The organism is Acinetobacter sp. V91_7, from assembly GCF_031799075.1.
Taxonomy (GTDB): Bacteria; Pseudomonadota; Gammaproteobacteria; order Pseudomonadales; family Moraxellaceae; genus Acinetobacter; species Acinetobacter calcoaceticus.
Genome location: NZ_JAVQNT010000018.1, coordinates 230,686 through 402,311, shown reverse-complemented (window position 1 = coordinate 402,311; position 171,626 = coordinate 230,686). Strand labels below are relative to the sequence as shown.

The following is a 171,626-nucleotide window of genomic DNA, read 5'->3' as shown; positions in this document are numbered from 1 at the left end:
CTGACGTAACTGGCGCAATCCAATTACAAGACGGCGTTGAAATGGTTATGCCAGGCGACAACGTTGAAATGTCAGTAGAATTAATCCACCCAATCGCAATGGACCCAGGTCTACGTTTTGCGATTCGTGAAGGTGGTCGTACTGTAGGTGCTGGTGTTGTTGCGAAAGTAACTGCATAAGCATAATATAGTGACGGATTACGTCTCAGGTTGAGGGCTTTGGCTCTCAACTTGCATTATAGGTCAGTAGTTCAATTGGTAGAGCGTCGGTCTCCAAAACCGAATGTTGGGGGTTCGAGTCCCTCCTGGCCTGCCATATTTTCAAATAAAAAGCTTGATGCTGGCTTAGTTGTTCATATAATAAGTCGCGAGTTCTACGACGAGTACAAAAATGTCGAATGATAAATCGCGTGACGCATTGAGCGACGCGCCAATTCCTCAAAGAAATAATTCTGCTGAAGTTGTTCGTTCTGGTTCGCCTCTAGATATTGTTCTATGGGTGATTGCGATTGCATTGTTGATTTTAGCTGTTATGGCGAATCAGTATTTACCAGCGCATTGGGCACCTGCAAACAATATTTGGGTGCGCGTTGGGGCAATTTTTGCTTGTATCGTTGTGGCTTTAGGTTTATTATACGCCACCCATCAAGGTAAAGGCTTCGTTCGTTTGCTAAAAGATGCGCGAGTCGAACTGCGTCGAGTAACTTGGCCAACAAAACAAGAAACAGTCACTACATCGTGGCAGGTTCTATTGGTTGTAGTTGTTGCATCATTGGTTTTATGGTGTTTTGACTATGGTTTGGGTTGGTTAATTAAGTTGATTATCGGGTAAAAGAGCTATGAAACGTTGGTACATTATTCATGCCTACTCTGGCTATGAAAAACAAGTGTTACGTTCACTTACAGAACGAATCCAGCGTAGCGCTGTTGCTGATAGCTTTGGTGATGTCCTTGTTCCTACCGAAGAAGTGGTAGAAATGAAGGATGGTAAGAAACGTAAATCTGAGCGCAAATTTTTTCCAGGCTATGTGTTAGTCGAAATGGAAATGAATGATGATACTTGGCATATTGTTAAAGAATGTCCAAAGGTTCTAGGTTTTATCGGTGGTACACCTGAAAAACCAGCACCAATCACTCAGCGTGAAGCGGATGCGATTCTTGCGCGTGTACGTAATACTGGTGAAGCACCACGTCCTAAGACGATGTTTGAGCCAGGCGAAGAATTACTCGTTATTGACGGTCCATTCACAGACTTTAAAGGTGTGGTGGAAGAAGTTCAATACGAGAAGTCACGTTTAACGTTGACGATTAACGTATTTAATCGACCAACTCAGGTTGAACTCGAATTTCGCCAAGTCGAAAAAACGATTTAATCTTAATTGGTTGAAAAACGCCCGATTTTATCGGGCATTGTTGTTGTAATAAAAGTGTAGCGTAAACATTGGGGAGCCTAGCGGCGTTTGTACCCAGAGGTATTTTAAAATGGCTAAGAAGATTGACGGCTATATCAAGCTGCAAGTTCCAGCTGGTAAAGCAAATCCATCTCCACCAATTGGTCCTGCATTAGGTCAACGTGGTGTAAACATCATGGCATTCTGTAAAGAATTCAATGCTGCTACACAAAAAGTTGAGCCAGGTCTTCCAATTCCTGTAGTGATTACTGTGTACAACGACAAGTCGTTCACATTCATCATGAAAACTCCACCAGCTTCTATTCTTCTTAAGAAAGCTGCTGGTATTCAAAAAGGTTCACCTGTACCAAACAAAACTAAAGTTGGTAAGTTGACTCGTGCTCAGTTAGAAGAAATTGCGACTACTAAAGAACCGGATTTAACTGGTGCTGATTTAGACGCACGTGTACGTACCATTGCTGGTTCTGCACGTTCTATGGGCTTGGAAGTGGAGCTATAACACATGGCAAAGTTAACTAAACGTCAAAAAGCCATTGCTGCTGCTGTTGAAGCAAACAAAGTTTACACTTTGGAAGAAGCGGTTCAAGTTCTTAACAGCTTACCTGCTGCGAAGTTCAAAGAATCTTTAGATGTAGCTGTAAACCTTGGTGTAGACCCGCGTAAATCTGATCAGGTTGTTCGTGGTGCGACTACATTACCTGCTGGTACTGGTAAAACTGTACGTGTAGCGGTATTTGCTCAAGGCGCGCAAGCAGAAGCTGCTAAAGAAGCTGGTGCAGACATCGTAGGTTTTGATGACCTTGCTGAAAGCATCCAAGGTGGAAACCTTAACTTTGATGTTGTAATCGCTGCTCCTGACGCTATGCGTGTTGTTGGTAAGCTCGGTACAATTCTTGGTCCACGTGGTTTAATGCCAAACCCTAAAGTTGGTACTGTAACTCCTGATGTAGCGAACGCTGTTAAAAACGCTAAATCTGGTCAGGCTCGTTACCGTGTAGACAAAGCGGGTATTATCCATGCTGCGATCGGTCAGTTAGGCTTTGATGCTGCTGCTATCCGTCAAAACGTTGAAACCTTAGTTGCTGACTTGAAAAAGTTAAAACCTGCAACTTCTAAAGGTGTGTACATCAAAAAGATCACTTTGAGCTCAACTATGGGTCCTGGTCTTACTGTTGATGTAAGCAACGTTTCTAACTAAGTTTAAAACTTAGTCAAGAATTTTAAAGTCCTGATTGAGGGCAGAGTATAAAAAATCATAGATTTTTTATACTCATTCAAAGTAATGCTTTGTTTCCTCACTCATCAGGCGGACTTTGAATTGATAAATGTAAATTTATCAGCGTCAAAGACCACAGGCGAAGAGACTTCTTTTGAATATCTTCTTAATAGCCCAGCCTGCGTAGACGCGGTGGTGTGATTTATTCCTCCTCCGCGTGTAAGTCAAATCTTTGTTGACTTGCGAATTGGGAGTGTACTTTTTTGAGTACATAAATCACCGTTAGGAGGTTTTACAATGGCTCTTCTTATTGAAAGCAAAAAACAGATCGTTGCTGAAGTGGCTCAAACTGCTTCTACAGCGTTCGCTGCCGTTGTTGCTGACTATCAAGGTTTAACTGTTGAGCAATTAACTGCTCTTCGTGTTGAAGCTCGTAAACTAGGTGTTGCTACACGTGTTGTACGTAATACTTTGGCTAAACGTGCTCTTCAAGATACGCAATTTGCAATCTTGAATGACAACCTTGTTGGCCCAACAATCTTAGCATTCTCAACTTCTGAAGACGATATGGGTGCAGCTGCACGCTTGTTTGAAGAATTTGCTAAAACTAACAAAGCATTTGAATTAAAAGCTGCTGCATTTGACGGCAAACTTTATCAAGGTGCTGAAGTTAGCGTTATCGCAAACCTTCCAAACCAAGAAAAAGCGCTTACTATGCTCGCATCTGTTCTTCAAGCTCCTATTTCGAAATTGGGTCGCTTACTTACAGCGCTTCAAGAGAAAAACGAGTCAGAAGCTGCTTAAGCTTAAATCTACTTCCACACCATTCAATACCCATTTGGAGTTAATCTCATGGCTTTAACAAACGAAGAAATCCTAAACGCAGTTGCTGAAAAAACTGTTCTTGAACTTGTTGAACTTATTTCTGCTTTTGAAGAAAAATTCAACGTATCTGCTGCTGCTGTAGCTGTAGCTGCTCCTGCTGCTGCTGCTGCTGCTGAAGAACAATCTGAATTCAACGTTGAGTTGACTTCTTTTGGTGCTAACAAAGTAGCTGTAATTAAAGCAGTTCGTGAAGCAACTGGCCTTGGTCTTAAAGAAGCTAAAGACCTAGTTGAAGGTGCTCCTCAAGTTCTTAAAGAAGGCGTTTCTAAAGAAGAAGGCGAAGAACTTAAGAAGAAACTTGAAGAAGCTGGTGCTACAGTTACACTTAAGTAATTGTAAAAGGAGTCGGTTTTTAAATCGGCTCCATAAAATGGCTGATGGCTCTTGGGTCATCAGCCTTTTTGCGTTACAATAATCGGCTCGATTTTTGTTTGTTCTGTACAATAATTGTCGTGTTTTAGAATAATCAGAGTAATTTCAAATGTTTACCAATATTTTTCTTTTTAAAAAATATTGTTAAGCGTTTTAATACCACTAAAAATTGCAGCATTTGTAAACAGTGGTGGCCATATCGGCCTGTGTAATTCCTTCTGAGCCCGTTCTGCAGGCGGGCTTGGTTTACTTTCCGAGGACTCCAGATGGCATACTCATATACCGAAAAGAAACGGATCCGTAAGAATTTTGGTAAATTGCCCCAAGTAATGGAAGCACCGTACTTACTTTCGATCCAGGTCGATTCGTATAGAACGTTCTTGCAAGGTGGCAAATCTCCAAAAAACCGCGAAGATATCGGTCTCCAAGCCGCATTTCGTTCAGTTTTCCCTATAGAAAGTTATTCTGGCAATGCTGCTTTAGAATTTGTTGAGTATAGCCTTGGTAAGCCTGAGTTTGATGTGCGTGAATGTATTTTACGTGGTTCGACTTATGCGGCACCAATGCGCGTAAAAATTCGTTTGATTATTAAAGATCGCGAAACTAAATCTATTAAAGACGTACGTGAACAAGAAGTCTACATGGGTGAAATGCCACTCATGACAGACAATGGTACCTTTGTGATCAATGGTACTGAGCGTGTAATCGTATCTCAATTACACCGTTCACCTGGTGTGTTCTTTGATCACGATAAAGGCAAAACACATTCAAGTGGTAAAGTACTTTATTCTGCACGTATTATTCCTTACCGTGGTTCATGGTTAGATTTCGAATTTGATGCAAAAGATTTAGTTTATGTACGTATTGACCGTCGTCGTAAATTATTAGCAACTGTTGTGTTGCGTGCATTGGGTTATAACAATGAACAAATTTTGAATTTGTTCTATGAAAAAGTGCCTGTATATCTTGATATGGGTAGCTATCAAATTGACCTCGTTCCAGATCGTCTGCGTGGCGAAATGGCGCAATTTGATATTGCAGACAATGATGGCAAAATCATTGTTGAGCAAGGTAAACGTATTAATGCACGTCACGTACGTCAAATGGAAGCTTCTGGTTTAGCTAAGCTATCAGTTCCTGATGAGTACCTGTATGAGCGTATCACTGCCGAAGATATTACTTTACGTAATGGTGATGTGATTCCTGCAAATACATTGTTAAGCCATGAAGTTATGGTGAAACTGGCAGAAGGCGGTGTTAAACAGTTCAATATCTTGTTTACGAACGATATTGACCGTGGTTCATTTGTTGCTGACTCATTACGTGCTGACACAACATCTGGTCGTGAAGAAGCATTAGTTGAAATCTATAAAGTAATGCGTCCAGGCGAGCCACCAACAAAAGAAGCTGCTGAAAACTTATTTAATAACTTATTCTTCTCTTCTGAACGTTATGACTTATCTCCAGTAGGTCGTATGAAATTCAACCGTCGTTTGGGGCGCCCATACGAAGTTGGTACTGACCAGAAGTCACGTGAAGTAGAAGGTATTTTATCGCACGAAGATATCATCGATGTATTACGTACATTAGTTGAGATCCGTAACGGTAAAGGTGAAGTCGATGACATCGATCACTTAGGTAACCGTCGTGTACGTTCTGTTGGTGAAATGACTGAAAACCAATTCCGTGTTGGTTTGGTTCGTGTTGAACGTGCTGTTAAAGAGCGTTTAAGCCAAGCAGAAACAGATAATTTATCTCCGCAAGATCTCATTAACGCAAAACCAGTTGCAGCTGCGATCAAAGAATTCTTTGGTTCAAGCCAATTGTCTCAGTTTATGGATCAAAACAACCCATTATCTGAGATTACACATAAACGTCGTGTTTCAGCGCTTGGGCCTGGTGGTTTAACGCGTGAACGTGCGGGCTTTGAAGTACGTGACGTACATCAAACTCACTATGGTCGTGTATGTCCAATTGAAACGCCGGAAGGTCCAAACATTGGTTTGATCAACTCGCTTTCTGTTTATGCAAAAGCAAATGATTTTGGTTTCTTGGAAACACCTTACCGTAAAGTGGTAGATGGCCGAGTAACTGATGCTGTTGAATACCTTTCTGCTATTGAAGAAGTAGGTACTGTTATTGCACAGGCCGATTCTGCGATAGATAAAGATGGTAACTTAACAGAAGATTTTGTTTCTGTTCGTCACCAAGGTGACTTTGTACGTATGCCACCTGAAAAAGTGACGCATATGGATGTATCTGCACAGCAGGTTGTATCTGTAGCTGCATCACTTATTCCATTCCTTGAACACGATGACGCGAACCGTGCATTGATGGGTTCAAACATGCAACGTCAGGCAGTTCCTACTCTACGTGCGGATAAACCGCTTGTAGGTACAGGTATGGAAGCGAACGTTGCACGTGACTCGGGCGTATGTGTGATCGCGAACCGTGGTGGTGCGATTGAATATGTAGATGCTTCTCGTATCGTTATTCGTGTAAACGAAGATGAAATGATTGCAGGTGAGGCTGGTGTAGATATTTACAACCTCATTAAATATACACGTTCTAACCAAAACACTTGTATCAACCAAAATATTATCGTGAATTTGGGCGACAAAGTTGCTCGCGGTGACATTCTGGCAGACGGTCCGTCAACAGATATGGGTGAGCTTGCGCTTGGTCAAAACATGCGTGTAGCGTTCATGACGTGGAATGGTTACAACTACGAAGACTCGATCTTATTATCTGAGCGTGTACTTCAAGAAGACCGTTTAACTTCTATTCACATTCAAGAATTATCATGTGTAGCGCGTGATACCAAGTTAGGTGCAGAAGAAATTACTGCCGATATTCCTAACGTAGGTGAAGCTGCACTTTCTAAACTTGATGAGTCTGGTATCGTTTATATCGGTGCGGAAGTTACTGCTGGTGACATCCTTGTTGGTAAAGTAACGCCTAAAGGTGAAACTCAGTTAACTCCTGAAGAAAAATTGCTTCGTGCAATCTTTGGTGAGAAAGCAGCTGACGTTAAAGACTCATCTTTACGTGTTCCATCTGGTACTAAAGGTACAGTTATCGATGTTCAAGTCTTCACTCGTGATGGCTTAGAGAAAGATGACCGTGCGATGGCAATTGAAAAAGCACAGCTTGACGCTTACCGTAAAGACTTGAAAGAAGAATACAAGATCTTTGAAGAAGCAGCTCGTGAGCGTGTAATTCGTTTGCTTAACGGCCAAGAGTCTAACGGTGGTGGTTCGACTAAACGTGGCGACAAACTCGTTGAAGATATGTTGTCTGGTTTAGAGCTTGTTGACTTACTTGAAATCCAACCTACAGACGAAGCAATTGCTGAACGTTTATCTCAAATTCAAGTGTTCTTGAAAGAGAAGAGCGCAGAAATTGATGAGAAGTTTGCAGAGAAGAAACGTAAGCTTTCGACTGGTGATGAGTTAACAACTGGTGTTCTGAAAGTTGTTAAAGTTTACCTAGCAGTTAAACGTCGTATTCAGCCTGGTGATAAAATGGCTGGTCGTCACGGTAACAAAGGTGTTGTATCTAACATTTTACCTGTTGAAGACATGCCACACGATGCTAACGGTGTGCCGGTAGATATCGTATTGAACCCATTGGGTGTACCATCTCGTATGAACGTGGGTCAGATTCTTGAGACTCACTTGGGTATGGCAGCTAAAGGGCTTGGTGATAAAATCGAAAAAATGTTGAAAGAACAGCGTACAGTTTTAGAACTTCGCGAATTCTTAGACAAGATTTATAACAAAGTCGGCGGTGAGCAAGAAGATCTTGATAGCTTAACTGATGCTGAAGTCTTAGCACTTTCAGGCAACTTACGTGCTGGTGTGCCTTTAGCTACTCCTGTATTTGATGGTGCTGAAGAAAGCCAAATTAAAGACTTACTTGAATTAGCTGATATTTCGCGTACAGGTCAAACAGTATTGTTTGATGGTCGTACGGGTGAACAATTTGATCGTCCTGTAACTGTAGGTTACATGTACATGCTCAAATTGAACCACTTGGTTGATGACAAAATGCATGCGCGTTCAACTGGTTCTTACTCACTTGTTACACAGCAACCGCTTGGTGGTAAAGCACAGTTCGGTGGTCAGCGTTTCGGTGAGATGGAGGTCTGGGCACTCGAAGCTTACGGCGCAGCATATACACTTCAAGAGATGTTAACTGTTAAGTCGGATGACGTTGAAGGTCGTACACGCATCTATAAGAATATTGTAGATGGTAACCATTATATGGATCCGGGTATGCCTGAATCGTTCAACGTATTGACCAAAGAGATCCGTTCTTTAGGTATCAACATTGAACTGAAAAATGGTGACTAAGTCGTAAGACTCACGATTTTTTAGGAAAAAACAATATTTGTGACCCAGTCGGGTAAGCGTTGCTTCCCGACACACGGAGAAAAAAATTGAAAGACTTGCTCGATATCATGCGTAAGAAAACGGACTCAGATGGTCATGCACCAATTGAGTTTGACCGTATCCGTATTGGTCTTGCGTCACCAGAAATGATTAAGTCATGGTCTCATGGTGAAGTTAAAAAACCTGAGACAATTAACTACCGTACTTTCAAACCAGAACGTGACGGTTTGTTCTGTGCCAAAATTTTTGGTCCAGTAAAAGATTACGAATGCTTGTGTGGTAAATACAAGCGTATGAAATACAAAGGCGTCATTTGTGAAAAATGTGGCGTTGAAGTAACTACAGCGAAAGTTCGTCGTGAACGTATGGGTCACATTGAACTCGCTTCTCCAGTTGCACATATCTGGTTCTTAAAATCTTTACCATCTCGTATCGGTTTATTACTTGATATGACGCTTCGTGATATCGAACGTGTCTTGTATTTCGAATCATACGTTGTAACTGACCCAGGTATGACTCCGTTTGAAAAGTATCAACTTTTAACAGACGAAGAATACTTCAATGCACTTGAAGAACACGGTGATGAATTCACTGCGAAAATGGGTGCAGAAGCGATTCAGGACTTATTAAAAGATATCGATCTTGAAGCTGAAATCGCACGTTTACGTGAAGAAATTCCTCAAACAACTTCTGAAACGAAGTTGAAAAAAGCGTCTAAACGCTTGAAATTGATGGAAGCATTCAACGATTCAAACAATAAGCCAGAATGGATGGTGATGAATGTACTTCCGGTACTTCCACCTGATTTACGTCCATTAGTTCCACTTGAAGGTGGTCGTTTCGCGACTTCTGACTTGAACGATTTATATCGTCGTGTGATTAACCGTAACAACCGTTTGAAGCGTCTTCTTGATCTTGCAGCACCAGACATTATCGTACGTAACGAAAAACGTATGTTACAAGAGTCTGTAGATGCATTGCTTGATAACGGTCGTCGTGGTCGTGCAATTACCGGTTCTAACAAACGTCCATTAAAATCTTTGGCAGATATGATCAAAGGTAAACAAGGTCGTTTCCGTCAGAACTTACTAGGTAAGCGTGTTGACTATTCTGGTCGTTCGGTAATTACTGTAGGTCCTACTTTACGTCTTCACCAATGTGGTCTTCCGAAGAAAATGGCACTTGAATTATTCAAGCCATTCATTTTCGCGAAACTACAAGCTTCAGGTCAGGCAACAACCATTAAAGCTGCGAAGAAAATGGTTGAGCGTGAGACTCCAGAAGTTTGGGACGTTCTTGCTTCTGTAATTCGTCAACATCCAGTAATGTTGAACCGTGCGCCAACACTTCACCGTTTAGGTCTTCAAGCATTTGAACCTATTCTTATTGAAGGTAAGGCAATCCGTCTTCACCCACTCGTTTGTGCTGCGTTTAACGCCGACTTCGATGGTGACCAAATGGCGGTACACGTTCCATTGACACTTGAAGCACAGTTAGAAGCTCGTGCATTGATGATGTCAACAAACAACATCTTGTCACCAGCAAATGGTGAGCCGATCATCGTTCCTTCTCAGGACGTTGTCTTGGGTCTTTACTACATCACACGTGATGCAGTAAATGCTAAAGGCGAAGGCATGGTGTTTGCTGATACTCACGAAGTAAACCGTGCACTTGCAACTGGTCAGGTTGCGATTCATGCTCGTGTTAAAGTACGTGTGCATCAAACTGTTATCAATGAAGATGGTGAACGTGAACACGGCACTATTATTGTTGAGACAACACCAGGTCGCTGTTTGCTTTGGGAAGTTGTTCCACAAGGCTTAAGCTTTGACATGATCAACCTTGAGATGACTAAAAAGAATATCTCAAAGTTAATCAACTCTTGTTACCGTAAACTTGGTTTGAAAGATACAGTTATCTTTGCTGACCAATTAATGTACTTGGGCTTCCGTCAAGCGACTCGTTCAGGTGTATCTGTAGGTATGGAAGACATGTTAATTCCACCTACTAAGCACACAATTATTGATAAAGCAGAAACAGAAGTTCGTGAAATCGAACAACAGTTCGAACAAGGTTTCGTAACTGCTGGTGAGCGTTATAACAAAGTTGTCGATATCTGGGCGCGTACAAACGACCAAGTTGCTAAAGCAATGATGGATAACTTGTCTTATACCGTTGTGAAAAACAAACAAGGTGAAGACGAGAAGCAAAAATCATTCAACAGCATCTATATGATGTCTGACTCTGGTGCCCGTGGTAGTGCGGCACAGATTCGTCAGCTTGCTGGTATGCGTGGCTTGATGGCAAAACCGGACGGTTCGATTATCGAAACACCGATTAAAGCGAACTTCCGTGAAGGTTTGACAGTACTTCAGTACTTCATTTCAACACACGGTGCGCGTAAAGGTTTGGCCGATACAGCATTAAAAACTGCAAACTCTGGTTACTTGACACGTCGTCTTGTAGACGTAGCACAAGATTTGGTAATTACTGAGCCTGACTGTGGTACAGCGGGTGGTCTAGTGATGACTCCATTCATTCAAGGTGGCGATGTTATCGAGCCATTACGTGACCGTGTATTAGGTCGTGTAACTGCTGAAGATGTACGTCGTGCGTCTGATGATGAAGTTGTATTACCTCGTGGTACGTTAATTGACGAAAAAATTGCAGCTCATCTTGAAGAAGCGGGTGTGGATGAAGTCAAAGTACGTTCAGTAATTGCTTGTGAATCTGCTTTTGGTGTATGTGCTAGATGTTATGGCCGTGACCTTGCACGTGGTCACTTGGTTAACCCAGGTGAATCAGTAGGTGTAATGGCAGCACAGTCTATTGGTGAACCAGGTACACAGTTAACGATGCGTACGTTCCACGTTGGTGGTGCTGCGAGCCGAACTTCTGCTGCGAACAGTGTTCAAGTACGTAACAAAGGTACTGTACGTTTCCATAACGTGAAAACTGTACAACATGCAAAAGGTCACTTGGTTTCAGTTTCTCGTTCAGGTGAAATTGGTATTGCCGATGATTTAGGTCGTGAACGCGAGCGCTATAAACTTCCTTACGGTGCAAGCATCTTGTTGAAAGATGGTGAATCTGTAGAAGCTGGCGGTATTGTGGCGACTTGGGATCCGCATACGCATCCACTTGTTACAGAAGTTGCTGGTAAGGCACGTTTCAGCCAAATCGCTGATGGTGTAACTGCAACATCAAAAACTGATGATGCAACTGGTATGACTACTGTTGAAATCTTACCTGTAACAGCTCGTCCTGCTTCTGGTAAAGATTTACGTCCTGCAATCGTGTTGGATACAACAGATGGCGGCGAACAGTTCTACTTCTTGCCACAAAACACAATCGTAACTGTTCGCGATGGCGAAACGATTGGTGTGGGTGACGTTATTGGTCGTGTACCACAAGAAACATCACGTACTCGTGATATTACCGGTGGTCTTCCGCGTGTAGCTGACTTGTTCGAAGCACGTAAACCGAAAGAACATGCAATTCTTGCTGAAGTTTCAGGTGTTGTAAGCTTCGGTAAAGAGACTAAGGGTAAAAACCGTTTGGTAATTAGCCCTGATGATGGTTCTGAGATCTACGAAGAGTTGATTCCAAAATGGCGTCAAATCAACGTGTTCGAAGGCGAGCATGTGAACCGTGGTGAAACTGTTTCTGACGGTCCACAAAACCCGCATGACATCTTACGTTTGAAAGGTGAAGTTGCATTAACTAACTACATCGTGAACGAAGTTCAAGACGTATACCGTCTCCAAGGTGTAAAAATCAACGACAAACATATTGAAGTTATCGTACGTCAAATGTTGCGTAAAGTTGATATCACCGATGGTGGCGATACAAGCTTCATCAAGGGTGAGCAAGTGGATTACATCCGCGTTGTTCAAGAGAACCAAGCTGTCTTGGCTCAGAACAAGTTCCCTGCGAAGTTCGAACGTCTATTGATGGGTATCACTAAAGCATCGCTTTCTACTGACTCGTTCATCTCTGCTGCATCGTTCCAGGAAACAACTCGTGTGTTAACTGAAGCGGCTGTAACAGGTAAAGAAGATGATTTACGTGGCTTGAAAGAAAACGTTGTAGTAGGTCGCTTGATTCCAGCTGGTACTGGTCTTGCATACCATCTAGAGCGTCGTCGTCAAGAAGCAGAAGCTGCAGAACATGAGCTTCACAATGACTTCAGCGAAGTAGACCAAGCATTCAGCCAAGCATTAAACTCAGAACAATTCTAAGTTTAGACTGGCATTAAAAAAGGCACCCTTAGGTGCCTTTTTTATTTTTAACAATTAAAAGTGGTAATTACAAAAACATATTGAAGAGCCATTATTTTATTACTTAAGGGGGATAAACCCTCCACAAAAACGTATTAGGCTACATGCTGATGAAGACTGGAGTAAATCTAATGAAAAAAATGATGATGATTGTTAGTGCTGGCCTGATGTCAACAACTTTGCTTGTTGGTTGTCAAAATGCAAGCCCAGAAAGTAAACGTATTGGTTCAGCTGCGATTGGTGGTGGAGCAGGTGGGGCTGTAGGAAAACATGTGGGTGGTAATATTGGTGCAGGTTTAGGAGCGGCACTTGGTGCAGGTGTTGCAGCTAATGCAAAAGGGTCCAGCAGTAAAACAGTACGTAATAGTGCAATTGGTGCCGGTGTAGGTGCCGTGTTAGGTGGTGCAATAATTGGTGGCGATACTGGTGCTGCTGCAGGCGGAGCACTAGGTGGTAGTGCAGGCGCAGCCTATGAAGAGAAGAAAGGGAAGTACTAAAAGTACTCTTAATAATGTTTAAACCTTAGAAGTCTTTATCTTATTAGAGACTTCTTTTTTATACCTTTTTTATAATTAAAATTTCAATGACTAGGTATCAAAGGAAGAGCTTTACAAAATATCAATCGATTAGGACAGACGAATAACACAATCTGATCAAATTCCTCATAAAAGAGGATTATGCTTTTTATTAGAACAGATAATAGTGAGTATGGTCATGAAAAAAACAATTGGATTAGTTTCTGCTGTGATGCTGTCTACGCTTATGTTTACAGGTTGTCAAAATATGAGTCCATCTGACCAGCGTATTGGTGCAGCAGCAGCAGGTGGTGCACTAGGTGGTGGTTTAGGTAACCATGTAGGCGGTGGTGTTGGTGCAGGCTTAGGCGCAGCCGTAGGTGCTGGTGTTGGTTCAAATACCCAAGGCGGTAGTAAGCAAACCACGACTAAGAGTGCGATCGGAGCAGGTATCGGTTCTGTGGTAGGTAAAGCAATATTAGGTGGTGACTCTGGCGCTGCAATTGGCGGTGCGATTGGTGGTGGTGCTGGTGCAGCGATTGAAGAGAAAAAATAAAAATTTAGCAAATTAATAAAATAAGCGCTTATTCAGCGCTTATTTTTATTGTTGAAAGGGTTTTGCTTTTTTACGTCTGATATAAAGCGTTTTTTGAACTTCAGCAATTCTTACTCCCGTCTCATCAAAAATGTTTAAATGATAGGTTCTTAAAACAGGTTCATAGTTGTCGGCAAGTTCACGAATTTGCTCAATTTCAGCCAAGTTGACTCGAATATCTGCATGCACAGTGCTTCGACCAGGAGAAAGAAAATTAATTTCAGCAGCTTTATCCCAAACAATATATTTTGATCCGAGATGATGCAGCAGAATCATCATATAAAATGGATCAACCATTGAATAAATACTGCCCCCGAAATGCGTTCCAACCAAATTTTGGTTTTTCCAAGTCAGAGGCATTTTTACTCGTACATGACAAAGTTCTAAATTCATGATTTCAATATAAGTCCCTGCTCCGCGATAAGGAGGGTAGTGATTAAATAGAAATTTTGAAATCGTAGGATTGTTCTGAAGTCTTCTTAAAATAGCCATAATAGTCAATTTTTTTTATTGAAACAGTATTCATACTAGATAAGTATCATCTTTTTTATATTGATGGCAATGCTCTATCCGACTAACGACATGATCGATTGAAAAACAAGATAGGAAATGATTATGCAGCCAAAAGTTCATACAGTAACAACAAGTGACCAACAAACGCTTTGTGCCAAGACATGGGGCGACGAAAAAAATACACCGTTGGTTTTAGTACATGGTTATCCTGACAATCAAGAAGTATGGGAATCAATCATTGAACATTTAATCAATGACTTCTACATTGTCACCTATGATGTACGTGGGGCGGGTTTGTCATCTATACCAAAACGTATTCGTGATTACCGTTTAGAGCGTTTATCTCTAGACTTACAAGAAGTCGTTGATGAATTATTACCAAATCGTCAATTTCATATGGCTGCGCACGATTGGGGTTCGATCCAATCTTGGGAGTCGGCAACAGAGCCTAAATTTAAAGGGCGTTTATTGTCATATACAACAATTTCTGGGCCATGTCTTGATCATGCAGCTTTATTCTTACGTGACAAATTTAAATCTGCACCAAGCCATGTTTTAAAAATATTAACTAAATCATGGTATATCGGTGCATTCCATCTTCCATTACTAGCGCCAACAGTGTGGTCTCTTTTTAGCCCTGAAAAATGGGGGAAAGTTCTGACTCAGTTGGAGAGGAAAAGTAATTTACCTTTAAATAATAATATTAATGCTGATGGTAAATATGGCATTAATTTATATCGTGCCAATTTTATTCCTCGTTTAACTGGCCCACGTCAACGTTATGCGCAATGTCCAGTTAAAGCGGTTATTTTAAAATATGATACTTTTGTGAGCCCTGAATATATCACTGAGGCTATGCCAAAGTGGGTAGAAAAATTTGAATATGTAGAGCTTGAAGCAAATCACTGGGCAATTCTGAGTGAGCCTGCGAAAATTGCAGATCATATTCGTCAGTTTATTAAGAGGCTCAAGCTTAATGATTGAGTGACTGCATAAAACAGTTAATTCGGCGATATTTTCGGCTTCATAGATCTGAATCTGATAGAATATCGCCTTTTGTTTTGCTCTGAATTTATTCATGAATGCTGTCGTTATTGCGATTGCAGTGATGTTTTTATTATCACTGGCACGCGTTTCTGTCGTACTGACTTTAGTGGTTTCTGCCATTGTAGGCGGCCTCGTAGCAGGTTTAAGCCTTTCTCAAACCGTTGATGCCTTTAACGCTGGTCTTGGTGATGGTGCTGAAGTCGCACTTGCCTATGCAGTGCTAGGAGCATTCGCTCTAGCACTTTCAAAATCTGGTTTACCTGATTTACTTGCTCATAAACTTATTGGTTTGTTGGGAATGGAAGCGGGAAAAAGCCGTCAAACTAAAGTGAAATATCTACTATTAGGTATTTTACTTATTTCAGCTATTTTCTCTCAGAACCTTATTCCGGTTCATATTGCCTTTATTCCTGTACTCGTTCCGCCATTATTACGGGTAATGAACCATTTAAAGTTAGACCGTCGCGCAGCAGCCTGTGTGCTTACTTTAGGTTTAGTCGGAACTTATATTTTTCTTCCAGTTGGGTTTGGTGCAATTTTCCTTGAACAAATTTTGATGGGAAATATCAACAAGGTCGGTACAGCGTACGGCTTACATGTAGAGCGTGGGATGATGTCAATTGGCATGGCCATTCCAGTTTTAGGAATGGTTTTAGGTACTTTAGTTGCTGTATTTATTAGCTACCGTAAACCAAGGATTTATGCCGATCGCGCTATTACGCCAACCACAACGATTGATTTAGATAAGCCTCTTCGTGCAACTACTCAAATCGAAACAGCTGTCTTAAAAGCAGATGCTGAAGAGTTAAAGCATGAGGCAGAGCAGGCACCAGTGATTGCAAAGAAAACCATTTTTATGGCATTGCTTGCAATCGGTCTGACACTCGCTGCACAGCTCTATTCCGGTTCAATGATTTTGGGCGGCTTAGTCGGTTTTGCTGTTCTATCTACTGCCGGAATTTTTAAGTGGCAAGATGCAGATGATGTCTTTGTACAAGGCATGCGGATGATGGCTCTAGTGGGTTTCATTATGATTTCTGCTGCGGGCTTCGCTTCAGTGATGACCCATACGGGAGATATTAATCAGCTAGTGAACGGTGTAGTCGATATTATCGGAGATAACCGAGCACTTGCGGCTTTCTTAATGCTTTGTATTGGTTTATTTGTCACAATTGGTATTGGTTCATCTTTCTCAAGTGTACCTGTACTTGCTGTCATTTATGTACCTTTATGCGTACAGTTCGGATTTTCACCATTAGCGACTATTGCCCTTATTGGGACAGCCGCAGCATTAGGTGATGCAGGTTCACCAGCTTCTGATTCAACCTTAGGGCCAACAGCTGGTTTAGGTGTAGATGGGCAACATGATCATATTTGGGATACGGTTGTACCTACATTTATTCATTTTAATATTCCGCTATTAATTTTTGGCTGGATTGCTGCAATGGTTTTATAAGTTTTTTATAAAATATTGAATGATTAACCTTCTTAATGATGATCTTTAGATTTAAATTAAGAAGTTTTTTTATTGATTAAATGAAAGATGTATTTAAAATAAATTATATTAAAATACTCAGAATTAAAAAGTATATTAAAATGGTTGGTAATATAAAATAATCTTGATCAATAAGGTTGGGTTTAAAACCAATTAAAATAGTTGGTTAATATATAATTTTATTTAAAACAGATATTTGAAAATAAACGATAAAATAATTTTATAATGAGTATTGCATGATTTTAAAATACATGTTTATTATAAATATAAATAAGTTTGGAGATATTAAAGTGTTCAAAAAAGCTTTGGTTGTTGCATTAATGGGGATGTCTTCTTTTACTTTTGCTGGTAACTGGCAAGTTAAATTTGGTGGGAGTGTTATTGCTCCATCAGAAGACACAACAACTCCTTTGGGTGTGGTAAAAGCAGATAATGAATATGCATTTACGCCATCAGTAGAATACTTTTTTGGCCAATCTCCATTTTCCGCAGAGTTATTATTAGCAACACCTATTAATCATGATGTTTTGTTAGATGGAAACAAGGTAGCGCGTATTAAACAGTTACCGCCAACGATTACTGCCAAATACCATTTTAAAAACTCGACACGTTTCACACCATATATTGGTGTTGGTGCAACCGCATTTATTCCTTGGGATGAAGAAGGTGTAGCGGTAAAAGTTAAAGAAGATTTTGGTGTAGCAGGACAAGTTGGTTTTAATTTTCAGCCTGCTGATGCTAAAAACTGGGGAGTATTTGTAGATGTTCGTTATATGGATATTAGTCCTGAAGTAACAATTGATCCTTCAGTTGCTAATTATAAGTTTGATTTAGATATTAATCCGTTTGTTTACACTTTAGGTTATAGCTATAAATTTTAAGCATAATAATAAATAGAACAATATAATAATAAACCTAGACTCAGGCACCTCACATATATTTTATGTGAGGTTTTTTTATGAGTTTTACTTGCACTAAAAAAAGCATAAAACAGACAGTTTTCTACACATCTTATGCATATTTTTTTCTAAACTAGTTTCTATTCATTACAAAACATGGAAATAAAATCATGAACAAAAAATTAGCGATGTGTTTGGCTCTTTTTAGTGGTATTGCTTTTACACAGAGTTTGCAAGCTGCAAGTTTCTCGTGTGATGCTGCAAAAACTAAAACGGAAAAGAGTATTTGTAAAAATCGTTCTTTAAATGATGCAGATGTAAAAATGGCAACGACTTATCAAATTGTTCTGCATGCTTTACCAATGGGCGGGCGGGACAACCAAAAAGATGCTCAGCAGCAATGGCTGAAAAAAAGAAATGCTTGTGCTGCTGGTGTAAGTTGTATTGCTAAAGCTTATCAACAACGTCAAAAGCAGTTAGACACAATATTGCAAGATAGAGTGCTAAGCCATGGTCCATTTTAATTAGAGTAAAAATTTTTAATATTCAGGATTGAAAAATTCTAGAAGTACTCCATTCATAAAGCATTCGAGAACAAACAGACTTCAAAATTTAAGGAGTGATTTATGAGTGAACAAGCATCACAAAATTATAGTTTCCAAGCGGAAGTTACACAGCTTTTACATTTAGTGACGCATTCTCTCTATTCTAACCCTGAGATTTTCTTACGCGAGCTTATCTCTAATGCATCAGATGCATGTGATAAATTGCGCTTTGAAGGAATTAATCATCCTGAATATTATGAAAATGATCCAGATTTACATGTACGAGTCATTTTAAATAAAGAAGATAAAACTTTAACGATTTCTGATAACGGTATTGGCCTAAACCAGCAAGAAGCGATTGATAACTTGGGTACCATTGCAAAATCGGGTACTAAAGATTTTATGTCAAAATTGACAGGTGATCAAAAAGCAGATGCTCAGTTGATTGGTCAATTTGGTGTTGGTTTTTACTCAGGTTTTATTGTTGCCGATAAAATTACAGTGGAATCACGCCGTGCAGGTCTAGATGCATCTGAAGGGGTGCGTTGGATTAGTGGTGGTACAGGTGAGTTTGAAGTTCAGCAAATTGATAAGGCTTCACGTGGTACTGACATCATTCTTCACTTGCGTGATGATGCGCTTGATTATTTAGAATCTTATAAAGTTAAGCAGATCGTTAATAAATATTCTGACCACATTAGCTTGCCAATTGAAATGCAAAAAGAAGTTTGGCAAGAGGAAGAGGCGGCTGAAGGCGAAGAGTCTAAAGGCGGTCAAATGGTCAAAACTGGCGAGTGGGAAGCGATCAACTCGGCAAGTGCGTTATGGACACGTAACAAGAGTGAAGTAACTGAAGAGCAGTACATTGAGTTCTATAAAAATTTAACTCACGACTTTGAAGCGCCCTTGGCTTGGGCGCATAACCGAGTTGAAGGTAGTACCGAATATACACAGTTACTTTATATTCCAAGTAAAGCGCCACATGACATTTTTACTCGCGAAGCAAAAGCGGGCATTAAGCTCTATGTAAAACGCGTGTTCATTATGGACGATGCGGATAATTTAATTCCAAATTACTTACGTTTTGTTCAAGGTGTGGTGGATAGTGCTGACTTACCGCTTAATGTAAGCCGTGAGTTGCTACAAGAAAGTCGTGATGTAAAAACGATTCGTGAAGGTAATGCACGCCGTGTATTAACTGTGCTTGATGGTTTAGCTAAATCGGAAGATGAAAAAGACCAAGAAAAATTCAAGACCTTCTATAGTGAGTTTGGTTCAGTCATTAAAGAAGGCTTGGGTGAAGACTTTGGTAACCGTGAACGTATTTTAAAATTATTACGTTATGCGACTTCAACAAATGATGAAGTAACGACTTCTTTCGCTGACTATAAAGCACGTATGAAAGAGGGTCAAAAAGCCATCTATTATGTGACTGCTGACAGTTTAGCGGCAGCGAAAAACTCGCCACAGCTTGAGTTGTTTAAGAAAAAAGGCATTGAAGTCTTATTAATGGCAGAGCGTGTTGATGAATGGGCAATGAACTTTGTTCAAGAGTTTGAAGGTACGCCATTAAAGAATGTCTCTAAAGGTGCAGTTGATTTAGGTGATTTGCAAGATGCTGAAGAGAAAAAAGCACTTGAGCAAGCAGCTGAACAGTTCAAACCTGTTGTTGATAAGCTAAGTGATTCATTGAAAGCGAAAACCAAAGAAGTACGCGTAACCACGCGTCTGGTAGACTCTCCTGCGTGTTTAGTAACAAGTGAAGGTGAGTTATCACCTCAACTCATCCGTATGTTAAAACAAGCGGGGCAAGAAGTACCTGAAATTAAGCCAATTTTAGAAATTAATCCTGAGCATCCATTGGTGAAAAAACTTGAAGGTTCAGAACATTTTGATGATTTGGCAAATGTGATTTTCGATCAGGCTGTTATTGCTGAAGGTGGTTTACCAGAAGATCCAGCAGCTTATGTAAAACGTATTAATAGCTTATTGCTGAAATAATTCAGTATAAAAAAAAGCCTCTGAACCTTCAGGGGCTTTTTTGTGGATAAAGAAAGAGTTATCCACAATTTGATAATTTGGGGCTAAAAATTAGCTTCTAGGTTCATTTGAACGCTGAGTTGATGTCTCGGATCATCATCAATATGGTTAAAAAAGTTAAGGTCATTTTGCATAAAAAGCCAATTTCGCCACACGGGCTGACGCCATGAAATATAAGGCCCCCAACTGTTCAAACGAATGTCATTTTTGGTATATACGCCACCACTATAAACACCGTAAGTCAGACTATTATCTTTTACAAACTCAAATTGTTGAAAAGTCCAATTTTCCCAGTTGTAATCTTCATTTTCGCCTTTATTTACATTAAATTTATTAGAAAATAATGTGTTATCTTGCATTTTCTGAGTTAGGTTTAAGGTGGTTTCAGTGTAGTGCCGGCTGGTCGAACCGTAACGAAATACCTGCTCTGTATCCAAACTAATGTTATGTCTTAAGTTCCATTTTTTCTTTGCCAAAAATTGTACATAGACATCACTTTCTGAGTTTGAACCTAGATCAAGATTATTTTCAAAAGGCATCCAGGTTGAAATAGTGGTCCAGCTTGCACTGAGTGGATTAGTTGGTGCAGCTTGATTTGATGATGCTTTCTTCTTTTTCTTACCCAAGGCTTTATAAGGCTGTTCAGGCTGGATTGCACGCTTCCATAACGTATCATTTCCAAATACAGCCATAAGTTCTTGAATTAAGGCTACATCGGGTAAAGCATTATTTGTCTCTATTTCACAAGGAGAGATCGAAAATGGCAGAGATTGTCTATTTGCTTTGCTGAGTTGATTCGACGAGTAGGAATGTCGTCTTGAACGTTGGTGCTTTATAGAACTGTAAAAAAAATGAGTATGTGGAAGTAAAGCCAATACGCCCAGACTATAAATACAAACTAAGACAGTTGATCTGTAGTGAAATGAAAAAGAAGAGAATTGATTCATCGTTCAGAATAAAAAAGAATCAAAAATTAGAATAATATGTTAAGAGGCTAAGCTTAAATTTTTATTTAAAAGTGTTTTATTATTCATCACCTTGAATGAAGTTTCCAAGGTGATGTTTGCAGGCTTAAAAAAGTGCTTCTAGACGTAAGAATGTGCTGACGAAATGGTTGCGATCTTCACGGTGGTCATTAAAGTAATTTACATCTCCCTGAACAAAGAACCATTCACGTAAAACGGGTTGACGCCATGAAACAAAAGGCCCCCAGCTATTTAAACGTAAGTCATTGTCGTTGTAATAACCACTGGTATAAATACCATAGTTAAAACGGTTATTTGCAAAGAAATTATGCTCGCGGAAAGTCCGGTTTTCCCAAGCTAGATCATCATCTTGATCATCGGCGTAGGTCAGGCTGAACTGATTCGATAAAATTGGTTGATTTGGTCTGGCATGTGTAAGTTCAAGATTAGTCCGTAAGTAGTTTTCGCTGTCTATGCCATAACGATAAATTTGCTCTGCATAAAATTTAAAATCATTACGTAATTGCCAATCTCTCGATGCTTTTAAACGAACGTAAATATCATCTCCAGAACGAATACCTAAGTCAGCATCTGTTTCAAAAGGCAATTTTTTCGAGAAATCTGACCAACGTAATGCGATTGAACTGTTGTCATCTCGAGTTTGCTTGCCATCTAGCTTCTTATTTGAATCTTGATTCGGGTTCTGGTTAATATTGGCTGGGCTATTATCAAATTCGTTATCTAAAGAGTCATCACCAAATACCACGCTTAGACGTTTTTCTAAAGTAGGTAGCTTAATCCTACCGCGAATTCTGGGCTTAATTTCAAAGTTATCGTATTCATTCCAATAGTTATCGACCATTACGCGAATAGTTGCTGTCGCAGGTTTCTTTGGATCGACTTCACCAAACCAGTTGTCAATTTTTTCAGAAGTACGATCGGCCCAATTACGAATGTTCTTTTGTTTACGGTCAACCCATGTTTGATCTTCTGTTTGTTCGGTAGGTGGAACAATAGGTTGATTGGACTGCTCTGGAAAAATGGTGGGGGTCGCATCCACCCAACGTGGGATCTGATCTAGAAGATTCTCATCCGTTGAGGCTTCTGTTTGTACTCCAGAGCTTGAACCTTCGACCATTTGAGTTGAAGAAGTATGAGTTGCCTCTGCATGAGTTATGCACACCGAACCGAACCCAAGCGTTAAAAGTGCAAAAAGCTGCCGATAAGGAATTACGTGAAATGTTTTCATATCTATCTTTATGTTTTGTTGTTGTTTCCACTTTTGTTGATTTTTCTAATAAAATCAAGAGGGCGACACAAAAGTTAAGTAAATTTAACTTTTCTTACATATTTGAAATAAATTAAAAAGTTTAAGCTAGTAGCGATTATTTTTACATAAAAAAATCCCCCATTTAAGGGGGATGATAGATCAAGGAAACTTCAAATTCCGATCATTAAACACATAAAAAACAGAACATTACAGCGCGAATATTCTAAGCGGCAATGATAAACTGATTTTAAACAATTGGATAGTTCTTTTTTTAGAACGCTCTATTGCTAAAATGGTGATAAAACATACGATTTAATCACACTTTTAATTGTGTTGATTTATTTCTGTGGAATATCACATGATTCATCATTACAAACAGCCGCATCATCCTGTTCAATTTCTTCAGCATTTGCTTTGAGCTGTGCTTGCTCTAAGACGTTTAAAAAGACTTCACGTGGTTGAGCACCTGCGAGCGCAATTCTTTGGTCAAATACAAAAAATGGCACGCCAGTAACATTTAACTGCTCTTTCGCAATTTTTTCGTCATGACGAACAAAGTCAGATAGTTCATTTGTATCTAATACAAATTCAACTTCGGCATTATCAAGGCCAATACGAGAAGCGATTTCTTCAACAACCTCACGTTCGCCAATTGCCAGGCCTTCGGTCATATAAGCATGGAAAAAAGCTTCTTTTGCTTGGTTGCCTAAACCTTTGCTTTGCGCAAGGTGAATAATACGGTGTGCATTGAAACTATTGCCAGAGTTAGCCTTTTGCCATTGGAAATCAATACCTTCAGAGGCAGCCATGGCTGCAATATTGCGCTCCATTTCTTCCATCTCTTCATAGGTACGGCCGTATTTTTTAGCCAAACGTTCTGTATTTGATGTGTCATGTTTTGCTGGCGCATCAGGATCTAATTCAAAGCTATGCCAGTGAACTTCAAGCTCAATACCTGCTTCAGCAGCTACATGTTCAAGGCGTTTTTTGCCGATATAACAGAAAGGACAAACTACATCAGACCAGACATCAACACGCATGGGAGAATCTCATAAATTTTAATTACCCATCATAATAGGGATGATGGATAAGGATTTAAAGCTTTGAATAGCGAATAGAGTGTTGCGTATTGTGAAATAAATGGCATATAAAGAAGATATAAGCTCTATTTCATAACTATAAAGAGCAAAACTATAAAAAGGGAAATAGGAGGTGTGTATGCGCCGAGTTTTGATTGCAATTGCAAGTCTGGTTGTTATCACGAGTATTATTTTTTTCACCTATCAACATATCAAACAGCAACAGGCCAAAGACAGTAGCCAAATGTTTGATGTGGTCATGACTGAAAAAATGAACCAGCTTTATGACCAAGCACAAGACTGGTCTAAACCCATCCAACTTGATATTCACGATAAACGTTTGGCAGGTCACTATAAGCAAATTTCAGAATTTCTCTTAAGTTATTGGATTCAAAATATAAATGCACGTAATGAATATTTAAGAGAATTAAAAGCAGCAAAGTGGGATACTTTTTTAAATGTTGATCGTTTAGATCTTGATAAAAAACAGAAGTATGTGGAAACAGAAAAAATGTTAGTCGATGTTCGTACGGCTTCAGATAAATATCAAACTCAATATGAAAAAATTCATAAAACTTTCTTAGCAAAAGTTCAGGAATTATCTGTGGATGCAGAGATGAGGCAACTGCTGGAAATGAAATTAGGGTCTCAACAAAAGGCGGATCAAGATCACGCAATTTTTATGATTGAACTACAAATTTTAGATAAAGCAGAAGAAATGTTTAAACTTCTAAAAAACTATCCATGGCAAAAGAAAGACCAAATGATTCTTTTTCATGAAAATGCTCAAGTCAAAAAGTTTAACCAGCTTTACCAAGATGTTTTAAAGCTGAATGCAAAAGTTGAAAAAATTAAGAAAAGGAACGTAGCTGCATTAGAGGGAGATTTAAAAGAATAAATTGAACGTGAGCATCAAAATTTATGGGTTGGTGCTCTCGGCTTTTCCTTTAGTTAAAAAAGATTGTAATAAACTTTGAGAAGATTGTAGTTTGATTAACTGCTGGGACACGTGCATGAGCTCAGTTTGCAGCTTTTCTTGAACTACTGAACATAGCGTAAATACGCGTTCATCTAAATCAAAACAAGGCAGCAAGACCTGAATATCTTTTAAGTTCATGCCTGCATCATTCAATATTTTAATTTTCTTAATATTTTCAATATCTTTTTGCGTATAACTTCGATAGTTATTACTTGCTCGATGAGGCTGTATAAGCCCTAAACTCTCATAATAACGCAGCATACGAGGGCTTACTTTTGTGAGTTCGGCAACTTTGGCAAGGTTCATAAAATAGGGTTGACCTTAACAGTGGTGTCATAGTTTAGCATGTTTATATCTTTCAAAATGGTACTTGTTTCATGATTAAAAAACTCATTTTATTGGTGTTATTCGGCTTCATGTCATTTGTTGCAAATGCCAAAATAATTGAACTTCGGGAGAACAACATGCGTCAAATATTTGTACTTCATGGTTATTCAGCCTCTATAGATGATCACTGGTTTTTAGACCTAAAACATCAAATAGAAGATGAACATACAACCGTTACTTTAATTCCATTTCCAGATTCTGAACATCCAGATGTAGATGCGTGGCAGAAGGTTTTAGACCAACATATTCCTGTTGTAAATGAAAATACCTATTTTGTTGCACACAGTTTAGGTGTTATTACTTTGCTGCACTTTTTGCAAAGACATGATTACCAAAATATTGGAGGAATGATTTTAGTATCCGGATTTTCTGGACCTATTTCAGATTTTTCTCCACTCGATGCTTATATAACAAAAAGCAAAGTCGATACGAACTACTTTAAGGACATAAAGAAAAAGCTGGTGTATTTGTCTGATAATGATGATTTGGTTCCACCAAAACTTACGATTCAATTGGCTAAAGAAATTGATGCACCGTACATTACAGTACCAAATGGCGGGCACTTTTTGGGTAGAGAAGGTTATGCGACGTTTCCACAAGTCGTGAATTCTTTAAAAGAGATGTTAGAGAGCAAATAAAATTTATAAGATAAATCGCACTCTATAATCTGAACACTTTTGTTCAAGTTATAGAGTGCATTTATATAATTGGACTCTTCTAATAAATAAAAAACCTTACTATTACATTAAAAATTTTAACTCTATTTACCGTTTATCTGAGCCTTACTGAATCAAATTCGACTTTGTTGTAGCCTATTTATAGATACTTTTAATTTAATCATCATCTTTTAATTTGAATAGGGTGACTGATTTTTGGAGCAAGTTATGAACTTTCTAAAACAATCAGCTTTGATCGCTGCATTTGCTTTTATGGGGTTGCCGACTGTTCAAGCTGAAGAGGTTGCTACTCTACCAACAATTCGCGTTATGGCTGAATCTGAGCTACGTGAAGAAGTGGGGTTTGTACCTTTTCAAGAAGATAAAAAAGTGCGTCAGGCTCTGCAACATCGTGAGTATAAAACTCATTACGATATACAGAATGCTTTGGTCCCTGAAGGCATGACTACGGTAGATTATCAGCCAGTTATGGCACAACCAGATTTGTCTCAACTTTCTCCATTCTTACAACAATACATTTTAGCGGTAGCAGGGGGAATACAGTCCTCTGACCCGACCAACGGTATTTTTAAAATGTTAGAGCCTCTGAAAATTAACCGAAGTAATGTCGATGCTTATCGTGAGGGTACGATGAAAGTGAATATTACTGACCTCATAAATTTACAACAGCAAATTCAAGACGGTTTAAAAGGCCGATAAAAAAATCCCCGCATTGAGCGGGGATTTTTTTATCTTGGTGTTAATTAAACACGTTCGATAATCGTTGCAATACCTTGACCAAGGCCGATACACATCGTTGCAAGACCAATTTGAGTATCTTGTTGTTCCATTACGTTTAACAACGTAGTGGTGATACGCGCACCAGAACAGCCTAGTGGGTGACCCAAAGCAATCGCACCACCATTTAAGTTAATGATGTCTTGCTTGTCATAAACGCCTAAGCCTTTCATTACTGATAAGCCTTGAGCAGCAAATGCTTCGTTTAACTCGATAGTTTGAATATCAGCCATCGTTAAACCAGCACGTTTAAGCGCTTTTTGAGTTGCTGGAACTGGACCGTAACCCATGATTGCAGCGTCACAACCTGCAACTGCCATAGAGCGAATTACAGCGCGTGGTTTTAAACCTAACGCTTGTGCGCGCTCAGCAGACATAAGCAACATTGCAGAAGCGCCATCAGACAAAGCTGAAGATGTAGCCGCAGTTACCGTACCGCCTTTCGGATCGAATACAGGGCGTAATGCTTTGAACGATTCAATGTTTGCATCTGGACGAATCACTTCATCGATGTCACAAAGGATTTTAAAACCATTTGCGTCGTGACCTTCAACACCAACGATTTCGTTTTTGAAACGACCTTCTTGTGTTGCAGCCCAAGCACGGCGATGAGATTCAACACCAAATGCGTCTTGCTCTTCACGGCTAATGCCATTCATACGACCTAACATTTCAGCTGTTAAGCCCATCATGTTAGATGCTTTAGCGTAGTGTTTAGATGCTTCTGGGTTAAGGTCGATGCCATGCATCATACCTACGTGACCCATGTGCTCTACACCACCAATAATGAAGATATCACCTTGGTTTGTTGCGATCTGTGCAGCAGCCGTATGAAGTGCTTGCATAGAAGAACCACAAAGACGGTTTACCGTTTGACCTGCCACAGTTTTTGGTAGGTCAGCCAATAGACCGATGTTACGTCCAATGTTCATACCTTGCTCTAGAGTCTGGTTTACACAGCCCCAGATCAAGTCTTCAACTTCATTGGTATCAAACTGGTTACGAGCAACGAGTGCACGAACTAATTCAGCAGATAAGCTGTCAGCACGTACATTGCGGAACATACCGTTTTTGGTTTTACCCATTGCAGAACGTACGCCATCAACGATGACAACGTCACGTGGATTTAAAGTAGCCATTCACGTTGCTCCTTAACCGTAGAATTTTTTGTTGTTAGCAGCCATGTCACGCAACATTTGTGGCGCTTCATAAGCCTTACCTAAGTGTGCATATTTGTTGCAAAGCGCAACGTATTCAGCAACACCTGTTTGGTCGATATAACGACATGGACCACCACGGAATGGAGGGAAACCTACACCCATAATCATTGCCATATCAGCTTCAGCTGCAGTTGCAACGATGTTGTCTTCTAAGCAACGAACTGTTTCGTTACAGAAAGCAAGCATCATGCGGTCAATGATTTCTTGGTTATCAAACTCGCGTTTTTCACCCGTTACGAAAGGAGCAATGATTTCATACGCTGTTGGATCAACAGTTTTTGCTTTCTTGCCTTTCTTGTCGAGTTCGTATTTATAGAAACCAACGTCATTCTTTTGACCAAGACGTTTAGCTTCGTACATTGCTTGGATTGAACCTTTGTAGTCTGGCTTCATACGGTCTGGGAAACCTTCAGCCATCACTTCTGCACCATGTACACCTGTGTCGATACCTACAACGTCGATGAGGTAAGCAGGACCCATTGGCCAACCAAACTTAGACATTACATTGTCAACTTGCTGGAAGTCTGCGCCGTCTTTTACAAGAAGGTCAAACGCACCAAAGTAAGGGAATAATACGCGGTTAACCAAGAACCCTGGGCAGTCGTTTACAACGATTGGTGTTTTACCCATTTTTTGAGCGAGAACAACAGTAGTTGCAATTGCTTCTTCAGAAGTCTTTTCACCACGAATTACTTCTACAAGCGGCATCATGTGAACTGGGTTGAAGAAGTGCATACCTACGAAGTTTTCAGGACGTTGTAAAGCTTTCGCTAAACGCGTAATTGAAATTGTAGACGTGTTAGACGCAATAATCGTATTTTCACGAACATGCTTTTCAGTGTCTGCAAGAACGATTTCTTTAACTTTTGGATTTTCTGTAACCGCTTCGATCACGATGTCGACTTCTTTAAACTCATCGTAGCTTAAAGTAGGACGAATACGTGCAAGGGTTTCACCCATTTGCGCAGGTTTCATTTTCTTACGTTCAACTTGTTTAGTTAACAAGCTGTTCGCTTCTGACATACCTAGTGCAAGTTGTGGGTTACCAATATCTTTCATGATAATTGGTGTGCCTTTGCTTGCCGCTTGGTAAGCAATACCACCACCCATAATACCAGCGCCAAGTACAGCTGCTTGGTTTACAGGGTGAGCACCTTTTTCATGTTTCTTAGCAGTTTTCTTAACAACTTGGTCATTGAGGAATAAACCAATCAATGCACCAGCTTGTGGAGTAATCGCTGCTTTAGCAAAACCTTCAGCTTCAGCTTTTAATGCTTCGTCACGCGCAAGGCTTGCACCCGCTTGTAATGAGTCAAGTAATAATTTTGGAGCAGGGTATTGAGCCGGATTCGCTTTAGCAAGTACAGCACCTTTTGCTGTGTTGAACGCCATCATTTGTTCAAGCGGGTTCAATTTTACAGCATCAAGTTTTTCTTGACGTTTTGCTTTCCAGTTCAAACGACCAGAAATCGCCTGTTTAACTAAATCAGTTGCAGCATCAAGTAATTTATCAGCAGCTACAACAGCATCTACAGCACCATCTTTTAGTGCAGCAGCCGGTTTTTTCGGAGCAGCCATCGCCATCCATTCAACAGCGTTGTCGATACCGATAACACGGCTTAAACGTACGCTACCGCCGAAACCTGGGTAAATGCCAAGTTTAATTTCTGGTAAGCCAACCTGTGCAGCTTCTGACATCACACGGTAGTCACACACTAAACACATTTCAAAACCGCCACCTAACGCCATACCGTTAATAGCAACAACTTTTGGAATGTCTAAATCTTCAAAGCTATTGAAGATTTCGTGAACAGGCATAAGCCAGTCAACAATCGCTTTTTCACCTTGAGCGAAATTTTCACCAAACTCGGTAATGTCTGCCCCAACAATAAATGTTGATTTGCCAGAGGTAACAACTAAGCCTTTAATATCATTATTTGCTTTTACCGCAGCAATAGCAGCTTGGAAATCTTCAATTGTTGCACGGTTAAATTTATTGACCGACTCACCTTGTAAGTCAAAGCGGAATTCTGCAATTCCGTCCGAAAGCATTTGGACGGTAATGGCATTGCCAGCGTGGATCATGCCTGATCTCCTTGGTTTTGGAGGACTTCTAAATTGATGTTATGAAGCGTGTGCACAGCTTTGGTACACATTTATGCTTCGCTAATCTTACGATAACTATATCTAAAAAAAACCTGACAAGTTGTATCAAGCCGTGACGCAAGGGTCATCTTATTTTTTATTTAATTCATCTCTAGTAAATGCATAAAAGAAATCATAAAGATAGGTGTAAACCAAAGTCATTTGTTTTAATTTAATTTTTTCTTTATAACGCATTGGAATTATCAAATTTTTATATAAAAACCATTAAGTTTTAAAGCTTAACTTTTTGTCAAAAAAGTCAATTGTTCAAGTCATAGCCTATAAAAGAAAATAGGAATATGCATAAATTTTAAGTTCTTAAAGTTATGGAAAAATAACGTATATTTATTTTTTTTATTTAAAGTATGATCTCTATCATTTGACTTAATTTTTTTACATTGGCTTTTTATAAGTCAATTTTGTTAAAATTTGCGCCAATTAAATAAACCTCCGGTTTCTATTACCTTAAATATAAGGTGAAGTTGCCCCAATCTTTTAAAAGAGTAGCAATATGATTAAGTGGATCATATTAGCGATTTTTGTGATATCAGCATTGTATATCCAACATCGCGGCAAAGTGCGTCACTCGTTTTATCGTCAATTTTTTGACCATTCAACCTTGCTCGCACCGATTAACTTTTTAATGTATATCTTTTCAAAAGTGCCGAATCAGCCTTATATCGACACCCAGCATTTTAAAGATTTAAAAGTGTTGGATGAAAATTGGGAAATGATTCGCGATGAAGCAAAAGCTTTATATGATCAAGGTGGGATTAAAGCATCGAGTACTTATAACGACTTAGGTTTTAACTCATTCTTTAAAACAGGCTGGAAACGTTTTTATTTAAAATGGTACGACTCAAGTCATCCATCTGCTGCCGAGCTTTGTCCAAAAACTACGGCATTACTCAAAACATTACCGACGATTAAAGCCGCAATGTTTACTGAGCTTGCACCCGATAGCCGTTTGGTAAGACACCGTGACCCATATGCAGGTTCATTACGTTATCACTTGGGTTTAATTACACCAAATGATGACCGTTGTTTTATTGATGTCGATGGTGAAAGATACTCTTGGCGTGATGGCCAAAGTGTAGTGTTTGATGAAACTTATATTCACTATGCTGAAAATAAGACCGATCAAAACCGTATCATTTTCTTTGCAGATGTTGAACGTCCAATGAAAGTGAAATGGATGGAACGTTTCAACCATTGGTTTGGTCGTAGTGTGATGACCGCGGCAAGTTCACCGAATGAAACAGGTGGTTTAAATAAAGCATTTGGTTATGTCTACCAAATTCGTATTAAAGCCAAAGCATTAAAAGCTAAAAACCGTAAGTTATATTACTTTTTAAAATGGTTCCTGATGCTGGGGATTTTCTTCCTGATTTTTGTTCGACCATATGTATTTTAATTAAAGCGCCCGAAAGGGCGTTTTTAAATTTGATTATTTAAATAATTTGCATTTATTTTTCCGCACTTAAAAAGATGATTATTAGAGCGGATAGTATTTTTATTTAAAATTTTAGGTGAATTTTATATTAATTATTGGGATGATAATGCAACTGGTAAATATATACCTTTCTTGTACTTGATAAATTTAAAAATTTGCGTGGAATATAAATGAATACGGTGATGAAACAAGCTTTAGTAATAACTACATTCAGTGCAGCAGTAATATTGACGGGATGTGGAAAATCTAAGCCAGAGCCAAAATCAAAAACAGATAAAGTTGAGACAATTTCGGATTGGAGCTGTACACACCCTGAAAATTTAAATCAGATTCAAACCTCATTGAAAAAAGAGTATTTGAAACAAATCGAACGCAGTTTAAGACAAAGTCAATATCAGGTTGATGCGGATATCCTTAATAAAATTAATCAAGGATTGAAGTTTGAAATTAAAAATATTCGCACTTTACCATTAGAAGATGAGAGTCAAAAAAATACACAATTAAGTTGTGAAAGCCAATTGGTCGTTTCATTTCCGAAAGGTTTACAACAACGTGCGGAAAAAGCATATATTGAAGAACAGCGCTACTCTGATGAAGAATCAGATATGCTCAATGACTATTTTTCTAATAGTGATTCACCTTTGACCCTCGAACATGATCAATTGAAAGGTGACTTTTTCTATAACATCACGAAAACAGATAAAGAGGGTTTGGTGTTTAATTTGCCAAGTCAAAATACTGTGATTGAAGGAGTGGTTTTTGTTGCAACCAAAGCTGTGCAATATGCGGCTTATGTTGAAGAAAATCAGCGTTATGAAAAAAGTCGTGTAGAGGATGATAAGCAATCGGCAGAAAATTATAATGCACAGACTGAATTGGCACAGAAAGCCATGGATGTCCGTAAAAAAGAATTGGATGCTGATAAAGCTAAGCAAGTAGAACGCTTAAATCAGACTTGGGATAAATTGAGTGCTGAGAAAAAAATTCAATTTAAACAAGATCAATCCGACTGGTTTGAAAAACGTGATGTTGAGTGTAAGGTACTTGCACAAAAAAGTGTTGATGACATTGCTGAAAAAGATTTAGAAACTTATCAGAAACAATCGAATTATTGGACTGCTGAAATGAGTAAGCAAAACCAAGAGATGCAATATACACAGTGCTTTACCCAAAAAACTATAGAGCGAACGGTTTATTTAAATAATTTAAATTAATCTAAAACTATTTATAAATGCTTGGTCAATCGTGCTGAAATGGATGGGATTGACCAAGTGCCGATAAGTATTTTGATTTTGTTTGCCCCAGTAATTATAGATAAATAGTTTTATTTATTACGCCCGAAAGGGCGTTTTTTATGCTGTACAGTACTTAATATATTTTGTGACTCACTTCACAGTGCTGGCAATTTGTTACAACTATTAAAAGCCAATGAGTAATTTTGATTCTACAATGACGCGGTTTTTTCGAAGACTGGTTAGCGCAAGTAGGTTTTAAAATGGCTCATGCTCATCACGCAGTTCATGCACATGTTCATCATATCAAAGTGAGAAAAGAAGACAGTTCTCAAAGTGATTTAAAAACGAAAGTGATATTACGTAAAGCAGCTTCGACGACTGAAAAACATAAAAAATCTGATGCTAAAAGACAGCCGTCTGAAGATCAAAATATTAATTTGCACAAGTTCTCAAGTAAGCTTGAAAGTATATCTGCCAACCATAGCAAAGAAAAATGTGCCAAAAACATCCGTATTGCTTTACAAGCAGCAGGAGCAGATGTGTCTAAGCACCCAGTAGCTGCCTCTGATTGGGGGCATACGCTTGAACAAAATGGCTATAAGAAAATTAAACCTGCTTTTAACCGTCCCCAAGAAGGTGATATCTATATTATTGAGCGGACAAGTGGCCACACATATGGTCATATTGCAGGATATACAGGCAATGGCTGGTTCTCGGATTTTCGCCAAAAAACTTATGCTGTCTATAAAGAAAAAGATGTGAAATATAGCTACTATCGTCTCGATTCTTAAGCGAGTACGACATAGTCTGTCGGGCCATATCCAAATCTCTTTTCAAATTTGGCTTCTGACACGGTAAAGCACTTGAAAAGTAGTGGTTAAAACATCACATTAGGTATTCAGTATTAAGCCATGTCTGCCGATAGTGAATCAAAACGCTCGTCCCCACATTGAAAAAATTTTAGCCCACATGACCCAACTTCCAGGCGTTTATAAAATGCTAGGGAAAGAGGGTGAATTGTTATATGTCGGCAAAGCTAAAAACCTAAAAAATCGGGTATCGAGTTACTTTGTTAAAACGATTGAGCATCCTAAAACTCAGGCTTTGGTTGCACGAATTTATAATATTGAAACTTTGGTGACTCGTTCAGAAACCGAAGCATTACTTTTAGAACAAAACCTAATTAAACAACATCGTCCGCCTTATAACATCATGCTGCGGGACGACAAGTCCTATGTCTATATTTTTGTTTCGTCAGATAAGCCCTATCCTCGGCTTGCTAGCGGTCGTGGCAAAGGGAAGCATCAAATTGGTAAGTTCTTTGGACCTTATCCAAGCGCCTATAGCGCTCGCGATACTTTACTGGTTTTGCAAAAACTTTTTAATGTTCGTCAGTGTGAAAATAGCTACTTTTCACAGCGCAAGCGCCCATGTTTGCAATATCAGATCAAGCGTTGCTCTGCACCTTGTGTAGGTCTGATTTCACCCGAAGATTATAAAGAAGACGTTAATAACAGTATTCGCTTTTTGCAAGGCGACACCAAAGAGTTAAATCAAGAGCTCATTGCTAAAATGGAGCAAGCCGCGGCTGAACTCGAATTTGAAAAAGCTGTTTTTTACCGCGACCGATTGTCTTTGCTTCGTGAAGTACAAGCACAACAGGCTGTTTTTAAGGTTAAAGGTGAGGCGGATATTCTGGCAATTGCATATCAGGCTGGCGTGACATGCGTACAAATTATGTATGTACGAAATGGGCGAATGTTGGGTGGTAAAAGTTATTTCCCAGACATGCTTGGCGATGATCTTGGTCAAATGCTCAGTGACTTTATGGCTAACTTTTACTTTCAGGTTGCAGATGAAGTTCCAAATGAACTCATTGTGAATATTGCTTTACCTGACCGTAAAGAGTTAGAAGAAGCATTGGCACAGCAGTTTGGTAAGAAGGTCCAAATTAAGAGTAGTGTGCGAGAAACTCGTGCGGAGTGGCTAGAGCTTGCTGAAATGAACGTTCAACATGCCATTAAGGGACAGTTGAGTAATCATTTAGAACTCAATGAACGTTTTCATCAGTTAGAACAAGTGATTGGAAGACCAGTCGATCGTATCGAATGCTTTGATATTAGTCACACCATGGGTGAAGCTCCAATTGCATCATGTGTGGTGTTTGACCAAGGTGGTGCTCGTAAGCGTGATTACCGCCAATTTGCCATTCAAGATATTACAGGTGGTGATGATTACGCTGCCATGCGCCAAGCTTTAACACGACGTTATAAAAAAGCCATATTGCCTGATCTGTTGTTGATTGATGGCGGTAAAGGTCAACTTCACATGGCGATGGAAGTCATGCAAGAGCTTGGGCTCGATGCTTTTATGGTGGGGGTATCTAAAGGTGAAGGGCGTAAACCAGGCCTTGAAACTCTACATTTTACTGATGGCACGAAAATTCAATTACCCGAAGACAATAAAGCATTACACTTGATTCAACAGGTGCGTGATGAAGCCCATCGCTTCGCAATTACTAAACACCGAGCTAAACGTGATAAACGTCGTAGTACATCAGTTTTAGAAGCAATTCCGGGGTTGGGACCGAAACGCCGTCGAGATTTATTGACTCATTTTGGTGGGATCCAAGGTGTTTTGAAAGCTTCGGAAAAAGAGCTCACACTTGTGCCTGGTTTGGGTGAGATGATGGCAAGAACAATTTATAAAATTCTGCACGAATAAGCATAGGCTTAAAGTTCGAGTGACAAAATAATTCGCCAATTACTAAATGATTGACCATTCACATTCCAATCAAAATGATGAAATATATTTCCTAATAACACTTTCGTTTTAGGGAAAGGAATGTCATTGCTGCGATTATTTGAAGAAATAAAAGAAAAGGAATGGATTGAAATACCTGAAGGATGGTTACAAGGCCGCACGGTTTTCGGTGGTTTTGTTGCAGGGTTGTTGATGCAAAAAGCATGTTCAAATATTCACGACCCAAATAAAAGATTATTAAGTTGTAGCATTACTTTTGTTGGCCCTGTACAGCAGGGACCTGCCCAATTGACTATTGAAATTTTAAGGGAAGGAAAGTCGGTCACTACGCTTGAAACCCGTTTATGGCAAGATGGCGCGGTACAAACTATTTTGGTCGCAAGCTTTGGTGTGCCTCGCACTTCGAATATTGAAGTACGCCAAGAACCTATGGTTCCAGTATATGCACAGCCAGAAGACTTACAGCCTCTTCCTTTTGCTAGACAAATGCCAGAATGCTATCAACATTTTGATGTATGCTGGGCAGAAGGTCATTATCCTGTTACAGGAAGTCAGTATGCTGACTTTGGAGGATGGTCAAGATTTTCCCCAGAGAAGCATGAAAATCGTCAAATGACTTTGCCAGATTTAATTGTTCTGATGGATATTTGGCCACCTGGTGTATTGCCGATGTTTAAACAAGTTGCTCCTGCAAGTTCTTTAACTTGGCACATCACCTATGTACATCCGATCCAGCATCAACTATGTGACTGGTTTAAATATAAAGTGGTAACTGAATATGCTGGTGAAGGTTATTCCACAGAATATGCGCATTTATGGGATCAAAATGATCATTTAATTGCAATTTTACGGCAAACTGTTACGGTATTTACCTAAGCAGTCTACTTCCTCGATTCATATATTTCGTATAAAGTGGCTGTTACAGATAGATACAATATTGAAGAATGTATTTTTGTCTGTTACAAGATGCTTGAAGACTAAATTGGCGGTGTTTATGACCACAGGGCGAATCCTGAATATCCCAAATATCCTAACTTTGGCGCGTATCGCGCTTATACCTGTATTTTTGGTGATTGCGTATTGGCCGCCTGCAATGGGTATTGGTGAGCATGAAGGAAGTATGAGTCGTCATATTATCTTGACTGCAATTTTTGTGTTTGCTGCTATTACCGATTGGTTTGATGGCTATTTGGCACGAACTTTAAACCAGACTTCAGCATTTGGCCGTTTTTTAGATCCAGTTGCAGATAAGCTTATGGTGGCAGCAGCACTGATTGTTTTGGTGCAATGGAACCCGACCATATCAATGGCTTTTGCTGCAATTGTCATTATTTCAAGAGAAATTACAGTTTCTGCTTTACGTGAGTGGATGGCAGAGCTTGGCGCAAGAACGAGTGTGGCTGTGTCGACAGTAGGCAAATATAAAACAGCTTTTCAGATGATTGCCATCAGTGTGTTTTTACTCAATTGGCAGCCTTTAGAAATGCTGGCATATGCCTTGTTATATACCGCTGTGATTCTTACTTTATGGTCAATGTTTATTTACCTAAGAGCCGCTTGGCCTTATTTAAAGCAACCTTAATTTCAGATTGAATGATTAAGCCTTTCTATAACGAAAGGCTTTTTTATTTTCGGATAGTGCAAGAATCGGGTCGTCACCGAGCTTTAGGTACTTTAATGTAAGATATAAGTGCTAAGGAGGTGACACATGCAAATGCTTTCTTCTCGACAATTTGCTGTAATTGCCACTGTAATTGAATATTTATATGAACATCTGGACCAGCAACCTAGTCTGGACGATGTTGCGAGTCATATGAATTTAAGTTCAGGTTATATTCAACGCCAGTTTCAAGAATGGGTAGGTATTAGCCCGAAAAAATTTGTCCAATATATGAGTTTGCAACAGGCTAAATATTATCTATTACAGCAACGCAGCTTATTAGAGACTGCTTTAAACACGGGTTTGTCTGGTACTGGCCGTTTACATGATTTGTTTATTCAGCTTGAAGGCATGACGCCTGGTGAATATAAACTGCAAGGTGAAGGGGTTACACTTAATTATTCGATTGAGGCAAGCCCATTTGGTGAGCTGTTGGTTATAAGCAGCGAAAAGGGAATATGTTCTGTTCGCTTTATCGATACTCGTGAGAATATCGAAGAAATAATTAAACAGCAGTTCCCTAAAGCTCAATTAAAAAATCAGGCGCCGATTTGGCATCAACAAATTGCAGAGTGGTTCGAACACGATTTTTCAGAACACTTGCAGCACAAGCTTCCGCTTAACTTAGCAGGGACTCCGTTTCAGCTACAAGTATGGGAAGCGTTACTGACCATTCCAGAAGGGCAATTGAGGACCTATCAAGATATTGCCGAACAGATTGGAAAGCCTAAGGCTGTCAGAGCTGTTGCTACAGCAATTGGACAAAACCCGATTGCATATTTAATTCCTTGTCATCGAGTGATACGTGCAACGGGCATGGTCGGAGAATATCATTGGCAAAAGGGGCGTAAATTGGCATTGTTAGCTTGGGAGATGTCAAAGCAACATGGAGAGACCGCATGACCTTGGATTTATTTGCTCCAGAGCCTTGTGAAAATTTATTGCCCTACGATGGTGAAGTTCAGGACTATGGTTGTATTTTAAGCCCAGAAGAGGCTGAACAATATTTTCACTATCTTTACCAACATCTCGCGTGGAAACATGACGAGGCTAAGTTGTATGGCAAGCACTTTATCACCCCCCGAAAAGTGGCATGGTATGGAGATAATTATTATCAATATAAATATTCGGGTGTCATTCGTGATTCTTTGCCTTGGGATCGAGCGCTTGCCAAACTAAAACAATTGGTAGAACAGCGGCTTTCAGAAAAATTTAACTCCTGCTTGGCAAACCTTTATGAAGATGGAACACAAGGTATGGCTTGGCATAGTGATTCGGATGTTTCTTTAGCGAAAACCACAACGATTGCATCTTTAAGTTTTGGAGCTACCCGTAAATTTTCTTTTAGACACATTCAAAGTAAAGAAAAAGTTGAATTGTGGCTACAACCCGGCCAACTCATCGTGATGCGTGGTGAAACGCAACAACATTGGCAACATCGTTTAAACCGCTCAACAAAGATTTTACAGCCGCGTATTAATCTTACTTTCAGGCAGTTTCAGTTTTCATGACTTTCATTAAAAATTCGGCAAGAAAAAAGCCCATGATGGCAACATGAGCTTATTCCTCTGAGGGGGATGCTTCTATTGATGAGCTGCTGATGAAAAGAATCATCAATAAGAGCTAAAATCATAATATGAGAATATTGTGATCTATTCAATGCATTAAAATGTAAGAAAAGGTTAAATTATCATAAAGTCGGGTTTTAAATTTCACCTTTTTCAGATAACTCCATAAAACGTTGTTCAATAAGTGCTGCATTTTCTTGCAAAATTTCGGTGAGCTTTTCAACATTTAAAAAATCAAAACGATTTTTAGAAGCAACTAAAGTTAAAGCTAAAGGTACTTCTTTGTTCGAAAAACGAACTGGAACGGCAAGGCCAGAAACATTGGGGTCAATCTCACCTTGTGAGAAATAGAACCCTTGTTTTTTAATTTTACGCATACGCTGAATAAAGCTTGGTTCATCTTCAGCAAAACCTGATTGTTTTAATTCTTGCTGGTAACGATGATAGTAGTCTTGCATCCGTTGTTTACTTAAATGCGAAACCATCGTTTTTGGAGATGACCCCACGTAAATAGGTCTTGGGCAGCCTCGGCCATATGAGAGTAATTCGGTGTCTTTGAATATTTCATGGTGAATATCAATGCAATAGTCATCATTTAAATAGGTGAGCAAGCAGCACAGTTCGGTACGCTCTACAATATTTCGCATAAATGGTGTGCTGATTTGAACTAACGGATCAGTGGTTCGGGAAATATAGTCAAGAACTGCAATTTTTGAGCCTAAGGTATAATCGCCAGACGTTCCATTAATGCGTTTTAATAGATCGGTAGACACCAGTTCTTTCAGATAACGGTAACTGGTTGGTTTAGACAAGCCAAGTTCTTCGCAAATAATATCGACATTAATTATTGGACGCGAAACTGAAAATAGGTCCAGTACGGTTAAAATTTTGCCAAAACTTGAAATTGCCATAGCGTCTTGTTCGTATCCTTTAACAAAGAGTCATGTTTGAGTTCTTATAACAGAAAAAAAGAAAATTTGTCTCAATTCTAAAATAAATGCCTGATTTGAGTATTTTACTCTGACAAAGAGAAAACTTCTCTTGGCTTATACATCATATACGATTATCAAAAAATATATCAAATTATCAAATAGAGATATTTTAGTTGACTAAATTGCTTTATTTTGAAAAAATTGCCAAACAAAATATCTAATCGAGAAATTGGTCGATTCTAGGCGAATTTCTTGATACCTCTTCTTTCCAAAGTTTGGCCGTTTAAATAACGTCCAAATTGAAATCATCTGGGCCAATCAGGCAGGATGTGGAAAAATCATTGTATTGAAGGATGCTCCTCATCTCATTTGCTTTTAGGCAAATGGCAAAGTTTTGTTGTCTCTAGAAAGGCAATTTAACATTGAGGTGCATGCTCATCAGTTCAAATCTGTATTTGAGATGAGTTCATGTTATTAAAGCAAATACTGGCGTTTCGCCCGAGTAGGCTTGATCTGATCTTTGCAACAAAAACATTTATTGCCGGAATGCTGGCGTTATTTGTTTCATTTGAATTAGATCTGATTAACCCGATGTGGTCGATTGGTACGGTCTTGATTATTGCCAATCCTTATTCAGGAATGGTGTCCTCTAAGTGTGTCTACCGTGTGGTAGGGACGATTGGTGGGGCTGTGATTGCCTTAACGCTAACGCCACATCTAATTAATACACCTTGGTTATTTACCGTGGTGTTGTCGTTGTGGGTGGGTTTTGCACTTTATGTGTCTTTACTTGACCGGACTCCACGCAGTTATGCTTTTATGCTGGCGGGTTATTCGACAGCCATGATTGTCTTCAATGCGATTACCTATATTGATCAATACAATATTTTTGATATTGCTTTAGCTCGGGTCATAGAGATTTCGATTGGGGTGATTTCAAGCGCTGTGGTTTCTGCCACTATTCTTCCAATGCACATTGGTTCTGCGATTAAGCAACGCGTCATCAAAACGCTGAAAGATACAGAGAATCTGTTTGCCAATTTATTAACTGCTGACCTGCAGCAGAATAATACTCAACTTTTAGCGACCATTACTCGCGACACCACAGATATTCATGCTTTGGCAGTACATTTGAGTTATGAAAAGGGTGAGTTGCATGGTATGACCAAACCTTTGCAAGAAATGCTTCATCAAATCTCAATGGTGGTTGCTAATCTGGTCGCTTTATCTGAGCGTATTAAGCAGCTTCAAGAGCTTCGGTTTATCGAAACTCATTCAGAAAAACTGCAACAGCTCTCAGCCCATGTTGTACATTTTCTGGAGCAAAAAGATCTAATTATTGATGAAAATATTTTGCAGTTACCTGATGAGTTTGAAAGTGATTTTGCAAGTTTGATGGATTCGGCCTCTGCGCATCAGCAAGTTTTGGTCGCAGCCATGAAAATGGATGTGCGCCATTTCATTAGCAATGTTTTAGCGGTTAAAGTCTTGTGGCAGCGAATTCAGCAAGGTAATAAAGAAATCCCTGACAATATTACCCCAATGACCACCAAATATCCGAGTTTACACCGTGATCATGGTGTGGCTATCCGAGGTGGCATCAGTGCAGTCCTTATTACATTTATTGTGACTGGGGTCTGGATTATTTCAGGCTGGAAAGCTGGATTTATGATGGCGCAAATGGGTGCAGTAACGGCCTGTATTTTAACGGCCTTAGATAACCCTGTTCCTGTTTTGCGTATTTTTATCTGGGGCAGTATTGCTTCAGCAGTTTTAGTCTTTGTTTATGCATTTGGTATTTTCCCTCATGTCACCACATTTTGGGAACTTGGACTGGTTTTATTACCTATGTTCCTGTTTGCAGTTTCTATGATGGCTAACCAGATGCTTATGCCAGTGGGTATGGTTTTGGGTATTAATACCATGATGGGCCTAAACCTGCACAATGCTTATAGCATGGATGCAGTGTCTTATCTTGATGGTTCTTTTGCCATGATCTTGGGTGTCTTAGTGTCTTTAGTTGTCATTGACGTGGTTCGTGCAATGTCTCCAGACACGAGTGCCAGCCGTATTTTGGCCTTGCATTATCGTGCAATGAGACAGGCGATTTATTTGCCATATGGTCTTGATTTTAAAGTTCATCTACGCAGCATGCTAGACCGAATTGGGATTCTAAACAGCAAAATGGTGCAATCTGGCGAGATTAAAACTTCAATTCATCAAGCACTGATTGAGTCGAGTAGTATTGTTGATTTAAGCCGATTGCAAGAGTTAGCCAATCAGTTTCCTCAGACATCCGAACTGGCTCATCACATCGGAAATCTGCAACAAAATCTGGATGAACTGTTTAGAGCTAAAGAAAATGATGCAGACAATACTGTGGCTTTAGTGGAAAAAATCCATCGAGCTTTATTTGAACTAAAACAGCTTGCTTCAAATGTTGACGATATGACTATGCGACAAAGATTACTCATTTCACTTAACAATATTGCTTATAGCATGTGTCATGTTTCATCAGATCAAATGAATGAAAACAGTACCTTTAGAGGAGCCACAGCAAATGGGTGAGTTTAATGTTTATGGCATTTACGTGCCTTCTTTGCTCGTTCAAGCCCTCTTGGCATATATATGTTTCCGTGGATTAAGTGTTTTAACCAACAAGTGGATTGCACAAGGCTGGATTGCATTACCTAGTATTTTTAATTTGTGTTTTTACCTTTTATTGCTCTTGGTGATACATCAAATTTTTGTTGGGGTGGGTGCATAGAGATGATTGCGAAATTAAAGATTGAGTTAGGTGAGTGAAATGAATCAGGTGGATTTGAAAAAAGTCATCCGTCCAGTAATTTTGATTGTCGCATTAATGGTTGCGGTCTATACCATTGTGCATTTGTGGAACTACTACAATGCAGCGCCGTGGACACGAGATGGTCGAGTTCGTGGTGATGTCATCCAAGTATCTTCGGATGTAGCGGGTCTTGTCACAGAAGTTTTGGTTCAAGATAACCAGAGTGTGAAAAAGGGGCAGGTACTCTTTAAAATTGATGTGTCTCGTCGAGCTTTAGATGTAGAGCAAGCAAAATCTGATTTAGCAAAAGCGAAAGCAGCATTTGCTCAATCACAAGCAGGCTTAGCTCAAGCAAAAGCAAATCTGATTAAATCAGATACCAATATTCGTTTAGCTGAAAAAAATGCGAGCCGCTATTCAAACTTAATGGATGGGGCGATTTCAAAACAAGAACAAGATCAGGTTTTTGCAACACGTGATCAATCCCATGCAGAGCATGAGCAACTACAAGCAGCAATTGAGCAAGCAGAAGCAACTGTTAAGCAACAGCAGGCTTTGATTGAGGCAGCAACGAGCAGTTTACATTTGGCTGAGCTTAATATGCATCGTGCCGCGGTGGTTGCACCAGCGGATGGTACTTTATCTAACTTTGATATGAGCCCAGGAAACTATGTTCAAGTAGGCCAAGCGGTTGCTGCATTACTTGACCGTAAACAACTTTATGTTGTGGGTTATTTTGAAGAGACTAAATTAAATCGTATTCATGTCGGTGATCAGGCCACTGTACAGTTAATGGGTGATAACCAAAAAATTAAAGGCCATGTACAAGGTATTGCATCGGGAATTGAAGATCGTGAGCGTTCAAGTAGCTCTAAGCTTCTTGCCAATGTAAACCCAACCTTTAGCTGGGTTCGTTTAGCGCAGCGTGTACCTGTGAAGATCGTGTTAGATGAAACACCGAAGAATCAGCTTGCTTTTGTCTCTGGACGAACTGCTACCGTACATATTGTTGAGAAGTAAAAAAGAAGGGAGGCTTTAGCCTTCCTTCTTTTTTTAAATCTTAGGGTGTTAAACCGACTGGATTTCGATACCAACTCTGAATGAGTAGTGCAGCTGCAAAACTATCTGCTGATAGCTTTTTTGCTCGACCTTGTTCTTGGTAAAAACCTAACTCTTCTCTCGCTTCACGTGTCGTTAAACGCTCATCTACCATTAACGTTTCTATGTTGGTTTGATGACATAAACGTCTCGCAAATTTGCGGGCACGTGTAGAGAGTTCTGACTCGCTATCGTCCATATTTAGGGGAAGGCCAACCAAAAATAAATCAGGTTGCCATTCTTTCACGATTTTTAAGAGTTGATCCCAGTTCGGGATACCATCTTTCATGACAAATAGAGGGAGAGGGTTGGCACTTTCAATCGAAGACTGGCCAATCGCCATTCCCATTTTTTGAGTGCCAAAGTCAAAAGCCATAATCGATTTTGATTGTGTTACGGTCATTAAGCGTGTCCGATTTCAGATGCTAGCCACGTACGATCTACACCAATTTTTTTATAAGCTGCATCCCAACGATCGTCATAAGGCAGGTTAAAAATCAGATCCATATCAGCATCACAAATGAGCCAGTCACCACGCGTAATTTCGTCTTCTAACTGATTTTTGCTCCAGCTCGCATAGCCCAATGCAATTTGGTATCGACCTACACCTTCGTTATGAGCAATCGCATCGAGAATATCTTTACTGGTGGTAATACAAACATTTTCACCTACAGCAATAGATGAATGCCATGTTGGTTGCCCAGTATGGAGAACAAATCCAGCTTCAGGACGTAAAGGACCACCTTGTAAAACCGCATGTGGATTTACATTGTCAGCTTCAATGTCGAGATCATTGAGTAATTCTTTAATTTGAATACCAGAAGGACGATTAATAATAATGCCTTGAGCACCTTCTTCATCATGACGAGCAAGATAAATTACAGTGTTTGCGAAAAAGTCATCTGCCATTTCTGGCGGGGCAATCAGACAACGGTGAGTCAGGTATTGTTTGGTCACCTAAGCGGTTCTCCCTCAAAAAATGTCACTAGAGGGCCTCTCGACCCTTTTATCTATATAGGTTCTTTTTATCAACATACAAGAGTTAATCGGATTTCGCCAATCTTTTTCTCTCATTTTCTTTATTAATTTGAAGAAGCCTGAAATTTAAGTTGGCGTAATTGTTTTGCGTGCTGCAAGGTTGTTTCATTAATTTCAACACCACCTGACATGCGAGCTAATTCAAAAATGATTTGATTTTCATCAAGTTCTATAATTGTACTGCTGGCTGGGTCAGTTTGTTGTTTTTTCACTAATAAATGCTGATCAGATTGTGCAGCAACTTGTGCTTGGTGAGTAATACATAAAAGCTGGACATGTTGCGCTAAGTCGGCAAGTAAACGTCCCACAACTTCTGCGGTGCCGCCACTAATCCCGACATCAATTTCATCAAACACCAAAACTTCGGATTCGGTTTTCTCAGCATTCATGACTTGCATCACGAGTGCAATACGAGAAAGTTCACCACCAGATGCCACTCGTGCCAGTGGTTGTGGAGGAATACCTTTATTAGCAGTAAATAAAAGTTGAATAAAGCTTAAACCCTCTGCACCTGGTTGTTCTAATGGTTCAAACTTAAACTCGAAGTGTGCTTCTGGTAACGCTAAAGGTTTCACTTGTTCAGTTAATTGTTTAGCAAGCGGAGCGGCAGCTTCACGACGAATATTGTCTAAATGCTGAGCTTTTTCTAAAAACTCCTCATGCGACTTTTCAACTTGCTCTGCCAGTGTTTCTGGGTCTTCAAGTTGATGTAGTTGCTCAAGCTCACGTTGCCAAGCTTCATATTCTTCTTTAAGTGTTTCCGGTTGAGTCCGGTATTTGCGTGCCAGACGATGAAAAACCTCAAGTTTAGAGTTGAGCTCTTCCATTCGCTCTGGATCAAAGCTCTGACGATCAATAAATTGACGCAAGTTCGCCGTTGCATCATCTATTTCACTTTGAGCATTCAGTAAAGAATTATAAATCTCAGAAAGTTGATCACTACGCCCGGCATGAGATTCTAGACGGCGAATAATCGAAGACATTTCTTGAGTAATATTCTGCTCAGCTTCATCTAAAACATTTAAGCTGTAGCTACAGTCTTGCATGATATGTTCATGATGGCTAAGACGATCAAATTCTTGTTCAATTTCTTTGTAATCGGTTTGGACAACCTCTTCAAGTTCTTCAATTTGATGCTCTAAAGTACCAATACGCTGCAAACGTGTTGCTTGTGCATCTAAGGCAGCTTGGTGTAAACGAATCGTGCGTTGCCACATACTATAGGCTTCACGTACATCATTCGCTTCAACATAAAAATTGTTATAACGATCTAGCCAATGCTTTGGATAAGGCGGTTCAAGAAGCTGCTGCTGGCTGTGTTGACTATAGAGTTGAACGAGCAAACGGCCCAATTCTTTGAGTTCAGATAAACTGCTAGGGCGGCCATTGACCCATGCTTTACTACGTCCAGTTGCAAAAATAACGCGACGTAAATGAATTTCCCCAGAATCATCATCTAGCTCGTGTTCTTGTAGCCATTTTTCTTCAGGGCTATTATTTTGATAGGTAAAAACAGCGGTGATATCCGCTTTGTCTGAACCATAACGGACATAATTCGTATCGGTACGTTCCCCTAGACAGGCAGAAAGTGCATCCAGTAATAATGATTTTCCAGCACCTGTTTCGCCTGTTAGAACATTAAATCCTTGTTCTATATCAATAGCTAAATGATCAGCTAATGCAAAATTAATTAAAGTTAAATGTGTGAGCATAAACGCATCCAACGCGCCAAATTATGGGTTAAAGATAGAGAAGTTTTGAATTTGCTACAAGTGATCTATTATTCTAACTGAAATTATAGAACAGCAAGATTGCGGATATTTACAATGAAAAAAACATTAAGCTTACCGAAACCACCGATAGGGATGATTAACCGTCATAAAAAAAACAATCCTGCGGAAATGAATAAAATTTTAAATCAACATTTTAATGCATTTAAACAGGCTGCCGCACAAGGAGATTATGCCAAAGCGTATCAACATGTTAAACAAGCTGTTAATTTAGTTCCTAAGCATCCAGGAGCATTATCCGATTTGGCATATACTGAGCTACGCTTACGCCGTTATAACGATGCCTATCAACACTATTTGCAAGCGATTCAGGCAAGTGGATCTAACGTAAATACAAATTTATATGATGGATTAACAGAAGTTTGTCATCATTTAAATAAAAAAGAAGAAACAATAAAATTTGGACGCTTGGCCATTACAACTAAAAAAGAATTGGCTAAGAACGAACCTGTTTTGCCTATTCCGAGTCATGCGCCCCCAGAGTTTAGTTCAAACCCTCAAGAAAATATTATTGCCTTTTCATTGTTTGGGGCAAACCCGCGTTATTGTGAAACCTCTATTTTAAATACTGAGTTAGCCAAACAAATTTATCCAGAATGGACGTGCCGATTTTATGTCGATGATACCGTTCCAGTGCTTGTGCAACAGCGCTTAAAAGAGAAAGGTGCGCAAGTGGTACAAGTAACGGACTCTCAAAAACAACTATCAGGGCTGTTCTGGCGTTTTTTTGTGATGGATGATCCAACAATTAAGCGTTTTCTTATACGTGATGCCGACTCGATTGTGTCATACCGTGAAAAGGCGGCTGTAGATGCGTGGCTCAAGAGTGATAAATGGTTTCATTTAATGCGAGACAACTATTCTCATACTGAACTAATTCTGGCTGGAATGTGGGGCGGATGTACGGGGATTTTTCATAATATTGAAGCACATATCAGAGATTATGTTGCCACCGGACGTTATCTGGATAATCGGGTGATGGATCAGCATTATTTGCGTTATTGTATTTGGCCGACTTTAAAACAGAGTGTGCTTATACACGATAGCCAGCAATTCGATTCAGATGCTATCGATTTTCCAGCGTATGATCTGGTGTTAATGCAAAATGACAGTGAAAATTTTCATGTAGGAATGAATGACGGTTCACCGGTAGTTGCTACAGCAGTTGCCCATCCAACTGCACAAAGAGTGTGTTGGGTACTCCTAGATGAAAATCAGGTCGAAGTTTGCAGATACGATGCAATTGTGTCGAATAGTCGAAATATTGAGATTAATTTACCTCATGCTTTTGCCAAAAAAATTCAGGCCGAGCAGTGGAAATTACAAGTCTATCCGTATGAAAACTGATTGATTAGTTATTTAGGCACAATTAAACTACATTCATCATAATTTATATAAATATGGCATTATCTGGAGAATGTGCATGAGTACAAACCAATTTGATCATGTAACGGTCATCAAAAAATCAAACGTTTATTTTGGTGGAGCATGTATCAGCCATACCGTGCAATTTGAAGATGGAACGAAAAAAACACTAGGTGTTATTTTGCCGACTGAGCAAGCCTTAACTTTTGAAACGCATGTCCCTGAGCGTATGGAAATTATTTCAGGTGAATGTCGCGTAACAATTGCGGACAGTAATGAAAGTGAATTGTTCCGTGCAGGCCAATCATTTTACGTGCCTGGAAATAGTGTTTTTAAAATCGAAACTGATGAAGTCCTCGATTACGTGTGCCATTTAGAAGGCTAAGAAATTCCTGTTCAAATCGGGTACACTATGCCCAAAGAAATCCTGTGAAGTTGGCTTTGCAGGATTTTTATTTTTTTGCTCAAACGTTGTTAGAGGTCATGCATGGCAAAACAGGAATATTATTATGGCGTTCATTCAGTGGAGTCATTGCTAGAACTTGAGCCGGAGCGTGTGCTAACCCTGTTTACTTTAAAAGGACGGGATGATCAGCGTTTGCAAAAGATTTTGCAATTGGCAGAGCCTTTTGGAATTAGTGTACAAAAAGCAAGCCGCGATAGTCTTGAAAAACTTGCAGGTCTACCATTTCATCAAGGCGTAGTTGCAGCAGTGCGTCCGCATCCTGTCTTAAATGAGCAAGATCTTGATCAAATCTTAAGTGAAACTCCAGATGCCTTGTTGTTGGCATTAGATCAGGTAACAGACCCACATAACTTAGGGGCTTGTATTCGTACTGCCGCTGCGATGGGTGTGCAAGCAGTCATCGTGCCTCGTGATCGTGCGGCAAGTTTAACGCCAACTGCTCGTAAAGTTGCAGCGGGTGGAGCCGAGAAAGTTAAATTCATTCAAGTCACAAATTTAGCTCGTACATTGGCTCATCTTAAAGAAACAACTCATGTGCGTGTGATTGGCACCATGCTTGATGAAAGTGCGTTGCCACTTCAAAAATGCGATTTTTCTGGCCCAGTCGTGATTGTGATGGGAGCTGAAGATACCGGTTTGCGTCCTATTACACAGGCACAGTGTGATCATAAAGTTTATATTCCTATGTCTGGAAATCTACAAAGTCTAAATGTCAGTGTAGCGACTGGTATGGCTCTTTATGAGGCTTGCCGCCAGCGTTCTGAGGTATAATTTAGCTGCCTTTCTAGTTTTTAAGTCATCTTGATATGTCTCCCCGTAAGCAAGGTTATTTCTTTGTATTGGTGACCATGTGCATTTGGGGCGGGTTTACGCTTTTTGCCCGTTTAAATGCACAGTGGCACATCAGTGCTTGGGATATTGCCGCACTGCGCTTCGCTATAGCCTTCCTAATTTTAATGCCTATTTTGATCTATAAAAAAGATCTCGCTTTTTTATGGAGTAAGCATGCGGTTATTTTGGCCTTGATTGGTGGGGTCATTTATTGTCTTAACGTCTACACCGCATTTCTCTATGCTCCCGCCGCTCATGCTGCAATTTTCTTAAATGGCTGTATCCCAATTTGTACTGCGTTCGCAGCCTATATTTTATTTAGGCAACCATTTGATAAACATACATGGGCTAGTCTGGCAATAATGATCGCTGCTTTAGGTCTCATGAGTGTTTTGATGCTGCAAGGTAATGCTTCTGCTTTTGGAATAGGTGATCTACTCCTTTTTATTAGTGCGATTTGGTGGGGTATTTTCACTGTGTTACTTAAACAGTGGAAACTGTCTGCATGGCACTCAATGGCAAGTGTTGCGATTTGGTCTGCAATTATTTATTTGCCCATCTATGTTTTATTTTTGCCTAAGCATTTCATGGAAATCAGTCCTGTTCATTTAGCCATACAAGGCATTTTCCATGGTGTATTTGTCGTTATTATTGCAACTTTGACTTATGTGGCAGCGATTCAGCGTTTAGGTGCTTTTAAAACTGGAAGCATTGTCACTTTGGCGCCTTTTATTGCAGCTATATTGGCCGTACCTCTGTTAGGGGAGGCGTTAAGCCCATCGATTGTTGTGGGCTTGGTCGGAATGGGAATCGGTGCTTTACAACCTTGGCGATGGTTCCGACCAGATAGCTTGGCACAAAAAATTAAACAGCAAAATGAGCCAGATTAGTCTGTACGTTTCAAATAACTTTGATGTAAAGGCTCTAATTGTTGATGTAAATGTTCGAGTAATCCGTCATTAAACACAATGTCATTGGCAAGTTCGCGTTTTCGCTCACGTGGCATTTGCGCCGCAATAATTTTCTGGATTTGTTCTTGATTTTGCCCATCGCGTTGACTTGCACGCTGAATTTGAGTTTGTTCACTCGCATCAACTAATAACGTGTGATTAACCAATTCATGCTGGTTGGTTTCAAAGAGCAATGGCGAAACTAAAATCACATAAGTGCTACGCGGATTTTGTAGTTGTTGAATAATAGATTGGCGGATTGCAGGATGAGTGATTTGTTCAAGAGTTTGACGTGCTTGTGGATTTTGAAAAATATACTCGCGTAGGGCACGGCGATCTAAACTTCCGTCTGCTTGAAGTACCCAGTCTCCAAAAGTTTGTTGAATTTTTTGAAGGGCAGGTTGGCCTTTCTCAACCACTTCGCGAGCAACGATGTCGGCATCGACGACTTGTATTCCTTGGGATTCAAACCATTGTGTTGCAGCAGATTTTCCACTGCCAATTCCACCTGTGACTCCCAGAATAAAAGCCATCTTAACCTCCCAAATAGATTTTCATAATCTGGTCACCCCATAAAAAGGCAACCCAGCCTGCAATGGCAATATACGGCCCAAAGGCAAAGGGCTGATTGTCATTGCGTAATTTTAGTAAAATGATGCCAATAATTGCACCTAGTAAAGATGACAATAGCACAATTAATGGCAGCATCAATGGCCCCATCCATGCACCTAATGCCGCAAGCAACTTAAAGTCGCCGTAGCCCATGCCTTCTTTGCCAGTAATTACTTTAAATAGGTAATACACAATCCACAGGCATAAAAAACCAATTAAGTAACCCCAAATGGCTGAGGTGGGTGTGGTGTAGATGCTAAAGGTATTAATACCTAAACCCAGTGCGGCCAAAGGTAAGGTAAAACGGTCGGGTAGCAGCTGAGTGTCAAAGTCTATAAATGTTAAAGCAATTAAAACCCAAGTCAGGACTAGTCCAAAAAGCATTTGTATGGTTGGGCCAAACACCATGACCACAACCAGTGAACATGCCATTGTTAATAGTTCGATGGCTGGGTAGCGCATGCTAATTGCATGCTCACAATGCCCACATTTACCTTTTAAAACCAACCAACTTATGACAGGAGTATTTTGATACCAGCGAATGGGCTGGTGACATTGGGGGCATGATGAAGCAGGCTTACTTAATGTCAGTTTTTCATGATCAATGATTGGTTGTTCAGGATCGAGTAACATTTGACATTCTTGCTGCCAATCTTGTTCCATCATTTTGGGGGTGCGATAAATCACCACATTCAAAAAGCTACCAATACACAGGCTCAATAGTGCAACTGCAATATAAAGTGCAGTTAAGTTTTGAATAAAATAAGCAATAATTTCTTGCATTACACGACTGAACCCATTTGGAAAATTGGAAGATACATAGCAATCACTAGACCGCCTACGAGTACCCCTAAAATTGCCATAATTAAAGGTTCCATCATTGAAGTTAAGCCATCAACGGCATTATCAACTTCATTTTCATAGTAGGTGGCAACTTTGTCGAGCATGCTGTCTAGTGCACCAGATTCTTCACCAATTGCGACCATTTGTATAGCCATAGATGGAAAACGATTTGAAACGCGCATCGCAAATTGGAGTTGTTGACCTGTTGCAACATCTTCACGAATTTTCATTACAGCTTGTTCATAAATAACATTATTGGTTGCACCTGCTGTTGATTCAAGCGCATCAATGAGCGGAACACCTGCTGCAAAAGTGGTTGCTAAAGTACGGCTGTAGCGGGCAATAATCGCCTTGTAAACAAGATCACCAAAGATAGGTAACTTAAGCGTGAGTTTGTCTAAACCATCACGGAATTTTTTACTGCGCTTTTTAGCTTCCATAGAAGCAGCAATAATTGCACCAATCACAATAATCATAATGAACCAGTATTCCTGCATCCATTTCGACATATTTACGACCATTTGTGTAAACGCAGGCAAATCTGCGCCAAAGGAAGAAAATAGGTCTTGGAAGACAGGAACTACTTTAACCATCAAAATAATGGTAACAACCACAGCAACTACAATAACCGTTGCCGGGTATTTCATGGCTTTCTTGATTTTCTGCTTGAGCAATTCACTTTTTTCTTTGTAAATTGCCACACGATCCAGCATGGTTTCAAGCGCACCAGATTGTTCGCCAGACTCTACAAGAGAACAAAATAGTTTGTCGAAGTACTGAGGATACTTTCTTAAAGCTGATGCAAAAGTACTACCACCTTCAACTTCGCCTTTAATACCGAGTACCACCTCGCGCATCGCTGGATTTTCTAAACCTTCCGCCACAATTTCAAAGCCTTGTACCAGTGGCACACCAGCTTTCATCATGGTTGCAAGTTGTCGGGTAAAAATCGTGATATCAAGTGTTGATACTTTTTTCTTGAATAAACCTTCAAGAATATTTTTACGTTTTTCCCGAATATTACGGACAGTTATCCCTTGTTTGCGTAGGGTGACTTTGGCTAAAGCCATATTTTTAGCCGGAAGTTCTCCCTTAATTTTTACGCCCTTACGGTCAACCCCTTCATAAGCAAAAGTCGGCATCAATTGTGCCTTTTTGACAGTCATGACATTATCCTTATTTTAAATTGTCTTTATTCACTGGTCACGCGGTTGACTTCTTGTAAAGAAGTAACACCTTGCATGACTTTCTTTAAACCTGAGCGACGCAGATTACTAAACCCCAACTTTTCAGAAGCAGCAGCGATTTCTAAAGCATTGCCATCTTCCATAATAATCTTGGAAATCTCAGGTGTGACTTTCATTACCTCATAAATACCAACTCGACCTTTGTAACCCTCACGACATTCAGGGCAACCGATCGGTTGAAAAACTTGAAAATCGGGATGTGTTAGATCTTGTTCGGTAAAACCCATTTCTAATAGGCTTTGTTTAGGAATGTCACTAGGCACCTTACATTGAGGGCATAATCGACGTGCCAAACGTTGAGCAATGACCAGATTGACTGATGTCGCAATATTGAAAGATGGAACTCCCATGTTGCGTAGACGAGTCAGTGTTTCAGGGGCACTGTTGGTATGTAGTGTGGACATTACCATGTGACCCGTCTGAGCCGCCTTAATCGCGATTTCAGCTGTTTCTAAATCACGAATCTCACCGACCATAATAATGTCAGGATCCTGACGTAAAAATGATTTAAGCGCGGCCGAAAAACTAAGACCTACCTTAGGGTTCACGTTAACCTGATTAATACCTTCAAGGTTAATTTCGACTGGATCTTCGGCAGTAGAAATATTGGAACTTTCAGTGTTTAAAATGTTGAGGCCCGTATATAAGGATACTGTTTTACCAGAACCTGTAGGACCAGTAATTAAAAGCATACCTTGTGGCTTATCTAATGCTTCCATAAAGAGTGCTTTTTGCTCTTCTTCATATCCTAGAGCATCAATTCCCAGCATGGCACTCGATGGATCGAGAATACGTAGAACTAGTTTTTCACCAAATAAGGTCGGAAGAGAGTTCACACGAAAATCAATTGCTTTAGATTTCGATAGCTTGAGTTTGATACGACCATCTTGAGGAACACGCTTTTCGGAAATGTCCATTTGAGACATAACTTTCAAGCGTGAAGCCAAACGATTAGCCAGTTGCAAAGGCGGATTTGCAATCTGACGTAAAACGCCATCGACCCGATAACGGACCCGATACGATTTCTCATAGGGTTCGAAATGCAAGTCTGAAGCTCCCATACGAATCGCATCTATTAATAACTTGTTAACATATTTAACAATAGGTGCTTCGTCGCCCTGAGGAGTGTCATCATCCTCTTCTGGAGCGGTTGAGGTATCAAGATCTACATCAAGATCAAACTCTTCATCACTAAACTCGAAACTACTTTCTTCAGTAAATTGCTGCGCCAGAATTTTCTCGAGTTTATGGTGCTCGACAATAATCGGCTCAACCATAAGCTTGCTGTTGAAGCGAATAGCATCAATAGCATCAACATTGCTGGGATTACTGGTTGCAACATATAAAATCTGTCCTCTTTGTACGAGAGGCAAGATCCGATGTTTTAAAATCAGTTTCTGGTCGACCAAATCTTTAGGAATCTGGCTGGTATCGTAAACGTCCAGATCAAAATATGGTTCAGCAAATTCAATAGAAATTGTTTCAGCTAATAAAGAAGGGGAGAGATTAACCTCTTCAATCAGGTACGCAACAGTATCCTGTTTAGCTTTTTTTGCTGCATCTAATACTGCTTGCATGGTCGCTGCCGACACATGTTTTTCTTCGACTAATCGTCGAAAAAACCCCGAAAATTTTGGAGATGTATGTATGACTGACATCTGCCTACCTGTGCTCATATGTTTATAATTGGTATATAAAAAATTATACTTTTGTTATCTAAAATTACTACCTGAGAAAATGATGCTCTCGTCTTGATCCATATATTAAAGCTTGAACCAGTCGAAGTTTTTATTCATTAATTTTTAAAAGGTGGAGCTTTAGTCTTAATAAAGTTTTATTACTGTTTTCAAATAGTAGAAAAGATATGAGCAATCCCGTTAAAGAAAAGTATCTGAAATTTGTAGAAATGCGTGTAGAATGTGCTGCATTTTTGATGAAAGGTGAGCCGTATGTCGGGTTCGACGATTACGCCTTGGGTAGTTGGCAACTGGAAAATGAACCCAATGCGTGCCAATGCCAAACAACTTATAGAAGAATTTAAACAACTATTGCAACAAAACCAAATTGCAGATGAAAGCTGCCATGTCGGGGTTGCTCCAGTTTCTATTGCACTTGCAATGGTACAAACACAATTGCAAGATGCTGCAAGAACAGTATATACAGTTGCACAAGATGTATCGCGTGTAGCAGGTACAGGCGCCTATACTGGTGAAGTCAGTGCGGAATTATTAAAAGATAGCCAAATTAATTTTGTATTGGTGGGTCACTCTGAACGCCGTGATTTATTAGGTGATAACGTTGAAATTTTGAAGGCAAAACTCCAAAATTCTTTAAATGCAGGCTTAACTGTTATTTATTGTGTTGGTGAAAGTCTCGAACAGCGTGAACAAGATTTGGCAGAGCAGGTTGTATTGCAACAAATCTGTGATATAGCTCCTGTAGTTACTGCAGAGCAATGGCAAAAGCAAATTGTAATTGCTTATGAGCCAATCTGGGCAATTGGTACAGGTAAAACTGCTTCACCACAAGATGCACAGGCAATGCATGCTAAAATCCGTGAAGGTTTAAGTCAGATTACTTCTGCGGGTCCAGACATTGCGATTTTATATGGCGGTAGTGTAAAAGCTGAAAATGCAGTCGAGTTGGCAGCATGTCCAGATATTAATGGCGCGTTGGTTGGAGGTGCTTCGTTAAATGCAGCATCTTTTTATCAAATCGTAGAAGCCTTTGCACAAAGTAAATAACGAGGATAGGGTATGCACTCTTTTGTACTGATCGTACATATTATTTTAGCGGTACTGATGATTGGCTTGATTCTAGTGCAACACGGTAAAGGTGCGGATGCTGGTGCTTCTTTCGGCGGTGGCGGAGCAGCCACTGTATTTGGCGCATCGGGTTCTGCTAACTTCCTTACTCGACTTACTGCTGTGTTAACAGCATTGTTTTTTGTGACTAGTTTAACCTTAGCTGTTTTTGCGAAAAAACAGACTACTGAGGCATATAGTTTAAAAACTGTACAGACGACAGCACCAATTCAAACAACATCGCCTGAAACTTCACCAAATGCACCAAAAACGAGTCAATAAATCGAAATAAGGCTTTCCTTTTGTGGTTGGAAGCACTAGAATGCGTCCCACAAGCTGCGGTGGTGGTGGAATTGGTAGACACGCTACCTTGAGGTGGTAGTGCCTTCGGGCGTGGGGGTTCAAGTCCCCCCTTCCGCACCAGCTTTTAACCAGAAAGTTGAGTGCAAGTAGTTTGTTTTTGTTGCGGGATGGAGCAGTCTGGTAGCTCGTCGGGCTCATAACCCGAAGGTCGTTGGTTCAAATCCAGCTCCCGCTACCAATTTGATTAAGGTGCAACTTAATCAGGCAAATATCTAGTAAGTTTACATTGACTTTATTTGATATTTGTATATAATTTTTGCACGTTGATGCGGGATGGAGCAGTCTGGTAGCTCGTCGGGCTCATAACCCGAAGGTCGTTGGTTCAAATCCAGCTCCCGCTACCAAGTTTCTTAAAAGAGGCTCACAGACAAGTGGGCCTTTTTGCACAGTGGACTATTGTTTTCTGTGCAAGATAGGGGCGATTAACGCCCTTTTTTATTGGTTATCGTATCGCTATCGTGTAGTTTCGACATCAATTGGTCAAATAGTCATGCTTCACTATAGTAGGTCTGTGTCGGTTAAAACAACCGATTGAATCGCACGAGAATGACGAGAGTAAATGAAATTATCAAATAAATCCCAAGCATTGCATGACTTAATTGTTCCTGCAGTACAAGCATGTGGTGTCGACCTTTGGGGAATCGAGTTTCTCCCACAAGGCAAACGTTCATTATTGCGTATTTATATCGATAAAGCGGTAAGTGAAGATGCTGAGCCTGTACTTAATGAAGATGGCGAAGTAGAACAAGGCCGTGGTATTGGTGTACAAGATTGTGTGCGTGTAACACAACAAGTTGGCGCAATGCTGGATGTTCATGATCCAATTTCAGGTGAGTATTCATTAGAAGTTTCTTCCCCGGGCTGGGATCGTCCATTTTTTCAACTAGAACAGTTACAAGGCTACATTGGACAACAAATTGCTTTGCGTTTGATTGCAGCAGTAGAAAACCGTCGTAAATTTCAAGCAAAACTTATCTCAGTAGACCTTGAAAATGAAGAAATTCAGGTTGAAGTTGATGGGAAGCACGTGCTTGAGATCGACAGCAACAATATCGATAAAGCGAACTTGATCTATCAAGATTAAATTTATTAAATTTTATAAGAAATCGGTAGGTGACTTATGGGCCGCGAAATTCTTACCGTTGTTGAAACGGTTAGTAATGAAAAAGGTGTTAGTCGTGAAGCGATCTTCGAGGCTTTAGAACAAGCTCTAGTTGCTGCAACGAAGAAAAGATTTTATGAAGGTACGCATGCTGAAGAAGCTCAGCTTCGTGTAGAAATTGATCGTAAAACTGGTGATTACAGTACGTTCCGTCAATGGACTGTTGTGGCAGATGAAGATCATGAAATGCCAGCTTGCCAAGATGCGATTTCTGACCTTGACCCATCTAAATGGTCAATTGGTGATGTACGTGAACTCGAAGTAGAATCTATTGAGTTTGGTCGTATCGCTGCACAAATTGCAAAACAAGTTATTGTACAAAAAATTCGTGAAGCTGAGCGTGCGTTAGTTGCTGATGCATACGAGTCTAAAGTTGGTGAGTTGATTTACGGTGAAGTGAAAAAACAAACCAAAGATGGCTTTATTATCGATTTAGGCGACAACGCTGAAGCTTATCTTGCGCGCGAAGAAATGATTCCTAAAGAAATTCTTCGTCCAAAACAACGTATGAACGCTATTTTATACAATGTGAACCGTGAAGGTCGTGGCGCTCAGTTATTGTTATCACGCGCTAAGCCTGAAATGTTAATTGCTTTAATGAAAAAAGAAATTCCTGAGATTTCTGAAGAAATTATTGAAATTAAAGCAGCGGCACGTCAACCAGGCGTTCGTGCTAAAATTGCAGTGAAAACAAATGACCATCGTATTGACCCTGTAGGTGCATGTATTGGTATGCGTGGTACGCGTATTCAAGCGGTACAACAAGAGTTAAACGGTGAACGTATTGATGTAGTGGTCTGGTCTGATGATCCAGCTCAGTACATTGCAAGTGCATTAGAACCAGCTGATGTTTCAGGCATCGTGCTTGATGAAGATGCAAGAAGTGCCGATATTATTTTTGCAACCAGCGATCAATTGGCTCGCGCGATTGGCTCACAAGGCCAAAATGTTCGCTTGGCTTCTGATTTAACTGGCTACAAACTCGACATGATGCTTGAAGAAGAGTATCGTGCTCGTCAGCAAAATGAAGCTCAGCAATATCTTGACATGTTTGTATCACGTCTCGATATTGAAGAAGATTTAGCAATGGCATTGGTGGAAATGGGCTTTACCTCTTTAGAAGAGATTGCTTATGTTCCAGCTGAAACTTTTGACGAAATTGAGCTTGATACCGAATTGGTTGAGTTATTGCAAAGTCGTGCAAAAGAAGCAGCACTTACTGATGCTTTGAAACAGCAAGAAAATATTCAAGAACCGAGCGCAGACCTTCTAACAATGGAAGGCATGACTTCTGAGATCGCTTACTCGCTTGCCGCTCGCGGTATTATTACTGTCGATGATTTGGCAGATCAGGCTACTGACGATATCTCTGATATTGAAGGACTTGATCATGAAAAAGCAGGTCAATTGATCATGAAAGCTCGCGAATCATGGTTTAACTAGGAGATGAAATATGACGGACAAGTCGATTAAAGAGTTAGCTCTCAGTGTAGAACGTCCTGTTGAGAAGCTCCTAGAACAGGCTCGTGAAGCAGGTTTGCCTCAACGTACAGCAGACGATATTATTACCACTGAACAACAGGATACTTTAGTCAATCATTTGAAAAAAGTACATGGTCAGGAAAGTGGTAACACAGGAAAAATTGCGTTGAAACGTAAAACAACCAGTACCGCTAAAGTTGCAAGTACTTCAGGTAAAGCAAAAACAATTAACGTAGAAGTACGTAAAAAACAGGTTTTTGCTAAACCAAACCCTGAACAAATTGCAGCTGAAGCTAAAGCACGTGCAGAAGCTGAAGCTAAAACACGTGTAGAGCAGCAAACGCGTGACACTGCACAGCAAAACGCGCGTCTTCAAACAGAGCAAAAAGCAAAAGCAACTTTAGATGCTATGCGTGCTGCTCATCAACAAGATAGCGCTGCTCAGACAGCTCCTAAAGCTGCTGTAGTCGTGAAAAGACGTGGTGGTGGTACAGTAAAACCTGCACCAAAACCAGCAGAAACATTAGAGCAAAAGAAAGCGCGTGAAGCACAAACAGCTCAGTTAAAAGCAACTGAAGAAGCTGCGCGTCGTAAAGCGGCTGAAGAAGCTCAGCAACGTACACTTGAACAAATGCGCAAAATGGCGTCTAAGTATTCAAATGACGAAGCTACTACTACAATTCGTGTGATTGATGATTCTCCACTTGCTTCAGGTCTAGTTGGCCAAGCTTATGAAGATTCATTTAAGCAAGAAGACCGTGAAATTAAACGCGGTGGCGCAACCACTAACCCACGTGCGGGTAAAAAAGGTGGTCGTCGTGGTCAAGAAGAGCAAAGCTTTGTTAACCATAACAAACGTGGTTTAAAATCAAGTCAGGCAAATAAGCATGGATTTGAAAAGCCAGTTAAAAAGCAAGTTTATGATGTAGAAATCGGTTCAAGCATTGTTGTTGCCGATCTTGCTCAAAAAATGGCGATTAAAGTACGTGAAGTTATCAAATCACTTATGAAAATGGGTGAGTTGGTTAATCAAGAACAAGCTATTGATCAAGATATAGCAGCACTTGTTGTTGAAGAAATGGGCCATAACCCTGTTTTAGTTTCTGATACACAAGCGGAAGATAACTTGCTTGAAGCGGCTGAAGAAGCACGTGGTGAGCAAACAACTCGTCCGCCAGTTGTTACCATTATGGGTCACGTTGACCATGGTAAAACATCATTGCTTGACCGTATCCGTCGTTCGAAAGTGGCGGCAGGCGAAGCAGGTGGTATTACCCAGCATATTGGTGCATATCACGTTGAAACAGACAAAGGAATCATTACATTCCTTGATACACCGGGACATGCTGCGTTTACTTCAATGCGTGCACGTGGTGCTAAAGCAACGGATATCGTTGTATTGGTTGTCGCAGCAGATGACGGTGTAATGCCACAAACTGCAGAAGCAATTGACCATGCGCGTGCAGCAGGAACTCCAATTATTGTTGCAATCAACAAAATGGATAAAGAATCTGCTGATGTAGACCGTGTGTTAAATGAATTAACAACGAAACAAATCGTTCCAGAAGAATGGGGTGGTGATGTTCCGATTGCTAAGGTTTCTGCGCACAGTGGACAAGGTATTGATGAACTTCTTGATTTAATTCTTATTCAATCAGAATTGATGGAATTAAAAGCATCTGCTGAAGGTGCTGCACAAGGTGTTGTTATTGAAGCGCGTGTTGATAAAGGCCGTGGTGCAGTAACTTCTATTCTTGTTCAAAACGGTACATTAAACATTGGTGACCTCGTTCTTGCAGGTTCATCATATGGTCGTGTCCGTGCAATGTCTGATGAAAATGGTAAGCCTATTAAATCAGCAGGACCATCTATTCCAGTAGAAATTCTGGGTCTTCCAGATGCTCCAATGGCAGGTGATGAAGTTCTTGTTGTAAATGACGAGAAGAAAGCACGTGAAGTTGCTGATGCTCGTGCTGACCGTGAACGTCAAAAACGTATTGATCGTCAAAGCGCAATGCGCCTTGAAAATATCATGTCGTCAATGGGCAAAAAAGATGTTCCTACAGTGAACGTTGTTTTAAGAACTGACGTACGTGGTACTTTAGAAGCATTGAATGCAGCTTTACATGAATTATCTACTGATGAAGTAAAAGTTCGTGTAATTAGTTCGGGTGTTGGTGCGATTACTGAGTCTGATGTGATTCTTGCTGAATCTTCAGAAGCTGTATTGTTGGGCTTTAACGTTCGTGCCGATACGACTGCTCGTCAGAGAAGTGACCAAGACGGTATCGATATTCGTTACTACAGCATCATCTATGAATTGATTGATGATGTGAAAGATGCCATGAGTGGTAAACTTGCTCCTGAACATCGTGAAACTATCTTGGGTGTTGCTGAAGTACGTGAAGTATTCCACTCAAGTAAGTTTGGTGCAGCAGCAGGCTGTATGGTACTTGAAGGTGTATTGCATCGTAATAAACCGATTCGCGTATTACGTGATGACGTGGTTGTGTTCCAAGGTGAGTTAGAATCTCTTCGTCGCTATAAAGAAGTGGTTGAAGAAGTTCGTGCCGGTATGGAATGTGGTCTTGCGGTGAAAGGTTATAAAGACATCAAAGTGAAAGACAAAATTGAAGTCTATGATGTTCAATTGATTAAACGGAGTCTTTAATGGCGGGTAGCCAACGCTTAAAGCGCATGGCGGATTCAGTGCAACGTGAGTTGTCTGAGCTGATCCGTCAGGAGCTTAAAGATCCTCGCTTAGGTGGTCTAGTGACCATCTCGGCGGTGAAAGTCAGTGCAGACATGGGTTATGCTGAAGTTTATGTCACTGTAATGGGACGTGAGCTTGGTGATGAGCAAAGTGAAGCAGCAAATAAAGAAACTTTAGATGTATTAAATAAAGCTTCTGGTTTCTTGCGTCATGAATTGAGTCGTCGTATCAAGACACGTATTACGCCAAGATTGCGTTTCCATTATGACAAGACGAATGCCTATGGTAACTATATGTTTGGTCTGATCGAGAAAGCGGTAAATGATTTACCGAAACGCGAGTCAGATGACGAACAGTAATATAACTTAAAAATAAAAAAGCCACCTTCGGGTGGCTTTTTTATTGGTTGTCTTTTTTTCCTATTCTTTAGGAGGGTCCATAGGTGGTTTATTTTGTGAGAAACGCTGTCCAATTTTATAACGATCCCAAGGCAAAGGGCGTTCAATTGCTTCAGGAACTTCTCCACTAAGCGAGCGTAAACGTAAATGTAGCGCAGCTTGAGCAATTAAATTTGCTGAAACCGGTGCGGTAATAAAAGCTAAAAGTGTGATCAGTAGCTCGGCAAAACCAAAGCGGCCTTGAAAAGCAAAAAAGATCATGGAAGCAATCAAGAAGCTGCCTAATCCTAACGTACTCGATTTTGTGGGTGCATGTAAGCGCATGAATAAGTCAGGTAAGCGGACCATACCAATTGAGCCGACTAACATAAAGAAAGCGCCAAAAATCAGAAAGACCGAAACAATAATTTCCATTACAAACTGCATTTTGATCTCTCCTTAATCGACAACATGACCGGTTGTGAAGTAACGAGCTAAAGCTGCTGTAGACACAAAGCCTAGCATAGCAACCAGTAGCGCTCCTTCAAATAAAGAGGTCGTCATCCAGTAAATGCCTAGCACAACAATGAGGCAAGTTGCATTTAAGAAAAGAGTATCGAGTGCTAAAAGTCGATCTACAATTGATGGACCGATTACCATTCGGAAAAGACAAAGTAGCATAGAGATTGTAATGGCAATTAAGCTAATACCTAGAGCATAGGGTAGGATTGTCATACACTTGCCTCCGTTTCGCTTTTTACATCAAAAATTTCCATAAGTGGAATTTCATAGCGTTGTTTGATGTCTTGAATGTCAGATTCGGTATCATCCGTGCTCAAGGCGTGAACCAAAATATCTCCACGTTCCTGATCAATACCGGCAGAGACAGTACCAGGCGTTGTCGTAATGATCATCGCCAGTAATGTATTGACCTGCTCATGTTCCGTTTCTAGTGGCACACGATACCATTTAGGATGTAAATTTTTGGTAGGCCCTAAAACGAGCTTTGCTACTCGAAAGTTAGAAATGACAATATCCCAAAGCACTACAAAGCATAATTTAACAGCAGGTTTCCAGTGAATATGCGGTGTGCGGGTAATGAACGGTTTGACTAAACGAGGAATGATCAAGCCTAAAAGCACAGCCGTCAAAAGATCACTGGCATCAAGACTATGTGACAGCATCAGCCAGAATAAAATGATAAGAACGGAAACAAATGGATGTGGAAACCAGCGTTCAAGCAAATGAGATAACTGCATTGTTATGGCTCCATAGGTTTCAATTGACTTTCATCAACAATGGTAGGTGTTTGTAGTTTGTCCTGTTGCTGAATTTGTCGATGTTTATATTCTGAAATATGTTCACCATTAAAGGTATCTTTCGAAATAATATCAGGAATGAGGTAAGCATTATGATCTTCAACTTCACCCCCATATTTAGTTTCTGGTAGGTAAGCGGGATCAAAGGGTTGCACGCTGATAAATTCACCGTTTTGATCTACTTTAAGAATAGTGCGTTGGTAAAGCGCATGGTCTTGAATCTGCTGAGCAGTACTTAATGTGTAATGCTGAATAGGTGCAGCAAATACGACATAAGCCATTAAGCCAGCAAGTAACACATAGATGACTTTATCATTACGTGGTGGAGCTCGTTCTGGTAAGGCCCGATAAAGAATATAAGCGGGATGGATTGGATCTTGTTCAGGAGGTGTTGCTCGCCAGAACAAGATAAAACCAACACGTGTTAGAGCAATAATACTTAATAGGCTAACAACAAGTACCACACCAATGATCCATGCTTGATAACTGGTTTCAACGGTCGCTTGTAAAATGAATACTTTTCCAAGGAAACCACTAAAAGGTGGTAAACCCGCGAGCATCATGGCAATCAAGAAATAAGTCAGCATAGCCGCTTTTTCTTGTTTGATTCTTGGGGCAACTTTTAAGTGATCTTTGAAATCTCCACGTTGTGAGGTTATCCATCCACAAAATAGATAAAAAGCCGCTCCAATCAGCGTACTGTGCACTAAGTAATATAATGCGCCAGACCATGCTTGTGTATTCGACATGGCAATTGCCGTGAGCAAGGTGCCAATTGAAGAAAGCACCATAAACCCGACAAAGCGACGTAATCGATCTGCTCCAATTGCTCCAATCACACCATAGAGTGATGTAATTAAACCAATAGGAAGTAACCAGCTTTTTAAGATTTCTTGGCTAAGCGCATCGTCAAATACAGTTCCATTCACACGCAAAATCGAATATATACCGACCTTGGTCATAATGGTGAAAATTGCAGCTACAGGCGTACTTGCAATAGCATAAGTTTTTGGTAGCCAAAAACCTACAGGAAGCATAGCTGCTTTAATGCCAAACACTACAAATAAAAGTAACGCACCTGCTACGGCTAATTTATGTTGATCTGCTTCGAGTGTGGGGATAAGACGTGAAACATCCACCATGTTGAGGCTACCCACACTACCATAAATCATACCAAGGCCAATTAAGAATAGGGCAGAGGCTAAAAGATTGATAATGACGTAGTGAACACCTAGCTGAAAGCGTGGCTTGCCTTGTCCATGTAAAAGCAAAACATATGAAGCCATCAACAAGATTTCAAAAAAGACGAAAAGGTTAAATAAATCGCCTGTTAAAAATGCTCCGCAGATACCCATTAACAAGAAATGAACCATGGCATGGAAATAGCGACCACGGGTATCCCAATTGTCGCTTGCATACCATAAAACTGGGACGACTAGTGCATAGGTCAGTACCAGCATAAAAGCAGAAAGGCGATCTAATACGAGTACAATACCAAACGGTGCTGACCATTCACTCAGTTGGTAAATGGTAATCTGGCCCGTGCTTGCAAAGCTCAAATATACAATTGCGGTAATTAATCCAGCAATTGCCGAAACAAGACTAATGCCACGACGCCATGGTTGTCGCCAGTCATCTTTTAAAGCACCTGCTCCAGGGTTGCCGAGCAGTAATAATATAAAAGCAGTAAATGCCGGGATGAGAATGCTAAAAATAGGCGCATGTTCTTGCCAGAAAGATAAAAAATCAAACATTACGGCTCATCCTCGCGTGGGTCGTATGTTGGAGAGATGTCTTCTTTAGCATCAACATGATCACTACCTGACTCATAACGGCTACGCAGCGCCAGTTGTACAATAAAAGCGGTGGTTGCAAAACCGATCACAATGGCTGTTAACACCAGCGCTTGAGGAAGTGGATCGGTTATTTTTGTTGTTTCGGTTAAAATTGCTTGTGAGCTGATTTGTAATCGGCCCATAGCAAATAAAAATAGGTTTACAGCATAGCCAATTACAGCTAATCCAAGCACGACAGGGAAAGTACGAGCACGTAAAATCAGATAAATACCTGTGGCAACAAGTAAACCAATAGCAGAAGCCAATAAGAATTCTAAACTGATCATGATGATTCCTCCCGATGTGGTACTACAGGACCAGACATACTTGAGTGGCGAGAGTCTCCCAATACAGAGATGAGCAACATCGTTGCACCAACAACGGTGATATAAACGCCTAAGTCAAAACTTGCAGCTGAAGCCAAATGTAGTTTTCCTAAAATTGGTAATTCAACATACACGTGCGCGCTGGTGAGGAATGGGCGTAACCAGACCCATGCAGCTACACCAGTAAGCCCAGCAATTGTTAAACCTGAACCAATCCAGACTTCGTAAAGACGCCCTGATTTTGCTTTGAGTAATTGTTCAGTTTGGTCTTGACCTAGCGCAATATATTGGATGATTAACGCCATTGAGGTGATTAGACCTGCAATGAAGCCACCGCCCGGATAGTTATGACCGCGCATAAAGATATAAACACTCACGACAAGCGCTAATGGCAACACCCAAGAGGCTGTAATACGGAACATGAGCGGAGATGGATTAAAACGGTAGGTGAGGCCTTGGGTCATGGTTGTACCATGTACACGCATGCCATCCATGAGGCAAAGTGATCCAATAGCCGCAATTCCTAGTACCGTAATTTCACCAAAGGTATCGAAACCACGGAAGTCAACTAAAATGACATTTACAATATTTGAACCACCACCGAGTGGTAAAGATTGTTGGGCAAAGAACCATGAAATCGAATTATGATCACGAGTTAAAATCAGCCACGTAATCCAGCCTATCCCTAAGCCTCCAACAATGGCTAAAGCGGCATCTCTTAAACGTCTTGAGCGCAGAGATTCATAAGGCGTTAGCTGTGGAAGTAAAGATAAACTCATTAATAAAAGAACAGTGGTTACAACATCCACAGTAATTTGCGTCAATGCCAAATCTGGAGCTGACATGGTGACAAATACCATCGTTACAACCAGACCAATTGCACCACTAATGAGGACTGCTTTAATACGTTCATGGTGGAACCATAGCATCATCCAGCAACCCGAGAATAAGGTCAGCCAGAGAACGATGGCAATCCATGGGGCATGAGTGAGTTCACGTGTGCCTGTAGTAAGCCCTTGATTAAGTAGCGGCATGGTTACCATGATGATGCTAAAAGCAATGATCAAGAACAAGTAACTTTGCAATGAGCCATTTTCAGTTTTTTGTTTGATTTTTCGGCTGGTGAGCAACAGATGTTTTAAAAATAAATCAAATAAAATACGGCCTTGTAATCTGCCAAGACGTGGGTCAAGGTCAATTTTACGAATCATGCCATCTTTTGCCAAAGCAAAATAGAAGAGTGAGCCACCCACTAAAGCAATAATACTCATAATGAGAGGAGCATTGAATCCGTGCCAGATTGCAAGATGAGTTCCTGCAAATTCTGGTTGCATCAAGCTTGCTCTCGTTACGCTATTGACCAGTGGTTCTACCAATAAAGAAGGTAAAATTCCAACCAAGATACATAGCACAGCAAGAAGAATGGCGGGCGCACGCATGCCGATCGGGGGTTCATGTGCATCTTTATTTGGAACTTGTTTACCAATTGGGCCATCAAAAAACACGCCATGCACTAAGCGAATTGAATAACTTACTGCAAAGATACCAGCCAGAGTTGCAATAATGCTGGCAAAGATAACCGTTGAACCTGAAAGATTCGCCAATAGCTCGGTAAAGAACATCTCTTTAGAAATAAAGCCATTGGTGAGTGGTACCCCTGCCATAGAAGCAGCGGTGATCATGGTTAATGTGGCTGTAAAAGGAAGTAATTGCCAAATACCACTGAGTTTTCGAAGATCACGTGTACCAGTTTCATGGTCAATAATCCCTGCAAGCATGAAGAGCGCTGCTTTAAATGTCGCATGGTTAATAATATGAAAAATGGCAGCAGCAACTGCTAAAGGCGAACCTATTCCAAGTAGACAGACAATAAGACCTAAATGGCTAATTGTTGAATAGGCGAGTAAACCTTTTAAGTCTTCTTTGAAAATGGCAAAACATGCTGCCATACAAAGTGTAAATAGGCCGACAAACGTCACGATATTGTGATAGATCGCAGCACCTACAAAAATTGGCAGTAAGCGGGCAAGCAGAAAGATCCCGGCTTTTACCATGGTTGCAGAGTGTAGGTAGGCAGACACCGGAGTGGGCGCAGCCATTGCGTTGGGTAACCAAAAATGAAATGGAAACTGAGCACTCTTCGTAAATGCACCAAGCAAGATAAGCAATAACATTGGAATAAATAGGGAATGGGCTTGAATGGCATCTTTCATGCCCATGATGTCATTAATTTCATAGGTTCCAGTGATTTGTCCTAATAGAACAAATCCACCCAATAACGCCAAACCGCCCATCCCTGTAATGGTGAGTGCCATTCGAGAGCCGCGTTGAGCAGCTTCATAATGACTCCAGTAACCCACTAATAAAAAAGATGAAATACTGGTGAGCTCCCAAAAGACTAATAAAATAATAAGATTATTAGAGAGCGAAATACCCAGCATTGCTGCCATAAACAGCATGAGTAAAGCATATAGTTTGCTTAAAGAATTTTTAGGGCCAAGATAGTAGTAGGCGTATATATAAATGAGTGTACCGATACCGGTAATAAGTAGAGAAAATAGTAAACCAAGAGCATCGAGTCTGAAGCTTAGATTAATTCCTAATTGAGGTAACCAATCCCAGCTTTGTTGAATGCTTGCACCACCAAGCACAGTTTTTGCTTGAGCCAGTAATAAACCAAAACTGGTTAAACTGACTCCGATTGCCCCTAAAGCCGTTACTCCACGCGAGAACCGTTGAAGCAATGAAACAAGGGTGGTGCCTAATATTAACGGTAATAAGATAATTATCGGTAGCACACTCGTATCCATATGTGATTTAGGCCGAGACCTAAAAGTGAAATTTTAATTTCAGAACAGATAGGAATTCAAAGAGATTTCCAAGGCTTGTATTCTGAAAAGCCCAACTAAATTAGAAAAATAAAGCGAGAAACAAGTTGTATTGCGCAACTTGAAGAATAAAAACGCAAAATGAAATTTATTGTACACTAAAAAAGCAGTAAAAATCTGATGTTATTACATGTAGTAACAACATCTAGTGATTTTAGAGCCTAAAAATCCTGCTTAAACTCTATATTGTGTGAAGCCGAATTTAATTAAAAAAATAGAGTAAATGGGCCATAAAATTTAAACAGAAGGGCTTTCTTCTGGTGTGTCGCCAGCATGAATCATGCGTAATAATTCATTTTTTTGTTGCTCATTTAGATTTTGGATTTGCTGAAATAAAACACCAATTTGTGCTGGAGATGGTGTTGGATCAATTAAGCTAAGAGGTTGTGCCTCTATAGACTGCGTTAATGGTTCGCTTCTTTGCAGCAATGTATAGATGTTTTCAAGCTGTTGCTTGGTTGTATTTAAATCAAGATGGCTAATTTTACCGTGTTCTAATTTTAAACATTGATAGTTGGAAGCATGTTCCAATAACTCCTCACGACTTCCTGTTGCAATAATTTGTAAGCGCGGGAATGCCTGATGAAGCCGATTCAAGATTTCTGTGCAATGTGTCGAGTCGAGCTGTGCATCAATCTGATCAATCAATAAAACCCCATCACCTTCAAGGCAAGGATTTAAACTTAAGGGATTAAGTAAACAGAGTCTACGCGCTACATCACCTACCAACGCAATCCAAGTTTTAGTTGTGTTGGAAAGCTGCTGAAAAGGTAGGGTTTGACCTTCATAGTCAACCATGAGCTGGAGCCGAGGTTGATATTGCAAATATAGGTCTTTAAGTTCAGGCAAAACAATATTTAATGCATTTTTCAGTGCATAGAGATTCGGGGAGGTGAGCTGTTTAGGCTGCCCTGATAACTCTTTTTGAAGCTCATTTAATAGTTCTGTTTGATCTTGCTGATCTGATTGTTTAGAAATAATACGTTGTACGAGATGTGCAGCTTGGGCATTCTCGATATCGCTAATTTCACGTAACCATTCAAAAAAACGAGTAAACGTTGTAAATGGTAGCGGGCTAATGTCATAGGCTGAAATGGATTGGGTAATGCCGGGTAAATTTTTATTCAGCAGATTAATATCATTTACAAATCGCTCGGCTGGGTAGTAAGCGACTAAGGGCAATCCTTGTAGTGGATCTTTTTTTGTGACTTGTTGATAAAGGGCCATAGTTTGATCAAGTTGCTGCGTCTCAACTTGGCTTATCCCAATGCCACTTGAATTTAGAGTTTTAAAAAGTTTCCAGCTACATAGTGAGGAATCCACTTGTTGGGCAGAGGTACTTTCAGGTAAATGACCAATTTCTGCTGGAATTTGAATGGTCACTTCGATTCTTGATTGTAGGCGCGACTGAGTAATGTCTTGATCAGGCATGACAATACCAGGGCTACGTAAATCTTTAAGACGGGCAGGGAACCAAGTTAAAGCATGGTAAGTATGTTTGAGTAACATACTTTTACCAGTTGCTTGTTCACCTAAAATTAAGGTAATAGGCTGTTTTTCATATTGAAACTGTATTTTAAGATCGTGAAATAAAGCAATATGTTTAAATTGGATCGATTCAAGTTTCATAGGCTCACCTAAGTATGAGCGCTTCAACCAACCGATTGACGAAGACTTAAAGGCGCCCTTAGTTTTAATTGTTGTATCAGATCATAAAGATGATGGATATTTAGACTTACTTTAGCACGAGTACAAGCAACGTAAAGTAATCTTAACTCCTCATCTGTAATTTTGTGTTCTAAGCCATTAATTTTAAATTGATAGTCATCTTCAATATGAACGCGGTTCCATTCTAACCCTTTAGCTTTGTGGGCTGTAGAGATGACATAATCAGCTTGCTCAATGGGTGTAATCTTTGCAAGTGCTTTCTTTAATGGGTCAGTCCCGTGATCATCAACCAATTTAACCAAAGGTTTAATGTCACTACCTTCATTGGTTTCACAGTATTCATGAACATCATGCCATGAATTGAACCATGCTAACTCAGGAACATCGGTGACACGTTTGCCTTGTTTCAAGAGGCTTGCAGCATCTACAAAACGGTTTAGTTTTTGATGGTCTGCTTGCAAACTCACTTTATCGCCATGAACTAATCCTGCCAACAAAAGTTCCATTGCACGGGCATTAGTGCGACATAAAATTGCGTCACGCATTTTAGTGTGAGGTTTATTAACTACACTTGATTTCTGGTTCGGATTGCCAAGTAGAGGAACAGTCTCATTTAATCCGCCCAGCAACGCATTGGCAACGTCAGCAATCGTTTCACCAAAACGAAAAGACGTGGTTAGACGAGATTCAGGTAATGGTAATTGCTGCATAGCATTAATTGCGCCACGCCATGCATAAATTTGCTGATGAGCATCGCCCACATAAATGACCTGCGTATTTTTTTGTCGAAGCAAAATACCCAGCATTAAAGGGTCGGCATCTTGTGCTTCATCAAATAACACATAATCACTAGGAATGTTTGGTTCAGATAATGCCCAAAGTTTAAGGTAAATATCATGGCCAATTCCGGCTTGATGATTCGGGTCAATCGACTCTAGCCAACGACGTTCCACAGCAGGATAAAGATGCTTTTGTAATTCGATAATATCATCTGGATGTAACCAATTCGGTGCTTGAATATGGCGAGGTGCAGGGTATTGAGAACTCGTTGAACAGAAGTAACCCACCGCATTTGCGACAAGACTTGCTAGTCGGCTTGGCATTAAGACATATTTCTCGTAACGCCCACCCATCATGCGTCGTAAAGTAATCGGCTCTAGTCGATATTCTTTAGCAATAAAACTTGGACTTAAGCGCGGTAGACGTAATTTGTCAGTTACACCACGGGGCACACTACGAAAGGCAAGTGAGTGAAAAGTACGGCAGTCGACATTGCGATGAAATTTGTTTTGGGCTTCACCAGCAATCGCTTTGTTAAATGCCAAATACATACCGCGCCGCTCAGGCATGGCATCGCTAATCATTTGTAAAGTAGTAGTTTTACCTGTACCAGCATAGGCAATCACTTTAAATGATTGCCCAAGACGTGCGTTGTCTATGGCAATTGCTTGCTCATAGGTAGCTTTAGGTTTTTCAATATTCGACACTGAGTGATTTTATACCTTGTTGCGGTTAGCTTTTTCAACTAAACCAGATAAACCCTGACGACGAGCTAATTCGTCAATAATAAGTTGTGGATTAAGATCGAAATAACCCAACATGACAATAGTATGGAACCACAAATCCGCTGTTTCATAAACGAGATCGTTTAAGTGAGCTTCTGAATCTTGAACTGCAAAATCTTTAGCAGCAATAATGGTTTCTACACTTTCTTCGCCGACTTTTTCTAAAATTTTATTGATGCCTTTTTTATAGAGGCTGGCAACATAAGAGGTATCTGCTTCAGCTTGCTTACGCTCTTGCATCAATTGACCTAAATGAGCAAGTACATCAACTTGTTCAGTGGTGTGGGCGTGATCGTGAGCTTCTGTTTTAGCATTTTCACCGTAAATTGCAGTAGGGTCTTTTAACTGTGCATCGACAATTTCCCAGCCCTGTGGGGTAAGTTTACGGTAGAAACAAGACTCACGACCTGTATGGCATGCAATACCGCCGTGCTGTTCAATTTGTAAGACAATGACATCGGCATCGCAGTCCAGACGAATTTCATAAACTGTTTGGAAATGTCCTGATTCTTCACCCTTGTGCCAGAGTTTTTGACGAGAGCGAGAGAAGTAAACGGCCTGATTTTTTTCCGCTGTGAGTGCGAGTGCTTCACGGTTCATCCACGCCACCATCAAAATGCGTCCGGTTTGATGATGTTGAGCAATGGCAGGGATAAGACCTTGTTCGTTAAATTTTACTTCATCGAGCCATTGCGTGTTATTCATGAGGAATCACCAAAGAAATATGAACTATAAATTGATTTAAGTCAGATGCTAAAAAATAGCTTGTATAGTGTACGGCATGAACGTCACTTTGCGGAAAAATTCTTTACGCTTTTTCTCTGTGTCAGGCTAACAAACAGCTTACTCTCATTACTTGTCAGTACGTTATTTAGATATTTCTGAAGTGAGAATATTGGAAATCTCAATCAAATTTTGATCTGGATCACGTATATAAACTGAGAGAATAGGGTGTATTGCACCAGTACGTTCAACGGGGCCTTCTTCAATTTGAATATTTAACTGATTAAGGTGTGTAACGACCTCTGAAATGGAAGTATCTGAAATAAAACACAGATCGGCAGATCCAGAAGTTGGATGCAATGCCTTGAGTTCAAATTCATTGCCTAGTTGATGCAAATTAATTTTTTGATGCCCAAACTTTAAGGCTTTTCTATCACCTTTAAACGTAATGACCTTAAACCCTAATACTGTTTGATAGAAATTACAGGTGTTTTCAATATCTGCAACGGTTAAAACGAGATGATCAAGGTGGCTGATTTTCATATATAACTCGCTATTCTTCTGTGAGGTTAATAGTCGGGAAGAGATTCACTTTTTGAATTAAGTGCATTTTCTTTTTCGCAATATTGAGCAATTTTCTGATAATCAAGTTGTTGAAATGGAGCTGTTTTTAAGCCAGAAACTGTGATTGCCATTTCTTTTCGAAAATAAGGGATCTGATACATCCAAGGGAAAACGAGATCTCTTAAACCTCCCGCCCACCAATGGTCAGATTGATAAAGTGGTGTTAATAAGCGACTGAGGAATTGATAAAACTGGGTGGAAGAGCGGCGATGTTGATGATAGTGCTGCCAGAGGAGTGACCAATCAATATTTTGGTTCTTTTGGGCAAGTTGCAATGATTGAGAAAAAGCCCAAGCATCCAGTAAAGCCATATTTGCGCCTTGTCCCAGTTGAGGGCTCATAGCATGAGCAGCATCACCAATAACACCAATTCGGCCTTGCCCAAATTGAGTCATCACCACATCACGGTATTGGGCAGATAGCCATTTAGGTTGAATTTGATTGTTGTACAAAATCTGTTTTAACCATTCTGCTACATCAGGCCAGCGCTCTGAAACTTGGTTTAACCAAGTCTGTTTTGACTGCTCATCTTTCAAAAATGTAGGTAATTGTGCAGTAGGTAGGCTCCAAAATACACTCGCAAGTCGTTGCTCGGGTGCAGAAGGGATTGCCCCTGTAGGTAAAATCCCCATCATGATTTTGGAGTGATCATAAAATTGATGCAGAATTTGGGGATTTAGTGCTAAACATTCAGGCACGATACTCCAAGCAGCACCCCATGGATAAGCTTGATCGACTTTTACCCATGCTTTTGGTCGCAATTGACTACGAGCGCCATTGGCAATTAAGACCGCATCAAAGCAATCATCAAACTTTTGGTTGTGATTAAAGCCAAAGACCCTAATTTCATTAGGGTGTTCTTCAAGTCTTTCAATTGTGTGGCTCATACGCCAAGTAATGTGACTTGAATATTGAGAAAGTTTTTGAGTAAGAACGTGACATAAAGTAGAACGGTGAATACCTAAACCATAAAGATTTGTTGAAGCTTCATGATAGTGACTATTTACTAAAAGGCGTTTATCAGGAAGTTGCCCTTCTAAACCTGTGACTTTTGCACCTAGTGTTAAGGCTTCATCAAGTACACCAAGATGCTCAAATACGGCTAACCCAGCAGGCTGTAGTAAAAGACCTGCACCTACCGGAGATAATTCATCAACTTGTTCAAAAATAGTCACATTATTGCCTTCGCGGGCGAGCAAAATCGCAGTTGCTAAACCTGCTGTACCAGCACCGATAATGGCAAAATGAGGTGTTTTCATTGTTTATTCTTTTGAAGTATTTATAGGTTCAATTTAACAATGAACTTATCAGTGATCTAGAAAAATTTTTTAAAATTAAATTATTGTCATAGAAAAATCCCTTGCGATAGCAAGGGATTTAAATGTTATTTCATTACTCGCCAAAGTGCTAATAAACTACTCAGCACAATCAAAATAACCGAAACGAACCACGGACTAATAATAGCGATAGTTAATAAAATTACGATAACGCTACCGAACATCCAACTGCGGCGTTGTTGATGTTCCATTTGCAAACGAAGTTGCTGCATTTCGCGTAACTGACGGTCTTGCCAAGCAGACTGATTTTTTAAACCATTTAAACTATCAACAATTAAGCTTGGGAAATCTTGAGCACCTAAAAGCAGGTCAGGTAGTTGCTGCCCTAACTCTTTTATATTTTTGACTGGGTTCATGTTGGCTTTGACCCATTCAGTCAAAATTGGTTTTGCCAATTTCCAGATGTCGAGCTGAGGATAAAGATCGGTCCCTAGGCCTTCGACATGCACTAAAGTCTTTAGCAACAACATGAGTTGCGGTGGAATTTCTAAATGGAAGCGACGGGCAATATCCATCACTTGAATTAAGATGCCAGCAAAATCAAGTTGATCCATTGGTTTAGACACCATTGGACCAACGGTGCGACGCATTTCACGCGATAGCGCATCTTGGTCTGTACCCGGTGGAATCCAGCCAGCTTGGTGCACAATTTGAATGAGCTGCATAAAGTTGCTGTTCATTACAGCAAGCAACATGCGGGCAATCGTCATCTGGTCATGCTTAGATAACTCGCCCATAATTGCACAGTCCAACGCAATAAAGCGTGGATTGCTTGGGTTAATTGTTTCTACAAAGACATTGCCGGGGTGCATGTCGGCATGGAAAAAGTTATCGCGAAATACTTGCGTGAAGAAAATGGTTAATCCTTTTTCTGCAAGTTGTGCGCGGTCCATGCCTAGACGGTCAAAAGTCGCCGTATCTGAAATAGGTACGCCTGTAATACGCTCTGCCACCATGACATCTTTGGTGTCCATGTAGACTTCAGGCACATACATCATGGTTGAGCCAGTAAAATAATGGCGCATACGACGGGTATTATCCGCCTCAATACTCAAGTCTAGTTCATTTAAAATGATCTGGCGGTAGTCTTGAATAATTTCGCTTAAATGCAACGCACGAGCAGCTTCAAGACGGCTTTCTAGCGTATTGCCTAACCACGCCAAAATTTCAAAGTCTTGCAAAATTTGGTTGCGAATGTCAGGGCGAGTCACTTTAATAACGACTTCACGACCATCGTGCAAAGCAGCAGTATGAACTTGCGCAATTGACGCAGCAGCTAATGGCTGGTCATCAAAGCGAGCAAACAAGGTATTTACGTCTGCCTTTAATGAGTCCTGAATACGTTGTTTGGCAACATTGCTATCAAAAGGTTTTACCTGATCTTGAAGTAAGACTAATTGAGCGAGTATTTCAGGTAGAATCAAATCACGTCGGGTTGACAGTAATTGACCAAGCTTAATTGCAAGCGGCCCCATCTCTTCCAAAGCTTCTTTGAGCTTTAAAGGATTTTTACGTTCACGACTAGACCATGCGGCTGGGTGCATTTTAATAACACTTAATGCACGTTGAGCTTTAACTGGTAATTCATCCGCAGGGAACAACGTATCGAGTCTATAGTGCGCTGCAATACGCCAAAGTTCGAGTAAACGTGAAACGTGCGGAATCATATACAGTCTTACCTAGTCTTGAGAGGGTTGTAGTTGTGCGTTGAGTTGCTGCAATCTTGCTTCTAGACGGTCAATGTCTTGATTAAGCTTGCGCGTTGCTTGAGTTAAATCATCCATTTCCCAACGAGGGGCAAATAGACCGCTATCTTCTTTTAAGGCATCTTCAGCAAAAAACAGATGACTTTGAAGAGAGCGTTTTAAATGTTTTGGTGCAAGCTGAATCTTGCCAATTTCGTGGGCAAGTTGAGGACCAACCCATCTTGATAAGTGCGCAGCTAAATCTGGTTCAGCTTGTTGCATGATTTTTTGAATATCCTGTAACAGGTGATAATCACCTTGCAATGGGATATTGCCAATCTGATCTGGATCGCTGACCAATAGTTTGATCAGCTCAATGACATCTTTAACATGCAAAGTTGCTGTAGCTTCAGAAATTTTGAATTGCTCATCAAAAGGGCGTTGTTCAAAAATAGAAGGCTTTTCACTATGCCCTGTTGCGGTAGGTTCAAGACGTACTTTTTCTTGGTCAAAGAATACATCGACAGAAAGTTGCGGACTGTCGATTACGACACGCAACATTTTGCCCTGTAACTGATTAAGCTGAATGCGAGTAACCGCATCCAGATCGATCAGATGATGAATGATACGTTCGACTGCACCGAGTGCCAGAATCGACCACATATCGTTAACCCTTACAGTTTGAAGCCACGGTGAACGGCAACGATACCAGCAGTAAGGTTGTGATAGTCACAGTTCTGGAAGCCAGCATTTTCCATCATACCTTTTAAGGTGCGTTGGTCTGGATGCATACGAATTGATTCAGCCAAATACTTATAACTCTCTGAATCATTGGCAACTAATTTACCCATAATCGGTAAAGCAGTGAATGAGTAGAGGTCATAAAGTTTTGAGAATGGCTCAAATACAGGCTTAGAAAATTCAAGAATAAGCAAACGACCGCCTGGCTTTAACACACGGAACATAGAAGCAAGTGCTGCATCTTTATCAGTCACGTTACGTAAGCCAAAACTAATGGTGAGTAGATCAAAGCTGTTATCTGCAAAAGGTTCTAAAGTTTCTGCATTGGCAAGTACGAAGTCGACATTGGTACAGCCTGCATCAATCAAACGGTCACGGCCTACATTGAGCATAGATTCGTTAATGTCTGAAAGAACGACATGGCCTTGAGGACCAACTTCGCGGCTGAATACTTTCGCTAAATCGCCTGTACCACCAGCAATGTCCAACACATGTTGACCACGGCGTACACCTGACATGTTAATTGCAAAGCGTTTCCAAAGGCGGTGAATACCAAATGACATCAAGTCATTCATCAAGTCATATTTGCTTGCAACCGAATGGAAAACTTCTGCAACTTTTTGAGCTTTATCTTCAGTTTTAACAGTTGAGAAACCAAAGTGTGTGGTTTCTCCCACGTTGCCAGTATTGCCAGCACCACGTGGTAAATTGTATTTCGGTACAGAACCGTTAACCGGTGTGTCAGTTAAGGTTTGTTGTAAAGTTTGTTGTTGCCCTTGAGGGGTACCTTGCGGTAAAGGTGAGCTTAGGAATGGGCTAACTTTGTCTGAACTTTGTGCCTGCTCAGTTGGAGATGTTGGCTTTTGGTTTTCGTTAGACATATTGTCTCTCCTAGACTCAAACTCAAGTGAAACGGAATAAGTTCTGCATGATGACAGATTTTGTCTATTTTTACAGGCATCATCATGCAAATATAATGAATAAAATCTCAACTTCGTAAGGTTGATTTTTTCTCTGTGCCGACCTTATCACACTCTAAACGGATTCGGATGCCCTGAATGTACATTTTCAATAATCTGGCGTTCTTTTTCAGTAAAAGTCTTGATAAAGGTCTCGGCTGATTTTAACGGTTTCATCGCGCTAAAACCATCTTGAATAAAATCATACATCAATTCGAAGTGATATTTCTGGGCAATGCCTTTACACATTTTAAAAGCCGTAAACATCATAAATGAGCGCATATATTTATCGAGTGCTGCGCCTAAATCGTCAAGAAGAGCAAGTTGTTGATAACGAGCTTCTGCCTGATCAAGTTTGGTTAGGGTTAAGCGCATGATTTCATCGGTTAATACCGTGTCAGCCGGATAATCCTCAAGAAGCTGTATCGCCACTTGTTCATCAAGCTGAGTGGCAAGCACAGCTAAACTTACCGATTTAGTTCCAGTTTTAATCGCATTCTCAGGCAATACTTTTTCGGCTTTATGTGCATATTTCAATAGACGTTCAATTTGTGCTGCAAGGGCATCAAACTCTGGACCACCATATAAACGATTTAAAAAATACTGTGCCATGAGTTTATGTTCAGGCAAGTTGAAAAATTCATGATGTGTATCTTTCATCCGCTCTTTTAGCCATGTTTGTACATCTTGCAAACGTTGGGCAAGCACCGGATTGTCGTGATAATTAAATGTTTTATATTGTTGTAAAAGTTCATCAAAAGCAGCGAGTTTAGACATGTAAGACTCTAATATTGGGCTATTTACAAAAAATCATAAGAGGCATTGTAACCTTGTACTATGGCGAGAAGATGTAAAAAAAATGATTCATGCGTCAATTTTTAGATGGAATTTGGCCGCAATGACATAATTTGTATAGCAATTCATCATTTAACCGCATAAGTTAAATATCAACGAAATTAAACAATAAATGATTAGAGCCGTGGACTATGAGTGAACAACAACCAAAATTTGAAATTCGAGATGAAGAACAACTTTCAGTCGATTTGATTGAGGCACAATATGCTCTAAAAGAAAGTCGAGGGAAGCCGAATGCTAAAAGTACACTCATTTTAATGAGTGGTATTGAACTGGCTGGAAAAGGCGAGGCGGTTAAGCAGCTTCGCGAGTGGCTAGATCCAAGATATTTAAGAGTAAAAGCAGATGCACCGCGTGTGCTGACAGATACAGAAGCATTTTGGCAATCTTATTCTGAGTTTATTCCTACCGAAGGTCAAATTGTGGTCATGTTTGGCAATTGGTATAGCGATTTACTTGTTACGGCAACGCATGTGTCTGAACCTTTAGATGAGGCGCGATTTGATGCTTACGTTGAAAGTATGCGGGCATTCGAACAAGATTTGAAAAATAATTATGTGGATGTGGTTAAAGTCTGGTTTGATCTTTCATGGAAATCATTGCAAAAACGTTTAGACAAAATTGACCCGTCAGAGCAGCACTGGCATAAGCTTCACGGTCTAGACTGGCGTAATAAAAAACAATATGACACTTTGCAAAAGTTACGCCGCCGTTTTACCGACGATTGGTACATTATTGATGGCGAAGATGAAACACAACGCGATCAGTTTTTTGCTCAATACCTTTTGCAACACATGCGTCAACTTCCTGACCATGAAACTGAAGTTAAAGGAAAATGGCAACAAGCTAAAATTCCAGAGAGTTTATTAAAACCTTCTAATGAGCCACTTGAAAAAGCTGAATATAAAAAAGAGCTCGATAAACTCAGCAAAAAAATTGCTGATGCAATGCGTTTCGATAAACGCAATGTCGTGATTGCTTTTGAGGGAATGGATGCTGCTGGTAAAGGTGGTGCAATTAAGCGAATTGTTAAAAACCTAGATCCGCGCGAATATGATATTCACTGTATTGGAGCACCTGAACGGTACGAGGTACGACATCCTTATTTATGGCGTTTCTGGAACCGTATTAATGAGGCTGAAAAAATCACGATCTTTGATCGGACGTGGTATGGGCGAGTACTCGTTGAACGTGTCGAAGGTTTTGCTTCGCCTTTAGAGTGGCAGCGTGCTTATGACGAAATTAATCGTTTTGAAAAAGATTTATTTGATAGTCAAACGATTGTGGTAAAGATTTGGCTGGCAATTAGTAAAGATGAACAAGAGCAACGTTTTAAGGCCAGAGAAGAAACCCCACATAAACGCTTTAAAATTACCGCAGAGGATTGGCGTAATCGTGATAAGTGGGACGATTATTTAAAAGCCGCAGCAGATATGTTTGAGCGAACCAGTACGGAATACGCACCTTGGTATATTGTTGCAACTGATGATAAATATACTGCACGTCTAGAAGTATTAAAGGCTGTTTTAAAACAGCTGAGAGCAGATTAAGCTCTCAGCCATAAGGTACCTACTAATTTACAACAGTGGTACGGCTTTTTTGCTGAATACGTTTTGCAAGATTGTAACTGTCATTCAGGTGAGTTTCTGCTATTTTTTTCATCATGAAATAGCCTAAACTTGCTGCTACAATTTGTCCGCCTAGCGGTATAAATTTAGTCACCTGTTTCGTTACGATTTTGCCCAAAAAACCATTAAATGTTTTTTTAACAGTAGTACGTGCCACTACAAAACCTGAAAATTCAAAACCGCGTTTACGTAATTCATCCCAATGAATTGTTTTAGTTTTTGGGTCGTAAACACTCACGTGCTCAGGTGCTAAGCCAAAACGGGAATTGATATCTGGAATAAGGTGCGACAAAATTCCCAAATCTATCACCACGTCTAAAAACGGAATCGGTACAATTGCCGCTCCTGCTGAGACGTAAGCTCTTTTTTTGATGAGGTCACGACACTCATCGCGAATTTGTTCCAGATTTAGGCTAGGATCAATATAGTCAGGAATGTTATCAATTTTCATAATGTCTACCTGTGTAAGTTTCTTGATGGCGTCATTCAAACCAAGTGTAAGTGACACCTAAAGTTAAATTATGCTGTGTTTAAACCAACGTGACATAGTCAGATTCAGTTGTATAGTAATGAATGTTTATGATTTTGTGCATAAATTATGCAAGCAGGATATGAAATAAATGGGGATTCATGTTATTCAAAGCCAACGTATTGATGTGTTGTTGCAAGGTGTATTAGCGTCTACATCGCAAACTTCAACGCATCCTTTACAGGTTTTGAAAACACAGCATTTTGTTGTTCCAAGTCCTGCGGTTGAGCAGTGGCTAATACAGAAACTTGCAGAACAGCAAGGCATGAGTGCCAATTACCAGTTTCATCAACGGGTACGAGGTTTCCAGTGGTATGCCTACCAGCAAGTTTTAACTGCCCATAAAGAACAGGTCCGTAAAGCGAACATTCCACGTTTAATTTTTAAATGGCGGGTTCATCAGACTTTGTATGAATTTATACAACCTGATGCAATTAGCATAGATACCTCACATCCTCTCCATTCTATTGTTCAGCGCATTTATGATAGCGCAGACCGGCTTGAGCAAGGCATAGATAAACAACTAAAAAAACAAAAAATGCTGTATTGGGTCGCTGAGCAGGTTGCCGATCTATTTAGTAACTACATGATTTATCGTGGACAGTGTCAGCGTGGTTGTGAAAATAGCTGTACGTGTCCAGAGAACTGGTTAGCTGCTTGGGGGCAAGGGCGAGCGCTCGATATTGAAAAATATATTGTGCAAAAAGACGAAGAGGTTACTGCTTTTGCATTGCATCAAACTCAAGAGCTAGAACGTTGGCAGCGGTGGTTGTGGCAGCAACATTTTCATGATGACTTTTTGCAGATGCAGCAAATTGATGCGTTGTTTTGGCAAGAGATCGAACATCCAGATCGCAGTAAATGGGCTATTTCCAGATTACCTCATCAGGTGGTGATCTTTACATTATTGGATTTACCGCCTAGCCAGTTACAGTTCTTGCGCCGTTTAGGGCAATATATTGATGTGCTAATTTTGCACTATAACCCTTCGCAAGAATATTGGGCAGATAGCGTTGATCCCCTGTGGAAACAGCGTTATGACTTAGGGGTAAAAGAGCGCTTTATTGCGAAAAACCCTAAGGCAACGGATGCTGAAATTAGCGATTTCTTTAATAAATTTACACTCAACTTTAATGCTGAAGCACGTGAGTCCAGACATCCACTTTTAACAAGATTAGGTAAACAAGCCCGCGACCACTTTTCACTATTATCAAATTTATCTACGGGTGAAGAGGGTAAGTGGGTTGATGCTTTTGTGGATGATTTCCCTGAAAGTTTACTCGGTAAAGTTCAATCCGATATTTTGCATTTGGTGGAACCCCAAGCTAAGCAATATGGGCTTGCTCCAGACGATGACTCTATTCAGATCCATGTTTGCCATTCTACTTTACGTCAGCTTGAAGTACTAAAAGAGCAATTGATTGGTTGGTTGGCCCAAACACATGAGCAGCCGCGTCGTCCAAATGATATTTTGGTTTTAGTTCCTAATTTGACCGACATAGAGCCTTTAATTCGGAGTGTATTTCCTGCAACTGCCACTGAGCAAGGTGTGCATTTACCAGTTAAAATTGCCGGAGTTGCCTCACTTGATGCATTAAATGCTTGGCGTGCCGTGATTGGGCGTATTCAGCTGATGCAAGGGCGTTTTAGCTTTGATGATTTTGCTGATTGGTTAAGCTTGCATGCGACTCAGCAACGATACGAACTTGAATATGCTCAGGTTGAGCGAATTTTAAATTTACTTGCCGATGCAGGGTTTAAACGAGGACTTGATGCAGAGCATCTCAAGCGCAGTTTGTGTGAGGGTGATGATGATTATCGATATAGTTTTAAATTTGCTTTAGAGCGATTGGCTCTTGGCATTGCTGTGCCTGTACATGAAACATTTAATCAGGTGCTGAGTTATGCCAAAGTTCAACCAGGTGATTTTGAGTTGATTGGTACACTCATTCAGATTTATCAAGATTTGAATGAGCGCCGTGATTGGTTAACCCTACATGAACAGGGGCAAGTCTATACGGTTGAATATTGGCTCCAAGTACTGGGTAAAGATATTGTCGAATTTGAGCAGGTGGGTGTTGCTGCTTTAAAAGCTGTTCGGGAAATTGTAAAAAAACAAGAGCGAATGTTGACGCTCGCAAGTTATTACGCAGAGACAGAAACAGGAACTTTGCGCAAAATTACGTTGCCTCTACCTTATATTATTGAAGAAATTCAACGGACCTTAGAAAGCCAAAGTGCACAAGCGGAACCGACTGGGCAGATTACCTTTGCCCAAATTGGACATATTCGGCCGCTCCCTTATCGCTTAATGGTGATGTTAAATCTTGATGCAGGGCAATTCCCAAACCGTGATACACACGTTCCATTTGATTTAATGGATGCATTGCGCCAACAGTTAGGAGACCGCTCTCGACTTGAAGATGATCAAGGTGCTTTTTTAGATGCTTTATTATTAGCCCAAGAAAATTTATGGCTGTTTTATAACGGTTTTGATGTGAATGATGGTGAGGTGCGAGAACCTTCCAGTATTCTTCAAGAGTTCCGTGAACACCTTGCCTTGATTGTGAAAGCTGAAGATGATGTGCCTGAAAGTGTTGTTATTGAAGGGATTGAGATTCCGTCACAGTTAAAACAACTCTATCACTTACATGATTTACAGCCCTTTGATCCGAAAGGTTTTTCTGTAGAAAAAAGTGGTGTTCGTTACCAAGATCATTGGTTTAAGGTTGCTTCACAAATTCAGCAAGTCTCAGGAAACCGTCAACCTTGGGCGAATACGACCTATCCGCTGCAAGCGCCTGACATGTTGGTTTTAGATAGCCAGCAATGGATACAGGATGTGACATTCCCAGCACGACTATATTTGAAAACTTTAGGAGTAGAAAACTTAGGAAGTGTCGGACTGCTCGACCAAAATGAACCTTTGTTACTAGATGGTTTAGGACGTTATGCGATTCGACATTTTTTACAGCAATCTGATCAACAAGCACAACCTGAGGTATTACTTGATCAATTGCCTGTAGGCAAAGTCAAATATAGTGCATGGCAACAAGGTGTTTTTGAACAAGAGTGCCTGCTTGAACGCCTCCATCAATACGCGCCAGCAGTCACACAAACGACTCAGCGAGTTTGGCGAATTGCTAAACAGCTCCATATGAATATTACAGTTCCAAAGTCTGAAAATCAGGATTGGATCAGCATGGAGCCTTCAAGCGCTCGGGCAAAAAGACGTGCGAAAGTCTGGTTAGAATACCTACTCTGGTTAGCTTATTTGAATGAGGGAAGTGTAGGAGCTGAAAAACGCCGTATTGTGGTTTTTAGCGATCAAACCGTGATTTGTAGTGGAGTGAGTTCTGAACAGGCTCGGCAATATTTACAACCATGGTTTAAAATCTGGCGTTACGCACAACAACAACCACTAGTTTTGCCAGCAGCCTTATTATTAAAACCGCTAGAAAAAGCCAAAGCATATCAGTGGGAAACGGCAGATCAGGCAGAAAAAGCAAAACTGGATGAGAAGAGCTATGCTGAGCTGTTAAAATACTGGAATGAAACAGGGTCATTTACCACGATGGATATGACTCAAAATGAAGCTTGCAAGCTGCATAAAGACTGGAGCTTTATTTTACAAGAACAAGATGCACAAGCTTTGCTTCAACATGCTTGTGATGAGTTTGCGTATGATCTGTACCATCCAGTTTTTCAATTTCAACATTCGGAGTAAGACATGAACTCAAGAGTACAGGTGTCTTATCAACCTATTATTGATATTGATTTTAGTGGATTACACTTAATTGAAGCTTCAGCAGGTACAGGAAAAACTTATACTTTATCGAGCTTGATGGTCCGTATTTTTCTTGAAAAGTACTTGCCTCGACAAGTGATTGCGACCACGTTTACCCGTGCTGCCGCTGCTGAGTTAAAAAGCCGTATTCGTGCCCGTTTGGTCGAAACGTATCGTTATTTAGAGACGAAGCGCAGTTTTACAGAACACGAATTAATTACGCAGGCTGAGCAAGAGCCTGATTTGTTACTCCAACATATTTTAAAAAGCTTTGCGACGCGTATTGCCTATGCGTGTGAGCGTTTAAAATTAGTTATAGATCAGTTCGATGAGCTATTTGTTGGAACACTCGATAGCTTTAGCCAAAAACTATTGCGTGAGTTTGCTTTTGAGAGTGGCAAAATTGAACGCGCTCAAATTACCGATGATGCCAAAACCTATAGCCGACAACTCATTCATGATGTACTACGTGAATGGATACAGTCTCAACCTCAAACTGTAATTGATGCCTTATATCTGGTAGGTGAACTTAAGAGTGTAGATAGTTTTGTCAAACTCGTCGAAGACTCACTTAATTTTAGTTCGGCTCATTTTAAACTTCCCGAAAAACCTACCATTCAATTTGAACAACTTGCACAGCTCAAACAGTTGGCAACAGAAATTGATCTCAGCCTTTTAGAGCACTATTACCAGCTCGATGGCGAACATTATAAGCATGTGAGCGGTACGGTATTTCGAAACGGCGCTTTTAATAAATTATTTAGTGAATGTTTACCGCAGCTACTGCAAGTTTTAACGCAAAGCGACAGTATTTTAGTTTTTGATGGGTCGCTATCAGCACAGCGTGAGCTTGTTTTTAAGTTTTTAGGTCAAATTTCTGATCAGAAAGTTTTTAAAAAATGTCCAGCCGAAATTTCAGATGGTTTCTATCAACACCCTACAGTTCAGCAAATACAGCAACTCTTTGGTGTACTGAAAAACTATGCTGAGCAGTTCGACCAGCTTCATATTTATTTGAAGGCCTATTTGTGTGTCGAAGTTAAAAAACGACTACCGCAGGTTTTACAAAATAAAGGCGAAACGACTTTTTCTCAGCAAATTCGCACACTGTCTGATGCTTTAAAGGGTGAGCAGGGGCAACGTTTTGCAGTATTTGTTCAGGCGCGTTATCCCTTAATTTTGGTCGATGAATTTCAGGACACTAACCAAGATCAAGACGACATGCTCGCCAGTATCTGGCGTCATCCGCAGCGTTATCAAAAAGGCTGCATGATTATGGTGGGTGACCGAAAACAGGCAATTTACGGTTTCCGTGGTGGGGATATGCTCACCTTCCTAAATGCCTATAAAGATATTCAAGCCAAACATGGGTGCGAATATAAGTTAATTCATAACCACCGTTCGGTAGCTGATCTGGTTGAAGTCGTCGATGCGTTATTTCAGCGGCAAATCGATTTTGGTGAACAGGTTCAATATGACCCAATTCGGGCAGGCACTCGACCTCATCCTGCGCTGATTGAGCACAACAATCATAATCCTCATCCTTTGCGCTGGTTGATGCTCAAAGACAAAGAAACGGAAGCACAGCAAGTTGCATGGAAGATTCGGGATTTACTCAACCGTTCTCATGAGGGTCATTTATATTTTCAAAAAGACTCTCAGACTCAAACTTTAAACGAAGATGATATTGCGGTATTGTCTCGTAATCATGATGGGCTTGATAAAGTTCAATATGAGTTAGAGCGTTTAGGCATTCGAGTTAATCGTCCATCGAAACGCAGTGTTTTTGATTGCACGATTGCCCAAGACGTCGGTGCTTTATTGACAGCAATACTTCATCCTTACGATGAGGCAAAAGTGAAGCGGGCTTTAATTAGCCGCCTGTTTGCCATGGACTTGAAGCAATTGTTGCAACTTGAGCAGACAGCAGAAGGCTTAAGTCAGTTCATGACTGGTTTTGATAGCATTCGAGAGTTGTGGTCTGCTCAGGGCTTTTTAGTTGCATGGCAACAATGTTTAAGCCAGTTTGATATCTGGCAAAATTTGGTGGCTGCTCAAAGCAAAGATAATGAACGGGTTGTGGTGAACTTGCGTCATTTAACTGAAATTTTGAGTCAGCACAGCGAGAAATACTCAGGCGCGCAAAACCTTTATCATTGGTATCTCAAACAGTTGCGTTCTCCTCTTGACCGTGATTGGGAGCTAGAACGTAAATTGTCGAGTGAAGCTGGCGTTCAGCTCATGACAATTCACCAGTCAAAAGGACTGGAATTTAAGATTGTTTTTTTGTTGGGTGCAGACAAGCCATTTCGAGAAAATAACAAAACTCTGAATTTTTCGACCCAAGATGTAGTCCAGCCAGACTCAAACCAGATGTTGACTCAACGAGTCGTTGCGATTGCTGATAAGACTTATTTGAATGAAATTGAACTTAAGCAACACGAAGAGCGGGCATTAGCTGAACAGAATCGTCTTTGGTATGTCGCTTTAACGCGAGCAAGCCACCGCGTCTATGCTGTTTTACAAGATGCTGATGGTAAATCAGTTTCAGGCTTAGCTTTCTGGAAAAATAGGAATGAGCCTTTTCAGCACCATTGCTGTACAGATGAAATGGTTTTGGAGCAGATTCCACAGGCAATTCATTTAGCCAAACAAACAAGTATTATTGAAATACAAGCACAACGTTTTCCTGAGCAACGTTTTTATTCGAGAGGTAAAACCAGTTTCAGTTACTTGGCGCAGCATTTAAAACATAAGGTTGGCACAGATTTATTGGCGAGTCAGAGCAATGATGCTGTATTAGCAGAAGATGAGCTGGACTTGGTCAACACTGTTGAAACAATCAGTGCTCAGCCGATTGACTGGATAAAGAATAATTTTCCGCGAGGAACGCTTGCTGGTAATTTCCTGCATGAAATTTTTGAGCATATCGATTTTCAATGTTCAGATGATTGGGTCATAGAAATACGTCGTCGTTTTAAAAATGACTATAGTAGTCTCTGGCTAGATTTACTTAGTACATATAAAGAGAGCTTCCCAGAGGAAGAAGACGCCGAGAATCTGCTTTATCAGTCAGTTGCACAGTGGTTGCAAGATGTTTTACGAACACCACTCTATCAGGGCTTCCGATTGAACCAACTTCAACCAGAGCAGCATTTGTCGGAGTTTCCTTTTTATTTGGCATTGTCGGATCGGGTTTTAGCCATGACTCGTGTTCAGCAGCTCTTTGCTGAATATGGCCTAAATATGCCGGAGCTACTTGAAGCGCGTTCGGCCCGTTATCTCAATGGTTCTATCGATTTGGTTTATTTTGATGGACAGCGCTATCACATTGCCGACTATAAAAGTAATTATTTAGGAGAAGATCTTGCAGATTATCGTAGCGATAACATTGCACAAAGCATGTCTTTGGCAAGTTACTGGCTACAGGCAGGTCTATACTTGGTGGCATTACATCGCTATTTGCAAGTCAAAATGCAGGATTACCAAATTGAGCAACATTTAGGTGGGGCGACTTATCTTTATTTGCGTGGCATGAATGGTGAAGCAGAGCAGGGGTATTATTACTGGCAACCTAGTATTGAGTTTATTCTGCGTCTTGATGCCATTTTGGGGTATTTTCTGAGGATAAAATCGCATGAAAAATGCTGATAAGTTAGGTAATTTTAAGATTAACAAATACTTGACATGTGGATAAGCCTGTCTATAACCATGTGGACAAGCGTGTGGAAAACTAGGTGGATAAGTGTGTGGACAATCTAAATAGCCCTGAACAAGCCGATTTAAGCTGGTTAACAACGTGGAGTAACTTCTTAAATCAGGCTCCATTTACTGAGCAATCACAAGTGCCAGATACCGCTTCTTATTTACAGCAGCTTATTGAAGCTAGCTTGCAAGGTGATAGCTGTATCGATGTCAGTCCAGAGCAAATTGCAGCACTTGGTCAACTTGCTATATCAGCCGATCAAGCGACTTCAAAAGTTGCACCATGCGTCTACGATGAGCAGGGGTTGGCATTATACCGATATTGGCACCTAGAGCAACGCCTTGCAGAACAAATTTGTCGATTAAAGCAACAATTAATTCAGCCTGTATCTTGTGATGACTATATAAGCTTACTCACAGACCCTCATCAGCAGGCAGCTTTACAAATGGTTGCTCGGCAGAGCCTGAGTATTATTACGGGTGGGCCGGGTACAGGTAAGACCTATACACTTGCACGTATTATTGCTGTGCTTAGCCAAGCAATTCCGCATATTCGTGTGGCGATGGCTGCTCCAACGGGTAAAGCAGCACAGCGCATGCAAGAGGCCTTACAGAACTCGTTTAATGACCCTAAATTGCTTGAGTCTGGATTAATGAGTGAAGAGCTCAGAAATCAGGGAACACAAACGATTCATCGTTTATTGGGAATGGGGCATAGCCAAACACCACGGTTTAATCAAAAACAACCGCTTCCTTACGATGTGATTGTGGTGGATGAAGCTTCCATGCTGGATTTAAATCTAGCAACTCTTCTGTTTGAGGCTGTGCCAGAGTCTTGTCGAATTATTTTATTAGGAGATGCAAATCAGCTCGCTTCCGTTGATGTAGGTGCAGTACTTGCTGACTTGCAACAAATACAGGCACTAGCCGACAACAGAGTACAATTACAAACAAGTCGTCGTTTTGCTGAAGGGGCGTTGATTGGGCAAGTTGCTAAATTTATTCAGGCACAAACCTATCAACAAAATCATGAAGTGGTTTTGCAGCAGTTTGAAATTGATATTGTTCAGGTTTCTGAATTAAAGCCTATAGTTTTACAAAATGACATGCCAGATGTAGTTCAGCTTGAGTATTTACCGGAAGGGAATCACACAGAAGTCGAAATTTATTATCAGAAACTCATGTTAGGTTTCCAAGGCTATGTAAAGAGCCTAAAAAATTATTTAAAAGAAGAACGCTCGATTGAACAGGTCCAAAATGTAGTAAGAGCATTCGATGACTACCGTATTTTAACGGCGGTCCGTCATGGCCCATTTGGATTACAGCAGTTAAATCAGTACGCACAGCGCTGGTTACAACAACAGTTATCAATAGTTACAGTGGGTGGTTGGTATGTAGGTCGTCCGGTAATGATGACTTATAACGATTATCAGCTCGGTATTTCAAATGGAGATATTGGCCTGTGTTTTGAGCATAGAACTCAGCCACAGCAATTTGAAGTATATTTTCCAAGTTTAAATAAATGGGTGGCGGCAAACCGGTTACCTAAAAGTATCCAAAGTGCATTCGCTTTAACAATTCATAAGTCGCAAGGGTCTGAATTTACACATACTGCTGTGGTTCTTGATCAGGCTGCAAAGAATTTATTAAGCCAAGAGCTTATTTACACTGCGATTACACGAGCTAAAAAAGTAGTAAGTCTTTTGGTTCATCCAGAAGCTTTAGTTCAGGCATTTACAGTTCGTACGACACGAAAAAGTGGTTTAGTTCAGAAAGTTAATCGGTTAGTTCGTTAAGACAAACTTAATATTTTTACCCTTGTAAGAAAAAGCTTACATAGATTCGAGATATTTGCTGCTAGAGTACACCCCACGTTTTTGAGATTATAAACACACAACGAGCTTGGCACGGAATGTCGGGCAAAATCGCACAATAATAATAGCTTAAGTCGAGAGACTGCGAACTTACAATGATGTAGGTGTATAAAGAGGAAACTTACAGCCGCTAAGCCTTGTAGTTTTGGGAGAGACTACAGGGCTTTTTTATATTCACGTTTTAATTTACTTCTAAAAAATTATCAAAAAAGATCTGTTTTAGACCTCTATTTAGTATGTTTTCTTTTAAAAATTTATATCAATAATATCAATATATTTATCTGTAATATGATTTTTAAACAGCCATTTTTCCTGTGAATTGTTAAGTTATATGTTATACAGAACTGTACGTTAAATGTTAAAAATGGTTATTTACTAAATATTATACAGACCTGTACGTTTTTACTTACATGATGATAAGAAAAATACTACTTTTCTTCATAATTGGATGTGTCACAATACATCACATAAGGAAATAGAAACAAAGACACTGGAAGTGAGTTAAAACAACAAGAAGGATGTGACTAGCATCTCACCAACGATAATAAAAACAGAAATAACACGATAAACAAAAACTACAGCGCAAAAAACCCAAGCAGAAATGCTTGGGTTTTTTATTTGCTTTTACACTAAGTTAGTTTCGTGTGAGTCGCTACCAAACAAAGATCGGCGCTGATCTCTAGGGATGCGGGGACATTGCGTTGAAATCTGATAAAGCACGTTGGCTAAAGCAGGAAGGTGTGTTCCCACTACAGATTTACCCGTTGTTAACAGAGACACGCTAATATCTCTTTCAGGATCGGCCCAACATAAAATGTTGGAGAATCCTAAATGACCAAAAGCTTGCCCCGTCATTGGACCAAAAAGGCCTACAGGGTTACTACCTAACATTGGTCCTAAGGCATAGCGCATTGGAATTAATAAAGTACGATCAATGTTAACGCCTGTAGTCGGCAGTGTTGCCCTGAAAATCGTTTTCTCACTGAAAATTTGCTGACCGCCATAGCTTCCTCCACTTAAAAGCATTTCAAAGAAACGTCCAGCTTGTTCTGCGCTGGTATAGATGTTTCCGGCTGGGCAAATTGTGTCCATAAAACGGTTGTCGTTAGTGACATCAACTGCAAGTTGTAACCCTCCACCTAATACATGGTTCAGGTAGTGGTCGGTACCAAGGCGAGGGTGTAGACCCGTTGCACAGTTTAAAGCAACCTCTGAGCGGTATTCTGGTTTTAAACCATAGTTGAAATAAGGCATTCCCATCGGTTTTTCGATAGTTTGATGCACAAATTCACGTAAATCTTGCCCAGTCACCCGCTCAATCACTTCTCCTAAAATATAACCCGCTGTAACAGCATGATAGGCAAGATGGTTACCAGCAGGGGATACAGGCTTGGCAGCATATAAACGTTTTAAAATTTGATCTTTATCAAAGAGTAATTCTGGTGTGACATCGCCGTCTATATAGGGAATGCCGCCACGATGTGCTAATAAATGAAAGATAGTCGCACGGCGTTTACCATTTACGCCATATTCCGGAATATAGTAGCTCACAGGATCAAGCAAATTGATTTCGCCTTTTTCATCTAATAGATGAATTAACATGGCAGTGATCATCTTTGATGCTGAAAACAGGCAAACAGGTGTATCTGGAGTCGCAATCAAAGCATTCTCTTGTAGTCCTGCTGGAGAGTTCCCCTGAGCATATCCAATGCTTCGGTTCAGCAAAACTTTACCTTGTCGACGTAGACAAAAAGTAATGAGTGGATAATTTCCGGTTTTATATAATGCTTCTACACTGTTCCAGATTTTTTGAATCTGGCGTCCAGTCATTCCACCCTGTTCAGCAGCAACCTCATCTTTACGACGAATAACTCGCTCAATATTGTCCGGTACTGGACAAGTGTTGGTTGAAAAAATTTTCACACGTTCCTCGCGCTTATTTCTTTTTATTCAAGGGTAGTGTGCAGAGTTAATATGCTCATGTCAGTGTCTAAAATGACAAGTTACTGAAAACTATTTTGCAATCCACCTATAGATACCTTAAAATAGGCGACTTGCTGTAGTGATGCACGGCAGTCAGTTGCCTCAACTGATTCATATCGTTTACTTTTTTTAAGCATCTCGGAGAAATCGAATGGCTTTAACTAATGCAGACCGCGCAGAGATCATTGCTAAATTTGCTCGCGCTGAAAATGACACTGGTTCACCAGAAGTACAAGTAGCTTTATTGACTGCTCAAATCAATGATTTACAAGGTCACTTTAAAGCTCACAAACACGACCATCATAGCCGTCGTGGTTTGATTCGTATGGTTAACCAACGTCGTAAATTGCTTGACTATTTAAATGGTAAAGACCACGGTCGTTACACTGCTTTGATCGGTGCTTTAGGTTTACGTCGTTAATTCGATTTTCACTTTGTTTTCGCTATTTCGCATGTCGCAATGCTTGATTGCTGAAAAGAGAGTTTCACTTAATTTTAGATTAAGTGATTTTTAGAAGGGGCGCTTGTGCGCTCCTTCTTTGCGTTTAACTTTTAACATTATTTAAAATTTTTGGTCTAGTGTGATGGCTTCTAAGCTTTGTCATTTATCTACCAATCGGTGTAGTCTGAATGCCAAACCTTAGGGGTCTCACTAGAATAAAATTAGGAAAATACAATACATGTCAATGTTTAATATCGTTCGTAAAGAATTCCAATATGGTCAACACACTGTTGTTTTAGAAACAGGTCGTGTTGCACGTCAAGCAAATACAGTTTTAGTTACAATGGGCGGCGTAACTGTTTTAGTTGCAGTAGTTGCTCAACCTAAAGCAAAAGCGGGTCAGGACTTCTTCCCGTTAACAGTTAACTATCAAGAAAAACAATATGCTGCGGGTCGTATCCCAGGTGGTTATGGTAAACGTGAAGGTCGTCAGTCTGAAGCTGAAACTTTAATTTCACGTCTTATTGACCGTCCAATTCGTCCATTGTTCCCAGAAGGTTTCTATAACGAAATCCAAGTGACAGCGACTGTTGTTTCTTCTGATAAGACTATGGATGCTGACATTGCTGCAATGATCGGTGCTTCAGCTGCAATGTCAATTGCAGCTGTTCCATTCCGTGGTCCAATTGCAGGCGCACGTGTTGGTTTAATCAACGGCGAATACATTCTTAACCCAACCCACGAACAATTGAAAGAAAGTGATCTTGATCTTGTGGTTGCGGGTACTGAATCTGCGGTACTGATGGTTGAATCTGAAGCGAAAGAACTTTCAGAAGACCAAATGTTAGGTGCTGTACTTTTCGGTCATGACGAAATGCAAATTGCTGTTCAAGCAATTAAAGAATTTGCTGCTGCTGCTGGTGCAGTTGAATCAACTTGGGTTGCTCCAAGCAAAAACGAAGCTCTTCTTGAACAATTAAAAGCAGCTTTCGAAGCTAAAATTTCTGAAGCATATACGATTGCGGTTAAACAAGATCGTTATGCAGCACTGGATGCACTTTATGCAGAAGCTGTAGCTCAGTTCGTTCCTGAAAATGACGAAACTGGTATTGCTGACGAAGTAAACGAATTATTTGAAGAACTTAAATACCGTACAGTACGTGACAACATCTTGTCAGGTAAACCACGTATTGATGGCCGTGATACTAAAACTGTTCGTGGTATCGACGTTCAAGTTGGCGTATTAGATCGCGCACACGGTTCTGCATTATTTACACGTGGTGAAACTCAGGCGTTGGTAACAACAACTTTGGGTAATACTCGTGATGCATTAATGGTTGATACATTGTCAGGTACGAAAACTGACAACTTCATGTTGCACTACAACTTCCCTGCATACTCTGTAGGTGAAACTGGCCGTGAATCTGGTCCTAAGCGTCGTGAAATTGGTCATGGCCGTTTAGCACGTCGTGGTGTTCAAGCAGTTCTTCCTGCTGCTGACCGCTTCCCATATGTTATTCGTATTGTATCTGACATTACTGAATCTAACGGTTCATCTTCAATGGCTTCTGTATGTGGTGCGTCATTATCACTTATGGATGCGGGTGTTCCACTTAAAGCACCAGTTGCTGGTATCGCAATGGGCTTAGTGAAAGAAGGTGAGCGTTTTGCAGTACTTTCTGACATCTTAGGTGACGAAGATCACTTAGGTGATATGGACTTTAAAGTAGCAGGTTCTGCAAACGGTATTACTGCACTTCAAATGGACATCAAGATTGAAGGTATTACTGAAGAAATTATGGAAGTTGCATTAAACCAAGCATTTGCTGGTCGTATGCACATCCTTAACGAAATGAATAAAGTTATTTCACGTGCTCGTCCTGAAATCAGCGCTCATGCACCGACATTTGAAGTCATTAACATCAATCCAGACAAAATCCGTGATGTTATTGGTAAAGGCGGTGCAACGATTCGTGCCATTACTGAAGAAACTAAAGCTGCAATTGATATTGAAGATAACGGTACAGTTCGCGTATTTGGTGAAACTAAAGCTGCTGCTCGTGCTGCGATTGCAAAAATTCAAGCACTTACTGCTGAAGTTGAACCAGGTAAGATCTATGACGGTAAAGTAATCCGTATTGTAGAATTCGGTGCGTTTGTAAACATCATGCCGGGTACTGATGGTCTTCTTCACATTTCGCAAATTTCAAATGAACGTATTGCGAACGTAACTGATGTTCTTAAAGAAGGTCAGGAAGTGAAAGTACAAGTTGCTGATGTTGATAATCGTGGTCGTATTAAATTGACTATGAAAGACATTGAACAAGCATAATTGTTCTAGTGACATGAAAAAGTCCGCTTGATGCGGACTTTTTTTATGGCATGATGCAAGTAATACAAAAACAGATCATCGTGGTATGCAGGTTTATTACTTTTATCGCCATCAAGCTGAGGGCTATGTCTTTTTAAGCCGTGAACAGCATAGTGAACATGTCCTAGAGTTTTTCTGGATTGATAGTCTCAGAACGGATGTGGTCAATCATAATGAAGAATGGCAACAAGAGATTCAAAAGATTTCAGGCGTAGTTATTAATGAATTTCATATGCGGGATATTTCGAATATTGAACATCCTTGTGCCTTTGACACGCTTGAAGAATATGACTTACTGATTTTTAAAAAGCTAGTTACGCCTGATGATGAAATTAAACATGCTGAATCGCAAGACAGTGTTTTTGGTTTGGCAACTACACCAATTAGCTTTATTTTGACGCCAGATGTGCTGGTTAGTGTGCGTGAACCGGGAAACAAGTCTATTGAAAATTATATTCAACGTCTTGATAACATTTTATGTAGAACTTTAGAAGAGCAAAATAAAACCCGTAAATTACCAAATTCACCGATCGATTTATCGTTACGGTTGTTAAACAGTATGATTGATGGCTATCTTGATATCCGCTCGCCATTGACGAGAAGAGTCGAACATTGGCAACAGCAATTGCTTCAGGGTAATCGCCGTTTTAAACAATGGCATCAACTATTCCATGAGAATATGGCATTCCAGCAAGTGGAAAATCTATGCGAGGAGCAAATTGAAAGCTTGCAAGAGTTTAGAGATGAAATCGTAGAAAATTACCACCATGTGATTGGCAAGCATATCCACAATTCACAAGATATTTTACTGGTGCGTTTAAATGATTTGATGAGTCATGTTGAACGTATTCAAAAACATACTTTGCGATTGCGTAGCGCCATTCAGTCCGCAATTGATCTGCATTTTTCAGCCATTGCGAACCAGACCAATGAGAACATGCGGATTCTTGCAATTATCACCGCCGTTTTTGCGCCTCTTACTCTTTTAACGGGTATTTATGGAATGAATTTTGAGTTTATTCCTGGTCTTAAATCGCCAGTTGGTTTCTGGATTATGCTAGGGGTCATGCTGCTGAGCACCATTGTACTGTTGTACTATTTCTATCGGCAGCATTTGGTGGGGCGAGGTGAGCGAAGTGTCATTGATTTGTTGGCCCAGCAGCATCGTCAAGATCGGATGAATTTATTTTGGTTTTTGGAATATGAACCAATTAAGCAGACTTTGAAGGAAGTAGAGAAGATTACTCGGTTGAAGTAATAGGAATTTTCAAAGATCAGTAAAGTTGATTTGTTAGTACTGCCTCAAATTTAGGGATTAATTTGATACTTATTGTCTAGGCATATCCTTACTTTTGACTGGGCAAAAGTAACAAAACCCCTTCCTTGGACTGACGGTACATCCATGTTACCGCAGTCCAAAAGGCGGCATCCATGCCGTCCATCACGTTAGCTCATACCTGTGTGAAAGATTATTTAGAAGAAAAAATCTTAATGAAAATGCTTCAACTCTTTCCTTAATTGTTGTACTTCATCAATCAAATCTAACATCACTGCAACTGCTGCCAAACTTGCATCAAAGTCACGTTGTAGACGATAAGCTTTACGAGCACGAGAGACATCTTCGCCCATAAACTGATGGGTTTCAGGTGCGGTGTTGACCGATAAAATATCATATTCAATTAGCTGAATAATCCAGTCGGGACTTTGACCACAAGCTTGTGCGAATTGTTGTAGATCAAATGTGGATTGTTCATCAACGACCTCAGCACTAAAGGTATGGCCGTCATATACAAATTCTCGATAATGAATGGTTGTCATAATCTTGCTCCCTAATGAGATGAACGAGGTTCGAATGAAGCAAAGGCTTCTGCCAGTTGCTGATAGGCTTGTTTTTCTTTTTCAGAATGTGCAGGTGGAAATACAATATTTAAGATTAAGTATAGATGCCCTGGTGTTTTATTAGGTATCCCTTTGTCTTTTAAACGTAGCTGTTGTCCTTGTTTTGCATTGTGAGGTAAATTAACGTTTAAAGGTCCAGCTGGTGTTTTTACTTCAATACCTTGACCTAACGCTGCTTCCCACGGAGCTACATCTACAGTCAAATATACATCACTGCCTTCGACATGAACGCGGTCTGTATCTTTATACTGGATTTCAATATAGAGATTGCCGTTAGCACCGCCATTGATACCACTTTGTCCTTGTCCACTTAAGCGAATTTGCTGACCTTCTTTCATACCTTTTGGTATTTTGACTTGAAGGGTTTTACGTTGAACTTCAGGTTCGCCATAAGCATTTACGGTCGGAATTTGCAGGGTAATTTGTTGCGTTGATCCATGATAGGCAATATCAAGATCGACCTCTATGCTGGCATGTTGATCTTCACCGCGATAACTACGCTGTTGTCTCTGGTGTTGTTGTTGACCACCACCAAATCCTGCACCAAAGCGACCAAATAAATCTTCAAAACCGCTAAAGTCTGCTTGCTCACCACCTGTAAAGCCTTGGCGGTAAAACTGTGCACCATCGAAGCCACCTTGCGCAGCGCCTTGACCAAAGTTATTAAAACCTTGTGGGTGGTCAAGTATCTGGTCATATTCGGTTTTTTTTTCGGTGTTACTTAGCGTGTCGTAGGCGACATTAATCGCCTGCATTTTTGCTTCAGCATCTTTTTCTTTGCTGATGTCAGGATGATATTTACGAGCTAATTTTCGATAAGCTTTCTTAATTTCATCAGCAGAGGCTTCTCGAGAAACCCCCAATTCTTCATAATAATTTTTGGCCATAATGTTTTATCAGGATGGTGTGGTTTATTTCATTATGAAACGATTTTTAGAGTTTTCAATAAGCTAGATTGTATAAGTGTTGTTCTATTGAAAATAAAATTGAGAGAAAGAGGTATAGATGGAGTAGGGCTATACCTCTCATTAGTTAGATAAAAGTTTGGTACAAGCCGTAAATAGCAATCAATAGAAGTAATAGGCCGCAAAGCCCTAATATTTTTGGATATAAATGGCTATTAGAAAGACGGCGGAAAAATACATAAACCAGAGATAAAGTTAAGAAGTCTAAAACAATCCATGTCAGGGTGAGTATGGTTAAACTTAGGTTGAGCTGTGGTGTAATAGAAACAAATTGCGGAAAGAAAGCAGAGAAGAAAATAATATCTTTCGGGTTGGATATCCCGACAAAAAAGCCCTTTTTGAAGCCACCATTTTGTGCCGAAACTGTTTGTATCGCTTCTGGGTGAGGTGCCTGAATGACTTCTTTAAGAATAGTGAAACCTAAATATCCAATATATAGACAGCCTAAAATACGGATAATATTGAGATAACTATCGTTAACACTCAGTACTCCCTTTAAAACGAGTACTGAAATAAAAATTAAAATAAGTGAGGCTAAATTTGTACCAAAAATTGTTTCAAGTGCCTTTCTATATCCACCTTTAAGTCCAGCGCTTGCAACTAAAATCATGACAGGGCCGGGGGTAGCAATCATAATAATGACGCTAAAAATAAATAGAAAATAATCAAAATAATTCATGGAATATAAGTATCTTATTTATTGGGCTATAAAGTAATCTTATATTATCTTATTTAAAATAAGATTTTGAAAACGATCATCAAAAAATAAGGATAAATAAAAAGGCGGTATATCCGCCTTTTTATAAAGTTTAACTACTAACTCAAATGCTCACCAAATAACGCTAAAGCTTCTTCAGCGGTAAAGGTGTATTGCGTATTACAGAACTGACAGTCCATACGAATAGGGTTCTGTTCTTCTAACGTTTCATGAACAGCATCTACACCAATTTGAATCAGTGCATTAGCACAGCGTTCTTTTGAACATGTACAGCCGAATTTGAGTGCTTCAATTTCTGGTAAACGAACCTCCTCTTCGTTATATAAACGATATAAGATCTCGGTTGCATCTAAATTCGTGAGCTCTTCAGCTTTTAATGTTTCGGTTAACATGGTCAAGCGTGGCCATAAATCTTCATCAACCAACTTTTGCTCTTCGTCATCATGACGAGGTAAAAGCTGAATGAGTAAACCACCAGAGCGCTTAGCAGTACTCGCTAGCACAATTCGAGTTGGAATTTGTGCAGATAAGTCGTAATACTGCATGAGGCAACCCGCTAAATTTGCCTGATCAAGAGGTACAATGCCTTGGTAACGCTCGCCAAATTCCGGTTCAATATTGATAAATAAAACGGGGTTAACTAAAGCGCCGAGAACTGTGCTGCTGTCTGTTGCTTCAATGAAGCGTGGATCACTTTCATAATCGGCTAAAGCACGAACTTCACCTAAATGATTACATTCAGCCATTGCCCATTTAAAGGTGCCGCTAGCCTGGATTTGCAAGCTGATACGACCTTTGATTTTTAATGTACTTGCAAGTAATGCAGTCGCACTCAACATTTCACCTAGCAAAATTTTAACGGCAGGCATATAGTCACGTTGAGCTAAAATAGTTTGTAGTGCTTCTTCTAGATGAACTACTTCCCCACGAACTGGAAAGTTCTCAATATAAAAGCGTTGGCGTAAATCAGACATAATATTCTCCAGGGCCCTAAGTAGATTATAACAATTTAGTTTTAAGCAAGCTTAGGGAATGCAGCGAAGCCGCAAGTAGGACAAAGGACAGCTTGGTGTCCATTGTCCAATTATTTAGGCAATGTGAATAAGTCCTTAATATAGCCATTTTTTGAAATCTCAAGTTATTCTAGATGATCTCTTGTAATATCAATGCGATTTGGCTGTAAATGACGCTTTAAATTCACATCGTGTTTTGACGTGGCCTGTTGTTGAGCATCACTTTCAAATAGATGTTCAAGTTCGGCTAAAGCGTTACGATGCGTCTCAAAGATCTTCTGTTCATCAGTATAAATACTTTGCTGTTGTATGAGCAATTTCTCATCATAATCCCGAAAGATTTCGATATTGTTATAGGCTTGCTCGTCAGAGATACCGAGTTCTCGTAAGGCTTGATAAGCTATTCCTAATGAAGATAAATACGTCTCACGCCAAATATATTCAACGCCTAAATCTCTTAAAAGATGTACATGATGGCGATCACGAGCGCGAGCCAATAACTTTAAGTTTGGATAATTTAATCTGAGATGACGTGCCACATTCATAGAATCTTCGACATCATCAATCGCTAAAATAAATACTTTGGCTTTTTCAATACCCGCAGAACGCAGTAAATCTGGTTGGGTTACATCACCATAATAAAGTGATCCACCATATCGTCTGACAAAGTCGACTTGATGAAGATTGTTATCAATTGCGGTAAACCCTAGATGTTGCAGGCGGGCAATACGCGCAATAATTTGCCCAAACCGACCAAAACCAGCAATGATAATCGGGTTTTCTTGCTGAGGAATTTCATCGTACTCAGGCGGGCGTTCTTTATTAAAAAGCGGAATGACCTTGTATGCCATAAACCAGTAAATCACTGGCGTGAGTACCATCGACAAAGTTACAATAAGAGTCACAGGCTCTAATAAAGCTTGAGTTAAAATCTTTTCACTTTTAGCTAAGCTTAAAATAACGAAAGCAAACTCACCGCCTTGAGCTAAACAAGTTCCTAATAGTAGGCTGTTATTCCAACTATACTTTTTATAGCGTGCAATGGCGGTCAATATCAGTGTTTTAATGACTAGTAAGCCGATTGCTCCACCAATAATAAGCCACGGCATTTCAATCAATAGTGACAGTTGAGTAGTCATACCCACGGTCATAAAGAATAAGCCAAGTAGTAGGCCTTTAAACGGTGCAATACTGGCTTCAACTTCGTGACGAAATTCGGAATCTGCTAATAATACGCCTGTGAGGAAAGCACCTAATGTCGTGCTAATTCCTAACGTATCCATCAGCAAAACGACAGCAAGAATAATAAATAATCCTACCGCCGTAATGAGTTCAGTTGCTCCACTTTTGGCAACAAAACGGAAAAATGGACGCATCACATAACGACTAAATAGAAATAGACCAGTGAATGTTGCGATGATAGCCGCAAAATAAGCGATCCCATGATGGGTTGATTCTGTTCCTGCGAGTAATGGAATAATTGCAAGTAACGGAATCGCAGCTATATCTTGAAATAATAAAATTGAAAAAGACTGCTGACCATAGGTTGTGTTGAGTTGCTGTTTTTCAGTCAGAAGCTGTAATACAAAGGCTGTAGAAGACAGTGCCAGCGCAAAACCAACCACAAAGCTGACGGCAAGTTGTTGTTGAAATAGGAAGAGTACGATCAGCATAAGAACGCCACCGCTAATAAGAACTTGCAGACTTCCCATTACAAAAATAGAGTCACGCATTTCCCACAAACGCTGTGGCCTTAATTCTAAGCCAATCAGGAACATCAATAAAATGACACCGAATTCGGCAAGTTCCATAATTGCTTCAGGGTCATGAGCAATATTTAAAACACTAGGACCCAGAAGTATTCCTGTAAATAAATAACCTAAAACTGTTGCAATCCCTAGGCGTTTGCCAAGAGGGACTAAAATCAGAGAAGCTCCAAGAAAGATAGTTGCTTGCAGTAGGAATGACATCCATTGCCTCGAATGTATTAGTCTCTTTTAAGTGTAAAACGAAAAAGACGTCTTCACACCATGATATTCAAATCATCTAATTAAATTCTTGCGGATCGACATCAATTGATAGCCTGAGTTGATGCTGTCTAGGGGCATGAACCAATTGAGACCACCATTGTCTTAAGTAAAAATGTAGACGAGCGCGGTCGGCAGATAAAATCACCATGTGTGCACGATACCGCCCAGCTTTACGTTCCATCGGTGCTGGAATAGGTCCCCAAATATCAACAATCTCACCTGCAACTTGGCGAAGTTGCTCAGCAGCTTCATTTAAAAAATGCAAGGTATAGTCTCGATCCTTCGACTCGGCACGTATGAGTACGGCATAGCGGTAGGGTGGTAGTAAAGCAACTTTGCGCTCGGCCAGTGTTTGCTTGGCAACCGCGCGATAGTCTTTTTCGATGAGTGTGGTTAGGAGTGGGTGATCGGGTCTTAAGGTTTGTAAATAGACATGGCCTTTGTGTTCACCACGACCTGCACGACCAGCAACTTGAACAATTAACTGCGCAGTACGTTCTGGCGCACGGATATCGACACTAAGTAACCCTGCATCAATATCTAAAATGGCAACCAAAGTCACATGTGGGAAATGGTGACCTTTTGCCAACATTTGCGTACCGAGCAAAATTGTTGGTTTGTTTTGATGAATGCGATCATAGATTTTTTGCCAGCTTCCGACACGACTGGTACTGTCACGATCTACCCGAATCACGTCATGCTCTGGAAATAATTCTTGTAAGTGTTCTTCGACCTTAGCTGTTCCTGCACCTAAAGTTTTTAAGCTTTTTTGCTGACATTCAGGGCAATGATCCGGTAAGCGATGAATGGTTCCACAGTGGTGGCAATGTAAATAAGAATAAGGCTGGGTATGCAAAGTAAAATGTGCATCACAATGTGGACAATTAGCTTGCCATCCACAGCTTTCACAAACCAGTACAGGCGCATAACCACGACGGTTTAAAAAGATTAAAACCTGTTCTTTTCTAGCTAAAGTATGTTTGATTTGTTCAATGAGAGGCTGGCTAATTCCATGCTGTTTTTTGACAATTTTAAGATCAATCAAATGCATTTTAGGCAAAAGTGCATGTCCAGCACGTTTGTTGAGTTGCAGCGAAGTTAACTTGCCAGTTTCGACCAAATAATAACTATCAATACTTGGTGTTGCCGAACCTAAAATCACAGGGCAGCTTTGTAAGTGCCCTCGGTACAGTGCGACATCACGCGCATGGTAACGGAAGCCTTCTTGCTGTTTATAAGACAGGTCGTGCTCTTCATCTAAAATGATTAAGCCCAAACGTGGCAGCGGTGTATAGATCGCTGAGCGTGTCCCTAAAATAATAGATGCTTTTCCGGTCTGTGCCTGTTGCCATGCTTGTAAGCGTTTGGAGTCGTTGAGGCCAGAATGCAATAAAGCAATATCACAATTAAAACGAGACTTAAAACGAGAAATGGTTTGAGGAGTTAAACCAATTTCAGGTACCAAAACCAGTACTTGTTTACCTTGCTTTAGCACCTCGTGCATGATGTGTAGATAAACTTCGGTTTTGCCACTACCTGTTAAGCCATCTAGCAAAAATGCTTGGTATTGATGCTGTGCTTTAATAACCTGTTGGGTTGCTTGCTTTTGGTCTTCATTTAGCGTGAGCGGCATTTGTGCCAATTGAACAGGTGTAGGGCTAAAGTCGTGTGGTTCAAGCGTACATTCAACCAAACCTTTCTTTTCTAGTGCTTTAAGTGTTGCAGTTTCTACACCACTTAAATTGAGAATGTTCTCTGTTGTTCCCGCAGGATGTAACTTTAAAATCTGATAAGCATCTTGTTGCTTTACTGAACGTTTAAGCAGTGCCTCAACATTGTCGCATGGAGTAATTTTCCAGAGATGGAACAAAACGTCCATCGGTTTGCCCTGACGTAGTATAGCCGGAAGGGCGGTTTGCATGACCTCGCCAACTGGAAATTGGTAATATTGTGCAGACCATGTCAATAAACTTAAAACTTGTTCATCTAAAATGGGTTGTTCATCTAAAAGTTCAGAAATGGCTTTAAGCTGAAATTTGCCTGTAAATGGCTCATGTGGATTCACTTTTTCAGTGATGATACCAATTAGGTTTTGTCGCCCAAATGAAATAGCGACGCGTGAGCCTACTTGAGCCCGTTCATATTGTGCTTCGGTGAGTGTATAGTCAAAAGTGTCGTACAGATGCACAGGTACGGCAACACGCACACGATAAACAACTGAATCAGGCTTTGGCGTTATGGTCATAGAGGCTCATTTCGTCAATTTTAAAAAACGGCATAGCGTCGTGAAGAGGACTTGGGTATTCTACACAGGCTATAGAATGAATATGAATGATTGCGTAGCATAGATGCAACAGCAGCGACTATTATTTTTGGAAAATTAGAACATTACCATGCCTGCATATCAATTTACTGCCATTGATGCTTCAGGGAAGCAGCAAAAAGGAGTGCTTGAGGGAGACTCAGCACGCCAGATTCGCCAACAATTACGCGATAAAGCATGGACACCAATTAGCGTTGACCCTGTTGAACAAAAAGATAAACATCAGAGTCAGGGGTTATTTCAAAAAAAGTTCAGTGCCTATGATTTGGCACTCATGACCAGACAACTTTCTGTTTTGGTTGCAGCCGCAATTCCTTTAGAAGAAGCTTTACGTGCGGTGAGCAAGCAAAGTGAAAAAGCGCATGTGCAAAATCTTTTATCGTCTGTTCGTTCGCGAGTCATGGAAGGGCATTCCTTAGCTCAAGGTATGCAGCAATCTGGACGTTTTCCGGACCTCTATATTGCAACAGTTGCTGCAGGTGAGCGTTCGGGGCATTTAGATCTGATTTTAGATCAGCTCTCGGATTACACCGAAAACCGTTTTGCCATGCAAAAGAAAGTTCAGGGTGCCATGATTTACCCAATCATTTTAATGCTGATGTCATTTGCTATTGTCATGGGCTTAATGACTTTTGTTGTGCCAGAAATTGTTAAAACTTTTGATCAAAACAAAGATGCACTACCGTGGATTACGGTCGCCTTAATGAAAGCCAGTGATTTTATTCGCCATGCGTGGGTGTTTATTATTATTTTTGCAGTTGTCGGAATTGTCGCATTTGTACGGTTTTTAAAAACAACAGCTGGGCATTATGCTTTTGATCGATTAACACTCAAATTGCCATTATTCGGTAAACTGTCACGTGGTATTAATTCGGCACGATTTGCCAGTACCTTATCTATTTTGACCCGTTCAGGCGTGCCGTTGGTCGATGCATTAAAAATTGGTGCAGCCGTCACCAATAACTGGGTCATCCGCGATTCAATTGCCCATGCGGCTGAGCGTGTTACAGAAGGTGGTAACTTGGGTACGCAGCTTGAGCGCAGTGGTTATTTCCCACCAATGATGGTACAAATGATTCGAAGTGGTGAGGCATCAGGTGAGCTCGACCGCATGTTAGAACGAGCATCGACCATGCAAGACCGTGAGGTTACAACATTTATTTCAACCTTACTGGCATTACTTGAACCGCTTATGCTGGTTCTAATGGCAAGCATTGTACTGGTTATTGTAATCGCGGTTATGCTGCCAATCGTAAATATGAACAATATGATTTAATAACTTTGATATTAGAGATAATGATGAAAGTAAAAAATATTCAAAGCGAAACAGCGATGGAACAACACAGTGAATCTGCAGTTTCAAATCAGTTTGAGCCAACGTGCCATTCCAAGCGTAGCTCTTTATCAAATGACTGTTCCTCAAGCGTAGCTTTCGGACTTGCGGCACGTTCGAACGGTGTTCGAATGAAACGTGCCTCAGGCTTTACCCTCATTGAAGTTATGGTTGTGATTGTGATTTTAGGCGTGTTAGCAGCGCTCATCGTACCAAATGTCATGGGGCGTAGTGAAAAAGCTAAAATTGATACCACCCAAATTACATTAAAAGGTGTGGCTGGTGCTTTAGATCAGTACAAGCTCGATAACGGTCATTTCCCAACAATGCAAGAAGGTGGACTAGATGCTTTAGTGAATCAGCCTGCTACAGCAAAAAACTGGATGCCGGGTGGATATGTTAAAGGTGGTTATCCTAAAGATAGTTGGAAAAATGATGTTCAATATGTAATTCCAGGTGCAGATAGCCGAGCTTTTGATTTGTACTCGTTTGGTGCAGATGGCAAAGAGGGCGGTGAAGGTAATGATGCAGATATTTATTACCAACCTTAATTGAAAATATAATGGAGATTATCAATTCGTTTAAAAAGATAAACTGGTAAATACGAATTGATAATCTTTCTTAATCATAAAAATATAGTAAGTTTTTGAAAGATATGAAATAAAGTTAATGGTTATATTTGAGACTTATAATAAGAATTATTCCCATATTTAATAGTTACAAGAAAGTTAAAATGTAGAGAAAAATAAGCTATATATTTAAATAAAAGCTTTGCATAATAAATAAAAAGCATTTTATTACATTAAAAGGAGAGATTAAATGAAAGCATTTCTCATCGTAGATGAACTGACTCAGTTTCATTGGGTAATGCTGAAGTCTGTCCTGTTGATTTTGGGTTTATTGCCGATTGCCGAAGTTTTTTTAAAGCTATGGCTTAATACCGAGGGAAGTAGCCAAATCATGATTGGTTTCTTTGCATTAAGTATTGTGAGTGCATGGTTAATGGTGAGCTTCTTTACTGCATTAAAAGCGAGTGTCTGGCAAGCTAAACAAATATCCACTAAATATGAGCAATTGCTTTTTAAAGCCTATCGTTATGTGCCGATGGTCTTTTTATCGAGTTTAGTTGCTTATTTATCTTTGCAATTATCGATAGCTTTTTAATAATATTTTAAAACCAAATTTTTAGATAAAACGTAGACTGAATATCTACGTTTTATTTTTTAATTTAAGCAGGTTGTTGTACTAGCATTGCTGTAATTTTACGAACGATAGGCAGGATGAAAAGTAGCGTTGGGAAAGCAATTAACCAAGAAATAGCCCATGCAGACATCCATACATAAATGGAAAATTCTTCTAGTCCCAAACTTCGTAATGTACTAATCATTGAAACCACAAACGTCATAATGATCGATAGAAGAAAGGGTAAAACGATAGATGTATAGCGATTTGGAAGTTTTTTAAAACTAAACAAAGATTTTGAGTTTTGCATTTTTGACTCCGTAAACCAACAAACGCCAGTGCCATTCAAAAATATAAAAATATTTTGAACAAATAGCTCCAAGCATTGTTGGAGGTATGTTGGCACGTTGATTGACGTAAACGTTTACGGCTTTTTGATGAGCAGATTTAATTTAGCATGAATTTTTCAAACTGGAAATAAAAAGAGGGTATTTCTTTATTTGTACATATTATATGCTTCAAATCAGATGTTTAAGAACATGAGAAAAAGTAAATGGAACAAATCGAGTGGAGTGATTTTTCAAAGGTAGAGCTTCGCGTGGGTAAAATTATTCAAGCTGAAGTTTTCGAAAAGGCTCGTAAACCTGCTTATATTTTGCATGTAGATTTTGGTGAAGAGTTAGGGGTACGTAAATCGAGTGCGCAGATTACTAAGCTCTATCAGCCACAAGATTTAGTTGGTAAGTTGGTGGTTGCGGTAGTGAATTTTCCCAAAAAACAAATTGGACCTATTCAGTCAGAATGTTTAGTGACAGGATTTCATAATGCAGATGGTGATGTAGCACTTTGTATCCCAGAGTTTGAAGTGCCTCTGGGTACAAAGTTATTGTAGGTTAGCGGCGGGATTTAAAAGAAACGTCAACTTTACGAGGACGATAAACCCAACCTAAAACCAGCAGTAATACTGCAAATCCTAAAATTGGATAATCACCTAAACGGTTATAAAGGGTCTGACCTTGCATCGCTGGTAAATCACCTCTCAAAACAAACTCTTTGTCGATCGGTGCTTGTTCGGTGATATGACCATTTTGATCAATAAAGGCTGTTACACCTGTATTGGTTGCACGGATAAACCAGCGGCCATTTTCTTTAGCTCGCATTTGTACCATTTGTAAATGTTGCAATGGTCCAGCAGTACCAGTAAACCAAGCGTCATTAGATACAGTCACTAAAAAGTCGCTGTCTTCTGCATTACGTCGGGTGAGGTTTGGATAAGCCACTTCATAACAAATCGCAGCGGCAAGCGCGTGCCCCTTAATCATAAGTGGTTTTTGGTCCCTCTCGCCACGTGTAAAACCACTCATGCTAATATCATTTTGCATGGCCGGTAATACCCAAGAGAGTAAACCTGAAAGAGGGATGTATTCACCAAACGGAACAAGACGTTGCTTTTTATATAGACCACTGGAATCGCTTCCAGAAGCCATAATACTGTTGTAATACAGTGGGCTACCAACTTCATGTGATTTGGTAACATCCCAGTAAGGAATTCCGGTTACCCATGCAGTGTGGTTCTTTTTAGCTTGTGCATCCATTGCATCCAAAAACGGTTCGATATCGGTTTGGAAGAGTGGAATTGAAGATTCAGGCCATACAATTAAGTCACGGCCCCATTCAGATTGAGTCAAACCTGCATAAATCTCTAATGTTCTAACTTGATATTCGGTTAGCCATTTTAAATCTTGTGGAATATTGCCCTGAATGAGTGAAACACTAAGCGGCTTGGCAGCTTTAGGTTTTACAAACTGTATATATGATGCTCCCCACGCGCCTAAAACCAACAGGGCAGAAGGGATAACCCAGAAAATACGCTTACGCAGAACTTCAACTAAAGCACAGGCTAATACAATGACGACAAAGGAAATTGCATAAATACCGAATAGAGGCGCATAACCATCGAGTAAACGTTCGGTAAAAGCATAACCCACAAACAGCCATGGAAAACCTGTAAATACCCAAGTTTTTGCCCACTCAAAAACAATCCAGAGTGGTGCGAAAGTCAGTGGTGTTTCAGGGAAGAAACGTCGATACACCCAAGTTTGAAATGCAGTAAACAGACCCATCACAAGGGCCATAATGGCAATCATACAAACGCTTAGAAACGCATTGGTATCGCCATATACATGGATGGACGTGTAGAGCCAGAAAGCTCCCACAAACCATAAACCAAAGCCATAACTCAAGCCAATAGCAAAAGCTTGTTTGGCTGAGCGGTTATGTAATGATGCATAGAGTAGGGCAGGAGATAATATTGCCAACCACCACCAATAATAAGGTGCCAGTGAAAAACTGAATACGGCACCTGAAAATAAAGCAATGAGTAAAGGAAAAATTAAAGGAAGCTGTTTTTGTTGTTGCGAAGAATCTAACAACTTTTCAAAGTATGCTCTCATTGACGTACAGCTCGAATCAGATGAATAGTGCGGGCATCTGCTTCAACAATTGTAAATAACCAATTTCCAAGCTCAACAGTTTGACCTTGTAAATCACTTACCAGACCAATCTCTTGAAGCAATAAACCGCCGACAGTTTCTACTTCATCGTCAGAAAAATCAGCATCTAAAACAGTATTGAAATGTTCAATTGGTGTAAGTGCTTGCACCATCCATGCATTTGCTACCGTATGGTCATTGTCAGGAACAATGTACTGAGCATCTTCATCAGCAGTGTCATGTTCGTCTTCGATTTCGCCAACGATCTCTTCAAGAATATCTTCAAGCGTAACAAGACCAGCCGTTGAACCATATTCATCAATCACAATCGCAATGTGAGTCTGAGTATGTTTCAACATGCGTAGTACCTGATCGGAACGCGCACTTTCTGGAACAAATAAAGGTTGACGCATCAGAACTCGAATATCCACTTTGGTATTCGGTTCAGTTAGAAATGGCAACAAATCTTTTGCGAGCAAAATCCCGACAACATTATCAGGCTGATCAGAAGAGAAGACTGGAAAGCGTGAGTGAGCAGACTCGACCAGTACATCAAGAATATCAAGTAACTGATCATCTTCTTGCAAACTGATCATTGCTGTACGTGGTGTCATGACTTCACGAATTTTTGTAGCAGGAAGGTCAAGAACACCTTCAAGCATGGCAACAGTATCTGGTTCTAAAAAGCGGCGTGAATTTTGGACTAATTTTAATAATTCATCACGGGTTTCTGGTGCTGTACCTAACCATTTACGTAAGCCTCGCATTCCCCACGATGGACTTGGTTCCTCTTGCATGATCTTTCCTAAAGACTCAATCTATCAAATGAATACTTTGAATCATACCGAAGAAAAGATGCATATGCATCTATAAAACCAGCTAAAAGACAAAACGCATATTGTTATGTAAAAGCCAGTTACAGTTAACAGGTCAGTAATTTGTTTATGCTAAAATGTGAAAATTCTATTTGTTCGAGTTTGTTATGTCGGAACAATCCATTTCACCTACTGTCCAAATTAATACACGTGGTTTACGTTGTCCTGAACCTGTCATGATGTTGCATCAAGCCATCCGCAAATCTAAATCTGGCGATGTGGTTGAAGTCTTCGCAACAGACAACTCGACCTCGTGGGATATTCCTAAATTTTGTATGCATTTAGGCCATGAGTTGCTTTTGCAAGAAGAACGCTTAGATGAAAATGGTCATAAAGAATTTCATTATTTGGTGAAGAAAGGGTAATAGAATAATAAGGCTTCTAATAAAGACTGTTAGAAGCCATTAATAATTCAAATTTAATTTGAAATGATAATTTTTCACAAATAAGAATCGTTATATAATCTATAAAATGATGTATATAAATGACGTATAAAAATGAATGATTATTTTGTGAAACGAATCTTATTTATTTGTCTTTGGTTTTTCTCTATTGCTGGTTTATTACATATAGAGACTTCTTGGTTATCTGAAACTCTTGCCACCATTATTTTAGTTACTATTATTATTTTTGGCTCAATTCTGTTGGGTTATAGAAATACATATTTTGCTCCCGAACCAAAAATAAAGATGAGTCTGATTTTGCATACAAGATTTATGGGGTTCATGTTAATTCTTGATTTATTACTTGGTAAATCGGTTTGGTACTTCGATTTAGCTCGAAACTTTGGTTTTCTTGGCCTATTTTTATTAGGCACATTTATTTTTTATAAAAAGAATCTTAATTTAAACGTAGCAAAAATACCGCCTTTTCAATAAGCGAATTCCAATAAAAAGCCCCGAATAATCGGGGCTTTTTTATTGCATGTTTGGATATGAGGTACGGTTAGCAAAGCAATGCTTTGCCGTGACGCAAGGAATTACATATTAGGGTAATTCGGACCACCACCACCTTCTGGTGTTACCCATGTGATGTTCTGAGATGGGTCTTTAATATCACAGGTCTTACAGTGAACACAGTTCGCTGCGTTAATCTGGAAGCGTTTAGAGCCATCATTATCTTCCATGATTTCGTAAACACCAGCTGGGCAGTAGCGCTGTGCAGGCTCATCCCATTTCGGTAAGTTCACATTCACTGGAATTGAAGCATCAGTCAACTTCAAGTGAGCTGGCTGGTTTTCTTCATGAACCGTGTTTGAAATAAACACAGAAGATAAGCGGTCAAAAGTCAACTTGCCATCTGGTTTTGGATAGTTTGGCTTGAAGCTGGTTGCATCAACCGTTTTCAATGCAGCGAAGTCTTGCTTCAAGTCATGCAAAGTAAATGGAACTTTAAAGACATTCTGGTCGATAAAGTTAAATGCACCACCAATCCACTGACCGAATTTATGCATTGCTGGACCAAAGTTACGAGAGTTGTAAAGCTCTTCTTTTAACCAGCTGTTGTTAAATTTGTCAGTGTATGACGTTAATTCTTTAGTGAATAAATCTTCGCCTTCGGTAACACGTGCAATGGCAAGGTCACCGCCTTTTTCTACACCGGCAGCAATGGCTTCAAAAACAGCTTCACCACATAACATGCCTGATTTCATGGCAGTGTGTGAACCTTTGATTTTTGCAAAGTTTAAGAAACCTGCATCATCACCAATCAAGCAACCGCCTGGGAAAGTCAATTTAGGCAATGAGTTGAAACCGCCTTTCACTACAGCACGTGCGCCGTAAGAAATACGCTTCCCACCTTCTAAAAACTGTTTAATCAGTGGGTGAGTTTTCCAGCGCTGCATTTCCATAAATGGATACATGTGTGGATTTTCATAAGACAAGTCCACAATCATACCCAAAGTTACTTGGTTGTTTTCAGCGTGGTATAACCACCAGCCACCTGAAGAAGCTGTTTCAGCCAATGGCCAACCTGCACCGTGCATGACTAAGCCCGGTTTATGTTTTGCAGGGTCGATTTCCCAAAGCTCTTTAATCCCGATACCGTAGTGCTGAGGATCAACATTTTTATCGAGGTTATATTTTGCAATCAGGCGTTTACCTAAGTGACCACGGCAACCTTCAGCAAAGAGGGTGTATTTAGCGTGAAGTTCATAGCCTGGTGTAAAGTTATGCGTTGGTTCGCCATCTTTACCAATACCCATGTCACCAGTTTGAATACCTTTTACAGTACCGTCTTCATGGTAAAGCACTTCAGATGCAGCAAAGCCAGGGAAGATAGATACTTCTAATTCTTCAGCTTTTTGGCCTAACCAGCGAACCACGTTACCTAAAGAGATAACATAATTGCCATCGTTATGCATGGTTTTAGGAACCATCCAGTGAGGCACTTCTTTAGATGTGGTGTCTGATAACAAGAAGAAAGTTTTATCTTCAGTTACAGGTACGTTTAAAGGCGCACCTTCTTCCTTCCAGTTCGGGAAAAGTTCGTTGATGGCACGTGGCTCAAGCACAGCACCAGACAAGATATGCGCACCTACTTCAGAGCCTTTTTCAACTACACAAACAGAAAGATCGGGTAAGTTATTTTCAATCGCTAATTGACGGATCTTAATCGCAGCAGATAGACCTGCAGGTCCTGCACCTACGATGACAACGTCAAACTCCATCGATTCACGTTCGATGTGTTCCATGTAGGACTCCTCAATACTTAAAGGTGGCAACCGTCATATTCAGAAATTCGGTGCTGCCGTGAGTGTTTTAATCCATAGGCGCAAATATGCTATTGTGCCTTTTATCGTTTTGGCTAGTATAGTTTTAAACCATGATCTAGCCAATTGGCTGAGTCGTCATATTTTTTCGTCAGCAAGGCATAAACTATGGTAAATCAAAATAATTCCCCATCGGATATGGGAAAAATACCGTTATCTGATGATAAAAACTTAATGAACATTGCACAATACTTAAAAGGTGTACAGCAAAGTCACAAAAGGTCAATTCCACCTTTAGAGCAGTGGCATCCAAAGCATTGCGGCAAAATGGATTTGACGGTTAAAGCCAATGGAGAATGGTGGCACGAAGGTCAATTGATTAAGCGCCAAGCCCTATTAGATCTATTTACCAAAGTCCTATGGAAAGAAGAGGGTAAATTCTACCTGAAAACCCCCGTAGAACAAATTGAAATTGAGGTCGAAGATGAACCTTTATTAGTCAATCAGGTAGATCAGGTTGAAATTTCAGGTGATCAGTTTTTACAACTGACTACGACTAATCAAGATGTGATTTTGGTCGATGCTGAACATCCAATTTTTATGCGTGAATATGACGGGGAATTGCGTCCTTATGTGCATGTACGTTTTGGAATTAACGCCCTTATTCAACGTCAGTCTTTTTATCATTTAGTGAACTATGGAACACTCATTGAAAAAGAGAATGGTGAAACCATTTTAGAGTTAAAAAGTGGTAATTTGCTCTTGCAATTAGGCACTTGAGGTTTAAGCTTTAGGAAGTGAAAATTTCCGACACTTCAGTACAGCCATGACAGCCATACAACCTCTATTTACCGATCTAGAACCTATGCCTAACGCATCTGCTGATGCTCCAATTGGTATTTTTGATTCGGGAATTGGAGGAATGTCAGTTGCAGCAGAAATTGCCAGATATTTGCCAAACGAACGTATTGTGTATTATGCCGATACTGCCTATGTTCCTTATGGTCCACGTTCCGATGACGAAATTAGGGAACTCACGGCTCGGGCCGTCGATTGGCTATATCGCCAAGGCTGCAAAATTGCGGTGGTTGCCTGTAATACAGCTTCAGCATTTAGTCTTGACCATTTACGCGAGCATTATGGTGAACACTTTCCAATTGTTGGGTTAGTTCCAGCATTAAAACCTGCCGTATTACAAACACGCTCTAAAGTGGTTGCCGTGTTGGCGACACCTGCTACTTTTCGAGGACAACTCATTAAAGATGTTGTTGAAAAGTTTGCTGTTCCAGCAGGTGTTAAAGTGATGACTTTAACCAACCTCGAACTTGTTCCTTGTGTGGAAGCAGGGCAGCAAATGGGGGAGGCATGTTTAAACGCATTAAAAGAGGTTTTACAGCCTGCCGCTGAGCAAGGTGCAGACTATTTAGTGCTCGGTTGTACTCATTATCCTTTCTTAAATGAAGCAATTCATCATCTTTTTGATAACCAATTCACACTGGTTGATTCGGGATTAGCAGTAGCCCGACAAACAGCCCGTATTTTAATAAAAAATGCGTTATTATGTGACCAAATAGGTCAGAATGTTGCACGTATTGAATGTTATGTCAGCGGAAATAATGCTGAGGCACTGCAACCTGTTTTACAACATATGATTCCACAAGAGTTAACTTGGACACTTCATAATCTGAACTAGTTTTTTTCATCGTTTAGAAAGTAGTGTTTTTTAGATTTATTATTTTATTTGGGGCGGTTCATGATCTTGGCTGATTTTAAGTCACATACAGATCATGGGGCGAAAGGGTATTGTTATGCTCGATACACGCTATCAGATTTTTATTTCAACGTCTGGCCGCGATATGCAGCCAGAGCGAATGGTTTTGTCTCAAACTTTGGTAGGGATGGGTTTCTTTGCTTGGGGATTAGAGCATCGAACACCTTTAACCACTACACTTGCACGTCGACAGATTGATGAATGTGATTATGTAATCCTACTTTTAGGCAGCCAGTATGGAGAACAAGCGATTTCTGGTGTGAGTTATCTGTCTTTAGAGTATGAATATGCGTTAAGTCAGGCGAAACCGATTATTGTTTTCATGCATGAACAGCCAGAAAACCGTGAAATAGATTTACAAGAAACACATTCACAACTTAAAGATAAATTTCTCGCATTTAGAAAAAAATTATTACACGAAGCAGAGCATATTTTTTACTTTAAAACTCCACGTGAACTGGAGTTGGCTGTTCGTTTAAATATCCCTTTAATGATTGAGCAGTATGGGGGAAAAGGCTGGGTTCCTGCACATCAAGCTCATCACTTAGAAGACGAAATTAAGCTATTAAAAAGTAAAATTTTACAGTTAGAACAGCGAGTAACCGAGCCATCTACACACTTAAATGAAGTTGCACCGCAAGATATTTTTGCATTTGAATATCAGATTCAAGCATTTCAGGATGGCAACTTTAAAGAGCTTAAACGTCAACGACAAATGACTTGGTCTCAGTTGTTAAGCGTGCTGGCAAAGCGCTTTGAAACAGCGATGCCAGAAGAGAATTTTGCAGCTTGTCTGAATGAATATTTAAATCAGGCTGGCTTAGAGGATGCTCGTCAGGAATTACCACGAGCACATGCGGTGGCCTGCGCACAGATTAATCATAAAGCACTGTTTCGAATTAAAAATCAAATGCAATCCCAAGGCTGGATTGTTCCAACTCAAACTGAACAATCATATGGCCTATGGAAACTAACCACTAAAGCTCAAAAGATATTGCTGAGCTATAAATGGAATCATCGGGGCGTTCGATTAAAAGCTTAGAGCGATTCAATTTATATATGACAATGAAAACTGTTACATTAGTGTCATAAGATGAACTGAAAGGCATTTACACATGTCGTTTGAACAAAAACCGAAAGTTACTGTCATTTTAGCGAATTTAGGCACACCAGATGAGGCGACTGTGCCTGCGGTGCGCCGTTTTTTAAAACAGTTTTTATCTGATTCACGCGTGATTGAAATACCGAAACTGATCTGGTGGATAATTTTAAATCTGTTTGTTTTGCCTTTTCGCCCGAAAAGAGTGGCGCATGCCTATGATTCGGTATGGTCCGCAGATTCGCCAATGCGTGAAATTGTGTTTGAACAAACCAAACGTGTGCAGGCTTATCTACAGCAGGAAAATAAACAGTTTGATTTAACTGTGGTACCCGCAATGACCTATGGAAATCCGGGGATTGATGCAGTTTTAGAAAAATTGGCGGCTAACCCGCAAGAACATGTCATTTTATTACCTTTGTTTCCTCAGTATTCCGCAACATCTACAGCGCCGTTATACGACGCGTTTGCCAAATGGATTCCTAAACAGCGGAATTTGCCGGGGCTGACGATTATTAAAGACTATTATCAGCATCCAATGTTTATTCAGGCATTGGCAGAAAGCGTTTTAGCTTACCAAGAGCAGCATGGCAGACCTGAAAAACTATTGATGTCATTTCATGGTATTCCACAACCATATGCAGACAAAGGTGACCCTTACGCAGACCGTTGTCGCATCACAGCAAAGCTGGTGGCCGAAGCCTTACATTTAAAAGATGATGAATGGGCAATTAGTTTCCAGTCGCGTTTTGGAAAACAAGAATGGGTGAAACCTTATACCGACCAGCTGCTACAAGATTGGGCGCAGCAAGGTGTTAAGTCTGTTCAGGTGTTAAGTCCAGCTTTTTCTGCCGATTGTCTAGAAACGCTTGAAGAATTAGCGATTCAAAATGCTGAACTATTTCAACAAGCAGGCGGTGGAAGCTATGCTTATATTCCGGCTTTAAATAGCGATCAGGCTCATATTGATTTGCTTGCAGGTTTAGTTCAGGCTAATCTTGATGCCCTTACCCATACCTTAGCCCACCGTTAATTGTGTTTTAGCCAGAGGTTTTTATGCTGCAAGTCAAAATTGTTCCAGTTACTGCATTTGCTCAAAATTGTTCCCTCGTTTGGGACAGTGAAACGAAAGAAGCAGTTTTGATTGATGCTGGTGGTGACGCTGCTGTTTTGAAAAAAGAAGTAGAAGCCTTAGGTTTAAAAGTCAAGGCCCTGTGGCTGACTCATGGGCATTTAGACCATGCAGGAGCGGTGGGTGAGCTTGCTAAAGAATGGAGCGTTCCAGTTATTGGTCCACATAAAGAAGATCAATTCTGGTTAGACATGATTCAGGAAGTTTCAGCACGGTATGGTTTCCCAATTCCGCAGCCTGTTAAAGTCGATCAATGGCTTGAAGGTGGCGAAGTGCTAAAACTTGGTGAAGATGAGTTTGAGGTGCGCTTTGCACCGGGGCATACACCAGGACATGTTGTTTTCTATAATAAAAATCATGGCTTACTTTGGACGGGTGATGTTCTGTTTAAAGGTTCGATTGGACGAACAGACTTCCCGCGTGGCAATCATGATCAGTTAATTGAATCGATTAAACGTGAATGTTTTAGTTTGCCAGATGATACTCAGTTTATTTCTGGACATGGCCCGATGAGTACCATTGGCTATGAAAAACAATTTAACCCGTTTGTCGCTGGTAAAGCAGGTTAATCCTCATAATCATCTTCATTTTGACTACCCTTGTTTTGCTGAGGAGCATCTTGGGTAGGCAATTTATATTCATCGTTTGCCCAAGCGCCTAAATCAATTAATTTACAGCGTTCTGAGCAAAACGGACGAAACTCATTACCTTCCCAAACACTTGGTCCACCACAACGTGGGCAGGGAAATGTACGTGGCATATAGCGATATCCTCAAAGTGAAGAGAAATAGATTAGGCAAAAGTCAGGTGACTTGTTAGACTTATGCCGATTTTTATTTAGTTTGATGTGATTATGCCGATTCGTCAATTTCAAGCACAACGTATGCAAGCGCCTCGTGATTTTACCCCAATTGAAAATACACCGATTTGTGTTGAAATTGGTGCTGGCAAGGGTAAACATGCTTTGCTCTTTACCGGCCAACAGCCACAGCATACGTTATATGCAATTGAACGAACCCGAGAAAAATTCTTGGCAATGCAAAAACAGCATGGTTTGGAACCAAGAGATAATTTGGTACCTGTACATGCAGATGCTTTACCTTGGGTTGTACACGCTTTACACCCTGCTCAAGTTGAACATTTCTTTATACTCTATCCAAATCCAGAACCACATAATCCGGCACAGCGCTGGTTGAATATGCCATTTTTTGAGTTCTTAATCTCACGCCTGCAAACAGGTGGAACCATTACATTGGCAAGTAATATTCCTGAATATATTGAAGAAGCAGAACAGCAGTTAATTCATGTGTGGAAGCTGCCTTATCAAAAAGAAAAAATTGCTCAAACCTCTGCACGTACTCATTTCGAAATTAAGTATTTAGAGCGTGGCGAGCTTTGTCAGCAACTCATTATGACCAAGCCTGAAGGCTACAGCACACGTTTTGATGATTTTGCGCCGCTACAAGGGCAGACTCATGGCGAATAAGCGGGTTGCCATTATTGGTGCTGGTCCGGCTGGTTTAATGGCGGCGGAGGTGCTGAGCCAATATGCTTATGACATTGATATATATGAACAAAAACCATCTGCTGCGCGTAAGTTTCTTATGGCAGGTAAAACAGGGTTAAATATCTCACACGCTGAACCATTAGCACAGTTTATTGAGCGTTACGACCGTCCAGAATGGCTAAAACCTTGGATTGAAAAGTGGGATGCCGTCTGGATTCAAGACTGGATGAAAAGTCTTGGAATTGAGTCTTATGTGGGCAGCTCTGGTCGTATTTTTCCTGTCGAAATGAAAGCTGCACCTCTATTACGTGCTTGGCTAAAACGCTTGGCAGAACAGCAGGTTAAATTCTTTTATCGTCATCGTTGTATTGATTTGCAAGGTACAACAGTGACTTTGCAAAATCAGAATAATCAAAACACTGAAACTTTTACCCAGCAATATGATGCTGTGGTATTGGCATGTGGGGCTGTGTCGTGGTCACAATTAGGTAGTGATGGTGCATGGCAGCAATGGATTCATCAATCTAATATTGAGCCTTTCCAGCCAAGCAATGCAGGGGTCTTGCATGTTTGGTCTACTTTTATGGAAAGTTGTTTTGGTGAGCCCTTAAAACGCGTCCATGCATGGGTCGATCCTAGCCAAATTACACATGGTGATATTGTGATTACTCACTATGGTTTAGAAAGTGGGGTTATTTATAAACTCGGGCGTGCCTTACGAGAACAGCAAAAACAAGGGCAAAGCTTAAATCTATTTTTAGATTTATTGCCTGATGTAGAAATGCCGCTATTAGTTAAAAAATTACAGGGTGGTAAGAAACAATCTCTGACTAATATCTGGCGTAAAGCAGGCTTAGACACAGCCAAGATTAACTTAATCAGAGAAGTGGTTGATAAAGCATTATGGAACCAACCAGATGCCATGGCTCAGCAAATCAAAGCACTTCAAATCAAGTTAGAGGGCTTTAGACCCATTGAAGAAGCGATTAGTTGTGCGGGAGGCATTAAGCAAGAAGCACTGTCCGAAAGTTTAAATCTCAAAGAAATATCAGGGGTGTTTTGCTGCGGTGAAATGCTAGATTGGGATGCACCTACAGGTGGTTATTTGCTTACAGCATGCTTTGCCACAGGGCGAGCCGCGGGAGAGGGTGTGCGTTCATTCTTGGAGCGATAAGTGCTTCATTTGGCGCTATGTTTGATAGGTGAAAAGTGTTATTTTTGAGCGATCAATAATAATAGGAGTTGCGATCACATGTCTCAAGCATCACCAGTCTATCAGGGAAGTTGTTTATGCCAAGGCATTCGCTATGAAATTAAAGGCGATATCGGAGATATTATTCAGTGCCACTGCCAACGATGCCGAAAAGCCAATGGAACAGCATTTGCCACGAATGCTCCTGTTAAAAGTGCAGATTTTAAAATTACCCAAGGCGAAGAATTAGTCAAAAAATTTGCTGTGGAAGGTGTGTATCGTTGGTTCTGTAGTGAATGTGGTTCACCTTTGATTAGCTCGCGTGATGGACAGCCTGAACTATATCGTTTAAGAATTGGTACTCTGGATACACTATTAGATCAAAAACCAACGATGCATATTTTTGCTGCTTCAAAAGCAGAGTGGGAATGTATTAAGGACGATTTGCCGCAGTATGCTGAACGTCCATAATTAAAAAAGTATATTTCAATCAACTTTTAGATGGACTAATATAATCAAAATAGGGAGATGGCATTCTTCCCTTGAAAAACCGCCGTATTGGCTAATGATGCCTACGTTACCCTCATGTATTTATATCGCTGGGTGCGTAGGTTATTGCGTACTTTGCTTATTTTTGGAGTACGCCATGTCACATTTACCTTCATGCTTTTTTACTCTTTTAGCGTCTATCTAAAGGGGTCGTCCTATGTATTACTCTCTACTTTCAATTGCTCTAGGTTCCGTTCTAGGGGCTTGGTTACGTTGGTTCTTAGGCTTAAAACTCAATCCGATTTATCCTCAAATTCCATTGGGTACCGTTACTGTTAACTTGGTCGGCGGGTTTATTATTGGTTTTGCGATTGCCTACTTTGCTCATAGTGACTTAAGTCCAAACTATAAACTTTTTGTGATTACTGGTTTTTGTGGTGCTTTAACCACCTTTTCAACCTTCTCAATTGAGATTGTCACTTTATTGCAAAGTGGTAAGTTGGGAATGGCGATGTTGGGGATTTCTATTCATTTAATTGGGTCGTTAATTTTTACGTGTTTGGGTTTGGCGACTTATTATTGGGTAGCAGGCAACTGATTATTCAGATGTTTAAGGCACGATATATATGGCACGGCCTCTGTTTTACAATATTCTCCAACACCATTTGTATAGGCATACCTTACTTTTGAAAGATCAAAAGTAAGCAAAAATCTTTTGTTTCGCTGATGCTACATCCTTATAGCACAGCGAAACAGCGGCATCCTTGCCGCTTGTCACGATAGTAAATGACTAATTATTATTTAAATTTTAAAAAGAAAATTATCTGATTTATTCTTTGATTTGATACGCGTTAAAGTCATCAACAGCCTGACTGAAATCAGAGATATATTGTTTTTGCAAAATATTGGATAAGTGCAAACAGATAACAGGTTCTGTTGATGAAAATGGTTTTGCCTACTTTTCCCAAAAGAAAAGTAGGTCGAGCCGAAGGCTAATCTAGGTATAAAATCTAACTGAAAAAACTCTGTTGTGACAATCCTATGATTTGAGGGATTACCTAATAAAGCTTATTATTTTTCAGCTAAAGCCTGACCTTCAAACTTCACACCATCCCAACCATTTTGCATAAATTGACGGATATTTTGGTGATCAGTTCCCTCTGGTGTAGCCAATACAGATGCATAGTGTTCTGCAAATAAACTTAAAGTTTGTGCTTGGTCTAAATCTTGTAATTTGGCAAAAGAGAAAACTTTTGCACTGCCTTGGTTTTCAGTAGCAGCGTTATGCTGTGCACCATTTTGAAAAGCTGTTGGAGTATGTTGGTAGCGTACTTCAATATGAGCTAAAACGTCTGAAAATTTTGCTGTGCCTGCTTGTAATTGGGCAAGTAACTCTTGTGCCATTATCTTAAACTTCCTATCAAATGAGAGTTTAAGCATAGCATCGAATAGAAGCTTTGAAAGCTTGGCGAATACAAAAAATTGATGAGTTGTGGAAAAAATAAGAATAGTTTTTACATAAGTTGTGGATAAGTTCTCTTTTATACACAACATAAAAAGATCGAAAAAACGGACATAAAAAAAGAAGCCTAAGTGGAGGAGATAGTCTTAGGCTTCCAATGATTTAAGTGTATTGATCAAACCTTAACGTAAGATTAACTCTTACGATTAAAGCGAGCGAAACGTTTATTAAAGCTTGCAACACGGCCTTCGTTACTTGCTTGACGTACTTCACCTGTATAGAAAGGGTGTGATGCACTTGAAATATCAAGGGTGACATAAGGATAGACTTGACCTTGATATTCTTTAGTTTGTTTCGTCTGGAGAGTACTGCCAATTAAGAAGTACACATCTGCATTGGTATCATGAAATAACACTTGTTGATAAGCAGGATGAATATCTTTACGCATGAGAGATTGTCCTAAATTATTTTTGATTAAAGAAATGTTATAACATAACAATTAAAAAGTCAATGTACCCCCTAAAGGTCACACTGACTCAAAATTTAATTAGCTAGATGGCGGGACCAGTTCTTCAAATAAATCACTGAGATTGTCATGTACTTTTAAGTGAATCAGGTTCCAGTAGTGTCCTGAAATTGTTCTATTGACCATCAGCGTATCTGGTGAAGGTTTAAAGACATCCCAATACTTTAAAGATTTTTTCACAAGCAACATGCCATCATGATGTGATGAGTTCTCGGCAAAATCATAAGTGGTATTAAGCGGGCGTAATAACACTTCAATCCATAGCTTATACAGATCACTTGGGAACTTGCCTTTTTCAGCAAGGGAATGTAGTTCGAGTAGCTCTGTTTCAATCAGATCAATATTTTCATGGCGAGCTGCATTCACCAAACGCTTGAAGTGCTGAACGATTTCATTTGAAAGTGTTTTAACACTGCCATAGTCATAAATAATTACACTGCCGTCTTGGCGGAAAGCGAAATTTCCAGGGTGAGGGTCACAGTGAAAACGTTTTAAAAAGAACATTTCCTGACCTAAAGCACGTATTAGGCGGTTTCCAATTGTATTTCGAATTTCGAGCGGCCAAGAACTTGCAGTTTCAATGCTGTCACCTTGTTCGAGGCTTAGGGTCAAAATACGTCTTGAAGAGTAATCTTTATAAACAGTGGGAATGATAATTTTGTCATCTAACTGACTATGGAATGTTTTAAAGACCTCAAGATTTTGAGCTTCAATTTCATAATTGAGTTCTGCTGAAAGGCTATCCTGAATTTCTGCAAAAAGCTGATCCTGCAACTTTTTATCAATTTTAAGTACACCCATTAAGCGAAGAGCTAAACGTACTTGTTTTAAGTCACTTTCACAGGCTTCATCAACACCTGGATATTGCACTTTAACCACGACTTGTTCGCCACTAGGCAGAGTAGCTTTGTGAACTTGCCCAATCGATGCAGCAGCAAAAGGTTCACTATCAAAAGATTTAAAAGCCACATTAAGCGGTTTCCCAAGCTCTCGTTCAATTTGCTGTTGAATCGCGGCAAAAGGCATGGCTGGGGCTTGGCGTTGTAACTTTGAAATTGCTTTAGCGACTTCGGGTGGGAAAATATCTTTATATTGCGAAGCAATTTGCCCGACTTTCATGACGGCACCTTTCATTTCTCCTAAGGTGTCGGCAATTTGCAAACCAATATCCTGAAATAATTTGGTTTTTGAAGCCAGCTTTTGCTCTTCATCTGCGGTCAAGTTTCGAATCGAGTTAGAAACGGTTTTCGTTGCAATGCTCGCGGTCATTCCTGCAAGTTTCATAAAACGTTTGCCTGGTGAACTTGCATTCTTTGCCATATCTTCGATACCTCATTGACTACAACATAATATTGCTTAGTTTTGATCATAGGTGACAAAGCTTAAAAAGCCTATACGAAATTGTTTATCTCATGTAAGAAAATTTTCGAAAAACAAAATGTTATTTTTATAGTAAAAAATATGAAAAGCTTGTGAAAATCCATTTCATAAACAAAGCTTTAATATCTATAAAGTCTCTATTTTTTTAGTGCTAATGTGAATGACAGGTTAAATAAATATAGAGATAACAAAAGCGATGACAAGTTTAAATTCGGCCCATGGACGATCTCAAGCAGTTCCTTTATCTGTATTTGAGCAGTCAAAAGATGCGCATATTATTCGCTCCGATGAAGAGGCAATTGAGGTTGCAAAACAACTTGCCCAAGAGTTTGCACAAGAGGCATCAGAGCGAGACAGAGAGCGCCGTTTACCCTTAAATGAAATTCAACAGTTCTCACAAAGTGGCTTATGGGCCATTACAGTTCCTAAGCAGTTTGGTGGTGCACAAGTCAAATATCGAACTTTGGCTGAGGTCATAAAAACCATTGCGAGTGTTGACCCATCTCTTGCGCAGCTTCCTCAAAATCATTTGGCTTTTATTGAACATTTACGTCTTGATGCAGGCCCAGAACAACAACAGTTCTTCTTTAATTTAGTGTTAAGAGGAATCCGTTTTGGAAATGCCTTTTCGGAAAAACATAGTAAAACGGTTGCTGACCTCACTACAACATTACGAAAGACCGAGCACGGTTATGAAATTAATGGCAAGAAGTTCTTTGCAACAGGCGCATTACTTGCACATTGGATTCCGATTGTCGCGGTGAATGAACAGGGGCAGCCTTATGCAGCACTAGTCCCTCGGGAAACGTCAGGGGTGAATATTATTAATGACTGGTCTGGTTTTGGCCAACGAACCACAGCCAGTGGCACTGTTGAACTTAATCAGGTTCCAGTACGTGAAGAATACTTAGTTCCGATTTATCAGGCTTTCGAGCGACCAACACCAGCGGGAGCAATTTCACAGTTTATTCAAGCTGCTGTCGATGCAGGTATTGCGCGTGGTGCAATTGAAGAAACAATTCACTATGTCAAAAATCATAGCCGCGCATGGGTCGACTCAGGTTTGGAAAAAGCGAGCGATGATCCATATACGATTGCGAACATTGGTGATTTAAAAATAAAACTTCGTGCAGCAGAAGCCGTATTGGATTTGGCAGGAGATGCGATTGATCAAGCAATTGCCGATACTTCCGAAGAACATGTAAACCAAGCCACTTTACTGGTTGCCGAAGCAAAAGTACTCACCACTGAAGTTGCAATTTTAGCTGCCAATAAGCTTTTTGAATTGTCGGGAACGCGTTCCACTTTATCTGAGCTTAATCTGGATCGCCATTGGCGTAATGCACGTACCCATACCTTGCATGATCCGGTGCGCTGGAAATATCACATTGTCGGTAATTATTACCTCAATGGCGTCCACCCGCCCCGTCATGCATGGAGTTAAATTGAAGAAAAAATAAGATTAGGAGAATAAAGATGACAATTAACCAAATTGAATTAGAAGAACTGTCTGTAGGCGCTGATTATGAAAAGGTAGCGAGTAGATTTCGTCCAGTTTTTGAAAAAATTGCTCAAGGTGCAATTCAACGAGAAAAAGAACGAATCTTACCTTTTGAACCGATTCAGTGGTTAAAAGAACTGAAATTAGGTGCGGTACGTGTACCTGTTAAATATGGTGGAGATGGGGTGTCATTACCGCAACTTTTCCAGCTTTTAGCAGAGTTAGCACAAGCAGACTCGAATATTGTGCAAGCTTTGCGTGGACACTTCGCTTTTGTTGAAGACCGTTTAGTTGCCCATAAACAGCATTCGCAGGAGGTTTGGTTTCAGCGTTTTGTACAAGGTGATTTGGTCGGGAACGCATGGACCGAAGTTGGAAATGTACAGATAGGTGACGTCGTTACACGAGTTACCAAAGATGCTTCGGGCAACTTGGTGGTGAATGGTGAAAAGTACTATTCAACTGGAAGTATCTTTGCAGATTGGATAGACCTATTTGCTTATGATGAAGTGAATGATCGCCATGTAATTGCTGCTATTTATCGCCATGAAACAGGGGTAAGTGTGATTGATGATTGGGATGGTTTTGGTCAAAAGACAACGGGCAGTGGTACCTTAAAAGTACATCAGGTTCATTTACCAGCTTCACATCTCATTCCATTTGACCAACGTTTTAAATATCAGACTGCTTTTTATCAGGTGGTACACCTTGCAACCTTAACCGGGATTGCGCAGGCAGCTGTAGAAACTTTTAGCCAAGAAATTCGTGAGCGAAAACGTATTTTTAGTCATGGTAATGGTGATCTGGTTCGTCACGATCCACAAGTTTTACAAGTGGTGGGTAAAGCCTCTGCTCAAGCCTACGCAAGTCAGGCGATTACCTTAAAAACAGCAGAAGCTTTACAAAAGGCTTATGAAAGTCACTTTAGTGAGTTAGAGGTGAAAGAACATCAGTTTAATGTAGATGCTGAGCTTGAGTCCGCACAAGGGCAGGTGGTGATTTCTAACTTGGTACTGGATTTAACCAGCCAATTATTTAATGCTTTAGGCGCGTCAGCAAGTAGTCAGGTCAAGCAACTCGACCGTTTCTGGCGTAATGCGCGAACAGTGTCTTCACATAATCCACTTATCTATAAAGAAAAAGTGATTGGTGATTGGGAAGTGAACCGTACTGATTTGCCTTTTGTCTGGCAAATTGGAGCAAGCCCACGGGCAAAGTCTGCATAAAATAAAAAAGCCGATGTTTCATCGGCTTTTTTATTAGGTCTGGCTTAAACGTTTGGTATTTAAATAAAGCCGTGAGAGTAATAAAACACAAGCAATGCTTAAACCAATAATCAAACCCAGCCACACACCAGCCACGCCCCAATGGGTATAACGCGCCAAATAAAGTCCTATAGGGAAAGCAATTACCCAATATGCCATAAGCGTAATCCACATAGGTGCTTGAGTATCTTGCATACCTCTTAAACAGCCTGCGGCACTTACTTGTAATGCATCCATCAACTGATATGCCATTGCAAACCAAAGTAAATACATCGCAACAGGAGCTACGTTTAAGTCTTGAGTATAAATCGAGATAATTTGTTCACGGCCTAGAGCAATAAAAGTCATGGTTAATATGGCAAAAAATATTGCTGTGCTCAGACCAATCTTTTGTACCTGATACATTGCAGCCCAGTTCTTTTCACCATAATAAGTACCGACACGGATGGTTAAGGCAATCGCAAGTGAAAGCGGAATCATAAACAGCACGGAGGTAACGGAAATTGCGACTTGGTGTGCGGCAATAAACACTTCTCCAAGTGGGCTAAGGACCAATGCACCTGTACTAAAAATACTAATCTCAAAGAACACAGCTAAGCCGATTGGTAAACCAAGCTGTAAAATTCTTTTAACTAAAGCCATATTAATTTTATCAAATCGGCCAAAAATAGACGTGTTTTGATAAGCCGAAGCTTTATAAATATAACCAGCTAAAGTAATCAGCATTAACCACTGTAAAATGGATGTTGCAAAACCACAGCCAGCGCTACCTAATGCAGGTATTGGTCCTAATCCATGCATAAAAATCATGTTAAGAGGGATCAATACAACTAAAGCTAACATGCTAATAGCTGTGACAGGGCGTGGATGGCCTAATGCTTCTGAATAGCCACGTAGCGCTGCGTACATGGTCACAGCTGGCATACCCAAACCAATTGCATGCAAGAATAGACTTGCTTTAGGTCGTAAGCTCTCTGGTACACCGAACACATGCAAGAAAAACGGCATAAGCTGCAAAATGAGCATTGCCAGTACACCTAAAATGACGGCAACCCATAATGACTGACGAACAACGACAGGGATCTGCTCTGTATTTCTTGCGCCTTTTGCTTCGGCTACCAAGGGTGTAGTTGCAATCATAATGCCGCTGAACAGGAGCATGATTGGAACCCATAAACCGACCCCTACAGCAATTGCTGCTAAATCGGTTGCAGATAAATGCCCAGCCATAATAGTGTCAATTAACCCGAATCCTGCTTGAGCAAACTGGGTAATTAAAATCGGTAGCATTAAGTGGAAGAGTTGTTTTAGTTCAGACCGAAAAGATGTGACATTCGACACAAAAGGTACTCTTTATAAATATAAAAATGAAGCTAACGCTGCAAAGTGAGTAGCACACCGACAAAGATGATGACTCCACCAAGAAACCGTTGCCATGTAACAGGTGTCTTTTCTGTACCTAACCAACCAAAATGGTCAAGCAACATTGAAATGAGCAATTGTCCAAAAATGACTAAACCTGAAAAGGTTAAAAAACCAAGTTTAGGTGCAGTATAAATGCTCATGCTAATTGCATAAACCCCAAGGAATCCCCCAGTCCATAGAATCCATGGAATATTTGATATTTCACTTAAAGTTGGCTTCTCGGCACTTTGAAAGAAAACCATGATTGCTAAAACAATAGTTCCTACTAAAAAGGATAAGAGGGCTGCTTGTAAAGGGGTGTGCAACTGTTCTCTGAGTTGGGTATTGATGGCAGTTTGAAAAGCCATGGCAATACCGATTCCCAGAGCTAAGGGCAAAAATAGGAAAAATTGGCTAGAGAATTTCATCATTTTTATCAGTATTTAAGTATCTTTAAAAACAGTCTAAAGCAATTAAGGTATGTTTTCATAAGCCCATTGATGCAGTCATGTTAAAATAGAAATATTGTGTAAATTGGACCTGTTCCTTGGCTGTATTAAACCCTGCTTCTATCCCTTTATCTTTATATATCCACATGCCTTGGTGTGTGCGTAAATGTCCATATTGTGACTTTAACTCGCATGCCGTACCAGACGGAGCACTTTCTTCAGAACTCGAGCAAACCTATTTAAAAGCTTTGGTAGCTGACTTTGAAACTCAACTAGAGATGGCACAAGGGCGTTCGATTCACAGTGTATTTATTGGTGGTGGAACACCTTCACTCATTTCGGCACAGGGTTATGTGTGGCTATTTGCAGAGCTTAAATCATTGCTTAAGTTTGAAGATGGCTGTGAAATTACCTTAGAGGCAAATCCAGGAACGGTAGAGCATGACCCGTTTTCAGGATATTTAGAGGCAGGCATTAACCGCTTGTCTATTGGAGTCCAGAGCTTTGATACCAATCATTTGCAAAAGCTTGGACGTATTCATTCTGCAAATAATGCAATTGAAGCGATTCAACAAGCAAAACAGGCTGGCTTTAAGCGAGTGAATGTAGACTTAATGCATGGTTTACCTGAGCAAACGCTAGAACAGGCGCTTTACGATCTACAGTTAGCTGTAGAAAGTGGCGCAACACATATTAGTTGGTATCAACTCACTATTGAACCTAATACCGTTTTCTTTCGTACCCAACCTGTTCTACCGCAGGATGAAATGCTAGAAGACATTCAAGAGCAGGGTGAGGCATATCTTAAGGCAAATGGCTTTATAAATTATGAAGTTTCGGCATGGCGTAAAGAGTTGCCTTCAACACACAACTTAAATTATTGGGAATTTGGCGATTATCTTGCGATTGGTGCAGGCGCACATGGCAAAGTTACACGACCAGATGGGGTGTACCGTTTCCAAAAGACGCGTTTGCCAAAAGACTATTTAGCCAAGGTTCCAGCTGAACATTTGCAAATGAAAAAGATTGAAGCAGAAGAGCTACCATTTGAGTTCATGATGAATGCTTTGCGTTTAAATGATGGTGTAAAAGGTGAGTTATATGAACAACGTACAGGTTTAAGCTTGGATGATCTAAATGAGGTACTCACTTCTCTAAGAGCTAGAAAACTACTGGTAGATGATGTTTCCCGTTTAGCTTGTACTGAGCAAGGCCATATTTTCTTAAACTCAGTGCTTGAAGAATTTTTATAATTAAACAAACTAAAAAGCCGCGTCATCAGATGCGGCTTTTTTATTTTAGCGAGTGGTATAGCCACCATTTGCAAAAATAGTTTGACCAGTAATCCACCAACCGTCGGTCACTAAAAAGCGAACTAATGGCTCAATATCTTCAATTTTAGTAAGCCCGCCTAAAGCTGAAGCTGATTTATGATAAGCCACTGCTTCGGCAGATTCCTGACCATAAAAGAACGGTGTATCCATAGGTCCAGGTGCAACAGCAGTCACAGAAATCTGGCGATCTCCAAATTCTTTTGATGCAGCGCGGGTGTAATGCTCAACAGGGGCTTTTAAGCCTTCATAGGTTGAGTACAGCCCAGTGTAGGCTGCAAGAAGCGAAGTAACGATTGAGCAGATTTTTCCGCCGTCATTTAAATGTCGACCAGCCGACTGAATAAAGAAATAGGCAATTTTTGAGTTGATATCGCTCATGCTATCAAACTCTTGTTCTGTGGTTTCCAAGAAGGATTTTTTCAAAACCTTACCAACCGTATTAATAGCAATATCAATTCCACCAAAATGCTGTTTGGTGTCTAAGAAGAGCTTTTCGATATTATCAATATGCGTTAAGTCTGCCTGAATTAAAACGGCATCTACGCCTAAAGCTGTTACATCTGCGAGCGTCTGCTCTGCATCAGCTTGAGTTTCCGAACTATTGTAGTGAATTGCGATTTTTGCACCTTGTTCTGCAAATTTACGGCTAATGAGTCCACCTAAGTTTTTTGCACCGCCTGTAATCAGTACAACTTTATCTTTAAGAGTATGAGTTGCCATGATGATTGTTCCTATGATGACTTGTTCTAATGTGTTTTTAGTCTAGATTGGCGGTAATTTTTGATCAATTGTGCTAGTTTGGTTTAACTATTCAGAAAATACGAACAATTAAATGGATCGGTTGCAGCAGTTTTTTATTTTTACGGAAGTCGCTAAACGACAAAGCTTTAGTGAAGTGGCAAATCAGCTCGATTTACCTCGATCGACAGTGACCAGTGCTATTCAACAGTTGGAAACTCACTATGGTGTTCGGCTATTTCATCGCACCACTCGTAAAGTAAGTCTTACGCAAGATGGGCAAAGGATATTGCCCGAGTGTCAAAATCTATTATTTGATTATGAGCAATTAGAACAACTTATACAGACGCAAAAGCAGCATTACCGCGGCACACTAAAAGTTTCAATGCCCAGCCGAATCGTGCATCAAGTCATTATTCCAGAACTTCCCGATTTTTATAGCCGCTATCCAGATATCCATTTACAACTGAATAGCTCTGATGACATCACTGACTTGATCGAGAAAGGGATTGATTGTGTTGTTCGGGTGGGGCAGCTAGACAATAGTAGTTTGATCGCGAAATTCGTTGGCAACTTGATTATGGTGAACTGTGCAAGTCCCGATTATCTGGAACATTATGGTATTCCTGAACAATTAGAACATCTATCTCAGCACAAACTTATTAACTACGCAGGAGCGGTAGGGGAAAAACAAGGCGTATTTTTATATCAAGATGGAACAGTGATGATGGACAGTGCCTTGAGTGTGAATAATACAGAAGCCTATATTGCTGCGGCTTGTGCGGGCTTAGGGATTATTCAACTACCTTACTATGATGTTCAGGATAAAATTGAGCAAGGAACTCTGATTGAAGTGCTAAGTGCATATACTGCTCAGTCATTGCCACTTAATATTTTATATCCGAACCGAAGTTATATTCCTAAACGGTTAGAAATTTTTATGGAATGGGTTAAAGAGGTTTTATATAAGAAATGTATCGTCATCTTTTAGTCATGAAACTAAAATACGATAACAATAAAAAAAGCCTCTCGCAGTGAGAGGCTTTTTAGAATTTGGTGGGTCGTCCGCGATTCGAACGCGGGACCAACGGATTAAAAGTCCGCTGCTCTACCAGCTGAGCTAACGACCCAAATAGGTCAAAACAGATAAGTGGTGGGTCGTCCGCGACTCGAACGCGGGACCAACGGATTAAAAGTCCGCTGCTCTACCAACTGAGCTAACGACCCGTATCGTTTTGATGTCGCGTATTTTAGCAAGTTATTCAACTAACACAAGAGGTAAATCAAAAACATTTGCATGATTGCCTATAAAAAGCACGATTTCCTCTTGTTTAGCTAAAAAATGAACTAAAAACGGTATTTATATGCCTGAATATTGTCAAAAATTTCAGTTGTGACGTCACAATAACTGTTCGCACCAGGTAATAAAGCGAGTAAACGTTCAGAAGTTTTGCCTGGATTAAACGAATCTTCCTTCAATTTATTCTTTTGATATTTAAAAGTACCTGTTGTTTCAACTTTAGCCTGCACACGTAAAAACACGGGTACTGCGTAAGCCGGTAGGCATTTTTTAAATATCGTTACCATTTCTGTTAAATCAGACTCATTTAACTCAGCACCATCAGCAAGTGTGATTGCTGCCATACCAGCACGACCATTGGTATTTGGAATTTCTACACCATAGACCACTGCTTCAGCGATCTTGTCGTATTCACAAACCATGTTCTCAACTTCAGTCGTAGATACATTTTCGCCTTTCCAGCGGAAGGTATCTCCTAAGCGGTCAACAAACTGAGCATGACGGAAACCAATATTACGAACAAGGTCACCTGTATTAAAATATGAATCACCTTTTTTAAAGATATCTTGCATAATCACAGATTTATTCTTTTCAGGATCGGTATAGCCATCGAAAGGAAAGCGACTGGTAATTTTGCCTACAAGCAAACCAACTTCACCTGCTTTAACTTTTTTACACCAGCCATTTTTATCGCGTACAGGCTCATTCTTTTCTTTATCAAACTGAATGACCGCGTATGGCATAGGAGAGAAGCCTACGGTGTTGTCAAAGTTAAAAATATTACTAAACCCGACATTACCCTCACTTGATGCATAAAGCTCAAGAACTTCTTGGACACCAAAGCGTTGTTTGAACTTATCCCAGATGTTTGGACGCATGCCATTGCCGATCATTTTGGTTACGCGGTGGGCACGGTCAATTTCTGTAGTAGGGGCATCCATTAAATAGCGGCAAAGCTCTCCAACATATCCAATTGCAGAGGCATTAAATTTCTGAACATCTTTCCAGAACGCACTGGTTGAATATTTACGTCGAATTGCAAGGGTAGAACTTCCCGCAATCACCCCACACCAACACACAACCACACCTGTTGCATGGTAAAGCGGTAAGGTTACATACATCACATCATCTGGACCAAGGTTCAAAATGTGCCCATAGGTGCCATATGCCAGCGTCCAGCGACTATGTTTGAAAACAACAGCTTTTGGTAAACCTGTTGTGCCAGATGTGTAAATATAAAATAGACCATCATTTCCATGAACAGAATTTGTGGTTGATGGATTAAATTTTGGAAACTGATCAATTTCTTTTGCAAGATTGGCATAACCTTGAGGCGCTGTTCCCTGATCTTGACGTGTAGCTTGATCTGCAAACCAATGGAAACGATCTTTAGGAACATTTAGGTCCTGACGGATTTCATCAATTGCAGTTCGAACTTCTTCCCCAGCAATTAAAGCAATTGGCTTTACAAGGTTAATGCTATGAGAGAGCACTTTACCGACTTGTGAAGTGTTAACCAGCGCAATAGTTACCCCAATTTTAGCTAAACCTACAATCGTGGCAATAAGCTCAGAACGGTTCTCAACCATTACGGCAATCACGTCACCTTTACGCGCCCCGAGAGATAGATAATAGTGAGAAATCTGGTTAGCCCATTCATTTAAAGCTTCATAAGAATAACTTTGATCTTCAAATAATAATGCAATACCTTGCGGATTTCGCTTAACAGCTTTTTCAAAAGCTACACCTAATCCCGTTGGTGTATTTGCTGTTCTTAAGTAAGCCTGTTTAAGACCATTCAGGATATGGGGTACTTTGGGGATGAAGCTAGGAAGTCTTGTTGCAACATCACCAAGCGTAATGATATCGGTCTGTGTTGTCTGGCTCATATCAATCCTATTTATTTTTCGATCAATCCAAAAAAGGTTGCGTTGGCAAAAGTACAGTATTTTTCATGGTTCACCATGCTTTTAAAACTTTTCTTCTAGTGCAATCAACCTAATTGGTTAAAAATAACAAAAAAAACCTAGTCATCGAAATGACTAGGTTTGTTTAAATTAGCTGCAATTGAGCAAATGATTTACTCAGCTACAGGATTTGCTTTCTTTGGTGGACGACCACGAGGACGACGAGGAGGGCGATTTGGTTTGTCCAGATCTGCCTTAGAATCTTCTGATTCAACCTCTGCATTAGCTTCTACTGGTGCTACAGCTTGTTCAGTGGCTGCTTTGGCTTTCGCTCTCGGTTGTTTCACAGCCGGAGCTTCAACCACAGTTGTCGCTGGTGCTTCTTCTGCGTTTGTTTCACTTTGCGCTACTTCAGCCACCTGATCAAGCTCAAGCGGTTGTTGTTTTGACTCAACAGGTGCTTGCGTTTCAGCAACAGGAGCAACAACAGTTTCTTCAACAACCGGAGCTACAGGAGCAGCTTCTTCTGGTGCAGAGTGTTGTTGTTTAACTTGCTCAAAAGCTTGTTCAGCAGCAAGTTTTGCTAAACGACGACGCTCACGTGGATCATTAGCAACACGTGGTGTCGACTCTTTTTGTGGCGTTAAGGCAAGTACAGGCGCAGGCTCTGCTTCTTGTGATGGTTTGTTGCTTGGAAGCTCTGCATCACGAGTAACAGGCTTCTTGTCTTCAGCATCAGACGCAACTTCTGTTACTAGAGTACTTGCGTACTGTTCTGCAAATTTTAGCAATGCACGATTAAACGTTGGAACTAAACCAAACTGTTCAATCAATACTGTGCAGTCTTCACCATAAACATGACGAATCAAGCTACCAATTGTGTATTGCGCCAAAGTTGGAATTTGCGATGGGGCAATAGACGGTACCGCAGCTTTAGCACGTTTTGCGTTGCGTTGTTCACGGCGACGCATGCGAGGATCATTACTCGCACGTTGAATTTGCGGTTGATTTTTGTTGTGTGCTGGAGGAGGAGGAGTTTCTTCTGCTTCAGCAGTTACTGCCTCTTCTACAACAGCAACAGGTGCTGGAGCTGGCTCTTGAACGACTTCAACAACAGGTGCTGTTTCAGTACGTTTAACAGGCTGCTCAGGAGTTAAAGCGATAATTTCGCTTTGTGCCTGATCAACATTGATCACTAAGGCTGTATTCATGACTTCATGCTTTGGAGCATCAATCAAATCAACCTTAATTTGTTTCTCATCAACAACTACTGGTGCCGGCGCATTTTGATTTTCATTTAATACGCTTGGATCGCGGTGGCGATTTGGACGGTTCGGACGTTGTTGATTATTACGGTCACGACGCGGCACGGCATTTTCAGTTTGTTGTCCATCATTTTGATGTTGTGGATGTGGCTGATCAGGGTGCGGACGTTTTTGTTGACGTTTTAACTCACGTTGTTCTTGACGTGATAACTGTACAACTTCTTCATGAACCTGTTGTGGTTGTTGCTGCTGTTGTTGTGGCTCTTGAGTATGGTGATGTTGTTCACGTTGCTCTTTGTGCTTACGTTTTTTGTTGTTTGGACGTTGTTGTACTTTCTCGTCTTTTTCAACATTCTCACGAACTTCCTGTTTAGCAGGCGATTGCGAAATATAAGCATTGTTAGATGGCGCCGAAACAACTTCAGCAACTGCTGGTACTACGACTTGCCCAAACTGGCCACGGCTGACAGCGCCAGTATTCACCATTTGTTCAATTGACGCAGCAGCGTTCTGTGCCGAACGAGATTGGTCAACAGTTTTAGCTTGTTTTTGAACAAAAAGGTTCTCTAACCATGCACAAGGGCTCGCTGCTTTTTGAGTACTTGGTTGAGCAGTAGAAGGTTGAGCTGGTTGATTTACTTTCTTTTGACCAGCTGTGTTGTTTGCAGCAGGAGCTGCATGAGTATGGCCATGATCTGCTTCTTCTAAGTGCCATTCAGAAGATTCATAACCTAACTCTTTCTCGCTTGAACGAGTTGCTTCAGTACGCTCATAGCTAGATGGTGCAAATCCATCTGGATTGTACTGAATTTCATAATGAGGTGTTTCTAAGTGTGGGTGAGGTAAAATAGTCACACGAACACTAGAAGTTTGTTCTAAATAAACAAGGCTATGGCGTTTTTCATTGAGTAAGAACGCTGCAATTTCAACAGGAACTTCTACTTGTACTTCACCATGACGTTCACGAAGTGCAATTTCTTCTACTTTACGCATAATTGAAAGCGAAAGTGAGCGTAAGTCACGGACCATACCTGTGCCATGACAGCGTGGGCAAACATATCCAGTTGCTTCTTCAAGTGATGGACGTAAGCGTTGGCGGCTCATTTCCATTAAGCCAAAACGAGATAATTGGCCAAACTGGATACGCGCACGGTCGCTTTGTGTTGCTTCACGAAGTTTTGCTTCAACCATGCGTTGGTTGCGTTCTTTAGTCATGTCAATAAAGTCGATCACAACTAAACCGCCAATGTCACGAAGACGAAGTTGGCGAGCAATTTCTTCTGCTGCTTCTAGGTTTGTATTAAGCGCAGTTTCTTCAACGTCATGTCCACGAGTCGATTTCGCAGAGTTAATGTCGATTGAAACTAAAGCTTCGGTCTGGTCAATTACGATTGAACCACCAGAAGGAAGTTTTACTTCACGCTCGTAAGCAGTTTGAATTTGGCTTTCAATACCAAAATGAGCAAATAATGGCTCGTTTAAAGTATAAGTTTTAAGTTTGTCTAATTGACGAGGCATAACTGCTTTAACAAAGTTATACGCTTCGTTATAGGCTTGTTCACTATCAATTAAAATTTCTGCAACGTCATCACGTAAGTAATCGCGGATAGCACGAGTTACTACACCAGCTTCTTGGTGAACAAGCATTGGAGACGGGCCAGAACTTGCTGTGCCTTGGATTTGTGCCCAAAGGTCAAGCAAATGTTGTAAATCTAACTGTAATTCTTCTTGAGTACGGCCAATACCTGCGGTACGCACAATAACACTCATGCCGCGAGGTAAATTTAAAGAAGCTAAAATTTCTTTTAATTCTTCACGTACAGAACCTGAAATTTGACGGCTAATACCACCGCCTTTCGGGTTGTTTGGCATAAGAACCAAATAACGTCCTGCAAGTGAAATGAATGTAGAAAGGGCTGCGCCTTTGTTACCACGTTCTTCTTTTTCAACCTGAACAAGTAATTCAGTACCTTCAGTGATGAGTTCACGAATGTTTGAAGTTTGTCGCGGGTCTGCTTGGAAATAGCTGTTCGCAATTTCACGCATAGACAAGAAGCCTTGACGACCTGCGCCATATTCAACAAACACAGCTTCTAAAGAAGGTTCTACGCGGGTTACATGGCCTTTATAGATATTGGATTTTTTCTGTTCTCGGGTACGATTTTCTAAATCAAAATCGTAAAGATGATTACCAGTGATAAGTGCAACGCGGACTTCTTCTGCGTGAGTTGCATTAATCAACATACGTTTCATGGGTGTGACACCTAATAGTGACCCACACAAACATATCGCACAAACTTAAAGGTTCTGAACGAACATCGAACATGACGGATCATTTCCCAGATCTCAAAATATTTGTGGTCTGAGTCATCTGTTACCGGCTACATTTAGCCTGAACTTCGATTCTCGTCTGTGATGTAGGCAATACTGCTTCAACCTTTAAATCGGACTTCCTTAGTGCTTCACTGGCGGGTGAGCGGTACATTGGTTAATGACTTTCACTGTCATTGAGCGCGAAGTGACTTCTTTTTAGAAGTTTGATACGGAATGTTCATCGTATCGGTGCTTTCGGCAGTTCCAATGCATCAACGCTTTAGCCTGAAGGCAACATTAAGGAGCGATTTGTCTGATGTGTATCAGTTTACGTTCCATAACCAACTAGAGTTGGTAACATATTTTTTTGAACAAACTGAATTAAACGCAACAGTTTGTCATTTTGCCGATATAATAAGCCTTCGGCGTCGGCATAATTCTTTAGGACCTATCCGAGCTGATGGTGAAAGCATCATTTTGATTGAGGTTTCAATCAGGGAAATTCCCTATTAGATGTTCACTTACGGCGGTATCCGTGCGCTGACTATATCAAACCTTGCAGCATCTGCCTATGGGCTAAGCTTAGATTTCTTGTGAAAAAACTAAGCTAAACGGTCATTTATTAATCAAATTTAGCAAAATTTCAGGTTTAAATATTAGTATGAATTCTACACAGCAATGGCAAAGTGTCACTTGGTTTGAGGTGGATGAACATCAAGCAGGACAGCGAATTGATAATTTCCTGTTCTCGCGTTTAAAAGGTGTACCTAAAAGTCGTATTTATCGTTTGATTCGTGAAAGTCAGGTTCGAGTAAATAAAAAACGTGTTAAAGCTGAGACTAAACTTGAGATTGGTGATCAGATTCGTGTTGCTCCAATTCGTTATGAACAAAAAGATGAAACAACCGCTCCTGTTAGTGACAATGTAGCACAAAGCTTGTTAAGCCGTATCATCTATGAAGATGAAGGTCTATTAGTTGTCAATAAGCCTTCAGGTATTGCTGTCCATGGTGGCAGTGGTATGGCATATGGTTTGATTGAGGCATTACGCGCAGCGACCGGCAAAAAATATTTAGAACTTATTCATCGTATTGACCGTGATACTTCAGGTCTGGTCATGATTAGTAAAAAACGTAGCACTTTAAAACTACTACAAGATATGTTGCGTGAGCACAAAATTCGTAAGACCTATGCTGCGATTGTTAAAGGTCAAGTAAGCCTAGATAAACAACTGATTGATGCGCCTTTATTGCGATATGAACTGGCAAATGGCGAGCGTCGTGTACGTGTGACTAAAGATGGCAAACCAAGTAAAACTGAATGGGTTGTAGCAGAGCGCTTTAAAAATGCAACATTAATCCATGCGTCACCTTTGTCAGGTCGTACTCATCAGATCCGTGTGCATGGTTTAAGCATTGGACACCCGTTGATTGGCGATGATAAATATGGGCACACTACTACGTACACTGGTCCTGAAGCACGTCGTCTATGCTTACATGCGATGCGTTTAGATATTCCGGGTTATCCACCGATTGAAGCACCGTTACCAGAAGATATGACCCAGTTATTAAAGGCTTTGAGAGTGGCAAAATGAGTCTAAAAACTGAATTAGTTATTTTTGACTGGGATGGGACTTTATATAACTCTGTTGGGCAAATCGTTGCTAGCTTGCAGCATGCAGCAGAGCAGCATGAATTACCTTTAACCGATGAAGCCGCAAAAAGTATTATTGGTTTAGGCTTGCCTGAAGTCATGCAAACCTTATTCCCAGAAGCACCTGAGTTGCATGATTCAATTTTAAAAGCGTATGGCGATCACTATATTGCGAACTCTACAAATGACGCATGGTTCGATGGTATTGCAGAGCTCTTACATGACTTAAAAGCTCAAGGTTTAAAACTTGCAGTCGCAACGGGTAAAAACCGTCGTGGGTTAGATCGTGTAATAGCAAAAACACAAAGTACTCATCTTTTTGATGTGACTCGGGCAGCCAATGAAACTCGATCGAAGCCAGATCCACTCATGTTGCAAGAAATATTAACGGTCACTGGGGTGAGTGTTGAGCGTGCGGTAATGATTGGTGATAGTAGCTATGACCTTGAGATGGCTCAGCGGTTAGACATGCCACGAATTGGTGTTGGTTATGGAGTTCATTCGATTGAAGTGCTGCAACAATTCCAGCCTTTAACGATTGCCAAGGATGTTCAAGAGCTTCATCGCTTCCTAAACGGTTATGCTCAGTTACCTACAATAGATGTGGCTTAATTTAGAATAATACAAAAAGGGGGAATTGATTTCCCCCTGAACTAAAGTTAAATAAAACAATAAGAAGAGAGATATGAGCCGTTCTATTCGCCTATTAAATCTTTTACAACAACTCCGTGAAGCCCGTTACCCAGTCACTGCGCAAGTTCTCGCTGAGCGTATGGGAATTAGTGTGCGAAGTATCTATCGGGATATTGATAGTTTACGTGAGCAGGGCGTAGAAATTGAGGCATCGGCAGGTATTGGTTTTCAGCTTAAAGAAGATATTGTATTACCACCAATGACGCTCAATGAAAATGAAGTAGAAGCTATTTTTTTGGCATTGTACTGGTTGAAGAGTGTGCCAGATCAATCGTTACAATCGGCATCTACATCAGTATTAGCTAAATTGAATTCTGTTTTACCTGAACATCGGCAATATTTATTACAGCAAACGACCTTAAGAGCGTTTAATACATGGCTGCCTGTGGATGAAAATCGAGTCGAACAGGTGCGTTTAGCCATTCGGCAGCAAGTCAAAATCTCGATGCATTATCATGATGAGCAGCAAAGAAGTAGTGTTCGAACCTTGTGGCCTTTTGCTTTGGGATACTTTAATGACAAAATTCTGTTGGCCGCGTGGTGTGAACTCAGGCAGGATTTTCGACATTTTCGACTCGATCGTATTCAACAGCTGAGTTTAAGCCAAGAATTATACCCATCATTTAAGCAACAACTATTTCAGCAGTGGTGGGCACAAGAATCGCAGACTACTGACAAAAACTGACAAAGAGATTTTGTAGACTAGGACCCACGATAAACAAGGAGCCATAAAAATGAGCCTTAAACTTTATACTAACAAAGAGTCGCGTGGTGTTGTGATCGACTGGCTTTTAGTCGAATTAGGTGTTGAATGTGAACGCATTGAAGTTGCATATAAGACTGAAATGAAAACACCGGAATATTTAAAAATTAACCCTTTTGGAAAAGTGCCAGTATTGGTGGATGGTGATGTGGTGATTTATGAGCTAGGCGCGATCTGTGCTTATCTGGCTGATAAATTTTTCGACAAGGGGCTGGCTCCAGCATTAGATGATCCTAAACGTGGTTTGTACTATCGCTGGTTATTTGTGATGGCAGGTCCATGGGAAGCTGCAGGTGTTGATAAAGCCCTTGGAATAGAGGTATCTCCTGAGCAAAAAATGTTTGTGGGCTATGGTGATTATAACGATGCTTACCAAGCTTTAGTGCAAGGCTTGAGTGAAGCAAATCCGTATGTGTGTGGCGAACAATTTACCGCAGCAGATGTAAGTGTTGGAGCAATGCTTTTATGGCAATTGAAAATGGGTGCGATTGAATCACATCCAGCCATTACACGTTATGTTGAAGCAATTAAGCAGCGTGAAAGTTTGCAAGCGTTAGGTGCGGTTTTCTCCAGCTAAGCTTTTAACTAAAAAGTCATCCAAACGGATGACTTTTTGTTTTTATAAATAAGAAGTTAGTTGGTAAGAAAGCCAGCAGCAACGTTAATACAAATCGCTAAAATTGTGGTGTTAAAACCAAATGACAACACGGCGTGAAATAAATTTAAAAGCCGCATATGTTTGGTGGTAATCGAAACATCGGCAGTTTGAGCAGAGGTACCAATAATATAACTAAAGTATAAAAAGTCGGGATAAGTTGGGTGTTCTGTTCCGGGGAAATCTAAACCGCCATTTTCTTCATTTCTAGACAAAGCCATATAGAAATCATGTGCGTAATGTAGAGCAAAAACGCTATGCATAAACAGCCATGCAGAAACAATTGTTAATAAAGCTAAAGCTACGTGCCCTAGCTTTGCAGAACTCTCAGAAGGAAGCTGTGAAAGTTGTATTAGAATAGCCACTAAACACATGGCTAAGGCCAATAAAACAATCAGCATAATGACCCATTTGCTTTCATCTTGTTTTTTTGCTTGCTGTTGCATTTTTGAATGATCGCAACTTTTCATAAGTTGCAAAATATATAATAGATATACGCTAACAGAAGCATTCCAGCTGACTAATAAAATCGTTGACCATTGCCATGAAGTTAACCACGTCAGAATCATTGCTGTGATAAACCCCATGAATAAAGCAATAAAGAAGTGAGGGCGGTTTCGTACACTACGTCCAAGATGTTGAAATACTGCAACCATTTTCCTAATCTCCTTTTACTATATGGTAAATATATTATTTTTTATTAAATGGTGAAAATAATATCCAGTTTTATATAGACTTTATTTCAAGATTTTCAATTGTATTTAAGAGATATTTACTTTGCCGAGTAGATAAAATAGAACAAAAGCAGGGGCTAAAATGTTTATAAAAAGTATAAAATAAATAAAAATAATATTTACTTATACTTTTTATAAAGGTGTTCTTATTAATCATCTACTTAAAAATAAAATATAGCTTTTCTGATTAGGTGTGAGTTAAGTTTTTATCTAGATGAAATACTTTAGTGAGTTGATCAATGAACTTTTGGACGCCTAAAGACTGTGAGTTTTTACGGTAATTTACGAATAAATCCAGTGTTGGTAGCTCAATATCGAGTGGGCGGACTACCGTATTTTTGATTCCTAAAGGTGCCACGTAGGCAGGTAAAATAGTACAACCTAATCCAGAACCAAGAGAGTTAATATTAAACAACATACTATCTGCTTTTTGAACAATATTGAGGTTAATATTGTGAGTTTTGGCAAAGTCTAGAATAGTGTTATGTAATGTTTGTGACTGCTCGGCAGCAGGAATAATAAAATCAACGCCTTGTAAGGCATGGACAGGAATTCGGTCATATTGAGTAAGTGGGTGATTTTTAGGAAGTAAAAAAATCAGGGGTTCAGTCAAAACAAATTGGCTTTGGATATCATCACTATCTGTATTTTCTCGGGTAAAGGTAATGTCCAACTCACCTTTTTTTAAGGCTTTAAGTTGTTCAGTATTGTTTAGGTTAGATAATTCAATGATGAGATCGGGGTGTTGTAATCGCAGATTAGGAAGAACGTAAGGGAAAATTTTCATTTCTGCAATGGGGACAAAACCGATACGCAACAGTTGCTGTTTAGCCTTAGAAACCTGTCTTGCCATGGCGACTGCTTTTTCAGCCTGAGCAAGGGTTAGGCGAGCATGTTCTAAAAATACTACGCCTTCTTCGGTTAATTCAACTTTACGTTTAGTTCGATTTAAAAGTCGTACACCAACATCTTCTTCTAAATCTTTAATCTGTTGGCTAAGGGAGGGTTGTGCGGTAAAAAGTTTAAGAGCGGCTTTACTAAAATTTAATTCTTCAGCAACGGTAATGAAATATCGGAGGTGGCGTAGTTCCATAAGACTAATCCAAAAAATGTCTTACTATGATTTATGTGAAGTATAAAGCATAAAGGGATATAGCGTGAAGATACTTTAGGTATTTATAAAATAAATGGAATTTAAATTTTCATTAAGGATTTAATATGGGAAGCTGGGTTTTAATAATTCATAAAATATATTAATTGTTAGATGTTAAATGCATTATCTTTACTTAATCAAAGAAATATTTAAATGTTTTAAATATTAATATGATTGATTCTCATATTATGCAAAAGTGGGGAGTAATAAAATAAATTTATAAATGTACTTTTCTCAGAACTATTAATTTGGAATTGTTACTAAATATTTTTTCTTTATATGTTGAAGACTCTTTAGGCTGAAAAATTAGGACTAGGGTAGTGGAGCACCGTAGTTCTATGGCTACTTTCGACAGCTTACTTATTGTTATGTTATACAAGTGCTCTTAATAAGAATGGTAATTACCGACGCATAAACTCAACACATCTATGCATTTTTTATGGCAAGCTAATTCAACTTATGTTGGTTGTGACCACAATAAAAGGGATATTTATATGATAAATAAGTGTAAGTGCCATAGCTTAATTTGTTTTAATTGTTAAGATAGAAACCTGAACACATCCATTCTGCCGATGCTAAAGCATAGAAAAGCCCATGAAAGACAAGCCGACATTAACATATCAATTGCCGACTCAGTCCTGTTGGACGCATACATGGATAAAACCTCCTTTTTATCATCCAGAGTCAGGGCGTGAATCAGATACACGTTTTTATAACCAGCAACCTAAATTACCGGCTAGAGGCTCAAAAGAGCTATTACGTTGGTTAGCCACTCGTGAGTCTTATACATGGAATGTTGATATTCAAAGTGAATATGAAACCCGTATAAATACAGCTGTGGCTTTACCTCAAAATCGACCACAGGCAGATTTGGATGATTGGCAAGTTTGGTTTGTTGGGCATGCTACAGTATTAATTCAGATCGGACCTTATAACTTTATTACTGACCCAGTATGGTGTGATTATGCAAGCCCTTTACATGGTCGTGGACCACGCCGTGTATGCCCTGCGGGTTTTGCGTTAGAGCAATTACCGACTATTCATGGTGTTTTACTCAGCCATAATCACTATGACCATATGGATTTGGCTACACTCGATTGGTTGCATAAAAAATTTGCAATGCCGATTTACACAGGATTGGGGAATGGCTTTTATCTACCAAAAGAATTTCATGTGATTGAGATGGATTGGTGGCAAGAAATTCCCTATCACGAATTAAGAATAATCTATACACCTGCACAGCATGGATCGGGCCGTGGTCTACGTGACCAGAATAAAGCACTCTGGGGAGGCTTTTCGGTTGTTGCTAAAACAGGTCATTGTTTCTTTGCAGGGGACACTGGTTATGCAGGGCATTTCAAACAAATACATGCACGTTATGGGGCGCCACGTGTTGCTTTGCTTCCAATAGGTGCTTATGAGCCACGTGCCTTGATGAGCTATGTCCACATGAATCCACAAGATGCGCTACATGCACATTTTGATTTACAGGCCCATCGTTCTATTGCGATTCATTATCGGACTTTCCAGTTGACTGATGAAGGTCGTGAAGATCCGGAACATGCTTTAGGACAAGCGATTAAAGCTTCATCGAAGCTTGCGAATCCTTTTTATTGCATTCGTGAAGGGCATAAATTAACTGTGTAACTACTAGATAATTTTATATTTAAATTTAAAAAGCCAGTTCAAATTGAACTGGCTTTTTATTATTTTGACCTAAATTAAGCTAAGTCAAAACGGTCAAGATTCATGACTTTAGTCCATGCAGCTACAAAGTCTTGAACAAATTTTTCTTTACCATCTGCCTGAGCATAAACTTCTGCTAAGGCACGCAAGATTGAGTTTGAACCAAAGACTAAGTCATTACGTGTTGCAGTAAATTTTACTGCACCTGTTTTACGGTCTTTGCCTTCAAATACTTCGTTTGATGAATCAACAGGTGCCCACACCGTAGACATGTCGAGTAGGTTCGTGAAGAAGTCTGTGCTGAGTACACCAACTTGCTGAGTGAATACGCCGTGTTGCGAACCATCCCAGTTGGTACCCAATACACGTAAACCGCCAATTAATGCAGTTAACTCTGGTGCAGTCAAAGTTAGTTGCTGTGCTTTATCAATTAATAATGCTTCAGTTGCTGCATTAACTCCCTCTTTTTTCCAATTTCTAAAACCATCAGCAAGGCCGAGGAGTAATTGGAAAGATTCGACATCAGTTTGACTTTGTAAAGCATCAACACGACCAGGGGCAAATGGAATGCTAATATTGAAACCTGCCGCTTGAGCAGCTTGCTCTACACCAACGTTACCTGCGAGAACAATTAAATCAGCTAATGACAATTGAGTTGATGCTTTGATTTCTTCAATTTTAGTTAAAGTCTCAACCGCTTTTTGGTTTACTTCCCAATCACGTTGTGGCGATAAAGCAATGCGGGCGCCGTTTGCACCACCGCGTTTGTCTCCACCACGGAAAGTTGAGGCTGAAGCCCAACCAAGAGAAACCAACTCTCCAGCAGATAGTCCCAACGCAACAATTTTTGCTTTAGCATCAGCAATGCTAGCAGAAGATGGTATAGCGCTGGCAGTCGGTAATGGATCTTGCCAAATTAAATCCTCAGCAGGAATTTCTGGACCTAAATAACGTGCTTTTGGACCCATATCGCGGTGAGTTAATTTAAACCATGCACGGGCAAAAGCATTGGCGAAAGCTTGTGGGTCGTTATGGAAGCGACGAGAGATCTTTTCAAACTCAGGATCAAAACGTAAGGTCAAATCTGTAGTGAGCATTGTTGGCTTACGTTTAATTGATGGGTCGAATGGATCTGGGATGATCGCTTCAGCATCTGCTGCTACCCATTGAATTGCACCAGCAGGTGAACGTTCTTGTACCCACTCGTATTTGAATAGGTTTTCAAAGAAGTAATTGCTCCATTGTGTTGGAGTTTGCGACCAAATAACTTCTAAGCCAGAAGTGATCGCGTCTTTACCAACACCTGTGCCAAAGCTATTTGACCAGCCAAAGCCCATTTGTTCAATTGGTGCTCCTTCAGGATCAGCCTGAACATGGTCAGCAGAGCCAGCACCGTGAGTTTTACCTAAGGTATGACCGCCAGCAATCAATGCAACAATTTCTTCATCATCCATTGCCATGTTGCCGAAAGTCGCACGAATAAATGGTGCAGCCGATTTAGGGTCACCACTGGCTTGTGGACCTTCAGGGTTCACATAAATTAGACCCATTTCAGTTGCAGCTAGATTGCTGCCTTCCAATGCTTCAGAGTTACGATGAGCTAACCATTCTTTTTCATCGCCCCAGTTTACATCGTTGTCTGGTTCCCAAACATCTTCACGACCAGCACCAAAACCAAAGGTGCGGAAGCCAGAAGACTCAAGCGCAATGTTACCAGCAAGAATAAATAAATCTGCCCACGATATTTTTTGACCGTATTTTTGTTTAACTGGCCATAGCAAGCGGCGTGCTTTATCTAAGCTCGCATTGTCAGGCCAACTATTTAATGGTGCAAAACGTTGTTGGCCGCGACCAGCGCCACCACGGCCATCGCCCATACGATATGTACCAGCGGCATGCCATGCTAAACGAATAAATAAGCCTGTATAATTTCCCCAATCGGCTGGCCACCAATCTTGCGAATCGGTTAACACATTTTTGATATCAGCTTTGAGTGCGTAGTAGTCAATTTTTTTAAATTCTTCGCGGTAATTAAAATCTTTACCAAGTGGATTAGAGCGTTCTGAATGTTGGTTGAGCAAGTCAACGCGTAATTGTTTTGGCCACCAATGTAAACTAGGCGTACCACCACCGACTGTTACTTCCGGTTTTGAGTTATGACCTGAAAAAGGACATTTTGATTCGTCTGACATGGCTATATTCTCTCTGGGTAATAATTATTGAGCTCTTGATAAAGTAATAGGGCTCATTTTCCTGGACTTCTGGGTTAAAAACTCATGTTTATCAAATAAAGAAATGAGTGAACAACTGGTGAGAGAAACCGTTTAAAAATTCTTTTCACTGAGATGTTAGCTCATTATTTTTTATTTAATAATGCATCAGATTCCTTTAATTGTTATTCCTCCAATTTACTGTATGAAGGTGAAAAAACAAGAGGAAAAATAAGCTGAAGGCTGTAAATAATGATGCATAGAATTACCTCTTCAATTGTTGGAACAACGTAAGATCTTTTAATAACGCTCTTTAAATATACTAGAAGTAGAAGTCTTATTTTTCAAATGGATTAAACTGTCAGTATTGATTTAAAAAACCGATTGTGTTTTTGTTTAATTTAAAAAGTAGGGCGGAACTGAGAGTGAAAAGAAATTTTTATATTCAGTGATCGTAGAAGCTATCTAAAATAAATAAAGGAGAGCATCGCTCTCCTTTATTTATATATTAAACATTTACGATTCGATTTGATTTGACCATATCTGCTAAACCGTGAGTTTTAAAGTAGTACTCAAGCCAGCTTTTCACAATGAGTGGATTATTCATTTTCATAACATCATCAAGTAATTTTTGCGCGTCTGTCATAGGTACATGACAAATTGCTTTTCGTACTCGCAAAATGTTACTCGAACTCATTGAAAGGGTGTTAAAGCCCATCGCCATGAGCAAAATTGCCGATAATGGATCACCTGCCATTTCACCACAAATACTAATAGGTTTTTTGTATTCATGACATTCTTTAACTAAGCGAGTTAAAGCACGTAGAACGGATGGGTGGAAGTGCGAGTAAACGTTTGCCACATGTGGATTATTACGGTCAACTGCAAGTAAATACTGAGTTAAGTCATTTGAACCGACCGAGAAGAAATCGACAAGTTCAGCAAACTCATCAATTTGTAGTAGTACGCTTGGTACCTCAACCATAATTCCAATTTTTGGCTTGGTAATTTTAACTTGCTCTTCTTCTTGCACCGCCATCCAGTCACGCTCAAGTAAATAAAGTACTTCTTCGACTTCACTTACTGTAGTGACCATTGGCAATAAAATATGCAAATTATTTAAACCAATACTTGCTTTGAGCATTGCGCGAATTTGTGACGAAAAAATCTCGGGATGATCGAGCGTGAAACGAATACCACGCCATCCTAATGCCGAGTTTTCTTCTTCAATACTGAAGTAAGGCAAGTCTTTATCGGCACCAATATCTAGAGTTCGCATTACCACAGGTTTGTTGGCAAAGTGACTCAATTGTTGACGATAGATTGCTCGCTGTTCTTCTTCACCCGGGAAACGTTCCCGTAACATGAATGGAATTTCACTTCGGTATAGACCCACACCTTGAGCACCCCGTTGTACACCGCGAACCACATCAATCATAAGGCCTGTGTTTACGTAAAGTGGAACAGATACACCATCTGGAGTAATCGCTTCTCTTGTCTCGTATTGTTTGAGATCTTTTGCGATTTGCTCATCTTCTTTTTGAATTTCTTTATAACGTTGGCGTAAACGGCGTGGAGGATTTACAAAAATACGGCCTTGGTAGGCATCCACAATCATTTCTGCATCATCAAGTGTGTTAACTGGCAGCTCAGTGACACCAACCACAGTTGGAATTCCTAGTGCTCGAGCCACAATCACCATATGTGAATTTGCTGCACCTTCTGAAGTCACAATTGCTGCAATATTATCAACTGGTAGTTCGACTAGTGCCGCAGTACTAATTTCTTCACCAATTAAAATACTGTCTGGACTGAGCTCACGGTGGCTAGAATCTTCTTCTTGCAACGAGGCTAAAATACGTCGGCCTAAATCTTTAAGATCAGAAACTCGCTCACGAAGATAGTCATCTTCCATTTGTGCAAATAGGGCAGTGTGCTTTTCAATGACACGGCGCACAGCACCTTGTGCCCAATGCCCGTCACGAATGAGTTCTTTAATTTCTGCCGGCAATGCATTTTCATCTAGCATTCTTAAGAAAACACTAAATAAAGCGCGTTCTTCTGCCATTAATGAATCATGCATTTTTTCATCTAAAGAACGAATCTCTGAACGAACTGATGAAATGGCTTGATCTAGAAGTCGAAGTTCATGACTAATATCTTCTGCTTCACGGTCAGGTACTGAACCCAAATCGGCAGGCGGATATAAAATAATAGCGCGACCTAAAGCAACACCGCCTGCACCTGAAGCGCCTTGAAAGGTTTTATAGGCAGGGCCATTACTTGGTTTACGAAATACGTCAATATTTCCAACTGCGTGAGCGTGGGCAATAACACCAGAAAGCTGGGCACACAGAGTAACTAAAAATGACTCGGCTGCTTCGCTAAAATCTTGAGGAAGTTTGTTTTGTACAACCAAAACACCCATAACCTTACGGCGATACATGACAGGTACGCCGAGGAATGAGTTGTAAATTTCTTCACCTGTTTCAGGTAAATACATGAAACGCTCATGTTTTGGTGCATTGTCAAGGTTAACTATTTCTTCACGTTGCCCGACCAGACCGACCAAGCCTTCACCGAGTTGCAGTGAAACATGGCCCACAGATTCTGGATTTAAGCCCTTTGAAGCCATCAAAACATAGCGCTGATTGCGTTCATCGAGTAAATAAATAGAGCAAACATCCACTTTCATGGCCTCAGCAACCTGATTGACCATGGTGTCTAATGATTCATGCAAACTGACGGACGCATTAACTTCTTGGACAATGCGCCGTAGAGTGTCGAGTTGCATGTTTGACATGGATGTATACTCCAGTATTTTTTTAGACTATGAATGTATTTATAACAGCACTTTCAATAAAAATCATTTGCTAGATAAATGATTTTTAGGGTAATTGTTGCATCGGCAACTGTGTACACAACTCCACCATGGCTTTGCGATAAACATCACGCTTGAAGTTCACCACTTGTCCAAGAGGATACCAATAGCTAACCCACTGCCATTCATCGAATTCGGGTGGGTCAGAGAGGTCTAACTGAATATTTCTTGCATGCGCAGTCAATTTCAGTAAAAACCATTTTTGTTTCTGTCCGATACATACGGGGTCAGAGTCTGACCGAATGTACCTATGTGGCAAACGATAACGCAGCCATCCTTTGGTTTGCGCAATAATCTGGACATGTTCGGGCAATAAGCCGATTTCTTCTCTCAGTTCTCGAAAAAGTGCCTGTTCAGGGGTTTCTCCAAACTGAATGCCTCCTTGTGGAAATTGCCAAGCATTGTGACCAATGCGCTTTGCCCATAAAACCTGTCCATCATCGTTTGCCAAAATGATCCCGACATTCGGTCGGAAACCTTCTGAATCGATCATTTGGCTACCTAAATATTGTCTATATCGTTGACTTTAATCGCGGGGACAAACACTTTTTTATGTCCAGCTCGAAAAGATCAAAGTAAAATGTTTAAATTGCTACGATCTTAACGAATTTCTATCGACTAGCGGAGATAGATTTACATTTTTTTTCTTAAATTTCAGTTTAAACGAGAATTTTCATGAAACTGGCGTTGTTTGATTTAGACCATACCTTGTTAAATACGGATTCAGACCACTCATGGGGTGAATTTTTAGTCAATGAAGGTTTGGTTGATCCGGTTCATCATCGTCAGATGAATGATAAATTTTATGAAGATTATAAAGCAGGGCAACTTGACCCCTATGCCTATAATGAATTTGTCTTTGGATTTTTAACAAAGCACGACAATAACTACTTAACTGAGCTTCACCAATTGTTCATGCAAAAAGTTATCCGTCCACAAATGCGTCCAAAAGGTTTTGATGCAATCAAAAAGCATCAGGATCTTGGACATACAATTGTTGGGATTACGGCAACAAGTGATTTTATTACTGCGCCAATTTTCCGTGAGTTTGGTATTACCGAAATTTTGGCGACCAATGCTGAAGTTGCAGATGGGAAATACACAGGTAAAGTTGCGGGTTTGGCATGTTATCAAAAAGGTAAACTTGCACGTCTCGACGACTGGTTAGCTGGACGCAGTGTATCTGAATCTTGGGCATATTCAGACTCAATCAACGATCGCTTTTTGCTTGAATATGCAACTCATGCGATTGCTGTAAATCCTGATGATCGCCTTGAAAAGCTGGCTCAAGAAAATAGTTGGGAAATTCAAGACTGGTCGATTTAAGATTGTGGAGTTGGAAGAGTAGCTTGCAAAGCTTTGAGGTCTTCCAACTCTTAATTATATTTAAAATCATTTTTTGAATGTTTTTTTATCGATCTTGTTCCAAAAGTAGACATGAGTATGTCTAATAAAAAATAAATTTTATCTTGGTAAAAGTTTAAGAATATAAAAAATTCTAATTTAAAAATGAGGGAATAATGCAAAAAACAGCACAAATTAAATTACCAAAACAACTTTGGAATGATGAAAGTATTGATTTAACACGTCATAGCTATCAGGGGAAATTACTTAATAAAAGTGAAGGCTTCAAATTAGGTAAGGCTCAACGTAAAAAAGTTCCGAGAGAACAGTTGTCAGAGCTTTCTGAGCGACCAAAAGGTATAACTGCTTTAACAATCTATGATTGGAGTAACCAAGGCCGTTTAGAACAGCTTAAACCGATTCGTGCAAAACGAATGAGCGTTTCACCGTTTACATTTTATCGGGGTATGCCTTCTTTGATGCTGTTTGATCAGGCTTGGGAGCAGGTAAATTCAGGTTTATTTCAACAGATTTGTGGTGATTGTCATTTAAGTAATTTTGGTGGGTTTGCTAGTCCAGAGCGTAATCTATTGTTTGGAATCAATGATTTTGATGAGACTTTGGTTGCCCCATTTGAATGGGATTTAAAGCGTTTAGCTACCAGTTTTGTGATTGCGGCTCGTGATATTGATCTTGCGGATAAAGTGGGTTTAAAAGCAATTAAAACGATGTTGAATAGTTATCGTCAGCACTTATTAGAAAATACGAAACTTTCGCCTCTACAAGTTTGGTATGAAAAAGTTGATGCCAGTACCTTATTAGAAAACACTGAATGCCGAAAACTGAGAAAGAAACGCGCGAAGCATCTTGATTCAGCGCAGAAGAGAAATGCATATTCTGTTTTACCGAAGCTCACACAGCAAGATCAAGATACGGGATCTCGTCATTTTGTGGATGATGCGCCGTTATTATGGCATCCAAAGGCAGATGAACCGTTCAGTAAAGATGTTGATGCATTCTTTCAGCAATATCGAGATTCTTTGAAATATGATCGCCAAGTACTTTTTGATCGTTATCAACGGACCGATGTGGTTTTGAAAGTGGTTGGTGTCGGAAGTGTGGGTACACGATCCGCGATTGCATTATTTCAGGATGCAGATCGGGAACCGTTAATTTTACAAATGAAAGAAGCGAATCCATCGATTCTTAGTCCGTTATTTGTAGAAAAAGCAAAACATGAAGGCGAGCGTGTGATACATGGCCAGCAACTTATGCAAGCTGCCAGTGACATCTTCCTTGGATTTTCTGCGACATCCAATCAACATTTTCATGTGCGTCAGTTACGTGATATGAAAATCTCGGTTGATCTTAGTGATATGGATGATGAGTATTTCTATGAGTATGCTGAAAGTTGTGGTTTGGCTTTGGCTCATGCCCATGCTAAATCTGGAAATGCTGATGTACTTATGGGATATCTTGGAGAGGGCAGTACGATCGTAGAAGTATTGCAAAGGTATGCAGAGGAGTATGCAGAACGTAATCTAAATGACTATCAGCAATTTATGAATGAAGTTGCAGAGGGTAAAATTCCGCTCGCTGGAGATGATGCGCTTTAAGAATAAGTATGCTGCTACAGATGACATGAAATAATTTGAAAGGTTAGAGAAAAAATGTTTAATAAAATTATGTCTGGTTTGGGTCTTCAAGGCGTAACGGTAGAAACCGTTTTACACAATCCAAACTTGCAAGCAGGCGAGACACTGCATGGGGAAATTAGCTTCAAAGGGGGATCATCTGATAAAGAGATTAATGGTCTTTATTTGAAGTTGATGACAATGGCAGAAGTTGAATCTGGTGACCATGAGTTTAATCAACCTTTGGTCTTACAAGAGTGGTTAGTAAATTCTCGTTTTCTATTGCCAGCACATCAAGCTCATTCTTTCCCTTTCAGTATTCAATTACCCTTTGAGACACCGATTACCGAAGTCGCTTGTCGAAGAAATGGTACACGTGTTTGGATTCAAACTCATATGGATGTTGATTGGGGATTAGATGCAACTGATCGTGATTATTTAAAAGTGCTGCCAACTCCCGCTATGCAAATGTTTTTACAGGCCATGCAGCGATGTAGCTTTATTTTATCAACAGTTGATGTAGAAAAAGGTCAACTTACTGCACGAAATTTTAGATCAACAATTGGTTGTTACCAAGAACTTGAATTTGTCTCTTCACATATGTTTAGTGGGTTTAATGAGGTTGAAGTTTCTTTCGTGGCTGAACCTAATCAAACTCACGTTATGCTTGAAGTTGACCGTCATTTTCGATCAGATCAACTATTAACGATGACCATTCCACATCATATGCTTGATGAAAACCAAATGGTGCAACAAATTCGAAGCCTATTGCAGCTTTGATAAATTAAATTATGCGCATCAAATGAGAGCTTTTTTATCAACTTGAAAAGAGCCTTATATTTAAATCGCTTTTGCTGCATTGAGAGTAAGGGCGATTTAAATCGGTCGTGATGATGCGTGGAGGATATGATGGATAATCAGAATGAGACCGAAGAAAAGAAGACTCGTAAAGGTAATCTTCTTGAAGAATTTGGTGGGCAACTGATTGACGGTTTCATCACACTCATTGGTGAACTCTTCATTTACATTATTTTTTTATTATTTTCAGGTACTTTACTCGGTATTATCTTTGCCGCTATTTTCTTTGGTTGGGGCATCCTATTTTTACTATTACCTTTTTCTGTTCTGGTTTACATCCTTTTTAAAAAATATAGTCGCTAATCATTCAACTACTCTTGCATCATTTTAATCAGTTCCTGCATAGCTCTAGATTGAGTACGCGCAGGATGCCATACCATGCCTAATTGGCGATTCATTTTTACATCTAAATCAAGTTGTTGCATATCCTGATTCAACAGAGTTTTTGGTAAAACTGACCAACCTAAACCAATAGACACCAGCATACGAATAGACTCAAGCGGGTTATTACTCATGGTGATTTTGGGTTTAAGCCCTTGTTTTTCAAACTCTGCTAAAGTGATTTGGGCAGTGTAAGTTTGTGCAGCAGGTAACAAGCTCGGATATTCGATTAAATCTTGTAAGGTCAGATTCTTTTTTTGTGCCAATGGATGAAAAGGGGCAGCAACAAAAACTAAAGGATCATTCCAGATGGTAATGTAGTTAAGGCGCTCATCACCTGAAGGGGGAAGTGTTAAAAATGCTAACTCTAAATCACCGGCAAGCACTTTTTCATGTGCTTGCTCTGAGTCAACAAAATGCACATCTAAAGTGACTTGCGGAAATTGCTGAACAAAGTGTTTAAGGGGCGCGGGTAAATGATGCAAACCAATGTGGTGACTGGTTCCAATTTTTAAACGACCTTGTATCTGTGTCTGCTCATGGCTTAGGGTGTGATGGATATCTCCAAGCTCATTTAGCCAGTTTTTAACTTTGGGTAATAATGAATGAGCGGCATGTGTTGCTTGAACGCCTCGGCCTGCGGACTCAAATAGTTTGACACCAAAATATTCTTCTAAGCTGTGAATCCGTTTGGTTACAGCAGGTTGAGTAATAAATAATTGATCTGCTGCCACAGAGATAGACCCTGTTTCCATAACTTTTACAAAAGCTTCAAAGGCTGCAAGATTCATAATACAACTCAACTTGGAATAGAAAAATCGAGGGGCTAAAGTTGCCAAGCCAAAATCGTATCATGCTTGCAGCAAAACGAGTTAGAAAGTTATGAATTACCGCACTAATCTTAGCCTAAGCCGTTGTCTCTTTCTCAGCTAAGGCTGAAATGCGGCGGTCTTTAGCTGCCCATACTTTTTCATGAAAGAAAAAAGCAAATGCTTGTACGGTTGGCTCAAGCATACTTAAGGTTAAAGCCATCCAGATATTACCTGTTACAAAGTATGCAACTATCATCGCTACGCTAATATGCATAATGTAATAGCTGAAGGTTTTCTTTAAGGTACGTTGATTATTTACAACGAATTTTTGAATATTAGCCATGATCATTCTCTTTAGCCACTTTAGATATTTTTAGTATAGAGATGAGAGTATAAGATTAAAAATTGATTATGCAAATGATAATCATTAACAAAAACGATTTATTAAATTTGATGTGTATAGAAGGGATTATGATTAATTCCAAAAAGTTTTCTAATTTATAAAAATGATAAATTAGATTTATGTGAAACTCTGGCTATAATCGAAGAAAGATTAGAATTACCCAGTCCAATGGAGCAAGACGACATGGCAGGCAAAACTTTATATGACAAATTGTGGGATGACCACGTTGTTTCACAGCGTGATGATGGCTCATGTTTACTTTATATTGACCGTCATTTATTGCATGAAGTGACTAGTCCACAAGCATTTGAAGGTTTGCAACTTGCGGGTCGTCAACCATGGCGTTTAAGTGCGAACGTTGCTACACCAGACCATAACGTTCCAACATCTAAAAAAGAACGTGAGCAAGGCATCGCGGGTATTGAAGATGATACGTCTCGTATTCAGGTTCAAACCTTAGATGACAATTGTAAAGCCTTTAATATTGTTGAATTTAATATTAACGATATCCGTCAGGGTATTGTGCATGTCGTTGGACCTGAGCAGGGGTTAACTTTACCGGGTATGACCGTAGTGTGTGGTGATTCACATACAGCAACACACGGTGCTTTTGGTTGTTTGGCACATGGTATTGGAACATCAGAAGTTGAACATGTGTTAGCAACACAATGTTTGATCCAGAAAAAATCTAAAAATATGTTAATCCGTGTAGATGGCGTATTAGGCAAAGGTGTGACACCAAAAGATGTGGTGTTGGCAATTATTGCTAAAATTGGTACCGCAGGTGGTACAGGTTACGCGATTGAATTTGGTGGTCAGGTGTTCCGTGATATGTCGATTGAAGGACGTATGACGGTATGTAACATGGCGATTGAAGCGGGTGCTCGTGTCGGCATGGTTGCTGTCGATGACAAAACCGTTGAATACGTGAAAGGCCGTAGCTATGCACCAAAAGGCGAGCAATGGGAACAAGCAGTTGCTTACTGGGACACTTTGCATTCAGATGAAGATGCTATCTTTGATGCTGTAGTTGAATTAAATGGCGCAGAGATCGAACCACAAGTATCTTGGGGAACTTCACCTGAGATGGTTATTCCTGTCACAGAAGCTGTACCAACTTTAGAACAAGCTAAAGATGACGTTCAACGTAATGACTGGACGCGTGCTTATCAATATATGGGCTTAAATGCAGGTCAGGCATTAGCTGATATTCAACTTGACCGTGTCTTTATTGGTTCTTGTACTAACTCTCGTATTGAAGATATCCGTGCCGCGGCTGAGGTGGTTAAAGGCCGTAAAGTGGCATCTAGCATTAAACAAGCCATGATTGTTCCGGGTTCAGGTTTAGTTAAACAACAGGCAGAGAAAGAAGGTTTGGATAAAATCTTCTTGGAAGCAGGTTTTGAATGGCGTGAACCGGGTTGTTCAATGTGTTTAGCAATGAATGCAGATAAATTACAACCAGGTGAACACTGTGCATCGACGTCTAACCGTAACTTTGAAGGTCGTCAAGGCAATGGTGGTCGCACTCACTTGGTGAGCCCAGCAATGGCGGCAGCGGCTGCAATCGCAGGTCACTTTGTTGATGTTCGTTCATTTTAATTCGGTCTGGAGCAAACCATGAAAGCTTATACAGTTGAACAAGGTATCGTTGCACCATTAGATCGTGCCAATGTTGATACAGATTTAATTATTCCAAAACAGTTTTTGAAATCAATCAAACGTACTGGTTTTGGCGATAACTTATTTGATGAACTTCGTTATTTAGATGAAGGTTATCCGGGACAAGATAATTCAGTTCGTCCAAAAAATCCGGATTTCGTTTTGAATCAACCACGTTATCAAGGAGCAAATGTTTTAATTGCTCGTACTAACTTCGGTTGTGGTTCAAGTCGTGAGCATGCACCTTGGGCATTGAATGAATACGGTTTCCGTACTGTTATTGCGCCAAGCTTTGCTGATATTTTCTTTAATAACTGTTTCAAAAATGGCATGTTACCTGTCATTTTGTCAGAAGAAATTGTTGATCAGTTATTTAAAGAATGCGCTGCCAATGAAGGATATCAATTAACAATTGATTTAGCGGCTCAGGAAGTGCGTACCCCAACAGGTGAAGCTTTTAAATTTGAAGTTGACCCATTTCGCAAGCATTGCTTGTTAAATGGCTTGGATGATATTGGTTTAACGCTTCAAAATGCGGATGCAATTCGCGCTTATGAAGAAAAAACTAAACAGGTTCGTCCTTGGGTATTCCAAGAGTTAAATTAACCTTTTGGTACATTTTAAACATAGCCATGGCGTAGTGTTCAAACTCTTGCTAACATGCTAAAGCATAAAAACACCTTAAAATTATGCACTAGATGAGGATTGGGCTTGAACAATGAAGAGGAACGTTACTCATAGCTTTTTGTTGAGCCTGTGCGCAATAACACTCAGTGCTTGTCAGAGCACGTATAATGTAGTGGATACTGTCCGTATTAAGCAGGCTGAACAAGAAAATTTGGGGCAGAATGCAGCAATATATTGTTCGGGTGCGAAGAGTTGTGAATTTGAACGACTAAACGATATTACTGTAGTGGATGCGCAAACACGACGAATTAGTAATCAGGCAATTCATCAAGGAATTGTACGGTTGCACGGTTCAGTGCTCGGCCAAACCAACAGTTTATATTTATCTGTGCCTGCTAAACAATATGAAGTGGTGATCCGTTTCTATCCGATTTCTCCAGATCGGGCCGAAACAATCCATGTGATTCACCAGTTTAATGCCAACCATCGCTATACATTTAAAATGTACCGAGACAAAACTAACCGTTCGGGTAGTTTGCTGAATGTTTCTGTACCAGATCCATTATGTGTCGACTTAGAGCAAGATGAGCGTGTTATTCGCCGTTTTTGTCGACCATTTGATGTAACAACAGGGCTAGGCGAGTTCCTTGAACAGAAAAAACTAACACCGCGGTCGTCATAACACTGCTTGTTTTTTGGAAAATGGAAAAAGTTCATGTCTAAACAGATTTTAATTTTAGCTGGTGATGGTATTGGTCCCGAAATTGTTGGGGCAGCAGAAAAAGTATTAAATACAGTAAATGAAAAATTTAATTTATCGTTGACTTGGGAACATGGCCTATTGGGTGGTGCGGCAATTGATGCACATGGCGAACCGTATCCAGCTGTAACGAGTGAACAGGCAAAAAAAGCTGATGCAATTTTACTGGGTGCAGTAGGCGGACCAAAATGGGATGCGATTGAGCGTTCTATCCGTCCTGAACGTGGTCTTTTAAAAATTCGTAGTGAACTCAACTTGTTTGCTAACTTGCGTCCAGCCATTCTTTATCCGCAATTGGCAGATGCTTCTAGCTTAAAACCTGAAATTGTTGCTGGTTTAGATATTCTGATTGTTCGTGAGCTTACTGGCGGTATCTATTTCGGTCAGCCACGTGGTATTCGTGAACTCGAAAACGGCGAAAAACAAGGCTATAACACTGACGTTTATTCTGAAAGTGAAATTAAGCGCATTGCAAAAGTTGCTTTTGAACTTGCAGGTTTACGTGGTGGTAAAGTCTGTTCAGTCGATAAAGCGAACGTTTTAGAAGTAACAGAACTTTGGAAGCAAACAGTTACTGATTTGCAGCAAGCGAGTTATTCAAACATTCAGCTTTCACATATGTATGTAGATAATGCTGCAATGCAGCTTGTACGTGCACCAAAACAGTTTGACGTGATCGTAACAGGTAACTTGTTTGGCGATATCTTATCTGATGAAGCTGCAATGCTTACAGGCTCAATCGGCATGTTGCCATCAGCTTCTTTAGATGAAAATGGCAAAGGTATGTATGAACCTTGTCATGGTTCTGCACCTGACATTGCGGGTCAAAATGTTGCCAATCCATTAGCAACAATTCTTTCTGTTGCAATGATGCTTCGCTATACATTCCGTGAAGAAGCTGCTGCAAAAGCAATTGAAGATGCTGTAGGTCAAGTACTTGATCAAGGCTTACGTACAGCAGATATTATGTCTGAAGGTATGACAAAAGTTGGTACAGCCGAGATGGGTGAGGCAGTTGTAGCTGCTCTTGCTTAAAAGCTTCTTATAAAAAAACGCAGCTCAACGCTGCGTTTTTTTATGCCTATGTTTTAGCAGGCTTTACCTTCATATTGAATAGACTCGGCAATATCATTGTTTAGCTGGAAAATAACTTTACAGTTGAAATTCACATCGTAAGAATTGCCACCCAGATTACCTGACTGTATAGCGACAGAGTTACCTCTCATATCGACATTAGTCACCATCGGGATTGGGATGTTTAATGGACGTAAAATCGTATAGATGAGTTGATTAGGTGTTTTCTGTGGAGCATTAGCGACTTGAAAACCAAGACTACGTAGATTGATGTCTTGTCGAATGGTTGCAGAAGATTTGCCTAGAAAGCTCTTTAAATACTCTTGTAAATCTATAGATTGGCGTGGATGGCTAGTACAACCGTTCAAATTCATCATGATCAAACAAAAAAGTAGGCCAATTTTACATCGGGTGTTTATATTCATTTTTATCTCAATAAAAAATTCTATTTATTATTAAAGAACAATAGGTTGGATTTGAATGCTTGTAAAGTAAAAAAGGAAGATTATGATAAATAGAAGGTGAACTTACCTTTAAATTTATCATTACATTCGAATCGCTTTAATAATAATTTCATAGAAAACTTAAGGAAGAAAAGTATGAGAAAAATTGCTTTTGCATTTTTATGCAGTTTAGGAATGACTGTCGTCTACGCTGATAACTGTGATAGTGCCCGCAATACTTATGATGATATTTACTGTACAAATAAAATTTATGCGAGTGCAGATGTAGATCTGAATAAGAATTATCAAGCATTGCGAGTAAAGTTAAATACTGCGCAAAAAAATATTCTTAAGAAATCTCAGCTTGCATGGATACGTCAACGTGATGCTGAGTGTACAGATTCAAATAGAAATAGTGTAGACGTGCAATGTCGTTTACAGACAACGCAAGAAAGAAACCATTGGCTGCAAGAAAGATTGCGTGAATGCCAAACGGTGGGATGTAAAACCAGTCGCTTAAGTGAATAAACAACGCAATAAAAAAGCCACATCATGAAGTGGCTTTTTTGCATTCACTAATTAGCGAGCACGGTACGTGATACGACCTTTAGTGAGGTCATATGGAGTCATTTCGACTTTTACACTGTCGCCAGTAAGAATACGAATATAGTGTTTACGCATTTTACCAGAAATGTGTGCAATAACTTCGTGACCGTTTTCAAGACGTACACGGAACATCGTATTAGGAAGCGTTTCGGTGACAACGCCTTCGAACTCAATGAGTTCCTCTTTATTGGCCATAGCCTACCTGATGATCAAATTGGAAAGGCGCAAATTATAGTCAATTTATTTAAAAAAAACAAGATAGACATACTTCTACTCAAGCATCTGGTTAAAGTATGACTAATAAAAAAGATGTAATTTTTTTCACAAAAGAAGTTTAATTCTGTTGTCAGTTCGGTCAATCAACGCTAATCTAAAATCATAGTTATTAGGGACTGTTAATTGCGTAAAAGTCAACGGCCCTAAATATCAATGAAGTATCTACATGGAAGGGCACTGCGTGGGTCAGCTAACAGATGCATCAGTTGTATTACGCTTTGGCTATCAAGCGATTCGTCGTGCGGGATTGCCAACAGAAGAAATATTAACCAAAGCGGGAGTTGCTTTAAATCAGGTTGATACAAATGCACGTACACCGTTAAGTGCACAGTATGCCTTTTGGACTGCCGCTCAGGAAGTCAGTAAAGATCCAGATATCGGTCTGCATTTGGGCGAACATTTGCCTTTATATCGTGGTCAGGTCATTGAACATCTATTTATTAGTAGTGAAACTTTTGGTGAGGGCCTAAAGCGGGCTTTAGCTTATCAGCGACTCATTAGTGATGCCTTTGATGCAAAACTAGTGATTGAAGAAGGGCGCTGTTATTTAACCAATGGCGAGCAGATCGGTGCTGATAATCTTGTTAATCGGCATTTCTCTGAATGTGCAATTTCGGGAATACTTAGATTTTTTAAATTTATTACCGAAGGGCAATTTCATCCGATCTTTATCGATTTTAACTTCAGCGAAGGAGCAGCTGAGGATGAATATTTCCGCGTATATGGCTGTCCGGTTAGTTTAGGTCAAAAAGAAACACGTTTATATTTTGATCCCGCTATTCTGGATTTTCAGCTTTGGCAAGCAGAGCCCGAGTTATTGCAATTGCATGAGCAGCTTGCGATTGAAAAATTACAAGAATTAGCGCGTTATGATCTAGTGGGTGAAGTTCGTAGAGCAATTGGTTCAACGCTGGAAAGTGGAGAAACAACCTTGGAAACGGTTGCTGCTCAGTTAAATATTACCCCACGTCGCTTACGTACTCAGCTAAGTGAGGCGAATACCAGTTTTCAGCAAATACTTTCTGACTATCGTTGCCGTTTAGCTAAAAAACTTTTGGCAAATACCAACGAGAGTGTTGAGCGTATTGTGTATTTAACTGGCTTCTCTGAACCGAGTACTTTCTATCGCGCATTTAAGCGTTGGACGAATGAGACACCGGTTGAGTACCGTAAGCGTAAACAGCATCGCTAGATAAGTATAAGTCGAGCAGGCTAAGCTTACTCAGGTAAGTTTAGCCAATGTGGCCCAAGTGGCGGCTGAGGCAAATCAAACTGCTCAGGATAATTACACTGAATAAAATAAAGACCATCTGGTGGTGCAGTGACTCCTGCCGCTTTACGATCTTGTGCAGCAAACATTGCATCGATATGATCAACTTCATACATGCCTTGACCAATTTCGAGTAAGCACCCAACAATATTACGAACCATATGGTGTAAAAAACCATCTGCTTGAATATCTAAAACCAAATAACGTCCATGTTCAAATAAACGGCAATGTTTTACATGTCGAACAGGCTGATTTGATTGGCAGGCCGCTGCACGGAAGCTTTCAAAGTTATGAGTACCTTCAAATTTACTAGCTGCTTCAATCATCTTTTTCACATCTAACTGTTGGTAAATGTGAGTAACCTGTTTATGCAATAGCGCAGGGCGATGAGGCGTGTTATATATAATATAGCGGTAACGTCGAGCAGTCGCTTTAAAACGGGCATGAAAACTTTCATCCATCAGTTTAATCCACTGAATGGAAATATCTTTAGGTAGCTGGCTGTTTGCCCCTCTTAACCACCCTGTTTCTGGGCGAATGGCATGTGTGTCAAAGTGCGCCACCATATTCGTCGCATGTACTCCTGCATCAGTACGACCAGCACCATGAAGTGCTATAGGCTCATTTGCGACTTTGCTAAGCACACGTTCAATGGTTTCTTGTACGCTGGCAACGCCTGGCTGTTGTGTTTGCCAACCTCGATATTGAACTCCGCTAAATTCAATACCGACTGCATAACGTTGCATGGCTTTACCTCTATTTAATGCAAATTTTCGTTCCAATGGCTGAACCATTGTTCTGGGGGTGAGTATTTTAAATAGATTTGAAGTGCTTTTGCATAGAGATCTGCATGACTATGTGCATCACTAATGACAATTTTTGCAGTTTTCGTCCACTCACTAATTGCATAGCGTTGATCAATACCACCAAAGGTAACCTGAGTCGTAAGAATCGGAACACAGCCACGTGTATAGAGCTCATCTAATGTTGCTAGTAACTCTTGATTAACAGCTATGTTTCCAGTACCAAAACCTTGCAATACTAAAAATTGAGGTGGGGCTGGCAGTAAATTTCGTAATTGTTGAACGAGCTGAGTGGTCGCAATAGGTTGCATCATCCAATTCAAAATTTGAAAAGATGCTGCACGCTCGATTTGCTTATCTTGCAAAATTAACCCGTTTTGCTGAGGTGTAAATTCAGACTCAGCTTTAAGACCAGAAAAAGCATCAAGTTCAGTCGTATGTGTCTTTAACACAGTTTGAGCATGAAATACTTGATGATGAAAAGCAAGGTAAGTACCCACAGGTAAGCTAATCACCTGTTCTAATGCAAGATATAAATTATCAATTGCATCGGTAAACTCACGGGTATCATTCCCTTGAATATTCAGGAGAGGATATTGACTGCCAGTAATAACCACATGGCAACTCTGTCCTAGAAAACGAGCTAGAGTCGCAGCAGCATAACTAAGAGTATCTGTACCATGAATAACGACGAAGTACTGATAACCTTCGAGTTGGAGTTGTTGTATACGTTGAATAAGACGTAGCCAGTCGGGCGCTGTACAAGCACTGCTATCTACAATATTTGGGGCAGCAAAACAGTCGACCGTTAAGTGAGGTGGTATAACTTTTTCAAGTTGAGGTAAGAATTGGTCATATGGCATAGGCGCTAAAGGTTCACCTACACAGCCAAAAGTACCACCCATATAAAATAAGGCTATTTTTTTCATCTTTTTCAGGCACAAAAGCAGTCATCTTTGACTGCTTATGGTAAAACGATCAGCCTTAAGAAGCTATGCGATTTAGTAGATTTTTCGCGCGTTGTTGTTGCTCTGTGTTGAATTTTTGCTCATTACTTGCCAACAAGGCGTGCGCTGCTGGGTAAGCACCTAAACTGATATATTGCTCTGCAAGTTTTAAGTCGAGTTCATTTTCATCTAACTGTTTTAATTCTGGAAAAGCTTGGACAAGTGGGTCGTTGTTTTCAAGGCTAAGTTCTGATTCATTTAAATTCGGTTGATTATCTTCAGACTCTATAGGATTTAAAGAAAACTCAAGGGTTTCAACTGATAATGGCTGAGTTTGAATATTTTCTTCTAAGACGATTTCTTGAGAGTTATTGCTTTGAGCATCAGACTCTTTGTCTATTGAAAAATTACTAAAATCAAGATCAATGTCTGGCGTAGCTGTTGTATCAATTTTGATTGTTTCAACAGTCAATTCAGAGCTAGCCTCAAGAGACTTTTCTGCTTTATTTGAGATAGACTCTAAATCAAATGAAAACTCTAAAGTATTTAAGTCATTTGTTTTACTGGCTGTTTCAGTGTTGATTTTATCTTCAGGTTTAGCAGAATCGACTTCTGTTGTTTTTTGCTCAAATGAGAAATTAAATTCCAGAGGCTCAACTTCAACAGCAGGTTCTTGCTTTACAGGTGTATAGTCTTTCTGCAAGTCATCAAAAGAAGCTTCAGAAGAACTTGTTGTTAACTGGTCAAACTGAGCTGTTGTGTCTGGTGTATTTTTTGGCTCTTTGTGTGTTTGAGCTTGAGGGAAATCGATAGCATCAGGTTGTCTTGATGACTCATATTCTTTTTGTCTAGTTTCAGCTTGAGTCACGATTTCATGCAATGCCAGACTTCGAATATGACTAATCAGTTGTGTTATGGCAAATTCATCTTTCTGTGCAATATGAACTTCAAGCAATAATAAATAAAGCTCATGTTGAGTATTATCTTTTTTTAGCGCCTGATTTACTTGAGCTTCAGCGGCTGAATATTGCTTTTCTTGAATGAGCTGTTTGATTTTTTGACGTACAGCTTCTGGAACAGGGCTGCTTTGTGGAATAGGTGGAAGAGTTTCTTCTACCACATTTACTTTACTTTTTTCACGCGAGTTTTTACTCGATTTAGAGTTTGCCTTTTTATTGGTTTTTTTATTTATCGTTTTAGGGGAGGTGGTCTCTTGTTTCTGGCTATTCTCGCGTTTTTTTAAAATAACAGCGACCACGAGCAATATGATGAACGGAATCACATATAACATTACTTTCCCCTTAAAAAATAAATATTTGCAATATAAAGCGAGCTAACTCTGGTTTTAACTTAATGTTTTTGCTTGTGAGTGTTTTGCTGTGCTTGTAACTGCTGTTGTAACTCTACCAAACGCGCATTCAAAAGTTGAATACGTTGGTCTTTTAACCGTAAAGTTTGATTTAATTTGGTTACATTCCTTTGTAATGTAACGTTTTTTTCTCTTTTTGTCATAACTTTTACTGCTAATTCAGTATTGTTTTGACTTTGTTGTGTGCTCTTTTTAGCACTTCCATGTGTAGAATTTTGGCTGTTTTCAGCCACGATACTCATTTCTGCTTGTTGCAAACGGTATTTGGCTTTGCCAGAAGGTGATTTTGCAGTATGCGTTATTTCTGTTTTTGATTTATTTTGCTGAGTTTTAGAGGCAGGAGTATGGGCGAGTTTTAGAGCGATTCCCTGACGTAAACGGTTTACATCACCTTGAATAAAAGCATGCTGGTTTTGTTTTTGGATATCGTGCATGACTTTCGCAACTGGCTGTCTGGTTTTCGCTGCAATACGATTAGCAATGCTCCATAGAGACTCATTGTGTTGTACCACATATTTACCTGAAGTTACTGGTCCTCTGGATGGACTTAGGGTTTGTTTCTTTGCAGCATTTTGACTGAGATTTTTGGATGGAACAGATTTCTTTTGTACTGCTAACTTTTTAACTGGCGTTTTTGGCGAATTATTTGCATCTGACTTATTAATAGCAGATGTAATTTGATTTTTTGTCCCTGCCTGATCAGGAATAGTGCTTGTTACAACTTGTTGAGCCGAAGAGTTTTCACTAAGTGAGGTAGATGAATTCGTATTTATAGCAGGGATAGTACTAGAGTTGATATTCAGGTTTTGTTCACTATTCGCGTTTGTTGTAGTTGGGACTGAAGTTGATGAAGCATATTGGGTGCTTTCTGGCAGATTTAAAGCAATATCTTTTTCATTCACAATAAGCTGAGGCGATAAAGTACTTTCGTTATTTTCAGTCTTTTTTATAGCAGAAGGCTTAATTACAGTTTTGATATGCTGTAAACGAGTTGCAGAACCTTCACTGATTTTTACAACAATATTGAGTTCAGGATCAATAACAGGACGGGATGAGGTAATGACAATAACCCCAGAGCCTTGACCATTTTGGCGTGTATAAAAATTAAGATTTCCCGGAGGTTGATGAGTCACACCCAAAGCACTTAAATCTTCTGGTGTGGCTAAACTGACGTGCAAAGTGGAATTGGGATCAGCTTGCTGGAAGTTCATTTCTGCATATAACAAATCGCCGGGTGCGGACTGAATTTGTATAGGGTCTAATGTAATCGCATAAATAGATGGCGAAGACATAATGGTGAAAATGGCAATTTTTAATTTGTTATAAACAGTCATCTCAATCCATGACCTAATAAGTCGTAAAGTCGTTCAAAATTATACAATAATGAAATGTAAATAAATTGTAAATTTTTCACAAACCAGTTACGAAAAAGCCGATCTAATGTGATCGGCTTTTTGTTTTGACTGAATAATTCAGACCAAATTATGAGCTTTTGTATTCTACTAAGATACGTAACATACGACGTAAAGGTTCAGCAGCACCCCAAAGTAACTGATCACCTACTGTGAATGCGCCTAAATATTCTTTACCCATGTTAAGTTTACGCAAACGGCCGACAGGTACAGTTAAGGTGCCTGTTACAGCAACAGGTGTAAGGTCAGTCATAGACGCCTCACGAGTGTTTGGTACAACTTTCGCCCATTGGTTTGAAGTACGAATCATATCTTCGATTTCATCAAGTGGGACATCTTTTTTCAACTTGATCGTCAGTGCTTGAGAGTGACAACGCATCGCGCCAATACGGACACAGTGACCATCGATTGGAATAATTTGTGAATTACCCAAGATCTTGTTAGTTTCAACCTGACCTTTCCATTCTTCTTTTGACTGACCGCTTTCAAGTTGCTTATCAATGTAAGGAATCAACGATCCAGCTAATGGCACGCCAAAGTTAGCAGATGGAAAACCTTCGCCACGTTGTAACTCGGCAACTTGACGATCAATATCCAAAATTGCAGATTTAGGGTCATCTAACAACGTTTTGGTATTGTTATATAAGTAGCCCATACCAGTAATTAGCTCACGCATGTTTTGTGCGCCAGCGCCTGATGCTGCTTGATAAGTCATAGCAGTCATCCACTCCACCAAATTATTTTGGAAAAGTGAACCCAAGCCCATCAACATAAGCGATACAGTACAGTTGCCGCCTACAAAAGTTTTGGTGCCGTTAGCCAAACCATCTTTGATAACGTTAAGGTTTACTGGGTCAAGAACGATGATTGCATCATCTGACATACGTAAAGTAGAGGCTGCATCAATCCAGTAGCCATTCCAACCAGTTGCTTTTAACTGTGGGAAAACTTCAGACGTATAGTCACCACCTTGACAGGTAATAATGACATCCATTTGCTTCAGACTATTAATGTCTGTAGCTTCCATAAGTGCTGGGGCAGTCTTACCACCAAATGAAGGAGCTTCACCACCTGCATTACTGGTAGAGAAATAAAATGGCTCAATATGAGCAAAATCATTCTCTTCAACCATACGTTGCATAAGGACGGAACCGACCATCCCGCGCCAACCGACCAGACCTACTTTCATGTCATTTTGCCTCGGTGCGTTAAAATTATTAGGGGGAGTTGAGTGTATCAAAAGTGTCCACAACTGCAAGCGTTACAGAAACAAAACACCATGTTTATTGAGTAGAATATCTTGTTTATGTTACATACAAAATTGATAAAGATGACAAAAAATTTAAAAACCAAATCATCTTAAAAGAGAAAATTCAATGATTTATATCGAAGTTCTAGCTGGTCTGGCGATTTGGTTAAGTTTCTGGTCACTTATTCCTCGTGATGAGTGGTGGTTTCGTGGCGCAGACTTCCCACGTTTACAGATTCTATTTGTTGGACTATTAGCCTTTGTGGGTATGCTGTTTTGGCCTACCGAGTGGAATCTATGGCGTGAGATCGTGCTTGCCGTGCTCATCGCTGCGATTGCTTATCAGCTTAAAATGGTTTTGCCTTATACCCTATTTTGGAAAAAACAGGTTAAGCAGGTGAGGCGGTCTCAATTAGACCCTCAAAAGCAGATTTCATTGATTGTATCTAACGTTCTAACTCCTAATGATAAATATCATTTACTTCTTGAGCAGATTCGGAAATTACAACCTGATTTATTGCTTACCTTAGAAAGTGACAAGACATGGGAAAATGCTTTAAAAGAAATTGAAGAAGATTATCCTTATCGTGTTCCTGTGCCTTTAGATAACTTATATGGAATGCATTTATATAGCCGTTTACCTTTATCAAATACAGAAGTTAAATTTATTTTGAGTGATGAAATTCCCTCAATTCACACCACTGTAACTTTACGTTCGGGCATGCCAGTTCAGCTATATTGCCTGCACCCCAAGCCACCGAGTCCAACTGAGGCGAAAGATTCAACGTTACGTGATGCAGAACTATTGATTGTTGGAGATCAGATTAAAGACTTAGATGAAAGCTGTATTGTGATGGGGGATTTAAACGATGTAGCATGGTCACGTACTACACGTTTATTTCAACGTATTAGCGGATTACTTGACCCACGAGTTGGGCGACATTTCATTAATACCTTTCACGCAGATTATCCATTGCTGCGTTGGTCTTTAGACCATATTTTTCATAGTACTGATTTTGGTCTGGTTAAAATGAAACGGTTGCCACATATTGGATCGGATCATTTTCCAGTATATGTCGTTTTACAGACCGGTCGGGTATTTGAACAAATTCAAGAAGAATTGGAACAAACCCAAAATGATGAAGAAGAAGCCCAAAGCGCTATACAAGAAGGAATTGCCAAGGCTGAAAAAGAAGAAAAAATTGTGACTGATGAAATTGCGCAGCCTTATAAATAAAAAGCATATAAAAATCGATGTAAGCAATATCGTACAAAGATTTGAGTCTAGGGCCAATAGGCAGAGGGGTATAAAAACCTTATTCTACATTCATCGGCACACGGAAACGGGAATGGACGATCCCACGTAAGGATACACTAAGCTGATATGGAATAAGCATCACGGATCAGATGTTGGAACGGAAACGATAAAAATAACGATTAACCTGAAAGCACAACCTCATTTACCCGAGTTTTGCAGGACGCAGAACTCGGGTTAATATTTTATATATACCTCATTTAATTCATGGCAAATAAAAGAAATATTGTTAAGTTAATCTTAATTTAAAAATCTATTTAACTATAGGTAATAATTCATAAGTTCTTTATATATCTGAGCAATTTTCAATGAAAATAGATACAAATTTTTTTTTTGATAAGTTTTTGTTTTTATAGATTATTGATGAATAAATATAGGCTTTGATCTATTTAGATATAAATTGGGGTTGTTTAATTGGCAAATCTCAATAGAATGTGCCGATCGTTGACATGTTGGATCGTCAACAGGCATTGTTGTTTATCTCGCCGGATCGGCGAGTTGTGATTTGTTTGTGCATTTAAATTTCTGTTTGGAAATTACTGTACATATTGAGGTTTCACTCTTAGTTAGTGGTCTTCTCCCTCTCATATTTGATACTTTGCGGTGCATAAGGATTGTCTTATGAAGAATTTTAAATTTAGCCTTGCTTGGCAAATTTTAATTGCTTTAATCCTAGGGATAGTTGTCGGGGCTGTTTTACATAACCAGCCTGAAATCAAAGATAGTATTGTGAATAATTTTCTTGCGCCATTGGGTAAGATCTTTATTAGCCTGATTAAAATGATTGTTATTCCAATCGTTTTCTCAACCTTGATTTTAGGTATTGCAGGTGTTGGCAGTACGAAAAGTTTAGGGCGACTTGGTTTTAAAACCATTCTCTATTTTGAAATTATTACGACTATTGCTATTTTGGTTGGCTTGGTTGCAGCAAATATTTTCCACCCAGGCTCAGGCATTGATATGTCTCAGTTGGTGCAGTCAGATATTTCTCAATACAAACATACAACTGAAGAAGTTCAGTCTCAGTCACATGGTCTTATTCAAACAATATTATCGCTCATTCCAACGAACATTATTAGTTCGATGGCGCATGGCGAAATGTTACCTGTGATTTTCTTTGCTGTGTTATTTGGTGTGGGTTTATCTTCATTACCAGCTACCACTAAAGACCCATTGTTGAACGTGTTTCATGCAGTTTCAGAAACAATGTTCCGCGTAACGCATATCATCATGAAGTATGCGCCTGTGGGTGTGTTCGGTTTAATTGCAGTAACCGTTGCAAACTTCGGTTTTGCTTCACTTATTCCTTTGGGCAAGTTAGTCGTGTTGGTATACGGTGCGATTTTGTTCTTTGCTTTAGTGGTGCTTGGTTTAACTGCAAAAATGTTCGGAATTAATATCTTTATCTTATTTAAGATTTTAAAAGATGAATTGATTTTGGCATTTTCAACTGCAAGTTCAGAAACAGTTTTACCGCGTATTATGCAAAAGATGGAAGCTTACGGCGCGCCTAAAGCAATTTCCAGTTTTGTTATTCCAACAGGTTATTCATTTAACTTAGATGGTTCTACGCTTTACCAAAGTATCGCTGCAATCTTTATTGCACAGCTTTACGGTATCGAAATGTCAATTAGCCAACAAGTCATTTTAGTTGTAACTTTAATGATTACCTCTAAAGGTATTGCGGGTGTTCCTGGCGTATCATTTGTTGTGTTACTCGCAACATTAGGTAGTGTTGGTATTCCTGTAGAAGGTTTGGCATTTATTGCTGGCGTTGACCGTATCATGGATATGGCACGTACCGCGTTGAACGTTGTAGGTAATGCACTTGCAGTACTTGTGATTAGTAAATGGGAAAAACAATACGACTCTGAAAAAGCAGCAGCTTATGAAGCAACGCTTAAATAAATCTGACTTTTTCTTGTTGTAATAAAAACCCGCGTTGATCGCGGGTTTTTTTTATGGGGTTATTTCAGTACAGTCTCATATAAGGTTAGTGTCTGATCACACATGTCTTTCAAGCTAAACATAGTGACTGGGGCAACGACTTGAGGCTGTTCAATATGCTTTTCCACTGTTTCCAGTAAAGCCTTTTCATTTCCTACTTCAACAAGACCTTGCGGGTAGACATTAGATAAAATCTCAGCAACACCTCCACGGTTCCAGCCAATGACTGGTGTACCGACAGAGAGCGCTTCTAAGGCTGTTCTGCCAAATGTTTCTGCCTGATTGGATAGAGAGAGAACAATATCGCTAAAAGCGAGCCATTCACGTATATCTGAGCGATGCCCTACGAAGGTAATTTTATCTGCAAGTCCTTTACTTTGAATGGTGCTTTGCAGCTCATTTAAATAGGCCTGTTTTTGTGTATCAGCACCGCCGACCACAACCGCATGTAGTTGAGGATATTGTTCACCTAGTTTTTGCATAAGTTCAATTAAGCTTTCATGGCCTTTTAAACGTGTAATACGGCCGGGTAAGCAAAGTAAAAATTTATTTTCGAGCTCAGGAAAGTCATTAAAAACTTGATTGAACCATTGTGCTGGAGGGTGATAGTTATGCGGAAAAGCAGCTGGGTCAATCCCTCGATAAATCCGAACAATATCTTGGGGAGGGCAGTTTTTATAATGGTCAGTAATGTATTTAACCACGCTGTCAGAAACAGCAATGACTTTCTCGGCCTGAGTCATAATCGCGCTATAACGATTGACTGAGTAAAAGCCATGCACCGTGCTAATGAGGTGAGGACGTTTATTTTTAGGTATTTTTCTTAAAGCAAAATGAGTTAACCATGCTGGTACACGAGAGCGTACATGAACAATGTCGGGTTGATGCTGTTCAATAAGCTGGCGTAAAGGCCGGATCTGCCACAAGCTTGAAAGTGACTTTTTATGAATCGGTAGAGTTAAGTGAGTAGAACCTTCTGCTTCGAGTTGTGAGACTAAGCGCCCGCCGTTGGATACAACAAGAGACTGATGTCCTTGTGCAACAAGCGCACGTGCGATTTCAAGTGTGCCGCGTTCTACGCCACCGCTATTAAGTTCTGGGAGAAGTTGCATCACTTTCATTATTTTTGCCTTTAGGTTGTAGCAAAGCGAGGTCTTGCAGTTTATTCATTCAATATTTGGAGTTTACTCCTTACTTTTGTTTTGGCAAAAGTAACAAAACCATTTGTTGGACTAACGACACATCCATGATGTCGTAGCCCAACGGGCGACATCCTTGTCGCCTATCGCACGATAGTACATACTGGATATTATTTAGATGTTTATAACTATGATGCGGTAATTACGGAAGATTATTTAATAAATTTCTTCATATCCTTCAGGACGTGTTTTAAATCTGCGGTGGAACCACATATATTGAGTCGGTGCGATTCGAAGTTGATTTTCAATAATTTTATTAACGCGTGTTGCATCATCAACTTCATCTTCACTTGGCATATTGTCGACCGCAGGTTCAATCAGAACATGATATTTGGGGTTCTTAATATCCCCATGACGGTAGAAATATAAAGGCACGGCGACTGCTTTTGAGATTTTTAATAAGCGGCGGTGTGCTGTTACTGTGGCAGCAGGTACGCCGAAAAATGGTGCCATAACACCTTGTTTAAGTCCAAAGTCTTGATCTGGGCTATACCAAATTGCATCGCCATCTTTAAGGTGACGAATTAAACCACGCATATCATCGTGATCGATCTGTGCTTTATAAATTGTGCCACGGCAACGATAAATAAGCATATCGAGTAATGGATTATTTTGAGGGCGATAAACAACATCTGGTTCAAAATATTGAGCACAAAGATAGCCGCCTGCATCAAGAAGCGTACTATGAGTCCCCAGTAATAAAACACCTTTGCCTTGAGCTTGGGCATTGGTAATGTGTTCTAAACCTTCAATGGTGACTCGGTTTTTAAACCAGCGCGGGTTGTACCATGCATTTAAGGTTTCAAACACCCCAAGCATCATATCGATAAAAACTTGTTGAGCTTGTTGCTGAACTTTATCGGCAGACCATTCAGGAAAGCAGACTTCTAAATTACGAATAGTTGTTTTACGGCGTGATTTTAGATATTTCCAAGCCAGATGAGCTACGCTATGCGCCAGACGCCATTGTATGGCCCATGGTAAAATAGCCAAAAGCATTAAAAAAAGAATAGCAATCCAAACACCCCAATATTTAGGCAATAAAAAGGACCATTGAAACTCACCGGGCGTATAAGACTGCTTTTGGCTCATAACGATATAAAGATTTCAAAAAATTAAAACTGGCAAAAGTGTATCACGAAC

General features: G+C 40.1%; 151 protein-coding genes, 6 tRNA genes, 3 pseudogenes and 1 riboswitch. Of the genes and pseudogenes, 90 read left to right on the top strand and 70 right to left on the bottom strand.

Annotated features, from left to right (window positions below):
• The 12 genes and pseudogenes from RMB03_RS02530 to RMB03_RS02475 form a co-directional block, all read left to right on the top strand.
• Positions 1-179, top strand: a pseudogene (locus RMB03_RS02530) (elongation factor Tu); the annotation flags it as partial.
• 60 nt (positions 180-239) lie between these two features.
• Positions 240-315, top strand: a tRNA-Trp gene (locus RMB03_RS02525).
• A gap of 75 nt (positions 316-390) precedes the next feature.
• A complete protein-coding gene (secE, locus tag RMB03_RS02520) occupies positions 391-831 on the top strand; it encodes a preprotein translocase subunit SecE (RefSeq protein ID WP_005037265.1) in 441 nt (146 codons plus the stop codon).
• A gap of 7 nt (positions 832-838) precedes the next feature.
• Positions 839-1,372, top strand: a complete 534-nt coding sequence (nusG, locus tag RMB03_RS02515) for a transcription termination/antitermination protein NusG (protein WP_003654499.1) — start codon at positions 839-841, stop codon at positions 1,370-1,372.
• A gap of 109 nt (positions 1,373-1,481) precedes the next feature.
• On the top strand, positions 1,482-1,910 hold the full coding sequence (gene rplK, locus RMB03_RS02510) for a 50S ribosomal protein L11 (protein ID WP_005037262.1): 429 nt from the start codon (positions 1,482-1,484) through the stop codon (positions 1,908-1,910).
• 3 nt (positions 1,911-1,913) lie between these two features.
• A complete protein-coding gene (gene rplA / locus RMB03_RS02505; protein ID WP_003654501.1) occupies positions 1,914-2,609 on the top strand; it encodes a 50S ribosomal protein L1 in 696 nt (231 codons plus the stop codon).
• A 315-nt stretch (positions 2,610-2,924) separates the two neighbouring features.
• Positions 2,925-3,431 (top strand): 50S ribosomal protein L10, encoded by a 507-nt coding sequence (gene rplJ, locus RMB03_RS02500; protein WP_005037259.1) that lies wholly within the window; start codon positions 2,925-2,927, stop codon positions 3,429-3,431.
• 48 nt (positions 3,432-3,479) lie between these two features.
• Entirely contained in the window at positions 3,480-3,845 is a 366-nt protein-coding gene (gene rplL, locus RMB03_RS02495) for a 50S ribosomal protein L7/L12 (protein ID WP_311073586.1), read from the top strand.
• A gap of 305 nt (positions 3,846-4,150) precedes the next feature.
• Entirely contained in the window at positions 4,151-8,239 is a 4,089-nt protein-coding gene (gene rpoB / locus RMB03_RS02490; protein ID WP_005037255.1) for a DNA-directed RNA polymerase subunit beta, read from the top strand.
• An 86-nt stretch (positions 8,240-8,325) separates the two neighbouring features.
• Entirely contained in the window at positions 8,326-12,519 is a 4,194-nt protein-coding gene (rpoC, locus tag RMB03_RS02485; RefSeq protein ID WP_017391399.1) for a DNA-directed RNA polymerase subunit beta', read from the top strand.
• Between the two features lie 170 nt (positions 12,520-12,689).
• Complete coding sequence (locus RMB03_RS02480) at positions 12,690-13,055, top strand: DNA transfer protein p32 (RefSeq protein ID WP_311073583.1); 366 nt, start codon at positions 12,690-12,692, stop codon at positions 13,053-13,055.
• A 217-nt stretch (positions 13,056-13,272) separates the two neighbouring features.
• The gene (locus RMB03_RS02475; protein WP_003654509.1) at positions 13,273-13,629 is read left to right on the top strand and encodes a hypothetical protein; all 357 of its coding nucleotides are present in this window, start codon (positions 13,273-13,275) and stop codon (positions 13,627-13,629) included.
• Positions 13,630-13,674: 45 nt separating this feature from the next.
• On the opposite strand, the gene RMB03_RS02470 is transcribed toward RMB03_RS02475, so the two are convergent.
• Positions 13,675-14,160, bottom strand: a complete 486-nt coding sequence (locus RMB03_RS02470) for a DUF4442 domain-containing protein (protein ID WP_311073580.1) — start codon at positions 14,158-14,160, stop codon at positions 13,675-13,677.
• Between the two features lie 117 nt (positions 14,161-14,277).
• Between RMB03_RS02470 and RMB03_RS02465 the strand changes: the two genes are divergently transcribed.
• The 5 genes from RMB03_RS02465 to htpG all read left to right on the top strand — a co-directional run bounded on the left by RMB03_RS02465 (position 14,278) and on the right by htpG (position 20,168).
• On the top strand, positions 14,278-15,165 hold the full coding sequence (locus tag RMB03_RS02465; RefSeq protein ID WP_311073578.1) for an alpha/beta fold hydrolase: 888 nt from the start codon (positions 14,278-14,280) through the stop codon (positions 15,163-15,165).
• A 94-nt stretch (positions 15,166-15,259) separates the two neighbouring features.
• Positions 15,260-16,684 carry a Na+/H+ antiporter NhaC family protein gene (locus tag RMB03_RS02460; RefSeq protein ID WP_311073576.1) on the top strand — a complete coding sequence of 475 codons (1,425 nt, stop codon included), beginning with the start codon at positions 15,260-15,262 and terminating at the stop codon, positions 16,682-16,684.
• Positions 16,685-17,013: 329 nt separating this feature from the next.
• Positions 17,014-17,604, top strand: coding sequence for an OmpW family protein (locus RMB03_RS02455; RefSeq protein ID WP_026057122.1), 591 nt, complete (start codon positions 17,014-17,016; stop codon positions 17,602-17,604).
• Positions 17,605-17,792: 188 nt separating this feature from the next.
• Positions 17,793-18,146: a lysozyme inhibitor LprI family protein gene (locus RMB03_RS02450; RefSeq protein ID WP_003654518.1), complete on the top strand. Its 354-nt coding sequence runs from the start codon at positions 17,793-17,795 to the stop codon at positions 18,144-18,146.
• 102 nt (positions 18,147-18,248) lie between these two features.
• The gene (gene htpG / locus RMB03_RS02445; RefSeq protein ID WP_311073574.1) at positions 18,249-20,168 is read left to right on the top strand and encodes a molecular chaperone HtpG; all 1,920 of its coding nucleotides are present in this window, start codon (positions 18,249-18,251) and stop codon (positions 20,166-20,168) included.
• Between the two features lie 83 nt (positions 20,169-20,251).
• Here the strand turns inward: htpG and RMB03_RS02440 are convergent, their stop codons facing one another.
• The 3 genes from RMB03_RS02440 to RMB03_RS02430 form a co-directional block, all read right to left on the bottom strand.
• On the bottom strand, positions 20,252-21,154 hold the full coding sequence (locus RMB03_RS02440; RefSeq protein ID WP_311073572.1) for a selenocysteine synthase: 903 nt from the start codon (positions 21,152-21,154) through the stop codon (positions 20,252-20,254).
• A 124-nt stretch (positions 21,155-21,278) separates the two neighbouring features.
• On the bottom strand, positions 21,279-22,421 hold the full coding sequence (locus tag RMB03_RS02435; protein WP_056483176.1) for a hypothetical protein: 1,143 nt from the start codon (positions 22,419-22,421) through the stop codon (positions 21,279-21,281).
• A 359-nt stretch (positions 22,422-22,780) separates the two neighbouring features.
• A complete protein-coding gene (locus RMB03_RS02430; RefSeq protein ID WP_205469986.1) occupies positions 22,781-23,482 on the bottom strand; it encodes a DsbA family oxidoreductase in 702 nt (233 codons plus the stop codon).
• Positions 23,483-23,660: 178 nt separating this feature from the next.
• Here RMB03_RS02430 and RMB03_RS02425 point away from each other — a divergent pair, with 178 nt between their 5' ends.
• Positions 23,661-24,419 (top strand): hypothetical protein, encoded by a 759-nt coding sequence (locus RMB03_RS02425; RefSeq protein ID WP_205469985.1) that lies wholly within the window; start codon positions 23,661-23,663, stop codon positions 24,417-24,419.
• A 21-nt stretch (positions 24,420-24,440) separates the two neighbouring features.
• Here RMB03_RS02425 and RMB03_RS02420 read toward each other — a convergent pair whose 3' ends face one another.
• Entirely contained in the window at positions 24,441-24,806 is a 366-nt protein-coding gene (locus RMB03_RS02420) for a MerR family transcriptional regulator (RefSeq protein ID WP_127493338.1), read from the bottom strand.
• A 71-nt stretch (positions 24,807-24,877) separates the two neighbouring features.
• On the opposite strand from RMB03_RS02420, the gene RMB03_RS02415 reads away from it, so the two are divergent.
• Both RMB03_RS02415 and RMB03_RS02410 read left to right on the top strand, forming a co-directional pair.
• Positions 24,878-25,525 (top strand): alpha/beta hydrolase, encoded by a 648-nt coding sequence (locus RMB03_RS02415; RefSeq protein ID WP_205469984.1) that lies wholly within the window; start codon positions 24,878-24,880, stop codon positions 25,523-25,525.
• Positions 25,526-25,771: 246 nt separating this feature from the next.
• Positions 25,772-26,263, top strand: coding sequence for a hypothetical protein (locus RMB03_RS02410; RefSeq protein WP_205469983.1), 492 nt, complete (start codon positions 25,772-25,774; stop codon positions 26,261-26,263).
• A 44-nt stretch (positions 26,264-26,307) separates the two neighbouring features.
• Here the strand turns inward: RMB03_RS02410 and fadA are convergent, their stop codons facing one another.
• From fadA to RMB03_RS02395, 3 genes are all read right to left on the bottom strand, one after another.
• The gene (fadA, locus tag RMB03_RS02405) at positions 26,308-27,480 is read right to left on the bottom strand and encodes an acetyl-CoA C-acyltransferase FadA (protein ID WP_017391387.1); all 1,173 of its coding nucleotides are present in this window, start codon (positions 27,478-27,480) and stop codon (positions 26,308-26,310) included.
• 12 nt (positions 27,481-27,492) lie between these two features.
• On the bottom strand, positions 27,493-29,646 hold the full coding sequence (gene fadB / locus RMB03_RS02400; protein ID WP_017388496.1) for a fatty acid oxidation complex subunit alpha FadB: 2,154 nt from the start codon (positions 29,644-29,646) through the stop codon (positions 27,493-27,495).
• Between the two features lie 150 nt (positions 29,647-29,796).
• Positions 29,797-29,913: a hypothetical protein gene (locus tag RMB03_RS02395; RefSeq protein ID WP_100222434.1), complete on the bottom strand. Its 117-nt coding sequence runs from the start codon at positions 29,911-29,913 to the stop codon at positions 29,797-29,799.
• Positions 29,914-30,217: 304 nt separating this feature from the next.
• Here RMB03_RS02395 and lpxO point away from each other — a divergent pair, with 304 nt between their 5' ends.
• The 9 genes from lpxO to RMB03_RS02345 all read left to right on the top strand — a co-directional run bounded on the left by lpxO (position 30,218) and on the right by RMB03_RS02345 (position 38,328).
• Entirely contained in the window at positions 30,218-31,120 is a 903-nt protein-coding gene (lpxO, locus tag RMB03_RS02390; protein ID WP_311073559.1) for a lipid A hydroxylase LpxO, read from the top strand.
• A gap of 90 nt (positions 31,121-31,210) precedes the next feature.
• Positions 31,211-31,333 (top strand): hypothetical protein, encoded by a 123-nt coding sequence (locus RMB03_RS02385; protein WP_080547775.1) that lies wholly within the window; start codon positions 31,211-31,213, stop codon positions 31,331-31,333.
• A complete protein-coding gene (locus RMB03_RS02380; RefSeq protein ID WP_311073557.1) occupies positions 31,330-32,373 on the top strand; it encodes a DUF1311 domain-containing protein in 1,044 nt (347 codons plus the stop codon). The genes RMB03_RS02385 and RMB03_RS02380 overlap by 4 nt, the downstream gene beginning before the upstream one ends.
• Positions 32,374-32,654: 281 nt before the next feature.
• On the top strand, positions 32,655-33,185 hold the full coding sequence (locus tag RMB03_RS02375) for a CHAP domain-containing protein (RefSeq protein ID WP_311073554.1): 531 nt from the start codon (positions 32,655-32,657) through the stop codon (positions 33,183-33,185).
• Between the two features lie 133 nt (positions 33,186-33,318).
• A complete protein-coding gene (gene uvrC / locus RMB03_RS02370) occupies positions 33,319-35,118 on the top strand; it encodes an excinuclease ABC subunit UvrC (RefSeq protein WP_311073552.1) in 1,800 nt (599 codons plus the stop codon).
• Between the two features lie 120 nt (positions 35,119-35,238).
• On the top strand, positions 35,239-36,033 hold the full coding sequence (locus RMB03_RS02365) for a thioesterase family protein (RefSeq protein ID WP_056483147.1): 795 nt from the start codon (positions 35,239-35,241) through the stop codon (positions 36,031-36,033).
• 118 nt (positions 36,034-36,151) lie between these two features.
• Entirely contained in the window at positions 36,152-36,739 is a 588-nt protein-coding gene (gene pgsA / locus RMB03_RS02360; protein WP_005037212.1) for a CDP-diacylglycerol--glycerol-3-phosphate 3-phosphatidyltransferase, read from the top strand.
• A 126-nt stretch (positions 36,740-36,865) separates the two neighbouring features.
• Positions 36,866-37,720 carry a methylated-DNA--[protein]-cysteine S-methyltransferase gene (locus RMB03_RS02350; RefSeq protein ID WP_336622874.1) on the top strand — a complete coding sequence of 285 codons (855 nt, stop codon included), beginning with the start codon at positions 36,866-36,868 and terminating at the stop codon, positions 37,718-37,720.
• Positions 37,717-38,328, top strand: coding sequence for an alpha-ketoglutarate-dependent dioxygenase AlkB (locus tag RMB03_RS02345; RefSeq protein ID WP_003654553.1), 612 nt, complete (start codon positions 37,717-37,719; stop codon positions 38,326-38,328). The genes RMB03_RS02350 and RMB03_RS02345 overlap by 4 nt, the downstream gene beginning before the upstream one ends.
• A gap of 194 nt (positions 38,329-38,522) precedes the next feature.
• Here the strand turns inward: RMB03_RS02345 and RMB03_RS02340 are convergent, their stop codons facing one another.
• Positions 38,523-39,296, bottom strand: a complete 774-nt coding sequence (locus tag RMB03_RS02340) for an IclR family transcriptional regulator (RefSeq protein ID WP_003654555.1) — start codon at positions 39,294-39,296, stop codon at positions 38,523-38,525.
• Between the two features lie 367 nt (positions 39,297-39,663).
• On the opposite strand from RMB03_RS02340, the pseudogene RMB03_RS02335 reads away from it, so the two are divergent.
• From RMB03_RS02335 to RMB03_RS02320, 4 genes and pseudogenes are all read left to right on the top strand, one after another.
• Positions 39,664-39,795 (top strand): annotated as a pseudogene (locus RMB03_RS02335) (hypothetical protein).
• Entirely contained in the window at positions 39,786-41,885 is a 2,100-nt protein-coding gene (locus RMB03_RS02330; RefSeq protein WP_311073546.1) for an FUSC family protein, read from the top strand. Before RMB03_RS02335 ends, RMB03_RS02330 begins: the two are co-directional and overlap by 10 nt.
• Positions 41,878-42,084, top strand: coding sequence for a DUF1656 domain-containing protein (locus tag RMB03_RS02325; protein WP_004640831.1), 207 nt, complete (start codon positions 41,878-41,880; stop codon positions 42,082-42,084). The genes RMB03_RS02330 and RMB03_RS02325 overlap by 8 nt, the downstream gene beginning before the upstream one ends.
• Before the next feature lie 39 nt (positions 42,085-42,123).
• Positions 42,124-43,125: an HlyD family secretion protein gene (locus RMB03_RS02320; protein WP_127493314.1), complete on the top strand. Its 1,002-nt coding sequence runs from the start codon at positions 42,124-42,126 to the stop codon at positions 43,123-43,125.
• Positions 43,126-43,165: 40 nt separating this feature from the next.
• Here the strand turns inward: RMB03_RS02320 and ruvX are convergent, their stop codons facing one another.
• The 3 genes from ruvX to recN all read right to left on the bottom strand — a co-directional run bounded on the left by ruvX (position 43,166) and on the right by recN (position 45,953).
• Complete coding sequence (gene ruvX, locus RMB03_RS02315) at positions 43,166-43,606, bottom strand: Holliday junction resolvase RuvX (protein ID WP_311073543.1); 441 nt, start codon at positions 43,604-43,606, stop codon at positions 43,166-43,168.
• The gene (locus RMB03_RS02310; protein ID WP_311073541.1) at positions 43,606-44,160 is read right to left on the bottom strand and encodes a YqgE/AlgH family protein; all 555 of its coding nucleotides are present in this window, start codon (positions 44,158-44,160) and stop codon (positions 43,606-43,608) included. Before RMB03_RS02310 ends, ruvX begins: the two co-directional genes overlap by 1 nt.
• Before the next feature lie 125 nt (positions 44,161-44,285).
• Positions 44,286-45,953, bottom strand: a complete 1,668-nt coding sequence (gene recN / locus RMB03_RS02305; RefSeq protein ID WP_045436815.1) for a DNA repair protein RecN — start codon at positions 45,951-45,953, stop codon at positions 44,286-44,288.
• A 114-nt stretch (positions 45,954-46,067) separates the two neighbouring features.
• Here recN and RMB03_RS02300 point away from each other — a divergent pair, with 114 nt between their 5' ends.
• The 4 genes from RMB03_RS02300 to RMB03_RS02285 all read left to right on the top strand — a co-directional run bounded on the left by RMB03_RS02300 (position 46,068) and on the right by RMB03_RS02285 (position 49,583).
• Positions 46,068-47,378: a tetratricopeptide repeat protein gene (locus RMB03_RS02300; protein ID WP_311073537.1), complete on the top strand. Its 1,311-nt coding sequence runs from the start codon at positions 46,068-46,070 to the stop codon at positions 47,376-47,378.
• A gap of 76 nt (positions 47,379-47,454) precedes the next feature.
• The gene (locus RMB03_RS02295) at positions 47,455-47,781 is read left to right on the top strand and encodes a pyrimidine/purine nucleoside phosphorylase (protein ID WP_003654567.1); all 327 of its coding nucleotides are present in this window, start codon (positions 47,455-47,457) and stop codon (positions 47,779-47,781) included.
• A 102-nt stretch (positions 47,782-47,883) separates the two neighbouring features.
• The gene (rlmB, locus tag RMB03_RS02290) at positions 47,884-48,633 is read left to right on the top strand and encodes a 23S rRNA (guanosine(2251)-2'-O)-methyltransferase RlmB (RefSeq protein WP_005037200.1); all 750 of its coding nucleotides are present in this window, start codon (positions 47,884-47,886) and stop codon (positions 48,631-48,633) included.
• Between the two features lie 35 nt (positions 48,634-48,668).
• Entirely contained in the window at positions 48,669-49,583 is a 915-nt protein-coding gene (locus tag RMB03_RS02285; protein ID WP_311073535.1) for a DMT family transporter, read from the top strand.
• On the opposite strand, the gene coaE is transcribed toward RMB03_RS02285, so the two are convergent.
• From coaE to pilB, 4 genes are read right to left on the bottom strand one after another with little or no spacing between them, the layout of a single operon-like run.
• Positions 49,580-50,176 carry a dephospho-CoA kinase gene (gene coaE / locus RMB03_RS02280; RefSeq protein ID WP_151743578.1) on the bottom strand — a complete coding sequence of 199 codons (597 nt, stop codon included), beginning with the start codon at positions 50,174-50,176 and terminating at the stop codon, positions 49,580-49,582. The two genes, RMB03_RS02285 and coaE, sit on opposite strands and share 4 nt — an antisense overlap.
• Position 50,177: 1 nt before the next feature.
• The gene (locus tag RMB03_RS02275) at positions 50,178-51,038 is read right to left on the bottom strand and encodes an A24 family peptidase (protein ID WP_311073532.1); all 861 of its coding nucleotides are present in this window, start codon (positions 51,036-51,038) and stop codon (positions 50,178-50,180) included.
• A complete protein-coding gene (locus RMB03_RS02270) occupies positions 51,038-52,264 on the bottom strand; it encodes a type II secretion system F family protein (RefSeq protein WP_311073530.1) in 1,227 nt (408 codons plus the stop codon). Before RMB03_RS02270 ends, RMB03_RS02275 begins: the two co-directional genes overlap by 1 nt.
• A 26-nt stretch (positions 52,265-52,290) precedes the next feature.
• On the bottom strand, positions 52,291-54,003 hold the full coding sequence (gene pilB / locus RMB03_RS02265; RefSeq protein ID WP_311073527.1) for a type IV-A pilus assembly ATPase PilB: 1,713 nt from the start codon (positions 54,001-54,003) through the stop codon (positions 52,291-52,293).
• Between the two features lie 291 nt (positions 54,004-54,294).
• On the opposite strand from pilB, the gene tpiA reads away from it, so the two are divergent.
• From tpiA to RMB03_RS02220, 9 genes are all read left to right on the top strand, one after another.
• The gene (tpiA, locus tag RMB03_RS02260; protein ID WP_003654580.1) at positions 54,295-55,089 is read left to right on the top strand and encodes a triose-phosphate isomerase; all 795 of its coding nucleotides are present in this window, start codon (positions 54,295-54,297) and stop codon (positions 55,087-55,089) included.
• Between the two features lie 12 nt (positions 55,090-55,101).
• Positions 55,102-55,431: a preprotein translocase subunit SecG gene (gene secG, locus RMB03_RS02255; protein WP_005037186.1), complete on the top strand. Its 330-nt coding sequence runs from the start codon at positions 55,102-55,104 to the stop codon at positions 55,429-55,431.
• Positions 55,432-55,487: 56 nt separating this feature from the next.
• A tRNA-Leu gene (locus RMB03_RS02250) sits at positions 55,488-55,572 on the top strand.
• Positions 55,573-55,613: 41 nt separating this feature from the next.
• Positions 55,614-55,690 (top strand) — tRNA-Met (locus RMB03_RS02245).
• Between the two features lie 89 nt (positions 55,691-55,779).
• A tRNA-Met gene (locus RMB03_RS02240) sits at positions 55,780-55,856 on the top strand.
• A 215-nt stretch (positions 55,857-56,071) separates the two neighbouring features.
• On the top strand, positions 56,072-56,596 hold the full coding sequence (gene rimP / locus RMB03_RS02235; protein ID WP_005037183.1) for a ribosome maturation factor RimP: 525 nt from the start codon (positions 56,072-56,074) through the stop codon (positions 56,594-56,596).
• 36 nt (positions 56,597-56,632) lie between these two features.
• Positions 56,633-58,117: a transcription termination factor NusA gene (nusA, locus tag RMB03_RS02230; RefSeq protein WP_311073523.1), complete on the top strand. Its 1,485-nt coding sequence runs from the start codon at positions 56,633-56,635 to the stop codon at positions 58,115-58,117.
• A gap of 10 nt (positions 58,118-58,127) precedes the next feature.
• Positions 58,128-60,827 carry a translation initiation factor IF-2 gene (infB, locus tag RMB03_RS02225; RefSeq protein WP_005037181.1) on the top strand — a complete coding sequence of 900 codons (2,700 nt, stop codon included), beginning with the start codon at positions 58,128-58,130 and terminating at the stop codon, positions 60,825-60,827.
• Positions 60,827-61,228, top strand: coding sequence for a ribosome-binding factor A (locus RMB03_RS02220; protein WP_003654587.1), 402 nt, complete (start codon positions 60,827-60,829; stop codon positions 61,226-61,228). Before infB ends, RMB03_RS02220 begins: the two co-directional genes overlap by 1 nt.
• A gap of 60 nt (positions 61,229-61,288) precedes the next feature.
• Here the strand turns inward: RMB03_RS02220 and RMB03_RS02215 are convergent, their stop codons facing one another.
• The 15 genes from RMB03_RS02215 to RMB03_RS02145 form a co-directional block, all read right to left on the bottom strand.
• Entirely contained in the window at positions 61,289-61,693 is a 405-nt protein-coding gene (locus RMB03_RS02215) for a Na+/H+ antiporter subunit G (protein ID WP_017391372.1), read from the bottom strand.
• Between the two features lie 12 nt (positions 61,694-61,705).
• Positions 61,706-61,981 carry a monovalent cation/H+ antiporter subunit F gene (locus tag RMB03_RS02210; RefSeq protein ID WP_005037177.1) on the bottom strand — a complete coding sequence of 92 codons (276 nt, stop codon included), beginning with the start codon at positions 61,979-61,981 and terminating at the stop codon, positions 61,706-61,708.
• A complete protein-coding gene (locus RMB03_RS02205; protein ID WP_005037176.1) occupies positions 61,978-62,505 on the bottom strand; it encodes a Na+/H+ antiporter subunit E in 528 nt (175 codons plus the stop codon). The genes RMB03_RS02210 and RMB03_RS02205 overlap by 4 nt, the downstream gene beginning before the upstream one ends.
• A 2-nt stretch (positions 62,506-62,507) precedes the next feature.
• On the bottom strand, positions 62,508-64,319 hold the full coding sequence (locus RMB03_RS02200; protein ID WP_311073518.1) for a monovalent cation/H+ antiporter subunit D: 1,812 nt from the start codon (positions 64,317-64,319) through the stop codon (positions 62,508-62,510).
• Complete coding sequence (locus RMB03_RS02195; RefSeq protein WP_005037171.1) at positions 64,319-64,687, bottom strand: Na+/H+ antiporter subunit C; 369 nt, start codon at positions 64,685-64,687, stop codon at positions 64,319-64,321. Before RMB03_RS02195 ends, RMB03_RS02200 begins: the two co-directional genes overlap by 1 nt.
• A complete protein-coding gene (locus RMB03_RS02190; protein WP_311073516.1) occupies positions 64,684-67,536 on the bottom strand; it encodes a monovalent cation/H+ antiporter subunit A in 2,853 nt (950 codons plus the stop codon). Before RMB03_RS02190 ends, RMB03_RS02195 begins: the two co-directional genes overlap by 4 nt.
• Positions 67,537-67,851: 315 nt before the next feature.
• Entirely contained in the window at positions 67,852-69,243 is a 1,392-nt protein-coding gene (locus RMB03_RS02185) for an AAA family ATPase (protein ID WP_311073514.1), read from the bottom strand.
• 23 nt (positions 69,244-69,266) lie between these two features.
• Positions 69,267-70,769 (bottom strand): UvrD-helicase domain-containing protein, encoded by a 1,503-nt coding sequence (locus RMB03_RS02180; protein WP_004640865.1) that lies wholly within the window; start codon positions 70,767-70,769, stop codon positions 69,267-69,269.
• Positions 70,770-70,778: 9 nt separating this feature from the next.
• Complete coding sequence (gene hisIE, locus RMB03_RS02175; protein ID WP_005037164.1) at positions 70,779-71,552, bottom strand: bifunctional phosphoribosyl-AMP cyclohydrolase/phosphoribosyl-ATP diphosphatase HisIE; 774 nt, start codon at positions 71,550-71,552, stop codon at positions 70,779-70,781.
• Positions 71,553-71,714: 162 nt separating this feature from the next.
• On the bottom strand, positions 71,715-72,113 hold the full coding sequence (locus RMB03_RS02170; RefSeq protein ID WP_311073511.1) for a VOC family protein: 399 nt from the start codon (positions 72,111-72,113) through the stop codon (positions 71,715-71,717).
• Between the two features lie 26 nt (positions 72,114-72,139).
• Positions 72,140-73,453 (bottom strand): NAD(P)/FAD-dependent oxidoreductase, encoded by a 1,314-nt coding sequence (locus RMB03_RS02165; RefSeq protein ID WP_311073509.1) that lies wholly within the window; start codon positions 73,451-73,453, stop codon positions 72,140-72,142.
• Between the two features lie 125 nt (positions 73,454-73,578).
• The gene (locus tag RMB03_RS02160) at positions 73,579-75,198 is read right to left on the bottom strand and encodes an AarF/UbiB family protein (RefSeq protein WP_311073507.1); all 1,620 of its coding nucleotides are present in this window, start codon (positions 75,196-75,198) and stop codon (positions 73,579-73,581) included.
• A gap of 12 nt (positions 75,199-75,210) precedes the next feature.
• Positions 75,211-75,879 (bottom strand): SCP2 domain-containing protein, encoded by a 669-nt coding sequence (locus tag RMB03_RS02155; RefSeq protein WP_003654610.1) that lies wholly within the window; start codon positions 75,877-75,879, stop codon positions 75,211-75,213.
• Between the two features lie 11 nt (positions 75,880-75,890).
• The gene (gene ubiE, locus RMB03_RS02150) at positions 75,891-76,838 is read right to left on the bottom strand and encodes a bifunctional demethylmenaquinone methyltransferase/2-methoxy-6-polyprenyl-1,4-benzoquinol methylase UbiE (protein ID WP_004640878.1); all 948 of its coding nucleotides are present in this window, start codon (positions 76,836-76,838) and stop codon (positions 75,891-75,893) included.
• Between the two features lie 147 nt (positions 76,839-76,985).
• Positions 76,986-77,693: an FFLEELY motif protein gene (locus RMB03_RS02145; RefSeq protein WP_042894541.1), complete on the bottom strand. Its 708-nt coding sequence runs from the start codon at positions 77,691-77,693 to the stop codon at positions 76,986-76,988.
• A 209-nt stretch (positions 77,694-77,902) separates the two neighbouring features.
• Between RMB03_RS02145 and RMB03_RS02140 the strand changes: the two genes are divergently transcribed.
• Complete coding sequence (locus tag RMB03_RS02140) at positions 77,903-79,321, top strand: phosphate--AMP phosphotransferase (RefSeq protein ID WP_311073501.1); 1,419 nt, start codon at positions 77,903-77,905, stop codon at positions 79,319-79,321.
• A gap of 22 nt (positions 79,322-79,343) precedes the next feature.
• Here the strand turns inward: RMB03_RS02140 and RMB03_RS02135 are convergent, their stop codons facing one another.
• Positions 79,344-79,850: a hypothetical protein gene (locus RMB03_RS02135; RefSeq protein WP_311073499.1), complete on the bottom strand. Its 507-nt coding sequence runs from the start codon at positions 79,848-79,850 to the stop codon at positions 79,344-79,346.
• A 169-nt stretch (positions 79,851-80,019) separates the two neighbouring features.
• Here RMB03_RS02135 and RMB03_RS02130 point away from each other — a divergent pair, with 169 nt between their 5' ends.
• From RMB03_RS02130 to recD, 3 genes are all read left to right on the top strand, one after another.
• Positions 80,020-83,655 (top strand): exodeoxyribonuclease V subunit gamma, encoded by a 3,636-nt coding sequence (locus RMB03_RS02130; protein WP_311073497.1) that lies wholly within the window; start codon positions 80,020-80,022, stop codon positions 83,653-83,655.
• A 3-nt stretch (positions 83,656-83,658) separates the two neighbouring features.
• Positions 83,659-87,366 carry a UvrD-helicase domain-containing protein gene (locus RMB03_RS02125; protein WP_311073495.1) on the top strand — a complete coding sequence of 1,236 codons (3,708 nt, stop codon included), beginning with the start codon at positions 83,659-83,661 and terminating at the stop codon, positions 87,364-87,366.
• Positions 87,367-87,464: 98 nt separating this feature from the next.
• On the top strand, positions 87,465-89,216 hold the full coding sequence (recD, locus tag RMB03_RS02120; RefSeq protein WP_017388472.1) for an exodeoxyribonuclease V subunit alpha: 1,752 nt from the start codon (positions 87,465-87,467) through the stop codon (positions 89,214-89,216).
• A 702-nt stretch (positions 89,217-89,918) separates the two neighbouring features.
• On the opposite strand, the gene RMB03_RS02115 is transcribed toward recD, so the two are convergent.
• The gene (locus RMB03_RS02115; RefSeq protein ID WP_281836739.1) at positions 89,919-91,217 is read right to left on the bottom strand and encodes a serine hydrolase; all 1,299 of its coding nucleotides are present in this window, start codon (positions 91,215-91,217) and stop codon (positions 89,919-89,921) included.
• A 211-nt stretch (positions 91,218-91,428) separates the two neighbouring features.
• Here RMB03_RS02115 and rpsO point away from each other — a divergent pair, with 211 nt between their 5' ends.
• From rpsO to RMB03_RS02100, 3 genes are all read left to right on the top strand, one after another.
• Entirely contained in the window at positions 91,429-91,698 is a 270-nt protein-coding gene (rpsO, locus tag RMB03_RS02110; protein ID WP_002114951.1) for a 30S ribosomal protein S15, read from the top strand.
• Positions 91,699-91,963: 265 nt separating this feature from the next.
• Positions 91,964-94,051, top strand: coding sequence for a polyribonucleotide nucleotidyltransferase (gene pnp / locus RMB03_RS02105; protein ID WP_171252347.1), 2,088 nt, complete (start codon positions 91,964-91,966; stop codon positions 94,049-94,051).
• Between the two features lie 85 nt (positions 94,052-94,136).
• Positions 94,137-95,348 carry a magnesium transporter CorA family protein gene (locus RMB03_RS02100; protein ID WP_311073490.1) on the top strand — a complete coding sequence of 404 codons (1,212 nt, stop codon included), beginning with the start codon at positions 94,137-94,139 and terminating at the stop codon, positions 95,346-95,348.
• Positions 95,349-95,578: 230 nt separating this feature from the next.
• Here the strand turns inward: RMB03_RS02100 and RMB03_RS02095 are convergent, their stop codons facing one another.
• From RMB03_RS02095 to RMB03_RS02070, 6 genes are all read right to left on the bottom strand, one after another.
• Positions 95,579-95,908, bottom strand: coding sequence for a chaperone modulator CbpM (locus tag RMB03_RS02095; protein ID WP_311073487.1), 330 nt, complete (start codon positions 95,906-95,908; stop codon positions 95,579-95,581).
• 11 nt (positions 95,909-95,919) lie between these two features.
• Positions 95,920-96,876, bottom strand: a complete 957-nt coding sequence (locus RMB03_RS02090; protein WP_311073485.1) for a DnaJ C-terminal domain-containing protein — start codon at positions 96,874-96,876, stop codon at positions 95,920-95,922.
• 145 nt (positions 96,877-97,021) lie between these two features.
• Complete coding sequence (locus RMB03_RS02085) at positions 97,022-97,633, bottom strand: LysE family translocator (protein ID WP_045436893.1); 612 nt, start codon at positions 97,631-97,633, stop codon at positions 97,022-97,024.
• Between the two features lie 137 nt (positions 97,634-97,770).
• Entirely contained in the window at positions 97,771-98,646 is an 876-nt protein-coding gene (gene hslO, locus RMB03_RS02080) for an Hsp33 family molecular chaperone HslO (protein WP_080026220.1), read from the bottom strand.
• 164 nt (positions 98,647-98,810) lie between these two features.
• The gene (locus tag RMB03_RS02075; protein WP_311073482.1) at positions 98,811-100,655 is read right to left on the bottom strand and encodes a monovalent cation:proton antiporter-2 (CPA2) family protein; all 1,845 of its coding nucleotides are present in this window, start codon (positions 100,653-100,655) and stop codon (positions 98,811-98,813) included.
• A 76-nt stretch (positions 100,656-100,731) separates the two neighbouring features.
• Positions 100,732-102,960, bottom strand: a complete 2,229-nt coding sequence (locus tag RMB03_RS02070) for a primosomal protein N' (RefSeq protein WP_017388466.1) — start codon at positions 102,958-102,960, stop codon at positions 100,732-100,734.
• 148 nt (positions 102,961-103,108) lie between these two features.
• Between RMB03_RS02070 and gspF the strand changes: the two genes are divergently transcribed.
• The 3 genes from gspF to RMB03_RS02055 all read left to right on the top strand — a co-directional run bounded on the left by gspF (position 103,109) and on the right by RMB03_RS02055 (position 105,535).
• A complete protein-coding gene (gene gspF, locus RMB03_RS02065) occupies positions 103,109-104,314 on the top strand; it encodes a type II secretion system inner membrane protein GspF (protein ID WP_005045048.1) in 1,206 nt (401 codons plus the stop codon).
• A gap of 23 nt (positions 104,315-104,337) precedes the next feature.
• Entirely contained in the window at positions 104,338-104,922 is a 585-nt protein-coding gene (gene gspG, locus RMB03_RS02060) for a type II secretion system major pseudopilin GspG (RefSeq protein ID WP_311073608.1), read from the top strand.
• 268 nt (positions 104,923-105,190) lie between these two features.
• On the top strand, positions 105,191-105,535 hold the full coding sequence (locus RMB03_RS02055; protein ID WP_003654643.1) for a hypothetical protein: 345 nt from the start codon (positions 105,191-105,193) through the stop codon (positions 105,533-105,535).
• A gap of 64 nt (positions 105,536-105,599) precedes the next feature.
• Here the strand turns inward: RMB03_RS02055 and RMB03_RS02050 are convergent, their stop codons facing one another.
• Positions 105,600-105,863 (bottom strand): DUF2798 domain-containing protein, encoded by a 264-nt coding sequence (locus RMB03_RS02050; RefSeq protein ID WP_003654645.1) that lies wholly within the window; start codon positions 105,861-105,863, stop codon positions 105,600-105,602.
• A 243-nt stretch (positions 105,864-106,106) separates the two neighbouring features.
• Between RMB03_RS02050 and RMB03_RS02045 the strand changes: the two genes are divergently transcribed.
• Positions 106,107-106,445, top strand: coding sequence for a tRNA-binding protein (locus RMB03_RS02045; RefSeq protein ID WP_080026224.1), 339 nt, complete (start codon positions 106,107-106,109; stop codon positions 106,443-106,445).
• Between the two features lies 1 nt (position 106,446).
• Here the strand turns inward: RMB03_RS02045 and lnt are convergent, their stop codons facing one another.
• Positions 106,447-108,006, bottom strand: a complete 1,560-nt coding sequence (gene lnt / locus RMB03_RS02040; protein WP_311073477.1) for an apolipoprotein N-acyltransferase — start codon at positions 108,004-108,006, stop codon at positions 106,447-106,449.
• Entirely contained in the window at positions 108,003-108,842 is an 840-nt protein-coding gene (locus RMB03_RS02035; protein WP_004794939.1) for an HlyC/CorC family transporter, read from the bottom strand. Before RMB03_RS02035 ends, lnt begins: the two co-directional genes overlap by 4 nt.
• Before the next feature lie 185 nt (positions 108,843-109,027).
• Here RMB03_RS02035 and tusA point away from each other — a divergent pair, with 185 nt between their 5' ends.
• Positions 109,028-109,285, top strand: a complete 258-nt coding sequence (gene tusA, locus RMB03_RS02030) for a sulfurtransferase TusA (RefSeq protein ID WP_005037115.1) — start codon at positions 109,028-109,030, stop codon at positions 109,283-109,285.
• 132 nt (positions 109,286-109,417) lie between these two features.
• Positions 109,418-109,798, top strand: a complete 381-nt coding sequence (locus tag RMB03_RS02025) for a hypothetical protein (RefSeq protein ID WP_311073472.1) — start codon at positions 109,418-109,420, stop codon at positions 109,796-109,798.
• 101 nt (positions 109,799-109,899) lie between these two features.
• Here RMB03_RS02025 and RMB03_RS02020 read toward each other — a convergent pair whose 3' ends face one another.
• Positions 109,900-111,612, bottom strand: coding sequence for an electron transfer flavoprotein-ubiquinone oxidoreductase (locus tag RMB03_RS02020; RefSeq protein WP_005037110.1), 1,713 nt, complete (start codon positions 111,610-111,612; stop codon positions 109,900-109,902).
• Positions 111,613-111,798: 186 nt separating this feature from the next.
• Between RMB03_RS02020 and RMB03_RS02015 the strand changes: the two genes are divergently transcribed.
• From RMB03_RS02015 to RMB03_RS01995, 5 genes are all read left to right on the top strand, one after another.
• On the top strand, positions 111,799-112,410 hold the full coding sequence (locus RMB03_RS02015) for a DUF1285 domain-containing protein (protein ID WP_004640922.1): 612 nt from the start codon (positions 111,799-111,801) through the stop codon (positions 112,408-112,410).
• A gap of 46 nt (positions 112,411-112,456) precedes the next feature.
• Positions 112,457-113,323: a glutamate racemase gene (murI, locus tag RMB03_RS02010; RefSeq protein ID WP_004640924.1), complete on the top strand. Its 867-nt coding sequence runs from the start codon at positions 112,457-112,459 to the stop codon at positions 113,321-113,323.
• Between the two features lie 115 nt (positions 113,324-113,438).
• The gene (locus RMB03_RS02005; protein ID WP_311073466.1) at positions 113,439-114,443 is read left to right on the top strand and encodes a DUF4062 domain-containing protein; all 1,005 of its coding nucleotides are present in this window, start codon (positions 113,439-113,441) and stop codon (positions 114,441-114,443) included.
• A 73-nt stretch (positions 114,444-114,516) separates the two neighbouring features.
• Complete coding sequence (hemH, locus tag RMB03_RS02000) at positions 114,517-115,533, top strand: ferrochelatase (protein ID WP_311073464.1); 1,017 nt, start codon at positions 114,517-114,519, stop codon at positions 115,531-115,533.
• Positions 115,534-115,556: 23 nt separating this feature from the next.
• Positions 115,557-116,201: an MBL fold metallo-hydrolase gene (locus tag RMB03_RS01995; protein WP_005045031.1), complete on the top strand. Its 645-nt coding sequence runs from the start codon at positions 115,557-115,559 to the stop codon at positions 116,199-116,201.
• On the opposite strand, the gene RMB03_RS01990 is transcribed toward RMB03_RS01995, so the two are convergent.
• Positions 116,198-116,392, bottom strand: a complete 195-nt coding sequence (locus RMB03_RS01990) for a DNA gyrase inhibitor YacG (protein ID WP_003654666.1) — start codon at positions 116,390-116,392, stop codon at positions 116,198-116,200. The two genes, RMB03_RS01995 and RMB03_RS01990, sit on opposite strands and share 4 nt — an antisense overlap.
• A gap of 87 nt (positions 116,393-116,479) precedes the next feature.
• On the opposite strand from RMB03_RS01990, the gene RMB03_RS01985 reads away from it, so the two are divergent.
• From RMB03_RS01985 to RMB03_RS21030, 5 genes and pseudogenes are all read left to right on the top strand, one after another.
• Positions 116,480-117,118 carry an SAM-dependent methyltransferase gene (locus tag RMB03_RS01985; protein WP_092707193.1) on the top strand — a complete coding sequence of 213 codons (639 nt, stop codon included), beginning with the start codon at positions 116,480-116,482 and terminating at the stop codon, positions 117,116-117,118.
• Complete coding sequence (locus tag RMB03_RS01980) at positions 117,108-118,313, top strand: TIGR03862 family flavoprotein (RefSeq protein WP_311073458.1); 1,206 nt, start codon at positions 117,108-117,110, stop codon at positions 118,311-118,313. The genes RMB03_RS01985 and RMB03_RS01980 overlap by 11 nt, the downstream gene beginning before the upstream one ends.
• A 78-nt stretch (positions 118,314-118,391) precedes the next feature.
• Positions 118,392-118,802, top strand: coding sequence for a GFA family protein (locus RMB03_RS01975; RefSeq protein WP_311073456.1), 411 nt, complete (start codon positions 118,392-118,394; stop codon positions 118,800-118,802).
• Between the two features lie 44 nt (positions 118,803-118,846).
• Positions 118,847-118,913, top strand: a riboswitch (Fluoride riboswitch).
• Positions 118,914-119,037: 124 nt separating this feature from the next.
• On the top strand, positions 119,038-119,418 hold the full coding sequence (crcB, locus tag RMB03_RS01970) for a fluoride efflux transporter CrcB (protein WP_003654670.1): 381 nt from the start codon (positions 119,038-119,040) through the stop codon (positions 119,416-119,418).
• A 219-nt stretch (positions 119,419-119,637) separates the two neighbouring features.
• A pseudogene (locus RMB03_RS21030) lies at positions 119,638-119,733 on the top strand (hypothetical protein); the annotation flags it as partial.
• 158 nt (positions 119,734-119,891) lie between these two features.
• Here RMB03_RS21030 and RMB03_RS01960 read toward each other — a convergent pair.
• From RMB03_RS01960 to RMB03_RS01950, 3 genes are all read right to left on the bottom strand, one after another.
• Complete coding sequence (locus RMB03_RS01960; protein WP_311073453.1) at positions 119,892-120,224, bottom strand: HopJ type III effector protein; 333 nt, start codon at positions 120,222-120,224, stop codon at positions 119,892-119,894.
• 251 nt (positions 120,225-120,475) lie between these two features.
• Complete coding sequence (locus RMB03_RS01955; RefSeq protein WP_003654672.1) at positions 120,476-120,730, bottom strand: type B 50S ribosomal protein L31; 255 nt, start codon at positions 120,728-120,730, stop codon at positions 120,476-120,478.
• 99 nt (positions 120,731-120,829) lie between these two features.
• Complete coding sequence (locus RMB03_RS01950; RefSeq protein ID WP_004640943.1) at positions 120,830-122,128, bottom strand: AarF/ABC1/UbiB kinase family protein; 1,299 nt, start codon at positions 122,126-122,128, stop codon at positions 120,830-120,832.
• A gap of 256 nt (positions 122,129-122,384) precedes the next feature.
• Here RMB03_RS01950 and RMB03_RS01945 point away from each other — a divergent pair, with 256 nt between their 5' ends.
• Together RMB03_RS01945 and RMB03_RS01940 are read left to right on the top strand one after the other, a co-directional pair.
• Positions 122,385-123,632, top strand: a complete 1,248-nt coding sequence (locus RMB03_RS01945) for an SfnB family sulfur acquisition oxidoreductase (protein WP_005045016.1) — start codon at positions 122,385-122,387, stop codon at positions 123,630-123,632.
• A 32-nt stretch (positions 123,633-123,664) separates the two neighbouring features.
• Positions 123,665-124,915, top strand: coding sequence for an acyl-CoA dehydrogenase family protein (locus RMB03_RS01940; RefSeq protein WP_311073449.1), 1,251 nt, complete (start codon positions 123,665-123,667; stop codon positions 124,913-124,915).
• A 33-nt stretch (positions 124,916-124,948) separates the two neighbouring features.
• On the opposite strand, the gene abeM is transcribed toward RMB03_RS01940, so the two are convergent.
• Both abeM and RMB03_RS01930 read right to left on the bottom strand, forming a co-directional pair.
• On the bottom strand, positions 124,949-126,295 hold the full coding sequence (gene abeM, locus RMB03_RS01935) for a multidrug efflux MATE transporter AbeM (protein ID WP_311073446.1): 1,347 nt from the start codon (positions 126,293-126,295) through the stop codon (positions 124,949-124,951).
• A 32-nt stretch (positions 126,296-126,327) separates the two neighbouring features.
• A complete protein-coding gene (locus RMB03_RS01930; RefSeq protein WP_005037083.1) occupies positions 126,328-126,789 on the bottom strand; it encodes a DMT family transporter in 462 nt (153 codons plus the stop codon).
• Positions 126,790-126,905: 116 nt separating this feature from the next.
• On the opposite strand from RMB03_RS01930, the gene hemW reads away from it, so the two are divergent.
• Entirely contained in the window at positions 126,906-128,060 is a 1,155-nt protein-coding gene (gene hemW / locus RMB03_RS01925) for a radical SAM family heme chaperone HemW (RefSeq protein ID WP_311073441.1), read from the top strand.
• A 45-nt stretch (positions 128,061-128,105) separates the two neighbouring features.
• Here the strand turns inward: hemW and RMB03_RS01920 are convergent, their stop codons facing one another.
• Positions 128,106-128,861 carry an SDR family oxidoreductase gene (locus RMB03_RS01920; RefSeq protein ID WP_003654681.1) on the bottom strand — a complete coding sequence of 252 codons (756 nt, stop codon included), beginning with the start codon at positions 128,859-128,861 and terminating at the stop codon, positions 128,106-128,108.
• 112 nt (positions 128,862-128,973) lie between these two features.
• Here RMB03_RS01920 and RMB03_RS01915 point away from each other — a divergent pair, with 112 nt between their 5' ends.
• Complete coding sequence (locus RMB03_RS01915; RefSeq protein WP_311073438.1) at positions 128,974-129,870, top strand: LysR family transcriptional regulator; 897 nt, start codon at positions 128,974-128,976, stop codon at positions 129,868-129,870.
• A 63-nt stretch (positions 129,871-129,933) separates the two neighbouring features.
• Here RMB03_RS01915 and RMB03_RS01910 read toward each other — a convergent pair.
• The 4 genes from RMB03_RS01910 to RMB03_RS01895 form a co-directional block, all read right to left on the bottom strand.
• A tRNA-Lys gene (locus RMB03_RS01910) sits at positions 129,934-130,009 on the bottom strand.
• Positions 130,010-130,030: 21 nt separating this feature from the next.
• Positions 130,031-130,106, bottom strand: a tRNA-Lys gene (locus RMB03_RS01905).
• A gap of 120 nt (positions 130,107-130,226) precedes the next feature.
• Positions 130,227-132,068: a long-chain-acyl-CoA synthetase gene (locus RMB03_RS01900; RefSeq protein WP_005037075.1), complete on the bottom strand. Its 1,842-nt coding sequence runs from the start codon at positions 132,066-132,068 to the stop codon at positions 130,227-130,229.
• A gap of 191 nt (positions 132,069-132,259) precedes the next feature.
• Positions 132,260-135,604 carry an Rne/Rng family ribonuclease gene (locus RMB03_RS01895; RefSeq protein ID WP_311073435.1) on the bottom strand — a complete coding sequence of 1,115 codons (3,345 nt, stop codon included), beginning with the start codon at positions 135,602-135,604 and terminating at the stop codon, positions 132,260-132,262.
• A 721-nt stretch (positions 135,605-136,325) separates the two neighbouring features.
• On the opposite strand from RMB03_RS01895, the gene RMB03_RS01890 reads away from it, so the two are divergent.
• The 4 genes from RMB03_RS01890 to RMB03_RS01875 all read left to right on the top strand — a co-directional run bounded on the left by RMB03_RS01890 (position 136,326) and on the right by RMB03_RS01875 (position 139,350).
• Complete coding sequence (locus RMB03_RS01890) at positions 136,326-137,258, top strand: RluA family pseudouridine synthase (protein WP_311073433.1); 933 nt, start codon at positions 136,326-136,328, stop codon at positions 137,256-137,258.
• Positions 137,255-137,929, top strand: coding sequence for an HAD-IA family hydrolase (locus RMB03_RS01885; RefSeq protein ID WP_311073431.1), 675 nt, complete (start codon positions 137,255-137,257; stop codon positions 137,927-137,929). Before RMB03_RS01890 ends, RMB03_RS01885 begins: the two co-directional genes overlap by 4 nt.
• Positions 137,930-138,002: 73 nt before the next feature.
• Complete coding sequence (locus RMB03_RS01880) at positions 138,003-138,695, top strand: YafY family protein (protein WP_198079074.1); 693 nt, start codon at positions 138,003-138,005, stop codon at positions 138,693-138,695.
• Between the two features lie 49 nt (positions 138,696-138,744).
• Complete coding sequence (locus tag RMB03_RS01875; protein ID WP_231764144.1) at positions 138,745-139,350, top strand: glutathione S-transferase family protein; 606 nt, start codon at positions 138,745-138,747, stop codon at positions 139,348-139,350.
• A 56-nt stretch (positions 139,351-139,406) separates the two neighbouring features.
• Here the strand turns inward: RMB03_RS01875 and RMB03_RS01870 are convergent, their stop codons facing one another.
• Together RMB03_RS01870 and hcaR are read right to left on the bottom strand one after the other, a co-directional pair.
• Positions 139,407-140,084, bottom strand: a complete 678-nt coding sequence (locus RMB03_RS01870) for a DUF1345 domain-containing protein (RefSeq protein ID WP_005037062.1) — start codon at positions 140,082-140,084, stop codon at positions 139,407-139,409.
• 265 nt (positions 140,085-140,349) lie between these two features.
• The gene (gene hcaR / locus RMB03_RS01865) at positions 140,350-141,255 is read right to left on the bottom strand and encodes a DNA-binding transcriptional regulator HcaR (RefSeq protein ID WP_005037060.1); all 906 of its coding nucleotides are present in this window, start codon (positions 141,253-141,255) and stop codon (positions 140,350-140,352) included.
• A gap of 654 nt (positions 141,256-141,909) precedes the next feature.
• Here hcaR and RMB03_RS01860 point away from each other — a divergent pair.
• Positions 141,910-142,962 carry an MBL fold metallo-hydrolase gene (locus tag RMB03_RS01860; protein ID WP_311073427.1) on the top strand — a complete coding sequence of 351 codons (1,053 nt, stop codon included), beginning with the start codon at positions 141,910-141,912 and terminating at the stop codon, positions 142,960-142,962.
• A 74-nt stretch (positions 142,963-143,036) separates the two neighbouring features.
• Here RMB03_RS01860 and katG read toward each other — a convergent pair whose 3' ends face one another.
• From katG to RMB03_RS01845, 3 genes are all read right to left on the bottom strand, one after another.
• Positions 143,037-145,193 carry a catalase/peroxidase HPI gene (gene katG / locus RMB03_RS01855; protein ID WP_311073425.1) on the bottom strand — a complete coding sequence of 719 codons (2,157 nt, stop codon included), beginning with the start codon at positions 145,191-145,193 and terminating at the stop codon, positions 143,037-143,039.
• Positions 145,194-145,719: 526 nt separating this feature from the next.
• Positions 145,720-148,014, bottom strand: a complete 2,295-nt coding sequence (gene ptsP / locus RMB03_RS01850) for a phosphoenolpyruvate--protein phosphotransferase (RefSeq protein ID WP_004640970.1) — start codon at positions 148,012-148,014, stop codon at positions 145,720-145,722.
• An 85-nt stretch (positions 148,015-148,099) separates the two neighbouring features.
• Positions 148,100-148,585 (bottom strand): RNA pyrophosphohydrolase, encoded by a 486-nt coding sequence (locus RMB03_RS01845; protein ID WP_003654696.1) that lies wholly within the window; start codon positions 148,583-148,585, stop codon positions 148,100-148,102.
• Between the two features lie 182 nt (positions 148,586-148,767).
• On the opposite strand from RMB03_RS01845, the gene RMB03_RS01840 reads away from it, so the two are divergent.
• The 4 genes from RMB03_RS01840 (at position 148,768) to RMB03_RS01825 (ending at position 152,231) form a co-directional block, all read left to right on the top strand.
• Positions 148,768-149,418, top strand: coding sequence for an HAD family phosphatase (locus RMB03_RS01840; protein ID WP_045126237.1), 651 nt, complete (start codon positions 148,768-148,770; stop codon positions 149,416-149,418).
• 194 nt (positions 149,419-149,612) lie between these two features.
• Entirely contained in the window at positions 149,613-151,052 is a 1,440-nt protein-coding gene (locus RMB03_RS01835; protein WP_311073420.1) for a DUF2252 domain-containing protein, read from the top strand.
• 54 nt (positions 151,053-151,106) lie between these two features.
• Positions 151,107-151,850 carry a sporulation protein gene (locus RMB03_RS01830; RefSeq protein WP_005037051.1) on the top strand — a complete coding sequence of 248 codons (744 nt, stop codon included), beginning with the start codon at positions 151,107-151,109 and terminating at the stop codon, positions 151,848-151,850.
• A 129-nt stretch (positions 151,851-151,979) separates the two neighbouring features.
• On the top strand, positions 151,980-152,231 hold the full coding sequence (locus RMB03_RS01825; protein WP_311073606.1) for a hypothetical protein: 252 nt from the start codon (positions 151,980-151,982) through the stop codon (positions 152,229-152,231).
• Positions 152,232-152,239: 8 nt separating this feature from the next.
• Here the strand turns inward: RMB03_RS01825 and RMB03_RS01820 are convergent, their stop codons facing one another.
• Both RMB03_RS01820 and RMB03_RS01815 read right to left on the bottom strand, forming a co-directional pair.
• The gene (locus tag RMB03_RS01820) at positions 152,240-153,100 is read right to left on the bottom strand and encodes a LysR family transcriptional regulator (protein WP_003654705.1); all 861 of its coding nucleotides are present in this window, start codon (positions 153,098-153,100) and stop codon (positions 152,240-152,242) included.
• A gap of 115 nt (positions 153,101-153,215) precedes the next feature.
• Positions 153,216-153,470 carry a DUF2061 domain-containing protein gene (locus RMB03_RS01815; protein ID WP_003654707.1) on the bottom strand — a complete coding sequence of 85 codons (255 nt, stop codon included), beginning with the start codon at positions 153,468-153,470 and terminating at the stop codon, positions 153,216-153,218.
• Positions 153,471-153,707: 237 nt separating this feature from the next.
• Between RMB03_RS01815 and leuC the strand changes: the two genes are divergently transcribed.
• The 4 genes from leuC (at position 153,708) to leuB (ending at position 157,608) form a co-directional block, all read left to right on the top strand.
• On the top strand, positions 153,708-155,126 hold the full coding sequence (gene leuC / locus RMB03_RS01810) for a 3-isopropylmalate dehydratase large subunit (RefSeq protein WP_311073415.1): 1,419 nt from the start codon (positions 153,708-153,710) through the stop codon (positions 155,124-155,126).
• An 18-nt stretch (positions 155,127-155,144) separates the two neighbouring features.
• The gene (gene leuD, locus RMB03_RS01805) at positions 155,145-155,792 is read left to right on the top strand and encodes a 3-isopropylmalate dehydratase small subunit (RefSeq protein ID WP_003654711.1); all 648 of its coding nucleotides are present in this window, start codon (positions 155,145-155,147) and stop codon (positions 155,790-155,792) included.
• Positions 155,793-155,904: 112 nt separating this feature from the next.
• Positions 155,905-156,495 (top strand): hypothetical protein, encoded by a 591-nt coding sequence (locus tag RMB03_RS01800; RefSeq protein ID WP_003654712.1) that lies wholly within the window; start codon positions 155,905-155,907, stop codon positions 156,493-156,495.
• Between the two features lie 33 nt (positions 156,496-156,528).
• The gene (gene leuB / locus RMB03_RS01795; RefSeq protein WP_004640985.1) at positions 156,529-157,608 is read left to right on the top strand and encodes a 3-isopropylmalate dehydrogenase; all 1,080 of its coding nucleotides are present in this window, start codon (positions 156,529-156,531) and stop codon (positions 157,606-157,608) included.
• A gap of 53 nt (positions 157,609-157,661) precedes the next feature.
• Here the strand turns inward: leuB and RMB03_RS01790 are convergent, their stop codons facing one another.
• Positions 157,662-158,072: a hypothetical protein gene (locus RMB03_RS01790; RefSeq protein WP_311073411.1), complete on the bottom strand. Its 411-nt coding sequence runs from the start codon at positions 158,070-158,072 to the stop codon at positions 157,662-157,664.
• 174 nt (positions 158,073-158,246) lie between these two features.
• Here RMB03_RS01790 and RMB03_RS01785 point away from each other — a divergent pair, with 174 nt between their 5' ends.
• Positions 158,247-158,618 (top strand): lysozyme inhibitor LprI family protein, encoded by a 372-nt coding sequence (locus RMB03_RS01785; protein WP_003654719.1) that lies wholly within the window; start codon positions 158,247-158,249, stop codon positions 158,616-158,618.
• A 51-nt stretch (positions 158,619-158,669) separates the two neighbouring features.
• Here RMB03_RS01785 and infA read toward each other — a convergent pair whose 3' ends face one another.
• Complete coding sequence (gene infA / locus RMB03_RS01780) at positions 158,670-158,891, bottom strand: translation initiation factor IF-1 (RefSeq protein ID WP_001284370.1); 222 nt, start codon at positions 158,889-158,891, stop codon at positions 158,670-158,672.
• Between the two features lie 262 nt (positions 158,892-159,153).
• On the opposite strand from infA, the gene RMB03_RS01775 reads away from it, so the two are divergent.
• Positions 159,154-160,164: an AraC family transcriptional regulator gene (locus tag RMB03_RS01775; protein WP_151743532.1), complete on the top strand. Its 1,011-nt coding sequence runs from the start codon at positions 159,154-159,156 to the stop codon at positions 160,162-160,164.
• Positions 160,165-160,190: 26 nt separating this feature from the next.
• Here RMB03_RS01775 and truA read toward each other — a convergent pair whose 3' ends face one another.
• The 5 genes from truA to asd all read right to left on the bottom strand — a co-directional run bounded on the left by truA (position 160,191) and on the right by asd (position 165,962).
• Positions 160,191-160,988 (bottom strand): tRNA pseudouridine(38-40) synthase TruA, encoded by a 798-nt coding sequence (gene truA, locus RMB03_RS01770; RefSeq protein ID WP_004640993.1) that lies wholly within the window; start codon positions 160,986-160,988, stop codon positions 160,191-160,193.
• A gap of 14 nt (positions 160,989-161,002) precedes the next feature.
• Entirely contained in the window at positions 161,003-161,974 is a 972-nt protein-coding gene (locus RMB03_RS01765; protein WP_311073409.1) for an asparaginase, read from the bottom strand.
• Positions 161,975-162,029: 55 nt separating this feature from the next.
• Entirely contained in the window at positions 162,030-163,283 is a 1,254-nt protein-coding gene (locus RMB03_RS01760) for a hypothetical protein (protein ID WP_311073407.1), read from the bottom strand.
• A gap of 59 nt (positions 163,284-163,342) precedes the next feature.
• Complete coding sequence (locus tag RMB03_RS01755; RefSeq protein WP_311073405.1) at positions 163,343-164,695, bottom strand: hypothetical protein; 1,353 nt, start codon at positions 164,693-164,695, stop codon at positions 163,343-163,345.
• Between the two features lie 148 nt (positions 164,696-164,843).
• On the bottom strand, positions 164,844-165,962 hold the full coding sequence (asd, locus tag RMB03_RS01750; RefSeq protein WP_004641000.1) for an aspartate-semialdehyde dehydrogenase: 1,119 nt from the start codon (positions 165,960-165,962) through the stop codon (positions 164,844-164,846).
• Between the two features lie 187 nt (positions 165,963-166,149).
• Here asd and RMB03_RS01745 point away from each other — a divergent pair, with 187 nt between their 5' ends.
• Together RMB03_RS01745 and gltP are read left to right on the top strand one after the other, a co-directional pair.
• Positions 166,150-167,259 carry an endonuclease/exonuclease/phosphatase family protein gene (locus RMB03_RS01745; protein ID WP_311073404.1) on the top strand — a complete coding sequence of 370 codons (1,110 nt, stop codon included), beginning with the start codon at positions 166,150-166,152 and terminating at the stop codon, positions 167,257-167,259.
• 699 nt (positions 167,260-167,958) lie between these two features.
• Positions 167,959-169,245 (top strand): glutamate/aspartate:proton symporter GltP, encoded by a 1,287-nt coding sequence (gene gltP, locus RMB03_RS01740; protein ID WP_311073403.1) that lies wholly within the window; start codon positions 167,959-167,961, stop codon positions 169,243-169,245.
• A gap of 59 nt (positions 169,246-169,304) precedes the next feature.
• On the opposite strand, the gene RMB03_RS01735 is transcribed toward gltP, so the two are convergent.
• The gene (locus RMB03_RS01735; RefSeq protein ID WP_311073402.1) at positions 169,305-170,405 is read right to left on the bottom strand and encodes a glycosyltransferase family 4 protein; all 1,101 of its coding nucleotides are present in this window, start codon (positions 170,403-170,405) and stop codon (positions 169,305-169,307) included.
• 234 nt (positions 170,406-170,639) lie between these two features.
• The gene (locus tag RMB03_RS01730) at positions 170,640-171,575 is read right to left on the bottom strand and encodes a lauroyl acyltransferase (RefSeq protein WP_311073401.1); all 936 of its coding nucleotides are present in this window, start codon (positions 171,573-171,575) and stop codon (positions 170,640-170,642) included.
• Positions 171,576-171,626 lie beyond the last annotated feature (51 nt).

What these genes read in the sequence shown, in the direction of transcription:
- secE (WP_005037265.1), top strand. Translation starts at nt 391, where the DNA reads ATGTCGAATGATAAATCGCGTGACGCATTGAGCGACGCGCCAATTCCT.
- nusG (WP_003654499.1), top strand. Translation starts at nt 839, where the DNA reads ATGAAACGTTGGTACATTATTCATGCCTACTCTGGCTATGAAAAACAA.
- rplK (WP_005037262.1), top strand. Translation starts at nt 1,482, where the DNA reads ATGGCTAAGAAGATTGACGGCTATATCAAGCTGCAAGTTCCAGCTGGT.
- rplA (WP_003654501.1), top strand. Translation starts at nt 1,914, where the DNA reads ATGGCAAAGTTAACTAAACGTCAAAAAGCCATTGCTGCTGCTGTTGAA.
- rplJ (WP_005037259.1), top strand. Translation starts at nt 2,925, where the DNA reads ATGGCTCTTCTTATTGAAAGCAAAAAACAGATCGTTGCTGAAGTGGCT.
- rplL (WP_311073586.1), top strand. Translation starts at nt 3,480, where the DNA reads ATGGCTTTAACAAACGAAGAAATCCTAAACGCAGTTGCTGAAAAAACT.
- rpoB (WP_005037255.1), top strand. Translation starts at nt 4,151, where the DNA reads ATGGCATACTCATATACCGAAAAGAAACGGATCCGTAAGAATTTTGGT.
- RMB03_RS02480 (WP_311073583.1), top strand. Translation starts at nt 12,690, where the DNA reads ATGAAAAAAATGATGATGATTGTTAGTGCTGGCCTGATGTCAACAACT.
- RMB03_RS02475 (WP_003654509.1), top strand. Translation starts at nt 13,273, where the DNA reads ATGAAAAAAACAATTGGATTAGTTTCTGCTGTGATGCTGTCTACGCTT.
- RMB03_RS02470 (WP_311073580.1), bottom strand. Translation starts at nt 14,160, where the DNA reads ATGGCTATTTTAAGAAGACTTCAGAACAATCCTACGATTTCAAAATTT.
- RMB03_RS02465 (WP_311073578.1), top strand. Translation starts at nt 14,278, where the DNA reads ATGATTATGCAGCCAAAAGTTCATACAGTAACAACAAGTGACCAACAA.
- RMB03_RS02460 (WP_311073576.1), top strand. Translation starts at nt 15,260, where the DNA reads ATGAATGCTGTCGTTATTGCGATTGCAGTGATGTTTTTATTATCACTG.
- RMB03_RS02450 (WP_003654518.1), top strand. Translation starts at nt 17,793, where the DNA reads ATGAACAAAAAATTAGCGATGTGTTTGGCTCTTTTTAGTGGTATTGCT.
- htpG (WP_311073574.1), top strand. Translation starts at nt 18,249, where the DNA reads ATGAGTGAACAAGCATCACAAAATTATAGTTTCCAAGCGGAAGTTACA.
- RMB03_RS02440 (WP_311073572.1), bottom strand. Translation starts at nt 21,154, where the DNA reads ATGAATCAATTCTCTTCTTTTTCATTTCACTACAGATCAACTGTCTTA.
- RMB03_RS02435 (WP_056483176.1), bottom strand. Translation starts at nt 22,421, where the DNA reads ATGAAAACATTTCACGTAATTCCTTATCGGCAGCTTTTTGCACTTTTA.
- RMB03_RS02430 (WP_205469986.1), bottom strand. Translation starts at nt 23,482, where the DNA reads ATGCGTGTTGATGTCTGGTCTGATGTAGTTTGTCCTTTCTGTTATATC.
- RMB03_RS02425 (WP_205469985.1), top strand. Translation starts at nt 23,661, where the DNA reads ATGCGCCGAGTTTTGATTGCAATTGCAAGTCTGGTTGTTATCACGAGT.
- RMB03_RS02420 (WP_127493338.1), bottom strand. Translation starts at nt 24,806, where the DNA reads ATGAACCTTGCCAAAGTTGCCGAACTCACAAAAGTAAGCCCTCGTATG.
- RMB03_RS02415 (WP_205469984.1), top strand. Translation starts at nt 24,878, where the DNA reads ATGATTAAAAAACTCATTTTATTGGTGTTATTCGGCTTCATGTCATTT.
- RMB03_RS02410 (WP_205469983.1), top strand. Translation starts at nt 25,772, where the DNA reads ATGAACTTTCTAAAACAATCAGCTTTGATCGCTGCATTTGCTTTTATG.
- fadA (WP_017391387.1), bottom strand. Translation starts at nt 27,480, where the DNA reads ATGGCTACTTTAAATCCACGTGACGTTGTCATCGTTGATGGCGTACGT.
- fadB (WP_017388496.1), bottom strand. Translation starts at nt 29,646, where the DNA reads ATGATCCACGCTGGCAATGCCATTACCGTCCAAATGCTTTCGGACGGA.
- lpxO (WP_311073559.1), top strand. Translation starts at nt 30,218, where the DNA reads ATGATTAAGTGGATCATATTAGCGATTTTTGTGATATCAGCATTGTAT.
- RMB03_RS02380 (WP_311073557.1), top strand. Translation starts at nt 31,330, where the DNA reads ATGAATACGGTGATGAAACAAGCTTTAGTAATAACTACATTCAGTGCA.
- RMB03_RS02375 (WP_311073554.1), top strand. Translation starts at nt 32,655, where the DNA reads ATGGCTCATGCTCATCACGCAGTTCATGCACATGTTCATCATATCAAA.
- RMB03_RS02365 (WP_056483147.1), top strand. Translation starts at nt 35,239, where the DNA reads ATGTCATTGCTGCGATTATTTGAAGAAATAAAAGAAAAGGAATGGATT.
- pgsA (WP_005037212.1), top strand. Translation starts at nt 36,152, where the DNA reads ATGACCACAGGGCGAATCCTGAATATCCCAAATATCCTAACTTTGGCG.
- RMB03_RS02350 (WP_336622874.1), top strand. Translation starts at nt 36,866, where the DNA reads ATGCAAATGCTTTCTTCTCGACAATTTGCTGTAATTGCCACTGTAATT.
- RMB03_RS02345 (WP_003654553.1), top strand. Translation starts at nt 37,717, where the DNA reads ATGACCTTGGATTTATTTGCTCCAGAGCCTTGTGAAAATTTATTGCCC.
- RMB03_RS02340 (WP_003654555.1), bottom strand. Translation starts at nt 39,296, where the DNA reads ATGGCAATTTCAAGTTTTGGCAAAATTTTAACCGTACTGGACCTATTT.
- RMB03_RS02330 (WP_311073546.1), top strand. Translation starts at nt 39,786, where the DNA reads ATGTTATTAAAGCAAATACTGGCGTTTCGCCCGAGTAGGCTTGATCTG.
- RMB03_RS02325 (WP_004640831.1), top strand. Translation starts at nt 41,878, where the DNA reads ATGGGTGAGTTTAATGTTTATGGCATTTACGTGCCTTCTTTGCTCGTT.
- RMB03_RS02320 (WP_127493314.1), top strand. Translation starts at nt 42,124, where the DNA reads ATGAATCAGGTGGATTTGAAAAAAGTCATCCGTCCAGTAATTTTGATT.
- ruvX (WP_311073543.1), bottom strand. Translation starts at nt 43,606, where the DNA reads ATGACCGTAACACAATCAAAATCGATTATGGCTTTTGACTTTGGCACT.
- recN (WP_045436815.1), bottom strand. Translation starts at nt 45,953, where the DNA reads ATGCTCACACATTTAACTTTAATTAATTTTGCATTAGCTGATCATTTA.
- RMB03_RS02300 (WP_311073537.1), top strand. Translation starts at nt 46,068, where the DNA reads ATGAAAAAAACATTAAGCTTACCGAAACCACCGATAGGGATGATTAAC.
- RMB03_RS02295 (WP_003654567.1), top strand. Translation starts at nt 47,455, where the DNA reads ATGAGTACAAACCAATTTGATCATGTAACGGTCATCAAAAAATCAAAC.
- rlmB (WP_005037200.1), top strand. Translation starts at nt 47,884, where the DNA reads ATGGCAAAACAGGAATATTATTATGGCGTTCATTCAGTGGAGTCATTG.
- RMB03_RS02285 (WP_311073535.1), top strand. Translation starts at nt 48,669, where the DNA reads ATGTCTCCCCGTAAGCAAGGTTATTTCTTTGTATTGGTGACCATGTGC.
- coaE (WP_151743578.1), bottom strand. Translation starts at nt 50,176, where the DNA reads ATGGCTTTTATTCTGGGAGTCACAGGTGGAATTGGCAGTGGAAAATCT.
- RMB03_RS02275 (WP_311073532.1), bottom strand. Translation starts at nt 51,038, where the DNA reads ATGCAAGAAATTATTGCTTATTTTATTCAAAACTTAACTGCACTTTAT.
- RMB03_RS02270 (WP_311073530.1), bottom strand. Translation starts at nt 52,264, where the DNA reads ATGACTGTCAAAAAGGCACAATTGATGCCGACTTTTGCTTATGAAGGG.
- pilB (WP_311073527.1), bottom strand. Translation starts at nt 54,003, where the DNA reads ATGTCAGTCATACATACATCTCCAAAATTTTCGGGGTTTTTTCGACGA.
- tpiA (WP_003654580.1), top strand. Translation starts at nt 54,295, where the DNA reads ATGTCGGGTTCGACGATTACGCCTTGGGTAGTTGGCAACTGGAAAATG.
- secG (WP_005037186.1), top strand. Translation starts at nt 55,102, where the DNA reads ATGCACTCTTTTGTACTGATCGTACATATTATTTTAGCGGTACTGATG.
- rimP (WP_005037183.1), top strand. Translation starts at nt 56,072, where the DNA reads ATGAAATTATCAAATAAATCCCAAGCATTGCATGACTTAATTGTTCCT.
- nusA (WP_311073523.1), top strand. Translation starts at nt 56,633, where the DNA reads ATGGGCCGCGAAATTCTTACCGTTGTTGAAACGGTTAGTAATGAAAAA.
- infB (WP_005037181.1), top strand. Translation starts at nt 58,128, where the DNA reads ATGACGGACAAGTCGATTAAAGAGTTAGCTCTCAGTGTAGAACGTCCT.
- RMB03_RS02220 (WP_003654587.1), top strand. Translation starts at nt 60,827, where the DNA reads ATGGCGGGTAGCCAACGCTTAAAGCGCATGGCGGATTCAGTGCAACGT.
- RMB03_RS02215 (WP_017391372.1), bottom strand. Translation starts at nt 61,693, where the DNA reads ATGCAGTTTGTAATGGAAATTATTGTTTCGGTCTTTCTGATTTTTGGC.
- RMB03_RS02210 (WP_005037177.1), bottom strand. Translation starts at nt 61,981, where the DNA reads ATGACAATCCTACCCTATGCTCTAGGTATTAGCTTAATTGCCATTACA.
- RMB03_RS02205 (WP_005037176.1), bottom strand. Translation starts at nt 62,505, where the DNA reads ATGCAGTTATCTCATTTGCTTGAACGCTGGTTTCCACATCCATTTGTT.
- RMB03_RS02200 (WP_311073518.1), bottom strand. Translation starts at nt 64,319, where the DNA reads ATGTTTGATTTTTTATCTTTCTGGCAAGAACATGCGCCTATTTTTAGC.
- RMB03_RS02195 (WP_005037171.1), bottom strand. Translation starts at nt 64,687, where the DNA reads ATGATCAGTTTAGAATTCTTATTGGCTTCTGCTATTGGTTTACTTGTT.
- RMB03_RS02190 (WP_311073516.1), bottom strand. Translation starts at nt 67,536, where the DNA reads ATGGATACGAGTGTGCTACCGATAATTATCTTATTACCGTTAATATTA.
- RMB03_RS02185 (WP_311073514.1), bottom strand. Translation starts at nt 69,243, where the DNA reads ATGAAACTTGAATCGATCCAATTTAAACATATTGCTTTATTTCACGAT.
- hisIE (WP_005037164.1), bottom strand. Translation starts at nt 71,552, where the DNA reads ATGAATAACACGCAATGGCTCGATGAAGTAAAATTTAACGAACAAGGT.
- RMB03_RS02170 (WP_311073511.1), bottom strand. Translation starts at nt 72,113, where the DNA reads ATGAAAATCAGCCACCTTGATCATCTCGTTTTAACCGTTGCAGATATT.
- RMB03_RS02165 (WP_311073509.1), bottom strand. Translation starts at nt 73,453, where the DNA reads ATGAAAACACCTCATTTTGCCATTATCGGTGCTGGTACAGCAGGTTTA.
- RMB03_RS02160 (WP_311073507.1), bottom strand. Translation starts at nt 75,198, where the DNA reads ATGATTCCGCACGTTTCACGTTTACTCGAACTTTGGCGTATTGCAGCG.
- RMB03_RS02155 (WP_003654610.1), bottom strand. Translation starts at nt 75,879, where the DNA reads ATGTGGTCGATTCTGGCACTCGGTGCAGTCGAACGTATCATTCATCAT.
- ubiE (WP_004640878.1), bottom strand. Translation starts at nt 76,838, where the DNA reads ATGTCTAACGAAAACCAAAAGCCAACATCTCCAACTGAGCAGGCACAA.
- RMB03_RS02145 (WP_042894541.1), bottom strand. Translation starts at nt 77,693, where the DNA reads ATGTCTAAACTCGCTGCTTTTGATGAACTTTTACAACAATATAAAACA.
- RMB03_RS02140 (WP_311073501.1), top strand. Translation starts at nt 77,903, where the DNA reads ATGAGTGAACAACAACCAAAATTTGAAATTCGAGATGAAGAACAACTT.
- RMB03_RS02135 (WP_311073499.1), bottom strand. Translation starts at nt 79,850, where the DNA reads ATGAAAATTGATAACATTCCTGACTATATTGATCCTAGCCTAAATCTG.
- RMB03_RS02130 (WP_311073497.1), top strand. Translation starts at nt 80,020, where the DNA reads ATGGGGATTCATGTTATTCAAAGCCAACGTATTGATGTGTTGTTGCAA.
- RMB03_RS02125 (WP_311073495.1), top strand. Translation starts at nt 83,659, where the DNA reads ATGAACTCAAGAGTACAGGTGTCTTATCAACCTATTATTGATATTGAT.
- rpsO (WP_002114951.1), top strand. Translation starts at nt 91,429, where the DNA reads ATGGCTTTAACTAATGCAGACCGCGCAGAGATCATTGCTAAATTTGCT.
- pnp (WP_171252347.1), top strand. Translation starts at nt 91,964, where the DNA reads ATGTTTAATATCGTTCGTAAAGAATTCCAATATGGTCAACACACTGTT.
- RMB03_RS02100 (WP_311073490.1), top strand. Translation starts at nt 94,137, where the DNA reads ATGCAGGTTTATTACTTTTATCGCCATCAAGCTGAGGGCTATGTCTTT.
- RMB03_RS02095 (WP_311073487.1), bottom strand. Translation starts at nt 95,908, where the DNA reads ATGACAACCATTCATTATCGAGAATTTGTATATGACGGCCATACCTTT.
- RMB03_RS02090 (WP_311073485.1), bottom strand. Translation starts at nt 96,876, where the DNA reads ATGGCCAAAAATTATTATGAAGAATTGGGGGTTTCTCGAGAAGCCTCT.
- RMB03_RS02085 (WP_045436893.1), bottom strand. Translation starts at nt 97,633, where the DNA reads ATGAATTATTTTGATTATTTTCTATTTATTTTTAGCGTCATTATTATG.
- hslO (WP_080026220.1), bottom strand. Translation starts at nt 98,646, where the DNA reads ATGTCTGATTTACGCCAACGCTTTTATATTGAGAACTTTCCAGTTCGT.
- RMB03_RS02075 (WP_311073482.1), bottom strand. Translation starts at nt 100,655, where the DNA reads ATGTCATTCCTACTGCAAGCAACTATCTTTCTTGGAGCTTCTCTGATT.
- RMB03_RS02070 (WP_017388466.1), bottom strand. Translation starts at nt 102,960, where the DNA reads ATGACCATAACGCCAAAGCCTGATTCAGTTGTTTATCGTGTGCGTGTT.
- gspF (WP_005045048.1), top strand. Translation starts at nt 103,109, where the DNA reads ATGCCTGCATATCAATTTACTGCCATTGATGCTTCAGGGAAGCAGCAA.
- gspG (WP_311073608.1), top strand. Translation starts at nt 104,338, where the DNA reads ATGAAAGTAAAAAATATTCAAAGCGAAACAGCGATGGAACAACACAGT.
- RMB03_RS02055 (WP_003654643.1), top strand. Translation starts at nt 105,191, where the DNA reads ATGAAAGCATTTCTCATCGTAGATGAACTGACTCAGTTTCATTGGGTA.
- RMB03_RS02050 (WP_003654645.1), bottom strand. Translation starts at nt 105,863, where the DNA reads ATGCAAAACTCAAAATCTTTGTTTAGTTTTAAAAAACTTCCAAATCGC.
- RMB03_RS02045 (WP_080026224.1), top strand. Translation starts at nt 106,107, where the DNA reads ATGGAACAAATCGAGTGGAGTGATTTTTCAAAGGTAGAGCTTCGCGTG.
- lnt (WP_311073477.1), bottom strand. Translation starts at nt 108,006, where the DNA reads ATGAGAGCATACTTTGAAAAGTTGTTAGATTCTTCGCAACAACAAAAA.
- RMB03_RS02035 (WP_004794939.1), bottom strand. Translation starts at nt 108,842, where the DNA reads ATGCAAGAGGAACCAAGTCCATCGTGGGGAATGCGAGGCTTACGTAAA.
- tusA (WP_005037115.1), top strand. Translation starts at nt 109,028, where the DNA reads ATGTCGGAACAATCCATTTCACCTACTGTCCAAATTAATACACGTGGT.
- RMB03_RS02025 (WP_311073472.1), top strand. Translation starts at nt 109,418, where the DNA reads ATGAATGATTATTTTGTGAAACGAATCTTATTTATTTGTCTTTGGTTT.
- RMB03_RS02020 (WP_005037110.1), bottom strand. Translation starts at nt 111,612, where the DNA reads ATGGAACACATCGAACGTGAATCGATGGAGTTTGACGTTGTCATCGTA.
- RMB03_RS02015 (WP_004640922.1), top strand. Translation starts at nt 111,799, where the DNA reads ATGGTAAATCAAAATAATTCCCCATCGGATATGGGAAAAATACCGTTA.
- murI (WP_004640924.1), top strand. Translation starts at nt 112,457, where the DNA reads ATGACAGCCATACAACCTCTATTTACCGATCTAGAACCTATGCCTAAC.
- RMB03_RS02005 (WP_311073466.1), top strand. Translation starts at nt 113,439, where the DNA reads ATGCTCGATACACGCTATCAGATTTTTATTTCAACGTCTGGCCGCGAT.
- hemH (WP_311073464.1), top strand. Translation starts at nt 114,517, where the DNA reads ATGTCGTTTGAACAAAAACCGAAAGTTACTGTCATTTTAGCGAATTTA.
- RMB03_RS01995 (WP_005045031.1), top strand. Translation starts at nt 115,557, where the DNA reads ATGCTGCAAGTCAAAATTGTTCCAGTTACTGCATTTGCTCAAAATTGT.
- RMB03_RS01990 (WP_003654666.1), bottom strand. Translation starts at nt 116,392, where the DNA reads ATGCCACGTACATTTCCCTGCCCACGTTGTGGTGGACCAAGTGTTTGG.
- RMB03_RS01980 (WP_311073458.1), top strand. Translation starts at nt 117,108, where the DNA reads ATGGCGAATAAGCGGGTTGCCATTATTGGTGCTGGTCCGGCTGGTTTA.
- RMB03_RS01975 (WP_311073456.1), top strand. Translation starts at nt 118,392, where the DNA reads ATGTCTCAAGCATCACCAGTCTATCAGGGAAGTTGTTTATGCCAAGGC.
- crcB (WP_003654670.1), top strand. Translation starts at nt 119,038, where the DNA reads ATGTATTACTCTCTACTTTCAATTGCTCTAGGTTCCGTTCTAGGGGCT.
- RMB03_RS01960 (WP_311073453.1), bottom strand. Translation starts at nt 120,224, where the DNA reads ATGGCACAAGAGTTACTTGCCCAATTACAAGCAGGCACAGCAAAATTT.
- RMB03_RS01955 (WP_003654672.1), bottom strand. Translation starts at nt 120,730, where the DNA reads ATGCGTAAAGATATTCATCCTGCTTATCAACAAGTGTTATTTCATGAT.
- RMB03_RS01950 (WP_004640943.1), bottom strand. Translation starts at nt 122,128, where the DNA reads ATGGCAAAGAATGCAAGTTCACCAGGCAAACGTTTTATGAAACTTGCA.
- RMB03_RS01945 (WP_005045016.1), top strand. Translation starts at nt 122,385, where the DNA reads ATGACAAGTTTAAATTCGGCCCATGGACGATCTCAAGCAGTTCCTTTA.
- RMB03_RS01940 (WP_311073449.1), top strand. Translation starts at nt 123,665, where the DNA reads ATGACAATTAACCAAATTGAATTAGAAGAACTGTCTGTAGGCGCTGAT.
- RMB03_RS01930 (WP_005037083.1), bottom strand. Translation starts at nt 126,789, where the DNA reads ATGATGAAATTCTCTAGCCAATTTTTCCTATTTTTGCCCTTAGCTCTG.
- RMB03_RS01920 (WP_003654681.1), bottom strand. Translation starts at nt 128,861, where the DNA reads ATGGCAACTCATACTCTTAAAGATAAAGTTGTACTGATTACAGGCGGT.
- RMB03_RS01915 (WP_311073438.1), top strand. Translation starts at nt 128,974, where the DNA reads ATGGATCGGTTGCAGCAGTTTTTTATTTTTACGGAAGTCGCTAAACGA.
- RMB03_RS01900 (WP_005037075.1), bottom strand. Translation starts at nt 132,068, where the DNA reads ATGAGCCAGACAACACAGACCGATATCATTACGCTTGGTGATGTTGCA.
- RMB03_RS01895 (WP_311073435.1), bottom strand. Translation starts at nt 135,604, where the DNA reads ATGAAACGTATGTTGATTAATGCAACTCACGCAGAAGAAGTCCGCGTT.
- RMB03_RS01890 (WP_311073433.1), top strand. Translation starts at nt 136,326, where the DNA reads ATGAATTCTACACAGCAATGGCAAAGTGTCACTTGGTTTGAGGTGGAT.
- RMB03_RS01885 (WP_311073431.1), top strand. Translation starts at nt 137,255, where the DNA reads ATGAGTCTAAAAACTGAATTAGTTATTTTTGACTGGGATGGGACTTTA.
- RMB03_RS01880 (WP_198079074.1), top strand. Translation starts at nt 138,003, where the DNA reads ATGAGCCGTTCTATTCGCCTATTAAATCTTTTACAACAACTCCGTGAA.
- RMB03_RS01875 (WP_231764144.1), top strand. Translation starts at nt 138,745, where the DNA reads ATGAGCCTTAAACTTTATACTAACAAAGAGTCGCGTGGTGTTGTGATC.
- RMB03_RS01870 (WP_005037062.1), bottom strand. Translation starts at nt 140,084, where the DNA reads ATGGTTGCAGTATTTCAACATCTTGGACGTAGTGTACGAAACCGCCCT.
- hcaR (WP_005037060.1), bottom strand. Translation starts at nt 141,255, where the DNA reads ATGGAACTACGCCACCTCCGATATTTCATTACCGTTGCTGAAGAATTA.
- RMB03_RS01860 (WP_311073427.1), top strand. Translation starts at nt 141,910, where the DNA reads ATGAAAGACAAGCCGACATTAACATATCAATTGCCGACTCAGTCCTGT.
- katG (WP_311073425.1), bottom strand. Translation starts at nt 145,193, where the DNA reads ATGTCAGACGAATCAAAATGTCCTTTTTCAGGTCATAACTCAAAACCG.
- ptsP (WP_004640970.1), bottom strand. Translation starts at nt 148,014, where the DNA reads ATGTCAAACATGCAACTCGACACTCTACGGCGCATTGTCCAAGAAGTT.
- RMB03_RS01845 (WP_003654696.1), bottom strand. Translation starts at nt 148,585, where the DNA reads ATGATCGATTCAGAAGGTTTCCGACCGAATGTCGGGATCATTTTGGCA.
- RMB03_RS01840 (WP_045126237.1), top strand. Translation starts at nt 148,768, where the DNA reads ATGAAACTGGCGTTGTTTGATTTAGACCATACCTTGTTAAATACGGAT.
- RMB03_RS01835 (WP_311073420.1), top strand. Translation starts at nt 149,613, where the DNA reads ATGCAAAAAACAGCACAAATTAAATTACCAAAACAACTTTGGAATGAT.
- RMB03_RS01830 (WP_005037051.1), top strand. Translation starts at nt 151,107, where the DNA reads ATGTTTAATAAAATTATGTCTGGTTTGGGTCTTCAAGGCGTAACGGTA.
- RMB03_RS01825 (WP_311073606.1), top strand. Translation starts at nt 151,980, where the DNA reads ATGGATAATCAGAATGAGACCGAAGAAAAGAAGACTCGTAAAGGTAAT.
- RMB03_RS01820 (WP_003654705.1), bottom strand. Translation starts at nt 153,100, where the DNA reads ATGAATCTTGCAGCCTTTGAAGCTTTTGTAAAAGTTATGGAAACAGGG.
- RMB03_RS01815 (WP_003654707.1), bottom strand. Translation starts at nt 153,470, where the DNA reads ATGATCATGGCTAATATTCAAAAATTCGTTGTAAATAATCAACGTACC.
- leuC (WP_311073415.1), top strand. Translation starts at nt 153,708, where the DNA reads ATGGCAGGCAAAACTTTATATGACAAATTGTGGGATGACCACGTTGTT.
- leuD (WP_003654711.1), top strand. Translation starts at nt 155,145, where the DNA reads ATGAAAGCTTATACAGTTGAACAAGGTATCGTTGCACCATTAGATCGT.
- RMB03_RS01800 (WP_003654712.1), top strand. Translation starts at nt 155,905, where the DNA reads ATGAAGAGGAACGTTACTCATAGCTTTTTGTTGAGCCTGTGCGCAATA.
- leuB (WP_004640985.1), top strand. Translation starts at nt 156,529, where the DNA reads ATGTCTAAACAGATTTTAATTTTAGCTGGTGATGGTATTGGTCCCGAA.
- RMB03_RS01790 (WP_311073411.1), bottom strand. Translation starts at nt 158,072, where the DNA reads ATGAATATAAACACCCGATGTAAAATTGGCCTACTTTTTTGTTTGATC.
- RMB03_RS01785 (WP_003654719.1), top strand. Translation starts at nt 158,247, where the DNA reads ATGAGAAAAATTGCTTTTGCATTTTTATGCAGTTTAGGAATGACTGTC.
- infA (WP_001284370.1), bottom strand. Translation starts at nt 158,891, where the DNA reads ATGGCCAATAAAGAGGAACTCATTGAGTTCGAAGGCGTTGTCACCGAA.
- truA (WP_004640993.1), bottom strand. Translation starts at nt 160,988, where the DNA reads ATGCAACGTTATGCAGTCGGTATTGAATTTAGCGGAGTTCAATATCGA.
- RMB03_RS01765 (WP_311073409.1), bottom strand. Translation starts at nt 161,974, where the DNA reads ATGAAAAAAATAGCCTTATTTTATATGGGTGGTACTTTTGGCTGTGTA.
- RMB03_RS01760 (WP_311073407.1), bottom strand. Translation starts at nt 163,283, where the DNA reads ATGTTATATGTGATTCCGTTCATCATATTGCTCGTGGTCGCTGTTATT.
- RMB03_RS01755 (WP_311073405.1), bottom strand. Translation starts at nt 164,695, where the DNA reads ATGACTGTTTATAACAAATTAAAAATTGCCATTTTCACCATTATGTCT.
- asd (WP_004641000.1), bottom strand. Translation starts at nt 165,962, where the DNA reads ATGAAAGTAGGTCTGGTCGGTTGGCGCGGGATGGTCGGTTCCGTCCTT.
- RMB03_RS01745 (WP_311073404.1), top strand. Translation starts at nt 166,150, where the DNA reads ATGATTTATATCGAAGTTCTAGCTGGTCTGGCGATTTGGTTAAGTTTC.
- gltP (WP_311073403.1), top strand. Translation starts at nt 167,959, where the DNA reads ATGAAGAATTTTAAATTTAGCCTTGCTTGGCAAATTTTAATTGCTTTA.
- RMB03_RS01735 (WP_311073402.1), bottom strand. Translation starts at nt 170,405, where the DNA reads ATGAAAGTGATGCAACTTCTCCCAGAACTTAATAGCGGTGGCGTAGAA.
- RMB03_RS01730 (WP_311073401.1), bottom strand. Translation starts at nt 171,575, where the DNA reads ATGAGCCAAAAGCAGTCTTATACGCCCGGTGAGTTTCAATGGTCCTTT.